The organism is Zoogloea sp. GDB6 (assembly GCF_056724105.1).
In genome coordinates this window covers 4,308,628-4,534,171 of the sequence record NZ_CM161497.1, presented here as the reverse complement: position 1 = coordinate 4,534,171, position 225,544 = coordinate 4,308,628, and the positions used below count along the sequence as shown (strand labels likewise).

Sequence of the window (225,544 nt, the reverse complement as noted above, 5' to 3'; positions counted from 1 at the left end):
GCGACAACCTGGCCAAGGAAGGGCGCGTGCTGGCGAAGGAAGCCCAGGACCGTCTGCAGGAACTGCAGGGCAAGGTGGGCGCGCTGGAGGCGCGCCTGAACGATTCCCAGGGCCAGCAGGCGGCGCTGGAGGCCATGTACCAGGACTTCTCCCGCACCCGCGACGACCGTGTGCTCGGCGAGGTGGACCAGGCCGTGGCCATCGCCGTACAGCAGCTGCAACTGGCCGGCAACGTGCAGGCCGCGCTGTTCGCACTGCAGACCGCCGACGCCCGCCTGGGCAACATCGACCGTCCCCAGTGGCTGCCGCTGCGCAAGGCCCTGGCCGGCGACATCGAGACCCTCAAAGCCCTGCCGCAGGTGGATGCAGGCGGGATGGTCCTCAAGCTGGAAACCCTGATCGGCCGGCTGGACAACCTGCCGCTGGCCTTCGAGGCCAAGCCGAAGGGCGATGCGTCCAAGGCCGGCCACGCCGAAGCCGGCTGGCTGAAGGGGTTGTGGCTGGATTTCTGGGCCGAGTTCAGCCAATTGGTCCGCATCGAGCGCATGGACCGGCCTGACCCGGCCTTGCTGGCACCGAGCAACGCGGTGTTCCTGCGCGAGAATCTCAAGCTGCGCCTGCTCAATGCCCGTCTAGCGCTGTTGTCGCGGGACGGCAATTCCTTCCGCGAAGACGTGCGGCTCGCCGCCCAGTGGCTGGAGCGTTACTTCGATGCGAATGACGCTTCGGTGAAGGCCGCCGGGCAGGACCTGGCCGAACTGCGCAAGGCACCGGTCGGCGTCGACCTACCGACCCTGCAGGCCAGCCAATCCGCGTTGCGCAGCCTGATGGCTGTGCCGGAGAAGCACGTCGAGGTCACCCCGGCCACGGCGAGCGTGCATGCCGCCAAGCCGGCCAAGAAGAACTGAGGTCGGCGATGCGTGGATTGCTGTGGTTGCTCGGCCTGTTTGCCCTTGCCGCCGGTCTTGCCGTGGCCGGCCGTTACAACGAAGGTTATGCCCTGCTGGTGTGGCCGCCGTACCGGGTGCAGATTTCCCTCAACCTGCTGATCCTGCTGCTGCTCGGCGGTTTCGGCATGCTCTACGGCGCGTCCCGCCTGGTTTCGCGGACGATGGCCCTGCCCGGCGCAGTGCAGCGTTTCCGCGCCCGGAAGAGCAAGGAGCGCGCATCCCAGGCGCTCTATGACGCGACCCGCCTGCGCATCGAAGGGCGCTTCGGCCAGTCTCTCAAGCAGGCGATCGCTGCCTATGGAGCTGGCGAGTCGCCAGGGCTGGCGGCGCTGATTGCGGCGCGGGCGGCGCATTCGATGCGCGATGACGAACGTTACCGCCACTGGCTGGCCAAGGCTGCAGAGCACGACGGCGAGGTCCGCGTCGCGCGCCTGATGACCGAGGCCGAGCTGGCGGTGGAAGGCCGTCGTTTCGACGAAGCCGCGGAGCGCATTGCCGATCTGCAGGCCGGTGGCCAGCGCCACATCGCCGCCCTGCGCCTGGCGCTGCGCACTGCCCAGGCGCAGGGCAACTGGGTGGAGGCGGTGCGCCTGGTGCGCCAGCTGGTCAAGGTCAAGGCCCTGCGTCCGGAGCAGGCCGAGCCGGTCAAGCGCCGTGCCCACCAGGAAGGCCTGCGCCAGCGCGTCGGTGATGCCCAGGCCCTGCTGGCCTATTGGCAGGGCGTGCCGCGGGACGAGCAGCGCGATGCCGCGGTGGTGACCGAACTGGCCCGCGCGCTGATCGCGGCGGGTGACAGCGACAGCGCCCAGAAGGTCATCGAGGCCCGGCTGACGGGTGAATGGGATTCGACGCTGGCCGGCGTATACGGCCGCTGCGACGACGGCGACATCCGCGGCCGGCTGGTCAAGGCCGAGGAATGGCTCAAGCAGCATCCGCGGGACCCGCAGCTGCTGTTGACCCTGGGCCGCCTGTGCGTGCAGTCCCAGTTGTGGGGCAAGGCCGAGAGCTACCTGGAGGCTGCACTGGCTGTCGCACCGGGCTGGGAGGCCCATGTCGAGCTGGCCCACCTGGCCGAACGTATCGAGCGCACCGATGATGCCAACCGGCATTACCGGGCGGCGGCGGAACTCTCGCGCCGTTGATGTTTTACCGGGCCGGCATTCGCCGGCCCGTCATGCCTTTTTCAAATTCCCGGATACCGTTAGAATTTTCGGGCTCGTTAGCCCGTAAGGCGACGTGCCGGGCTCGATAGTTTTTCTCAATTCAGATTATTTCTCTAATCAATTTGAGCGATTGGGCTGTCGGGCCTATCATGTGATCTCCAGAATTCATCAACCCGTGAAGGAAACAGCTATGTCCCTGATCAATACCGAAATCAAGCCGTTCAAGGCTACCGCTTTCAGCAATGGCAAGTTCGTTCCGGTTTCCGACGCCGACCTGAAGGGCAAGTGGTCCGTCGTTTTCTTCTACCCCGCTGACTTCACCTTCGTCTGCCCGACCGAGCTGGGCGACCTGGCTGATGTCTACCCCGAATTCCAGAAGCTGGGCGTCGAGGTGTACTCCGTCTCCACCGACACCCACTTCACCCACAAGGCCTGGGCCGACGCGTCCGACACCATCAAGAAGATCAACTACCCGATGATCGGTGACCCGACCGGCACGATCACCCGCAACTTCGACGTGATGATCGAAGAAGAGGGTCTGGCCCTGCGCGGCACCTTCGTGATCAACCCGGAAGGCGTGATCAAGGTCGCCGAGATTCACGACCTGGGCATCGGCCGTGACGCCAAGGAACTGCTGCGCAAGGTGCAGGCTGCCCAGTACGTGGCTTCCCACCCGGGCGAAGTGTGTCCCGCCAAGTGGACTCCGGGCGAAGCGACCCTGTCTCCGTCCCTGGACCTGGTCGGCAAGATCTAAGCAGCCGCCAGCCAGTTCTGGCGAGCTGTTCTGCAACGCCCGGACGTCCTCGCGGACGTCTGGGCGTTGTTGCATTTTGAGCACCAACAAAAAACCGCCGGTTCGAATCCGGCGGTTTTTTGTTGTGTCTTGCAGTCCCTCAGATCCTTCAAGCCCAGTCGCGGGGCACGAGGAAGTCCGTGTAGAGCTTCTCTTCCACGCTGCCTGCCTCCGGGTGCCAGTCGTAGCGCCATTTGACGATCGGCGGCATGGACATCAGGATGGATTCGGTGCGCCCGCCGGACTGCAGGCCGAACAGGGTGCCCCGGTCGAAGACCAGGTTGAACTCCACGTAGCGACCGCGGCGGTAGGCCTGGAAATCCCGTTCCCGCTCGCCGTAGGGCGTGTCGCGGCGGCGTTCGACGACCGGCAGGTAGGCCGGCAGGAAAGCGTCGCCGACGCTGCGGGTCATTGCGAAGGCCGCGTCGAAATCGACCTTGCCGTCGGCACCGTGGTCGTCGAAGAACAGGCCGCCGACGCCGCGCGGTTCGTTGCGGTGCTTCAGGAAGAAGTAGCGGTCGCACCAGTCCTTCAGGCGCTGGTATTCGCTCTCGCCCCACGGCAGCACGGCGGCCTTGCAGGTGGCGTGGAAGTGGCGGACGTCTTCCTCGAAGGGGTAGTAGGGCGTCAGGTCCATGCCGCCGCCGAACCACCACACGTCGTCCTTGCCCGGTGCGCTGGCGATGAAGAAGCGCACGTTCATGTGTACGGTCGGGCAGTACGGGTTGCGCGGATGCAGGACCAGGGACACACCCATCGCCTCGTAGCTGCGGCCGGCCAGTTCCGGGCGCGCGGCGGTGGCGGACGGGGGCAGGCCCTCGCCCATCACATGGGAGAAGTTGCAGCCGCCGCGTTCGAAGAAGTTGCCCTCTTCGATCAGGCGGGTGAGGCCGCCGCCGCCGGCCGGGCGTTCCCAGCTGTCGGTGACGAAGGGCTTGCCGTCGAAGTTTTCGAGGGCGCTGACGATGCGTGCCTGCAGGTCGAGGAGGTAGGCCTTGACGGCGTTGCGGTCGGGCATGGGCGTCTTTCCGATGGAAAAGAAAAAGGCCGGCTCTGAAAGGAGCCGGCCAGGATCAACAGGTGTAGGGCAACGCTGCTGGCGTCAGGCCTTGCGGCCGACCGCGCGGTAGCCGATGTCGCGGCGGCACTGCATGCCGTCGAACTGGATCTGATCCACCTGTTCGTAGGCGAGCCTCTGGGCGCTCTTCACGTTGTCGCCGAGGGCGGTGACGCACAGCACGCGGCCGCCGCTGGTGCGCACTTCGCCATCCACTTCGGTGGTGCCGGCGTGGAAGACGTGCACATCGTCGGACACGGCGCTGTTCAGGCCGCGGATCACGTCGCCCTTGCGCGGGCTGTCCGGGTAGCCGGCAGCGGCCATCACCACGCCCAGTGCGAAGCGGCGGTCCCACTCGGCTTCGATCTTGTCGAGCTTGCCGGCGATGGCGGCCTCGACCAGATCAACCAGGTCGGACTTGAGGCGCATCATGATCGGCTGGGTTTCCGGGTCGCCCATACGGCAGTTGAACTCGACCACGCGGGGCGCGCCCTTGCCGTCGATCATCAGGCCGGCGTACAGGAAGCCGGTGTAGGGCAGGCCGTCGGCAGCCATGCCGGCCAGCGTCGGGTTGATGATCTCGCGCATCACGCGGGCGTGCACCTCGGGGGTGACCACCGGGGCCGGCGAGTAGGCGCCCATGCCGCCGGTGTTGGGGCCGAGGTCGGCATCCTTCAGGCGCTTGTGATCCTGGGAGGTGGCCAGCGGCAGTGCGTGGCGGCCGTCGGCCATCACGATGAAGCTGGCTTCCTCGCCGTCCATGAATTCCTCGATGACCACCCGGGGGCCGCGCTCGTCGTACTGCACGCCGAGCGTGTTGTGGGTGAGCATCGCGTCGATGGCCTGGTGGGCTTCATCGAGGGTCATCGCCACCACCACGCCCTTGCCGGCCGCCAGGCCGTCGGCCTTGATGACGATCGGTGCGCCTTCCGCATCCACGTAGGCATGGGCCTCGGCGGAGTCGGAGAAGGTGCGGTACTTGGCGGTCGGGATGTTGTGGCGGATCAGGAACTGCTTGGCGAAGTCCTTCGAGCTCTCCAACTGGGCGGCTAGCCTGGTGGGGCCGAAGATCGGCAGGCCGGCGGCGCGGAAGGCGTCGACGACGCCAGCGGCCAGCGGCGCCTCGGGGCCGACCACCGTCAGCGCGACCTGCTCTTTGCGGACGAATTCAACCAGTTCGGGGATCGCCGTGACTGCCACGTTTTCCACGCCCGGCTCACGGGCAGTGCCGGGGTTGCCGGGGGCGACGAAAACTTTCTGGATGCGCGGCGAGCGCGACAGCCTCCAGGCCAGCGCGTGTTCGCGACCGCCGGAGCCGATGACGAGGATCTTCATGGACGGGCCCCGGATCAGTGACGGAAGTGGCGGAAGCCGGTGAGGACCATCGCGATGCCTTGCTCGTCGGCCGCGGCGATCACTTCGGCATCGCGAACCGAGCCACCCGGCTGGATGACGGCAGTAGCGCCGGCCTGGGCCAGCACGTCGAGGCCGTCACGGAACGGGAAGAAGGCGTCGGACGCGACCACGCAGCCGGGGATCACCAGGCCGGCGTTCTCGGCCTTGATCTTGGCGATGCGGGCGGAGTCGACGCGGCTCATCTGGCCGGCGCCGACGCCGATGGTCATGCCGTCCTTGCAGTAGACAATGGCGTTGGACTTGACGTACTTGGCGACGCGCCAGGCGAACAGCAGGTCACCGAGTTCCTGTTCGGTCGGCGCCCGCTTGGTGACGACCTTCAGGTCGGCTGCGGTGATCGGCGCGAAGTCGGCGCTCTGCACCAGCAGGCCGCCGCCGACGCGCTTGTAGTCGGGCTGCTTGACCAGGCCCAGCGGCACGATCAGCACGCGCACGTTCTGCTTGGCCTTCAGCAGTTCGAGGGCTTCGTCGGTGTAGGCGGGGGCGATCAGCACTTCCAGGAACTGGGCGCTGACGGCTTCGGCAGCGGCCTTGTCCACCGTGGTATTGAAGGCGATGATGCCGCCGAAGGCGGACGTCGGGTCGGTGGAGAAGGCCTTCTTGTAGGCCTCCAGCGGGCTGGCGGCGACGGCCACACCACAGGGGTTGGCGTGCTTGACGATGACGCAGGCCGTGCTGTCGAAGGCCTTCACGCATTCCCACGCGGCGTCGGAGTCGGCGATGTTGTTGTAGGACAGCTCCTTGCCCTGCACCTGGGTGTAGGCGGCGATGGCGCCGGCAGGGGCTTCGGATTCCTTATAGAAGGCGGCGGTCTGATGGGGGTTCTCGCCGTAGCGGAGGTCCTGCACCTTGTCGAAGGCCAGCTGGAAGCGCTCCGGGTAGGCTTTCTTGGAGCCGTCGTCGGCCAGTGCGGTCAGGTGGTTGGAGATCGCGCTGTCGTAGCGGGCAGTGTGCGTGAAGGCTTTGCGGGCCAGGTCGAAGCGGGTCTTGTAGGACAGGGCGCCGGCGTTGCCCTTCAGCTCGGCGACGATGGCTGCGTAGTCTTCCGGATCGGTCACGATGCCGACGCCGCCGGCTTCATTGCCGTGGTTCTTGGCGGCCGCGCGGACCATGGTCGGGCCGCCGATGTCGATGTTCTCGATGGCGTCTTCCAGCGTGCAGTCGGGCTTGGCGATGGTGGCCTGGAACGGGTAGAGATTGACTACCACCAGGTCGATGCGCGGAATGCTGTGCTCTTCCAGCTTAGCCAGGTGCTCGGGCAGATCGCGGCGGGCCAGGATGCCACCGTGGACCTTGGGGTGCAGCGTCTTCACGCGGCCGTCGAGCATCTCGGGGAAGCCGGTGTAGTCGGACACGTCGGTGACCGGCAGGCCGGCATCGCGGAGGGACTTGGCGGTACCGCCGGTGGACAGCAGGGCGATGCCGAGGGCGGACAGTTCGCGGGCGAATTCGATCACGCCGGTCTTGTCGGAGACGCTGAGCAGGGCTTGGGTGACTTTCATGGTGTTTCTCTGGAAGGCCGCGGGGATGCCGCGGCGGTCAATGGAGGAAAACGGGAAGGGCGCCGCTCAGAGCAGTTCGTGCTCGGAGAGCTTGCGGCGCAGGGTGTTGCGGTTGATGCCGAGCATCTCGGCACACAGGGTCTGGTTGCCGCCGGCCTGCTTGAGGACGAACTCGAGCATCGGACGTTCGACGTTCTTGATCACCATGTCGTACAGGGCGTTCGGCTTCTCGCCGTCGAGGTCGCGGAAATAGGTGTCCAGCGCCCGGCAGACGGACTCGGCAATCTCATTGCTGGTACTGCTCATGCTGCAAGCTCCTGGGGGAATTCTTCGGGTTCGGCGTAGACCAGGCGGCTGTCCCGGTCGGCAAGGCTGCCGAAGAATTCGTCGATGGCCGCCAGCTGTGCCTGGACGGTCGGCAAAGTGTTCATGGTCTTGCGGAACTGCGCGGAGCCGACCAGGCCCTTGGTGTACCAGCTGATGTGCTTGCGGGCGATCTTCACGCCGGTGTCTTCACCATAGAAGGTATAGAGGTCGGCGAGGTGCTCCTTGCACACCTGCAGGATTTCGGAAACCAACGGAGGCGGCAGCTCCTCGCCGGTTTTGAGGAAGTGTTCGATCTCGCGGAAGATCCACGGGCGACCCTGGGCGGCACGGCCGACCATGACGCCGTCGGCGCCGGTGTAGTCGAGCACAAACTTCGCTTTTTGCGGCGTGGTGATGTCGCCGTTGGCGATTACCGGGATGCGCACGCGGGTCTTCACGTCGGCGATGGTGTCGTACTCGGCGTTGCCGGTGTACTGGCAGGCGCGGGTGCGGCCGTGGATGGCGATCAGCTGCACGCCGGACTCTTCGGCGATGCGGGCGATCATCGGGGCGTTCTTGTTGGCCTTGTTCCAGCCGGTGCGGAACTTGAGCGTGACCGGGGTGCTGCCGGTGGCCTGGATGACGGCCTCGAGGATGCGCGCGACCAGCGGCTCGTCCTGCATCAGCGCCGAGCCGGCCATCACGTTGCAGACCTTCTTGGCCGGGCAGCCCATGTTGATGTCGATGATCTGCGCCCCGCGGTCGATGTTGTGGCGGGCCGCTTCGGCCATCATGGCCGGATCGGCGCCGGCGATCTGTACGGAGATCGGCTCCACCTCGCCGTCGTGATTGGCGCGCCGCTGAGTCTTGGCGCTGCCGTAGAGCAGGGAGTTGGAGGTGACCATCTCGGACACGGCGAGGCCCGCCCCCATCTTCTTGCAAAGCTGGCGGAAAGGACGATCCGTCACGCCGGCCATCGGCGCGACGAACAGGTTGTTTCGCAAGGTGAATCCGGCGAATTGCATCGGGGGAGGCACAGCTGGGGAAAAGCAGCGCATTCTACCTCAAGCCCCCCCGCTCTGGCAGGTGCCGACTTCCCGCAATGGAGTGACTTAGTCCCTGCCGGACAAAGGATTTCAGGGTACGTCCGAGTACTGCATGCGACTCTGAATGCGTACCGCATGGGCGGCAAGGCGCGGCCCGTAGGTCTTTTCGTACTTGCGCGGATTGGGCAGCATGACCGCCAGGCGGGCGGCCTGGGCAGGTGCCAGCTGGGCCGCGGAGACCCGGTAGTAGCGCTGGGCAGCCGCCTCGCAGCCGAAGACGCCGTCGCCCCATTCGACAACGTTGAGATAGACCTCGAGGATGCGCCGCTTGTCCCACAGGTTCTCGATCATCACCGTGATGATGGCTTCCTCGGCCTTGCGCAGATAGCTACGGGCGGGAGACAGGAAAAGGTTCTTGGCCAGTTGCTGACTGATCGTCGAGCCCCCGGCGACGGCTTTGCCCTTCTTCTGGTTCTTCTCGATTGCCTTCTGGATGCCGTCCCAGTCGAAGCCCTCGTGGTCCACGAACTTGTCGTCCTCGGCGGCGATCACGGCTCGCTTGAGATGTACCGAGATCTTCTCGTACGGCACCCAGCGGTACTGGAGCTGGGCGTCGGGCTTACGGGCGAGGAGTTCCTCGCGACGCAGGCTCATGAAACTGGTTTCCGACGGCGGCTCCCACTTCCACCACAGTACATGGCCGAGCAGCCACAGTTGATAGGCGATGAGGAGCAGGACCAGCGCCAGCAGGCTGCGGCGGGTCCAGTGCCAGACCGTCTTCACCGCCGGGGCGCCTACAGGACCGCGCGTAGTTCGGCGAGGACCGGAGCGGTTGCGGGGCGGATGCCGCGCCATAGCAGGAAGCTCTCCGCAGCCTGCTCGACCAGCATGCCGAGGCCGTCGGCCAGGCGGGCGGCGCCTTGTTCGCGGGCGGCACGCATGAACGGGGTGTCACCCTTGCCGTACATCATGTCGTAGGCCAGGCTGCCCGGCGCATAGAGGCCGGCCGGCAGATCGGGGGCCGCATCGGACAGGCTGGCGCTGGTGGCGTTGATGACCACGTCGAAATCCTGGCCGGCCAGATCGGCAAAACCGCAGCCCTGCGGGCGCAGCGGTCCGGTGGAGAATTCGTCCGCCAGTTCGGCAGCCTTGACGGCCGTGCGGTTGGCGATGGTGAGGCTGGCCGGTTTGGCGTCGAGCACGGGCAGGATGGTGCCGCGGGCGGCGCCGCCGGCGCCGAGCAGCAACACGCGGCGCCCCTCCACCGGGCAGCCGAGATTGACGGTGATGTCGCGCAGGATGCCGGCGCCATCGGTGTTGTCGCCGAGCACGCCGTCGGGACCGAAGGCCAGCGTGTTCACCGCGCCGGCGGCCAGGGCGCGGGGGGTATGGCGATCGGCGAAGTCGAAGGCTTCGAGCTTGAAGGGTACGGTCACGTTGAGGCCGCGGCCACCGGCGGCACGGAAGGCCTCCACGGTGGCGGCGAAGGCGTCGAGGGGCGCCAGCAGCGCCTCGTAGCTAAGGGGCTGGCCAGTCTGGGCGGCAAACAGGGTATGGATGCGCGGCGACTTGCTGTGGGCGATCGGGTTGCCGATGACGGCGTAGCGGTCCATCGTGGGCTTACTCTTTCTTGGCGGACGTCTGCAGGATGTCCGAATTTGTGAAGGTCCAGGTACGGGTGATCTCGATCAAGTCGGTATCGTGCCGGATGTCCGGTGGAAAGGCTGCGTAAGGGGCGGCCAACTGGACGATGCGCCTGGCCGCATCGTCGAGGACCTTGTGGCCGGAGGAGCGGTGGATATCGATGCTCTGTACCGTACCGTCGGCGCGAATCGTGACCGACAGCAACAGGCTGCCGTAGAGCTTGCCGCGGGCCGCGTCCGGATAGTTGAGGGTGCCAACCCGCTCGATCTTCTGGCGCCAATCCTCCGCATACTGGGCGAAGCGGTATTCTTGGGCGCGCGCGCCGATGAACTTCTTGCGCGGCCTTGCGGAGTAATCCACCAGATCCTTGTCGATCTGGGCCTCGATGCGAGCGACTGCCGCTGAGCTGTCGAGGAGGTCGTAGCCGGACACCTGGCGAGGGGTCTCGGTGGGCGCCACCAGCTGGTTGTCTACAGGAAGTGCGGCCCGGCTGCGGCTGACGGTCAAGGCCTGGGTCTGAGGCGTTTCCGGGGCCTCGGCGCGTCGCTGGGCTTCGACCAGACTATCGCCGGAGCGGGTCTGTTCCAGCGGCGGCAGAGGCGTGCTCGGCCGCCCCTCCGCGCCGTTGGTGCCGCCCGCGTCGAGATTGGTCTGGGCCAGTACGTCGGCCTGCTCGGGGTGTTGGGCGTGGCGCGAATTGACGAGCACCACTTCCAGCCCTTTGTCCCGGTGGTGCAGCTTGTCCGCGTCCGGCATCACGAAGTGGACCGACAGCAGGATGGCGTGCAGGGCCAGGGACAGGCCAACACCCCATTCCAGCGCATAGCGTGCCGTGCCGCGGCTTCCGGCGGACGGCGCGTTGGGAGGGGCACTCGGCTGCGGAGGCTGGTGGCGGCGCAGGGCTGGCATGGCGATCGGTGTCAGGCGGCAGCCGGAGGTGCTTCCGTGGTTGCTGGCGCTGGGGTATCCGCCGCCGGTGCTTCGTCAGGGAGCAGGTCTTCGTCCTCGGGGAGTAGATCGCCACTCGCTTCGGCTACGGTCTCAAGGTAGGTGGCGTGGACTTCCACGTCCACGAGGTCGCTACGCTCAATGGCTAGGCGAACCCGGGTGCCAGGAGGCAGCGTCGGCATCGACGGGACCTTGAAGACAAAGGGGATGTCGTCAAGGCGGACCAGGCTTTCACGCAGCACGCGGGCATTCATCTGCGGGTGGCCGGCCTGACGCAGCCAGCGTACGCACCAGTAGCGCTCCATGCCGCGCTGGAATTCGGCGTACGCGGCGTAGGTGAGCTCGAAGTCGCGCATGGCGGCGATCAGCTCTGAAGACTTGGGCGGGAAGGTTGGTGCCGTGCCGCGCAGCCAGCTGATCAGCTGCCACTGGTTGACCAGGTCCACATAGCGCCGCAGCGGCGAACTGGACCATGCGTAACAGTCGACGCCGAGGCCTTCGTGGGGGGCTGCGGCGGTGGTCATGCGGACCTTGCCGCCAGTCTGGGCCCGGTACAGGGCCGGGATGCCAGCTTCGGAGAGGGCTTTGCCCCAGGTGCTGTTGGCGGCGATCATCAGTTCGGCGACCAGCTTGTCGAGGGGCGAGCCGCGCGGGCGGCGGCCGATCTCGATGCGGCCGGGGCCGTCGTCGGTACTGGCATTCCAGTCGACGCTGAAGTTGTAGTCCACCATGTTCTGGTTGGCGGCCGGCTTGCCGCGGCCTCCTTCGAGGACGGTGGCGAGCTCCCACAGCAGGGTCAGCTCGGCTTTCCACGGGAAGTCGGGGCCGCCGTCGGCGAGGGTGGCCTCATTGAAGACCGGCTCGATGTCATGGTGGCGCAGGTTGGCGACCACCGGCACGCGTTCGAGGCGGGAGCTGTTGCCGGTGACGATCAGGTCGCGGCTGACCTCCAGGTACAGAGACAGCGCCGGACAGTCGCGCCCTTCGCCCAGCGTGAAGCGGGCCACCACGTCGTCCGGCAGCATGGTGATCTTGTTGCCCGGCATGTAGACCGTGGACAGGCGCTCGCGGGCGATTCCGTCGAGGACCGAGTCGCGGCCGAAACCCAGGCCCGGTGCGGCGATGTGGATGCCGATGCGCCAGCCGTCGGCGGTGGGCGTGACCGAGAAGGCATCGTCGATCTCGGTGGTGGCGGCGTCGTCGATGGAGAAGGCACGCACGTCGGCGAGCGGCAGATCGGTGGGCTCGACAGGTGCTTCGACGGCGGGGAAGGCGGTGCCGTCCGGGAAGTATTCGAACAGGAAGCGGTCGAAATGCAGCTCATGGGAAGAAGCCAGCGCACCGCAGTCGAGCAGCAGGCGGGCCGCCGACTTGCCGTTCTCGGCACAGGCGGCTTCCAACGCCTTGGTTTCAAGGCGGTTGCGGTCCGGTTTGTAGAGCAACTGGCGGATCAGGGGGCGGAGCTCGTCCGGCACCTGGCCAGCCAGTAGTTCGTCGCGCATGCGCTCGACGGCCGCGGCCTGCTGGCGTTTTTTCTCGAGGCCTGCGAGGGCGGCCTGCAGGATTTCGGCCGGTGCCTTGCGGAAGCGGCCCTTGCCCTTGCGGTGAAAGTAGATCGGCGCGGCATGCAGGCGTAGCAGCACGGCGATGGATTCCACCGGGCTCGGCACATGGCCGAAGTATTCCTGCGCGAACTCGGCAAAGCCGAATTCCTCGTCACCACAGACCTCCCACAGGAACTCGGTGTCCAGGCCGCTCGCCTCGGCCTCGGCGCGGTCCAGCAGCTCGCCGGCAGAAGGCTGGTTGAAGCGCAGCAGCACGTCCTTGCTCTTCAGCTTGAGGCGCTTGCCGTGGGGCGTTTCCACCTGCAGGGAGGCGTCGTTGTCGGTCAGGATGGTGCCGGTCTTGAAGGCACCATCCTCTTCGAAGAGCAGATTCATGGAATGGCCAAGCGGGAAAACAGCCGATTATAGCCAAGCCGGAGCCCAGCCCGGACGAAAGCAATGCTCCGTTCGGGTCAGGCCGGCGTGGTGACGAAGTTGTGGATCAGGCCGAGCAGCACGTCTTCGTCGTAGGGCTTGCCAAGGTAGTGATTGACGCCGATTTCCTCCGCGTAGCGTTTGTGCTTTTCGGCCGTGCGGGAAGTGATCATGATGATCGGTACGGCCTTCAGGCGGGCGTCGGCGCGGATGTTGCGGGTCAGGTCGAAGCCGTCCATTCGCGGCATCTCGATGTCGGCGATGACCACGTCGGGGGTGACGGTAAGCAGTTGCTCCAGTGCATCGACGCCGTCCTTGGCGGTGACGACACGGTAGCCTTCCCGTTCAAGCAGGCGGCCGGTGATCTTGCGCACCGTCAGCGAATCGTCAACCACCATCACCGTCGGTTGGCTGGGCGTGCTGGCGCCGGCCTGGATCGGTGTTTCGTCGTCGCTCGCGTCCGGGCTGCGGCCAGCCAGGGCGACCGGGTTGAGAATCAGCACGATCTCGCCATCGCCGAGCACCGTGGCGCCGGAGTAGCCGACCATCCGCGCATACTGCGGGCCGGCATTCTTGACGACGATTTCCTGGTTGCCGCGCAGTGCATCAACATGCAGCGCCAGGGTCTCGCTACCGGCGCGCAGCAACAGCACCCAGTTGAAGCGCTCGACCTGGGGCTGGGAAACCTTGTCGCCGAGCAGGCGCGGCAGGTAGCGGTAGCCGTAGTGCTCGCCGAGCCAGTCGGTGCCGTGGTCGCCGCGGATCTTCTCGAGGGCTTCCGCCTTCAGCTCCAGCACCTGAGCGACCATCGATGAGGGGATCGCAAAGGTCCGGTTAGCGGCGCGCACCAGCAGGGCCTGGGTCACTGCGAGGGTCAGCGGCAGGTGGATGCGGAAGATGGTGCCCTCGCCGGGCGTCGTGTCCACGCTGATACGCCCGCCGACCGCTGCGGTTTCGCTCTTCACCACGTCCATGCCGACGCCGCGACCCGCCAGGCTGGACAGGCTGGCGGTGGAGAAGCCCGGCACGAAGATCAGGTTGGTGAGGCGCTTGTCGTCTGTGTCCTCGTCGGCGGAAATCAGTCCGCTGTCGATGGCGTGTCGGCGGATGCGCGTGAAATCGAGGCCCGCGCCATCGTCGCGGAATTCGATCAGCACCTCGTTGCCCTCATGGGCAATCTTGAGGGTGATCTGGCCGATTTCCGGTTTGCCGGCGGCTCGTCGTGCCTCTGGCGTCTCGATGCCATGGGCGACCGCATTGCGCACCAGGTGGGCGAGGGGGCCGCTCATCGCGTCGAGCACGCTGCGGTCGATTTCGATCTGCCCGCCGATGATGTCCAGGTTGGCGCGACGGCCGAGTTCCTTCGCTGTCTGGCGGACCAGGCGGTAGAGCCGCTCGGCCAGGCTGTCGAAGGGCACCATGCGTACGTGCATCAGCGACTGCTGCAGTTCGCGGGCCATGCGGGACTGGGCGTGCAGCGCCGATTCGGCGCCGTCCAGGTTGCGCAGCAGGTTCTGCTGCACGGTGGTCACGTCGCCGACGCTCTCGGCCATCATCCGTGTCAGTTCCTGCAGACGGGTGTAGCGGTCCATCTCCAGGGGATCGAACTCGGTGTGCTGGGTTTCGACCTGGGACAGGCGCGACTGCATCTGGGTGTCGGCCTGGATCTCCACTTCCCGCAGCTGGTTGCGCAGGCGGATGACGTTTTCGGTGAGGTCGAGTAGGGAGCGGCGTAGCGTGCGCAGTTCGCCTTCGATGCGGGTGCGCGCGATGCTGATTTCGCCGGCTTCGTTGACGAACTGGTCGACGCGGCTGGCATCCACACGCAGCTGGGTGCGTGCCGCGGGGCTGGCTGCTTCGCCGGGCTGCAGTGGAGCGGCCTCTTCGGCCGGCGCTTCACCTTCATGCTGTGCCGGGCTCGTGGCTGTCTGGCTGCTCTGCAGCGTGTCGAGGGTCTGGCGGGCCTGGTCGAGGGCAGCCTCGATTTCGTCCACGATGGCCGAGCCCCCCGGATCCTGGGTGCGGGCTCGTTCGAGTCGGGTTTCCAGGTCGTGGAGGTTTTGCCCAAGGTTCATCGCGCCGACCATCCGCGCGCTGCCCTTCAGGGTGTGCAGCAGGCGCGCTACGCCGGAAGGATGGCTTGTTTCGGCAGGTGCTGCACGCCAGGCACGCAACGCGGTGTCGAGGTGGTCGAGCAGCTCGTTGCCTTCGTCGAGGAAGATCGGCAGCAGTTCCGGGTCGAGATCGTCACGGAGCTGCGTGGCGGGTGGGCTGCTTTCCGTCGCGCGCGCCAGGGCTTCCTCGCGGGGGCGCAGGGTGGCGGTGACGAGTTCGGGCGGGGCCGTTTCCGTGGGCAGGGAAATGATGTCGGCGAGGTGGGATGCCTGTATGGCGTCCAGTCGCGTGATCAGTTCCGGTTCAGGGGCGGGCAGTACGCGGGCGCCGAGCTGAACCACCATACTTTCGAGGGCCGCCGCGCTGTCGATCAAGACTTCTGCTTGCGTGGCGGATGGGGCCTTGTCGAGGTCGGCAAGACGCTGCTGAGCGAGTTCGAGGGCTTTGGCGAGCTGTTGCGGCGCACTGAAATGGGCAGTACCGGAAATGCCGGCCAGCGTGTGGGCTGCACGGATGGACACCGTGGCAGGTGTCTGCGTGGGATTGGCCGGCAGGCGCGACAGTTCTTGGCGCAGCGTGGCGACGTGCTGCCGGGCCTCGGCGAGATAGAGATCGAACAGCGGGCGAGACAGGGTGATTCCGCCGAAGCGGACTTCGTCCGGGCCGATGGCCGTTTCGGGGGGGGCGACGATCTCTTCTTCTGGCGGCAGATGCTCGGTAGGGGGTGCTTCCACCTCTTCGAGCTCTTCGACGGCCTCGGCGGTGAGTTCTAGGTCTTCCAAGGGAAGGGGCTCTTCGAGCACCACTTCCGCGGGAAATTCGGCCACGATCTGTTCCGCTTCCGCTTCCGCTTCCGCTTCCGCTTCCGCTTCCGCTTCCGCTTCCGCTTCCGCTTCCGGCACTGAAGCCTGCTCGGCAGGTGATATCTCTCCCAAGTCGAAGATGTCGAAGGACTCGATGTCGTCGCGTGCTTCTAGAGGCTCGGGGATCTCGAAGGTATCGGTTTCGTCCAGCTCGACCGCTTCGGTGGGCTCCTCGGGCGGCAGAAGCTCTTCGATCTCCAGGGCGTCCGTCACGATCGCCGGTTCTTCCTCGATGTCGAGGATGTCCAGTTCTTCTAGGGACTCCGGGATTGCTTGGTCGAGAGGCTCGATGGCATCTGCTGCCGGGGGGGCCGCTTCGTCGTCACTGGGGAGATCGAAGCTGAGATCGAAGTCGACTGGGGTTGGAGCGGGTTCCTCGGTGAGTACTGTGCTCAGGCTGACTTCGGTCTCGTGCTCCCGTTCAGAAGCTGAGAGGTCGGTTGGCTGCGTCCGGGTGCGTGCCTCCTCGAAACTGAGGTCGGGGAAGTTGAGGTCAACGGCTTCGATTGCGCTGGCATGGGCTGCAGCGGCAAGCGTGAGGCTTTCGCCCAGGTCGGTGGCGGCGAAGTCCAGTTCGGGTAGCGTGATCGACGCTTCCAGGTCAACTTCCTGGGGTGCGCTGTCGAGGCTGATTTCGGTCAGTCCAGGTTCCGTCGGTGCTGCCTTGGGCTGCGTTTCGGCGGGTTTCGCCGGTTCGACTGCGGACGGTGGGGCTGTCTCGTTGCGCAGGCGGGCAGCGTCGGCGAGCAGGGCGCTGACGTCCCTATGATGGCCGGCCCCGGCTTCGAGTTGGTCGATCCAGGCAGAGAAGGCCTGCAAGCCATTGGCAATCAACCGCAGCAGTTCGCCGTCGACCGGTAGTTCGAGACGCAGCCAGTGGTTGAGGGTCTGCTCCATGCCCCAGGCGGCTTCGCCGAAGTCCTTGAGCCCGACCATTCGGCCGCTGCCCTTGAGGGTATGGAAGCTGCGCCGGATGGCCGTGAGCACGTCCAAATTGGACGGTTCCTTTGCCAGCTGGGCCAGGTTGGCGGCGATGGCGGCGCGGACATCGATGGCTTCTTCGATGAAGATCGCCAGCAGTTCCGCATCGATCTCCTCTTCGCTGGCATCTATGAGCCGGCTGGCCTCGGGGGACAGCGCTGGTGCTTCGGTGGCGGCGATGGGGGGCGGTTCGTTGAACAGCGTGCCGGCGTCGAGTAGGTTGAGGGCGTCGCGGGCCTGTTTCTCGAGCTCGGGGTCGGCGGTCAGTGAGGCGTCCTGGCGCAGACTCTCCAGGTTGATCTGGAGTTCGGTGCGCAGCCCGGAATCGTCGGGGTTGTTCTTCAGGGCCGCAGCGAGAGCGGCAGTTTCCCTGCGCTGCTGTGCGAGCCCAGCTTCGATGCTGTTAGGGGGGCGCTGGATCTCGGCATCCGGGTACAGGATGCGCTCAAGGTCGGCCGGACCGTGCTGCAGGGCTTCGACATAGATGCCGAGGGCTGACAGCCTGTGGGCGATCTCTTCGAAGTCCGGCTCTTCGGGCGACACCTCTTCACTGGTTGATAAGGCACGGATGCGGGCTGCGGCATCCTGAAGCAGGCGCACCGCAGCATCTTCGTTGAGGACCGACAAGGCCCCCTCAATCTGCTTGAGGGGGGCGCGCACGGCGGCGAGGATGTCCGTACGCGTGGGGGCGCGGAAGAAGCTATCCAGGTTCTGTTCGACGTCACCCAACGAGGTGAGGATCTCATGCGCCAACTGGCGGTTCAGGTGATGAGTCTGGACATCACTGTCGGCGATCACCAGCGGGGATACCTGCTCACCTCGCTGATGGGCTTGCAGGCGGGCCACTACTTGGGCGAGCTGGGCATCGCTGACGTCGTCACCATGCTGGTGATTGTCGAGGCGGGCTTCCAGCAGCAGCATCGTAGTCGCCATGTCCATGGACAGTGCATCGGTGAGCTGCAGAGGGTCCTGGCGCAGCCAGCGTGCTGTGGCACTCAACTCTTCGAGCAGCTCCGAGACGTCGGGCTGATCAATGGCTTGGGCCATTTCCGCCAGGGGGGCGATGGCGTCCTGGAAACGGGGCAGGCCGATGGCATTGCCCTTGGCGAACTGGTTCCAGGCCTCCTTCGCGTCGGTCAATCCGCTACGCAGTCCAGCGAGCAGCGGTGCCTGGGGGGTGTCGCTGATTGGGCGCTTTCCGGCCGGGATCAGGTATTCGAGCTGATACGCGGCACGAATCGAGTCGATGGCCGGCGAGTGCGCGGAGGACATGGCGACCTGGTACAGCACGTCGCGCATCAGGCGCTCGGCGACGACCCCGGAACCTTCGAGGACGCGCCGCATCTGGGCGTCGATGCGGCCGCAGAGTCGCTTGCTGGCCGCGTCCGCCGGGATGCCTTGAAGGCCGAGGGCGTCGAAGAATGCCGAGCAAGCGAGCCAGAAGGCACGCGCGGCCGGAACTGTCTGCAGATCTTCGATGCCGCTGGTGGCCTCGCGCATTTCCTGCGGGCCAGATGGGTCCTGGGGGGTGCGGAACCACTTGAGCAGCCCGCGCTCGAAGCGGCTGCGCAGGGCACGCAAGTGCTTCGGGTCGTTGCTGTCGATGGCCGGCGTCGCAAAATCCGGACGCAGGTTTAGATCGGGGAAGAACAGCTCACTGGGCGTCGGTGCTTCCTGGCCACGAGCCGCAGCCAGTTCGGCGTATAGCTCGAAGAGCCGCAGGGCCTGATCGGGTTGCCCACGGGCCAACTCGTCGAGGTAGTTGCCGATGGCCGCAATGCAGCGGGCGGCCAACTGGGCGATCTCGGGCGTGCAGGCGATCTGTTGCGAAGCCAGTTCTCCGAGCAGGCGGTCAAGCTGGTCGGAGAACTGGGTCAGTCCGTCCAGTCCGACGATGGACAGTGCGCCGTGTGCCTGGTGCAGGTGGGTCTGGGCAAATTTGATCTGGCCGAGGCGGTCGGGGCTCGAGCTGGCTTCGGCCAGCGCGTCCGCCGCCCGTCCTAGGGCCAGATCGATCTCGCCTTTGACCCAGGTCAGCGGACCCAGGTCGAGTTCGTGTGCAGGGCTCATCAATGGTTCTTCGGCGAAATCCGTGCGCTATCGGGGTCTCAGACCTTGAAGCCGGAGACGGAACCCTTGAGTTCGACGGCCAGGTCGGCCAGTTCGCCGATGGAAACGGCGGTCTGCTGGGTACCGGTGGTCGTGCGGTCGGTGATGGCGAGAATGTTCTTCATCTTCTCGGCCACCTGGGTTGCGGCCTTGGCCTGAACTTCGGTACTGACCGAGATGCGTTCGATCAGCTCCGCGGTTTCGGCGGACACGCGCTCAATCTCCGCCAGTTCCTGGCCGGCGGTTTCGGACAGGTGGGCACCGTCCACCACGTCGCGGGTTGCGTTTTCCATGGCCGCCACGGCGTCGCCGGTGTCGGTCTGAATGGTCTTCACGATCGCGCCGATCTGCTTGGTGGCCTCGGCGGAGCGTTCGGCGAGGCGCTGCACTTCTTCGGCAACCACCGAGAAGCCGCGACCGGCTTCGCCGGCCGAGGCCGCCTGGATGGCGGCGTTGAGGGCGAGCACGTTGGTCTGTTCGGTAATGTCGGAAATCAGTTCCACGATTTCGCCGATCTCCTGTGAGGATTCGCCGAGGCGTTTGATGCGCTTGGAGGTTTCCTGGATCTTTTCGCGGATGTCGTTCATGCCCTTGATGGTGTCTTCCACCGCGACGGCACCCTTCTGGGCGGCCTGCAGGGAGCGCCGTGCGACCTGGGCGGACTGCAGTGCATCTTCGGATGCGGCGCTCATGGAACTGGCCATGTTCTGGGCTGTTTCCCCGGCGAGGCGCAGTTCCTGGGCCTGACGTTCGGTGGCGGCCAACAGTTCATCGGATGTCTGCTGGGCGGACTCGGTGGCTGAGGTCACGCGGATCGCGGCGTCGTTGATGCGGCGTACCAGCACCGAGAGCTCTTCGATGGTGTAGTTCACCGAGTCGGCGATGGCGCCGGTGATGTCTTCCGTCACCGTGGCGCGGACGGTAAGGTCGCCGTCGGCCAGATCGCCCATCTCGTTCATCAGTCGCAGAATGGCCTGCTGGGTGTTGTTCCGCTCGGCTTCGGCGGACTCTCGCAGACGCTCGGCGGCAAGACGGCGGCGAGCGATGTCATCGTTATAGGTCTTGGCCATCAGGGCCAGGCTGGCCAGCGTGATCAGTGCACAGAGGATGATCGCCAGGCTGACCCAGGTGAAGAAGCCGGTGTAGCCGCGGGTGTAAGCGTCGGTCAGTGCGGAGGTCTTTTCAAGCAGCGGGCCGGAGTTCTGGAAGATGTGGCTGCCAGCCTGCTTGGCCTGCACCAGAAGCTGGATGTTGCCGAGGATCTCCATCACCGAGGCGAGGTTGTCTTTGCTGACTTTCTCCAGTTCGGTGAGTTTGGTCTTGGCATCGCTGCCATCGGCGGTCATCTTCTGCAGCTGTTCGATGAGGTCGCGGAATGTGTTGGTGTCCTTGCCGAGCAGGAAGGCGACTTCCGGGTCGATGGCGTTGGCGACCAGCAGTGCGTTGGCGTTCTTGGCGATACGCTGGGTCAGCATCACCACCTGGTTGGCGACGGCGATCTCGCGGGCCGATGCACCGCCTTGCAGCTTGAGGGAGGCGACCTGTTCGGAGAGTTCGAGCAGTTGGGGATTCTTTGTGTTGATGGTGCCAACGGCCTTGCCCAGGCTGGTGAGGTTTTTTTCCTGGCCGAGGAGGGCGGTGGCATCTTTATCGGTCTTCTGCCACAGCTCCGTCACGGCAGCGAGCTCGTCGGTGGCTGCGCTGGCACCTCCCGGCACGCTGGCCCCGTTCACGTCGCCGCCGTTGGTTACTGCCTCAAGGAGCGTATTGAATTGCTCGCGGCTGTTCTTCAGTTCGATGAAGGCCTTAGGGTCACCCTGCAGGGTCAGTTGGCTGGCCTTGGCGATTTGCTGGGAGAGCGTGCGCATCTCACCGCCGGCCGTCACGTAGGCCGTGCCGAAGTGGCTGACGCGGATCTGATAAAGGACGAAGGCACCGGTCAGCGCGGCGAAGATCAGGAAGGGAACGCGCAGGATGCGCAATTGCTCGGTGGACGATTTGCCGGCCAGGAAGGGCAGCGAAGCCTTGATGGCCCCGTCTCCCGAATCAAGAATCGTATCCACATTGCCGGAGGCGGGCTTGCTGCTGCCCTTAGACAGCCCTGGTAGCTTGAATGCCATATTATCCTCATCAGCGGATCGAGCCCGCTGTATCTCCCGAATTGAATTTTACGAAAGCGCGGCGTCCAGAAAGCGCGAGTGATTGAGCAGTGCCGGTACCTTGAGCCGGGTCCAGGAACTCCCCCGACTGTCCTGCATGCGCTCTCCGATCCACGGCTGATCTTCGTCAGCAGGGGCCGGCACAGGGATGAAGTCTTCGATGGAGCGCAGGCCCAGCGCACGGGTCACCAGCAATGCGGAGTTGAGGCCGTGGCGCACTCCGACGAGCAGCAAGCGGGCATGGCCGACCGGTGCAATGGGTGGTTCGCCATGGAAAGCGGCGAAATCGACGACGCTGAACAGGTTGCCACGCACGCTGGCCAGACCACGGAACCACGGATGGGTCAGCGGTACGGGGGCCAGGGGCGGGACGGCGAGAATCTCGCCGGCTTCGGTGAGATCCACGAGCCAGTTCCGGCCACCGGCCTGAACGGCGAGCAACGCCGAGGCCCGGTTGTCGCGGGCTTCGGCCAGACGTCGGGCGAGGCCGGCCTGGAATTCATGGAGGCTGATCCGTTTGGCCATGGGATGCTCAGCCGAGGGCGCGGATCTTGTCGAGCAGCGCGGCGTGATCGATGGGCTTGACCATGTAGTCGTGTGCGCCCTGACGGAGACCCCAGATCTTGTCTGTTTCCTGCCCCTTGCTGGTGCACATGATCACAGGGATGTTGCGGGTGCTGTCATCCCGGGAAATCGTGCGGGTCGCCTGATAGCCATTGATACCGGGCATCACGACGTCCATCAGGATCAGGTCGGGCTGCTCGCTCTTGCTCTTCAGCACCGCCTCTTCTCCGTTTTCAGCGGTCACCACCTGGTAGCCATTTTTCACCAGTACTTCCGACAGGGCCAGGCGCTCCGTCGGAGAGTCATCTACAACAAGGATTTTCTTGATCGGCATGGACGCGTTTCTTGCAATCAGTCGTTGGTGGAGGCCTGGCCCGCCTGGGTGTGGTTGGCCACGGAGCGCAGCAGGCTTTCCTTGGTGAAGGGTTTGGTCAGGTATTCGTCGGAGCCGGCGAGACGACCACGGGCACGGTCGAACAGGCCGTCCTTGGACGACAGCATGATCACCGGGGTGGCCTTGAGGCGCGCGTTCTTCTTGATCAGGGCGCAGGTCTGATAGCCGTCGAGGCGCGGCATCATGATGTCCACAAAGATCAGGTCGGGGGCATGGTCTGCGATCTTGGACAGCGCGTCGAAGCCGTCTTCGGCCAGCACGACTTGGCAGCCGGCCTGAGCGAGAAAGATCTCCGCACTGCGGCGGATGGTGTTGCTGTCGTCGATGACCATGACCTTGATGCCACTGAGATTCACCGGGGACCTCCGGAAGCGGTTCGGATGGTGTGCTCTTTATACATGGTACGGGTCTTGGGAATGGTCGGATGGATCAGATGGCAACCATCTCGAAATCTTCCTTGCGGGCACCACATTCGGGGCAGGTCCAGTTCGGAGGGATGTCTTCCCAGCGGGTGCAGGGTGCGATGCCCTCATCCGGTGAACCGGCTGCTTCGTCGTAGATGAAGCCACAGATCAGACACATCCAGGTCTTGTAGGGAGGATTTGCCATTTGGGTGCGGCGTAGTGATTTCGGCTAGAATCGCTTGGATCGTGAATGGTAGCGCAGTCGCAGTTAAATTTGTGCGTCCTTGTTTCTCCGAATGACTATATCCCGTAATGATCCTGGTCCTCCCCTAGTCCTTGTTTTTGCTGCATCCGATCCAACCGGCGGTGCGGGCATTCAGGCGGATATTATGACGTTGTCAGGGATGGGTTGCCACCCCCTGACGGTTATCACCGCGTTGACCGTCCAGGATACGGCTGGCGTGGAGGATGTAATGGCGATCGACGCCGACTTTGTCGCCGAGCAGGCCCGGGCGGTCCTTGAGGACATGCCGGTGAAGGCCTTCAAGCTCGGTGTGCTGGGTAGTGTCGACAACATTGCGGCTATCGCCGAGATCATTTCCGACTATCCGCATGTGCCGGTGGTCGTTGATCCGGTGGTGGCTTCGGGGCGGGGGGACGAACTCGCTTCGGAGGCGATGCTGGAGGCCATGCGAGAGCTCATCTTGCCGCAGGCCACTGTCATCACCCCCAACACGATCGAGGCGCGCCGCCTGGCGGACCTGCATCGGGACGGGCACGACGAAGGTTCCCTTTACGATTGTGCCACCCGGCTGCTGAATTCGGGCTGCGAACACGTGTTGATTACCGGTTCCCACGCCCAGACGCCCCAGGTCATCAATACTCTCTACGGCCGTGGCGGTGTGATCCGCACCGATACCTGGGAGCGCCTGCCGGGCAGCTACCATGGTTCCGGCTGCACGCTGGCGTCCGCGGTGGCGGCAGCGCTGGCCCACGGCATGGAGATGTCGGCGGCGGTCCAGGAGGCCCAGCGTTTCACGTGGAGGACGCTGGAGGCGGCCTTCCGGCCCGGCATGGGGCAGCACATTCCCGATCGATTTTTCTGGTCCAGGCCGAGCCTGGTGGATGAGGGCTGAAGCGATGTTCGGACGTGGTCTTTATCTAGTGACGCCGGACTGGAACGACACCGAGGCGCTGGCTACAGCCCTCGCGGAGGTTTTGCCTGCCCGGCCGGCCCTGGTCCAGTACCGCAACAAGAATGCCGATCCGTCCGTGAGGCGGGAGCAGGCGGTCCGCCTGCTGGCCTTGTGCCGTGAGGCTGGCGTGCCGCTGGTGCTCAACGACGATCTGGCGCTGGCGCTGGAGATCGGTGCCGATGGTGTCCACCTGGGCCGTGACGACGGCGATCCGGCGGTGGCCCGGCGGGCACTCGGCACGCAGCGCATCCTCGGCGTCAGTTGCTATGGAGAGTGGCCGCGGGCGGTGGCGGGGGCGGCGGCCGGTGTCGACTACATCGCCTTTGGCGCCATGTATCCGTCTTCCACTAAACCTGCTGCAGTGCCGGCGCCCCTCGACATCCTGACCCGTGCCAAGTGCGAGCTCGGCCTGCCGGTGGCGGCCATCGGCGGCGTCACTGTCGACAATGCCCCGGCGCTGATCGAGGCCGGCGCCGACCTGCTGGCCGTCATCAGCGACGTATTTGCAGCCCCCGCTCCGGCCGCCCGTGCGGCCGCATACGCCGGGCTGTTCGATTGACCACTAAGGAAACACCAGCATGAGCAGCCGTAACGAAGAACTCTTTGCACGCGCCCAGCGCACCATCCCCGGCGGCGTCAATTCGCCGGTGCGGGCCTTCCGCTCGGTGGGTGGCACCCCGCGCTTTCTCAAGAAGGCGCTCGGCGCCCGCGTGTGGGATGCGGACGGCAAGGAATACCTCGACTACGTCGGTTCCTGGGGGCCGGCGATCCTCGGCCATGCCGACCCGGTGGTGGTCGAGGCGGTGCGGGCTGCGGCCCTCGAAGGCCTGTCCTTCGGTGCGCCGACCGAGCGCGAGATCGACATGGCTGAGCGCCTGTGCGAACTGCTGCCCAGTCTCGAGATGGTGCGCCTGGTGTCCAGCGGCACCGAGGCGACGATGAGCGCGATCCGCCTGGCCCGGGGCTTCACCGGCCGCGACGCGATCATCAAGTTCGAGGGCTGTTACCACGGCCATGCCGACAGCCTGCTGGTGAAGGCCGGCTCTGGCTTGCTGACCTTCGGCAATCCGTCGTCGGCGGGGGTGCCGGAGGATTTCGCGAAGCACACCGTCGTGCTCGACTACAACAATCCGACGGAGCTTGAGGAGACCTTCAAGGCCCGCGGCAGCGAGATCGCCTGTGTGATCATCGAGCCGATCGCCGGCAACATGAACCTCGTCAAGCCGTCGGCCGAATACATGCACCTGCTGCGCCGCCTGTGCACCGAGTACGGCACAGTGCTGATCTTCGATGAAGTGATGACCGGTTTCCGCGTCGGCCCGCGCGGCGTGCAAGGTCTGTTCGGCATCACGCCGGACCTGACGACCCTCGGCAAGGTGATCGGCGGCGGCATGCCGGTGGGCGCCTTTGGCGGCCGGCGCGACATCATGGAAAAGATAGCCCCGCTGGGCGGCGTGTATCAGGCCGGCACCCTGTCCGGTAGCCCAGTGGCGGTGGCGGCCGGTCTCGCCAGTCTGGAGCAGATCGCCAAGCCGGGTTTCTACGAAGTGCTTACGGCCCGTACCGAACGCCTCGTGGTAGGCCTCAATGCGGCAGCGGCCAGGCACGGCGTGACTTTCATCGCCGACTCCGTTGGCGGCATGTTCGGCCTCTATTTCGCCAAGGCCGTGCCGCAGAGCTACGCCGACGTGATGGCTTCCGACCGTGAGCGCTTCAACCGCTTCTTCCACGCGATGCTGGATGCCGGCCATTACTTTGCACCGTCGGCCTTCGAAGCCGGTTTCGTGTCGGCGGTGCACTCGGAGGCCGACATCGACAGTACCGTCGCCGCGGCCGAAGCCTGGTTCGCCGCCAACGCGGGTTGAGCCGGAACGCCGGGGTGAGGCCCCGGTGAGACGGATGTGAAAAGGGGCGAGTGAATCGCCCCTTTTTTGTACCTATCCGCTGGGTGCCTCTACATCAGGAAGATCGTCGCCAGCCCGAGGAAGATGAAGAAGCCGCCGGAGTCGGTAACGGCGGTGATGATCACGCTGGAGCCGACGGCCGGGTCCTGCCCGATGCGGTGGCGGAGCATTGGGGCCATCACGCCGACAAAGGCCGCGACGAGCAGGTTCAGCGTCATCGCGGCGGTCATCACCAGGCCCAGCTTGCCGCTGCCGTAGAGCACCCAGGCCAGGATGCCGAGCAGGCCACCCCATACGATGCCGTTGATCAGCGCGACGCCGAGCTCCTTCTTGAGCAGACGGCTCAGCGCGTCGTCCTGCACCTGGCCCATGGCGATGCCGCGGACGATCATCGTGATGGTCTGGTTGCCCGAGTTGCCGCCGATGCCGGCCACGATCGGCATCAGCGCGGCCAGTGCAACCAGCTTCTCGATGGAGCCTTCGAAGGCGCCGATCACCCGGCTGGCGATGAAGGCGGTGACCAGGTTGGCGGCCAGCCAGGACCAGCGGTTCTTCACCGAGTCCCACACCGGCGCGAAGATGTCTTCGCCTTCCTTCAGGCCGCCCTGGCTGAGCAGTTCGCTCTCGGTTTCCTCGCGGATGAAGTCCACCACCGTGGCCACCGTCACGCGGCCGACCAGCTTGCGGTGGTAATCCACCACTGGCGCCGACACCAGGTCGTAGCGTTCGAAGGCCTGGGCTGCGGTCTCGGCTTCGTCGGAGGGTTCGAGGGTGAGGGTGTCGGTGAGCATGATCTCGCTCACCTCGGCTTCCGGGTCGTTGATCAGCAGCCGGTCGATGGGCAGCACGCCACGCAGGTGTTCGTCCCGGTCCACCACGAAGAGCTGATCGGTGTGGTCGGGCAGCGCGTCGAAGCGGCGCAGGTAGCGCAGCACCACTTCCAGGGTGACGTCCTCGCGGACGGTGACCATCTCGAAGTCCATCAGCGCGCCGACGGAGTCTTCTGGGTAGGACATCGCGGCACGCAGCTGCTCGCGCTCCTCCGGATCGAGACCTTGGTAAACCGCCTCCATGACTTCATGGGGCAGGTCGGGCGCCAGGTCGGCCAGTTCATCGGCGTCGAGCTGTTCGGCGGCGGCGCGCAGGGAGGCCGAGTCCATCGACTCGATGAGGGATTCCCGTACCGCGTCGGATACTTCCAGCAGGATCTCGCCGTCCCGTTCGGCCTTGACCAGGTCCCAGACGAACAGGCGCTCGTCCAGGGGCAGGGCTTCCAGGATGTGGGCGACGTCGGCGGAGTGCAGGCTGTCGAGCTTGTGGGTCAGCTCGTGGACGTGCTGCTTATGGACCAGGCTTTCCACCAGGTCATGCTTGGGCATGTCTTGGCGGTGGACGAGCTCTTCCACCAGCTTGTGGCGGGCGAGCAGGTGCTGCACCTCGCGCAGGTGGCTCTCGAGGTCGTCGTGTTGCTGCAGGTCGTCGGCTTCGGCCATGGTCGCAATCCCGTGCTCCGCTGCGCGCCGGGTGGCACGCAGGGGGCGGATTCTACGGGGTTTGCGGCGCTGCGGCGACCGCCATTTTCACGCTGGCGTGAGGGTTTTCGGTCAGGGCCAGGCGCGGGCGCCGAACATCATCCGCTTGGCGACGAAATGGCGCGCCGGCGGCAGCAGGTCGAGGGCGAACAGGCCCGCGCCGCGGGCGTGCTTGAGTGGCCCGAAGGCCGTGCTGAACAGGCGCACCAGGGTGTCGGTGAAGCGGATCGTGCCGTTCCGATCAAGGCGGCGGGTGTCGGCGTAGGCGGCCAGGGTTTCCGCTGCGCCCGGGTCGCCGCCGGCGCGGATCAAGGTCTGCGCGCAGGCCCATACGTCGCGCAGGGCCAAGTTGTAACCCTGGCCGGCGACCGGGTGGAGGGTCTGGGCGGCGTTGCCGAGCCACACCGTGCGGCGCCCGATGGGCTCTTGCCGGTAGCGCAGCACCAGCGGGTAGCGGGCGCGCGGGCCGACGGCGGCAAAGCGCAGGCGCTGGCCGAAGTGTTCCTGCAGGCGTGCCAGGTAGGCGTCGTCGTCGAGGGCGAGCAGCGCGTCCGCGTCGTCTGGTGCGGCAGTGTGCACGATGGCGCAGCCCTGGCCACAGGGCAGTACGGCCAGAGGGCCTTGCGGTGTGAAGCGTTCCCAGGCGCGGCCGTGGTGTGGCGTGGCCGGGGTGGCGACGCTGATCACCGCGTGCTGGCCGTAGTCCCGCTCGACGAGGGGACTTTCCTCGTCGCTGACGATGCTGCCTTCAGCACAGGCGGCCAGGCGGGCGGACAGGTTGTGGCCGTCGGCGAGGCTGACCAGCACGTCGTCGGCGCCGGGTACCAGGCGGCTGACCGTGGTGTGTTCGCGCACCGGGATGCCGGCAGCCATCAGCGCGTCGTCCAGCGCAGCGGCCAATGCGCCGGCGGCGACCACGTAGCCGAGGGCCGTCTGGCCATATTCCTCTGCCTGCAGCAGCGTGCGGCCGAGGCCGCCCTGGTGGGAGACATGGATGCTCTCGATAGCGGTGGCAGGCAGGCGATCCCACACGCCGAGGCGTTCCAGGGTCAGGCGGGTGCCGTGGGACAGGGCCAGGATGCGCGGGTCGTCGCGGGCAGCGCCGCGGGGGCGGGCGTCCACCAACAGCAGGTCGAGGCCGGCATCCTTGAGGGCGAGGGCCAGCGCCATGCCCACCGGGCCGGCGCCGACGATGACGAGGTCGTGGCGGTTCATGGAGATCGTTCGGGTGGGATGGCCGTCAGGCGCCGGCCATCACGGCTTCGATGTCGGCGACGCTCTTCGGCGTGGCGGCGGTGATGATCTCGCAGCCGGTGTCGGTGACCAGTGCGTCGTCCTCGATGCGGATGCCGATGTTCCAGAAGGCTTCCGGCACGCCGTCGGCGGGGCGGATGTAGCAGCCGGGCTCGACGGTCAGCATGTTGCCGGTGACCAGCGGGCGCCATTCGCCGGCGAGCTTGTATTCGCCGGCGTCGTGCACGTCGAGGCCGAGCCAGTGGCCGGTGCGGTGCATGTAGAACTGGCGGTAGCTGCCGGATTCGAGCACGCCGTCCAGCGTGCCGCTGAGCAGGCCCAGGTCGATGAAGCCCTGGGCGAGCACGCGGGTGGCGGCGTCGTGCGGGTCGTTCCAGCCAGCGCCGGGGCGGATCGCGTCGATGGCGGCGGCCTGGGAGGCCAGCACCAGTTCGTAGGCGGCCTTCTGCGGCCCGCTGAAACGGCCGTTCACCGGGAAGCTGCGGGTGATGTCCGAGGCGTAGCCGTCGAGTTCGCAGCCGGCGTCGATCAGCAGCAGGTCGCCGTCCTTCAGCTGGCAGTCGTTTTCCACGTAGTGCAGTACGCAGGCGTTGGCGCCGCCGGCGACGATGGAGCCGTAGGCGGGAGCCTGGCTGCCATGGCGGCGGAACTCGTGCAGCAGCTCTGCCTCGACCTCGTATTCCCAGGCGCCCGGGCGGGTGGCGCGCATCGCGCGGCGGTGGGCGCCGGCGGAAATCTCGGCGGCGCGGCGCATGGTGGCGATTTCGCTGGCGTCCTTGATCAGGCGCATTTCGTCGATCAGGCCGCGTACGTCGCGGATCTGGGCGGGGGCATGGCAGCCGGTGCGGGCCTGGGCGCGCACGCGGTTGAGGGCGTCGGCGATGCGGCTGTCCCAAGCCGGCTCGTAGCCGACCGAATGGAAGATGGCTGGCTGGTTGGCGAACAGCGAGGCGAGCTGTTCGTCCAGTTCGGCGACGGGATGGGCCTCGTCGAAACCGAAAGCCTCCCGCGCGGCCTCGGGGCCGAAGCGGTAGCCGTCCCAGATTTCCCTTTCCATGTCCTTGGTGCGGCAGAACAGGATGCTGCGCGGCGTGTCGCTGGCCACCAGAACGAGCACCGCCTCGGGTTCGCGGAAGCCGGTGAGGTAGTAGAAGTAGCTGTCGAAGCGGTAGCCGTAGTGGGTGTCCCGGTTGCGCACGCGTTCCGGCGCGGTGGGAATGACGGCGACGCCGCCGCCGGCGGCCTGCATGGTTTGCAGCAGGCGGGCGCGGCGGGCCTGGAAGGGAGAAGTGTCGAAGGGCATGGCGATATCCGGTGGCTGGATTCTGGATTGACCGTGGGGTGGCCGCTTTGTTGCGAGCTTACGGCAATCCCGTCAGGGCGTGCAGGGACGGGCCTCGCGCAGGCGGGCGTCGAGCTCGCGCAGGCGTTCCGGCGTGCCCACGTCCACCCAGTCGCCGATCAGGCGGCTGCCGGCGACGTGCCTGCCGGCCATCGCAGCGAGCAGCAGCGGGGCCAGCTTGGCGGGGCTGCTGCCGTCCACTCCGATGAACAGGGCCGGGTGATAGGCGCCGAAGCCGGAGAAGGTCAGGCGGTTGTCGCCGTCGTCGTGGACCAGGCCGTCCGGACACAGGGCGAAGTCGCCCTGCGGATGATGGGGCGGGTTGGCGACCAACAACAGGTGGGCCTGCGTGCCGCCGGGGCTCAGGGTGTCGGCGGCGCGGCGTAGGCCGGCCAGGTCGGCATCACAGAAGACGTCGCCGTTCACCACCAGGAAGGGCTCGTTGCCGAGCAGCGGTAGCGCGCGGGCGATGCCGCCAGCCGTTTCCAGCGCGCTCTCTTCAGCCGAGTAATGGATATGAACGCCGAAGCGTGATCCGTCGCCGAGGGCTTCCTCGATCATCCGGCCCAGGTGGGCATGGTTGATCACCAGCTCGCGGATGCCCGCCGCCGCCAGGCGCTCGATGTGCCACACGATCAGCGGCTTGCCGCCCACTTCCAGCAGGGGCTTGGGGCAGTGGTCGGTGAGGGGGCGCATGCGTTCGCCGCGGCCGGCGGCGAGGATCATTGCTTTCATCGTCGTGGGCTCAGAACGAGTAGCCGACTTCGGTGACGGTCGGATCGGTCTGTTCCAGGATGCGCAGCAGCGGCTTGAGTTCGCCGTAGCGTTCGCAGGTCTTGCGCAGGTAATGCAGGACCAGCGGCATGTCCTTCAGGTAGCCGTCCTTGCCGTCCCGGTGATAGAGGCGGGCGAAGATGCCCAGCACCTTGATGTGGCGCTGCACGCCCATGTATTCGTAATCGCGGTGGAAGTCGGCGAAGTCCTCGCGCACCGGCAGGCCGAGGCTGCGCGCGGTTTCCCAGTAGCGGGCCAGCAGGTCGAGGGTGAAGTCTTCGTCCCAGTGAACGTAGGCGTCCTTGAATAGGGAGGCGAGGTCGTAGGTCAGCGGACCGTAGACAGCGTCCTGAAAGTCGAGCACGCCGGGATTGGGCGTGGACTGCATCAGGTTGCGGCTGTGGTAGTCGCGGTGCACGTAGACCTTGGGCTCCGCCAGGTTTACGTCAAGGACGCGGTCGAAGACGTCGTAGAGCTGCTGGGCCTGCTTGTCGGTGAGGGTGATGCCCTTGTGGCGCGACACATACCACACCGGGAACAGCTCCATTTCCCGCTGCAGCAGCTCGCGGTCGTACTCGGGCAGCACGCCGGGCTGGCTGGAGAGCTGGATGCTCATCAGCGCGCCGAGGGCTTCCGCGTACAGGTTGTGGGCATTGTCCTTGGTCAGCGCCTGCAGGTAGGTGGTGTTACCCAGGTCGGACAGCAGCAGGAAGCCCTGTTCGAGGTTCTGTTTGATGATCTGCGGCACATGCACGCCGGCGGCACCGAACAGCTCGGCAACCTTGACGTAAGGGCGGCAGTCTTCGTGGCTGGGAGGCGCGTCCATGACGATCAGCGATACGGGATCGTCGGCGAAGGTCAGCCGGAAGTAGCGCCGGAAGCTGGCGTCGGCGCTGGCCGGGGCGAGTTCGAAGGCGCGGCCGGGAAATTCGGCGGCGATCCAGGCCTGGAGTTGTTGGCGTCGTTCCACGGGAGTCGAAGAAGTGTTCGTGTAAAATCCGGCAGTTTATCAAACCAAGCGGTCGGCTCGCCGGCTGGTTCCCGCTCCAGGATGAAACCACGTACGCAGTTGCGCTTCTTGTCCATCGCCCTTTTCGCCCTGTGGGGGCGGGCGGGTGCCGAAGATCTTCCGCCCTTCGTGGTGTCGCCGTCGCTGCTCGGCAAGCCGGTTGCTGTCCGGCCAGCTGCCACGCCGCAGCCGTCGGCGCCGGCCGCCGCCGCACCGTCCCGGCCAGCGACTGCAGCCGCTCCTGCTCCGGCGAAGAAGGCTGCCACGCCGGCCGGCAGTGGGCGTAAGGGGGCGACGCTTCAGCCCGCTACGGCAGGGGCGGCGCTACCGCTCCACACGACGGTGATCGACGGTGACCGGGTGACCGGCCGTCAGGATCTGGATGCGGTGGCCGAAGGCTCGGCCGTGCTGACCCGCGACAACACCCGCGTCGAAGCCGACAAGCTGCAGTACTTCGAGCTGACCGACGAGGTCGAAGCCACCGGCCATGTCCGCATCACCCGCGGCGAGGACGAGATGACCGGACCCCATGCACGCATGAAGGTGCAGGAACAGGTTGGTACCTTTGATTCGCCGACCTACTCGATCAGCCGCCCGCCGCGCGGACCGCGTCCCGGCGAGGCGCCGCTGCTGCCCGGCCAGGCCGTGCCGATGAGCCAGCAGCCCCTCACGGGCCATGGCTCGGCCGACTCCCTGCAACTGGAGGGCGAGAACCAGTTCCGCTTCTTCAATGCCACCTGGACCAGCTGTAAGCCCGACCGGCCCGACTGGTACATCAAGGCCAAGGAACTCGAGCTCGATTACGATCGCAGCGTGGGCGAAGCAACCAACGGGACGCTGATCTTCAAGGGCGTACCGCTGGCCTACATGCCCTGGGCCGACTTCCCGCTCGGCGACAGCCGCAAGTCAGGCCTGCTGTCGCCGACCTTCGGTACGTCGAACAAGGTCGGCTTCGACCTCACCATTCCTTACTACTTCAATCTGGCGCCGAACTACGACGATACGCTGACCACCCGCTATATGGGGCGGCGCGGTCTGCAACTGCGCAATGAGGCGCGCTACATCACTCCGACTTATCGGGGCATGAACTACTTCGAGTGGATGCCCAACGATGAGGTGGAAGGGCGTAGCCGTATGGCCGGCCAGATCCGCCACAATCAGGTTTTCGGCAACGGCTGGGCCGGCAACATCGATTTTTCCGGTGTTTCCGATCCGCGCTACTTCATCGACCTGAGTTCGCGGCTGGCGCTGACATCGCAGGTGAACCTGCTGCGCCAGGGCATGGTGAGCTACTCCGGCGGCGGCTGGTGGAATGCCACCGGCTTGCTGCAGGCCTACCAGACGCTGCAGGATCCCAATGGCGCGCCGGTTGCTGTTCCGTACAAACGCCTGCCGCAATTGACCCTGACGGCCAACCGGCCCGAACTGCCCGGCGGCACGACCTTCCTGCTCAACAGCGAATACGTGGCCTTCAGCCACCCGACCCTCGACGAGGGGCGGCGGATGACGCTCTACCCGCAGCTGGCCCTGCCGATTCAGACCTCGGCTTTCTACGTGACGCCGAAGATCGGCGTACACATGACGCGCTACGACCTCGACCGCCGCACGACCGTTGGTGAGAACACCGTGACCCGGACGCTGCCGATCATGTCGGTGGACAGCGGCGTGACCTTCGAACGCGATACCAATTTTGTCGGCCGTGACTACGTGCAGACCCTTGAGCCGCGAGTGTATTACCTCTACGTGCCATATCGCGACCAGTCGATGATCCCGAATTTCGATTCGGGCTCCTACGACTTCAACTTCGCGCAGCTCTTCGCTGAAAACGTCTACACCGGCGGCGACCGCATTTCCAATGCCAACCAGCTCACCACCGCGGTCCAGTCCCGCCTGATCGACCCCGCCACGGGAGCCGAGACGGTGCGTGCGCTGCTCGGGCAGCGCTATTACATGGACGATCAGCGGGTCGTGCTGCCGGGCGGCACGCCGCGTACCGGCAAGCGTGCCGACCTGCTGGGCGCCTTCGGTATCAACCTGGCATCGAAGACCCAGCTGGAGACAGCGTGGCAGTACAACCCGCGGGATCACTGGACCGAGAGATTCAACTTCGGCCTGCGCTTCCAGCCCAGTTACGCTCACGCCATCGGCGTCAACTGGCGCTATCGCCGCAACTATTCCACCGATGATGCCAACCCGGACGGCTTCCGCGACCTGGACATCACCGGACAATGGCCGTTGTGGGGCAACTGGTACGGCGTCGCCCGCTACAATCGCAATCTACGTGACCACCGCCTGAACCAGGGTATTGCCGGCGTCGAATACAACGCCGGCTGCTGGGTGTTCCGTGGCGTCGTACAGCAGTTGACCACCAGCGTGAACGACGTGACCCGCGCCTTTTTCTTCCAGCTCGATTTCAATGGCGCCGGCAGCCTTGGCTCCAGTCCGATCAACGTGCTCCGCCGTAGCATCCCCGGATATGGGAATATCAACAACGGCTCCAACCCCTTCTACAGTGAAGACGACTTCTGACAGATCGTCCCGCCCCCATGAAACTGATCGTCTCCCTGCTTGCCGCCTATCTGGTCACCCAGTCCGCCTTCGCCGCCAACGGGCCGGTCGAAGTGGACCGCATCGTGGCTGTTGTGAATAGCGAAGTCATCACCCAGTCCGACCTGCGCCAGCGGGTCGAGCAGGTCACCCGCCAGTTGTCCCGCCAGGGCACCCCGCTGCCGCCCAATGACGTGCTCGAAAAGCAGGTTCTGGAGCGCCAGATCATGGAGCGGCTGCAGATCCAGCTGGCCAACGAAACCTCCCTGCGGGTCGACGATGTGACCCTCGATCGGGCCATCGGCCGCATCGCCGACAACAACAAGCTGTCGATGACTGACTTCCGCAAGGCCCTCGAGAAGGACGGCCTTTCCTGGGACCGTTTCCGTGAGGAGATCCGCAACGAGATCCTGATCAGCCGCGTGCGTGAGCGCGAGGTGGAAAGCCGCATCGTGATCTCCGATGCCGAGGTGAACAACTTCCTGGCCCACCCGGAGAACGTACTCGGCCAGCAGGAATTCAATCTGTCCCACATCCTGATCCGTACGCCGGAAGGCGCCACGCCGGAGCAGCTGGCCCGTGTCCGCGCCCGCGCCGAAGACGTGGCGGCCCGCGTCGCCCGTGGTGAGCCCTTCGACAAGCTGGCCGCCAGCTTCTCCGATGCGCCGGATGCCCTGTCCGGCGGCAATCTGGGTTGGCGCAGTGCGGAGCGTCTGCCCAGTCTCTTCGCCGAGGCCGTGGCCAGTCTGAAGCCCGGCGACACGACCCCGATCCTGCGCAGCTCGGCCGGTTTCCACATCGTGCGCTTGCTCGATCGGCGTGGCGGCAACGAATCCGCGGCGCCGACCAAGGTGCAGCAGACCCACGCCCGCCACATCCTCATCAAGACCAGCGAAGTGGTGTCCGACGCGGAAGCCCGTCGCCGTCTGGCCGAACTGCGCGAGCGGGTGGTGCAGGGCGGTGCCAGCTTCGCCGAGCTGGCCAAGGTTCATTCCGCCGACCTGTCGGCGTCCAAGGGCGGTGACCTGGGCTGGATCTATCCGGGCGACACTGTGCCGGAGTTCGAGCAGGCCATGGACGCCCTCAAGCCGGGCGAGCTCAGTCAGCCCATCCAGTCGCCCTTCGGCTGGCACCTGATCCAGGTGGAGGAGCGCCGCATGCAGGACGTCTCCGAAGACCGCAAGCGTGCCGCCGCCCGCAACGCCCTGCGCGAACGCAAGATGGACGAGGCCTACCAGGACTGGCTGCGCCAGCTGCGCGACCGCGCTTACGTGGAATACCGCACGGAAGACAAATAAACCGGGAGCGCGCTTGTCGGATGACGGTCCGACGCGCGTATAGTTTTCTCTCCAGCCCCCTTGTGGGGCTTTTCCCATTTTTCTCTCCTCAGATGTCCTCTCAGCTTCCCGTCCTTGCCATCACCAGCGGCGAGCCCGCCGGGATCGGCCCCGATCTGTGCGCTGCGCTGCCGCGTCGCGAATGGCCCGCCCGCCTCGTCGTGCTGGGCGACCGTGACATGATCGCGGCACGCATCCATGCGGTCGAACCCTCCCTTGACATCATCGACTACCGCCCGGACGGCGCCTCCCGCGAGGGTGCGCTGGAAGTCCTGAATGTGCCGCTGGCTATGCCAGCGGCTCCTGGCCGACTCGATGCGATCAATGCTCGCTACGTGCTGGCGGTGCTCGACCGAGCCATCGACGGCTGCAAGTCCGGCGAGTTCGCCGGCATGGTTACCGCGCCGGTGCACAAGGGCATCATCTGCGAAGCCGGCGTGCCTTTCTCGGGGCACACGGAATATCTCGCCGAAGCCACCGCCACGCCGCTGGTGGTGATGATGCTGGTCGGCGGCGGCCTGCGGGTGGCGTTGGCAACGACACACCTGCCGCTGAAGGACGTGCCGGCGGCGATCACCCGTCCGCTGCTCACCGACACCCTGCGCATCCTGCACAAGGATCTGCGCGAGCGCTTCGGCCTGGCGTCGCCGCGCATCCTGGTGGCCGGCCTCAATCCCCATGCGGGGGAGGGCGGCCATATGGGCACCGAGGAGATCGAGGTCATCACGCCGGTGCTGGACGCCCTGCGTGCCGAAGGCATGCAGCTCGTCGGCCCGCTGCCGGCTGACACCCTGTTCGTACCGCATACGCTGGAGCAGGGCGACGCGGTGCTCGCCATGTATCACGACCAGGGCCTGCCGGTGCTCAAGCACGCCAGCTTCGGCGGTGGCGTCAACGTGACCCTCGGCCTGCCGATCATCCGCACCTCCGTCGATCATGGCACCGCGCTGGACTTGGCCGGCACCGGCCGCGCCGAGCCGGGCAGCCTGTTCGCCGCCGTCGAACTGGCCATCCAGATGGCCAAGGGACGGAGCCAGGCATGAACATCCGTCGACGTTTGTTGCTTGGCGCCGCCTCCGCGCTGGGCCTGGCTGCCTGCGGCGGCCTGCCGCAGAAGTCCGCCGAGGTGCCCGCCCGTCCGCTGGCGGCCCGCAAGCCGAAAATCGCGCTGGCCCTGGGGGGCGGCGCGGCGCGCGGCTTCGCGCACATCGGGGTGATCAAGGCCCTGGAAACCAATGGTATCGTGCCGGACTTCGTGGTCGGCACCAGCGCCGGCTCGGTGGTCGGCGCACTCTACGCGGCCGGCCACGGCCCGTTCGAACTGCAGCGCCTGGCGATCCAGCTCGACGAGTCGGCGATCACCGACTGGAGCCTGTTCGACCGCGGGGTGATCAAGGGCGAGGCCCTCGAGCGCTTCATCAACACCAACGTCGGCAACAAGCCCATCGAAGGGCTCAAGCGGCGCTTCGCGGCGGTGGCCACCGACCTGCAGAGCGGCGAGCCGATCATTTTCCAGCGCGGCAACACCGGTACCGCGGTGCGCGCGTCGGCGTCCATCCCTGGCGTCTTCCCGCCGGTGCTGGTGAGTGGCCGTGAGTACGTGGATGGCGGCCTGGTGGCGCCGATCCCGGTGCGCGAGGCGCGCAGCCTCGGCGCAGACCTTATCATCGCGGTGGACATCTCGGGCCGCCAGAGCGGCAAGAAGAACCAGGGCACCGCGGACGTCCTGCTCGACACCATCTCCATCATGGGCGGCGCCCTCGGCAAGGTCGAACTGGCCGGCGCCGACGTGATCATCCGCCCGGAACTGCGCGGCGTGCCGGCCACCAACTTCCAGCAGCGCCACGAGGCGATTCTCGCCGGCGAGCAGGCCGGCTTCTCGGCGGTGGCCCGCATCAAGGACGCGCTGGCCGCGTGGGAAAGGAAAAACGGATGAGCGAACAACATCAGGCGCGAAAGCGCTTCGGCCAGAACTTCCTGTCCGACCCCAACATCATCCGCAAGATCATCGAGGCGATCCGCCCGGTGGAAGGCGATCGCATGGTCGAGATCGGCCCCGGCCTCGGCGCGATGACCGAGCCGCTGATGGACCGCCTCGGCCACCTGCACGTGGTGGAAATCGACCGCGACCTGATCGCCCGCCTGAAGACGACCCACCCGCCTGAGCGCCTGACGATCCACGAGGGCGATGCTCTCAAGTTCGATTTCGGCAGCCTGGTGGCCGATGGGGCCCCGCTGCGGGTGGTTGGCAACCTGCCCTACAACATCTCCACGCCGATCCTGTTCCACCTGGCCGAGTTTGCCGACAAGGTGAAGGACATGACCTTCATGCTGCAGAAGGAAGTGGTGATGCGCATGGTCGGCGAGCCGGGTACCGAGGAATACGGGCGACTGTCGGTGATGTTGCAGTACCGCTTCAACATGGGCCGCGTGTTCGACGTACCGCCCGGCGCCTTCCGCCCGGCACCGAAGGTGATGTCGAGCATCGTGCGCATGGTGCCGCGGCCGGCGGCGGAATGCACGGCTGCCGACTACGCGCTGCTCGGCAAGATCGTCACCGCCGCCTTCGGCCAGCGTCGCAAGACCCTGCGCAACACGCTGCGCGATTACCTTGCCGAGGACGACTACGCGGCGCTCGGCATCGATCCCGGCCTGCGTGGCGAGAAGCTCGGCGTCGATGAGTTCGTGCGCATCGCCAACCACGTGGCGGCGCGTGGCGGGGCTGCCGCTTGAGCGCGGAAGGATAGGTATGAAAAAACCCGGCGGAGAGCCGGGTTTTTTCATAGTGCGTCGTGCGGATCAGTCCTTCTTCATCGGACAGGTGTTGATGCCGATCAGCGTGTAGGCGGGGCAGAAACCGATCAGCCCGGTGGCGATAGGCATCAGGCCGATCCACGCCCATACCGGGCCGCCGAGCGCCGCCCATGCCACCAGCGCGGCGCCGCCGCCGACGCGCACGATCCTGTCGAGATTGCCTTCGTTTCGTTTCATGATGGCCTCCTTGGCCGCTCCATTCAGGTGTTCGTATTTCACCAGCATTTCGCGACAGGCGTCTGTAACCTTGGTTACACAGCCTGCCGGCCGTCAGTTCGAGGCGACGCGGCGTAGGCCGGCGGGGTTCAGGATGTCCACCTGTTCGCGGGACAGGGCGACGAGCCCTTGTTCGGCAAAACCCTTCAGCAGGCGGCTGACGATCTCCCGCACGCTGCCCAGTTCGTCGGCGAGCTGTTGGTGGGTGACATGCAGGCGTTGCCCCTTGCCGAGCAGCAGTGCGGCGAGGCGCTGGTCGAGCTTGCGGAAGGCGACTTCCTCAATCAGCTGCATCAGGTCGGCAATGCGCTCGGAGAACAGTTGGAAGATGAAGTCGCGGAATGCCGCTTCGCCGAGCAGGGCCTGGAAATCGGCATTCGGCAGGAGCAGCAGGCGCGTCTCCGTCTCGGCGATGCCGCGGGCGTTGTAGGGGGCGTGGCCGAGCAGGCAGGCCGACGAGATGATGCAGGTCTCGCCTGGTGTGACCCGGTACAGCGGCAGTTCCCGCCCGTTGGGGGCGGCCTTGACGACCCGCAGGCTGCCCGACAACACGAAGGGGAAGCCTTGGCAGGCCTGCAACTCGTCGAAGACGACGGCCCCGGCCGGCACGCTGACGACCTGGGCGTGCTGTTGCAGGCGCAAGCTGGCGGCGGCCGGCAGTGCCGTCAGCACTGGGTAAAGGGTGTTCAACGGGGCGTTCAGCGCGCCGTCGGCGTTGTCCGTCATGCCAGTTCGACGACCACCGGCGCGTGGTCGGACGGGCGCTCCAGCTTGCGCGGGGTTTTATCGACAGCGCAGGCGGTGCATCTTTCGACCAGCGGCTGGGACACCAGCAGGTGGTCGATGCGCAGACCGACGTTGCGGCGGAAGGCCATCATCCGGTAGTCCCACCAGGAAAAGCTCTTCTCCGGCTGCTCGAAGAGGCGGAAGGCGTCGGTGAGGCCGATGTCCAGCAGGGCCTTGAAGGCGTTCCGTTCCGGCACCGACACGTGGATCTCGTCCTTCCAGTCCGGGTGGGCGTCGCGGTCTTCCGGGGCGATGTTGTAGTCGCCGCCGAGGACTAGTTGCGGGGTGGCCTGCAGCTCGGTCTTCAGCCAGGCGGTCAGTGCTTCCAGCCAGGCCAGCTTGTAGACGAACTTGTCGGAGCCGACTGCCTGGCCGTTGGGAAAGTAGCCACACACGATGCGGACCCCGTCCAGGGTGCCGGCGATGATGCGTTTCTGTTCGTCGGCGAAACCTGGGATGTCCAGCGTGACGTTCTCCAGCGGCTTGCGCGTCAGGATGGCCACGCCGTTGTAGGTCTTCTGGCCGTTGAAGACGGCCTGGTAGCCGGCCGCTTCTATCTCGGCCAGCGGGAAGGCCTTGTTCTCGCACTTGAGCTCCTGCAGACACAGGGCATCGGGCTGATTGGCGGCCAGCCAGTCGACGACGTGGGGCAGGCGGACCTTGAGGGAGTTAACGTTCCAGGTGGCGATCTTCATGGGGGCTTGAAATCCAGTATTGGCGCGGTTTTCGTGCGTAGGATGCGCTTTTGGCTGCACACCTGGCGACTTACCGCTGATGGGTTTGCCGTGATTGTGCCAGTGACAGGGGTCTTAGCGCTTGCCGATCCATGCCGCGAGGGCGGAGATCACGTGTCTGGACTGTGCAGGCCGAGCCAGGCCACGATGCCGGCTGCGCTGAGGACGACGCCGACCATGACGACGCCGGACCAGCCGGCGATGCCGTAGGCCTGGGCCGAGGCGAGCGAGCCGAGCGCGCCGCCGATGAAGTAGCTGGTCATGTAGGCGGCGGTGAGGCGATTGCGCGCATCCGGACGGATCCGGTAGATCGCGCCCTGATTGCTCACATGGACGCCCTGGACTGCCCAGTCGAGCAGCAGGACGCCGATCAGCAGGCTCGTCAGGCCGTGCTCGGCGGCCAGGCCTAGCGGCACCCAGGACAGCAGCAGTATGCCGAGCGCCAGCAGGGTTGCGATTTCCCCGCGCCCCGAGTCGGCTAGGCGACCGGCGAGCGGGGCAGCGAGGGCGCCGGCTGCTCCGGCAAGGCCGAAGAGACCGATGGTGGCCGGGGCATAGCCGAAGGGCGGTGCGCTCAGGAAGAAGGCCATCGAGGTCCACAGCACGCTGAAGTTGGCAAAGGACAGGGCGCCTAGCACGGCCCGGCGGCGCAACACCGCTTCCTCGCGGAAGAGCTGGAGCACCGACAGCAGCAGGCGCGGATAGGGGAGATCCACGCTGTCGCCGCCACCGGGCAGGCGCCGGGCCAGCACGATTGCGATCGTGAGCATGGCCAGGGCGCCGGCGAAATAGACAGTGCGCCAGTCGCCGAGGCCTGTCAGCAGCCCGGCGATCGTGCGGGCGAGCAGGATGCCCAGCAGCAGGCCGCTCATCACCGTGCCGACGATCTTGCCGCGCTGGGCGGGCTCCGCCAGCGCGGCGGCGAGGGGAACCAGAATCTGCGCGACGACAGAACACAGGCCGGCAATGGCGGTGCCGACGAGCAGCATGGTGAGTCCGGGGGCCAGGCCGCTGATCAGCAGGCCGCCGGCCGCCAGCAGGCTCATGGCGACGACCAGGCGGCGGCGGTCCACGAGGTCGCCCAGCGGCACGATCAACAGCAGGCCCAGGGCATAGCCGAGCTGGGCGGTCGTGACGATGGTGCCAGCCGTGCCGCTGTCCAGGTGCAGGTCGTCGGCGATGGCGGGCAGCAGGGGCTGCGCGTAGTAGTTGCAGGCCACGGCCAGCCCGGTGGCGGCGGCCATGAGGCGCACCAGGCCGGGCGTCAGGGTTTGGGTGTGTGGGGGCATTGGGGGGCTCTCCGGCAGGGTGTCCGGGGTGTCTGCCCCGGATCGATTGGAATCAATGTTCGGAGGGCAGTATCGGCAAGGCGGATTGATCATTCCAATGTATTGTTGGCATTGGTTTGATCGTAAAAGGAGATTATCGGAATGAACCTGCGGCAGATCGATTTCGTGCTGGCCCTGGCCGAGGAGGGCAATTTCACGCGGGCCGCGGCGCGTTGCCATACCGTCCAGTCGGCCTTCAGCCACCAGGTGGCCCGTCTTGAGGAGGAGTTCGGCTCCCGGCTGTTCGAACGCTCGTCACGGCGGGTTGCCCTGACGGCGGCCGGCCGGACTTTCGTCGCCCATGCCCGCCAGGTGCAGGAGGCGACACGCCGCCTGCGGGACGAGATGGCTGCCGCGACGGGCGAGATCCGCGGCACGCTGACCGTCGGGACAATCTCGACCCTCACCGTGGCCAACCTGCCGGCCTTGCTGGCCGAATTCCATCGCCGCCATCCCCGTGTCGATATCCGTCTCCACATCGGCATGAGCGATGTGCTGCTCGATGAACTGCGCGGTCAGCAGACCGATGCGGCCTTCATCGGGGTGTGGCCCGGTGAGCCGGTGGCGGGGGTGTCGGCGCGCCTCCTCAGCGAGGAGTGCCTGGTCGCGATCCTGCATCCGGACCATCCGCTGGCCGGGCGAAGTAGCCTGAGCCTGGGCGAACTGGCTGGGCAGACGCTGGTGGACTACCAGGCCGGCACCGGGCCGCGGCAGCAGACCGATGCGGCGTTCCGGGCGGCCGGCATCGAGCGGCGCGTGGCTTTCGAGGTCAATCATGCGGAGCTGCTCGAGCAGATCGTGCGGCAGGGCCTGGCCATCGGCCTGGTGCCCGAACAGTCGGCGCTGGGGTACGCGGGGCTGCTCAGGGCCCGCATCGAGGAGGCGCCGCAGCGCAAGGTTTACTTCGCCTGGAGCCGCAACCCCACGCCGGCTGCGGCGGCATTCCAGGCATTGGTACTGGAGGGCGACGCAGCGCAGGGAAACTGAAGCGTGCTGCGGTCGGGCCTGATTGCTGTCGATCAGGCTCCGCTGCGGGCCGTGTACCAGGCCCGCAGGGACTCCTCGGTGGCGCCGTAGGCGAACGCGTCGGAGGCGTCGATACCGGCGTCCTGCAGGCGCTTCTTCGGGCCGTCGCCGACCTTGGCGACGAGCAGGCCGGCGCAGTCTGAGAGGGCGCGGATGATCACCTCGCGCTTGTCCTCGTCGCCGAAGCCGCCCTGGCAATAGTGTTCGACAATGCGCTTTTCGACGAAGCGGATGCCATCTTTGTCGACTTCGTACACATGAAAGTCGTCGGCGTGGCCGAAGTGCAGGTCCACTTGGCCATGGCCCTTGGTGGCGACGGCGATCTTGAGAGTAGCGGATTGGGCGGGAGTGTCGGTCATGGATGCCTCGCTGGATGTCGGTGAGGGCCCCACGGCGGCGGGGCCGTTACCGGGAAATCAAGCGAGGTCCATGCCAGTCAGGGTTTGCCGGACGGATAGCCGGCCCGATCGAGGGCCGCTTTCCAGGCGGCCTCGGCAAAGCCGGCTTCAAGTTCGCGGCCGACCGCCATGCTCGGCACGAAAGGCTCTTTCCCGAAACGACTCTTGAAGGCCTCAAGCTCGGTTTCTGTCTGTAGCAGGGTTTCCGAAAAGGGCACGCCGCGTTTGTTGAGGAGTGCCCGTGCGTTGTCGCAGGCCTTGTCGCAGTCCTTGCCCACATAGAGGGTCACCGGAAAATCGGCGGCGGCCTTGCGCGTGGCGTAGGGGAGCTGGGGACCGGTTGCAGCACGGTTGGCCTGCAGCTTGCGCTCGTCGAACTGCTTGACCGACTGGGGCGGCGGCTGGTCGCTGTACTGCACGCGCCCCTTGTCGTCCACCCAACGGTAGGCGTTCTGGGCCGCAGCCGGCAGTACGGCGGCCAGCAGCAACAGGCCGAACAGCCGCCGCGCCGTCATGCCGGCACCATGCCGCTGTGGCGCAGCAGGGCGTCTACCTGCGGTTCGCGGCCGCGGAAGGCCTTGAAGGAGTCGAGCGCCGGGCGGCTGCCGCCGACGGCGAGGATCTCGTTCCAGAAGCGTTCGCCGGTCTGGGCGTCGAGCACGCTGCCCTTCGGGCGACCTTCTTCCTCGAAGGCGGCGAAGGCATCCGCCGACAGCACTTCGGCCCACTTGTAGCTGTAGTAACCCGCCGCGTAGCCGCCGGCAAAGATGTGGCTGAAGCTGTTGGGGAAGCGGTGCCAGGCTGGCGGCACCAGCACGGCGACTTCCTTGCGGACCTCGGCGAGCAGGTCCAGTATGTCCCGCTGGGCCGGGTCGAAGTTCATGTGGATCTGCAGGTCGAACAGGGAGAACTCCAGCTGGCGCACGGTCTGCATGCCGCTCTGGAAGTTCTTGGCGGCGAGCATCTTGTCGAACAGCTCCTTCGGCAGCGGGGCGCCGGTTTCGCTGTGGGCGGTCATCTCGCGGACCACGTCCCATTCCCAGCAGAAGTTTTCCATGAACTGGCTGGGCAGCTCGACGGCATCCCACTCGACACCGTGGATACCGGACACAGCCAGGTCGTCCACCTTGGTCAGCAGGTGGTGCAGGCCGTGGCCGCTCTCGTGGAACAGGGTGATCACGTCGTCGTGGCTGAAGGTGGCCGGCTTGCCGCCGACAGGGCCGGGGAAGTTGCACACCAGGTAGGCTACCGGCGTCTCGATGCCGCTGGCGAGACGCCGGCGGGTGATCGCCGAGTCCATCCAGGCGCCGCCCTTCTTGGTGTCGCGGGCGTAGAGGTCGAGATAGAACTGGCCGACCAGCTGGCCGTCGCGCTCGATGCGGAAGAAGCGCACGTCCGGGTGCCACACCGGGCCGGTGTCCGGCTTGATATCGACGCGGTAGAGCTTCTGGACTACGCCGAACAGGCCGTCGAGCACCTTGGGTTCGGGCAGATATTCCTTCACCTCCTGCTCGGAGAACGCGTACTGGGCGACACGCAGCTTCTCGGAGGCATAGCCCACGTCCCACGGTTCGAGCGGGTCGAGGCCCAGCTGGTCCTTGGCGAAGGCCTTCAGTTCGGCCAGGTCGCGTTCGGCGAAGGGTTTGGCCTTGGCGGCCAGTTCGCGCAGGAAGCCGAGGACCTGCTCCGGCGTGTCGGCCATCTTGGGCACCAGCGATACTTCGGCGTAGTTCCTGTAGCCCAGCAGCGCGGCCTCTTCGGCGCGCAGGGTGAGGATCTGCTTGATCAGCGGGCCGTTGTTCCACTCGGCCTTGCTGTAGCCGTTGTCGATCTCGGCGGCACGGGTGGCGTAGGCACGGTAGAGGGTTTCGCGCAGGGCCCGGTTGTCGGCATACTGCATGACCGGCAGATAGGACGGCATCTTGAGGCCGAACTTCCAGCCCGTTGCGCCGGTCTTCTCAGCAGCTTCCCGGGCAGCGGCGATGACGTCGTCGGGCAGGCCGGCCAGGTCGGCCTCGTCGGTGACGATGTGGGCGAAGGCGTTGGTGGCGTCAAGCAGGTTTTCGGAGAACTTGGCGCCGAGGCCGGCGAGTTCTTCCTGGATGGCCTGGAAGCGGGGTTTCTGCTCGTCCGGCAGTTCGGCGCCGGACAGGCGGAAGCCGCGCAGCTCGTTGTCGATGATGCGCTGGCGGGCCGGATTCAGCGTCGCGAACTCGGGGCCGTTCTTGATGGCCTTATACTTCTGGAAGAGCTTGAGGTTTTGCCCCAGTTCGGCATAAAAGCGGGTGACCTCCGGCAGCATCACGTTGTAGGCTTCGCGCCATTCGGGTGTGTCCATGACGCTGTGCATGTGCGCGGCAATGCCCCAGGCACGGCCGAGGCGTTCGCCTTCGTTCTCGATGGGTTCGACGAAGTTGGCCCAAGTGGGCGCGGCGGGGTCGTCCTGAAGGCGTTCGACGGTGGCGCGCAGGGCGTCCAGCAGACTCCGGACGGCAGGCTCCACGTGGGCCGGCTCGATCGCATCGAAGCGGGGCAGACCGGAGAGTTCGAGCAGGGGCGAGGTGGTTGGCATGTTGGTCATGTTCTTCGGGTGATCGGTTGAGTGGTTTTATTGTGCCGAATTCTGCGCGGAGTGTCGCCCTTGGCGACGGGCGTGGAGCGGCCGGTTTGAAGGGGAACGAGCTGTGAGCGACAAGGCATTGAATCTGGCGGAGCAGGCTTTCCTGCATACCGTCACCAAGGAGCTGGAGGAGGGGGAGCTGCGCTTCCCGACCTCCATGGAGGTCACGATGCGGGTGCTCGAGGCCCTCGACGTGCCCGACATGGAGGTGTCGAAGATCTCCGCGATGGTGTCGGCCGAGCCTTTGCTGGCGGCGCGTACCGTGGCCCTGGCCAATTCCGTTTGGTACAACCCGGGCGGGCGCCTGGTGACCGATGTCCCGAAGGCGCTGGTGCGTATCGGCTTCGGCAAGCTGCGGGCGCTGGCGATGGCGGTGGCGGCCGAGCAATTGCTGCACCGGGAACTGCTTGGGCCGTACCAGCCGCTGATCCGCAAGCTGTGGGCGCACAGTGTGGACGTGGCGGCGACGGCCTGCGTGCTGGCGCGGCGGTGCACCCGGCTCGATCCGGATGCGGCCTTCTTTGCCGGCATGGTGCATGACATCGGCCAGTTCTTCCTGCTGGCGCGGGTGTGGGAATACCCGGAGATGCTCAGCGACGAAAGCCCGCTGTCGGATCTGGTGCGGATCTGGCACGCGCCGGTCGGGCGGGCCGTACTGGCGGCGATGAACATGCCGCGGGAACTGGTGGATGCTGTCGACAATCCCGAGCTTTATGGCGGCTCCTGGCCTCCGGGTACGATTCCGGACCTGATCTTCATTGCCAATCTGGTCGCCGAGACGCGCAATCCCTTCACGCCGGATACGGAAACCGAAAATCTGCGCCATGGTCTGGCCAAGGCCGCCACGCTGGGCCTGGACGAGGCCAAGCTGGCAGAGGTGCTGGAGGAGTCGGCGGAAGAGCGCAAGGCGCTGATCGACATCTTCCACGTCGGCTGACGGGGCCGTAAACGACCCAACCCGCCGTAGCGGGTTGGATGCGGGCAAATGGCTTTGGCCCGTGTGCTCGTTTCAGCCGTGGCCACGGGGCAAAGTCATCGCCCATGGGCGCTGGCCGGCTTACAGCGTGTTGCCGGTCAGCTTCTCGTAGGCTTCCACGTACTTGGCTGCGGTGCGGGCAACGACTTCGTCCGGCAGCTTGGGCCCCGGGGCGACCTTGCCCCAGTCGAGGGTTTCCAGGTAGTCGCGCACGTACTGCTTGTCGTAGCTCGGCGGGCTGATGCCTTCGGCGTAGCTGTCGGCGGGCCAGAAGCGCGAGGAGTCGGGCGTCAGGGCTTCGTCGATGAGGTGCAGCGTGCCGGCGGCGTCGATACCGAACTCGAACTTGGTGTCGGCGATGATGATGCCGCGGGTGGCGGCATAGTCGGCGGCCTCGGTGTACAGGCGGATCGCCGCGTCGCGGGCTTCGGCCACCAGCTGGGCGCCGGTCTTGCCGGTGCCCTTGAGGGCGTCGGCGAGCAGCGCGTCGGTGCGGGCCTGGGCCTGTTCGAAGCTGATGTTCTCGTCGTGGTCACCCACGTCGGCCTTGCTGGCCGGAGTGAAGATCGGGAACGGCAGCTTTTCGGCCTGCTTGAGGCCGGCGGGCAGTTCGATGCCGCAGATGGCGCCGGTGTCCTGGTAGTCCTTCCAGCCGGAACCGATCACATAGCCGCGCACCACCGCCTCGATGGGCAGCGGGGTGAGGCGCTTGACGACCAGCGCGCGGCCGCGCACCTGCTCGGCTTCGTCGGCGGCGACGATGCTGGCCGGGTCGATGCCGGTGAGCTGGTTGGGGACGATGTGGCCGAGCCGGGCGAACCAGAAGTTGGCCATGGCGGTGAGCACTTCGCCCTTGCGGGGAATGGGATCCGGCAGGATCACGTCGAAGGCCGACAGACGGTCGGAGGTGACGATGAGCAGCTTGTCGGCGTCGATGGCGTAGATGTCGCGCACCTTGCCGCGGCCCAGCAGGGGCAGGCTGCGGATGGAGGATTCGAAGAGCGGAGTGGTCACGGTCTGTCAGGTCCGTTGGACAAAAAGCGATTATACCGGCGCAGCCGAAGGTGAGTAACGCTCACGTTCCGTGGTGCGGATCAGCCAGTGCGTCTGTGGGGGCGAATGAACTCGCCCCCACAGACGCAGGGCCCACAGACCCTCCCATGGCGCCCTTAAGAGTGACCCTCGGCAGCGGCCAGGTGCTTGCGCATGCGGTGGGTGCCGATTGCGACCAGTGCAGCGATGACCGGAATCGCCACTGCGGTGATGCCTTCCGGCGTCAGCGGCTCGATGTAGTGCTTCACGCCCTTGGCCAGGTATTGCACCAGCTGCGAGGCGTAGTAGGTGATGGCCACCACCGACAGGCCTTCGACGGTTTCCTGCAGATGCAGCTGGAGCTTGGCGCGGCGGTTCATCTGGGCCAGCAGTTCCTGGTTCTGGCGTTCCAGCTCGACCTCGACGCGGGTGCGCAGCAGCTGGCTGTTGCGGGCCACACGGCTGGACAGATCCTCCTGGCGGCGGGCCATCGTCACGCAGGTGTTCATTGCCGGCAGCAGGCGACGCTCCATGAATTCGTGGAAAGTCGGCAGGCCGCTGATGCGCTGTTCGCGCAGTTCGGCGATGCGTTGCATGACCAGGCTGTGGTAGGCCCGTGCGGCACCGAAGCGGAAGGTGGTGCGGGCCACCGAATGCTCGATTTCCGCGGCCATGGTGGTCAGGTCGGCCAGTACGCTGCGCTCGTCCTCCGGGTTGCGCGCCGAGCCGGTACGGTCCATCAGGTCGGCGAGGCGCTGCTCGGCGCCGCCGATCATGCGGCCGACGTCCTTGGCTACCGGGAAGGCCAGCAGGGCCATCAAGCGGTACGTCTCGATCTCGACCAGGCGCTGCACGGTGCGGCCGGCCTGGCGGCGGGTCAGGGACACGTCGATGATCAGGAAGCGCGAGAAGCCTTCCTCGAACAAGAAGTCGGTGAATACCCAGGCGGCGCCGTCGGCCACCTTGGCGCCGACCATCTGGTTGCCGGTCGGCGACAGCTTGGCCATCACGCTCTCGGGGGTGATCTCGGTGACGCTGCGCAGTTCCACGTGGGTGGCGACGATCAGCTTGCCGGGAAGGCTGCGCAGCCAGGCTTCCGGCACCACGGCCAGCGCCGAGGTGGGGTGCTCCAGCCCTTCGCCATGGGCGACCGAACGGAAGAAGGTGTAGCTGGAGAACTCGTTGTGCAGTTCCCACTTGAGCTGAAAACTGCCGAAATCGATCAGGCTATGGCGGCCGTCGCTGTCGATCGGGCGTTCGAGGAGCTTGCCGAGGGCGAGCAGATGCTGCAACGCATCGTCAGGGCTGACGTCCCCGTGGTGCATCGCCACGTAGCTGATCAGCTGCGGGCTTTCCAGCGGCACCGGCGGTCGGGCGTGGAATTCGTCGTTGAGGGCCTGGCGCTGGTCGTGCTCGATGAAATAGTCGGGCAGGGTCATGGTGGCGGCTCTGCGGCGCTGTCGGCCGGGCTGGGTCGGGCCGTCATCTTGCCGTTACGGCAGGGGCGCTGGCAAGGGCGGCTGCATATGCGGCGTGGCGCGGATCACGCCGGATGTTGCGGCGCAGCAACGATCAGCGGAAAAGGCTGGCGACGAACGCTACGACGAGAAGCAGCAGGCCACCGCCGAGAATCTGCACACGGCGGCGCAGGGCTTCGGCGGCGCGCACGAGTTCGGCGTTCTGGGCGGCGAGGGCAGCGAGCAGTTCGGCGCTGTCGTGCTGGCGGGCTTCGACCTCGGCGAGGCGCGAGTCGATGGCGCTGAAACGGGCATCGGGATCGGCAGCTGCGGCATCCGGCGCAACGGGTGTCGTCGTGCTTTCTTCGTGGCGCTTGCCGACCTTTTGCCACAGCTTGCGGGCGCCCTTGGCGACGGTTGGGGCATGGGCGATCACGTCGGACCAGGGAATTGCGCTGAACAGGGCGGACCAGGGGGCGGCCATCGGGGGCTCCTTCGGAACGAGGCGAATGGGTTGGCTTAAGGGGAGCGTACGGGGGGCACGGCTGGCTGTTGGGCAGGCGGGAGGGCGAACAAGTTCGCCGCGACAGTACGCGTGCGGGTTGCACCATGGGAAACGGGGCCGTGAGGCCCCGTTCGATGACTGCCGGCGAGACCGGGGAGAGGGCTCCCCGTGCCTTCCTTAGCGGACGATCTGGTTGAGGTCGCCACTCTTGTAGCGGGCGGCGATCTTGTCCAGGGACACCGGCTTGATCTTGCTGGCGTTGCCGGCGGTGCCGAAGGCTTCGAAGCGGGCCTTGCAGACCAGCTTGGCGGCTTCGCGGGCCGGCTTGAGGAACTCGCGCGGGTCGAACTTGGAGGGATTCTCGACGAAGAACTTGCGCACCGCGCCGGTCATGGCGAGGCGGATGTCGGTGTCGATGTTGATCTTGCGCACGCCGTACTTGATGCCGCGGACGATTTCCTCGACCGGCACGCCGTAGGTTTCCTTCATGTCGCCGCCGTACTGGCGGATGATCTCCAGCAGTTCCTGCGGTACCGACGAGGAGCCGTGCATCACCAGGTGGGTGTTGGGGATGCGGGCGTTGATTTCCTTGATGCGCTCGATGGCGAGGATGTCGCCGGTGGGCTTGCGGGTGAACTTGTAGGCGCCATGGCTGGTGCCGATGGCGATGGCCAGCGCGTCCACGTTGGTCTGGCGGACGAAGTCTGCGGCCTGGTCGGGGTCGGTCAGCATCTGGGCGTGATCCAGCGTGCCTTCGGCGCCGATGCCGTCTTCCTCGCCGGCCTGGCCGGTTTCGAGGGAGCCCAGGCAGCCCAGTTCGCCTTCGACGCTGACGCCGATGGCGTGTGACATCTCGACCACGCGGCGGGTCACGTCCACGTTGTATTCGTAGGAGGACGGGGTCTTGCCGTCTTCGAGCAGGGAGCCGTCCATCATCACCGACGAGAAGCCGGAGCGGATGGCGCCCTGGCAGACGGCGGCGGACTGGCCATGGTCCTGGTGCATGACCACCGGGATGTGCGGATAGGCTTCGACGGCGGCGTCGATGAGGTGGCGCAGGAAGGCTTCGCCGGCGTATTTGCGGGCCCCGGCGGAGGCCTGCATGATCACCGGGCTGTCGGTTTCCGCAGCGGCTTCCATGATGGCCTGGACTTGTTCGAGGTTGTTGACGTTGAACGCGGGCAGGCCATAGCTGTTTTCGGCAGCGTGGTCGAGAAGCTGGCGCATGGAAACGAGAGGCATGGTTTTTCTCCGATGGCCGGAAGATTGGCCGGGTAAAGACTATAAAGGCAGGATTCTAGCGTGGCGGCATGCCGCCTGCGCGTCTGGCGGGCCCGGAGTTTACACCGGGATCCATGCTCATGTGCTAAGTGCTTGCTGTGGGCCGGGCCTGGGGGTGTCGCCGACGCGCACGATCTTCATCGTGTTGGTGCCGCCGGCGGCGCCGATGGGCTCGCCGATGGTCAGCACGATGAGGTCGCCGTACTGTACGACGCCCTGTTCGAGCAGGATCTGCTCGGCCTCCCACAGCAGCACGTCCCGGTCGGCGTGGATCTGCGACATCAGCAGCGGATAGACCTCCCGGTAGAGGGTCATCTGGTTGCGCGCCGAGATTTCCGGCGTCAGCGCGTAGATCGGCACGCCGCTGTTCAGGCGGCTCATCCACAGGGCGGTGGAGCCGGTCTGGGTGAGGGAGGCGATAGCCTTGACCTTGAGGTGGTAGGCGGTCCACATGGCGGCCATGGCGATGGACTGGTCGATGCGCGTGAACACCCGGTCGAGGAAGTCCCGGTCCATCGTCACCTCGGTGGATTTTTCGGCCTCCAGGCAGATGCGCGACATGGATTCGACGACTTCCACCGGGAACTTGCCGGAGGCTGTCTCGGCGGACAGCATCACTGCGTCGGTGCCGTCGAGCACCGCGTTGGCCACGTCGGACACTTCCGCACGGGTCGGCACCGGGCTGTGGATCATCGATTCCATCATCTGCGTGGCGGTGATGGCGAGTTTGTTCTTCTCGCGGGCCAGCCGGATCATGCGTTTCTGCAGTGCCGGCACGGCGGCGTCGCCGACCTCCACGGCCAGGTCGCCGCGGGCCACCATGATGCCGTCCGAGGCGTCGAGGATCTCCTCGAGGTTGGCGACGGCCTCGGTGCGCTCGATCTTGGCGATCAACACCGCGCTGCTGCCGGCGGCGCGCAGCAGCTGGCGGGCCATGTACATGTCGGCGGCGCCCTTGGGGAAGGAGATCGCGACGAAGTCCACGCCGATCAGTGCGGCGGTCTTGATGTCTTCCATGTCCTTGGCAGTCAGCGCCGGGGCGGTGAGGCCGCCACCCTGGCGGTTGATGCCCTTGTTGTTGGACAGCTCGCCACCCACCTTGACCTTGGTATGGATCTCGTGGCCGAGCACGCGCTCCACGCTGAGCTTGAGACGGCCGTCGTCCAGCAGCAGCACGTCGCCGGGCTTCACGTCGCGGGGCAGGTCCTTATAGTCGAGGCCGACCCGGTGGGCGTTGCCGAGCGCGCATTGGGCGTCGAGGATGAAGGCGGCGTCCTTCTGCAGCGTGATCTTGCCCTCTTCAAACTTGCCGACGCGGATCTTCGGGCCTTGCATGTCGGCCAGGATGCCGACCGGCCGGCCGACCAGCTGGGACACCTCACGGACCTGGCGGGCGCGGGCGATGTGATCGTCCGCCGTGCCGTGGGAGAAGTTCAGGCGCACCACGTCCACGCCCGATTGCACGAGGCGTTCGAGCACGGAGGCGTCGGAGGAGGCGGGGCCGAGGGTGGCAACGATCTTGGTGTGGCGGGACATGGGGTCTCCAGGTGTGGGCGCAACGGACGGCGAGGATTCTAGAAGCAGGTCCGGCAGCAAGTAAATCGTACTGCGCTCAGGGCGTGTCGGCCGATACCGTGGTCCCGTCGCGGCCGCCCAGCTTGCTGCGGTACATGGCGGCGTCGGCGTTGCGGGTCAGGGTTTCCAGGTCCTGGCCGTGGTCGGGGTACAGCGCGATGCCTATGCTCACCGACACGGAGCAGGACCGGCCGTCCAGCTCGAAGGGGGCACTGATCGACCGGCGGATCTTGTCGGCAACTGCAAAGGCTTCGTCCATGCCGTGAATGTCATGCAGCAGGGCCAGAAACTCGTCCCCGCCCTGACGGGCGAGCAGGTCGCTGGCCCGCAGGCAGTGGCGCATGCGGCGTGCCGTTTCCTGCAGCAGCGCGTCGCCGGCAGCGTGGCCGAGGCTGTCATTGACCTCCTTGAAGTGGTCCAGGTCGAGGAACAGCAGCGCGAAGCGCGTCCGGTGGCGGTGGGCGATCAGCAGGCTGTTGTTCATCTGTTCCATGAACATGGTCCGGTTGGCCAGACCGGTCAACGGATCGTGGGTCGCCAGGTAGCGGATACGTTCTTCCGAGGCCTTGCGTTCGGAAATGTCGGTGATGGTCAGGATGCCGCCCTGCAGCGCACCGGTTTCGTCCACGTGCGGTGCAAGGGTGACGATGACGGTGATCAGCCGTCCGTCGGCGTTGCGCAGTTGTTCTTCATGCACGGTGGCCTCGCCGTGCCGCAGGCGTTCGGTCAGGGTCTGGCTGCGGCTTGCGTCCTTGGTGGGCCACAGGCTGTCGACGCGGCGGCCCAGCAGTTCATTTTCCGGAAAACCGAGAAGTTTGATGAGGCGGGGGTTCAGGTAGGTAAAACACAAGCTGGCATCGAGGGCGGCGATACCGTCCTCGGACAGATTGACCAGGGTGCTGTAGCGCGCTTCGCTACGGCGCAGAGATGCGCTGATGCGGGCCAGTTCCCCGGCCCGCTGGCGGGTGGCACAGAAGGACGCCGTCAACAGCACGAAAAGGGCGCCGATCAGCACGATCGTCGCCTGCTCGAGCCGTAGCGCCGGGGGCGCGAGATCCTCTCCTGAGGCGCTGTCGAAGAGCAGTGTCCACACGCGGCTGTCCAGTTCCAGCACGCTGCGGCTGCTGACCGGACCGTTTTCGGGACGTGAGGGATGGTTGTCGAACAGCAGATTGGCGGGAGTGATGTCGTGGCCGTCGTAGATGCGCAGGCGCACACGCGAGGTGGCGTCCCCGACGGCGCTGCTGATCAGGTCGTTCATACGGAAGGGGCTGTAGATCCAGCCCATGAAGGCGGCCTCCCTTTGTGCGGGGGTGGCCAGCGCCGCATCCGGCCTGAACACCGGCAGATACAGCAGGACGCCGGCCTGGGTGTCGGTGGCAGTCTCCTGCACCAGCCTCACTTTGCCGGAGAGTGCCGGTATGCCCAGCTGGCGCGAGCGGGCCATCGCCTCGCGGCGCACCGGTTCGGAATACATGTCGAAGCCGAGGGCCCGCTGATTGCGCCAGTCGAAGGGCTCCAGATAAATGATTGCGGTGTATTCGTTACGCCTGCCCGGCGGGTTCAGGTGGTAGTCGGTAAAGCCCTGGGCACGCATCGCCCGCTCGTGGCGTGCCATATCGGCTGCCCGCAGCGGCACTGCCAGGCCGACCCCCTGGATGCCTGGATAGTCTTCCGACAGGCGCAAGGCGTCCACGTACTGCCCCCATTCCTGGCGGGTGACTTCCCGGGAGGCGGCGAAAAGGGCCCGTGCGCCCCTCAGGACCTGCCGGTAGGCCTTGAAGCGCTCGTCGATCTTCAGCGTGATCTCGCCGGTTTCGGCATTGAAAGCCCGCTGCAGGGCTTCCCGGTGGCCGGTTTCGATGCGCTGCCATGCGATGCCGCCAGCAACCGTGCTTAGAATGAGCGCGGTCAGCGTGGGGATGACTATCGTGGGCTGCAGATAGCGCAGCATCCTGTCCTCTTCAAAGACGTGCAGGTATTTGCCATCATGCCGGAAATCCCTGACCCCAACGGCATTTGCCGGGCGGGATCAGGTACTTTCTTCAGAGCTTGCACACGTGTGTTTTTTTTGGGTGAGATAATCGAAACAACTCGTCGAGCATTCACCACTCTGCGGTTGCGGCAGGTGTTGCAAGAGATTGAGTTTGTCATAATCCCGGCTGAATAGTTTATCCAAGGACATCCATGATTCTCGTAACCGGCGGTGCCGGCTTTATCGGCGCCAACTTCGTACTGGACTGGCTTGCAACGCGTGACGAGCCGGTCGTCAATCTGGACGCCCTGACCTATGCGGGCAACCGGGAGAACCTGGCCTCCCTGGACGGCGATGCGCGGCACGTGTTCGTGCACGGCGACATCTGCGACCGCGCGCTGATCGACCGCCTGCTCGCCGAACACCAGCCCCGCGCGATCGTCCATTTCGCCGCCGAAAGCCACGTGGACCGCAGCATCCACGGCCCCGGCGACTTCATGCGCACCAACGTCGAAGGCACCTTCACGCTGCTCGAAGCCGCCCGCGCCCACTGGCAGGGCCTCGACGGCGAAGCCAAGGCCGCCTTCCGCTTTCACCACGTCAGCACCGACGAAGTCTACGGCTCCCTCGGCCCGAACGACCCGGCCTTCACCGAAACCAAGACCTACGAGCCCAACAGCCCGTACTCTGCCAGCAAGGCCGCCTCCGACCACCTCGTGCGCGCCTGGCACCACACCTACGGCCTGCCGGTCACCACCAGCAACTGCTCCAACAACTACGGCCCGTACCACTTCCCCGAGAAGCTCATCCCGCTGATCATCGCCAATGCGCTGGCCGGCAAGCCGCTGCCCGTCTACGGCGACGGCCAGCAGATCCGCGACTGGCTCTACGTCACCGACCACTGCAGCGCCATCCGCGCCATCCTCGACGCCGGCACCCCCGGCGAGGTCTACAACGTCGGCGGCTGGAACGAGAAACCCAACATCGACATCGTCAAGACCCTCTGCGCGCTGCTCGACGAACTCCAGCCCGACCCCGCCGGCAGCTACAGCCGCCTGATTACCTACGTCGCCGACCGCCCCGGCCACGACCGCCGCTACGCCATCGACGCCCGCAAGATCGAACGCGAACTCGGCTGGCGCCCGGCCGAGACCTTCGACACCGGCATCCGCAAGACCGTCGCCTGGTATCTCGAACACCAGGACTGGGTCGCCCACGTGCAAAGCGGCGCCTACCGCGAGTGGGTCGAGAAGAACTACGCCGCCCGCTGAAAGGACGCCCGCGATGAAGATCCTCCTCTTCGGCAAGAACGGCCAGGTCGGCTGGGAACTGCAGCGCAGCCTCGCCCCCCTGGGTGAGGTCATCGCCCTCGACCACGACGGCGCGCCGGGCCTGTCCGGCAACTTCGCCGACCCCGACAGCCTCGCCGCCACCGTCGACGCCGTCGCCCCCGACCTCATCGTCAACGCCGCCGCCCACACCGCCGTCGACAAGGCCGAAAGCGAACCCGACTTCGCCCGCGCTCTCAACGCCCTCGCGCCGGGCGTCCTCGCCCGCGAAGCGGCCCGGCGTGGCGCGCTGCTCGTCCATTACTCCACCGACTACGTCTTCGACGGCAGCGGCGACGCCCCGCGCACGGAAGACGCGCCCACCGGCCCCTTGTCCGTCTACGGCCGCACCAAGCTCGAAGGCGAAGACCTCATCCGTGCGAGCGGCTGTCGCCACCTCATCTTCCGCACCAGCTGGGTGTACGCCGCCCGCGGCGGCAACTTCGCCAAGACCATGCTCAGGCTGGCCGCCGAGCGCGAGCAGCTCACCGTCATCGACGACCAGCACGGCGCGCCCACCGGCGCCGAGCTCCTCGCCGACGTCACCGCCCACGCCGCCCGCGCCACCCTCGCCAATGCGGAACTGGGTGGCCTGTACCACCTCGTCGCCGGCGGCGAGACCACCTGGCACGCCTACGCCTGCCACGTCATCGAGTTCGCCCGCGCCCGCGGCATCCCGCTCAAGGTCGCGCTGGATGCCATCCGCCCGGTGCCCACCAGCGCCTTCCCGACGCCCGCGGCCCGCCCGGCCAACTCCCGCCTCGACACCCGCAAGCTGCAGGCCGCCTTCGGCCTCACCGTGCCCGCGTGGCAGCAGGGCGTCGAACGCATGCTCACCGAAATCCTGAATTGACCTTACCGGACGCACCCATGACCACCTCGCAACGCAAAGGCCTCATCCTCGCCGGCGGCTCCGGCACCCGGCTCCACCCCGCCACCCTGGCGGTGTCCAAGCAGCTCATCCCGGTCTACGACAAACCGATGATCTACTACCCCCTCAGCACCCTCATGCTGGCGGGCATCCGCGACATCCTGATCATCTCCACCCCCCAGGACACCCCGCGCTTCACCCAGCTGCTCGGTGACGGCAGCCAGTGGGGCCTCAACTTGCAGTACGCCGTCCAGCCCAGTCCCGACGGCCTCGCCCAGGCCTTCCTGATCGGCGAAGACTTCGTCGGCAACGCCCCCAGCGCCCTCGTGCTCGGCGACAACCTCTTCTACGGCCACGACTTCGCGAGCGACCTGCGCCAAGCCACCCAGAACACCGACGGCGCCACCGTCTTCGCCTACCCGGTCACCGACCCCGAACGCTACGGCGTCGTCGAATTCGACGCCGACGGCCACGCCATCAGCCTCGAAGAGAAGCCCAAGCTCCCCAAGAGCCGCTACGCCGTCACCGGCCTCTACTTCTACGATAACCGGGTGGTCGAGGTCGCCAAGTCCATCCAGCCCAGCCCGCGGGGCGAACTGGAGATCACCGACGTCAATCGCCAGTACCTGGAGTGGGGCGCCCTCGACGTCCAGGTCATGGGCCGCGGCCACGCCTGGCTCGACACCGGCACCCACGAAAGCCTGCTCGACGCCAGCCTGTTCATCCAGACCATCGAGAAGCGCCAGGGCCTCAAGATCGCCTGCCCCGAAGAGATCGCCTGGCGGGCCGGCTGGATCGACGCTGCCCACCTGCAGAAGCTCGCCGCGCCCCTCGCCAAGAACGGCTACGGCCAGTACCTGCTGCGCCTCCTCGAAGAGAAGGTGTTCTGATGAACGTCACCGAAACCCGCATCCCGGGCCTCTTGATCATCGAGCCGAAAGTCTTCGGGGATGCCCGCGGCTTCTTCATGGAGAGCTTCAACGCCCAGGCCTTCCGCGAGGCCACCGGTCTCGAGGTGGACTTCGTGCAGGACAACCATTCCCGCTCCGGCAAAGGCGTGCTGCGCGGCCTGCACTACCAGATCCAGCAGCCGCAAGGAAAGCTCGTACGGGTCGTCAAGGGCCGCGTCTTCGACGTGGCGGTGGACCTGCGCCGGTCTTCGCCGACCTTCGGGCAGTGGGACGGGGTCGAACTCAGTGAGGACAACCACCGGCAACTGTGGGTCCCGCCGGGCTTTGCGCACGGCTTCGTGGTGCTCAGTGAGACGGCGGACTTCCTGTACAAGACGACGGACTACTACGCGCCGCAGTTCGAGCGCAGTCTGGCCTGGAACGACCCGACGGTGGGTGTGGCGTGGCCGCTGCATGAGCTGGATGGTGCGCCGTTGCTGTCGGCCAAGGATCAGGCCGGTAAGGTGCTGGCCGAGTGCGAGACTTTCGACTGAGCCTGAACGGTCGCGCCGGCGAATTGGGTGATACCCGTCCTCGCCCGACAACTATTTCTTTGTTTGCACCGTGGGGCGCGCGCGATAATGTGCCCCTGTCATCTTTTGTCCGTGGAGCCTCCGTATGTCCCGTTCGCTGATCTACCTCGTCGCCGGCGCGCGCCCCAATTTCATGAAGATCGCGCCGATCGTGCGGGCCCTGCAGGCTCGGGCGGACCGCTTCGAGTTCAAGATCGTCCACACCGGCCAGCACTACGACCGGGAGATGAGCGACGTGTTCTTCGACGAGCTGGGGATTCCCAAGCCCGACTATCACCTGGAGGCCGGCGGCGGCAGTCACGCCACGCAGACCGCCAAGATCATGGTGGCCTTCGAGGAGATCTGCCAGAAGGCGCGCCCCGACTGCGTGCTGGTGGTGGGGGATGTCAATTCCACGCTGGCCTGTTCCATCGACGCCAAGAAGCTCGACATTCCGGTGGCCCACGTGGAGGCCGGCCTGCGCAGTGGTGACATGCGCATGCCGGAAGAGATCAACCGTCTCGTCACCGACAGCATTTCCGACTGGTTCTTCTGCACCGAGCCGGCCGGTGTCGACAACCTGCTGAAGGAAGGCAAGGACCCGGCGGCAGTTTTCCACGTGGGGCACGTGATGGTGGACAACCTGCTGTACCAGCGCGACCAACTCGACGCATCCGACAAGAGCAGCCTCGAAACCCAGGCGCTGAAGGCCCAGTACCCCCGCTATGGCGTGGTGACCTTGCACCGCCCGTCCAACGTGGATGACGAGGCCAACCTGCGCGGTATCGCCGGTGCGCTGACCAAGATCGCCGCCGACCTGCCGCTGATCTTCCCGGTGCATCCGCGCACCCGCGGTAATCTGGAAAAGTTCGGTCTCGACCTGGGGCCCAACGTCGTGCTCACCAAGCCCCAGTCCTACATGGAGTTTCTCAACCTGTGGAAGGATGCGGCGTTGATCATGACCGACAGCGGCGGTCTGCAGGAGGAAACCACCGCGCTGGGTGTGCCCTGCCTGACGTTACGTGAGAACACCGAGCGTCCGGTGACCATCGACGAAGGCAGCAACGTTCTGGTCGGTACCGATCCGGCGCGCATCCTTGAAGAAGCTGCCAAGGTGCTGGCGGGCCAGGGCAAGCACGGGCGGCGCCCGCTGCTGTGGGACGGCAAGGCCGCCGAGCGCACCGTCGCTGAACTCGACCGCCTGCTGGCGTCCTGATCCCCAAGGCGGCAGCTCCGGGCGCGGGGCTGCTGCTTTTTCCTGCGGCTCGTCCTCAGTTCGCGTTCGATGGGCCGTGCAGGTGGATCTCCACGTCGGCGATCCGCCCTTCCTCTTCCGGTGCGCCCAGCGTCAGCGCTAGTTCCAGTTCTCCACGCAGCCGGCAGCGGGCCACGCCCAACAGCCAGGTCGGCGCGGCCGCATCGAAGTGGCGGGTGATGTCCTTCAGTTCGAGGCGCAGGCGGGTCATCCGCAGTCCGAAACCCGGTGCAGCATCCGTCAGGTCGATGACGTTGATGGATTCGAAGGCGGACAGCACGGTTTGCAGGCTGCGAGCCAGCAGGGTGTCGATGCTGTCCCGGTCCTTTGCCCACACCCGCAGTTCCAGGTCGATGCGCCCTTCACTGCGTTCCCGGTAGCCGGCGCTCCGTGCGCCACGCGTGCGGGCCACGACCAGGCCCGGCGCGGCACGGAAGAAGCGTAGCGTGCGGCCGTCCAGCAAGTAGGCGTCGCCGGCGGACAGGATCCGCCCTGGCGGGCTCTGCACGTCAGCCAGCTCGCCGATGGCTTCCGTCGGCAGCGGAAAATCCAGCGGGTGTGCCGCATCGCTCGCCAGGGTGCCCTGCCAGCCCAGACTGGCTGGGTCCCGTATCGGTGCCGTGTCGCTGTCCGGAGCGGTACGTGGCCGGCGTAGCCGGGTGGCGTGAAGGGCAACGCGGCTGTCCCCTTGGGCAGGGGCGGTCGCCGGGCCACCCTGCAGATCCTGGGTGGCGCCGAGGGCTTCCCGCAGGGCAGGCAGCAGGAGGTTTTCCAGGGCTCCCAGCATTGAATCGTCCTCAAACGGTGGCCGGGATAGCGTCCAGTATCCCGACACGCAGTTGCAGCCAGGGCGCTTCGCCCGGTCCGTCGAGGGGCAGCCAGGGGCCATCGACACTTTGGTAACGGCTGTCCGCCACCCGTGGCGGCCGGTCCGGGTCCGCGTACCACAACACTGCGCCTTCATTCATCCGGCACACCAGCCACCACGATTGGCCGGTAAGGGGCTGTGGCTCGGGCAGGCGTGCGGTCAGCCAGATGGGGGCTGAGGCAGCGGGTTCATCGACGATCACTTCGAAGTCCATTGTCAGCAGGGCAGGTTCCTGGGGCACGGTACCGTTTGCCAAGTGAATGAGCAGTCGTCCATGGTTGGTCCGGTCAAGAGGGCGCAGACGCAGGGCGACGCTCGACAATACGCCACTATCCACGGGCGGTAGCACGATGGCGGCGGCATGGCGGCCATCACACAGGCGGGCCAGGTTCGTGCTGCCCTGGCCATCGGGCAACCAGGCCTGCTCTCCGGGGCGCGGTGTATCGGGAGGCGCTCTCGGTTCGTCGGGTGTTGTCGGTGGTGGTAAGGCTTCCGGATGGGCTTCGAAGCCGGATACGACAAAGGCCTGCTGGCCGGCACAACGGATCTGCAGCGGCACGCTGGCAGCGTGGGGGTGGTCGTTGCGGTAGCGGTTCAGGGCCCGGACCAATCCGCCCACTTCGATGGGGGTGAGCGGCAGGGGACCGTCGGCGGTGAAGAAAGGGGCCTCGTCGTCGATGGCCACCGTCAGGCCGCAGGGCTGCTGGCTGAGGTGAATGCTGAACTGTTTGATCGACAGGGCGCCGGGGATGAGGACGCCGGTGGCCGTGTCGCCGATCTTGCCTTCGATGAGCATTTCGGCGTTCAGGCGGCTGGCGCTTTGAGGGGGAAAACTCTGGCGGCTGCCGGTGGGCAGGGTGTCGAGGGGCATCACAGGTAGCCAGTTACCGTGATTGAACAGTCGCGCCCGCAGCCCGCACCTGAGCGGCGGGCCGTCGGCAACAACAGTGAGGCCGACGACCGCGCGCTCCTCACCCCACTCCGCGGTGGCCCAGCGCAAGGAGACGGCGCTGTTGCCGTCCAGCGTCCTGTCGCCAGCGTCGCTCTGCAGTGCCGGCTGGATGGTCTGGACGCTGCCGTCGGCGGCGGCCAGCAGCAGGCGCGCAGAGGCCAAGCGGCGGCCGGCAGGAAGGCCGACGTTGAGCCTGAGTCCGTTGCCGGCCGTGAACTGCCGCGTCGTGGCCGGCCGGCCATCGAGATCGAGGAGCGTTACCGGTTCGTCCATCGGTGGTCTGCGTTCAGTTGGCGACCAGGCGCGGGCCGCTGCCATCGCTGCCTGCGTCGGCGGCACCTTCGGTGGCGAGGACTTCTTCCAGCACCTGAATGGCGCCGCTGATGCGCAGCAGCGTACTGCGCAGTTCGTCCTGTTTTTTTTGCAGGTCGGCGAGTACCTTGGTGCCGGCGTCGTATTCGCCGCGGAGTTCGTGCAGGCGGGCTTCGAGTTGGTTCTTCATGATGGTCGATGGGAACGGGTCAATGGGTCAGCGGAGGAATACGAAGATGTCGATGAGGCCCTGTCCGCCGTCGAAGGCGTCGAGGGCCTTGCCGATGGTCGTGCCGACGATGGCTGTGTCGGCGCGCATGGCGTGGCCGGGCAGGCTGGCGCTAGTCAGCAGGTCGCCGCGGCGGATCGGGCCGTTCTCACCGCTGACCTTGCAGGGCACCCGGCCCGACAGGGCGACCGGGTATTCGCCGGGGCGCGGAATGCGGCGGGCCGGGTCGGCGCCCAGCAGCAGGCCGGGTTGGGACGACACCACGCCGAGGACCAGTGGGTCCTCGCTGCGGCGGCAGCGCAGCATGCCGCTGCCGTCCGGGTCGAGGCTGACCACGTCGCCGGCCTCCAGTTCTTCGACGGTATCGAAGTTCTCGGCGAGGTCGCGGTTGCCTGTCTGCACGTTGTTGCGCGCCCAGATGGTGGCCTCGGCCTCGATGTCGTAGGTGTGGATGCCGCCCTGCCAGCCTGGTGTCTTGGGCACCGGCGAGAAGCCGTGGGTGCCGAGGTTGCCGGCGATGAACACGTTGTCCCAGATCTTCACGACCCGTCCGAGTGGCCCGCCGGTGGACCGGCCAAGGATCATCAGCGCGTTGTAGTCGCCGCCGTCGTTCTCGAGGGCGGCGTAGCCGGCGTGGTTGCCGAAGCCGGTGTGGCGGTGGCCGGTTTCGGTGAAGTAGAGGTCGGAGCCGCCGGCGTGGATGGCTCCGCGCACGTCCAGGCGAGCGGCCGGTGCGCCGGTGCCGATCCCCACACTGGCCTCGGTGATGGTGCACACCTTGCTGCCAAAGGTGGCGATGTTGCGCAGGTTGCCGCCATCGGCCTCGACGCGCAGGAAGCGGAATTCCTGTCCGTCTGCATCCGGGTTCATGTGCAGGTTGACGCCAGCCTTGCTGCTGTCGATGCGTTTCCAGGCACCGTCGTAGTAGGCGTTGGAGCCCAGGTTGGTCCACGCCTCGTTGCGTCCGCCGGCGTCGATGGCGGTGAGGTTGCCCAGTTGCAGGCGGCTGCTCGGCGCCCGCTCGCTGCCCAGCGTCAGGCGCTCGCTGATCGACAGGCTACCCTTGATGGCGCCGCCGCTGCGGCCGAGTGTGTTGCCGAGGCTGGTGAGGATGTCGTTGATCTGGCTGGTCAGGTCGTGGGTGCTCAGCTTGAGGCTGCCGCGCACTTCCAGATTCTGGACCGTGACGCTGGCGGCTGGATCGATGCGGCTACCGTCGATGGCTTTCTCGCGGATCCCTTCCCGCGGGATGGGGGTGCCATTGCCGGTGCCGTGATCGTGGCTGGCCAGGGCCTCGCGGGTCAGCACCTGGGCTTCGTTCCAGTCGTCGGCGCGGATGATGTCGCCGGCGCTGCGCTTCACATAGGGATCGGGGCGTTCGGCCATGGAGCGCTCCGTCAGTTGCGCAGCGGAAGGGCGCTGCGCAGGTCGTCGATCATCGCCTGTTGCTCCTTCACGGCCTGAACCAGCAGTGCCACCACCGCTGAGGTATCGATGCCCTTCCAGCCGTCGGGGCCTTCACTGACGGCCTGTGGCAGGACCGCCTCGACATCCTGGGCGAGTAGCCCGAGGGCTTCCCGCGAGGTATCGCTCCTCCAGTTGAAGCTGACGCCGCGCAGTTGGCTCAGCCGGGGCAGGGCCTGATCGATCTCCTGGATATTGCATTTCAGGCGCAGGTCCGATTGTTGGTACTGGCCTTGCATGGTCCACATTTTCGACGCGGCAAAGCCGCCCCAATAGGCATTGTTGGCCACGTTCTTGAGTCGTAGCCATTCATCGTTGGCCTCATGGTCGCCGATGCCCGACAGCCGCCACTTGTCGCCCAGGCGCAGTATGTCGGTCTTGAACACGCCGTTGATGGTGTCGAAGTGCATGCGGATGCCGCGGCTGCTGTCGCGGATGTACAGGTTGTCGTCCACGTTGATGTAGACCTGCCCCTGCCAGCGGTAGAAGGTGCCGTCGGCAGTCATGTGCTGGCCGATCTCGGTGCTGACGTCGATGCCGTGGGAGTAGATGCTGCCGTTGACGTCCAGCCGGTCCCACACGGAGACGCGGCGCCCGAGGCCGGCACTGCTGTTGCCGATGATCATCAGGGTCTTGTAGATCTGCGTGTCGTTGCTGATCTCGGCGGTGTTTCCGCCACTCGCCCGGCTGGTCCATGCGGATGAGAAGCGCAGTGGATTGTTGGCCGGAAAGAGTTCGACGATCGGCGTGTCGGTGCCGTCTTCCGCTTTGGCCGAATGCACCTTGAGGCGCAAGGCGCCGGCGGTGACGAAGGAGAGGGGGTGCAGGCTCTTGGTACCGACGATCATGCCCGGTTCGGAGCCGAAGAAGCCGGCTACATGGCTCATCAGCCGGCCGTCGATGTCGCCGGCGCGCACCGACAGTTTGGCATGCTCGGCGCCGACGACATCGGCAACCCGGTTCCAGCCTTCGGCGTTTTCGGGGCTGTCCGTGCCGATGCCGAGGTCGCCGGTGGCGGTCAGGCGGGCCCCCGAAAAGCTGGCCAGGGCGGCGCGGATATCGGCGAGCTGGCTGGTGCCGGTTACCTTGAGCGGGCCGCCGATGGTGAGCTCCTTGAGGCTCAGCTTGATGTCCGGGTCGATCTTGCTGGCGTCGATGGCCTTGTCCTGGATGCCGTCGCGGGGGACCTGACGGGCAGCGTCGCCGGTGTGGTCGTGGGCGCGCAGCTCGCTGCGGGCTCGCACCTGCATCTCGTTCCAGTCGGCGGCGAGCATGATGTCGCCGGGATCCTTGCGGAGATAGGGATCGGGTGTATCGGCCATCAGAAGATCACCTCCCAGGTCAGCGTCATTTCGAGGTTGCCCGCCCGGTTGATGAGCGGGAAGGTCACGCGGTTGTAGAGCACCGCTTCTGCACCCGGCAGGCTGATCAGGATGCCGGCCTCCTGCAGGGCCTGCGGGTCGGCGCTGCCGGAGGCCGGCAGCGTGGCGGTGACGCGGGCGGTGATGCGTTGTTGTCCGTCGTGGTCGGCCAGCGCGATGCTCGGGATGCTGGCGGGGGCCGAATCGAGCGGATCGCCGAGGGCCGTGTCGTCGAGGCTCACCGTGCCACCCTGGCCGCCGACGGCGATGCGCAGCTCGGGCCCCTGGGCGGCGCCGGCAAACAGGCGGGCGAGCAGATTGCGGCCGGCATTGGTGATCAGATTGTCCACCCTGTGTTTCTCCACCACGCGGCCGCCGGCATCGCGCAGTTCGATCGAGAGGCGGCCGGCGAGGCCGTGGCATTCCTTCATGGGCATCTTCTTCAACTCCTCGGGGCGATTCACCCCGCATGGCTCCAGTCCAGGCGGGTGGTGTCGAATACCACCTGCATCGAAAAGCGTCCTTCGCCGGGCTCGTGCCTCTCCTGGGAGGTCAGGCCGAGACCGGTCTGCAGTGTTCCGTCCGTCGGGGCGGCGTCTTCCGTCCAGCGCTGGGCGAGGGTGATCGCGGATAGCCCGTCGGCGGGCATGACATCCTCGCGGCGGGGCGGCTCGGGGAAGTCCACCATCGCCCGCACGCCGGCAGCGGTGGCCCGGGTGACGTCGCTGCGCAGCAGTTTGAGGGCGCCGCGGGCGGCGGCGGCGGAGACCCAGCCGCTCTTGGGAACCCGCAGCCTATAGCTGGCCGGCGGGCGCGCCATCCAGTCGAGGCGCAGGGACAGGCGCGGTGCGTTGATAGTGGTCTCCTCGCTGGCCGTGCCGGTGTCGGTCTTGCTGAAGGACTCGAACAGGATGGAGGCGTAGCGGGAGTCGCTGCGGCTGATGGAGCCGTCGAGCAGCGCGAAGCTGGTGCCGCCTGCGTCGTCGTGTCCGGCGAAGCGGGATGTATGGACGGTGGTCGTGGCGTCGGCGAATTCGGCGTCGGGTTGGGCGAAAGTCAGCAGCATCCATTGATTGCTGCCGCATTGCAGGCGTGGCGTGAGGACCCGCTGGTCGAGCACGCCGCAGCGCATCGCGCCGAGGCTCGACTGGGGATCGTCGAAGCGGTTGCCCCACAGGTAGAAGATCGAGTGGCTGACGTCCCGTTCCGTGCCGTCGGGCCCGATCAGCAGTGCCTGCCCTGCTGGGCGGGCGCTGAGCCAGGCGTGGTGACCGGGGGCGTCGAAGCCGTCGAAGGGGGCGGCTTCGGCGGGTGTGACGGCGGGGTAGAGCACCAGGGTTTCGCCGGGTTTGACGGTACCGGCGTAGAGGGTGATTTCGCCGGTGTCGATGCTGCGGATGGCCGGATAGGCGGCGGGCTGTTCGCTGATCTTGAGGCTCAGCACCGGGCGGTCGGGGTGCAGGCTCGGGTTGCTGATGACAAACGGACGGCGCAGGCGCGGCGCGCTTTCGGCATGGTTGGCCGGCAGGCTTGGGTTCTCGGTGAGCCAGGCTTCGACGACGGCTTTGTTGCGGTTGGGGCAGGCTATGTCGCCCTTGCCGCCGCAGGCGCTGCAGCGCTTGCGGGTGCCCGGCAGCATGCCGAAGGCGAGGGTGCTGTCCTGCCGGCGTAGGAGGCGCGGGCAGGGTTCGGCGCCGAGGTCGGCAATGGCCAGGGACAGCAGCGCCCGCGGGGTGGCCAGCCCACCGGTGCGCACGCGGGCGGTGACCAGCAGACGCTGGCGGTAGGTTTCGCCGGGTTCCGGATCGAGTACCGCCAGGAAGGAGGTCATGGTGTCGGTTTCGGCCGCGCTGCTGGCGGTGACGCTCAGGCTGAGCTCGTCGTTGCCGAGCGAGAAGGCGAGGCCGGGGAACAGGGCGCCGAGGGCTTCCGCCGGATCGATGGGCGGGCGGCCGTTGCGTGGGCGGCGCCAGCCTTCGCCGATCAGTTCGGTCAGCGCTTCGTCCCGCGGTGCGCTGTGGTCGAAGCGGATCTCCAGCCGCTCGGGGGACGGCCTGTCGTAGCCGGCGTGGTTGAGGCGCGGGGGCAGGCGGGCAACCTGCAGCAGCTGGCCGAGCTGTTCCACCGCGCTGGTGTCGTCTGCATCCTGCCGCTGGGCACTGGCCAGGCCGACCCAGCGGTCGTACTGCACGCGGGTCAGCGCATCGTCGAGGCGGGCCAGGCTGGCGGCCAGACCGCCGATGACGGCGGCTACAGCGCTCCGCTCGGGCTGCGCCGTATAGATGCGCGGCAGCAGCTGCAGCAGGCGTTCCCGACGTCGCCGCGGGTCAGACATCGCCGTGCTCCGCGTGCAGGGTGACGGTCCGCGGTATGGGCTGCTCACGTACACTCACGTGGGCTAGCCCGCTGGCGTCGTCGAGTTCTTCGGCGAGCCCGTCCCGCTCGTGGATGACGGTGACGCGCAGACGCGCCAGGGCGCTGTCGCCGGTGACCGCGGCGATGGCGTCACGCAGCGTGGCATAGGCGATCTCGGCGGGCGCGTCCTCACCGGCCTGGCGGGCGGCCTTGTCGAAGGCGTCCTTGAGGGCATTGGTCACGCGTGCCTGAAGTCCGTTGGTCGGCGTGCCGACGGCGAGGGTCAGGTTCGCATCCACCCACACATTGAGCAGGGGCGGTTCGATGCTCAGGCGCAGCGGCAGGGCTTCGGGATAGAGGCCGATGCGTTCGCCCGGGCTGGCCAGTACGTCGCCGTTGCCGAGTAGAGAGCGGTAGGCCACCGACTGGAGACCGTTGCCATCCTGCCACACGAAGGGTTCCAGCAACGGGCGCTGACCGGTCCGGCTGCAGCCGACCACCGCGTCGTGACCGAGCAGCAGGGAGCGGACCTTGGCCTCGCGTACTGCCTCGCCGACCTTCAGCTTGCCGAAGTAGTCGATGAGGGTGGCGCCAAGGCGTTTCTCGATGTCCTTCTGTTCCCGTTCGGAAAGCTCGGCATTGAGCGTCAGCGTCGCCGTGACCTGTACGAAAACCGGGATCGCTGGCCCGCAGCGCAGCACGATGCCGGCCGGGCGCACGTCCTCCAGGCGGTTGCGCACTTCTTCGAGCAGGTCGGCGGGAATGTCCTTGTCGCCGAGGATCACTTCCACCTCGCCGAGGCGGCCACCGGGGTTCTCCATGACCTGCACTTCCTGGATGCCCAGGCTGCGGGCGGCCTGTTCCAGTGCCGATACCGTGCCGGTGTTGGAGGACTGCACCAGCCGGCGGGCGCGGGCGCGCAGCTCGTCGTCGGTTTCTTCGCGCTGGCGGAGGACCAGGTCGCCGGGATTGCCGACCGTGTCGATGCCGGCGATCGGCCGTGGCAGCGTGGCGAGGGCGTTGGCCTTGACGGTGTTGCCGCCAGGCTCCAGCGCGCGGACGCCGACCATCAGCTGGCGTTCGCCCTTGCCGAGCACCGCGTTGGCCGTGGTCGCAAAGAGGGGCACGTCGCGACCGGCGACCAGGGTCCCCAGGGGAATATGGATATCTTCCGGGGCCGGCTGGCCGCGGCCGAGCAGGGCTGTGCCTTCCAGGTGGCCGCCACGCTGGCGCTCGATGCCGAGCAGGGCGACGACGTTGTCGAGGGCTGGGCCGCTGGCGCTGTCGAGGTAGGCGTTGCGGTAGACCGTATCGAGTTGCTCGTAGCAGACCGCCAGCTCGCGGGCGAAGGCTTCGGCGAGGGTGCGCATCACGCTGCCCTCGTTGGCATCGGTCAGCGCCACGCGGCCGCCCATGCCCGAGCCGATGTCGGCCAGCAGGGCGTCCACTACCTCGGCGAAGTCCTTCTTGATGAAGACCCGGTCAAGCGGCATCGATGCGTACCTCCACGCCGGCCTCCTGGCCGCCGACGGCGCGGACCCGGGCAACCACGTCGACCCCGTCGCGGCGGGCGTCGTGGGGGGTGACGGTGACCTGCAGCACTTCCTCGACGCGCGGGTCGCGCAGCAGCTCCTGGCGCACGTAGCGGCGCAGCAGTTCGAGGTTGGGGCGGTCGAGGGGCTCGCCGATCAGGTCGCGGATGCGGCTGCCGTAGCGGGGGTGGGCGAGGCCGGCCAGTTCGCCGCGGTCCACCAGCAGGCGCAGGGTCAGGGCCTGGACCAGGTTTTCGAGGCCGTCGATGGTTTCCAGGTCCTGCAGGCCGAGGGCCAGGTCGACGCAGGCTTCCCCGCGGGGGAAGACCAGGCGCAGGTCGGTGCCGAATGGATCGGGGGCGGTCGCCATGGTCGTGGCCTCCTTCACATCAGTCGTCCGGGGCCGGCGCTGGCGCCGGGCGGGCAGGGGATTCCGGGCGACACCAGGACCTGGGACGCGAACAGGGTGAGGGCCAGGTCCACGCTTTGGGCGAGGGCCTGGGCCAGCTTTGGCGCATCTTCGCCGCGCAGGCCGTTCTGGCTGAGCAGGCCGTTGGCGAAGCCTTCCAGCGGGGACTGCAGCGGTACCGGCTGGAGCATGCCCGGTGCGGCGCTGACAAAACCGGCCACGGCGATGCCGGGCATCACCATACTCTGGGCGCAGAACAGGTTGATCGCCTGGGCGATGGTGCCGGCGATGGTCTTCGCCAGTCCGTCCGCATCCTCGCCGCGCAGGCCCTGCCCCTGGCACTGGGCGCTGGCCAGGACTTCCAGCTGCGACGCGCCGGGGCCACCGGCCGGCGGCGGCATCAGTTTGCCGGGGCCGGCGGTGGCTCCGCTGCCGGTGATCGGGTCGGCGGCTACGGGGATGCCGGGCATCACCATGGCTTGGGACAGGAACATCGTCAGCGCCTGGCCGGCAGTGTTGGCGATGGCGGTGGCGAGGCCGGGAATGTCCTCCCCCTGCAGGCCGGCGGCCTTGAGGAAGCCGCTGGCCGGGGATTCGATCTGGCTGGATGTCGGGGTGGGCATGTCTGGCTCTCCTCGCTTCAGCCCTTGGCCTTGACGGTGCCGGACGGCACCAGGGCCTTGCCGGTGTAGTAGCACTTGTGGGACTGCTCGGTGATCACGCCGGCGCCGTCCTTGCCCAGGTCCACGTTCCCCGATGCGTCGACGGTGAAGTCGGTGCACTTGATGGTGAGCTTGCCCTTCACTTCGATGACCAGGTCGGCTTCGCCCTTCACTTCGATGTTGCCGTCCTTCTTCACCGTCACAACCGTTTTGCCGGCGGTGACGATGCAGGATTCGTCGGCGTCGATCGCGAAGCTGCTGACGCCGTCGGCGGTGGCGAAGGCGTGCCATTCCTTTTCCTTGTGCACCGGCGGATTGATCTTCTCGGAGTACAGGCGGCCGACGACGACGGCCCGGTTCGGGTCGCCGCCAACGTAGCTGAGCAGCACCAGGTCGCCGACCTGCGGCGGGCTCACCATGCCCACATGGGGCGTGGCGATGGGGACCTTGCGCAGCTCGAGGCCGCCTTCGCGCAACTGGACCGTGCATTCGTGGTTGTTGCCGTCGTCGTCCCCCGTGTGGGGGAAGACGCTGGTCACCACCGCCAGCTCGCCGAGGCGCAGGCTGCGCAGCTCGTCGCGGACCACCGCGCGGATGATGTCGATCGGATCGCTCATGGCCGGGTGTGCAGCGTTTGCCGGATCAGGCCGGGGCCTTTAGCGGATCGAAGCCCTTCGGCAGCGCATCGGCCTTGAAGCGCTTGGCCCGCTTCAGGTTCTTCGCGTCGTAGTCCAGGTGCAGCAATCGGTTGAGGGTCGCGTTGTCGAGCTTGCCGCTGACCGGCAGTTCGTTGAGCTGCTGGAAGGTGCGCAGGCGGCCGGTGAACTCGGGACTGAAGAGCTTGCGGTCGGCCACGTTGGGGGTGACGTAGCCGAGAGCCTCGAGGATCGCGTTGGCGTCCTGCACGTCGCTGCCGGCCTTGTCGGTGGAGAAGTCGAGTTCCCACACGGTTTCCACATCGGGGGCTTCGCCGAACTTGCCGATCGACTTGAGCGGCAGCTTGTCGGCGCCGGCTTCCCACAGGCGGCGGGCGCCGAGGCGGTTGATGTCGAGGGACGACACGCTGGCGCCCTTGCCGAAATTCTGCAGCTTGAAGTTCTGGTCGAAGCCGAACTGCAGCAGGCGCAGCGTGCCGGTGTGGGCGAGGACCACGTGGCTCTCGGTGGTGCTGCCGAGCTTGGCTTCGTCGAGGGGAGACTGTTCAATGCCGAGCAGCTTGTAGAGGGACGCGCCGATGACCTTCAGGTCGTCGGGTTCGGGCACCTTGTCGGCGATCTGGACGATCTTGTCGATGATGTTGGCCACGTCGGGAATCGGCGAATCGGGGCTCGGATCCTGGCCCACCGCCAGTTCGAGGGAGTTGATGAACTCCTTGCTGGTGGCGGTCTTGATGAATTCGGCAGAGACCTCGACGAGGGCCTTGGCGGCGTCGCCCTGGATCAGCAGGTCGTTGGCGTCGAGGGTGAAGCGCTGCAGGTAGGCCACCGCCAGCGTGAGCACGTCGAGAGCCTTCATGACGCCCTTGGCGATGGCATCGTCGCGGAACTCGCGCACGCGTACGACGCGTACCCAGCGCGGGGCCTGGTCCTGGCGCTTGCTGTTCTCGAGGGCGACGCGCACCCCGTCGAGCAGGATGGCGACGGCACGGAAGGGATTGTCGGCGCGGCCGTCGGCAGCAGGTGCGGGAACGGGCGTGTTGTCGGGCATGGTGCTTATCCTCCAGAAAGAGCGGCGCCGGGCGTGGCGCTGGCGGGGGTGGTCGGGGGAGCAGGCGTCTTGAGGGCCTTGAGGGCTTCGGAAAGATGGTCGAGGGCGCTGATGAGGCCGCGCCATTCGGCGGGGGCGAGCAGGGAGACGGCGCCTTCGGCGACCTCCATGCCCATGTCGAGCACGCCGGACACCTGGCGGATCGGCCCTGACACCTGCCGAGCGGCGCCGGCGGCATCACCCAGGCCGATGCCGAGGCGGGCCAGCCAGTCGCCGGAGGCGTCGGTGGCCGCGCCGATACCGCTGACGAAGCCCGGGATGCACCCGAGCAGCGCGACCAGCGCGTCGGCATCGAGGGCGGTGCGGCGCAGCGGGACGGCGCCGGTGCGGATTTCGCCGAGCACCCGGCCGAGCGCGTCGACGCCCTGGGCCAGTTGCGGCTGGGCACCAAGATCACGGGCGATGTTGGGAATCTCCCTGGCCGTCTTGGTTTCCAGCAGCGCGGCCAGCGCCTGGACCAGGGCGGCGAGGTCGCGCACGATGTCGGCAGCGCTGCTCATTTCAGCCCTCCCTTGACGATGTGGTCGAGTTCCGGTGGCAGCTTGAGGTCCTTGATATCACCGGCCAGACGGCCCGCCGCGTCGAGCACTTTCTTGAGCTGGTTGAGGAATTCGAGACCGCCGGAGAAGGCCTTCATCAGCGAACTGAACTTGGATGGATCGAGCTGCTTCAGGAAGGCCGCGCCTTCCTGGGCATACTTGGACAGCATCGGGCCGAGGGCACCGGCCTTGCCCAGCGCGTCGAAGAAGCCGCTGGCCTTGCTCGGATCGGCGGCGGCGAGGGTGTCGAGCACGCCGTTGAGTTGGCCCGTGTCCAGGCTGTCGAGCTTGTTGGCGACGGCATCGCCGAGGGCGTCCATGTCGAGGCTGTCGAGTAGGGCCGGCTGGGCGGCCAAGGCTGATGAGAGGGAAGCCGGGTCCTGCAGCACACCGGCGGCGGCCAGGCTGTTGTCGCTCCACGCGCCGGCATCGGCGGCGACGCCGTTGTTGACGTCGGCCAGGGCGGCGTCGCTGGCCTGGGGCGCTTCGATGTGCTCGCGCAGGCGCAGGCTGAAGCGGAAGCGGTCCCGGTAGCCGGCCACCTGGCGGACCCTGAAGTCTTCGATGATGACTTCGGTGAGGTCGGTGCCAACCACCAGGTCGGCCGCGAAGGACTGGGGCTCGGCCTTGGCATGGGCCTGGCGCAGGGTTTCGAGGGACGACAGGGCTTCTTCGCCGAGCAGCAGGCCGTCGATGAGGATGGTGACCGGCTCGCGCCCCAGATCCTGGAACACGCTGCCCTGCTGTTCGGGCACCCGCTGTTCGACGAGGGTGCGCGCTTCCTCGGTGTGCAGGTCCTGCACGCCGGTGAGTTCGATCTTGCCGATGCGCACGCTCATTTTCAGAAGCCCAGCCGGGTGAGCGTGCCGCGCTGGCGATCCAGCAGGTGGCGGACGTGGCGTACGCGCAGCATGCCGCCCTGGCCGAGCAGGTTGGCGGCGGCATGGTCCGCGGGGAGGCCATCGATGGATACGAGGTCGCCGGGCTGAACCTTGGGGGTGGCGAAGACTTCCAGGCTGCCGCCGAGCAAGCGGGCGGCCAGGCTGGTGGCCCAGGCCTTGGCGACCGCTTCGACGGCTTCGCCGGAGCGCAGCGCGCCTTCGCGGAGCCGGAACGGGCGGGCGCCGAGCTTGCCGGCCTGGACTTGCCCGTCACTGTCGACGGCGGCCTTGGCGCTGACGCCGGCCAGGTCGGTGCTGAGCCAGTGGGCCTTGTCGGCCCCCTTGGCGCTAGCGGCGCCCTCGCCCCACACCTCGATGCTGTCGAAGGCTGGGCTGCATTTGTGGATGGCCAGCTGGATCACCGTTTCGCCGAACTTGAACCGGTGATCGGCGGCGCCGTTCTTCGGGGCTGTGCAGTGGATCTTGCCGTCGCCGTCGGCATACAGGTCGGCACCGCACAGCACGGCCAGGCGGCGCAGATGGCCGAGGGCCGTGGGACCGCGGTGCAGCGCCCAGCCCGACAGGTCCGGGCCCTTGCTGATGGTGCCTGCTGATGCGCCGATCTTGCCGATCAGGTCCTTGATGATGAAATCGGCGGACACGCTGTCGTAGGTGCCCTCCACTTCGTGGCGGCCAAGATCGGCAATCGCGCCGTGGGCGATGAGGGTCTGGCCGGTGGCCCGGGCCACGCTGTCCGCGAGCATGCCGGTGAAGACGGTCTGCACGCCATCGCCGACATCCAGCTTGACGGTGACAGTGTCTCCGGCACTCGGTGGCGCCACGTTGCTGTCCGCCAGCTCGATGGAGCACGCGGCGCCGGGGCCATCCATGTTCAGGTCGACGCACAGCTGCAGCAACTGGCGCTGGGATTCGCTGGCCTTGCTGCTGGCCAGCACGCTGCCGATCTGCACCTGGTAGGCGTTCTGGCGGACCGGTTTCATACGTCCAGCCCCTGGCGGCGGGCCGCATCGCGCAGCAGGGCGACGAGGGCTGTCTCGAGTTCCTGCGCATCGCGGGGGGCGGAGCCGTCACCAGCCAGCGCGACGCTGACGTGAAAGTGGTTGTTGACGCGGGGGCCGGCTGTCATCGAGGGCGCCTGCTTGTCGTCGCTGTCACGCAGGCTGCTGTCGGTGAGTTGCCAGGCCTTGTCGAGAACGGGGGCCATCGCGTCGGCGACGCGTCCGATGGGGGTGCCGCGGGAAAACGATGCCCCGGGCTGTGGAGCCTGCTTTGCGGTGTGCGATGTGCCCGCCGCTTCCGGCGTGTCGTCACCCGGCGCTGTGGGCATCGCGGGCAGATCGGCGAACGGCTTTTTCAGGCGCCAGTGCCTGGGGCGTAGGTCGGAAGGCTCGGATGCTGCCGGTGCGGGTTCTCCGGAAGAGGCTTGGGGGGCTCCGCCAGCGTCCAGTCGCGATGGAAAGTCAGGGGCTGGTTTGGTGGCGGGGCTTGAGCTGACAGGTGTCAGACTGGGTTCCGGGGCTGCCGGTAAGGGCGCATCCGCTGCGAAGTCGGACGCAGGTGGAACGGAACGCAGCAGCGCGGGAGCCCTGATCGATTGTCCTGCGCCATCACCGGTGGAGGATGGCGTGACGACGGACCTCCGTTCTTCCGGTGACGGTAGGCGTGTTCCTTCTCCTTCGCGTTGGACCATCGGGTGTTCCACCACGCCTGCTACCCGAAGAACCGGAGGACGGTGGAAGGCAGAAGCGGGGGCAGGCACAACCGTCGGGTCGGCCGGTGTCGTGTGTTGAGGAGGCCTGTGCTGCGTAACTGATTGGCCGGAGGGCTGCGGGAGATGCGCTGCGGGTGGAGATGCACCGTCACGAGCTGGTTGGAAGTGTGTGTTGTTCGCCGGTTCGTCTGTCCTTGTGGGCGGAAGCGGAGATGCATCCAACACTGCAGGGATGGAGATGGGCCGGTCGATGTTCGGCGAGATCTCCTGCCTTGAGGAGCGAATGCCGTGGGCGGTGTTCTGCGGGGTCGCCCCGCTCGCGGGAGCCGCAGCGGGTGTTCCGGAGGACAGGGGATCGGAGTAATCCCCTTCATCGTCCGTCGCCGCGTCCACATCCAGCGCGAGATTCCGTCGAGCCTCCTCCAGGCTGCGGGCCAGCGGCTGGAGAATGCGGGCGACGAGGAGTTCGGTGCCGGTCGTCACCGGGACATCCTTTCCACGGCCTCGTCGTCACCGTCGTCGTCGATGCGGATCACCGTGGCGTCCGGATGGTCCGCCAGGCTGCGGCGCCGGGGCGTCTGCGCAGCGGGCTGCAGCAGGTCGAGCATGCGCAGCAGGCGGTCTACCTCGGCGGCGGGAGTCGCCCACACCTTGGCGGGAGTCCAGCCCAGCACCTGGCACAGCCGCAGGGTGCGGGCAGCGCACTGGCGGGCGGCTTCGCCACCTTGCAGCAGGGGGTCGGTTTCTTCGTCGATGACGTTGAGGGCCACGGTGGCGTGGAGCAGCAGGGCGGTGGCGCGGGCGTCGAGATCGTCCAGGCCAGAGGGGGCGTCGAGGGTGGCCACCGACGCGTCGACCATGCCTTCCAGGTAGCGCACCGGGTCGAACCAGCTATCGTCGTCGTGCTCCCCGGACAGGCTGGCGTCGAGGGCAGCGAGGCGCTGGTGCTCGGTCCAGGGGCGCAGGCGCACGCGGGCCGGGTTGTCGTAGCTGCCGAGATCTAGCCATTCCCCTTCGGCCGGTGGCTGGGCGAGGGGGGCGTCGCCACCAGCGGCCCACCACAGGGCGATGGGGGCGAGTTCGCGACGGGCCGCTTCATCCGCGTCCACGCCGGTGAGCACCGCATCGCAGAGGGCCCGGCTGTCGAGGCGCAGGCCCGACGCTGAGGGCGCGGTGCACAAGCGCAGGGTGTCCATGTGACGGCGATAGGTCCAGGGAGGAAGGGTGACGGCCAGCGTGTCGGTGGCGATGCCGAGCGGCCGGTGGAAGCCCGCGAAGTCGAGCCTGTAGGCCGTGCCGGCGAGGTTCAGCTCCAGCGGACCCAAGGGCTCATTCCTCGCGGATCCGCGTGGCGCTGAAGGTATAGGCGGTGACGACGGTGCCGCCGGCGCCGAGGCTGAAGGCCTTGTCCTCGATGTAGCAGTCATCGAAGGAAACCGTGCGCTTCGGCGAATCGGCGGCGTCGTCCTTCTTGAGGTTGGCGACGAGTTGGAAGCGGGCCTGCTTGTCCAGGTGTCCGTCGAGCTTGAAGCTGGCCGAGCGGACGGTGATCTCGCCCTGCACGGTGCGCAGGCCGAAACTCACCGCAACGCGTTCGTCGCTGCCCACGGCACGGATGTCCTCACGTTCGGTGACGACGCGGTAGGCCAGGGACTGCAGGCCTTCGATGGCTTCGCCATCGACCAGTACGCTGGAGCGATTGGCGGAAAAAACGGTCGGCATGGCGGGCTTCTCCGGAGAGGCTGGTGGCTACGGGGAAAACGGCGGCTCGGGCTGCGTTTGGCTCAGACCTGAACCAGAACAGTGGCGTAGATGTAGTCGATGGCCCGGACGGGGCGGACGGCCAGATCCACGCGGACGATGCCTTGGGCGAAGTCCTGCTGGCTCGAATAGACGTTGAGCTTGAAGGCCGGGTCGGTGCCGTCGGTGGAGGGCACGATGGCGCCCTCCTTTTGCATCTGGACGAGGAATTCGACCAGCTTCTGCTTCAGGGCGCCGCGGCCTTCCTCGTTGTTGAGGCGGCCGATGAAGAGCTCGCCGATGGTCTTGACGCCGCGCACCGCGTGGTCGGCAACCCGGCGCACGCTGATCTGGTCGCCGTCGGTGGTGAGACCGCGGATCACGATGATGCCGCGGCCGCGCTGGGCGACGATGGGCACCACATTCTTGCGCAGGAGCTCCTGCTGGGCTTCCACGCCCAGCGCGGGGACGGGCTCGCCGAGGCCGGACAGGCGCTTGAAGGTGGGGGACTGGAAGTAGTCGAGGCTGCCGGTGGTGCCGGCCACCGCTCCGACAACGCCGGCCGGGGCGACCAGCACGAAACGGTCGGAGACCAGTGTGCCAGTGAGCTTGTCGGCGGCGGCGGCAATCTCTGCGGGGCTGGCGCCAGGGACTTCGCCGAAGCCGATGCGGCCCTGGCTGCGGGCGCTCATGCGGTCGCAGTGGCTGATCACGTCGGCATAGATGCGGCCGACCCGGGTGGCATCCTTGGTGTCCTGTACCGAGACCAGCACCATGTCCACGTCGGCCTCGTTCTCGAGCTGGGCGAGGGCCTGGCGGTAAGCGTCGGGGTCTGCATCGCCGGCACCGGCCAGCGCGTAGGCGGCGGCGTTGCTGTCCTTGATGTCGGGGCTGTCTTTGGGAGCCTTGAGCTTGTCGCGCTCCTCGCTGATGCGCAGCAGCTGGGACTGGGCGGCGAGCACGTCGCGGGCGTTGCGGATCTGGTCGGCCGGGTCGGCGGACAGGTTGCGGTGCACTTCCTTGTAATCGCTGCCGGCGTAGCGGGCGGTGAGGTCGAACACCGTGCGGGTCTCGTCCTCTCCGCTGTCGAGCTTCTTGCCGGTGGGCACCTGGCGGGACTGGATGCTGACCGAAATGGCATTACCCCACGGCCCCGGGGCGCGGGCGACGAGGGTGAAGGCCGCGGCGTTGCCGACGGCGGCTGGGAGCTTGACGCTCGCCGTGCTGTTGCAGGCAACCGGACAGATGACCAGTTCGAAGACGCCGTTGCCGAGGGCCTGGGCCGCTTCGGGCAGGCTGAAGGCGCTGGCCGCGCCGAAGCCGTCGATGAAACTGCGCCAGCTGGCTGCCCGACCGACGCCGGCGGCTGGGTTCTCGACGATGCCGACCAGCCCGAGGACGCCCGACGGGGCGAGCTGAGGGGCGAGGACTTCCTTGACGACCTTGACTTCGACGCCGGGGATGATCAGTGCCATGGGATGTCTCCTCCCGATCCTGTCTGTTGGAAAGCGGCGCCGATTGTACAGATATTTATGCTTTTGTCATTAATTTTCGGGGCGCCGCGATTCGCGATCTGATTACTCAGATTAGATGCAGTCTTGCCTATGTCAAGGGCGGAGCGATGGCGTGGGTGGACAGGCGGAAAGCGGGCGCCCGGTGACGGGGGGCGGGATCCGGCCGATCAGCGAGCATGCCAGGCGGACCCATTCGGAGGGCGTGCCGCTGGAGAGGGTGATGCCACCCTGCCAGTCTGCCGAGGCGAGGCCCAGGCCGTTTGGCTGCCAGGCCAAGGCCAGGATGGGGCTGCCGTGGTGGAGGAGGGGGGCGTGCAGGGCCTGGCCGGTGGCCGTGTCCCACAGGCGTAGCCGGCCCTGCCGATCGAAGCCGGCCAGGGTCTGGCCGTCCGGAGAAAGGGCCAGGCCAAGCAGCGTGCCCCCTGCGCTGCCGAGCGGTGTGGAGGGGCTTGCGTCGGCATTCCAGCGCAGCAGCCCCTGTTGCTGGCTGGCGATGAGGAGTTGTCCACCGCCGGGTAGCCAGGCCGTGCCGTACAGGGCGCCGCTGCCGGCCGCGGCCTGGCTGGCGAGTTGTCGTCCGTCGCGACTGTCCCATACGCTGGCCCGGCCGTCGTAGCCGACGCTGACGAGACGCCGTGAGTCTGAAGAGAAGCTCAGGCTGGCGATTGGGCCGCCGTGTTCCAGCTGCTCTTGCAGTGGCGTGGCGGCGGGCATCTTCCACAGGTGGATGCGCCCATCCCGCCCGCCGGCTGCGAGGAGCTGCCCATCGGGGCTGAAGATCGCCCGCTGCAGCGCTGCTCCGTCCGTCAGCAGGGGGCGCGGCGGCCTGTCTCCATCCGCATCCCATAACAGCAGGCGCCCGTCCTGGCCGGCGCTGGCGAGGTGCCGGTCGTCGGGGCTGAAGGCCAGGCTGCTGACCAGCGCGGTGTGGCCGTCACGGGGGGCGCCGACCGGAGCGCCGCTGTTCCCGTCGCGCCATTGCAGGCGGGCCCGGGCATCGGCGCTGACCAGGCGCCGCCCGTCGGGGCTGAAGGCCAGCGCCCACACGGTATCCTTCGTGGAGGTCAGCGGTTTGCTCAGCGGGCCGTGGCCGCTCGTGTCGTGGCGGATCAACAGGTCGTCGCTGCCGCCGGTGAGAAAACTGCCGTCGGGCATGAACTGCACGGCCAGCGCATCGCCTGTGTGGCCGGGGCGCTCCAGGGCGGCGCGGCCGGGCTGGGTGAGGTCATGGACACGCACCTGGCGCTGCTCGCCCACCGCCACGATGTGCCGTCCGTCGGGGCTGAAGGACAGTTTGCGCACCCCGGCTTCGTAGCCGCCGAGCGGGTCGCCGAGCTGGATCAGGCGGGGCGCCTGCCACAGCAGCACGTGCCGGTCCGCGCTGGCGGTGGCGAGGGTCTTGCCGTCCGGTGAAAAGGCCACGTCATGCAGCACGGCGGGGTGGCTGGCGCGGGCGAGTGGGGTGCTGCTGCCGTCGAGGCGCCACAGGAACAGGTTGCCGTCGTAGCCCACCGAGGCCAGGGATTCTCCATCGGGGCTGAAGGCCAGGCCGGTGATGGTGTCCGCGTGGGCCAGCAGCGGGCTGCCCAGCGGCGCGCCGGTGAGACCGTCGCGCAGCACGATGCGCCGGTCGGCGCCTGCGCTGGCGAGGCGGTGACCGTCCGGGCTGAAGACAAGGGCATGCACCGGGCCTTCGTGGTCGTCGAGGATCACGCGGGCGCGACGCTCGGAAACCTGCCATAGCACGACGCGGTGATCGGCGCCTGCGCTGGCGAGGCGGTGACCGTCCGGGCTGAAGACAAGGGCATGCACCGGGCCTTCGTGGTCGTCGAGGATCACGCGGGCGCGACGCTCGGAAACCTGCCATAGCACGACGCGGTGATCGGCGTCGGCGCTGGCGAGGGTCTGGCCGTCGGGGCTGAAGTCGAGGGCCAGCACGGCATTGGCGTGGGCCTGCAGAGTGGCGACGACGTTGCCGCCACGCCACAGCCGGATGCTGCCGTCCTTGCCACCACTGGCGACGAGCTGTCCGTCGGGGCTGACGGCGAGTGCCTGTACGCCTTTCTGGCCGGCCTGCCACCAGTCGAGAGGCGATTGGGCGAGGGCGGCGAGCAGGCTGTCGCGGGCTTCGAAGGTCGGTTCGCGCTGGTAGCTGGCGGCGGCCAGCTGCAGCGCGCCGGCCAGGTTGCCGGCGGCCAGCTCGCTGGAGGATTCGGCCGCCAGTTGGCGGGACAGCGCGATCTCGCCGGCTTTCTCGGCGCGCTGCCACAGGAAGCCGGTGATGCCGGCGACCAGCGTGGCGGCGACGATGGCGACGACGGTGACGCGCCACACCCGCTGGTTGCGGCGCTGGTCGGCCTCCACACGCCTTTCGGCGGCCTCCCGCGCCTGTTCGGCGGCGGTGGCTTCGTCGCGGGCCCGGCGGCTGGCGTCGAGAAAGGCCAGCGCGGGTTCGAGGGCGCGGCCGTACTGCCGGGCCCAGGCCGGGGTCGGTTGCGCGCGGGCCTGCCAGTCGAGGGCGAACTGTAGTTCCGGGTCGCGCCACAGGCTGGCTTCGCCGGCGGCATGGAGGTCGGCGGCGTCGGCCAGGCGGCGCAGCATGCGCGCCGATTCGGCCTCCCGCGCACCCCAGTCGCGCAGGCGATCCCAGATGCGCATCAGGCTTTCATGGGCCAGGTCCACGATGCTGCCGGCCTGCAGCAGGACATCGGCGGGGGGCATCAGGAAGGCCACGCCGGGTGCCCGGAACGGTGCCAGCGTGGCGTCCAGTTCGGCGGCGTCGGCTCCGGCGATGGCGGCCAGATCGCCGAAGCGGGTCGGCCGGCGGATGCCGCGGCTGTCGGTGCTGGTGTCGGTCAGTGCGCGGAAGGCGCGGGCGCAGGTGGCCTGTTGCGCCGCCGGCAGGCCGGCGTAAATCTCCTCGGCATGCAGGTTGAGGGCCTGAGCGAGGGTGCCGATGGCGTCGTAGTGGCGGCCGTCGATGGGGCTCGCGTCGCCGCTGGCCAGCCAGCGGGCCCAGGTGCGCGCGAGGGCATGCTGGAGCAGGGAGAGCTGGTCCGGGTCGTCGCCCACGTCGTTGACCAGGCGGGTCAGCAGCGTCGGCGCGATGTCGGCGCCGAAGACCCGCGCCGGCCCGACGATGGCGGAGCGGCGTTCGGCGCGGCTCATCCGCGGCACCAGGTACTGGCCGCCGTTGATGGCCTCCGGCAGGCCGGTGAAGTGCGCGCAGTCGCCGAGGAAGTCGGAGCGCATCGTCATGACCACGTGGATCGGCACGTCCGCCAGGCGGGCTTCGAGCAGCAGATTGACGAAGGCGGTGGCCTGGTCATCCTGCTGCTCGCCCAGGTTGCGGTAGCGGAACAGCTCCTCGAACTGGTCCACCACCACCAGCAGTTGCGTGCCCGCGGGCAATGCGGCTTGCCGGTAGGCGTCGATGAGGCCGCGGCGGCTCATCGCGAGCGTGGCTTCGATGAGCTCAGCGGCGCTGAACGGCCCCGGTGGTGCCGCCTGATGCAGTGCGCCGGGCTGGGCGAGGGCTTCGGCCAGCGCACGCAGGGGCTGGCCGCCGGGCCGGCAGCTGGCCATCCGCCACGCGCTGCCGGCACTCGCCAGCAGGCCCCGGTGCAGGGCCGGGCGCAGGCCGCAATTGACGAGGGAGGATTTGCCGCAGCCGGAACTGCCGATGACGGCCAGAAAGCGCTGGCGGGCGAGGGTGTCCACCATCGCGTCCACCTGGGCTTCGCGGCCGAAGAACAGGTATTCCTCGTCCTCCCGGAAGGGACGGATGCCCGGGTAGGGGCAGGTCGGTACGCCAGCCTGGCTCACGACGTCACCTCCAGGTCGAGAGCGGTCACGAGGGGCGTCAGCGCCTGCGGGGCGATGCCGTTCAGGCCGTCGAGGGTGTCCGCATCGGCGAGGGCCTGCAGCACTTCCTTGTCGTCGCTGAGCGGCGGTGCGAGCAGCGTGAAGCGGGCGCGCAACGGGCGCTGGCGGTCCTGCCCCTGCAGTTTGCGCAGCTCGTTTTCCTGGTGGTACTTCCAGGTCTCGTCGCCGGCCCCGTAGTAGAGGATCAGCGCGTCGCAGTCGAGGGCGCGCTGGCGGTTGGCTTCGCGAACCTCCGCGGCGTCGCCGGCGAACAGCGGTAGTGTGACGTCGAGGCCCAGCCCGCGCAGCTGCTTGATGAGCGGGACGCTGTCCTTGCGGTCGCGGGCGTCGCACAGCAGGTGGACCCGCAGTGCACTGGTGGTAGCGTCTTCGGCCGATGTTTCGGGGGGAGCCTCGGGCTGCTTCAGCGCGGCGTGGATGGCGGCCTTGAGGGTTTCCAGGTCGCCGTTCACCAGATCGGCGCCCAGTTGCAGTACGGCATCCTGCTGCAGTGCATCGATGAAGGCTTGCTGGGTCGGCTGGGTGGCCGCGGTGCCGGCCGGGAGCCAGATCACCCGGCGCAGGCCGGCCTGGCGGCTGCGCTCGGCGGCCAGACGGTTCTGCTGCACGACGACGGACTCGCCGCTGTCGCCGTCCGGTACGCGCCCGTAGCCTTCGCCGATGAGGTGGATCGATAGCGCACTGCGCTCCAGCAGTTCCGCGACCGCGGCCCGGTGTTCGTCCTCGTCGTCCGGCAGGCGCCGGTTGGGCAGCACGGTGTAGCCGCAACAGGTCAGTTCCGCCTCGATGCACTCGCGGGCGTCGCGGCGGTCGCGGCTGCATTCGGCGAGGAAGATGGCGGGCTTGGTGGCGTTGTCGGTGCCGACGGCGTCGTTGGCGGCGGGCTGCTGCTGGAGTTGTTCGAGCTGGGCGGCCAGATCCCAGGCGAGCTTGTTGGCCTTGCGCAGGAAGGCCTGGCGGGGCTGGTCGCCGTAGGCGGGGTCCAGCTCGCGGGGTGTGCGGTCTTCGTCGAACTCGAAGAACTCGTAGCCGAGCAGCTGGCCGATGGCCTCGGGCAGCGTTCCGCTGCCGTCGATCGGCAGCTTGAGTACCTTGATGACGCGGGCCTTGTTGCCGACCACCAGGCGGTGTTCGCTTTCGGCCTGCTGGCAGAACTTGGTGATCTCGCGGGTGCACCACTCTGACTTCAGGTAGCGGGGTGTCAGTACCGACACGAACAGGGCGGTGCGCGACAGCTGGTCGAGGATCTCGTCGGAGAACACGTCGTTGCCGCGCAGCTTGTCATCGCGCCAGATGTCGACCGGTGCCCCCAGGCGCTGGCTGAGGAGGGTCTGCAGGGTGCTGTGGAACAGGCTCACCCAGCCCAGCTGGTCGGCCGTCAGCGGCTGGTTGTCCAGGTGGGCGTAGCTGATGAAGACCTGCCGCTCGAAGCTCATCGGGCGATCGCCGGCGGGAGGGGGATGGACTGGCCAGGGGGTACGAAGCGTTGCAGCCAGCCCGCGTAGGTGACCGGACACCACAGCTGCAGGCCGAGGCTTTCCAGGTGGGCGAACTCGTCGGCGCTGGGCATCGAGCGGTAGCGCCGTTGCCGGCGGTCCTGCGGCTGGCCGGCGGGGCGGCGCCCGGCGGCGCATTCGTCGATGACCGCGCGCAGCGTCGGGATGGCCAGTGGGTAGAGCTCGCGCACCTGGCTGAGCAGGCAGCGCCGAGTTTCGATGGGATGGCGGTGGACGCCCAGCAGAGGGCCGTCATCGATGCCCGGGGTGATCCAGTGGACGCTGCAGGCGAAGGCGTCGGCGCCGTCCAGCACAGCGCGCAGCGGGGCGTGCAGGCCGGCATAGATCGGCAGTTCGCCGGGGTGGACGTTGAGCATGCCGAAGCGCGGGATGGCGATGGTGTCGGCGTCGAAGAGCAGGCTGAAGCGGGCGGAGATGACCAGGTCCGGTTCCAGCGCCGCCATCCGCTCGCGGGCGGCATGGCCGTTCACGTCGCCGACCACCTGGATGGGCAGTTTGTAGCGCTCGGCCAGGCCGGCGAAGGTGGCTTCGGCCGCGTCCGAGCCCGACGGCAGCGCGTCGACCAGCGGGAAGACCAGTTCCTCCGGCAGCGTTCGCTCAAGGAAGCGTAGCGCGACCAGGCCCGGCACTGCGTTTTCCGAATCGCGGGTCTTGTCCGACAGCCAGACTTCCTGCACCTGGTGGCCGGCCAGGGCCGGCAGCAGGCGATTGAGAAAATGCAGGCCGTGAAGATCCCGCTTCGAGCAGACCAGGATGCGCATGTCAGTGTTCTCCGCTGTCGATGCCGACGATCTCGGCGACGTCGAGCAGCTTGAGGGGTGGGTAGCGGCCGAGCTGGAGGGCGACCGGCAGGTTGATCAAGTAGGAGAAGTTGCGCGGCAGCGTCACCGGGATGTCCGCCGGCGCAGTCTTGTCGCGAAGGATGCGTAGCGCCTGGACCGCGGTGAAGCGTCCAACGTCCTCGTACTTGTTGACCACGCCGAACAGTGCGCGGGATTGCTGTACCGGCGCTTCGGCGGCGGCGAAGACGGGCAGGCCGCGGGCCAGTGCGCCATCGGTGAGGGCGTCCCGGCGACTGTTGAGGAAACTGTCGGGGCCCTGGTAGAGAAGGTCCACCTTCTCGCGCGCGAGCTCGTCCACCAGCCCCGGCAGCGCGTTGCCGTCCGGCGTGCCGGACGGGGACACCGGCAGCCGCCGCTCGACCAGCGTGAAGCCGTGGCTGGCGGCGAGGCTGCGGAGCTCGTCGCGGGTGCTGACCGAGTTGGATTCGGTCTCGTTGAGGATGTAGCCGATCCGCTTGAAATCCAGGTAGCTGCGGGCGGCCTTGATCTGGGTCTCCACCGGCAGCAGGTAGAGCGTGCCGCTGACGTTGCGGCGCGGGCGGGTCAGCGCGGGCACGATGCCGGCCGCGACCGGATCGGAGACGATCATGAAGAGCACCGGCCGGTCGGTGATGTGGCGCCGGGGATCGATGTGCCGCCAGTCGCCGACCGCCTCCTGCGTGACGGTCGTGCCCCAGGTTACGACCAGGTCCGGCTTGTCGCGGTGGATCTCGTCCACGAAGGCGGCGACGCGGCGCTTGTCCTGGGCGGCATCGCGCAGCGTGAACTCGGCGGCGATGCCGTGCTGGCGGAAATAGGCCTGGAAGCCGCGGCAGGCTTCCTCGCAGCCGCGGAACAGCAGCATCGTGATGCGGTAGGGGGCGGCCTCCGTCGCCGGCTTCGCGCTGGCCGGCAGCGGGGCGAGCAGGCCGACGGCCGATGCGGCGATGGCGAACAGCAGGCGAAGCGGGACGTTCACGCGGCGTTCCTTTCCTGGGGCCGGAGGAGCACAAATCCGAGGGTGGCGCCGATGACCAGCGCGCCTATCGTTGCCATCACGCCGCCATAGGCCGCCAGCGTCAGCAGGCTGCCGGCCAGCAGCGGACCGATCACCGCGCCGAGGCGTTCGACAGTGCGCAGCAAGACCACCGCTGCGGGACCGCTGCGTCCGAGCATGGCCTGCAACGCGGCAGCGGACAGGCCGGTGCCGATGCCGAGGGCGGCGATGCCGGCGAACAATGCCGGGGCGCCGCCGAGCAGGCCGGCCAGGCCACCGAGTCCGATCACCAGCCCGCCGACGGCGACCAGGCCTCTTTCCCAACCGTAGTGGTCAGCCAGCCAGGATGCCAACGGGTTGCTGGCGGCAACCAGAAGAAAATACATCATCATGGCCCTGCCGGTCGACCCGCTGCCGAAGCCTTCCTGTTGCAGCGCCAGCGGGACCAGATAGAACAGGAAGCCGGCGAGGGCCAGTTTGGCCGGCAGCGCGGCGGTCAGCAGCGGGGCCAGAATCCGGCGCTGGAGCAGCAGTTGGAGTAGCGGTGGGGATGTATTGGGCGTGGCTGGGGCTGGCGGGCTGCGGTCCAGGCGCTGCACGAGCAGGGCCAGCAGGCTCATGCCGACGGCGCCGGCAAAGACCGCGGCGGCGCCGAACTGTTCGGCCAGCAGGCCGCCGATCGGGGCGCCGCAGATTGCCGCCGTCTGCACTGCGCCGACGAACAGCGCGAGCGCGCGGGCCCGCTCGCCGTCCGCCGCGGCGCGCAGGAAATGCTGCTGCATCGCCATCGTCCCGATGGCGTAGCCCGCTGCGCACAGGCAGCGGGCCGCGACGAAGGCCGTATAGCCGCCACCGGCCAGCGCCCAGCCGAAGCCGGCGGCGGACAGCGCGGCGCCGGCGGCGAAGGTGTGGGCAGTGCCGAAGCGCTCGCCCCAACGGCCGGCGAAGGGGGTCAGGAGGGCGAAGCTCGCCATGTAGGCGGAGATCGGCAGGCCGATTGCCGTGGCCCCGTGTTCGCCGGCCGCCTGGGCCAGGCCGGCGATGTGCAGCGGCAGGAAGGCGCGGGTCAGCTCTTCGGACAGGATCAGCAGGAACACCGCCAGCCGCGCCAGGCCGAGACGTCCGCGGCCGACGGAGGCCGGGTCGATGTGGTCGCCGGCGAGGATTGCGCCGAGGGTTTCGTTGAACAGCACGACGGCGACGAGGAACACGATGGCCAGGTCGACGGCCTGGCTGAGCATCTCCCGATGGACCACGTGGCCGTCGGTGCGGGCTGTCAGCCGGGCCAGCGGCTGGCCGTCCGGGCCGCTGACGGCGGCCTCGACGCTGTGGCCGGGCTCGCCGGGATGTTCGCGCAGGTAGCTGTGGGCAGGGCCTTGCAGGTGCAGGGACAGGATCTCGGGGTGGCGGGTGAGGGCGTCGTCGAAGTAGGTCTCGACGCCGTTCAGGTGTTCGAAGGGGATGCCGAGGGCGAGCGCGGTGGAGATCCGCCCGGCCAGTGTGCCCGCCAGAATGTGCGCCTTGGCATCCAGGGCGGGATGCAGGCGTTCGGAAAAGCTCGGCAGTGTCTGAACGCTGAGGGCCAGGCTGCTGGCGACGGCGAGCAGCAGAGCGGCGGCGAGGATGCGCAGGCGCAGTCTTGCCTTTGTGCTGCCCCAGCGCGCCGCTGCTGCCAGCAGCAGAGGCAGCGCGACGGCGACTCCCGCCAACGTGGTGAGCAGGCGGGGCCAGGCGGCATGGCGGGCGGCCTGCAGGGTGTCCGATAGGGCGCCGGCATCGACGTCGAAGAGCACGCCGCCGACGACTTCTCCGTCGTTGTCGGCCAGGCGCAGCCCGACCCGTAGCTGTCCTTGCTCCGGCAGTTGCGACCACGCTCCCTTGCTCTTGAGGATGGCATCGAGTTCGCCCCGTTCCGGGGAGCGTGACGGCGCTCCGCTGCTGAATAGGGAAACTCCGTCCGCCGCGACGACATGGATGGCCCGGATGTCCGGGTCTTCCGTCTGCAGGCGGGGCAGCAGGCGGCGGATGCCGGCCGACTCGGCGAGGAGCAGGCCGTTGGTGGAACTGCGCTGGAAGGTGGCCTGGACCTGGTCCGCGGCGATGGCGATGCGGGAGACGGTGATGCCGACCAGCAGGTCGTGCTCTTTATGGAGCAGCAGCAGCGCCTGCAAGCTGAGCGCGAGGGCCTGGGCGGTGAACAGCAGCAGGCCGATGCGCAGCCAGCTGGCCAGCGGAAAAGGGGAGGCTGGCGTGTCGGCAAGGTGCGCCGCCCGGTTGATCGGGCGGGCGTCGGGGGCTGGCTGCATCCACGTCTCTCCGCGGCAGGGAGGGGCGTGGTTTGTTGTCCGTCAGGTCCGCCCCGTCATTCCGGAAGAATAGGCGAGAACGCGGGGCGGTGCACGTCGCATATGACGTGCGGCAGTTCGGGTCAGTCGGCCTGCTCGGTGGCGCCACCGACCGGCGTGAACAGGGCGTCCACGAATTCCTTGGCGCGGAAGGTCTGCAGGTCGTCGATCTGCTCGCCGACGCCGATAAAGCGCAGCGGTTTCGGGCTCTGGCGGGCGATGGCGGCGACCACACCGCCCTTGGCGGTGCCGTCGAGCTTGGTGAGGACCAGGCCGGTGACGCCGATGGCGGCGTCGAAGGCCTTGACCTGCTGCAGAGCGTTCTGCCCGATGTTGGCATCCAGCACCAGCAGCACTTCATGGGGGCCGGAGGGTTCGGCCTTCTGGACGACCCGGCGGACCTTGGCGATTTCTTCCATCAGGTGCAGCTGGGTGGGCAGGCGGCCGGCGGTGTCGGCCAGCACGATGTCGATGTTGCGGGCGCGGGCGGCGTTGATGGCATCGAAGACCACGGCGGCTGGGTCGCCGGATTCCTGGGCGATGACGGCCACCCCGTTGCGTTCGCCCCAGGTCATCAGCTGTTCGCGGGCGGCGGCGCGGAAGGTGTCGCCGGCGGCGAGCAGCACGCTCTTGCCCTGATTCTGGAAATGCTTGGCCAGCTTGCCGATGGAGGTGGTTTTACCGGAGCCGTTCACGCCCGCGATCATGATGATGTAGGGCTTGTGGCCGCTGATCTCGAGGGGCTGTTCGAGGGGCGCGAGGATGGACAGCAGGCCTTCGGCGAGGGCGCCCTGCAGCTGGTCGGCGGTTTCCAGCTTGTCGCGCTTCCAGCGCAGGCGCAGCTCCTTCAGCAGGTGCTGGGTGGCCTCGACGCCGCAGTCGGCCATCAGTAGCGTGGTTTCGAGTTCTTCGAGGAGGTCCTCGTCGATCTTGCGGCGGGAGAACAGGCTGGTCAGGTTGCCGAGGCCGCCGCCGATCTGTTCGCGGGTGCGGGACAGGCCGGCGCGCAGGCGGTCCATCCAGGAGCGCTTCTTTTCGGGCTCGGGCGCCGGGGCTGCGGCAACGGGTGCCGGGGGCGGCACCGGCGCTTGCGGTGCGGGCGTGGCGGGGATGTCCGCCTGCGGCGCAGCGGCTGGCGCTTCGGGGGCCGGGGCCGGGCTGTCGCCGGGCTTGAGGGCTTTCTTGAGGAAACCAAACATGGGGTGCTGAGTCTGAATGTGGGTCGATCGGACCGGCGCATGGGGTGAAAAGGCCCGTCATGTCCGGTTGGCCGGGTCGTCGGAATGCCGCTATGATGCCGCGCCACACGCCGGCCCGCGGCCATCGTTCTTCAATTTTACCAGATGCTTCAACAGCCTATGATGAAACGCAGTTTGCGGATCGCCTCGTCCGCTGTCGTCCTTTCCGTGGCGCTGGCCGCCCCGGCCTGGGCCAATCCCTACGAGAGCGTGCTTCCGAATGGAATGAAGTTGATCGTCAAGGAAGACAAGCGGGCGCCGTCGGTGGTGCATATGGTGTGGTACCGGGTGGGCGCGATGGACGAGGTGGATGGCACCTCCGGGGTGGCCCATCTGCTCGAACACATGATGTTCAAGGGCACCAAAAAGGTCGGGCCCGGTGAGTTCAACAAGCTCGTCGCCGCAGTTGGCGGACGGGACAACGCATTCACCAGCCAGGATTACACGGCCTATTTCCAGCAGGTGCCGAAGGAGGGGCTGGGCCGCATGATGGCGCTGGAGGCCGACCGTATGGCCAATCTGCAGGTGACCGAGGCCGGTTTCAGCAAGGAGATCGAGGTCGTCAAGGAAGAGCGCCGCCTGCGCACCGACGACAAGCCGCGCGCGTTGGTCATCGAGCAGCTGATGGCCACCGCCTTCCAGGCCCATCCCTACCGCCGGCCGATCATCGGCTGGATGAGCGATCTGGACCACATGACCGCCCGCGATGCCCGCGAGTGGTATCAGCGTTGGTACGTGCCCAACAACGCGACCCTGGTGGTGGTGGGCGACGTGGATCACAAGGCGGTCTTCAAGGCGGCTGAGCGCACCTACGGCCAGGTGAAGAGCCGTCCGCTGCCGGTGCGCAAGCCGCTTGTCGAGCCGGAGCAGACCGGGCCGCGGCGGACCGTGGTGAAGGCGCCGGCCGAACTGCCCTATGTGGCGCTGGCTTGGCGAGCGCCGACGCTGCGTGACGTGAAGGGTGACGACGACTACTACGCGCTGCAGGTGCTGGCTGCCGTGCTGGACGGCTACGAAGGCGCCCGCCTGGCGAAGGACATCGTGCGCGGCAGCCGCGTGGCGGTGACCGCCGGTGCCGGTTACGACGGTTCGGCCCGCGGCGAATCCCTGTTCATCCTCGATGGGGCGCCGGCCGCCGGCAAGACGGTCGCCGACGTGGAGGCCGCGCTGCGCGCCGAGATCGCGCGCATCCAGAACGAAGGCGTGTCGGACGAGGAATTGCGCCGCGTGAAGGTCCAGGCGGTGGCCGGCCAGGTCTTCAAGCGCGATTCGCTGATGGGCCAGGCGATGGAGATCGGCATGGACGAGATGGTCGGCCTGTCGTGGAAGGACGACGACCTGATGCTGCAGCGCATCCGCGGTGTGACTGCGGAGCAGGTGCAGGCGGTGGCCAGGAAGTACTTCCGTGATGACACCCTGACCGTCGCCCAACTCGATCCGCTGCCGGTCGATCCCCAGGCCCGTGCCAAGGCCACTGCGCCGCATCAACACTGAGCGCCCCCCGTTTTCGAGGTGATTTTCTGATGATTTCCCGTTATCAACGTCTCGGGGCGGCGCTGGCGCTGGCCCTGACGACCCTGTCGGCCCATGCCGGGCTGAACATCCAGACCTGGACCGCTGCCGGCGGCGCCAAGGTGTTCTTCGTCGAAAGCCATGCCTTGCCCATCGTCGATTTGCAGGTGGATTTCCGTGCCGGCGGTGCCGAGGTACCGGCCGGCAAGGCCGGCGTCGCGGGGCTGACCCGCTCTCTGCTCGACGCCGGTGCCGGCGGCCTGGACGAAGAGGCTATCGCCAACCGTGTCGCCGACCTGGGGGTGCAGATCGGCGGCGACGCCGACATGGATCGCGCGTCCCTGTCCCTGCGCACCCTCAGCAACCCGGAGGAGCGCAACGGTGCGGTCGATCTGCTGGCCACGCTGATCCAGCAGCCCACTTTTCCAGCGGCCGTCGTCGAGCGGGAAAAGGCCCGCAGCATCGCCGGCCTGAAGGAGGCCGACACCCAGCCCGACGCGATCCTGTCCCGCCGGTTCGCCGCCGCGGTGTTCCCCGACCATCCCTACGGCCGTCTACCGAGTGTAGAGACGGTGTCGTCGATCACACGCGAAGACCTGGTGGATTTCTACAAGCGCAATTACACCGCCGCGCGGGCCGTGGTGAGCATCGTCGGCGACGTGTCGCGGGTCGAGGCGGAGGCTATCGCCACCCGCCTCACGAGCGGCCTGCCGGCTGGCGAGGCACCGACCGTGACGATCAACACCACGCAGCCTCAGGCCCAGACCATCCGCGTGCCGAATCCCTCGGCCCAGGCCCATATCTCCATCGGCCTGCCCGGCATCCGGCGCGGCGACCCGGACTTCTTCCCGCTGGTGGTCGGCAACTACATTCTCGGTGGCGGCGGCTTCGTCTCGCGGCTGACCAATGAAGTGCGCGAGAAGCGCGGCTATGCCTATAGTGTTTACAGTTACTTCATGCCCCAGCGCGATGTGGGCCCCTTCGAGATCGGCCTGCAGACCAAGGGCAGCCAGACCGACGATGCCTTGAAGGTGGTGTCGGCGACCCTTGAGGAGTTCCTCGCCAAGGGGCCGACGGAGGCGGAGCTGAAGGCGGCCAAGGACAACCTGATCAATGGTTTCGCGCTGCGCCTCGACTCGAACCGCAAGATGCTGGAGCAGGTGGCTGTAATTGGTGGTTTCGGCCTGCCGCTGGATTACCTGGATACCTACCGGGAGCGGATCAAGGCGGTGACCGTTGCGCAGATCCGTGAGGCCTTCAAGCGCCATGTGTCGCCGGCCCACCTGGTGACGGTAGTGGTCGGGGGCGATGGCGACAAGACCGCGACGGTGAAAGCGGGGGCCAAGCCTTGAGCCGTGTCCGCATCATTGGGGGGGAATGGCGCTCGCGCCTGATCGACGTCAGCACCGTCAAGGGCCTGCGCCCCACGCCGGACCGGGTGCGTGAAACCCTGTTCAACTGGCTGGGGCAGGAACTCGACGGTCGGCGCTGCCTCGATCTGTTTGCCGGCAGTGGAGCCCTGGGCTTCGAGGCAGCATCCCGCGGGGCGGAAAGCGTGACAATGGTCGAGCAGGACCCGGTGGCTTTCGCAGCCCTGCGCGACAACGCAAGAACCTTAAAGGCAACGTGTGTACAGCTTGTGCGGGGCGATGCGCTAAAATTCGCGCGCTCCGCGCCCCAGCCCTTCGATGTGGTGTTTCTCGATCCTCCGTACCGGATGGGCTGGATTGAGCGGATCGTTCCACTGCTACCCGGCCTGCTGAGCAAGGACGGGCTGGCCTATGTGGAAGCGGAGCACGGGATCGAGAACATCGACGGATTGACGCGAATCAAGCACGGAACGGCCGGGCAGGTGTATTACCACCTCTTTGCCGCCTGCGCCTGACGGCTGCGTGGTTTCAGGAAAGGGCTGCAGGATGAGGGACGGCATCGCGGTATATCCGGGGACTTTCGACCCCTTCACGCGGGGACACGAGGATCTGGTGCGGCGTGCGTCGCGCCTGTTCGAGCGGGTCATCGTCGGCGTAGCCACCAGTGGTGGCAAGGGGCCGATCTTTACCGTCGAGGAGCGGGTCGAGATCGCCAGGGAAGTGCTGGCGGCTTACCCGAACGTGGAGGTGAAGGGTTTCTCGTGTCTGTTGATGGATTTCCTCCATCAGAACGGTGCGCGCGTCATTCTCCGCGGCCTGCGTGCGGTGTCGGATTTCGAGTACGAGTTTCAGATGGCCGGCATGAACCGCAAGCTCTACCCGGACGTGGAAACGGTTTTTTTGACCCCCTCCGACGAGTTCATGTTCGTGTCGGCCACGATGGTGCGCGAGATTGCGCGACTCGGTGGCGATGTGAGCAAGTTTGTGCAGCCTGGCGTGCTCGAACGGCTGCGTTTGAAGATCAACAGTTAGTAACGAAGGAAGTAAAGCAAAATGGCTTTGATGATTACCGACGAGTGCATCAACTGCGACGTCTGCGAGCCGGAATGCCCGAATGGTGCCATTTCCCAAGGTGAAGAGATCTATGTGATCGACCCGAACAAGTGTACCGAGTGTGTCGGCCACTTCGACGAGCCCCAGTGCCAGCAGGTCTGTCCGGTGGACTGCATCCCCTTCAATCCGGAGCATCCGGAGAGCAAGGAAGACCTGATGGAGAAGTTTCACAAGCTGACCGCTGAAAAGTAAGACGCGGCTTCAGCCCTGATGCAAAAAGGCCGGACGCTCCGATGGGAGCGCCCGGCCTTTTCGTTTTTTTGGTGCCGGACCGTGGTCCGGCACTGCTATCAGGCTGCCAGGACTGCCGCTGCGGTGCCACTGTCGGCCGGCATGTCGAGGGCGTGTTCGATACGCACGGACAGCGCGTCGAGTTGGCGAAGCTGCTGGACCAGCAGGTCTTCGGCCTGCTGAAGCTCGCCGACCCGGTCTTCCAGCGTGTCGGTAGCCTGGTGGATGCGCTTGACGCTTTCCAGGCGGCGCTTGAGCTGCAGCTGGTATTCGCGGACCTGGGTTTCCAGCGGCGCCATGACGGCCCGCAGCCACTGCTCCGCATCCCGGTTGGCTATTTCGAAGGTGCGCCGCGCCTGCACTGCGACGGTTTCGAAGAACTTCTGCGTGAGGGTGTGCTTTTCGGTGGTGACGATGGTCAGCACCGTGTTGAACTGGCTGTTGAAGGCTTCTTCCAGGCGCTCGATCTCCTTCTCGTAGCGCAGCGTCGAGAAGGCGGACGGGGCGGCCAGCTTGAGGCCGTGCTCGACAGTGAAGCGCTTGTACATCGCGTCGAGCATCTTGGAGATCTCGCCGACTTCGTCGGTGGATTTCCGGAGGTTGCCGCGCAGGTGTTCGAAGAAGCCCTTCATCGCTTCGCGCAGGCCACGGGAGAAGGCAGCGTCGAGCATCGCCTCACGGGTGCGCCGGGTTTCGTCGCGCAGCGCGTCGAGGCCCAGGTGGCCGAAGAGGTTGTTCGACAGGTTGGAGAACACGCTGCGCACCGCGTAGTACTTCTGCAGGCCCTGTTCGAACTCGTCTTTCTCGGAGCGCACCTTGCGCATCATGTATTCGATGACGTTCTGGTTCTTGCCGCGCAGGTCGGTGAGTTCCTGCAACTGCTCGCGCAGGCCGGTGAGGCGGGCATTGAGGAGTTCGCGGCTGCGATTGACGATGTCGTTCACATCGCCATAGGTGTTGTCGCGCACGATGTCGCGCTTGGTCGGCAGCAGCTCGGTGGACAGCGCTTCCTCGAGTTCGACGATGCGGCTGCGGGCGAGCAGGTCTTCATCGTTGTTGACCTTGGCGACGAGGCCCTTTTGCGCGGAAACCGGGTAGACCTGGCTGGGATCGATGTCCAGCGTATCGGCGACGCTGGCCACCTGCCCGCTGATCTCCCGTTCGATGTCGGCCTCGCTGCGCAGGCCGTCCCACAGACCGTCGATCTTGTTGAGGGCCACCAGACGGCCACGCTGGCGGCGGCCGGCGTTGACGTGCTCGCGCCACACGGCCAGGTCGCTCTGGGTCACGCCAGTGTCGGCGGCCAGGATGAACAGCACCGCGTGGGCGTTGGGCAGCAGGTTGAGGGTCAGCTCCGGTTCGGCACCGATCGCGTTGAGGCCCGGCGTGTCGAGGATGACCAGTCCCTGTTCGAGCAGCGGATGCGGGAACTGGATGATGGCGTGGCGCCAGCGCGGGATTTCGATCTCGCCAGCGGCGTCGGGGCGCAGGCCGGTATCGCCGTTCTCATCGACCGGGAAACCCAGCTGGTCGGCCTCGGCGCGGCTGACCAGACGGGTTTCACCGACCTGGGCCAGGGCCTGCTGGAGGCTTTCGGCGGAACTGGTGTCGAGTGGGCGGATCTGCCACTCCTCTGGATAGCGCTTGAGCTCGGTGATGCTGGCGTTGGTCTTGCGGCTTTCGATGGGCAGCAGCCGGATTTCCGGCTTGTCACCCGCCTTCCATTGCAGTTCGGTCGGGCACATGGTGGTGCGTCCGGCACTGGACGGCAGGATGCGATTGCCATAGCCGGCGAAGAACACCGCGTTGATCAGTTCGGATTTGCCGCGGGAGAACTCGGCCACGAAGGCGACGATCAGCTTGTCTTCGCGCAGGCGGTCGAGCAGGTATTGCAGGCGCAGATCGGACTGGGCATCCCCGATTTCATTGAGGTGCAACCATTTGCGCAACTCCTCGATCCCGGTCGCGACGTCGCCGCGCCATTGGGTGTAGGCGGAGAAGTGTTCAGCAAGCATATGGGCGTCTTTCACGGGCTTCATTCCTGGCTGGGCGCCGCTTCGTCGGCACAAACGTCGAATATCCCAAGCATAAACGTGAACGCTGCCGGCAGGAACAGCTTTCAATGCTGACAGCGTGGGCAATAAAAGGTGGCGCGCTGTCCCATGATGCGCTTGCGGATCGGTGTGCCGCATTTGCGGCAGGCTTCACCGTCGCGTCCATAGACGAAATACTGCTGCTGGAAGTAGCCCGGCGTGCCGTTGCTGCCGACGAAGTCCCGCAGCGTGCTCCCGCCGGCGGCCAGTGCATCCTGCAGGGTCTCGCGGATGCAGGTGGCGAGGCGGGCGCAGCGGCGGGGGCCGAGTTCACCCACTGGCTTGGTCGGGTCGATGCCGGCGCGGAACAGGCTTTCGGAGGCGTAGATGTTGCCGATGCCGACCACGTGGGCGGCATCCATCAGGAACAGCTTGACCGGTGTCCTGCGGCCGCGGCTTGCCGCATGCAACCAGGTGCCGTCGAAGATCTCGCCGAGGGGCTCGATACCCAGGCCGGCGAGCAACGGATGCTCGGCGTCGCCGGCCTGCCACAGGACCAGGCCGAAGCGGCGCGGGTCACGCAGGCGCAGCGCCCGTACCCCGAAGACGATGTCCAGGTGGTCGTGCTTTTCGGGTGGATGGTCTGCTGCCACGATGCGCAGGCTTCCCGACATGCCCAGGTGCACGAGCAGGCTGCCGGTCGCGAAGCGGAACAGCAGGTATTTGGCGCGGCGCTCCACTGCCAGCAGTGTCTGGCCGGCGAGGATGTCCCCGAGGTCGGCGGGGATCGGGTGGCGCAAGCGGCCGTTGCGGATGAGGACCGCGCTGACGTTGGATCCGGCAAGTTCGGGGGCGATGCCCCGGCGGGTGGTCTCGACTTCGGGTAACTCTGGCATGGGCGTGGGAATTGGGGTTGCTTGGGGTTTGCCTGGGGTTTGCTTGCTTGGGGGCGGGGAAAGCGCCTAACATCCGGCGAGCCCCGAACCCTATTGTAATAGCGCGATCCAACCGGTGTCCGGGGGCCGTCGGTGCCCTCACCGTCCGCCCGGCGTGGCGGCTGCGGCCTTCTACAACACCTTGTCAGAGCCCTTCGATGACGTCTTTCATTCGCCTCGTGCGCCCGGCCCGCCTGCTGGCCGTTCTGTTGATAGCGGGGGGGCTGGCGACGGTGGCGCAGGCCCAGGAGTCCGCCGTGGAAGACGTGGTGGATGCTGTCGCGACGTATCCCGCGCAGCAACTGACGCCACAGATCCTCTACCAGCTGATGCTGGCGGAAATCGCCGGTGCGCGCGGGCAGTTGGTCGTGTCGGCGCGCTCCTACCTGGATCTGGCCAAGCGCACGCGGGATCCCCGGATCGCCCGGCGCGCCGCGGAGATTGCCGTGATTTCGCGCCAGGCCGATCTGGCCAGCGAGGCCTCGCGCCTGTGGCTGGAACTCGATCCCGGCTCGCTGCAGGCTCAGCAGCTGGCCAGCGGCGCGCTTGCCAACGAAGAGCGGATCGAGGAATTGAGCGCGCAACTGGCCAAGGCGCTGGCCCAGCAAGGGCCGAACGTCGGTGTGGCGCTGATGGGGCTCAACCGCGGGCTGGCGCGGATTCCCGACAAGGCACTGATCCGCCGCCTCGTGAATGAGCTGACTGAACCCTACCTAGACCGGCCCGAGGCGCATTTCGCGCGCGCCAACGCGGCCTTCGTCGCCGGTGATGTGGCGGGGGCCTCGGAGGCCCTGGATGGCGCGCTGGCGATCCGGCCTGACTGGGAGCAGGCGGTCATCCTGAAGGCCCAGTTCCAGCAGGAAGCCTCGCCGGGCGTCGGTGTGCAGACCCTGCGCAGCTACCTTGGCTCCAATCCCGAATCCCGCGAGGCCCGCATCGTGCTCGCCCGCATGCTGGTCGCCAGCCGGGAGTTCGCTGCTGCGCGAGAACAGTTCGAGACCCTGCTCAAGCTGGCTCCCGACGACCGGGATGTGGTCCATGCGGTGGGCCTGCTGGCCATGCAGCAGGGCGATCGCCAGGCTGCCGAGGTCCATTTCCGTCATCTGCTGAATCTGGGTTTCGGCGATCCGGATATCATTCGCATGTATCTTGGACAGATTGCCGAGGAAGCCAAGCGCTACGACGATGCCCTCAACTGGTATCGGGCGGTGGCGCCGGGCCCGCAGTTCATCGGCGCCCAGGTGCGCCTCGCGCAGGTGTTGGCCAGCCGCGGCAAGCTGGCCGAGGGCCGCCAGCATCTGCAGGCCGCGGCCAGTGCGGCGCCCCAGGACAAGCTCCAGTACGTGCTGGCAGAGGCGCAGTTGCTGCGGGACGCCAACCGGATGGAGGATGCCTTCGAGGTGCTCGACGAAGCCTTGCGCCGTGATCCCGAGAATACCGACCTGCTGTACGAGTCCGCGCTGGCCGCCGAGCGGCTCGGCCGCGTGGAGGCGATGGAGGGGCGCCTGCGCAAGGTCATTGCCCTCAAGCCCGACCAGGCCCATGCCTACAATGCGCTCGGCTATTCCCTCGTCGACCACAATATGCGCCTCGACGAAGCGGAGATGCTGATCCGCAAGGCGCTCAGCCTCCTGCCCGGCGATCCCTTCATCATCGACAGCCTGGGCTGGGCCCTGTATCGCAAGGGCAAGCTCACGGAGGCCCTGGAACAATTGAAGACGGCTTTCGAGCTGCGCGCCGATCCGGAGATCGCGGCTCATCTGGGCGAAGTCCTGTGGATGCTCGGACGGCGGGATGAGGCGGCCAAGACATGGCGTGATGCAGCCAAGGCCAACCCGGACAACACTGTGCTGGTCGACGTGATCAAGAAATTCAAGCCGTGAGACGAGTCCTTGCAGTAAGCCTGCTGCCGATGGTCCTTGGCGCCTGCGCAATGCAGCCAGTGGCGCCGCCGGCAGCCGTGAAAGCTCCGGAAGTGCAGTCTTTGGCTGCGCTGTCCCGTTTCGAGATCGACGGCCGCCTGCAGGTGCGGGACGGTGACAAGACCGCCGCGGTGGGCGTCGAATGGATGCACGCCGAAGGGGGGGACGAATGGTTGTTCTCCGGACCGCTGGGGCAGGGGCTGGCGCGCATCCAGTCCGATCCGGATGGTGCCCGCATGACCCTCGCCGATGGTCGGCGTGTCGAGGCCGCTTCGGCGGCAGAGTTGGCTGAGCGCCTGTTCGAAGTGCAGGCGCCCTTTGCCCAGTTGCCGCGTTGGGTGACTGCCCGCGTGCCGGGGGGCGCGGAAGTCCGTGAGCTCGATGCCGCGGGGCGCCCGCTGCGCGTCATCGACCAGGGGTGGACCGTCGAGTACCTCGAATACACCGGCGATGACCGGGCGGCACTGCCCCGCAAGATCGACATCCACCGTGGCGACACCCGGCTGCGCCTGATCATCGATACCTGGAATCCCTGACGTGACACTTGCCCAATTCGATCCGGCTGCCACCATCCGCGTGGCTGCACCGGCCAAGATCAACCTTTTTCTGCACATCGTCGGGCGCCGCCCGGATGGCTACCATCTGCTGCAGACCGCCTTCCGCATGCTCGACTGGGGCGACGAGATCACCCTGCGCCGCCGCGACGACGGGGCCATCCTGCGTACCACCGATATTCCGGGTGTGCCGGCGGAGTCCGACCTCGTCGTGAAGGCCGCGCGGGCCCTGCAGGCGGCCACGGGCAGCACCTTCGGCGCAGAGATAGGCGTCCGCAAGCAGATCCCGATGGGCGGTGGGCTGGGCGGCGGGAGTTCCGACGCGGCCTCCGTACTGCTCGCCCTGAACCGGATCTGGGGGTGTGGGCTGTCCCGTCAGCGTCTGCAGGAAATCGGCCTTACGCTGGGGGCCGATGTGCCGTTCTTCATCTTCGGGGAGACTGCTTTTGCAGAGGGCGTGGGGGAGGATCTGACCCCCCTGAGCGTGCCGCCGGCCTGGTACGTAATGGTGGCTCCGAGCGTTTTCGTGCCAACTTCAGAAATATTTTCTGATCCCCTGTTGACACGCGATAGTGAAATCCTAATAATGCAGGCCTTCGCAACGCACACAACGCGAAACGACATGCAGGCAACAGCATGCAGGAAGTTTCCGAAAGTGGCTGAAGCGCTAGACTGGTTGTCGCAGTATGGGGCAGCAAGAATGAGCGGTTCAGGAGCTTGTATCTTCGCTCCCTTCGATACGAAGGAAGCTGCGGAGCAGGTTTTAGCCAAAGCGCCGCAGGGTTTGAAGGTCTGGGTAGCCGAAGGGCTCGACAGGCACCCTCTGCAGAGCTGGGTTGTGTAAGTAGCGAAAACGATTTCTTGGGGAGTCGCCAAGTTGGTCAAGGCACCGGATTTTGATTCCGGCATTCGAAGGTTCGAATCCTTCTTCCCCAGCCAAATTATGCGGGCAGGCCAAAAACCTGCCCGTTTTGTTTTAAGCTGTTCTTCATCGCAGTAACGAGAGGTGATCATGGCTTCGGGCAGCCTGATGGTTTTCACCGGCAACGCCAACCCCAAACTGGCCGCAGATGTGGTGCGCCGCTTGGGCAAGTCTCTGGGTTCCGCCACTGTAGGGCGTTTCTCCGACGGCGAAGTCAATGTCGAACTGCTGGAGAACGTGCGCGGCAAGGACATCTTCGTCCTTCAGCCGACCTGCGTTCCCACCAACGATAACATCATGGAGCTGCTGATCATGGTGGACGCGCTGAAGCGCGCCTCCGCCGGTCGGATCACTGCAGCCATTCCTTACTTTGGTTACGCTCGTCAGGATCGCCGTCCGCGCTCCGCACGTGTGCCCATCACCGCCAAGGTGGTGGCCAACATGCTGCAGGCCGCCGGTGTCCAGCGCGTCCTGACCGTCGATCTGCATGCTGACCAGATCCAGGGTTTCTTCGACATTCCGGTGGATAACATCTACGCAACTCCGGTGTTGCTGGATTACCTGGAAAAGCAGAAGTACGACGATCTGATGGTCGTGTCCCCGGACGTCGGTGGCGTGGTTCGCGCCCGTGCCTTCGCCAAGCGCCTCGAGTGCGATCTGGCGATCATCGACAAGCGTCGCCCCAAGGCCAACGTGTCTGAAGTGATGAACATCATCGGTGAGGTTGAAGGCCGCACCTGTGTGATCATGGACGATATCGTCGATACCGCTGGCACGCTCTGCAAGGCTGCTCAGGCGCTGAAGGAAAATGGCGCCAAGCGCGTGCTGGCCTACTGTACCCACGCGGTGCTGTCCGGCCCGGCGATCAGCCGCATCAACGAGTCCGATCTCGACGAACTGATCGTCACCGACACGATCCCGCTGTCTGACGAGGCCAAGGCCTGTAACAAGATCGGTTCGGTGTCCATCGCCGACCTGCTGGCTGACACCATCCTGCGGATCAGCAACGAAGAGTCGGTCAGCTCGCTCTTCACCGAGTAAATCGTCAAGTTTTGAGCCGGCGGATGAAAATCCGCCGGCTTTTTTCAGCCTGTCTGGTCGCGGACAGGCTTTTTACTGGAGTAGTACTGATGACCATTCAATTCAATGCCAAGTCGCGCGTTCAGCAGGGTTCGAGTGCGAGCCGCCGCCTGCGTCGTGCCGGCAGCGTGCCCGCCATCGTTTTCGGTGGTGCCGCCGCTCCCCAGCAGGTCGAAGTCGATCACAACGAGATCTACCACGCCCTGCGTAACGAAGCCTTCCACTCCTCCGTGCTGAGCATGGTCCTGGATGGCGCCGTCCAGTCCGTGATCCTGAAGGACACCCAGTGGCACCCGTACAAGCAGCAAGTGCTGCACCTGGACTTCCAGCGTGTTGATGCTGCTCACAAGATCCACGTCAAGGTGCCCCTGCACTTCGTGAACGCCGAGATCGCTCCGGGCGTCAAGCTCGACGGTGGCATCGTGTCCCACGTCATGACCGAAGTTGAACTCGAGTGCCTGCCGGGCGACCTGCCTGAGTTCATCCAGGTAGACCTGAAGGATCTGGCTTCCGGCCACTCCATCCACGTGTCCAATCTGGTTCTGCCGGCCGGCGTCAAGGCGCTGACCCACGGTGAAGACCCCGTCGTGGCGACCATCCTGGCCGTCCGCGGTGGCGCCGACGAAGCTGCCGAAACTCCGGCTGCCTGATTCTCCCCGGGATTGCGAGGTCGATAAGGCATGAGCCAGCTTGCACCCAAGCTCATCGTCGGCCTCGGCAACCCCGGTGCGGAATACGCTGAAACCCGGCATAACGCCGGGTTTTGGTTTTGTGAGCGTCTGGCCCGTGATCTGGGCGCCAGCTTCAATAAGGAAGCCCGCTTCCACGGCCTCGCCGCCAATGCCCGCAATGAGGGCGTATGGCTGCTGATGCCGCAGACCTTCATGAACCGCTCCGGCCAATCGGTGGCCGCGCTGGCGCGTTTCTATCGCATCGCACCCGCCGAGATCCTCGTGGTGCATGACGAACTCGATATTCCTCCTGGCCAGTTACGCGTCAAGTTCGGTGGCGGCCTGGGTGGCCACAATGGCCTCAAGGACATCACCGCTCACCTGGGTACCCAGGACTTCTGGCGCCTGCGCATTGGCATCGGCCATCCAGGTGACCGTAACGAAGTCGTCAATTTTGTCCTCAAGCCGCCCCGGCGTGAGGAAGCAAGCCTCATCGACGAATCCATCGATCGCGCCTTGGCCGCCTGGCCGCTGATCGCGCGGGCCGACTGGAACGGCGCGACCCAGCGTCTCAATACCCGCCCGGCCGAGCCGAAAACTCCCCGCTGATTTCGCCGTGAGGCTTAAAGCCCGCGGAGCCTTTGCCGTATACCTCCCTTAGACAACAACTGACCGGAAATCGAAAACCGGCACCAATCTGGGGTGGTAAGCATGCGCAAGCTATCGGATACGCCTATCTGGCTACGTCTGACGGGGGCGATCTGGCTGATGCTGGTGATCGCTTGGGGGGGCATGATCGCGTGGGAGACCCGCGTCAATCGGGACATTGCGATTGCTCAGGCGGAAGACTTCGCGCACAGCATCCATGAAATGACCATGGCCGGCCTGACCGGCATGATGATCACCGGTACTGTGGGGCAGCGGGAGGTTTTCCTCGACCAGATCAAGCAGCTGTCGGTGATCCGCGATCTCGAAGTGATCCGCGCCGACGCGGTCAGCAAGCAGTTCGGCCCCGGTAACCGCAAGATGCCGACCCTCGACGAGGATGAAAAGCAGGCCTTGAGCAGCGGGAAGGCCATGGTTCGGGTCGAGCACGGCAACGGCACCGGCGAGTACCTGCGGGTCGTAAAGCCGGCGCTGGCGTCCACCAATTACCTTGGAAAGAACTGTACGGCCTGCCATCAGGTGACGCCCGGCACGCCGCTGGGTCTGGTGAGCATGAAGATTTCCCTCGACCGGGTGAACGAGGCGGTGGATACCTTCCTGTGGAAGAGCATCGTCAGTGCGCTGGTGGTGTCGATACCGCTGATCGTCTTCGTGGTGTTCTTCATCCGGCGCTTTGTCGTGACGCCGCTCACCGCGATGAACAACAGCCTGGCCGAGATCGCCAAGGGCGAGGGTGACCTGACCCGTCGCCTGACGGTGGCGGGGCAGGACGAGATCGGCAAGACCGCATCCACCTTCAACGAAATGCTCGGCACGATTGCCCAGTTGGTGCGGCATGTGTCCGAATCGGCTGCGCAGGTGACCAGTTCGGCGCACCAGCTGTCGTCCAGTGCCGGCCGGGTGGCCGACGGTTCCCGCCGCCAGAGCGATCAGTCGGTGAGTGCGGCCGCATCGGTGGAGCACATGGCGGCCAACATCGCCAACGTGGCGGCCAGCGCCGAGCGGGTGCACCAGCGTTCCCAAGAGAGCCTGAAGCAGGCCGGAGAAGGCAGCCGGACCCTCGATTCCCTGGTGGCGGAAGTCAGCTACGCCGAGAGCGCGGTGCGTGAAATGGCGTCGTCGGTGGAGCAGTTCGTCGAGTCCACTACGGCGATTACGACGATGACCCAGGAGGTGCGTGATATTGCGGAGCAGACCAACCTGCTGGCCCTCAACGCGGCTATCGAGGCGGCCCGCGCCGGCGAGCAGGGGCGCGGTTTCGCCGTGGTGGCGGACGAGGTGCGCAAGCTGGCCGAGAAGTCCGCCCGCTCCGCTGGCGAGATCGACGCGGTCACGTCGCGTCTCAGCAAGCAGTCGGTGGCAGTGCGTGAGTCTATCCAGCAAGGCCTGGAGCATCTGGCGTCCAGTCGTGAGGCGGTGTCCACAGTGTCCAGTGCGATCACTGCCGGCAACGAGTCGGTGGTGGCGGTCGGGCACGGTCTCGACGAGATCGCCGAGGCCACCGAGCAGCAGCGTTCTGCTAGCGCCGCTGTGGCCGAGAGCATCGAGTCGATCGCTGCGATGGCGCGGGACAACAATGAAGCTGTCGAGTCTACGGCCCGCGCCGCCCAGGACATGGAGAACCTCGCCAGCCAGCTGCAGCAGACGGTGTCGCGTTTCCGGGTCTAAGCCGGAGGCGTGCGGTGCTGGAAACGGACGGCTGCGGTCGTCCGTTTTGCTTTTGGGGCTGCTGCGTTCAGCCATGCCGGTACCTGCTCGCCAGATTGCCCGAGTACAGCCGGCTGTTCCTTGTGCCCGCAGACGGTGGGCCCGGCCGGCAGTCCGTGATATTCGGGAAGCCATTCGCTCGTCATGATTCCGCCCCCCAGCCTGCCTACCCGCGACGACAAGGTCTTCTTGGCCGGCCATCGGGTTGCCCTGGGTTGCCGATGATCTGGCGGTAGTTTGCGTGGATCTGATGGAGCGGGGTTACACCGGGAAGATGCTCAATGTGGGAAGTGTTGTTCAGGTGAGGCTGGCTGAACTTGCCGCCGATCCGACGGGGCCCCTCAGCGGATGCCGGCGCGCTGGATCAGGGCTTGGATCTCGCCGACGATGCCACGCCGGAAGGCCAGCACGCAGGCGACGAAGATCGCCCCCATGATCACCGTCACCCATGAGCCGACCTTGTCGGCCAGCTCGTTCTGCAGGCTGACGATGGTCGCCGAGCCGACTGCCGGGCCGAGGATGGTGCCGAGGCCGCCGAGCAGGGTCATCAGCACCACCTCGCCGGAGGTGTGCCAATGCACGTCCGACAGGGAGGCGAGCTGGAAGACCAGCGTCTTGGTCGCGCCGGCGAGGCCTGCCAGGGAGGCCGAGATCACGAAGGCCAGCAGCTTGAATTTGGCCACGTCGTAGCCGAGGGACACCGCCCGCGGCTCGTTCTCGCGGATGGCCTTGAGGATCTGCCCGAAGGGCGAGTGGATCGTCCGGTAGATGATGAAGAAGCCGAGGCTGAACACCGCGTACACCAAGTAGTACATGGCGATGTTGTCCGACAGGTCGATGACGCCGAACAGGTGGCCGCGGGGCACGCCCTGCAGGCCGTCCTCGCCGCCGGTGGCCGGCACCTGCAGGACCAGGAAGTACACCATCTGGGCGAGGGCCAGCGTGATCATCGCGAAGTAGATGCCGGTGCGGCGGATCGCCAGGATGCCGAACAGCCAGCCGAGCAGACCGGCGCTGACCGTGCCAGCCAGGATGCCCACCTCGGGCGACACTCCAGAGTCGCGTACCAGCATGCCGCAGACATAGCCTGCCGTGCCGAGAAAGGCCGCATGGCCGAAGGACAGCAGGCCGGCGAAACCCAGCAGCAGGTTGAAGGCGCTGGCGAACAACGCGAAGCAGAACAGCTTCATCAGGAAGGTCGGGTACACCGCGAAGGGTGCGAGCAGGCCGACGACGAACAGGCCGGTGTACAACACCTCGGTCTTGATCAGGGCGCTGGGCTGGGCGGGAGAGTTCACGCTGACTCCTGGTTTTCCGTGGTTCAGGCCTTGCCGAACAGGCCCGCAGGCCGCACCAGCAGGACGACGACCATGATGACGAAGACGACGACGGCAGAGGCTTCCGGGTAAAAGACCTTGGTCAGCCCCTCGATGAGGCCCAGCCCGATACCGGTGACGATGGAGCCGAGGATGGAGCCCATGCCACCGATCACCACCACGGCGAAGACCACGATGATCAGGTTGGAGCCCATCAGCGGATTGACCTGGAACACCGGCGCGGCGAGCACGCCGGCGAAGGCAGCCAGCGCCACGCCGTAGCCGTAGGTGAAGGTGATCAGCAGCGGCACGTTGATGCCCAGCGCCTGGACGATCTGCGGGTTCTCGGTGCCGGCACGCAGGTAGGCGCCGAGGCGGGTCTTCTCGATCATGAACCAGGTGCCGAAGCACACCGTCAGCGACGCGACGACGACCCACGCGCGGTACAGGGGCAGGAACATGAAGCCCAGGTGGATGCCGCCGGAGAGGGCTTCCGGCACCTCGTAGGATTCGCCGGAGATGCCGAACTGGTCGCGGAAAATGCCCTCGATGATCAGCGCCAGCCCGAAGGTGAGCAGCAGGCCGTAGAGGTGGTCGAGCTTGTAGAGCTTGCGCAGCATGGTCCGCTCGAGGAGCACGCCCAGCAGGCCGACCAGCAGCGGCGCGGCGATCAGCGCCACCCAGTAGTTGACCTCGAACTTGGTCAGGGCCAGCCAGGCGATGAAGGCGCCCATCATGTACTGCGCGCCGTGGGCGAAGTTGATGATGTTGAGCAGGCCGAAGATGATCGCCAGCCCGAGGCTGAGGATCGCGTAGAAGGATCCGTTGATCAGCCCGACCAGCAACTGGCTGCCGAGCAGGGCGGTCGGGACGCCGAAGATTTCCATGGGGCACTCCAGTCCTGGTATCGCGCCGGGCTACCAGACAAAGTTCGGGGATGCAGCGCCCTGTGTGAGGCGAATTCATGCGCTCCACACAGGGGAGGCTTCGCGGCGCTTACTTCTTGACCAGCGCGCAGCGCGACAGGGACAGCGGCTGGAAGGCCTCTGCGGCCGGAATCACCTGGCGCACGTTGTAGTAGTCCCACGGGTACTTCGATTCGGACGGCTTCTTCACCTGCATCAGGTACATGTCGTGGACCATGCGGCCGTCGTCGCGGATCTTGCCGTTCTTGGCGAAGAAGTCGTTGATCGGCGTCTTCTTCATCTGCTCCATGACCTTCTTGGTGTCGTCGCTGCCGGCCGCCTTGACTGCCTTCAGGTAGTGGTAGATCGCCGAGTACTGGCCGGCCTGGACCATCGTCGGCATCTTCTTCTGCAAGCCGAAGAAGCGCTTCGACCAGGCACGGGTCTCATCGTTGAGGTCCCAGTAGAAGCCTTCGGTCAGATACATGCCCTGGGTGGACTTGAGGCCGAGGGCGTGCACATCGGTGATGAACATCAACAGGCCCGCCAGGGTCTGGGTCGGCGTGATGCCGAATTCGGCGGCCTGCTTGATGGTGTTGGTGGTGTCGGCGCCGGCGTTGGCGAGGCCGATGACCTGGGCGCCGGAGGCTTGGGCCTTGAGCAGGAAGGACGAGAAGTCCGAGCCCGGGAAAGGGTGGCGTACCGAGCCGAGCACCTTGCCGCCGTTGGCCGTGACCACCGCCGAGGCGTCCTTCTCCAGGGCCTGGCCGAAGGCGTAGTCGGCGGTGATGAAGAACCAGCTCTTGCCGCCCTGCTTGGTGACCGCCTTGGCGGTGCCGTTGGCCAGCGCGTAGGTGTCGTAGGCGTAGTGCACCGACACGTCGTTGCACTGCTCGTTGGTGATCGCGGTGGAGCCGGGGCCGTTCATGATCGCGATGCGGTCCTTCTCCTTGGCGACCTTCATCACCGCCAGCGCGGTGGAGGTGGTGACCAGTTCGGTGGCGGTATCCACGCCTTCGCGCTCGAACCATTCGCGGGCCTTGTTGGAGGCGATGTCGGCCTTGTTCTGGTGGTCGGCGGTGACCACCTCGATCTTGAAGTTCGGCTTCTCCTTGGCGATGAAGTCCTCGATGGCCATCTTGGTGGCCAGTACTGCGCCGGAGCCGGCCAGGTCGGAATAGGTGCCGGACAGGTCGGTGAGTACGCCGATCTTCACCACGCCGCCGGAGATCTGCGCGTGGGCGCCGGCGGACAGGGTGGCGAGGGCGGCGCCACAAGCCAGGCTCATCGTCTTCTTCATGCTCATGTCTCTCACTCCTTCTGCTTGTTGTATGGGGATGTTCAGACGCCCAGCGTGTGGTGCAGCCAGTCCATGCGGCCGGGCAGTTCTTCCTTGCTGATCGTGGCCAGGATCTCGCCGTGCTCCAGCACGTAGTGGCGGTCGGCCAGTGGCGCGGCGAAGCGGAAGTTCTGCTCCACCAGGATGATCGTGAAGCCGCGTGCCTTGAGTTCGTTGATGACCTCGCCGAGCTTCTTGACGATGACCGGCGCCAGGCCTTCGGTGATCTCGTCGAGCAGCAGCAGCTTGGCGCCGGTGCGTAGTACACGGGCCATCGCGAGCATCTGCTGCTCGCCGCCGGACAGCTTGGTGCCGGGGCTGTTGCGGCGCTCCAGCAGGTTGGGGAACATCGTGTAGAGCTCGTCCACCGACATGCCGCCGCTGGCCACCTGGGGCGGCAGCAGCAGGTTCTCCTCGGTGGACAGGGAGGCGAAGATCGCGCGTTCTTCAGGTACGTAGCCGATGCCGTAGCGGGCCATGCGGTGGGTCGGCTCGGCAATGATTTCCTTGCCATTCAGCATGATCGAACCGCTGCGCCGACCCACCAGCCCGAGGATGGATTTGAGGGTGGTCGAGCGGCCGGAGCCGTTGCGGCCCAGCAGCGTGACGCACTCCCCACGGCCAACGTACAGGTCGATACCGTGCAGGATGTGGGATTCGCCGTAGAACGCGTGCAGGTCGCGGATGCGCAGCATTTCGGGCTTGGGGTCGAAGGCGCTGGTCATGGGCGGGCTCCCGGTCAGTGGTGGGCGTCGTGCATGTCGGCCGAGCCCACGTAGGCTTCGAGCACCTGCGGGTTCCTGGAGACCTCCGCATAGGGGCCTTCGGCGAGGATGCTGCCCCGCTGCAGCACGGTGATGCGGTCGCACAGGTCGGCCACCACCGACAGGTTGTGTTCGACCATCAGGATCGTGCGATCGACGGACACCTTGCGGATCAGCGCGACGACGCGGGCGATGTCCTCGTGGCCCATGCCCTGGGTCGGTTCGTCGAGGAGCATCATCGTCGGCTCCAGCGCCAGCGTCGTGGCGATCTCCAGCGCGCGCTTGCGGCCGTAGGGCATCTCTGCGGTGACGGTGTCGGCGAAGCCGGCCAGATCCACCGATTCCAGCAGTTCCATCGCACGGCTGTTGAGCACATCGAGGCTCTTCTTCGAGCGCCAGAAGTGAAATTCGGTGCCGAGCTTCCGTTGCAGGCCGATGCGCACATTCTCCATCACTGTCAGGTGCGGAAAGGTCGCCGAGATCTGGAACGAGCGCACCAGCCCGCGCCGGGCGGTGGCGGCCGGGGCCTCACGGGTGATGTCCTGCCCGTCGAAGCTGATCGTGCCGCGGGTCGGCGGCAGGAACTTGGTGAGCAGGTTGAAGACGGTGGTCTTGCCGGCGCCGTTGGGGCCGATCAGCGCGTGGATGTGGCCGCGCTGGATTTTCAGATCCACATTGGAAACCGCCGTGAAGCCCTTGAACTCTTTCGTCAGGCCGGCGGTTTCGAGGATGTACTCGCTCATGGAGCCTCCCGCAGCGTGGCGGATCAGCGTTCTGTCGGGAGGGTTTGGCGGACGCGGACGGGAATGGGAATTGGGCGCCGCTGCGTCTCGATGAAGCGGCGGGCGAGCCGCACGGCGAGGACGAGCGTGATGATCGTCGCCAGGATGGGCAAGGGGCTCATGGCGGTGTCTCCGTATCGTTATGGCTGCTAGCCTAGAGCCGGACCTTGTCCACAGCGTTGCTCAAATGTAACGAATGTTGCGATATGCCAGTCGGGCGGCCTCGGCGCGCAGCGCCTTTGCCGGCGCGACAGGGGCTCGGTGGCCGGGGCGCGGAGAAGGTGAGGAAATACCCGAACGGCGTGGGCCGATAATGGGGCTTCCCACATCCGCTGCAGCACGGGCCGCCGCAAGCGCTAGAATGCAAGATTGCAACAAACCATTCGTTCGAAGACGGAGTCCCCCGAGATGCCCCAGTATCGTTCCCGCACCTCCACCGCCGGTCGCAACATGGCCGGCGCCCGCGCCCTGTGGCGCGCCACAGGCATGAAGGATGGCGATTTCGAAAAGCCGATCATCGCCGTGGTCAACAGCTTCACCCAGTTCGTGCCGGGCCATGTGCACCTCAAGGACCTGGGCCAGCTGGTTGCGCGGGAGATCGAGGCTGCCGGCGGTGTCGCCAAGGAATTCAACACCATCGCCATCGATGACGGCATTGCCATGGGCCACGGCGGCATGCTTTACAGCCTGCCATCCCGCGATCTGATCGCCGACAGCGTGGAGTACATGGTCAACGCCCACACCGCCGACGCGATGGTGTGCATCTCCAACTGTGACAAGATCACCCCGGGCATGCTGATGGCCGCGCTGCGCCTCAACATTCCGGCGATCTTCGTGTCTGGCGGCCCGATGGAGGCCGGCAAGGTCAAGTGGGAAGCCAAGGTGATCTCCCTCGACCTGGTCGATGCGATGGTCAAGGCTGCCGACAGCAGCTGTTCCGACGAGGAAGTGGACGCCGTCGAGCGGTCCGCCTGTCCGACCTGCGGTTCCTGCTCCGGCATGTTTACCGCCAACTCCATGAACTGCCTGACCGAGGCTCTGGGCCTGTCCCTGCCCGGCAATGGCACCGTGGTCGCCACCCATGCCGACCGCGAGCAGCTGTTCCTGCGCGCCGGCCGCACCATCGTCGGCATGGCCCGCCGCTACTACGAGCAGGACGACGAATCCGTGCTGCCGCGCTCCATCGCCAGCTTCAAGGCCTTCGAGAACGCCATCAGCCTCGACGTGGCGATGGGCGGTTCCACCAACACCGTGCTGCATCTGCTGGCCGCCGCCAAGGAAGCCGGTGTGGACTTCACGATGCAGGACATCGACCGCATCTCCCGCCACGTGCCCTGCCTGTGCAAGGTGGCACCGGCGGTGGCTGACGTGCACATCGAGGACGTGCACCGCGCCGGTGGCATCATGGGCATCCTCGGCGAGCTGAACCGCGCCGGCCTGCTGCACACCGACCTGCCCACAGTCCACGCCAAGACCCTCGGCGAGGCGCTGGCGACCTGGGACGTGATGAAGGCCCACGACGGCGGCGTGTTCAACTTCTACAAGGCCGCACCGGGCGGCGTGCCGACCCAGGTTGCCTTCAGCCAGGACCGTCGCTGGAACGAGCTGGATCTGGATCGCAGCCACGGCGTGATCCGTGACAAGGCGCACGCCTTCAGCCAGGACGGTGGCCTCGCCGTGCTGTACGGCAACATCGCCGAAAAGGGCTGCATCGTGAAGACCGCCGGCGTCGATGAGTCGATCTGGCAGTTCACCGGCCGTGCCCGCGTGTTCGAGAGCCAGGAAGACGCGGTGGCCGGCATCCTCGGCGACCAGATCGTCGCTGGCGACGTGGTGGTGATCCGCTACGAAGGCCCGAAGGGTGGCCCCGGTATGCAGGAGATGCTCTACCCGACCAGTTACCTGAAGTCGAAGGGCCTCGGCAAGAGCTGTGCGCTGCTCACCGACGGGCGTTTCTCGGGTGGCACCTCCGGCCTGTCCATCGGCCATGCCTCGCCGGAAGCGGCCTGCGGCGGCGCGATCGGCCTGGTGGAGGAGGGCGACACCATCGAGATCGACATCCCCAACCGCCGCATCAACCTGGCGGTGTCCGACGAAGTGCTGGCAGCCCGCCGCGCTGCCCAGGATGCCCGCGGCTGGAAGCCGGCGAACCGCGTCCGCCACGTGAGTGCTGCACTGCAGGCCTACGCAGCGCTCACCACCAGCGCCGATACCGGTGCGGTGCGTGATGTGACGCAGATCCAGCGCTGAGTTTCACTGCGGCGTGATCGAACAAAGCCCGGCTCCGGCCGGGCTTTGTGTTTATTTATCAGCGCGCCAGCTCTTCCAGCGACGCGTGCAGCTTCGGCACGAACAGCGCGTCCTGCTCGCTGATCTGGGCGAGGGCGTAGCGGATCAGCTGGGCGCCGGCGGGGACGGCCTCCGGCATATTGTCCAGCTCGGCGGCGAAGCGGCCGATGCTGCTGGCCACCAGCCGCGTGATGCGCGGGTTCTCGCCAAAGACGCGGGCGGTGCCGACGGCATTGCTGATCAATGCGGCGGTGGCCTCGAAGTGGTCGGGTTTCGGCTTGGCCATGGCATGTCCTCCCGGGAGGGTTTCAGTCCGCGTGCACGTCGTCGGCAGCCCGGTTGGCGCCGTAGTTGCGCAGCCGGTTCTCGGCTGCGACGCCGAGGATCTTCAGTAGCCAGGGGGGTGGCGAGTTCTCCATGGCGTGCTGGAACTTGGCGATCACCTCGTCCGCAGTGCCGCCTTCCGCCAGCTTGATCGGGTAAATGTCGGCGCGGATGATCTTGGCCGCCGCCGGGCCGCCGACCGACACCACGTACACCACGTGGCAGTCGCCGATGAGCTGGGCGCGGAACAGGTTCTTGTCTGGCGCGAAATCGGCCTCGGCCGTGTGGCGCACATCGATCAGGCGGCTCTCGGTGGGCGACACCTGGTAGACCAGGAAGCGCAGACAGGAGCCGAAGTGCCCGTTGAGCGCCAAGCCGAAGTCGGAGGCGATGGCGACGCGCACCGAGCCCGGCATGTCGCCTTCGTTGTAGGGTTCGAGCGGCGGCAGGCCCTCGTCGTCATCGGCGTCGCCCCACAGAATGCGCACCGCCAGCTTCATGGCTTCCAGGCCGATGCCGATGTCTTCGCCGTCCTCTTCGCCGTCGAGGCTGCCGAAGCCGGTCTTCAGGTGGGTGACGGTGATGTTGCGCAGGGTCTCGGTGTCGATGCTGTCGCCGAGGCATTCCTGCAGCACTTCGATCAGGCGGGTCAGGCCGATATTGGGCATGGCCCGCGCGGCAAGGGCCACCCGGAGGGCTGCCTCGCGGGTGATCTTTTCGGGTTTTTCCATGGGGGGACTCCGCTCACTTGTGATGTTTCCCCAAGTAACAGCAGATACAGTGCCAGCTCCCGGGGGGGCGTCCGGTGTGCCGTTCAAGTGCTTGTCGGCAAAGCGGAAGTTGCTGGATGCCAGAGCCCGTTCGGGGGCTGGCGAAGTGTCGTTTCAGCGACAAAGCCCGCGTCCTGCGTGGCGGGATTGCGGCGGCGGGATGTCGCCTTCCCGACAAGCCGGGGGCGTCAAGGGGGGCGGAATGCCGTGCCGAGGGGGGCTATCCGGGCCTGAGAGGGCGTGGTTCGAAGTTTGCTAAGCCTTGTTCGACACCGCCGGATTGCGGCGGTCTTCGACAATGCGACAGCGGGAGACCCACATGGATGCAAGAGTTAGCGTGAAGGACAGGAACGGCCGGGCGGTCACCGTGGGCGAGCATGTGCGGATCCTGTCCGTTTCGCCGGATCCGGACATGGACGAGGACGAACTGGACATGATCATGTTCATGGTCGGGGCGATCTCCGAGGTGGAGAAGATCGACGAGGAGGGCCGTGCCTGGGTGACCATGTGGTGGAATTGCGTGGAGACGACGGCGGTGAGCAGCGTCGGCCTGTTTTCGCACGAAATGGAATGGGTGCCGCCGGAACTGGGCTGAATTACCTGTGTGACGTGGTGTATCGGACCGTCAAGAATAAATGGGAATATGTCGATAAAGTGATATTCCTCGTTTTTCTGGCGGTTCTGCTGAATCGCCTCACGGATCATGTTCGCCCGACTGCCCATCAAAACCCGTCTTTTTCTGCTTCTTCTCCTGAACGGACTCCTGTTTATTGCCACCGTTGGCGCGCTGCTTCTGCAGATGGACTGGAATCAGGAGCGAATCACCCGTTTTCTCGACTCCGATCTCGCCCTCGAACGTAACCTCGGAGACGCCTATTCTCAGGGGCTCCAGATCGGTCAGGCGCTACGCAACATCCTTCTCGATCCAGCCAATGAAAAGGGCTATGCGAATTACAACAAGGCCCGGGCGCAATTCGACGAAGCGATGCAAGCTATTGCCAGGGCGGATGGAATGGCGAGTAGCCGGGAGATCGTGGCTGCGGCCGAGGCCTGGCATCCACTGCGGGATGAGGTGCTGGGGCGTGTCAAGCGCGGAGAGCTGGAGGCTGCCAAGGCTTATCTGGTTGGCGATGAAACGCCGCGTTGGCGGGTCTTGCGGGAAGGCTTGCTGAAGGCTCGCGAGGACGCTCGAACGCGCGCCCAGGAAACCCGTCAGATTCTCGATGACGGGTATAAGAGTGCGCGGGCGAAGGCTTTTGCACTGGGAACGGTTTTGCTGCTGTTCAGTTTGGCGGCCACTGCCTGGATCAGTCGAGGGCTTTTGCGGCAACTCGGTGGCGAGCCGGCTGTCGCTGTGACGGTGGTGCGGCGCATTGCCCATGGAGACCTGTCCGAAAGAGTACCGCTCTCGCCGGGGGAGGATGGCTCCAGCCTGCTTGCTGCCATGCAGAACATGCAGGTTAACCTGTCGGCGGAAATTGGAAAGGTGCGGGATACCGCCGGACGCTTGAGCAACACCGTGGATGTGGTGCGGGGAAATTCGGATGCCGTGACCCGCGTGTCCCGCGCCCAGAATGACGCGTCGGTGGCCATGGCCAACGCCATCGGTACCCTGGCGCACAGTATCGGTGATGTGGACCAGGGCGCAGCCGAGGCCGGTCGCCTGGCCAGCGCAAGTACCGAGGGTGCTCAGCGTACGATTGCCCGTATCGCGGATGTTGAAGCGGTGATCGGAGAAATGGCCGGCAGGATGCAGGCCTCTTCGAAGATCATCGAGCAGCTGGGAGGGCAGTCCGATGAAATCTCGCAGATTGTCACGGCCATCAAGGAGATTGCGGATCAGACCAACCTGCTGGCCCTGAATGCCGCGATTGAGGCTGCCCGGGCGGGCGAGCAAGGGCGGGGGTTTGCGGTCGTTGCCGACGAGGTGCGCAAGCTGTCGGAGCGGACCGGGGCTGCCACGCAGGAAATCGCATCCATGATTTCCCGTCTTCAGGAGAGCAGCCGTGGTGCTGTCGAGAGCGTCTCGGAGACGGTGGCGATGGCGGGCAGTAGCGTCGATAAGGTGAGCACTGCGAAGGACGCGATTGCCGAGCTCGGGAGGATCGTGGGACAAGTGCACGATCTGGTGGCATCGATCAGCACCGCGATGCATGAGCAGCATCGTGCCTGCGACGCGCTGTCGGAGCAGATCAATGGCATCAGTCGTATGGGCGACGAGAACCACCAGGCCAGTGTCGAGACGCTGCGTGAAGTCGAGGCGCTGGCCCGTGTCGCGGTTGATCTCGAAGAGAGCGTGCGTCGTTTCCGTCTCGGCTAGAGCTTTTTTTCCATGAACAAGGCCTGGCCCATGGCCGGGTCGAGCTGGTAGCCCGCGAAGCCGCTGTTCAGGTAGGCCTGGCGGGCGCCGGCATTGCCTTCGAGCACCTCGAGGGTCAGCTTGCAGCAGTCCCGCTGCCGTGCCACCTGCTCGGCGTGGGCCAGCAAGGCCGTGGCGATGCCGCGGCGGCGGAAGTCCTCATGCACGATGATGTCGTGCACATTCAACAGCGGTTTGCCGGCGAAGGTGGAGAAGCCCTCCACGCAGTTGATCAGCCCGGCGGCCTGCCGCTCCCCCTTCTTGTTCCAGTAGGCGATGAAGCTCAGCACGGTTGGGCGGCGGCGCAGCTCGTCCGGCAGGCGTGCGCGCAATTCGTCGCCCATGGCCTGGCCGCTGCCGGTGGGGCCGCGCATGTAGTGGTCGAGCAAGTCGAGGAAATCGTCGCGCTGGGCTTCGTCGTCGAAGTCGACGGCCTGGATGGAAAGGTCGCTCATCATGGGTATCGGAAAACTCGGGTTTATGTCGTTGGGTTTGTGTCGGACTGGATGTCTGGTTTCCGTTTGACCGGTCAGTCGATTACCAGTCTCCCGGCGCGGTCGGTGCGGCAGCCCGTCGTAAAACAATAAGGCCTTGTCGGATAAGGGTTTTTACGGCCTGCCAAAATTGGGCACGCTTTTTGTTAAATCCCCTCTCGCCATGTGCGACCGTGCCGGCCCGCTTGCGTCGCGATAGATCAGAACATATCCGGGCCCGATGTTCCACCAGGGGGTTGGTATCCATGACTGAAACGTTCTACGAAGTGCTGCGGCGGCAAGGCATCACGCGCCGCAGCTTCATGAAATTCTGCAGCCTGACGGCCACCTCGCTGGGCCTCGGCAGCGCCTTTGTGCCGAAGATTGCCCACGCGCTGGAAAACAAGCCGCGCACGCCGGTGATCTGGCTGCACGGTCTGGAGTGCACCTGCTGCTCGGAGTCCTTCATCCGCTCGGCCCATCCGCTGACCAAGGACGTGGTGCTGTCGATGCTGTCCCTCGATTACGACGACACGCTGATGGCGGCCGCCGGCCACCAGGCCGAGGCGATCATCGAAGAGGTCAAGAAGAAGTACAAGGGCAACTACATCGTCGCCGTCGAAGGCAATCCGCCGCTCAACGAGGACGGCATGTTCTGCATCCACGGAGGTCGTCCCTTCGTGGAAGTGCTGAAGGAAACCTGTGCCGATGCCAAGGCCATCATCAGTTGGGGCGCCTGTGCCTCCTACGGCTGTGTGCAGGCCGCCAAGCCGAACCCGACCCGCGCAACGCCGGTGCATAAGGTGATCACCGACAAGCCCATCGTGCGCGTGCCCGGCTGCCCGCCGATCGCCGAAGTGATGACCGGCGTGGTCACCTACATGCTGACCTTCGACAAGATTCCCGAGCTGGACCGCCAGGGCCGCCCGAAGATGTTCTACGGCCAGCGCATCCACGACAAGTGCTACCGCCGCCCGCACTTCGACGCCGGCCAGTTCGTCGAGAACTGGGACGACGACGCGGCGCGCAAGGGCTATTGCCTCTACAAGATGGGCTGCAAGGGCCCGACCACCTACAACGCCTGCTCGTCGATGCGCTGGAACGGCGGCGTCAGCTGGCCGGTGCAGTCCGGTCACGGCTGCATCGGCTGCTCGGAAGACGGCTTCTGGGACAAGGGCAGCTTCTACGATCGCGTCACCGACATCAAGCAGTTCGCCATCGAAGGCAATGCCGACAAGGTCGGCGGCACGGCGGCCGGCGTGGTCGGCGCGGCGGTTGCCGCCCATGCCGCGGTGACGGCGCTGGCGCGGGCCCGCAGCGACAAGCAGGGCGACAATCAGAATTCGGGAGATAAATAATGACTGTGCTTGAAACCCAGGGCTTCAAGCTCGATAACTCCGGCAAGCGCGTGGTGGTCGATCCGGTGTGCCGGATCGAGGGCCACATGCGCGTCGAGGTGAACATCGACGACAAGAACGTGATCCGCAACGCGGTGTCCACCGGCACCATGTGGCGCGGGTTGGAGGTCATCCTGAAGGGCCGCGACCCGCGCGATGCGTGGGCCTTCACCGAGCGCATCTGCGGCGTGTGTACCGGTACCCACGCGCTGACCTCGGTACGCGCGGTGGAAGATGCCTTGGCGATCCAGATCCCGGAGAACGCCAACATCATCCGCAACCTGATGCAGCTCAACCTGTACATCCACGACCACCTGGTGCATTTCTACCACCTGCACGCGCTGGACTGGGTGGATGTGGTGTCGGCGCTGAAGGCCGATCCGAAGAAGACCTCCGAGCTTGCCCAGAGCATTTCCAGCTGGCCGTTGTCTTCGCCGGGGTATTTCCGCGACGTGCAGAACCGCCTGAAAAAGTTCGTCGAATCCGGCCAGCTCGGTCCCTTCATGAACGGCTACTGGGGCAATCCGGCCTACAAGCTGCCGCCGGAAGCCAACCTGATGGCGGTCACCCACTATCTGGAAGCGCTGGATTTCCAGAAGGACATCGTCAAGGTTCATACCATCTTCGGCGGTAAGAATCCGCACCCGAACTGGCTGGTTGGCGGTGTGCCCTGCGCGATCAATCTCGAAGGCACCGGTGCGGTCGGAGCGATCAACATGGAGCGCCTGAACCTGGTCAGCTCCATCATCGACCGCTGCATCGACTTCATCGACAACGTCTACATCCCCGACCTGAAGGCCATCGCCAGCTTCTACAAGGACTGGACCTACGGCGGCGGCATTTCGTCCCAGGCGCTGCTGTCCTACGGCGACATCCCCGACAAGGCCAACGATTACTCCGCCTCCAGCCTGCTGCTGCCGCGCGGCGCGATCATCGGCGGCGACCTGACCAAGATCCACGAGGTGGACCTGAAGGATCCGGAGCAGATCCAGGAATTCGTCGCCCACAGCTGGTACAAGTACGCCGACGAGTCCAAGGGCCTGCATCCCTTCGACGGCATCACCGAGCCGCACTTCGAGCTCGGCAAGAACACCAAGGGCACCAAGACCCGGATCGAGAGCCTCGACGAAGCCGGCAAGTACTCGTGGATCAAGGCGCCGCGCTGGCGCGGCAACGCGATGGAGGTCGGCCCGCTGGCCCGCTACGTGATCGGCTACGTACAGAAGAACCCGGAGTTCAAGGAGCCTGTCGACAAGCTGCTGTCCGATCTGGGCCTGCCGCTGCAGGCGATCTTCTCGACCCTCGGCCGCACCGCGGCGCGGGGCCTGGAGGCATCGTGGGCGGCCCACAAGTCGCGCTACTTCTTCGACAAGCTGATCGCCAACCTGAAGGCCGGCGACCTCAACACGGCCAACATCGACAAGTGGGAGCCCAGCAAGTGGCCGGCCGAGACCAAGGGCGCCGGCTTCACCGAGGCGCCGCGTGGCGCGCTGGGGCACTGGATCAAGATCAAGGACGGCCGCATCGACAACTACCAGGCCGTGGTGCCGACCACCTGGAACGGCGGTCCGCGCGACGACAAGGGTCAGATCGGCGCCTTCGAGGCTTCGCTGATGAACACCCCGGTGGCCAAGCCCGACGAGCCGCTGGAGATCCTGCGCACGCTGCATTCCTTCGATCCCTGCCTGGCCTGCTCCACCCACGTGATGGCGCCGGACGGACAGGAAATGGCGTCAGTCAAGGTCCGTTAAGGAGCTGATCATGCTGTCACAACAGGACATGCTGGAGGCCGAAAGGCACGGCCGGCAGGTACGCTCGATCTACGTGTATGAGGCCCCGGTGCGTCTGTGGCACTGGATCAACGCGCTGGCGATGGTGGTGCTGGCGGTCAGCGGTTATTTCATCGGCAAGCCGCTGCCGACGATGCCGGGCGAGGCGTCCGACAACTTCCTGCTCGGTTACATCCGCTTTGCCCATTTCGCCGCGGCCTACATCTTCGCGGTAGGGCTGGCCGGGCGGGTGTATTGGGCCTTCGTCGGTAACCACCATTCGCGCCAGATCTTCAAGCTGCCGATCTTCAACGGCCACTGGTGGAGCGAGGTGTTCTTTGAGCTGCGCTGGTATCTGTTCCTTGAGAAGCAGCCGAAGAAATACGTCGGCCACAACCCGATGGCCCAGCTGATGATGTTCTTCTTCTTCACCGTGCTGGCCTTCGGCATGCTGTGCACCGGCTTTGCGCTATACGGCGAAGGGTTGGGTCTGGGTTCCTGGGCCGACCGCCTGTTCGGCTGGGTGATCCCGCTGCTCGGCGGCTCGATGCAGACCCACAGCCTGCACCGGCTGGGCATGTGGATCATGATGAGCTTCGCTGTCGTGCACATCTACGCGGCGATCCGCGAGGACATCATGAGCCGCCAGAGCCTGATCTCGACGATGATCTCGGGCTGGCGGATGTTCAAGGATTGAGTGTTGCGCACCCTCGCGCAATGACCCGCAAGGTCTCCCTCCCCGGGCCGGACCGTCCCTGGCAACAGGGCGTTCCGGCCTTTCTGCGTCTACGCCCGGGGCGGCGTCCGCTGCATCCGGGCTTGTTTCTGGAGAGTCGTTTCCTGGTGCCGTTGGGCATCACCCAGGATGCGCTGGCGAAGGCGCTGGGAATCTCCCGGCGCCGGGTCAATGAGCTGGTGCGCGGCAAGCGTGCCGTGACGCCGGATACGGCGGTGCGGCTGGCGCTGCTGTTCCAACTGGAGCCGGCTTTCTGGCTGGGGCTGCAGCTGCAGTGGGATCTGTATCGGGAATGCCGGGCTGTGACTGGCAGCCAGGGCAGCGTTACGGGAGCTGCGACATCAGGTGGATGAAGCCGGCCGTGCTGAATGTCAAGAGCATGATTATGGTGATTCCGGCTGCAGCCAGCGGCGCATAACTCACATTGGAGAAATGACGCCCACACTCGCGACAGCGGAAATACTCGCTGAATGTGATGCCCGCGATCCGGCGTGGATTGATTCGCGACATGCGGACGTTTGTGCTGTTGCAATGGACGCAGGTCGGGGTTGTCGGTGTCCAGAAGGTGGTCCGGCGAGCCGGGTGGTGGCGATCTTCCTCGAGCTTGGCGGTGAGGCGGGCAGCGGCCTTCTTCTTTTTATGCGACCGATGGCCAGGGCTTTCCGGGTCCGTGTCCGGCGTTGTGCTATCGGGGGCATTCTGCCGGCGTTCAGCGGCATTCGATCTACGGATCCAGCGCAGATAGAGGGCCAGTCCGAAGGACACTATCGTTAGAGCAATGATGAGCCCAAGCTCCAGGTGTGGGCGGAGCGTCCCGTAGAGCTGCTTCAGATCAGACAATGTCCAGGATGGGGAAAGGGCGTCCTGATGCTGAGCGTCAGCCTTCGCCGGGGCGTCCTGCTTTCTGAGCTCCTTCAGCTTTTCGTGGCCGTGCCAGGCTGCGTCGGTAGGTGACATGCCGGCGCGGGTCAGGGTGACCGCATCCTCGAAGCCAAAGCCTGCATCCAGCCAGGCCAGGCGATCACGCGGGGTGAAGCCTTCGCGCTTCCACTGGACGGGGTCGGACTGATCGAGTTCCGCCATCAGCGTGTGGTTGTTCTTGGTCGTCTCGCGCCATTCAGCTGCTTCGTCAGGGTCGAAGCCTTTGTCGGACCAGGTGCGCGCCACCACGGGAGCAAAGTCGGCGTTTTTCCATTCGAGCGCCTCGTGGGGCTTGAACGAATAACTCTCCCATTCCCGGGCTTCCGCCGGTTTCATTCCGGTGTCTTCCCAGCGGGTGATCTTGCGAGGCGTGGACGGAATAGCGCTCTCGGCCTCGGAGGTGGTCGCGGGTTTGGGGGGCGTCGCTGACTTGAGCGGGGCGTCCTCGGCAGATCGGACCAATGGCGCCGCGGTCAGGAGAGCGAGGGCAGTGAGGGCGGGCAGGATCTTTCTCATAGGCTCAAGACAATAAACCACTCCGTTCGGGTGTGCAGGGCAAATTCCGTTGCAATGCGAAAAATTCCCGCTCGTGTTGTTTCGGGTTATGTCGATGAAATATAAATGTAAATGGACGTGAAATTGAACAGCCCGCCCGTGGATTCGATATATGCCTTTGTGCTTGTCTGGCAGTGCTTTTTGGTGGAAAGAGAGATTTCTGTTCTGTGCCTTTGTGGAAGATTATTTTTCGTTTTTGTTTTGCGATGCCCGATTGCCCGGTCGAGCCGAGGGTTGCGAGCCTTTGGAGCCGGTCATTTATCCGCTCGCCGTCCTGCGGGCAAAGGCGGCACGGATCTTGATTGTGTAACCTATCCCGTTACAAAGGCGTGTTCATGACTTCCGTGCCGCGAATTCTCGTTTTGGGTATCGGCAATCTCCTGTGGGCCGACGAAGGTTTTGGTGTGCGCTGCGTGGAGGCGTTGGCCGAACGCTATGCGCTGCCGGACAACGTCACCGCGATGGATGGCGGTACTCAGGGCTTGTACCTGTTGCCTTATGTGGAGGAGGCGCAGCGCCTGCTGGTCTTCGATGCCGTGGATTACGGCGATCCATCGGGCACCCTGCGCGTCGTGACCGGCAGCGAGGTGCCGCGCTTCATGGGTGCGAAGAAGATGAGCCTGCACCAGACTGGTTTCCAGGAGGTGCTGGCGTCCGCCGAACTGCTCGGTCGCCTGCCCGAAGAATTGGTGCTGATCGGTTGCCAGCCGGTGGAGCTGGAAGACTTTGGCGGAAGCCTGCGCGATGCGGTGAAGGCGCAGATCGAGCCGGCGCTGGCGGTGGCCGGCGAATGGCTGGCCCGCTGGGGCGCGCCGCTGGCCCCGCGCGAAGGCGCCGGGCCGCGCCTCAACGAAGGCAGCCTGGAAATGGCCAATTACGAGTCCGGCCGCCCCAGCGAGCAGGAGGCTTGCCGCTTCGGCGATGCGCGCTTCCTGCAGGAGGGCTGAGCCGTGTGCCTCGGCGTACCGTATCGCGTCATCGAATCCGCCGGCTGGATGGCCCGCTGCGACGGGTCGGGCGGCGAGCAGCAGATCGACCTGTCCTTGGTCGGCGAACAGCCGCCCGGTACCTGGCTGTTGACCTTTCTCGGCGCCGCGCGGGAGGTGATCGACGCCGACCGGGCCGCGGCCATCAACAACGCGCTGGCTGCCCTCGATGCGGCAATGGCCGGCGACCATGCGCGCATCGACGCGCTGTTTGCCGACCTGGTCGACCGCGAGCCGAGCCTGCCCGATCACTTGAAGGATCTTTCATGAGCGTTCAATTCGCGCCGCCCCAGTCGTCCCTCGACAAGCTGGAGGGGGCCCTCAAGCGCCTGGCCGAGCGCCACGGTTTCGAGCGCGTCGCCGACGCGGCCGCCTTCGACGCCGGCGCAGGGCTGGCCGTGCTGCTGCTGACCGACGACCCCCAGCGCAGCCCCGAATCCCTTGATGTCATCGTCGTGCTGCCCGAGGCGCTGCAGGCTCTCGGGCTGCCGGCGCGGCGCTTCGCCGCCGATGCGCAGACCAGCCCGCTGCTGGCTAAGCGCTTCGGTGCCAGCCGTTTCCCGACCGTCGTCGTGCTGCGCGACGGCGCCTACCTGGGGGCCTTCAGCGGCATCCTCGATTGGGGGCCTTTCGTCGGCGAGTTGCAGGCCCTGGCCGCCGCCGCCCCCAGCCGTCCCCCGATTTCCGTTGCCGTCCAGGACGCCAGGAGCTGTTCATGAAACCTTTCCCGATTCCCGTCGTGCCCGTCGGCCCCGGTTCGCAGACCGACGAGGCACCCGACTACCTGGCCATGCCGAGCGGCATGAACACCTTCCAGGCGCCGCGCCTGCCGGAGGCCGCCAGCGCCGCCGACATCGCGCGGGCGGCGGAGGTGCTCGAAGGCCTGTTGGCGACGATGCGCGTCCAGTCTATCGACGCCGCCCAGCCGGCGACGGCGCTGCTCGACGACGAGTCGGCCGGCGTCCGCGAGGTGCTGACCCAGTCCCTCGGTTTTGGCGAGGTGTCCGCCTTCACGCTGGCGCCGAGCCGGGTGCGCGTGCAGGAAACCGCCTTTGCCGCGCTGTGGCGCGTGCTGGAGGAAGGCGAGGGCGGTCGGATCGTTGCCGACCGCCTCGTCGCCGCTCCGGTGCCGGTGGAACTGTACGCGGCGATGCGCGCCACCACGCTGCCCGAGCTGAGCCTGCCGCCGCTGCTGCCCAACATGATGAACGGCGAGGCGTTGCTCGCCGAAGTCCAGCAACAGGCCGCCCGCCACCAGTTCGGCAAACCGGCCCACGTGATCAACCTGACCCTGCTGCCGGTCACCGAGACGGATCTGGACTACCTGTATGGCGCTCTCGGCCACCGTGAGGTGTCGATCCTGTCGCGGGGCTACGGCAACTGCCGGGTCACCAGCACGCGGCTCGCCAACGTGTGGTGGGTGCAGTATTTCAACAGCATGGACAGCCTGATCCTCAACACCATCGAGGTGGTGGACATGCCCGAAGTGGTGCTGGCCGCTGCCGAGGATTATGCGGATTCCATCGAGCGCCTCGGCGAATACATCCAGATGCTGAAAGAGGGCTGAGCATGTTCGAAGGCTCCTTTCTCGGCGACGGCGCCAAGCTGGCCGACACCGACAAGCTGGAATGCGGCATCTGCTGGTCGGTGTACGATCCGGCCGAAGGCGACGAGCACTGGGGTATTCCGCCCGGCACACCGTTCTCGCGGTTGCCGGAGCACTGGCGCTGCCCCACCTGTGACGCCCCGCAGCACAAGTTCATGGTGCTGAAGGATGGCTGATCCGCTGGCCGCCGCCGAACTGGTCGAGCGCGTCGAGGCCTGTTACCGCGGCGTCGCCGCCGGGGCGATGGCCGACGTGCCGCTGTGCAATCCCTTGCTGTCCGTGCGGCTGCTGGGGCTGGCGGAGTGGGAAGGTGTCCGCGTGGGCGCGCTGGTGATGCCGTGGGCGATCAACCTGCTGCTGCTGCCCGGCAGTGCCCCGTGGCAGGCGGCGCCTGCGCTGTCCAAGCAGCACAGGCGCTTCCCGAGCGGGGATTATGAGTTCATCCACGCCGAAGACGTCGGCTTCGGACCCTTCCAGATGTGTTCGCTGTTCTCGCCGGCGCTGGAGTTCGATTCGATGGAGGCCGCCTGCGCGACGGCCCAGGCGGCCTTGCTGGCGCTGCTGCGCCCGCCGCTGGAGGCCCCTGTGGAGACGCAGATGTCCGAGCCGGTGTCGCGCCGGCGCTGGCTGTTCGGGCGCGGCAGCGCGTCGGTAGCGTGAGAAGGGAGCGTCGCCGATGATGAATGGACCCCTTGCCGGCGGGCTGCGCATCAGTGCGCGCTGGGCGGATGGCTGTCTGCACGACTGGCGGGTCAATCTGCTGCGGCCGCCGGTCGCCAAGGCCCTGGTCGGGCTGACGCCGGAAGAGGCGCTGAGCCGCGTGCCGCTGTACTACAGCCTGTGCGCCCAGGCCCAGCGGGAAGCGGGGCGCCTGGCCCTGCTGGCTGCCGGGTGGGCCACCGAGGAGCCGGCGGAAAGCTGGCTGCTGTGGGCCGAGTGCCTGCACGAACACCTGTGGCGCCTGCTGCTCGACTGGCCGCGGCGCTTCGGCGTGGCGCCGCAGACTGCCGCCTTTGCGGCCTGGCGCAACGTGCGCGGCCAGGGGCGTTCGGCGCTGGTGGCGGCCACTGCGCGGGTGCTGGACGAGACGCTGGGCGGTGGCGGCGGGGTGCTCGACCAGGGCTTCGATCAGCTGGATGCAGACGGCGCGCTGGCTCTTCGTACGGGGCTTCAGGCCCGTCTGGCGGCAGTGCATGCGGCGCAGGAGTCCCTGACGGCGGACGACGTCTATCCCTACGGCAGCACCGGCCGGCCGGCGGCCGGGCACGGCGAAGCGTGGATCCATACGGCCCGCGGTGCGCTGCGCCACGAACTGCGGCTGGACGGCGGGCGCATCGTCGGCTGGCACGTGGAGGCGCCGACGGATCGCAATTTCGCCAGCGAAACGGGTATTGTGAAGCTGCTGCCCGCCAGCCTGCCGACGCAGGCCGCGGCGCAGGAGGCGGTGGAGCGGGCGGTGCTGCTGCTCGACCCCTGCGTAGCGTATGAAGTGGAGATCGCGGATGCATGAAATGTCGCTGGCGGAAGGGATCCGCCAGATCGTCGAGGATGCCGGGTGCAGCCAGGGCTTCCACAAGGTCAAGACGGTGGTGCTGGAGATCGGCCAACTGTCGTCGGTGGAGCCGGACAGCCTGCGCTTCTGCTTCGACGTGGTGATGCAGGACAGCATTGCCGCCGGTGCCGCGCTGCAGATCGACAGCGTGCCGGGCAGCGGCTGGTGCATGCAGTGCGCCGAGACGGTGCCCGTCGCGGCACTGTACGATCCGTGCCCGAAATGCGGCAGCTACCAGGTGCAGGCCACTGGCGGCACCGAGATGCGGGTCAAGGAACTGGAAATCGAATGAAGGTGGTCTGAGACATGTGCAATGTGTGCGGTTGCGGAACCGGAGAAAACCGCCTGGAGGGCGAAGCCCTCGATCACGAGCATGAACACGAGCACGTGCACGCCGACGGCACCGTGCACCGTCATACTCATCACCACGCGGACGAGCATGCGCACGGCCACTCGCCTTACCAGTGGGTGCCCGCCGCTGCCCACGGTCACTCCCATCGCCATGCCGACGGCTCCGTGCATAGCCACGATCACGTCCATGAGGGCGAGCACATCCACGACCACGGCGACGGCAGCGTGCATTACGGCCAGGGTCCGGCCGGCGCCCACGCGCCGGGCATGAGCCAGGCGCAGATGGTCAGGATCGAGCAGAACATCCTCGCCAAGAACGACGGTTACGCCGAGCGCAACCGCAGCTGGCTGGCCGACCGGGGCATCCTGGCGCTGAACCTGGTGTCCAGTCCGGGCTCGGGCAAGACCACGCTGCTCGTGCGCACGATTGAAGAATTGAAGAGCAAGGTGCCGGTCGCCGTCGTCGAGGGCGACCAGCAGACCAGCTTCGACGCCGAGCGCATCCGCGCCACCGGCGCACCGGCGCTGCAGATCAACACCGGCAAGGGCTGCCATCTGGACGCTCACATGGTCGGCCGTGCGCTGGAAAAGCTGAGCCCGCAGGAAGACAGCGTGCTGCTCGTCGAGAACGTCGGCAATCTGGTCTGCCCGGCGGCCTTCGACCTGGGCGAGGCCGCCAAGGTGGTGGTGCTGTCGGTGACCGAAGGGGAGGACAAGCCCCTCAAGTATCCGGACATGTTCGCCGCCGCACGCCTGATGCTGGTGAACAAGATCGACCTGCTGCCCTACCTGAGCTTCGACGTGCAGAAGGCTATCGACTTCGCGCGGCGGGTCAATCCCACGCTCGAGGTGATTCAGGTGTCCGCTACCACCGGTGCCGGCTTTGCCGACTGGCTGGGCTGGATCGATGCCCGCCTCGGCGAGGCCCGTGCCGGCCGCCAGCGCACCGTCGATCAGCTGCGTGCGCGCATTGCCGAGCTGGAAGCCCGGCTCGCCGCCAAGGGGTGACGCGCCGATGCTGATGATCGTCGACCCGACCTGTGTCGCCCGCCGCTTGCGCGTGCGCGGCGTCGTGCAGGGTGTGGGGTTCCGGCCCTTCGTCTACCGCTTCGCCCGGAAGCTCGGCCTGACCGGCTGGGTGCGCAACGACGGCGCCGGCGTGGAGATCGAGATCCAGGGTGGTGAAGCCATCCTCGATGCCTTCACCCAGTGCCTGGCCAGCGAAGCGCCGCCGCTGGCGCGAGTGGACTCCATCGAACCGGAAGTCATCGCGCCGGACCTCGCACGTACCGAGTTCCTGATCCTGCCCAGCGCCGATGGTGTGGTGGCCACCGCCATCGGTCCGGACACGGCGATCTGCCCGTCCTGCCTCGGCGAACTGTGTGACCCTGACGACCGCCGCTGGCGCTATGCCTTCATCAATTGCACCAACTGCGGCCCGCGCTACACGATCACCCGCCGTCTGCCCTACGACCGCGCCAACACCAGTATGGCGGCCTTCCCGCAGTGCCCGCATTGCGAGGCCGAGTACGCCTTTCCGGGCGACCGGCGTTTCCATGCGGAGCCCAACGCCTGCCCGATCTGCGGCCCCCATCTGACCCTGTACGAACCCCACGGCGTGCGCGCACTGGCCCGCGACCCGGTGAGCGAGACGCTGCGCCGCCTGCAACTCGGCGAGATCGTCGCGCTGAAGGGCCTGGGCGGTTTCCATCTGGCCTGCGATGCCGCCGACGGCGACGCGGTAACCCGCTTGCGGGTGCGCAAGCGCCGCCCGCACAAGCCGCTGGCGCTGATGTTCGCCAACCTGGTCAGCGTGAAGCGCTGGGCGCGGGTGTCGGAGGCGGAAGCCGCGGCGCTGGAGAGCCCCGAGCGGCCGATCGTGCTGCTGGAAAAACTGCCGGGCTTCGACCGGATGTTCCCGGGCATTGCGCCGGGCCTCGACGAAGTCGGCGTGATGCTGCCCTACACGCCGCTGCACTACCTGCTCTTCCACGAGGCCGCCGGCCGGCCCGCCGGCACCGCGTGGCTGGTCGACGCGCAGCCGCTGGGTCTCGTGATGACCAGCGCCAACCCCCACGGGGAGCCGCTGGTGAAGGACAACGACGAAGCCTTCGAGCGCCTGGCCGACATCGCCGACGTGCTGCTGATGCACGACCGGGACATCGTCGTGCGCTGCGACGACTCGGTGCTGCGCCTGCGGCCGGATCTGCCCGCCGGACCCCATGAGGCTGCCGGCGCCGGCATCCAGTTCATGCGCCGCGCGCGAGGCTTCACGCCGCTGTCCCTGCCGCTGCCCGACGACGGCCCGGCGGTGCTGGCCTTCGGTGCCCACCTCAAGGCGACCCTGTGCCTGGCCCGCGGGCGCGAGGCCTTCCTGTCCCAGCACATCGGCGGCCTCGACAGTCCGGCCGCCTGCGCGGCGCTGGACGAGGTGGCCGACCACCTGCAGTCCATCCTGTCGGTACGGCCGGCGGCGGTGGCCCACGACGCCCATCCCGATTACTACTCGACGCAGGCCGCGCTGGCGCTGGCCGAACGCCTGGACATCCCGGCGATCGCCGTCCAGCATCATCACGCCCACCTGGCCGCGGTGTGCGCCGAGCATCGTCTTGAAGGGCCGGTGCTCGGTCTGGCCGCCGACGGCGTCGGCCTCGGCACTGACGGCATGCCGTGGGGCGGCGAGCTGCTTTACGTGGATGGCGCCGAGTTCCGTCGCCTCGGCCACCTCAGCCCGCTGCCGCTGCCCGGCGGCGACCGTGCGGCGCGGGAGCCGTGGCGCATGGCCTGCGGCGTGCTGCACGCGCTGGGACGCAGCGATGAGGCGGCCCGGCGTTTCCCGGATCAGGCCGTGGAGCAGGTGCTGGCGATGCTGCACAAGGGCACCCGCTGCCCGCCGACCACCAGCCTCGGCCGCTGGTTCGATGCGGCGGTCGGACTGCTCGGCATCTGCGACACGATGACTTTCGAAGGCCAGGCGGCGATGCTGCTGGAGACGTTGGCACGGGCCTTCGGCGACTGCCTGGCGCTGCCCGGTAGCTACTACATCGACGAGCGCCCGGAGGCGGGCCTGTCGGTGCTCAATCTCTATCCGCTGCTCAATCACCTGGCCGACGAGGACGATGCGGCGCGCGGTGCGGCCCGCTTCCACGCCGGGCTGGCCGACGGTCTGGCCCAGTGGCTCGGCAATGCGGCCCTCGCCACCGGCATCCGCCAGGTCGCGCTGTCCGGCGGCTGCCTGCACAACCGCCTGCTCGCCAGCGGTCTGCGCGCGCGCCTGCAGGCCCGCGGGCTGAAGGTCTTTGAAGCCCAGCACGCGCCTCCCGGCGACGGCGGTGTGGCCCTCGGCCAGGCCTGGGTGGCCCGCGCGCAGCTGGCGCGGGGCGTGTGGTGAAGGCAGGGCAGCCCGGCAACAGGAAGGACTGATTTCATGTGTCTCGCAATCCCGACCCGCGTGGTCGAACTCCTGCCCGACGGCCAGGCCCTGGTGGACCTGGGCGGCGTGCGCAAGACGATTTCCCTTGAACTGGTGGATGACGTGCTGCCCGGCGACTACGTGATCGTCCACGTAGGTTACGCGCTGACCCGCCTCGACCCGGAGGAGGCCGAGCGCACGCTGGCGCTGATGAAGGAAGCCGGCATCGACGTGGCCGGCGAGGCGGCATCCGCATGAAGTACGTGGACGAATTCCGCGACGGGGAGGTCGCCCGCGGCCTCGCCGAGGCCATCGCCCGCGAGGCGCGGCCGGACCGGCGCTATGCCTTCATGGAGTTCTGCGGCGGCCATACCCACGCGATCTCCCGCTACGGTGTGGCGGATCTGCTGCCGCCCCAGGTGCGCATGATCCACGGCCCCGGTTGCCCGGTGTGCGTACTGCCCATCGGCCGCATCGACCAGGCCATCGGCCTGGCGCTGGAGCGCGGCGTCATCGTATGCACCTACGGCGACACCCTGCGCGTGCCGGCCTCCGGCGGCTTGTCGATGCTGCGGGCGCGCGCCAGGGGCGCCGACATCCGCATGATCTATTCGGCGGCGGACGCGCTGGCGCTGGCGCAGAAGGAGCCCCAGCGGCAGGTGGTGTTCTTCGCGATCGGCTTCGAGACCACCACGCCGCCGACCGCGCTGGTGATCCGCCAGGCGGCCCAGCTGGGCCTGAAGAATTTCAGCGTGCTGTGCTGCCACGTGCTGACGCCGTCGGCGATCACTGCGATCCTCGAATCGCCGGAGGTGCGCGAGCTGGGCACGGTGCCGCTGGATGGCTTCATCGGGCCGGCCCACGTCAGCACGGTGATCGGCAGCCGCCCGTACGCGCACTTCGCCGAGGAGTACCGCAAGCCGGTGGTGATCGCCGGCTTCGAGCCCCTCGACGTGATGCAGGCGATCCGCATGCTGGTGCGCCAGGTGAACGAGGGCCGGGCCGAGGTGGAGAACGAGTTCTCCCGCGCGGTCAGCGAGGACGGCAACCTGAAGGCCCAGGCCCTGGTGTCGGAAATCTTCGAACTGCGCCGCGACTTCGAATGGCGCGGGCTGGGAACGGTGCCCTATTCGGCGCTGCGCATCCGCGAGCGCTTCGCCGATTTCGACGCGGAGGCGCGTTTTGGCTTGCGTTACCAAGGCGTGCCGGACCACAAGTCCTGCGAATGCGGGGCCATCCTGCGCGGCGTCAAAACGCCCTTGGACTGCAAGCTGTTCGGTACGGTGTGTACGCCGGAGACGCCGATGGGCTCCTGCATGGTGTCGTCCGAAGGGGCTTGCGCGGCCCATTACACCTACGGCCGCTTCCGCGATATTCCGGTTGTTGCTGCATGATGGAGCGCTTTCGCCAAGTCCTTGTCCCGAAAGGGAACAATTGCTTGAGGCGACCGCTATTGGTCAGTGATTTATTACCTAAAACAGGGTTAAATCTCGTCTCGCTGCGGCCGATAAGCCGCCATACGGCCTGTTCGAAGCCGTGCAAGGAGACAAGAAGATGAACCTGTTCAAAAGTCTGCGGGGAGCGCCGGCCCCGGGTGTGGTGACCCTGCAATGCCGTGCGTCCGAGGTCGCTCAACGCCTCGCGTCCGCAGTCATCGCACCGACCTTCGTCGGCGGCTACGTGTCGCCCCACGTGGATATCGACCAGGTTGCCCGCGCCGTGACCGCCCGTTTCCCGGGCGTGCCGGTGATGTTGTGTTCCACTGCCGGCGAGCTGTGTGGCGAGACCGATAATCTGTACTGCCACACCGGCGAGCACTGGGACCGGGTGGTGCTGCAGTGCTTCGACGCCTCGCTGATCGCCCGCGCCCAGGTGGTGGCCGTGCCGCTGGCCTGCGAGGACCTGCGCCGTGGCAAGTCCGAGGTGCCGGTGAAGGAGCGCCTCGCGCGTATCGCCCGCAACATCGAAGCGGTGCGCCTGGACATGGACATCGACTACCGGGACACGCTGGCCTATGTGCTGTTCGACGGCCTGTCGGCGTCCGAGTCCTTCTTCATGGAGGCGCTCTACGATTCCGGGCGTTTCCCGTGCCTGTTCGTCGGTGGCTCGGCCGGCGGCAAGTTCGACTTCAAGAACACCTGGATCCACGACGGCAATCGCCGCCTGGAGAACCACGCGCTGATCGCCTTCCTGAAGGTGGCCAAGGGCACCCGCTTCGGGGTGCTGAAGAGCCAGAACTTCGTGCCGGATGGTCCGCGCTTCCCGGTAATCGGCGCTTCGCTGGAGCAGCGCTACGTCAGCCAGGTGATCGCCGCCGACGGCCGCATCGTGCCTTTCATCGACGCGCTGTGCAGCCACTTCCGCTGCGACCCGGCCCAACTGGAAGGCAAGCTGGCCGATTATTCCTTCGCGATCCAGGTCGGAAAGGAGATCTTCGTCCGCTCGGTGGTAAACGTGGACGTGCGTGCCGGCCGCGTTAATTTCTACTGCGACATCTCGCCGGGTGAGGAGCTCATGCTGGTCCGCCGGACCGGCCTGGTACAGAGCACGGAGCAGGATTTCCGCAACTTCATGGCCGGCAAGCCCGGCGCGCCGGTGGCCGGCATCCTCAACGACTGCATCCTGCGCCGCCTCTACAACGACAAGGAGCTGTCCCGCGTCGGCAGCGCGCTGCCGTGCAAGCAGATGGCGGGCTTCTCGACCTTCGGCGAGATCCTCGGCCTCAACCTGAACCAGACCCTCACCGCGGTGTTCTTCTTCCGCGTGCCGGAAGGCACACCCTTCCGCGACGACTACGTGGACAACTTCGTCGCCCACTACGGGGAGTTCAAGGCCTTCTTCCTGCGTCGCCAGAGCGCCAAGCTGACCGGCCTGTCGCGGGTCATCGTCAAGCAGATCGCCGACTACCAGGCCGAAGCCTTCGACAGCCAGCTCGACCCGTCGAACTTCGACGACAACATCGCGCTGGTGGTGCACGGCCTCAACAGCCTTGGGCAGACGTTGCAGTCGTCCCATTCCCTCCGCGACCAGATGGCCCACCAGCTGGAGAGCTGTGCCGGCGACCTGTATTCCTCGGTGGGGGCGTTGTCCGAGCATATCGACGAGCAGGAGAGGGTGGTGAACGCCGCGGGCGGCACGGTCAGCGAGCTGACCCACCAGGCTGCCGACAGCGCCGACAGCGCGCGCAAGCTGGCCCAGGCCAGTGGCCGTATCCAGGGCGTCGTGGAAGTGATCCAGCAGATCGCTGACCAGACCAACCTGCTGGCGTTGAACGCGGCGATCGAAGCCGCGCGGGCCGGCGAGGCCGGCCGCGGTTTCGCAGTGGTGGCTGACGAAGTGCGCAAGCTCGCCGAGAAGTCCCGCGCCAGCGCCGGCGAGATCGGCACCGACATCTCCACGCTGGCCAGTGAGATCGGCCGCGTCGCGCAGGAGATCGAGCGCCAGGCCGGCGACGTGTCCAACCTGTCCGGCATGCTCACCGACATCCAGGCCTTCAGCGGCAAGACCTCCGAGACGGCCGGCCACACCAAGGCGGTGGCCGACACCCTCAAACACCTGACCGAGAGCCAACTGACCCGGGCCTGACCCGGCGGGCACGCCTGCGCGTGCCGTGCCGCTCGGCCCCCGAACGACACGACACGCCCATGCTGCCCTGTGAGCTCCCCACGCGCGGGGGCCGGTCATGTTGACCGGCGCCCTGCTCGGCATCGTCGAGGATGCCGCCCACGCGATCCTGACCCTCACCGACGGGGTGGATGACGCGACCCTGTTCTCCCTGCGCCTGACCCGCGACGAGGCGATCCGCCACCTGATCGTCATCGCCGACTCCCTCGGCAACCTGCCTGCCGATGCGGCGGCCGCGCTGTCGTCCCTCGATCGGGACGGCTGGGCGCTGACCGCTCGCAGCCTCCGCAGCATCCAGCGCGCCACGGTGGACGAGGCGCTGGCCTTCGGCGTGCGTTCGCTGGTGCCGGCGCTGATCCTCAACCTGCGCCGCTATCGCCGCAGCCATCCGGACCTGTTCGTGTTCAAACCCTGATATGAAAAAAGCCTACGTCCGTCCCCTCGACCTGCGCCACGGCAGCGTGGACCTCTCCCATGGCGGCGGTGGCCGCGCGATGGTCCAGCTGATCAGCGACATCTTCGCCCGCGCCTTCGACAACGAATGGCTGCGCCGCGGCGACGACGGCGCGGTGCTGCCGGCGCCGGCGCCCGGCGAGCGCCTGGTGGTGGCCACCGACGCCCACGTGGTGTCGCCGCTGTTCTTCCCCGGCGGCGACATTGGCTGTCTGTGCGTGCACGGCACCATCAACGACGTGGCGGTGATGGGCGCGCGCCCGCTGTACCTGGCCGCCAGCTTCGTGCTCGAAGAGGGTTTCCCGCTGGCCGAGCTGCAGCGCGTGGTGCTGAGCATGGCCGCGGCGGCCAGGGAGGCCGGCGTGCCGGTGGTTACCGGCGACACCAAGGTGGTCGAGAAAGGGAAGGGCGACGGCATCTTCATCACCACCACCGGTATCGGCGCGCTGCCGGCCGGCCGCGAGCTGTCCGGCGCCAACGCGCGGCCCGGCGACGCGGTGATCGTCTCCGGCACCCTCGGCGACCACGGCATGGCGATCATGGCCCAGCGCGAGAACCTGGCCTTCGACTCGGCGATCCGCTCCGACACCGCCGCGCTGCACGGCCTTGCCGCCGTGGCGATGGACGCTGCGCCGGACCTGCGCCTCTTGCGCGACCCGACCCGCGGCGGCCTGGCCGCTACCCTCAACGAGATCGCCCAGCAGTCGGGGGTCGGCATCGTCCTCGACGAAGCGGCCATCCCGGTGGATCCGCAGGTGGCTGCCGCCTGTGAGTTCCTGGGCCTCGACCCGCTCAACATCGCCAACGAAGGCAAGCTGATTGCCGTCTGCCCGGCGGCGCAGGTCGACGGGCTGCTCGCTGCGCTGCGTGCCCATCCCCTCGGCGCGCGGGCAGCGAAGGTCGGCGAAGTGATCGCCGACGACCACCGCTTCGTGCAGATGAAAACCGCCTTCGGAGGCCGCCGCATGGTGGACTGGCTGGCCGGCGAACAGCTGCCGCGGATTTGTTAACCCACCAGGAGAGACCGACCATGTACATCGCCATGAACCGTTTCCGCATCGCCCCGGGCCGCGAGGCCGAGTTCATCGACATCTGGAAGCAGCGCGAATCGCACCTGGACGAGGTGCCGGGCTTCAAGGAGTTCCACTTGCTGCAGGGGCCGACGACGCCGGAGTTCACGCTGTTCGCGTCCCACTCGGTGTGGGAGTCGGCGGCCGCCTTCGAGGCCTGGACCCGCTCCGAAGCTTTCCGCAAGGCCCACGCCGGCGCCGGCAGCAGCCGCGACATCTACCTGGGGCCGCCGCAGTTCGAGGGCTTCGAGGCCGTGTTGTAAATCGTGCGCATCCTGCTGCTGACCCATAGTTTCAACAGCCTGACCCAGCGCCTCTTCGAGGCGCTGGCGGTGCGCGGCCACGACCTGTCGGTGGAGTTCGACATCGCCGACTCGGTCACCGAGGAGGCGGTCGCGCTGTTCCAGCCGGACGTGCTGCTGGCGCCCTTCCTCAAGCGCGCCATTTCCGAATCCCTGTGGTCGCGTCAGCTGTGCCTGATCGTCCATCCCGGCATTGTCGGCGACCGTGGCCCGTCGGCGCTGGACTGGGCGATCCAGTCCGGCGCGGTGGAGTGGGGCGTCACCGTGCTGCAGGCCGAGGCGGAGATGGACGCCGGCCCGGTGTGGGGCAGTGCGACCTTTCCGATGCGGCCGGCCAAGAAGTCCAGCCTGTACCGCAACGAAGTGACCGAAGCGGCACTGGCCGCCGTGCTGGAGGCCCTCGACCGCGTGGACGACTGGCGTGCCGGCCGCTGGCAGCCGCGCCGCGTGCAGCCCGGCGACGGCGATGTGCGGGGCGGCCTGCAGCCGCTGATGCGCCAGGCCGACCGCGCCATCGACTGGCAGCGCGACAGCAGCGCGCAGATCCTCGCCCGCCTGCGCGCGGCGGACGGTTTTCCCGGCGTGGCGGACAGCCTGTTCGGCGTGCCTTGCCACCTGTTCGACGCCCATCCGGCGCCGGCCGAACTCGGTGCCACACCCGGTGCGCTGCTGGCCCGGCGGGACGGCGCGGTGCTGCGCGCCACCGTGGACGGGGCGGTGTGGATCGGCCACGTGAAGCGCGGCGATCGGCCGGATGCGATCAAGCTGCCGGCCACCGTCGCCTTCGCTGCCGAGGCCGCCGGCCTGCCCGAGCGACCCGCCGAACTGTGGCGCGATGCCACCGACGACGGTGCCGAACTGCGCTACCGCGAAGAGGCGGGTGGGACTGTCGGCGTCCTGTCTTTCGATTTTTATAACGGAGCGATGGCCACCGACCAGTGCCGCCGCTTGATCGCCGCCATCGACTTCGCCCGCAGCCGGCCGACCCGCGTGCTGGTGCTGGAGGGCGGGGCGGACTTTTGGTCCAACGGCATCCACCTCAACCGCATCGAGGCCGTGCAGCTGGATGGCGGCTCGGCGGCGGATGCGTCGTGGGACAACATCAACGCGATGGACGACGTGTGCCTCGCCATCCTGCTGCTCACCGACCGCCTGACGGTGGCGGCCCTGCGCGGCAACGCCGGCGCCGGCGGCTGCTTCCTGGCGTTGGCCGCCGACCACGTCTGGGCGCGGGACGGGGTGATCCTCAACCCGCACTACAAGAACATGGGCAACCTGTACGGCTCGGAATACTGGACCTACTTGCTGCCGCGGCGGGTGGGGGCGGACGGTGCCCGCGCCATCATGGCTGCGCGTCTGCCCCTCGGTGCGCCACGGGCGGTGGAGGGCGGGCTCATCGACGCCTGCTTCGGTGCCGACCGGCCGGCCTTCGAGGCCGAGGTGCTGGCCCGTGCCGCCGCGCTGGCCGACGCGCCGGACTACGCGGAGCGCCTCGCCGCCAAGCAAGCCCGCCGCGCTGCCGACGAGGCCGCCAAGCCGCTGGCCGCCTACCGCGACGAGGAACTCGCCCACATGCGCCGCAATTTCTACGGCTTCGACCCCAGCTACCACGGCGCACGCTACCATTTCGTGATGAAGAGCCCCCAGTCCTGGACCCCCCGCCACCTCGCCCGCCACCGGGAGGTCGGCCGATGAATACCCCCTTCAAACCCGCCGCCCGCCTGCCGGCGGTGCTGGTGGTGGATGACGAAGTCCGCTCCCAGGAAGCCCTGCGCCGCACCCTCGACGAGGAGTTCGAGGTGTTCACCGCCTCGTCGGCGGAAGAGGCCGGCACCATCCTCGAGCGGGAAGTGATCCATGTGCTGCTGTGCGACCAGCGCATGCCCGGTGAGTCCGGCGTGGCCTTCCTCAAGCGCGTGCGTGAGCAGTGGCCGGACGTGGTGCGCATCATCATCTCCGGCTATACGGACTCGGAAGACATCATCGCCGGCATCAACGACGCGGGCATATACCAGTACCTGCTCAAGCCCTGGCAGCCGGACCACCTGCTGATGGCGATCCGCAACGCTGCCGAGCTGCACCGCCTGCAGGCCGAGAACCAGCGCCTCAGCCTGGAGCTGCGCACCGCCGGGCCGGTGCTCAAGAAGCGCGTCGAGATGAAGTACGAGCGGGTCAAGCGCGAGTTCGGCCTCGACGGGCTGACCCGTGCGCCGGGCAGCCCGCTCAACCCGGTCTGCGAGCTGATCGCCCAGGTCGCGCCCTTCGATCTTTCGGTGCTGATCTCCGGTGAGTCCGGTACCGGCAAGGAGATGATCGCGCGGGCGCTTCACTACCAGAGCAGCCGTGCCGACAAAGCCTTCGTCATCGAGAACTGCGGGGCGCTGCCCGATCAGCTGCTGGAGGCCGAATTGTTCGGCTACAAGCGCGGCGCGTTCACCGGCGCCTATGAGGACCGCATCGGCCTGTTCCAGCAGGCGGACGGCGGCACCCTGTTCCTCGACGAGATCGGCGAGACCTCGCCGGCCTTCCAGGTTAAGCTGCTGCGCGTGCTGCAGGAGGGCGAGTTCCGCCCGCTCGGTAGCACCCGGCCGGTGACGGTGGACGTGCGGGTGATCGCCGCCACCAACCGGGACCTGGAAACCGAGGTGCGGGAAGGGCGTTTCCGCGAGGATCTGTATTACCGGCTGGCCATCGTGCCGCTGCACGTGCCGCCGCTGCGCGAGCGGCCGATGGACATCCCGCTGCTCGCCGAGCGTCTGCTGGAGGCCAGCCGCAACGCCCTTGGCAAGGACAGCGAGGGCTTCACCCAAGAGGCCCTGAACTGCATGGCCGCCTACCGCTGGCCGGGCAATGTGCGGGAACTGCAGAACGCCATCCTGCGCATGCTGGCCCTGTCTTCCGAGCCGCGCCTGGGCGCCCACCTGCTGGCGCCGCGGGTGCTGCAGGCCGGTGCCGACGGCCGCGACGAGAGCCCCTACGACGGCGATCTTGAGGCGGTCGGCTTCAGCGGCACGCTGCAGGAGCGCGTCGATGCCCTCGAGGCCCGCGTGCTGAAGGAGACCCTGATCCGTCTGCGCTGGAACAAGACCCGCGCCGCCAACGAGCTGGGCCTGTCCCGTGTCGGCCTGCGCGCCAAGCTGGCCCGCTTCGGGCTGGACGGTGGCGACAAGGCGGGGGATGGGGAATGAAATGCGGGCGCACGGTGGTTGACCTTGTCTTGCCCCCACGCGTTTTATGGCATCTGTCGTGTGGGAGACTTCGATGAAGCTGCTGTGGCTGCAGTCCGGTGGTTGCGGCGGCTGCACGATGTCGTTGCTGTGCTCCGGTGCGCGGGATCTGCCTGGCCTGCTGGCGTCGGCGGGCATCGAGCTGGCCTGGCATCCGTCCCTGTCGGAGGCGACCGGTGACGAGGTGCGTGCGCTGCTCGCCGATTTCGAGTCCGGCCGCGAGCCCCTCGACCTGTTGTGCGTCGAAGGCTCCCTGCTCACCGGCCCCAACGGCAGCGGCCGCTTCCACATGCTGGCCGGCACCGGCCGGCCGATGATCGCCTGGGTGCGCGCGCTGGCCGCCCGCGCCCGCTACACGCTGGGCATCGGTACCTGCGCGGCCTATGGCGGGATCACCGCCGCCGGCAACAACCCGGCGGGGGCGATCGGCCTGCAGTACGACGGCCAGCATCCGGGCGGGCTGCTGGGCGTCGATTACCGCTCGGCCGCCGGCCTGCCGGTGATCAACGTAGCGGGCTGTCCGACCCACCCGGACTGGGTGGTGGATACGCTGCTGGCGTTGGCCCTCGGCCAATTCGCCGCAAACGACATGGACGCCCTCGGGCGGCCGCGTTTCTACGCGGACCAGCTGGTGCACCACGGCTGCACGCGCAACGAGTTCTACGAGTTCAAGGCCAGCGCCGAGAAACCCGGCGACCTGGGTTGCATGATGGAGCACATGGGCTGCAAGGGCACCCAGGCCCACGCCGATTGCAACATCCGCCCGTGGAACGGTGTCGGCTCATGCACCAACGGCGGCTACCCGTGCATCAGCTGCACCGAGCCCGGCTTCGAAGCGCCGGGCCACGCCTTTGCGCGCACGCCGAAGGTGGCGGGCATCCCGATCGGCCTGCCGTCGGACATGCCCAAAGCCTGGTTCGTCGCGCTGGCGGCCCTGTCCAAGTCGGCCACGCCGGCGCGGGTACGCCATAACGCGGTGGCCGAGACGCCGGTGGTGGCGCCGGCCATCCGCAAGATCGGCTTGAAGTAGGACGTGCCGGCGTCAGCCAGGCGAGCGCCCGTCGCGGTGTTGTGACGTGGCGGGCAGGTTGTCGCCGGACTGGCGGCGCCGGGTGTCCAGTTTGTACAGCAGCAGGTTGGCGGCGCCGATTGCCGCAGGCACCAGCCCCCAGATCGCGCGTTCGGGGTGGCGGCTGCTGACCAGCAGCGCGATGGCGATCGCGATGCCGACGGCGAGCAGCAGCACTCCGCGCCGCAGGTAGTCATCGGAAGTCCGGCTGCGGCGGCGTCCGCCGCCTCCGTCCAGCAGTTCCGGCGGCAGCGGTGGGGGTTCCATGCCCTGCGCGATGGCTGCCATGCGTTCGGCGTGAATCAGTTCGGCGATGCGGATGCGCCGGCGGTAGCGGAGGGCCGTGCCCAGGATGGCGATGCCGATGCCGAGCACGATGGCGGTAAGGGGCAGCGCGGCGCGCAGGATGGCGACCAGTTCGCTGGAGTCGTCGATGGACATGTGTGCATTCCTGTGTGGGTTGATGCCCTTGATACCTGGCCGGGCAGTGGCCGGTTTCGCCGCCGCCGCAGATTTTTTTGTACCCGGTTGAAACCGGCTTGCATGTCGGGAAGTATCAAGCGGCATGGACCTCAACCCACCTCCTTCCCTGAGCCCGCCGGATTCCGACGCCGCCCGCCGCGATGCGGACATCGTCGCGCGGCTGGAGCAGGGCGACGGTGCTGCGGCTTTCGAACGGCTGGTGGCCCGCTACGAAGGGAAGGTCCATCGCCTGTGCATGGCTTTGCTGCGGGACGAGGCGCAGGCGCGGGATGCCGCCCAGGACGTGTTCCTGCGCGTGTGGCGGGCGCTGGGGACTTACGATCGCCGCAGCGCCGCGCCGTCCACCTGGTTGTACGCCATCGCCCGCAACCGCTGCCTGTCCCTGCTGGCACGGCGCGATCCGGACCATGCCTCCCTCAGCGTGCCGGAGGTGTGGGCCGAGGCGGAGGCCCTGGCCGCGCCGCCGGACATCGTTGGTGAAGGGCCGGCGGCCTTGCTCGCACGCCTGGTGGATGCGCTGCCGGTGGCCTACCGCAGCTGCCTGACGCTGTTCTACTACGAGGACCGCTCGGTGGCCGAGGTGGCGCAGATGCTGGGCTTGCCCGACGGCACCGTGAAGACCCATCTGCACCGGGCGCGCAAGCTGCTGCTCGCCGAGTTCCAGCGCCGTGGGCTGGATGAACCGGGGCTGTGGCTGTAGGAAGGAAGACGCATGGACAAGACGAATTCCGATAGCGCCGACGCCCGCGCGCTGCAGGCTCTGGACAGCGCGCTGGGCAGGGTGCTGACGCCGCCGCCGCTGCCCGACGGCTTCCGCCAGCAACTGATGGCCGCCATGCTGCAGGATGCGGCGGCCGACCTGGCCGCCCGGCAGGCCGACCTGGCCGCCCGGCAGGCCGACCTGGCCGCCCGGCAGGCCGCGCTGGAGGCCGAGCACGCCCGCCTGCTGGCTGGTCTGAAGGCGGACCACGTAAGGCTGCGCCGCGATACGCTGGCGATCGTGGTCGGCTCGGCGTTTGCGGCTGGCGCTGCGTCCATGCTGCTGGCGCCGTGGCTGGTGGAGGCATGGACGCTGGACACCGTCTGGGTCGGCCCGGTGCTGGCCAGTGTTCTCGGACTGGGGCTGGCCGGCTGGGCCGGTCTGCGCCGCTTCGGCGTGCGGATCGGGAGCTAGTCGGGGCGGCGTTGTATCCTTCGGTCGAGACCACATCCCGTTCCGGCCGCCATGTTCCGTTGTTGCCCGCCTTTGCCGCTCCATTCCGAAACTGTTACGGGCGTTGCCGGAGTGCGCCGGTGAGCCGGGTGACGGTGGGGCCCTTCAACCGCGTCGAGGGCGACCTGGAGGTCAGCCTGGAGATGGAGAACGGGCGGGTCGCCGCGGCCTACGTCAATTCGCCGCTGTTCCGCGGCTTCGAGCAGATCCTGGTCGGCCGCGAGGCGCTGGACGCGCTGGTGATCGTGCCGCGCATCTGCGGCATCTGTTCGGTGTCGCAGTCGGCCGCTGCCGCAGCCGCGCTGGCTGACCTGGCCGGGGTGCAGCCGACGCCCAATGGCCGCCGGATGAGCAACCTGATCCTCGCCGCCGAGAACCTGGCCGATCATTTCACCCATTTCTACCTGTTCTTCATGCCGGATTTCGCCCGCGAGGCCTACCGGGCGCGAGCCTGGTTCCCGGCCGCCGAGGCGCGCTTCAAGGCGGTCAGCGGCACGGCGACGCGTGATGCATTGCCGGCACGGGCGGGCTTCCTGCAGATCATGGGCTTGCTCGCCGGCAAGTGGCCCCACTCGCTGACGCTGCAGCCGGGCGGCGTGGCACGGGCGCCCCAGGCTGCCGAGCGCCTGCGGGTTTTCGCGGCGCTGCGGGAGTTTCGCGGCTGGCTGGAGCGGCAGCTGTTCGGCGACAAGCTGGAGGCCATCGCGGCTCTCGATTCCCAGGTCGCGCTGCATCGCTGGATGGACAGCCGGCCGGCGGAGGCCAGCGATTTCCGGTTGTTCCTGGAGATCGCGGAGGATCTGCAGCTGGCGCGCTACGGTCGGGGTACGGACCGTTTCCTGAGCCATGGCGCCTATCCGAAAGAGGCAGGCGGCTGGCTGTTTCCGCGCGGCGTGCTGGATCTGCCAGCGGGGGCGCTGCAGCCCTTCCTGCCCGGCGATGTGCTGGAGGACGTCAGCCATGCCTGGCTGGAGGATGAGCCGCCGCGCCACCCGTCAGAAGGCGAAACGCGGCCGGTGGAGGACAAGCCGGGTGCCTACACGTGGTGCAAGGCACCGCGCTGGCAGCAGCAGGTGGTGGAGTGCGGTGCGCTGGCCCGCCAGGTCGTGGCCGGCCATCCGCTGATCCGCGAACTGGTGGCCCAGGGCGGCGGCAATGTGTTCAGCCGGGTGGTGGCGCGTCTGCTGGAGTTGGCCATCGTGGTGCCGGCGATGGAGAACTGGCTGCGCGAGGTGGACGACGGCCCGTTCTGCGCTCAGGTGGCGCTGCCCGGCGACGGGCGGGGGGTGGGCCTGGTGGAGGCGGCCCGTGGGGCGCTCGGGCACTGGGTTACGCTGCGCGGCGGGCACATCAGCCGTTACCAGATCATCGCGCCGACGACCTGGAACTTCTCGCCGCGGGATGCCGCCGATATTCCCGGGGCGCTGGAGCAGGCCCTGGTCGGCCTGCCGGAGGACCAGCCCTTGCTGGTGCAGCACGTGGTGCGCAGTTTCGACCCCTGCATGGTCTGCACGGTCCACTGAGCAAGGGCGGAGGAGTGGCTTAGCGGTTCCCCGGGCGTTCTTCCCGCGGTCCTTCCTGATGCTGCGGGCCACGGTCGTGGCCGGTGCCGCGCTCTTGGCGCGGCGGTTGTGCTTCGCGCTGTGGCTCGGGGCGGGCAGGGGGCGGTGTGAAGGCCCGTGGCGGCTCCTGGCGCGGTGCCGCGTGTTGTTCCTGGCGGGGTGGGGTGTTCGGCATGCCGCCGCCGTTCCATCCGGGATTCGGGGCCGGCATGGCGTTGCGTGGTGGCTGCTGTTGGGGCATGGCCTCCTGGCGCGGCGGCCGGTTACGTTCCCTCTCGCCTTCCCGCTCACGCTCGGCGTCGCGGCGTCCTTGTTCGCGCTCCCGATCGCGGTCGAAGCGGGGGGCTGGGTAAGGCTGGCTCCAGCCTCCCGGCGGAGGCATCGCCCGCGGTGGATGCATGATGGGCGCAGCTGGGGGAGGCCGGTCACGCCAGCGGTCGCGCTCGCCGTACCAGGGTTGGCGGCGGTAATGGGCGCCCCAGTAGTCGCTGATGTAGAAGCTGATCAGCGGGATGCCGAGCGTCGGTCCGTACTGCAGGATCGGTACGCTGCTGCCTCCCCACGGGTAGTACAGGCTGCCGGCGAAGACCCAGCCGCGGGCCCCGAAGGATAGCTGCACGTCGCACCACTGGTAGTCCGACAGGCAGCCGAACAGGCGGGCCTCCATGCCCGGCGCCAGCGTCATCAGGATGGGGTAGTCGGGGGCCGGGCCTGCAAACAGCTGGACAGGTTCCGCGATCAACACGGTTTGGGCCTGGGCGGCTGCCGGTAAAAGAACGGCCGCGAAGGCAATGGGGCGGAGCAGACGGGCGACGGGCATGATGGGCTCCCGGAATGGGCCGGGTGAGGGCAAGGGCAGAGATTCCTGCTTTGTATCTTAGAGCCCCTTCGTAAGCGCTTCGACAGGACTCTGTAAGCGCAGATTACCACCGCAGGCGGAGGACCATGAAAGCCTGTCGGCCCCTCATGCGGCGGTAAAGTTGCCGGGCAAGACGCCGTAGAGCAGGGCATCTTCACGTCTGTATCGAGGTTCGCCATGAAAATCGCCGCATCCAGCATGGAAATGCAAGCCAGCCATCGCAGCCAGGCCACGCTGGCGGTGGACGAGCGCCTGTCGGCGTGGGGTGGGCGTCGGCCGGATGGCGCCGCCGGTCAGAGCCGCATCGCGCGCAGCGTGGTGGTGTCCCAGGCGGCCCGCCAGGCCCTCCGCCAGGAACAGGCCCAGGCTTCGGCCACGGTTGCCAGGTCGGGTGACGACGACGGGACGAAGAACGATCCCAAGCTGGCGTTGCTCAAGACCATCATCGAGCAACTGACCGGCCAACGAATCCGCCTGATGTCGGTCGATGGGCTGAGCACTGCGCAGCAAACGGCGACGGCAGTCTCATCGGCTGCGGCGCAGGCTTCGGCACCCGAATTCGGCATCGCCTACGACCGCACGGAAACCCGTACCGAGTCGGAGGAAACCCATTTCGAGGCGAGTGGCACGATCCAGACCGCCGATGGCAAGCGCATCGATTTCAACGTTGCACTGTCGATGGCGCGCAGCGAGACGACGACCAGCAGCGTGAGCCTGCGGGCCGGCAATGCGGTGAGCAAGGATCCGCTGGTGATCAACTTCGCCGGGGAGGCCGCGAGCCTGGAGAACCAGCGCTTCAGCTTCGACCTGATGGGCGACGGTCAGCAGGTGGACATGCCGCTGCTCGGGCAGGGCAGCGGCTTCCTGGTACTCGACGCGGTGGGCAGCGGCAAGGTGACGTCCGGCCGTCAGCTTTTCGGGCCGGCCAGCGGCGACGGTTTTGCCGATCTGGCCAAGTACGACGGCGATGCCAGCGGCTGGATCGACGAGGCCGACGCGGTGTTCGACCGCCTCGGCGTGTGGACGCCCGACGCCAGCGGTGGCGGCAGCGTGCGCTCCCTGCGCGATGCCGGTGTCGGGGCGCTGTACCTGGGCCGCACGGCGACCCCGTTCACGCTGAAGGATGGTGCCGCGTTGGGCGCCGTGCGCAGCACCGGTGTCTACGTGGCCGAGGACGGCCGCGTCGGGACGATGCAGCAGGTGGATGTGAACGTCTGAGCGCTGCGCGCTCAGACGGTTTCCGGGGCGCCGATCTTGGCCCTGAAGGCCGGGGGGATGAGGGCGGCGCGCCTGGCGGCGTAGTCGAAGAACAGGATGCCCATCTTGCCGCGGGCCACTTCGCGGCCGCTGGCCTTGTCGGCAACCGTCCACATCAGGTCCAAGCCGTACTTGTTGAAGTCGGCGGGGGTCATCGAGAACGCCAGGGTCTCGCCGTGGAAGGCTTCGGACTTGTATTGCAGCGCGGCATCGGCGACCACGATGCCGACCCCTTCCACGTCCAGCTCGTCGTAGCCGAAGGAGCGGAAGAAACGCACCCGTGCCTCCGACAGAAGTCCGATGAGGGCGGCGTTGTCCAGGTGCTGGGCCTTGTTGATGTGGGTGATGTAGATCGGGACGTCGGTCGAGAAGAGAAACTGTTCGGGCAGTTCGATCTGGATGCGGGCCATGGGATGTCCTTGGGGGCGATAGGTCTGTCGTTCGATTATCGCAGTGCAGCGAAGCCCATGGGGCGCCGATTGCGGCGTGCCGGGGCGAGAGGCAGAATGCTTCGCCTGACCTTGCCTGGAGCGCCCCGTGGAACGTTTCACCATCTCCCTCGACGAAGACCTGGCCCGTGAGTTCGATGCGCTGATCGCCGCCCGTGGCTATTCGAACCGTTCCGAGGCGGTGCGCGACATCCTGCGCGCCCAGCTGGAAAGCAACCGGCTGGCGCGGGAAGAGGCGGGGCACTGCATCGCCAACCTGTCCTACGTCTATAACCACCATGAGCGCGAGCTGGCGGAGCGCGTCACCCACGACCAGCACGAGCACCACGACCTGTGCGTGGCGACGCTGCATGCCCACCTGGATCACGACAACTGCATGGAAAGCGTGATCCTGCGCGGGCCGACGGCAGAGGTGCGGGCCTTTGCCGATGCGCTGATCGCCAAGCCGGGCATCCGCCACGGCGCACTGAACCTGGTGACGGCGGAGTTTGGTGCGCAGAGCCACACTCACGATCACAGCCATCCCCGTGCCGATGGGCATGCCCATCCCCATGGCCACTACCGGCCGCGGAGCTGAGCGTGGCGGACGGTGAGCGTCGCCTGCCCGATTCTTCCGCCTTGCTGGCCGCGGCGCCGGAAGGCGTGGGGGAGGGCGCCTGGATCGACGTGATCCAGAAGATGGACGAGGTCTATTCCGACCTGCTGCAGTACGAGGTCGCCCTCGAGGAGAAGAACGCCAAGCTGGAGGAGAGCCAGGGCTTCATCCTGTCGGTGCTGACCTCGATCTCCGACATCCTGGTGGTGTGCGACCGGCGCGGGCGCATCGAGGAGGTGAACCGCTCCCTGGAGGCCTTCACAGGCAGGGCTTCGGAAGCCCTGCGCGGCATGCCGTTCTTCGAGCTGCTGGCTGATCCGGCTGCGGTCGAGGTGGCGCGCAGCTGGTTCGCGCTGCGCGGCGATGCGCCCATCCATGATTGCGAGCTGGCCCTGCGGGCTGCCGACGGCAGCGCGGTGCCGGTGTCCGTCAACTGCACGCCGCGCTATTCCTCGGTGGGCAAGTCGCTGGGAATGGTGATCACCGGGCGCCCGGTGGGGGAGCTGCGCAAGGCCTATTCGGCGCTGCGCCAGGCCCACGACGACCTCAAGCGGACCCAGCAGCAGCTGCTGCACTCGGAAAAGATGGCCTCCCTCGGCCGCCTGGTGGCGGGTGTCGCCCACGAACTCAACAACCCGATCAGCTTCATTCTCGGCAACACCCATGCGCTCAAGCGTTATGCGGGGCGCCTGGAGGAATACCTGGCGGCGGTGCATGCCTGCGAGCAGCCGGAGGTCCTGGGCGAGCTGCGCCAGCGGCTGCGCATCGACCGCATCCTCGGCGACCTGGATCCGCTGATCGAAGGCACCATCGAGGGGGCTGAGCGGACCCGCGACATCGTCGATGGCCTGAAGCGCTTTTCCGCGCTGGACCGGGAGGAAAGCAGCCGCTTCGACCTGGTGACAGTGATCGGCCGCTCGGTGAGCTGGGTGTGCAAGGCTGCGCCGGAGCGCTTTGCGGTGGATGTCCGCCTGCCAGCCGAATTACCGGTGATTGGTTCGTCGGGGCAGATGCAGCAGGTGGTGATGAACCTGGTGCAGAACGCCGGTGATGCCACCGCCGGCCAGGATGCGGCGCGGCTGCAGATCGACGGGGGGATCGAGGACGGGGCGGTGGTGGTGCGCTTCCACGACAACGGGCCCGGCATCGACGCCCGCCATCTGCCGCATATCTTCGATCCTTTTTTCACCACCAAGCCGGTTGGCAGCGGGACCGGCCTGGGCCTGTCGATCAGCTACGGCATCGTCGAGCGCCATGGTGGTGTGTTGAGCGCTGGCAATCATCCCGATGGCGGTGCGGAGTTCGTGCTGCGCCTGCCGTGGGCGGGGAGTGGGGCGGAGAAGGGGACGTCCTGAGCCGGCTGGAAAGTCGGCTTGCGGTGTGGGCGTGCCGTTGGTTGGCGGCTTGCCGTTACCGGGATGGCGGGGCTCGTGGGGACGCGGCCAAGGACTGTGGCACGGATGTTGTATGAACTAATATAGTTTCTTCATACGGATCGTCCGCAATCGCCCCATGCCCGCCTTGCCTTCCGATCATCTTGCCCTCGTCCTGCTGGTCTTCGCCCTCGGCCTCAAGCATGGTTTCGATGCCGACCACCTCGCCACCATCGACGGGCTGACGCGCTTCAATTCCCGCGCCAACCCGGGGTGGGCACGTTATTGCGGGACCCTGTTCTCCCTCGGCCATGGCGTCGTGGTGGTGGCTATTGCGCTGACGGTGAGCCTGTTGTCCGGGGCGTGGTCGGCACCGGACTGGCTGGAACTGTCGGGGGCGTGGATCTCCATCGCCTTTCTAATCCTGCTCGGCGTGCTCAATTTGCGTGCGGTTTTTGCCGCCGAAGCACACGAAATGGTGCATCCGGTCGGCCTGAAGGGGCGCTGGCTGGGGCGTCTCGGGCAGATTGCCCATCCGGGCGGGGTGGCGCTGGTAGGGGCGCTGTTCGCATTGTCCTTCGATACGGTGAGCCAGGCGGCGTTGTTCGCGATGGCCGGCGTGCAGGCAGGCGGCTGGCTGCCGGCGGCTGGTTTGGGCCTGGTCTTCATGCTCGGGATGCTGATTGCCGACGGCGTCAATGGCTGGTGGATCGCCCGCCTGATCGCCCGTGCCGATGGCACGGCGCGGGTGGCGTCGCGGGTGATGGCGCTGGCGGTGGCGGGCATGAGCCTGCTGGTGGCGGCCTATGGGCTGGTACGGATGGTGTCGCCTGAACTGGAAGCCTGGGGCGAGGGCAAGGAGTTGGCGCTGGGCGGCCTGGTGGTCGGAGTGGTCTTCGTCAGCTTCGTGCTGGGCTTGCGGCTGGCCCGCGGGCAGGTCGTGGGGTCCCGGCCGGTGGCTTGAAAGGCGTCGTGGCCCCGGGAGTTGTCCACCGATGGGGGACAATTCGGTAGCATCCGTCCCTTCGCCCTTGATCGATCTTAAGGCCGCCAGGCGGCCGGAGCGGCAGATTACGCACTGCCGCCGGATGCCGATCATGCAGGGCCGGCTGCACCGATTGACTACGACGAGTACCTCTTGAAGACCGAATTATCCTCCGCCTTCGTCATCCTTGCCCAGTCTGCCGGGGCGGGCCTTCCGCGCGTTCTCGGGCGCCGTACGCCGTGCTGACGGATCGTGGTGTGGTGGCTGCGCTGGCGGCGTCGCTGGCGCTGCACGCTGCGGCACTGGGACTGGGCGGGCTGGCGCCGGCTAGCGTCACGACGCCTCCGCGGGTGCTTGAGGCGCGTCTGGTGCAGGAGGAGGTGCTTCCGGAAAATCCGAAGGTCACGCCCCGTCAGGAGTCATTGCCGCGGCAGTTGAGGCCTGAGGTCGCCAAGTCCGAGCCGCCCAGGCCGGAAGTCCGTCATCTGCTGCCCGCACCTGTGCCGGTGGTGCCCGCGCCGGCCAGGCTGGTGAGTGAGGCGCCCGCCGAGCGGTCTGCTGTGCCGGTGATCAGTGGGGCATCTACCACCGCGTCGTCGGTAGCGGCCGTTCAGGGCGGCGTGCCGACGGTCAGTACGGCGGTAAGTTCAGCGGCAGCGGGGAACGCGGGGGCTGCGTCGGCGCCGGCGTATTCACCGCCGGGCTTCGGTGCCGGCTACCTGCACAATCCAAAGCCCGCGTATCCGATGATGGCTCGACGCCGTGGTCTGGAAGGCATTGTGCGCCTGGATGTGCGGGTGTCTGTGGACGGCATTCCGACGGCGGTCAAGGTGCGCGAGAGTTCCGGGCATGAGAGCCTCGACGAGGCGGCGACGACGGCGGTGTGGCACTGGAAGTTCGTGCCGGCCAAGCGTGGCGGTGAGCCGATCGAGGATACCGTGGTGGTGCCGGTGCGCTTCCGCCTCGGTGATGACGCAGGTTGAGTGGAGATTGATATGGCTCTGCATTTGTGGCTGGGTTTCTTTCTGACGACGCTGGTGGTGGCGCTGTCCCCGGGGCCGGGGGCCGTGCTGAGCATGAGCGTCGGGATCCGTCTTGGCTATCGCCACGCGCTGAAGGCGATCCTAGGCTTGCAGACAGCCCTGCTGCTGCAGCTGGCGTTGGTGGGGCTCGGTCTGGGGGCGGTGCTGGCGGCGTCCGAGCTGGCCTTCCTCGTCATCAAGCTGGCTGGCGCGGCTTACCTGGTGTGGCTGGGCGTCCAGCGCTGGCGCGAGCCCCTGGCTATCGGCGAGGCGGGGGCAGATGTGAACCGGGGGTTCTACCGCCAGGGCATCCTGGTGAATCTCGGCAATCCGAAGGCGATCGTCTTCATTGCCGCGCTGGTGCCGCAGTTCATCGATCCGCAGGCGCAGCAGCTGCCCCAGTTCGCGGTGATCGCGCTGACCATGTGCAGCCTGGATACCGCGGTGATGTCGTGTTACGCGTTGCTGGCAAGCCGTTTCCGTGGCGTGCTGGCCAGCCCGCGGCGGGGGCTGTTCGCCAACCGGGTCTTCGGCAGCATCTTTGTCGCTGCCGGCGCCCTGCTGGCGGGCACTTCCCGCCAGTAAGCCGCGCTTCAGTTGCGGGCGGCGAATTCGGCGAACAGGCGATTGAGGCCGATTTCATCGACGCCAAATTCTTCCTTCACCGGTTCCGCCCAGTCAGTCCAGTCTGGTGACGGCCCGTCGCGCAGGCGGCGGCCGACCGCCAGCATCAGCGCGATCCGCCGTGGGTTGTCGGCCAGCCGTGCGGTCAGGTGTGGATCGTGGTGGCAGCGGATCGCCTCGCAGACCACGTCGGGCAGCTTCCAGTTACGCGCGACGAGGAATCCTGCTGCGGCGTGGTCGCAGCCCGTCAAGGCATCCACTGCGCGGGTGGCGGCTTCCAGCACTGGTCCGCTGTGGCGCAGCAGATGGGCGTGTTCGGGCGTGCGGCGCAGCAGCACGGCGACGCCGGAGTCCTGCATCAGGGCGGTAAGGTAGGTGGTGTCTGCCCAGGCCCGGTGTTCCGTGCCACGGCAAAAGAGATAGCTGAAATCCGCAGCGCAGGCGCTCGCCTGCCACAGGGCTTCAATGGCCGTCGCATCCAGACCGGCGCAGTGGCCGCGCATCGTGGTGCTGGCGGCGGTTGCGAGGGTGCGTGTCCGGCCCAGCATGGTGATCGCCTCTAGGGCCGAGCGGGGGGCGTTGCGTGGCCGGAATACGGGAGAGTTGGCCACGCGCATCAGGGCGCCGGTCAGCGCGGGATCCTGGACAACCGCGGCCGCGAGTTCACGGGGCCCCGCGTCTTCGTCTGCTGCTGCAGCCTGCAGGCGCAGAAAACCCGTGCCGGGGTTCGGCAGAACGACGCCGCTGGCGAGAACGGCAGTAACGAGTGCATCCTGATCATTCATGGCGGGTGCGCTTTCTTCCTGTTGGACGTCCCATTTCACTACAACAGGGGGCTTTCCACAAAAAACGCAAATAGTGTTTGACAGCCTTTTTATGGCTGCCTATAATGCGCGTCTCGTTTGGAGGGGTTCCCGAGCGGTCAAAGGGATCAGACTGTAAATCTGACGGCACTGCCTTCGAAGGTTCGAATCCTTCCCCCTCCACCAACGGTTTTGCTGTTAGCTCCGCCCGCGGGTTGCGGTGTTGTGAGTGGTGAATGTGAGTCGTACGTTGTAAAGCGGGTGTAGCTCAATGGTAGAGCAGAAGCCTTCCAAGCTTATGACGAGGGTTCGATTCCCTTCACCCGCTCCAGGTTGAGTGTGAGAGGCCCATGTAGCTCAGTGGCAGAGCACTCCCTTGGTAAGGGAGAGGTCGGCAGTTCAATCCTGCCCATGGGCACCACGGTTTGGTGCGGCAGCTCAGGGTGAGTACCCGGTTTTCTGATTTTTTTGCGGAGTTGATGACATGGCAAAGGAAAAGTTCGAGCGGAAAAAGCCGCACGTGAACGTTGGCACGATTGGTCACGTTGACCATGGCAAGACCACGCTGACGGCTGCGATCACGACCGTTCTGTCGCGCAAGTTCGGCGGTGAGGCGAAGGCCTACGACCAGATCGATGCTGCGCCGGAAGAAAAGGCTCGTGGTATCACGATCAATACTGCGCACGTCGAATACGAAACCGAAACCCGTCACTACGCTCACGTTGACTGTCCGGGTCACGCTGACTACGTGAAGAACATGATTACCGGTGCTGCCCAGATGGATGGCGCGATCCTGGTGTGTTCCGCGGCTGACGGCCCGATGCCGCAGACCCGTGAGCACATCCTGCTGGCCCGTCAGGTTGGTGTGCCGTTCATCATCGTCTATCTGAACAAGTGCGACATGGTTGACGACGAAGAGCTGCTCGAGCTGGTCGAAATGGAAGTGCGCGAGCTCCTCTCCAAGTACGACTTCCCGGGCGACGATGTGCCTATCGTCAAGGGTTCCGCCCTGAAGGCGCTGGAAGGCGATCAGTCCGACATCGGCGAGCCCTCCATCTTCCGTCTGGCTGATGCTCTGGATTCCTACATCCCGACCCCGGAACGTGCCATCGATCTGCCCTTCCTGCTGCCGATCGAAGACGTGTTCTCCATCTCTGGTCGTGGTACGGTGGTGACCGGTCGTGTCGAGCGCGGCATCGTCAAGGTTGGTGAAGAAATCGAGATCGTCGGTATCAAGCCGACCGTCAAGACCACCTGCACCGGCGTGGAAATGTTCCGCAAGCTGCTGGATCAAGGTCAGGCTGGCGACAACGTTGGCGTGCTGCTGCGCGGCACCAAGCGTGAAGACGTCGAACGTGGTCAAGTGCTGTGCAAGCCGGGCTCCATCAAGCCGCATACCCACTTCACCGGTGAAGTGTATGTGCTGTCGAAGGAAGAGGGCGGCCGTCACACTCCGTTCTTCAATAACTACCGTCCGCAGTTCTACTTCCGTACTACGGACGTGACCGGTTCGATCTCTCTGCCGGAAGGCACCGAGATGGTCATGCCGGGCGACAACATCTCCATGACCGTCAAGCTGATCGCTCCGATCGCCATGGAAGAAGGTCTGCGTTTCGCCATCCGTGAAGGCGGTCGTACCGTCGGCGCCGGTGTGGTTGCCAAGGTTATCGAGTAATACTCGATAGTCGTACTCGAAGGGCCCTGCTCCCCGCGGGGTTCTTCGTAGTCTCTGCTGCAGGGGTATAGCTCAACTGGCAGAGCGTCGGTCTCCAAAACCGAAGGTTGGGGGTTCGATTCCCTCTGCCCCTGCCATAGTTAATTCGGACGCAAGTTTCAATGGCCGACAAAATCAAGTTCGCGCTGGCACTGGTTCTACTGGTAGCCGGCGTTGTGGGCTTCTATCTGCTCTCCGAGCAGGCAATGGTTCTGCGCGTCCTTTCGGTGCTCGCGGGTGTTGCGCTTTGCGCTGCTGTGGCTTGGAAGACCGAGCCTGGGCAGCGTTTTGCCGTTTTTGCCAACGAAACGGTGGCGGAAACCAAGAAGGTCGCCTGGCCTTCCCGCAAAGAGACGTTCCAGACTACCGGGATCGTTTTTGCTTTCGTGGTGATCATGGCGGTTTTTTTGTGGGTGACCGACAAGACCCTCGAGTGGACCCTTTATGACCTGATCCTGGGTTGGAAAAAATCATGAGCAAGCGTTGGTACGTGGTACACGCCTATTCCGGCTTTGAGAAGTCGGTGCAGCGGGCGCTCGTCGAGCGTATTGCTCGCGCAGGTATGCAGGATTTCTTTGGTCAGATTCTCGTTCCCGTCGAAGAAGTCGTGGAAATGCGGAATGGCCAGAAGAGTATCTCCGAACGCAAGTTCTTCCCCGGCTACGTGCTGGTGGAAATGGAGATGAACGACGACAGCTGGCATTTGATCAAGTCGACGCCGAAAGTCACCGGCTTCGTCGGTGGTACGGCCAACAAGCCGACTCCGATTTCCGAAAAGGAAGTCGAGAAGATCATGCAGCAGATGCGGGATGGCGTCGACAAGCCGCGTCCCAAGGTGTTGTTCGAAGTGGGTGAGATGGTCCGCGTGAAGGAAGGCCCGTTCACCGATTTCAACGGCTCCGTCGAAGAAGTCAATTACGAAAAGAGCAAGATCCGCGTGTCGGTGACCATTTTTGGTCGCGCGACGCCGGTCGAACTGGACTTCAGTCAGGTCGAAAAGACCTGACTCCGCTAGGGCGCCAAGGCGCCCTGTTTTGAGCCCGAAAGGGCAGAGGAGCGCGGGTTTCCCGCGCGCTAGTACTCAATAAGGAGTTGCCGAATGGCAAAGAAAATTATTGGCTACATCAAACTGCAGGTTCCTGCAGGCAAAGCCAACCCCAGCCCCCCGATCGGTCCCGCTCTCGGTCAGCGCGGCCTCAACATCATGGAGTTCTGCAAGGCGTTCAACGCCCAGACCCAAGGTATTGAGCCCGGTCTGCCGATCCCCGTCGTGATCACCGCCTTCGCGGACAAGAGCTTCACCTTCGTGATGAAGTCTCCCCCGGCCACGATCCTGATCAAGAAGGCCGCCGGTATTCAGAAGGGTTCTCCGAAGCCCCATACCGACAAGGTCGGCAAGATCACCAAGGCCCAGTGTGAAGAAATCGCCAAGGTCAAGGTCAAGGATCTCACCGCTGCCGACGTCGAAGCCGCTATCCGTACCATCGCTGGCTCCGCTCGCAGCATGGGCATCACCGTGGAGGGCCTCTAACATGGCAAAGCTGTCCAAGCGCGTTCTGGCCCTGCGTGCCAAGGTCGATCGCAACAAGACCTACCCGCTGACCGAAGCACTGACTCTGGTCAAGGAAAACGCCACTGCCAAGTTCGACGAATCCGTCGATATCGCGGTGAACCTCGGTGTTGATGCCAAGAAGTCCGACCAGCTGGTTCGTGGCTCCGTGGTGCTGCCCGCCGGTACCGGCAAGACCGTCCGTGTTGCCGTGTTTGCCCAAGGTGACAAGGCTGAAGCCGCTCGTGCGGCGGGTGCCGATGTGGTTGGTTTCGACGACCTCGCCGAACAGGTGAAGGGCGGTACGATCGACTTCGATCTGTGCATCGCCACGCCGGACGCCATGCGTGTCGTCGGCGCCCTCGGTCAGATCCTCGGCCCCCGCGGCCTGATGCCGAACCCGAAGGTTGGCACCGTGACCATGGACGTGACCACCGCCGTCAAGAACGCCAAGGCCGGTCAGGTTCAGTACCGTACCGACAAGGCCGGTCTGATCCACGCCACCGTGGGCCGTGCTTCCTTCTCCGTGGAAGCGCTGCAGCAGAACGTGAACGCCCTGATCGACGCGCTGGTCAAGGCCAAGCCCGCCGCTTCCAAGGGTGTGTATCTCCGCAAGGTTGCCGTGTCGTCCACCATGGGCGCCGGTGTCCGTGTGGAACCTGCTACTGCCGCCGCGCAGCAGCAATAAGAACTTTGGGACGGCCGGTCGCCGCAAGGTAGCCGGCCGGATCGTCAAAGACCGCAGGTGCAGTCCGGCTCAGGCCGGATGGCTTAATCATCGAAAACCTGCGTAGACGGTGCCCCAGACAGGATTTTCCGCTTTTCGTGCCAACGAAAGGTAAAGCTCCTGATCCAGGTCGCCGTAGGTGCGATGAGGTTTTCATCGCGTGTTGACTTGATAGGAGGAAAGACCTTGAGTCTGAATCTCGACGACAAGAAGGCCGTAGTGGCCGAGGTGTCGGCACAAGTAGCGAACGCCCAGACCATCGTCGTGGCTGAGTACGCAGGTATCGAGGTGGGCAATCTCACCGTCCTGCGCGCCAAGGCCCGTGACGCTGGCGTTTACCTGCGCGTGCTGAAGAACACCCTGGCCCGTCGTGCCGTGGCTGATACGTCCTTCGCAGCGCTGGCCGATCAAATGACCGGCCCGCTGATCTACAGCATCTCCGCTGACCCCGTGGCTGCCGCCAAGGTTCTCGCCGATTTCGCGAAGACCAACGACAAGCTGGTGCTGAAGGCTGGCTCCTATGCCGGCAACGTGCTCGACAAGGCCGGCGTGCAAGCCCTGGCCGCGATCCCGAGCCGCGAAGAACTGCTCGCCAAGCTGCTGGGCGTCATGCAGGCCCCGGTGTCCGGCTTTGCCGGTCTGCTGGCCGCACTCGCCAAGAAGCGTGAAGAAGAAGCCGCGGCCTGATCGGTCGATCCCCGGCAAAACGTACGAAATTAGATCTGGAGTATTTTGAGATGGCAATCACCAAAGAAGACATCCTCGAAGCCGTTGGCGCGCTGACCGTTATGGAACTGAACGACCTGGTCAAGGCGTTCGAAGAGAAGTTCGGCGTCTCCGCCGCAGCCATGGCCGTTGCCGCTCCTGGCGCTGCCGGTGCTGCTGCCGCTGTTGAAGAGCAGACCGAGTTCACCGTCGTGCTGAATGCCGCCGGCGACAAGAAGGTTGAAGTGATTAAGGTTGTCCGTGCCGTTACCGGCCTGGGCCTGAAGGAAGCCAAGGACCTCGTCGATGGCGCTCCGAAGCCCGTGAAGGAAGGCATTGCCAAGGCTGACGCCGAAGCGCTGAAGAAGCAGCTGGAAGACGCTGGCGCGAAGGTCGAAATCAAGTAATTTTGATTTCCCGCAAGGGGCTGATGCCATTTTGGCATCGGCCCTTTTGCGCTTTCTATTTTCTGATTTACCCGTCCAAGCCAGACGACAAAAAAGAGCGTTCGATGCAGATTAAAGCGCGACATGCGTTGAATCAAGTGTCCGAAATGCTGTCTTTTGTCTTCTGACGTCCGACTTCTCAGACCCGGAGCATCTATGGCGTACTCCTACACCGAGAAAAAGCGTATTCGTAAAAGCTTCGCCAAGCGCGCAGCTGTAAAGAATGTGCCTTATCTGCTGGCCACTCAGCTTGAATCCTATGCGTCCTTCCTGCAAGCAGAAACTCTGCCGGCAGCACGGGCAAATCAGGGTCTTCAAGCTGCCTTCAACTCCATTTTTCCGATTACCAGCCACAGCGGCAACGCTCGGCTGGAATTCGTGCAATTCAATCTCGGTGAGCCTGCCTTCGATGTGAAGGAATGTCAGCAACGCGGCCTTACGTATGCATCGCCGCTGCGGGCACGGGTCCGTCTGGTCATTCTGGACAAGGAAGCGGCCAAGGAGACCATCAAGGAAGTCAAGGAGCAGGAAGTGTACATGGGCGAGATTCCGCTCATGACCAACAACGGCTCCTTCGTCGTGAACGGTACCGAGCGGGTCATCGTGTCCCAGCTGCACCGTTCGCCGGGCGTCTTCTTCGAGCACGACCGCGGCAAGACCCACTCGTCGGGCAAGCTGCTGTTCTCCGCCCGGATCATTCCCTATCGTGGTTCCTGGCTCGACTTCGAGTTCGATCCGAAGGACTACCTGTACTTCCGCGTGGACCGTCGCCGCAAGATGCCGGTGACCATCCTGCTGAAGGCGATCGGCATGACGCCGGAAGAGATTCTGGCCACCTTCCACGATTTCGAGAAGTTCTCGCTGCTGGATGACGGCGCCCAGTTCGGCCTGGTTCCGGATCGCCTGCGCGGCGAGATGGCCAAGTTCGACGTTGTGGACGCGTCCGGTAAGGTCATCGTGACCAAGGACAAGCGGATCACCGCCAAGCACATCCGTGAACTGGCCAGCGCCGGCATCGACATGGTGACGGTGCAGGACGACTTCCTGCTTGGCCGTGTACTGGCGACCAATATCGTCAGCCCGGATGGCGAACTGGTTGCGCGTGCCAACGAAGAGATCACCGAAGACGTCCTCGACAAGCTGCGGGACGCCGGTGTCACCGATTTCAACACGCTGTACCTGAACGACCTGGACCGCGGTTCGCACATTTCCCAGACCCTGCGCACGGACGAAACCGCCGACCAGTGGGCTGCCCGCGTGGCGATCTACCGCATGATGCGCCCGGGCGAGCCGCCCACGGAAGATGCCGTCGAGGCGCTGTTCCAGGGCCTGTTCTACCTGCCCGAGCGCTACGACCTGTCGGTCGTCGGCCGCATGAAGTTCAACCGCCGCGCCTATCCGGAAAAGCTGGACGACAAGGCGCCGGAATGGCAGAAGCGCCTGTACGAAACCGTCGGCCCGAAGGACGGCGAAGGTCCCGGCACCCTGTCCAACGAGGACATCCTGGCGGTCGTCGGCGTGCTGGTCGAGCTGCGTAATGGCCGCGGCGAAATCGACGATATCGATCACCTCGGCAATCGTCGCGTGCGCTCTGTCGGCGAACTGGCCGAAAACCAGTTCCGTGCCGGTCTGGTGCGTGTCGAGCGTGCGGTGAAGGAGCGTCTGGGCCAGGCCGAGAGCGACAACCTGATGCCCCACGACCTGATCAACGCCAAGCCGATCAGTGCCGCCATCAAGGAGTTCTTCGGTTCCAGCCAGCTGTCCCAGTTCATGGACCAGACCAACCCGCTGGCCGAGATCACCCACAAGCGCCGCGTGTCGGCCCTTGGCCCGGGCGGTCTGACCCGTGAGCGTGCTGGCTTCGAAGTGCGAGACGTGCACCCGACCCACTACGGCCGCGTGTGTCCTATCGAAACGCCGGAAGGTCCGAACATCGGTCTGATCAACTCGCTGGCACTGTTCGCCCGCACCAACCAGTACGGCTTCCTCGAGACCCCGTACCGCAAGGTGGTGGACAACAAGATCACCGACCAGATCGACTATCTGTCCGCGATTGAGGAAGGTCAGTACGTGATCGCCCAGGCGAACGCGGAAATCGACGCTGAAGGCAAGCTGATCGACGAACTGGTGTCCTGCCGTATCCGCGGCGAATCGATGCTGGTGACGGCCGATCAGATCCAGTACATGGACGTGGCGCCGGGGCAGATCGTGTCCGTGGCGGCCTCGCTGATTCCGTTCCTGGAACACGACGATGCGAACCGCGCACTGATGGGCGCCAACATGCAGCGTCAGGCCGTGCCCTGCCTGCGTCCGGAGAAGCCCTTCGTCGGTACCGGTATCGAGCGCACCGTGGCGGTGGACTCGGGTACCGCCGAGCAAGCTCTTCGCGGTGGTGTCGTCGACTACGTGGACGCCAACCGCGTCGTGATCCGTGTGAACGATGATGAAACCGTTGCCGGTGAAGTCGGCGTCGACATCTACAACCTGATCAAGTACACCCGTTCCAACCAGAACACCAACATCAACCAGCGTCCGGTGGTGAAGGTGGGCGATAAGGTTGCGCGCGGCGACGTGATCGCCGATGGTGCTTCCACTGACATGGGCGAACTGGCTCTCGGCCAGAACATGTTGATCGCCTACATGACCTGGAACGGCTACAACTTCGAAGATTCGATCCTGATCTCCGAACGCGTGGTTGCCGACGACCGTTTCACCTCGATCCACATCGAGGAACTGACCGTCGTTGCCCGTGATACCAAGCTCGGTCCTGAGGAAATCACCCGCGACATCGCGTCGCTCGGCGAAGCCCAACTGTCTCGTCTTGACGAGTCCGGCATCGTTTACATCGGCGCCGAAGTTGAAGCCGGCGACGTGCTGGTGGGCAAGGTCACGCCCAAGGGCGAAACCCAGCTGACGCCGGAAGAGAAGCTGCTGCGCGCGATCTTCGGCGAGAAGGCTTCCGACGTTAAGGACACCTCGCTGCGCGTGCCGTCTGGCATGAACGGCGTGGTCATCGACGTGCAGGTGTTCACCCGCGAGGGCATCGAGCGCGACAAGCGTGCCCAGTCGATCATCGACGACATGCTGCGTGGTTTCAAGACCGATCTGGCCGACCAGATGCGTATCGTGGAGCGTGACGCTTTCGAGCGTATCGAGCGGATGATCATCGGCCAGCCCGCCAACGGCGGTCCGAAGCGTCTCGCCAAGGGTGCCGTGATCACCAAGGAATACCTGGACGGCGTCGAGCACTACACCTGGTTCGACATCCGCATGGCCGACGAAGCCATCGCGGCCCAGATGGAAGCCGTGCGCGAAGCCCTCGAGAAGACCCGCAAGGACTTCGATCTGGCCTTCGAAGCCAAGAAGAAGAAGCTCACCCAGGGCGACGAACTGCCGCCGGGCGTGCAGAAGATGGTCAAGGTCTACCTCGCCGTGAAGCGCCGTCTGCAGCCTGGCGACAAGATGGCCGGCCGTCACGGTAACAAGGGTGTGGTCTCCAAGATCGTCCCGGTCGAAGACATGCCGTACATGGAAGACGGCACGCCGATGGATATCGTGCTGAACCCGCTGGGCGTGCCGTCGCGGATGAACATCGGTCAGGTGCTGGAAACCCATCTGGGCTGGGCTGCCAAGGGTCTCGGCAACAAGATCGACAGCATGCTGCGCGCCAAGGCCAGTGCCGCCGAAGTTCGCGGTTTCCTGGAAGAGATCTATAACGATAGTGGCAAGCCGGAAGAGATCAGCGACTTCACCGAAGTCGAAGTGTTCGAACTGGCGCACAACCTGCGCAAGGGCGTGCCGTTCGCGACGCCGGTCTTCGACGGTGCCGAAGAGGAAGAGATCCAGGGCATGCTCGAACTGGCAGGCCTGCCGTCCAGCGGTCAGGTGAACCTGTTCGACGGTCGCACCGGCGAGCCCTTCGAGCGTCAGGTGACCGTCGGCTACAAGCACATGCTGAAGCTGCATCACTTGGTCGATGACAAGATGCACGCCCGTTCCACCGGCCCGTACTCCCTGGTGACCCAGCAGCCGCTGGGTGGTAAGGCGCAGTTCGGCGGCCAGCGTTTCGGTGAAATGGAAGTGTGGGCGTTGGAAGCCTACGGTGCTGCCTACACGCTGCAGGAAATGCTGACCGTCAAGTCGGATGACGTGACCGGCCGGACCAAGGTGTACGAAAACATCGTCAAGGGCGAGCACAAGATCGATGCCGGCATGCCGGAATCCTTCAACGTGCTGGTCAAGGAAATTCGCTCTCTGGCCATCGATATCGATCTGGACCGCTACTAAGCGGCCCGTGTCGACGATGCGTGCTCACCCTGGATGGAGTGATTGATGAAAAGTTTGCTCGCTGATCTGTTCAAGCAAAGCCTGCCGAACGAGGAAGAGTTCGATGCCATTACCATCAGCCTGGCGTCTCCCGAGACGATCCGGTCCTGGTCGTATGGCGAAGTAAAGAAGCCCGAGACCATCAACTACCGGACTTTCAAGCCGGAACGTGATGGCCTCTTCTGTGCCAAGATCTTTGGCCCGGTAAAGGACTACGAGTGCCTGTGCGGCAAGTACAAGCGCCTCAAGCACCGCGGTGTGATCTGCGAGAAGTGCGGCGTCGAAGTGACGCTGTCGAAGGTCCGCCGTGAGCGCATGGCGCACATCGAGCTGGCCTCGGTGGTTGCTCACATCTGGTTCCTGAAGAGCCTGCCGAGCCGTCTCGGCATGGTGCTCGACATGACCCTGCGCGACATCGAGCGCGTGCTGTACTTCGAAGCCTACGTGGTCACCGATCCCGGCATGACTCCGTTGAACCGTGCCCAGATCCTGTCGGAAGACGACTATCTGGCCAAGGTCGAGGAATACGGTGACGACTTCATCGCGCTGATGGGCGCCGAAGGTATTCGCGAGATGTTGCGCAGCCTCGATCTCCCGCACGAGATCGAGAAGCTCCGCTCCGAGCTGGAAACCACCGGTTCCGAAGCGAAGATCAAGAAGATCTCCAAGCGCCTGAAGGTGCTGGAGGCCTTCCAGCAGTCCGGTATCAAGCCGGACTGGATGATCCTCGAAGTGCTGCCCGTGCTGCCGCCGGACCTGCGTCCGCTGGTGCCGCTGGATGGCGGCCGCTTCGCGACTTCCGACCTGAACGACCTCTACCGTCGCGTTATTAACCGGAACAACCGTCTGAAGCGTTTGCTCGAGCTGAAGGCGCCGGAAATCATCGTCCGCAACGAAAAGCGGATGCTGCAGGAGTCCGTCGACTCCCTGCTCGACAACGGTCGTCGCGGCAAGGCCATGACCGGCGCCAACAAGCGTCCGCTCAAGTCCCTGGCCGACATGATCAAGGGTAAGGGTGGTCGCTTCCGTCAGAACCTGCTGGGTAAGCGGGTCGACTACTCCGGCCGTTCGGTGATCACCGTGGGCCCACAGCTCAAGCTGCACCAGTGCGGCCTGCCCAAGCTGATGGCTCTCGAGCTGTTCAAGCCCTTCATCTTCAACAAGCTGGAGCTGATGGGGCTTGCGACCACCATCAAGCAGGCCAAGAAGATGGTGGAAGGCCAGGAGCCGGTGGTGTGGGACATCCTCGAAGAGGTGATCCGCGAGCATCCTGTAATGCTGAACCGTGCGCCGACGCTGCACCGTCTGGGTATCCAGGCGTTCGAGCCGACCCTGATCGAAGGCAAGGCACTGCAATTGCACCCGCTGGTCTGTGTGGCCTTCAACGCCGACTTCGACGGTGACCAGATGGCCGTTCACGTGCCGCTGTCGCTGGAAGCGCAGATGGAAGCCCGCACGCTGATGCTGGCCTCCAACAACGTGCTGTCCCCTGCCAACGGTGAGCCGATCATCGTGCCGTCCCAGGATATCGTGCTGGGTCTGTACTACGCGACGCGTGTTGGCGTGAATGCCAAGGGCGAAGGCCTGGCCTTTGCCGACGTGGGCGAAGTCAAGCGCGCCTACGAGTCGGGGCAGGTGTCCCTGCACGCCAAGGTCATTGTCCGTCTGAAAGAATGGGACCTGGGGCCGGAAGGCGAGACGATCGAGAAGATCACCCGCCACGAGACCACCGTCGGCCGTGCGATTCTGTCGGAAATCCTGCCAGCTGGCCTTCCCTTCAGCGTGCTGCAGAAGCCGATGAAGAAGAAGGAGATCTCCAAGCTGATCAACGCTTCCTTCCGTCGCTGCGGCCTGAAGGCCACCGTGATCTTCGCCGACAAGCTGATGCAGGCCGGTTTCGGTCTGGCGACGCGCGCCGGTATCTCGATCGCCGTGAAGGACATGCTGGTGCCCGAACTGAAGCACCCGCTGATCCAGGCTGCCGAACAGGAAGTCAAGGAAATTGCTCAGCAGTACACCTCCGGTCTGGTGACCGACGGTGAGCGCTACAACAAGGTGGTGGATATCTGGGGTCGTGCCGGTGACCAAGTCGCAAAGGCGATGATGGACCAGCTCGGCCAGGAAAATGTAGTCGATCGTCACGGTAATACCGTGAAGCAGGAGTCCTTCAACTCCATCTACATGATGGCCGACTCCGGGGCGCGGGGCTCTGCGGCGCAGATCCGTCAGCTGGCCGGTATGCGGGGCCTGATGGCGAAGCCGGATGGCTCCATTATCGAAACGCCTATCACGACCAACTTCCGCGAAGGTCTGAACGTTCTGCAGTACTTCATTTCCACCCACGGTGCCCGTAAGGGTCTGGCGGATACGGCGCTGAAGACCGCGAACTCCGGTTACCTCACCCGTCGTCTGGTGGACGTGACGCAGGATCTGGTGGTCATCGAGGACGACTGCGGTACCAAGAGCGGCTTCCTGATGAAGGCGCTGATCGAAGGTGGTGAGGTCGTCGAGCCGCTGCGCGACCGTATCCTCGGCCGTGTCACGACCGACGATCTGGTCAACCCGGACAGCCAGGAAACCATCATCGAAGCCGGCACCATGCTGGACGAAGATGCCGTCGAGCTCATCGAGAGCGTTGGTCTCGACGAAGTCCGCGTGCGCACCCCGCTGTCCTGCGAAACCCGCTACGGTCTTTGCGCGAAGTGCTATGGCCGCGATCTGGGCCGTGGTTCCCTGGTGAATGCCGGTGAGGCGGTCGGCGTGATCGCCGCGCAGTCGATCGGTGAGCCGGGTACCCAGCTGACGATGCGTACATTCCACGTGGGTGGTGCTGCATCCCGGGCTGCGGCGGCAAGCTCCGTCGAAGCCAAGTCCGCTGGTGTGATCCGCTTTACGCAGAACATGCGTTACGTGGCCAACGCCAAGGGCGAGAAGATCGTCATCTCCCGTTCGGCCGAAGTCGTCGTCACTGACGAAATGGGCCGCGAGCGCGAACGCCACAAGATCCCGTACGGCGCCACGCTGTCGGTCGACGAGGGGGTGGTGATCAAGGCTGGCACGCAACTCGCAACGTGGGATCCGCATACCCGTCCGATCATCACCGAGTACGCCGGTTTCGTTAAGTTCGAGAACGTGGAAGAGGGCGTCACCGTCGCCAAGCAGATCGACGAAGTGACCGGCTTGTCCACGTTGGTGGTCATCGATGCCAAGCGTCGCGGTGCCAGCTCGGCCAAGGGCGTGCGTCCGCAGGTCAAGCTGCTCACCGAAACCGGTGAGGAAGTGCGGATCGCTGGGACGGAACATGCTGTGTCGATCACCTTCCAGGTCGGTTCGCTGATCACTGTGAAGGATGGTCAAGAAGTTTCCGTGGGTGATGTGCTGGCACGTATCCCGCAGGAATCCGCGAAGACCCGCGACATTACCGGTGGTCTCCCGCGTGTGGCAGAACTCTTCGAGGCGCGTGCCCCGAAGGATGCCGGTGTTCTGGCCGAGGTGACGGGTACCGTTTCCTTTGGCAAGGATACCAAGGGCAAGCAGCGTCTCGTGATCACCGAGCCGGATGGCGCGGTTCACGAGTTCCTGATCCCGAAGGACAAGCACGTCATGGTTCACGACGGTCAAGTGGTGAACAAGGGCGAGCTGATTGTCGATGGTCCGGCGGACCCGCACGATATCCTGCGTCTGCAGGGCGTCGAGGCATTGGCCCGCTACATCATCGACGAAGTGCAGGACGTGTATCGACTGCAGGGCGTGAAGATCAACGACAAGCACATCGAGGTGATCGTTCGCCAGATGCTGCGTCGTGTGGTGATCACGGACCCGGGCGATACCGGTTTCATCCGCGAGGAGCAGGTCGAGCGTGCGGAAGTCCTGGACGAGAACGATAAGATCGTCGTCGAAGGCAAGTTGCCAGCCAACTACAGCTACCTGTTGTTGGGTATCACGAAGGCGTCCCTGTCTACGGACTCGTTCATCTCCGCCGCATCCTTCCAGGAAACGACCCGCGTGCTGACCGAGGCAGCAATTCTCGGCAAGCGTGACGAGCTTCGTGGCCTCAAGGAAAACGTCATTGTCGGTCGTCTCATCCCGGCGGGTACCGGTTTGGCCTATCACCGGAATCGTAAAGCCCAGACGCTGGGTGAAGATCTTGGTGAAGGGCATGCTTGGGAGCCTCGGGTCGAGGCCTCGGAAGCCGAAAATGCCCCGCATGCTGGTTGACGAAAACTTGACGAAGGCGATATACTCCGGCCTCTTTTTGCGGACTGGCCAATCGTAGTCAGTCGCAGCCGGAATAACCATCCGAGGCGGTCCCTGGCGGGCTGCCTCGGTGTTTTGGGAAATTCTTAGCTATGCCAACAATTAATCAACTCGTTCGTAAGGGCCGGCAAGCGCCCGTTTCCAAGAGCAAGGTTCCTGCGCTCGAGGCTTGCCCGCAAAAGCGTGGTGTTTGTACCCGCGTTTACACCACCACTCCGAAGAAGCCGAACTCAGCCCTGCGTAAGGTGGCCAAGGTTCGTCTGACCAATGGCTTCGAAGTGATTTCCTATATCGGTGGTGAAGGCCACAACCTGCAGGAACACTCGGTTGTGCTGATCCGCGGCGGCCGGGTTAAGGACTTGCCTGGTGTGCGTTACCACATCGTTCGTGGCTCCCTTGATCTGCAAGGCGTCAAGGATCGTAAGCAGTCCCGTTCGAAGTACGGTGCCAAGCGCCCGAAGAAGTCTTAATTGTCGGCATTCAGAGAATAGCGAGAGTCAATCATGCCCCGTCGTCGTGACGTACCCAAGCGTGAAGTTCTGCCCGATCCGAAGTTCGGTAGCCAGGACGTTTCCAAGTTTATCAACGCCATCATGCAAAGCGGCAAGAAGTCTGTTGCTGAGCGCATCGTCTATGGCGCTTTTGATGCCATCGTTGCCAAGGCTGCTGGCAAGGACCCCCTCGAGGTGTTCTCCGCTGCGTTGAGCAATGTTCGTCCGGTCGTGGAAGTCAAGAGCCGCCGTGTTGGCGGTGCCAACTACCAGGTGCCCGTCGAAGTGCGTCCGGCTCGTCGTATGGCTCTGTCCATGCGCTGGCTGCGCGAAGCTGCCCGTAAGCGCTCCGAGAAGTCCATGGCTCAGCGTCTGGCCGGCGAGCTGCTCGAGGCTGCCGAAGGTCGCGGCGCCGCGATGAAGAAGCGTGAAGAAGTGCACCGCATGGCAGAAGCCAACAAGGCCTTCTCGCACTACCGCTTCTGATCTTCGACGAAGTCCAAGTCGGGCCCTGAAAGGGGCTCGACTTATTTGTAAGTATCTGTACGGGCTCCGTTGTGCGGGGTTCGCAAATTCAGGAAGGCAAGGTTAGCACTGTGGCACGGAAGACCCCGATCGAGCGCTACCGTAATATCGGTATCTCGGCTCACATCGACGCCGGCAAAACGACCACGACGGAACGCATCCTTTACTACACGGGTGTGAACCACAAGATCGGTGAAGTTCATGATGGCGCCGCCACCATGGACTGGATGGAGCAAGAGCAGGAGCGGGGTATTACCATTACCTCCGCCGCGACCACTTGCTTCTGGAAGGGCATGGAAATGAACCTCCCGGAGCATCGCTTCAACATCATCGATACTCCGGGACACGTGGACTTCACTATTGAGGTCGAGCGTTCGATGCGCGTGCTTGACGGTGCCTGCATGGTGTACTGCGCCGTGGGGGGTGTTCAGCCTCAGTCTGAAACCGTGTGGCGTCAGGCTACCAAGTACAAGGTCCCCCGCCTTGCCTTCGTGAACAAGATGGACCGCTCCGGCGCCAACTTCTTCAAGGTCGTCGACCAGATGAAGACTCGCCTGAAGGCCAATCCGGTTCCGGTTGTGATTCCTATCGGCGCTGAAGATACCTTCACCGGCGTGGTCGACCTCATCAAGATGAAGGCCATTCTTTGGGATGAGGCTTCCCAGGGCATGAAGTTCGAGTATGTCGACATCCCCGCCGAGCTGGAGGCTGATGCTCAGTCTTGGCGCGAGCAGATGGTCGAGGCGGCTGCTGAGGCTTCCGAGGAGCTCATGAACGAGTACCTCGAGAACGGTGACCTGTCCGAAGAAAAGATCAAGCTTGGTCTTCGTACCCGCACCATCGCCTGTGAAATCCAGCCGATGCTGTGCGGTACCGCGTTCAAGAACAAGGGTGTGCAGCGCATGCTGGACGCCGTCATCGAATTCCTGCCGTCCCCGGTCGATATTCCGCCGGTCCAGGGTGAAGATGATGACGGTAAGCCTGTCGAGCGGAAGGCTTCCGATAGCGAGAAGTTTGCTGCGCTGGCTTTCAAGCTGATGACCGATCCGTTTGTTGGTCAGCTGACTTTTGTGCGCGTGTACTCCGGTGTGCTGAACTCTGGCGCCACCGTCCTGAACTCCGTTAAGGACAAGAAGGAGCGCATCGGCCGTATTCTGCAGATGCATGCCAATGAGCGTGAAGAAATCAAGGAAGTTCTGGCTGGCGACATCGCTGCTTGCGTGGGTCTGAAGGAAGTCACCACGGGTGAAACCCTGTGTGATCCGGATGCGCCGATCATTCTTGAGCGCATGGAATTCCCGGATCCGGTTATTCACGTCGCTGTCGAGCCGAAGACCAAGGGCGACCAGGAAAAGATGGGTATCGCTCTGGGTCGTCTGGCTGCGGAAGATCCGTCTTTCCGCGTGCGCACCGACGAAGAGTCCGGTCAGACCATCATCTCCGGTATGGGCGAACTGCACCTCGAGATCATCGTTGATCGCATGAAGCGTGAATTCAACGTTGAAGCCAACGTTGGTGCCCCTCAGGTTGCTTATCGCGAAGCCATCCGCAAGGCGGTGGAGCAGGAGGGCAAGTTCGTCAAGCAGTCCGGCGGTCGTGGTCAGTTCGGTCACGTGTGGATCAAGCTTGAGCCGAACGAAACCGGCAAGGGCTACGAATTCGTCGATGCGATCAAGGGTGGTGTCGTTCCCCGTGAATACATCCCCGCCGTCGACAAGGGCCTGCAGGAAACGCTGCCGAATGGCGTGCTGGCCGGTTTCCCGGTGGTCGATGTCAAGGTCACGCTGTTCGATGGTTCCTACCACGACGTTGACTCCAACGAAAACGCCTTCAAGATGGCTGCGTCCATGGCATTCAAGGATGCAATGCGCAAGGCCAACCCGGTTCTGCTTGAGCCGATGATGGCGGTCGTTGTTGAGACGCCGGAAGACTACATGGGTAACGTGATGGGCGATCTGTCCTCCCGTCGCGGCATCGTTCAGGGTATGGATGACATTCCTGGCGGCATGAAGGAAGTCAAGGCTGAGGTGCCGCTGGCCGAGATGTTCGGTTACGCTACGCAGCTCCGCTCCCTGACCCAGGGTCGTGCGACCTACTCCATGGAGTTCAAGCACTACTCTGAAGCGCCGAAGAGTGTCGCGGAAGCCGTTATCAGCAATCGCAAGTAATTAATCGAAACTAGAGGATCAAGCAATGGCAAAGGAAAAGTTCGAGCGGAAAAAGCCGCACGTGAACGTTGGCACGATTGGTCACGTTGACCATGGCAAGACCACGCTGACGGCTGCGATCACGACCGTTCTGTCGCGCAAGTTCGGCGGTGAGGCGAAGGCCTACGACCAGATCGATGCTGCGCCGGAAGAAAAGGCTCGTGGTATCACGATCAATACTGCGCACGTCGAATACGAAACCGAAACCCGTCACTACGCTCACGTTGACTGTCCGGGTCACGCTGACTACGTGAAGAACATGATTACCGGTGCTGCCCAGATGGATGGCGCGATCCTGGTGTGTTCCGCGGCTGACGGCCCGATGCCGCAGACCCGTGAGCACATCCTGCTGGCCCGTCAGGTTGGTGTGCCGTTCATCATCGTCTATCTGAACAAGTGCGACATGGTTGACGACGAAGAGCTGCTCGAGCTGGTCGAAATGGAAGTGCGCGAGCTCCTCTCCAAGTACGACTTCCCGGGCGACGATGTGCCTATCGTCAAGGGTTCCGCCCTGAAGGCGCTGGAAGGCGATCAGTCCGACATCGGCGAGCCCTCCATCTTCCGTCTGGCTGATGCTCTGGATTCCTACATCCCGACCCCGGAACGTGCCATCGATCTGCCCTTCCTGCTGCCGATCGAAGACGTGTTCTCCATCTCTGGTCGTGGTACGGTGGTGACCGGTCGTGTCGAGCGCGGCATCGTCAAGGTTGGTGAAGAAATCGAGATCGTCGGTATCAAGCCGACCGTCAAGACCACCTGCACGGGCGTGGAAATGTTCCGCAAGCTGCTGGATCAAGGTCAGGCTGGCGACAACGTTGGTGTGCTGCTGCGCGGCACCAAGCGTGAAGACGTCGAACGTGGCCAAGTGCTGTGCAAGCCGGGCTCCATCAAGCCGCATACCCACTTCACCGGTGAAGTGTATGTGCTGTCGAAGGAAGAGGGTGGTCGTCACACTCCGTTCTTCAACAACTACCGTCCGCAGTTCTACTTCCGTACTACGGACGTGACCGGTTCGATCTCCCTGCCGGAAGGCACCGAGATGGTTATGCCGGGCGACAACATCTCCATGACCGTCAAGCTGATCGCTCCGATCGCCATGGAAGAAGGTCTGCGTTTCGCCATCCGTGAAGGCGGTCGTACCGTCGGCGCCGGTGTGGTTGCCAAGGTTATCGAGTAATACCTTTCCGGGTGCGGCGCATGGTGTGCCGCACCGTCTGCTCTTTGGGAAATAACATGCAAAACCAAAAGATCCGTATCCGCCTCAAGGCTTTCGACTACAAGCTCATTGATCAGTCCGCTCTTGAGATCGTGGATACCGCGAAGCGCACCGGCGCAGTCGTCCGTGGCCCTGTGCCTCTGCCGACCCGCATCGAGCGCTTCGACCTGCTGCGCTCCCCGCACGTCAACAAGACTTCCCGTGACCAGTTCGAGATTCGTACTCATCTGCGTCTGATGGATATCGTTGATCCCACCGACAAGACCGTCGACGCGCTGATGAAGCTCGATCTGCCGGCCGGTGTTGACGTCGAAATCAAGCTGCAGTAATCGAATCTATTGCGCTCATGGCGCAAGGGCCGGTATAATCCGGCCCTTGCGCTTTTTGGCGCAGTTTGTGATGACAATCGGTCCTGGTCAATCGCAACCAGGGTAAGGAGAATAAAATGAGTCTAGGCCTTGTCGGGCGCAAGGTGGGCATGACTCGCATTTTTGCCGAGGATGGTCAATCCATTCCGGTGACTGTGCTGGATGTGTCCAATAACCGTGTGACCCAGATCAAAACGGCTGAAACGGACGGCTATTCCGCCGTTCAGGTGACCTTTGGCGTTCGGCGTGCTAGCCGCGTCAATAAGGCGGCTGCCGGGCATCTTGCCAAGGCAGGTGTCGAAGCTGGTCATGTTTTTAAGGAATTCCGTGTCGATACCGATCGCTTGGCTTCTCTGAAGGCTGGCGATGTAGTTGGTGTCGATATTTTTGCGGTCGGTCAGAAGGTCGATGTGAGCGGCGTTTCGATTGGTAAGGGCTATGCCGGTACCATCAAGCGTCACAATTTCGCCTCCGGTCGTGCGACCCACGGTAACTCTCGTAGCCACAACGTTCCGGGCTCCATCGGTATGGCGCAGGATCCGGGCCGTGTGTTCCCCGGTAAGCGTATGACCGGTCACCTCGGTGCCGCGAATACCACGGTGCAGAACCTCGAAGTGGTTCGCGTCGATGTTGAGCGCGGTCTGCTGTTGGTTAAGGGCGGCGTGCCCGGTCATGACGGTGCCGACGTGGTTGTTCGTCCGGCTGTCAAGGCTGGCAACTGAGGGGAAGCGCGATGGAACTGAAGCTGTTGAATGAACAGGGCCAGCCGTCTGCAACCCTGCAGGCGTCCGACGCACTGTTCGGCCGTGAATACAACGAAGCCCTGATTCATCAGGTCGTCGTTGCCTATATGGCCAATGCCCGTTCTGGCAATCGTGCCCAGAAGGGTCGTGACGAAGTTGCTCATACCACCCACAAGCCGTGGCGTCAGAAGGGTACCGGTCGTGCCCGTTCCGGTATGAGCTCCAGCCCGATTTGGCGTGGGGGCGGTCGTGCCTTCCCGAACAAGCCGGACGAGAACTTCTCCCATAAGGTTAACCGCAAGATGTACCGTGCCGGTGTGGCTGCCATTCTGTCGCAGCTCGCTCGTGATGGTCGTCTGTCGGTTGTTGAAGGCTTTGCCGTCGAGGCTCCGAAAACCAAGCTTCTGGCTCAGAAGCTGAAGAATCTCGGCCTGGAATCTGTGCTCGTGATCACGGATTCCTTCGACGAGAATCTTTACCTGTCGTCCCGGAATCTGCCGAACGTGCTCGTGCTGGAAGTTAGCGAGACCGATCCGGTGTCCCTGGTGCGCTTCCCGAACGTGCTGGTCACGAAGGGTGCCGTCGCCAAGATGGAGGAAATTTGGCAATGAGCGCATTCAAGGAAGAGCGTCTGCTGCAGGTGTTGCTCGCCCCGCAGATCTCTGAGAAGGCGACCCTGATCGCCGACAAGAACGAGCAGGTCGTTTTTCGCGTTGCCAGTGACGCCACCAAGCCTGAAGTCAAGGCTGCAGTCGAGCTTCTGTTCAAGGTGGAAGTGAAGGCTGTCCAGGTTGCGAACGTCAAGGGCAAGCAAAAGCGTTTCGGCAAGGTTTTTGGTCGTCGTAAAGACTGGAAGAAGGCTTACGTCAGCCTCAAGCCGGGCCAAGAAATCAACTTCGCGGCCGGGGAGTAAGCAAGATGGCACTCGTTAAAGTCAAACCGACTTCCGCTGGCCGCCGTGCCGTGGTCAAGGTGGTTAACGCTGGCCTTCATAAGGGCGCGCCTGTCGCGTCTCTGGTGGAGAAGCAGTCGAAGACCGCTGGTCGTAACAACAACGGCCACATCACCACGCGTCACAAGGGTGGTGGTCACAAGCAGCACTACCGCGTCGTCGACTTCCGTCGCAACAAGGATGGCATCGTCGCCAAGGTCGAGCGTCTCGAGTATGACCCGAACCGCTCCGCCAACATCGCTCTGCTGTGCTACGCCGATGGTGAGCGTCGTTACATCATCGCGCCGAAGGGGCTGGTTGTCGGTCAAACCGTGGTGAGCGGTTCCGAGGCTCCGATCAAGGCTGGTAACGCGCTGCCGATCCGGAATATCCCGGTTGGTACGACGCTGCACTGCGTTGAAATGATCCCGGGTAAGGGCGCTCAGCTCGCGCGCGCTGCTGGTACTTCCGTCCAGTTGCTGGCTCGTGAGGGTATCTACGCTCAGGTTCGTCTGCGTTCCGGTGAAATCCGCCGCGTGCACATCGAGTGCCGCGCGACCATCGGTGAAGTGGGTAACGAAGAGCACAGCCTGCGCAAGATCGGCAAGGCCGGTGCGAATCGTTGGCGTGGTATCCGCCCGACCGTTCGCGGTACGGCTATGAACCCGGTTGATCACCCGCATGGTGGTGGTGAAGGCCGTACCGGCGAGGGCCGCGTGCCTGTCAGTCCGTGGGGTCAGCCGACCAAGGGTTATCGTACCCGTAGCGTCAAGCGTACCGACTCCATGATTGTTCAGCGTCGGCACAAGCGATAAGAGGTAAGACATGGCACGTTCTATTAAGAAGGGCCCGTTCATCGACGCTCACCTCCTGAAGAAGGTGGATGCGGCTCGGGCCTCGAATGACAAGCGCCCGATCAAGACCTGGTCGCGTCGCTCCACTGTGCTTCCGGATTTTGTAGGTCTGACCATTGCCGTGCATAACGGTCGTCAGCATATTCCGGTGTACGTTTCCGAAAACATGGTTGGTCACAAGCTCGGCGAATTTGCGCTGACCCGTACGTTCAAGGGTCACGCGGCGAGCAAGAAGGCCAAGCGCTAAGGGGTAATGACAATGGAAACCAAAGCCATTCTCCGCGGCGTTCGACTGTCGGAACAAAAGGGCCGCTTGGTGGCGGACCTGGTGCGCGGCAAGACTGTTGAGCAAGCGCTGAATATCCTGACCTTCTCGCCCAAAAAAGGCGCGAAGATCATCAAGAAGGTTGTCGAGTCTGCCATCGCCAACGCCGAGCATAACGACGGCGCCGATATCGACTCGCTGCGTGTCAAGACGATCTACGTCGAGCAGGGCATGACGTTGAAGCGTTTTACTGCACGTGCGAAGGGTCGTGGCAACCGGATCAGCAAGCCGACCTGCCATATTTACGTGACGGTCGGAGAGTAAGGAGAACCCATGGGACAGAAAATCCATCCGACTGGCTTTCGCCTGGCGGTAACGCGTAACTGGGGCTCTCGTTGGTTTGCTGCTGGTAGCGACTTCTCCACGATGCTCAACGAGGACCTGAAGGTTCGCGCGCATCTGAAGAAGAAGCTTGCCCACGCTTCCGTGAGCCGTGTTGTTATCGAGCGTCCTGCCAAGAACGCCCGTATCACCGTTTTCAGCGCCCGCCCGGGCGTTGTAATCGGCAAGAAGGGTGAGGACATCGAGAAGCTGAAGGCTGATCTGCAGGGCATCATCGGTGTGCCGGTGCACGTCAACATCGAGGAAGTGCGCAAGCCCGAGACTGATGCTCAGCTGATCGCTGATTCCATCGCTCAGCAGTTGGTCAAGCGGATCATGTTCCGTCGCGCGATGAAGCGTGCGATGCAGAACGCCATGCGTCTGGGTGCCCAGGGCATCAAGATCATGAGCTCTGGCCGCCTGAACGGCGCGGAAATCGCCCGTACCGAGTGGTATCGTGAAGGTCGTGTGCCCCTGCACACCCTGCGTGCCGACATCGATTACGGTGTTTCCGAGGCTCACACGACCTATGGTGTCATTGGCATCAAGGTTTGGGTTTACAAGGGCGAGGCGCTCGCCCGCAACGAGCAGCCTGCTGCGACGGAGAACGAGGGCGAAGCCCGTCGTGGCCGTCGTCGCAATGAGGGTGCCGACAGCAAGCCGGGTGCCAAGCGGCCCGCGCGCCGCACTGGCGGCGATCAGGCTGATGGCGCAAAACGGACCAAGAAAGAAGCGGGAGTGAATGATGCTGCAGCCGTCGAGAAGGAAGTATCGTAAGGAGCAAAAGGGCCGCAATAAGGGTCTCGCCACCCGCGGTGCCAAGGTTAGCTTTGGCGAGTACGGTCTGAAGGCGGTTGGGCGTGGTCGTCTCACTGCTCGTCAGATTGAGTCTGCCCGTCGTGCGATGACCCGTCACATCAAGCGTGGTGGTCGCATTTGGATTCGTGTGTTCCCGGACAAGCCGATTTCTCAGAAACCGGCAGAAGTGCGGATGGGTAACGGTAAGGGTAGCCCGGAGTATTGGGTTGCTGAGATTCAGCCCGGCAAGGTTCTCTACGAGATGGATGGTGTTGATGAGGCCCTGGCTCGTGAGGCGTTCCGTCTTGCTGCCGCCAAGCTTCCGATCGAAACCGTCTTTGTTGTCCGGATGGTGGGGTAAATCATGAAAGCTTCGGAATTGCAGGCGAAAGACGCCGGCCAGCTCAACGCTGAACTGCTCGAGTTGCTGAAGGCTCAATTCAGCCTTCGCATGCAGCTTGCTACGCAGCAGCTGGGCAACACTTCGCAGCTGGGCAAGGTTCGCAAGGATATTGCTCGGGTCAAGACCATTCTTCGTCAGAAGGCGGGTGCGAAATGACTGAACAAGTGAAAAACAAGCGCGTCGAAGTCGGCCGCGTTGTCAGCGACAAGATGATGAACACTGTGACCGTTCTGGTCGAGCGTCGTGTGAAGCATCCGCTGTACGGCAAGGTGATCAAGCGCACTGCCAAGTACCATGCCCACGTCGAGGCTGGTGTTGCGAAAGAAGGCGATCTCGTCGAAATCGAGGAAACCCGCCCGATCTCCAAGACCAAGACCTGGCGAGTGACGAAGGTTCTCGAGCAGGTTGTGGCGGTTTAAGTAGTTGATGTTGTAGAAATGGCTTGCCAAGTGATTGGCAAGCCATTATTATTGCTGTCTTTGCTCTTGCACGGTTCCGTGTAAGTCCAATCAACCCGAACGGGATCCAAAACTGGTCGCGTCTTGCGAGCCAAGTTGGAGAGTGTAAATGATCCAAATGCAAACGATGCTTGACGTCGCCGATAATACCGGCGCGCGTCACGTGATGTGCATCAAGGTGCTGGGCGGCTCCAAGCGTCGCTACGCCGGTGTTGGTGACATCATCAAGGTGAGTATTAAAGATGCGGCCCCTCGTGGTCGTGTCAAGAAGGGCGATGTTTACAGCGCCGTGGTGGTTCGTACCGCCAAGGGTGTGCGTCGCCCGGATGGCTCGCTCATCAAGTTTGATCGCAATGCTGCGGTCCTGCTTAACAACAAGGGCGAGCCGATTGGTACGCGTATCTTCGGGCCGGTTACGCGCGAGCTGCGTACCGAAAAGTTCATGAAGATCGTCTCCCTGGCGCCTGAAGTTCTCTAAGGGGTTATTGTGAATAAGATTCGCAAAGGCGACGAAGTCGCCGTCCTTACGGGCAAGGACAAGGGTAAGCGCGGTACCGTTCTGCGTGTTCTGGAAGGTGCTGTTGTCGTTGAAGGCATCAACCGCGTCAAGAAGCACGTGCGCCCGAACCCGATGAAGGGTCAAGTTGGCGGTATCGTCGAAAAAGAAATGCCGATCGACACCTCCAATGTGGCGCTGTTCAATGCGGCCACCCAGAAGGCTGATCGCGTTGGCTTCAAGGTGCTTGAGGATGGTCGCAAAGTGCGCGTCTTCAAGTCCAATGGCGAAGTAGTGGATGCGTAAGGGGTAGTCATGGCGCGCCTGCAAGAATTCTATAAAGAGACCGTTGCGCCTGAACTTCTCACGAAGTTCGGCTACAAGTCGGTCATGGAAGTACCCCGTATCACCAAGATCACCCTGAATATGGGTGTTGGTGAGGCGGTGGGTGATAAGAAGGTTCTCGACTACGCCGTTGGCGATCTGCAGAAGATCGCTGGCCAGAAGCCGGTGACGACCAAAGCGAAGAAGTCCATCGCGGGCTTCAAGATTCGCGATGGTTACCCGATCGGTTGCATGGTCACCCTGCGTGGCCCCCGTATGTTCGAGTTCCTCGATCGTCTGGTTACGATTGCCATGCCGCGTATTCGCGACTTCCGTGGTATCGCTGGCAAGGGTTTTGACGGTCGTGGCAATTACAACCTGGGCGTCAAAGAGCAGATCATTTTCCCGGAAATTGAGTACGACAAGATCGATGCTCTGCGCGGGATGAATATCAGCATCACGACGACGGCCAAGACGGACGACGAAGCGCGCGCTCTGCTCGCCGCGTTCAAGTTCCCTTTCAAGAACTGAGGGTGATATGGCGAAACTGTCTCTGATCCAGCGCGAAGAGAAGCGCGCAAAGACGGTTGCGAAGTATGCAGCCAAGCGCGCTGCTCTGTTTGAGCAGATCAATAACGCCAAGCTGTCCGACGAAGAGCGCATGGTCGCCCGTCTGCAGCTGCAGCAGTTGCCGCGCAACTCCAGTCCGAGCCGTCAGCGTAATCGCTGTGAGCAAACTGGTCGCCCGCGTGGTGTTTTCCGTAAATTCGGTCTGTGCCGTAACAAGCTGCGTGAAGTTGCCTTCCGCGGTGAAGTTCCTGGTATGACCAAGGCAAGCTGGTAAGGGGTCGATAGATATGAGCATGTCTGATCCGATCGCCGATATGCTGACGCGTATTCGTAACGCTCAGCAGGCGCAAAAGAGCTCTGTCGCGATGCCTTCCTCCAAGCTGAAGGTTGCAATCGCGAAGGTTCTGCAGAGCGAAGGTTACATCGATGATTTCGCTGTGACTGAAGCTTCCGGCAAGGCCGAACTGGCCCTGTCCCTGAAGTACTATGCCGGTCGTCCGGTTATCGAGCGCATCGAGCGCGTGAGCCGTCCCGGTCTCCGCGTTTACAAGGGCAGTGATGATTTGCCCCGCGTGATGAATGGCCTTGGTGTGGCAATCGTGTCCACTCCCAAGGGTGTGATGACTGATCGTGCTGCGCGCGCTGGCCGTCTCGGCGGCGAAGTGCTGTGCCTCGTGGCTTAAGGGGAGAGTGCAATGTCCCGTGTAGCCAAGAATCCTGTTGCCGTTCCGGCTGGTGTGGATGTCACTGTCGGTGGCGGCCAGATCGTTGTGAAGGGCCCTCTGGGTACGTTGACCCAGGCTCTGCATCCTTCGGTTAAGGTCGAGCGTCAGGGTGATGCCCTGCAGTGCTCCGCTATCGAAGGCGCTGTTAATGCCAAGGCGATGTCCGGCACTGTTCGTGCGCTGGTCAACAACATGGTGACCGGTGTTTCCAAGGGCTTTGAGCGCAAGCTCAACCTGGTGGGCGTGGGCTATCGTGCTCAGGCTCAGGGCGACAAGCTGAATCTGAGTCTCGGCTTTTCGCACCCCGTGGTGCACCAGATGCCTGCCGGTATCAAGGTTGAGACCCCGTCTCAGACCGAGATCCTCATCAAGGGTGTCGACAAGCAGGTCGTCGGCAAGGTCGCCGCTGAAGTGCGTGCGTATCGTGCTCCTGAGCCTTATAAGGGCAAGGGTGTTCGTTACTCCGACGAAGTGGTCACCTTGAAAGAAACCAAGAAGAAGTAAGGGCGGATCATGATCACCAAGAAGGAAACGCGTTTGCGCCGTGCACGGAAAACCCGTGCCAAGATCGCGGAAATGAAGGCAGTCCGTCTGTCCGTGTTCCGCTCCAATTCTCACATCTACGCGCAAATTATCGCGGGTTGTGGTTCCAAGGTTCTGGCGGCTGCTTCGACCGTAGAGGCCGATGTGCGTGCCCAGGTTTCTAACGGTGGCAACAAGGCCGCTGCTGTGGTGGTCGGCAAGCTGATCGCCGAGCGTGCCAAGGCTGCTGGTGTTGAGGCTGTTGCGTTTGATCGCGCTGGCTTTCAATACCATGGCCGCGTGAAGGCGCTTGCCGATGCCGCCCGCGAAGGCGGATTGAAGTTCTAAGCGAGGTTTAGCATGGCTAAGCAGCAAGGTAATAAAAAAGTGCAGGCCTCCGAGGAGCGCGACGACGGCCTGCGCGAAAAGATGGTATCCATCAACCGAGTGACCAAGGTTGTAAAGGGCGGCCGGATTCTCGGTTTCGCTGCACTGACCGTGGTCGGTGATGGTGATGGCGGCATTGGCATGGGCAAGGGCAAGTCCCGCGAGGTCCCGGTTGCCGTGCAGAAAGCAATGGAAGAGGCTCGTCGCAAGATGGCCAAGGTCTCCCTGAAGAACGGCACGCTGCATCACTCCGTGATCGGCAAGCATGGTGCTTCGTCTGTGTTGATGCAGCCGGCCCCGCAGGGTACCGGTATCATCGCTGGCGGCGCTATGCGCGCTGTGTTCGAAGTGATGGGTGTGACGGACATCATCGCCAAGTCCATCGGGTCCACCAACCCGTACAACGTGGTGCGTGCGACGCTGAATGGCCTCCTGGCCACCAACGCTCCTTCCGTCATCGCTGCCAAGCGTGGCAAGACGGTCGAAGAGATTCAGGGGTAAGTCATGTCCGACAAGAAACTGAAGGTGACGCTGGTTAAGAGCGTTATCGGCACGAAACAGTCCCATCGTGCAACCGTGCGCGGTCTTGGGCTCCGTCGTCTCCACCATACGGTGGAACTGCAGGATACTCCTGCAATTCGGGGCATGATTACCAAGGTCGCTTACCTCGTTAAGTTGGAGGCTTAAATGCGCCTGAATGCGATTAAACCTGCGGCTGGTGCTAAGCACGCTGCAAAGCGCGTTGGTCGTGGTATCGGTAGTGGCCTGGGTAAGACTGCTGGTCGCGGTCACAAGGGTCAAAAGTCCCGTACCGGTGGTTTTCACAAGGTGGGCTTCGAAGGCGGTCAAATGCCTATGCAGCGTCGGCTGCCGAAGCGTGGCTTTGTGTCGTTGACTCGTGCTCGTATCGGTGAAGTTCGCCTTTCCGAGCTTGAGGCTCTGCCGGTTGAGGATGTTGATCTGCTGGTGCTTCAGCAAGCGGGTATTGTTGCTGCTGATGCGCTCGCTGCCAAGGTTGTGCTGTCCGGCGCCATCACTCGCAAGGTGAACCTGCGTGGCGTGGCTGCGACCAAGGGTGCCAAGGCAGCTATCGAAGCTGCTGGTGGTTCCGTCGAGTCTGCCGAGTAAGAAGGTTCAGCGTGGCGAACCAACAGTCCGCACTGGCGGCGCCTGGTAAGTTCGGGGACCTCAAGCGACGTTTGATGTTCTTGTTGGGCGCGCTGATCGTTTATCGCATCGGCGCGCACATCCCGGTTCCCGGGATTGATCCAGTTGCCTTGGGTGATCTGTTCAAGAGTCAGAAGGGGGGCATCCTCGGAGTTTTCAATTTGTTCTCCGGGGGGGCGCTTTCTCGTTTCACTATCTTCGCGCTTGGGATCATGCCGTACATTTCGGCGTCGATCATCATGCAGTTGCTGACAGTTGCGTCTCCGCAGCTGGAGGCTTTGAAGAAGGAAGGTGAGGCAGGACGACGGAAGATCACTCAGTTCACTCGCTACGGTACGCTGGCGTTGGCTCTATTTCAGGGCCTGGGTATAGCGGTGGCTTTGGAGTCGCAGCAAGGCTTGGTCATTGAGCCTGGATTTACGTTCCGTTTCGTGACTGTGTCCACGCTAGTTACCGGGACAATGTTCCTGATGTGGCTTGGAGAGCAGATCACCGAACGTGGCCTGGGTAACGGCATTTCGATCATCATTTTTGCCGGCATTGCAGCAGGTCTTCCCAATTCCCTGGGCGGATTGTTTGAGTTGGTGCGGACTGGAGCAATGCATCCTTTCACCGCATTGGTGATCTGCGTACTGGTCGTGGTGGTGACGGGGGTCGTGGTCTTTGTTGAACGCGGTCAGCGGAAGATTCTGGTCAATTATGCTAAACGGCAGGTGGGGAACAAGATCTATGGTGGTCAGAGTTCTCATCTGCCTCTGAAGCTCAATATGGCTGGTGTCATTCCTCCGATTTTTGCGTCCAGCATCATTTTGTTCCCGGCGACCCTTGCTCAGTGGTTTGGTTCGTCCGAAAAGATGGCGTGGTTGAAGGATCTCGGCTCGACACTGGCTCCTGGGCAGCCCATCTATGTGATCTTGTATGCGACGGCTATCGTGTTCTTCTGCTTCTTCTACACGGCGTTGGTCTTTAGTTCCAAGGAGACCGCAGATAACTTGAAGAAGAGTGGGGCATTCGTTCCGGGGATTCGTCCGGGCGAGCAGACTGCACGTTACATCGACAAGATCCTGATGCGACTGACCTTGGCGGGCGCTGTTTACATCACGCTTGTTTGTTTGTTGCCCGAGTTTCTGATCCTGAAGTGGAATGTTCCTTTCTATTTCGGTGGGACTTCCTTGTTGATCATCGTGGTGGTGACGATGGACTTCATGTCCCAGGTTCAGGCGTACGTGATGTCCCACCAGTATGAGAGCCTTTTGAAGAAGGCTAACTTCAAGGGTTCGCGGGTTCCGCTCAAATAGTCTTATGTCGAAGGAAGATTACATCGAAATGCAAGGTGAGGTTCTCGAGAATCTCCCTAACGCAACCTTCAGAGTCAAGCTTGAAAACGGCCATGTCGTTCTGGGCCATATCTCCGGGAAGATGCGTATGCATTACATTCGTATTCTTCCCGGTGACAAGGTTACCGTGCAGTTGACCCCGTACGATTTGAGTAGAGCCCGGATCGTTTTCCGCGCGAAATAACAGAAAGAGTAGTTAGGAGCTAGAAATGAGAGTTCAAGCATCTGTCAAGCGGCTTTGCAGAAATTGCAAGATCGTCCGCCGCAAAGGTGTGGTTCGCGTGATCTGTACGGATCCGCGTCACAAGCAGCGCCAAGGTTGATGCGGTCACCCGCATTCTTTATAATTTAATGTTTAGTATTTTGGGGTGAACGCATGGCCCGCATCGCAGGGGTAAACATTCCCAACCACAAGCACGCTGAGATCGCACTGACCGCGATTTACGGTATCGGCCGCACCCGCGCGCAGCAGATTTGTGACGCTGCTGATGTCGGGCGGGCAGTCAAGATTAAAGAGCTTACCGAGTCCGACATGGAACGGCTGCGCGACGAGGTCGCGAAGTTCACCGTTGAAGGTGATCTGCGCCGTGAAGTTACGATGAGTATTAAGCGCCTCATGGATTTGGGGTGCTATCGCGGGGTGCGCCATCGTCGTGGTTTGCCCCTTCGTGGCCAGCGCACTCGCACGAACGCTCGTACCCGCAAGGGACCGCGTAAGGCGATCGCCGGCAAGAAGTAATAGGGATTAGACATGGCTAAGACTGCTGCGAAGGTTCGCAAGAAGATCAAAAAGAACGTGGCTGAGGGTATCGCCCACGTTCACGCGTCTTTCAATAACACGATTATCACCATCACCGATCGGCAAGGTAATGCTCTCTCTTGGGCGACCTCCGGCGGTGCCGGCTTCAAGGGCTCTCGTAAGAGCACCCCGTTTGCCGCTCAGGTTGCTGCCGAAGCTGCTGGCAAGGTCGCCATTGAGTGCGGCATCAAGAACCTGGAAGTACGTGTGAAGGGCCCCGGCCCTGGCCGTGAGTCCAGCGTGCGTGCGCTCAACGCGCTGGGTATCAAGATCACCACGATTACTGATATCACGCCGATCCCGCACAACGGCTGCCGTCCGCCGAAGAAGCGTCGTATCTGACAAGGAGTTGAACAGTGGCTCGTAATCTTGACCCCAAGTGCCGTCAGTGCCGTCGTGAGGGTGAGAAGCTCTTCCTGAAGGGCGAAAAATGTTTTACCGACAAGTGCGCTATTGAGCGTCGTTCCTACGCACCTGGCCAGCACGGTCAAAAATCTGGTCAGCGTTTGTCCGGGTTTGGTGTGCAACTGCGTGAAAAGCAAAAGATCCGTCGTGTGTACGGCGTGCTTGAGCGTCAGTTCCGTAAGACCTATGCCGAGGCTGATCGTCGCAAGGGGCAGACTGGTGAAAACCTGCTGCAGCTCTTGGAAGGTCGTCTGGACGCAGTGGCTTACCGCATGGGTTTTGGCGCTTCTCGCGCAGAAGCTCGTCAGGTTGTCCGCCACAACGGTGTGTTGGTGAATGGCAAGCGGGTTAACATCCCGTCCTATACCGTTCGCCCGGGCGATGAAATCCAGTTGACCGACAGCACGCGCAATCAGCTGCGTGTCAAGGCGGCGCTGGAAGCGGCAGAGTCGCGAGGCTTTCCGGAATGGCTGGCTGTGGACATCAAGGCCGGCAAGGGTACCTTTAAGGCTTACCCGCAACGTTCCGAGCTGTCGGCGACCTTGAATGAAGGTCTGGTTGTCGAACTGTATTCGCGTTAATGGTGGTCGCGCCTAAGGCGCGACTCTATAGAAGGATTGTCGATGCAAAGTAATGCTCTGCTGAAACCGCGCATCATTGAGGTGCAGAACGTTTCGCCGGTGCACGCTCGTGTGACGATGGAGCCGTTTGAACGCGGCTTTGGTCATACGTTGGGTAATGCCCTGCGGCGTATCCTGCTGTCCTCTTTGCCGGGCTACGCACCGACCGAAGTGTCGATCGAGGGCGTACTGCACGAGTACTCTACGCTCGATGGTGTGCGGGAAGATGTGGTCGATCTTCTTCTCAACCTGAAGGGTGTTGTCCTCAAGTTGCACGGCCGTGCTGAAGCGACGTTGTCTTTGGCTAAGTCTGGTGAAGGCGTGGTGACGGCGGCTGATATTGAAGTCTCCCACGACGTTGAGGTGATCAATCCGGATCACGTGCTGGCTCACCTTGCTCCTGGCGGTAAGCTGGATCTGCAGATCAAGGTTGAACAAGGGCGCGGTTACGTGCCTGGTAACCAGCGTCCGGCTGCCAACGAATCGAAGACGATTGGGCGCATCGTTCTTGATGCGTCTTTCAGTCCGGTTCGTCGTGTTAGTTATGCGGTCGAGAGTGCGCGGGTTGAGCAGCGTACCGATCTGGACCGTCTGGTTCTCGATATTGAAACCAACGGTGCGGTGGACCCCGAGGAGGCAGTGCGTTTTGCTGCTCGTGTTCTGATGGATCAGTTGTCTGTGTTTGCTGATCTGGAAGGGACTCCGACGGCGGTGGAGGCTCCGAAGGCTCCGGCCATCGATCCTATCCTTTTGCGTCCGGTAGATGATCTCGAATTGACGGTTCGCTCTGCGAATTGTCTGAAGGCTGAGAACATTTATTACATCGGTGATCTGATTCAGCGCACCGAAACCGAATTGCTCAAGACCCCGAATCTGGGGCGCAAGTCGTTGAATGAGATCAAGGAAGTCCTTGCCTCGCGCGGTTTGACGCTGGGCATGAAACTAGAAAACTGGCCGCCGGCCGGGCTGGAAAAGCTCGGTTGAGCGTAACGAAGAAGAGGTAATTTCAAATGCGTCACCGTAACGGTCTTCGCAAGCTCAACCGCACCAGCAGCCACCGTCAGGCTATGCTGCGCAACATGGCAAACTCCCTGCTGCGTCACGAAGTCATCAAGACGACCGTGCCGAAGGCAAAGGAACTGCGGAAGGTTGTTGAGCCGCTGATCACGCTCGGCAAGAAGTCGAGCTTGGCTAATCGTCGTCTGGCGTTTGACCGCCTGCGCGATCGTGAAATCGTCGTCAAGATTTTTGACGAACTGGGTCCGCGGTTTGCCGCCCGCAATGGTGGTTATCTGCGCATCCTGAAGTGCGGTTTCCGCGATGGCGATAATGCTCCCATGGCGTTCGTTGAGCTGCTGGATCGTCCGGAGGGCGAAGTTGAAGCTCTGGAAGCTGAGCAGGCTGCTGCGTAAGCTAGGAGTCAGAAGGTAGGTTGTAAAGAGGGTCAGCATTTGCTGGCCCTTTTTGCTTTTTGCGCCGTGTGAATCAGTGCAGGGAGTGAGAGTGTGGGACGGTGTGTATATGTCGTATTCGCAGCATCCCTCTTTCTGCATCTCATCCTATTTTGGCCAACTGCATTCAGGCCTACTGAGCCTACCGTTACGCCCTTGGTCGTGCGCTTTGTACAAACGCCCGTGGTCGGTTCGGAGACTGCCGTAGCGCAAAGATCTGAGGGAGAGGCGTTGCCTCGACGGACTGTAGTGCCGAATGGTGCAGGGATGGAAGCGCCGCGAGGAATGTCATCCCGGGATGTGGCGGGGCTGAATCAGGTGGCGTCTAGAAAAAGGCACCCTAATGATGGCGTCAAGGCTGATGGGCCGGATGTCTCTCCAGCCGATAGTGCGGTCTTGAGTCAGTCGGTTGGTTCGATAGCTGAAGATGGGGCGGCGTATGAACTTCGTATCGGGCGTTATCGTTTTGCTTTGGCTAGTGCCGCTATTCGTCTGCAGCAAGCGTCGTCAACCCAGCCTGTGGGAGGGCATAAGGGGCGATCCGTCGTGATCGTGCATGTCATGCCGGGGGTTGCGTTTCCGGATGTCCGTATCGCGGAGTCCAGTGGAGCTCATGCTCTGGATGAGCGCGCGTTGCTCTTGGTGCGGCATGCTCTGTCGGAAGTGCCGGTGCCGGTTCAAGATCGGCAGTTTTCAATCGTGCTGCCCGTCTTGTTTGAAGAGATGTAGTTGTTTTTACACGCAGAGTGAACCCCTATCGAAACGTTCCTGGGATAGGGATGGCCAGCGTAGTTGTGTGCAGATCAAAGCGGCCGCGGCGGCGGTCTTCAAAATAGCACTTCAGCGTGTAGTCGATGGAGCGGAAAGCGATTTCATCCCAGGGGATTTCAGCTTCCGTGATCAGGGATGCTTCAAGGGACTCTTCACCTGGTGAGAAGTCAGGGTTAATCAATTGCGCGCGATAGATGATGTGGATCTGGCTGATGTGAGGCAGGTCTACAAAAGTGAACATTTCTGCCAGCGCGATCTTCGCGCCTGCTTCTTCAAGGGTTTCGCGCAATGCGGCTTCGCCTGTGGTTTCGTTGTTTTCCATGAAGCCAGCGGGTAAAGTCCAGCAACCGTAGCGTGGTTCGATTGCTCGTCGGCACATGAGGATCTTGTCTTCCCATTCGGCGATGGCGCCAACGACGACTTTCGGGTTCTGGTAATGGATCGTTCCGCACTGGTCGCATACGTGGCGGGGAAGGTTGTCACCAGGTGGGATCTTGAGGCTGACGGGGGCGCCACAATGGGAACAGAAATTCATGGTCGGCAGATGGGCTTGGACATTCCGGTCATTCTAATTCAATGCTCGTCGGGTTTACGTGCGGCTTGTACCCAAGAGGTGGCGGCTGGATCATGGCTCAATTGAGCGCGCGGGATCTTCCGAGACTGACCGACTAGACTGGAAACGCTGACGAGAGTCAGGCGAGGATATGGCAGCGTCGATTGACATCAAGAAGTTCGAGCAGCTCAAAGTGTCCGGGGAGTTGCCCTCTCCCAAGGGGGTGGCTTTGGCCATCATCAAGTTGATCCAGCGGGAGAGTAGCTCGATCGACGATCTCACTCGGGTTGTGAAGACGGATCCGGCATTTGTGGGGCGTTTGATCAAGGCTGCAAATTCCAGAGCTGCTCACGGTCGTCGTGCTGTGGCGTCCGTGCACGAGGCTCTGATGGTGCTGGGGTTGCCTGCGGTTCGTACGCTTGCGCTTGGCTTTTCCCTGCTGTCGAATTATCGGGGAGGGGCATGTAAGGGTTTTGATTACGAGCGCTACTGGAGCGGGTGTCTGGTGTATGGCATTGCGATGCAGGCCATAACGCAGAGAACGCGGATTGCCGCTGCTGAAGAAACGTTTTGTCTGGGGTTGCTGGCTAGGGTGGGGGAGTTGGCGCTCGCTACGCTTTATCCGGAAGACTACGGGAGAGTCTTGGGACGCATGGTGGAGTTTCGCGATCTGAGTCTGCTCCAACTCGAGCAGAAGGCGTTTGCGATGGATCATCGGCAATTGACGTCTGCAATGCTCTCGGACTGGGGGATGCCACGTATCTTTTATGAGACTGCCTATTTTGCGGAGCTTCCGGAGGAGTCCGATTATCCGGATGGATCTCGTGAGAGGGTGGTTGTGCAGTCGCTCCACTTGGCTGGTTACATAGCCGAGGTGTGTATTGCCGCGGCGCCGGAGCGACCAAATCTGATGAGGCGACTTTTCGAGATAGGGGGGCATCTTGCCTTCGATCGTGCTACGGTAACCGAGCTTTGTGATCACGTGGTCAGCGAGTGGCATGCTTGGGGGCAGCTACTGGCTTTGCAGGCTGAAGATGTTCCCTCCTTTGACGAATTGGCCGTTCGTGGTGAGGAGCTCGCTGCGCAGAGAGTGGATTTGTCGGACGAGGTACAGATGTCCGATAGGCATGGTGCAGAGGCTGCCGGACCAGTTCTCAGCACGGATACCCCTGGTTTCGGAAGCGCCGCGATGCGGGTGCTTCTCGTCGACGATGATGCTTCTATGCGGGGCATCGTGCGTAAGGTTCTAGAGACGGTCGGGCACCGGGTGATGGAGGCTGGGGATGGCCGGATAGGCATGGAGATGGCGCTCGAATTCCAGCCTCAGTTGATGATCGTGGATTGGGTCATGCCCGAGATGAGTGGGCTTGAGCTGACGCGTGCGTTACGTCAGACGAAAATCGGACGCGCCATTTATATCCTCATCATGACTAGTCTCGATGACGATGATCGGTTGATCGAGGCGTTTGAGAATGGTGTTGACGATTTCATGAACAAGCCGATCAACCCACGCGTTCTTGCGGCACGGTTGCGCGCCGGGCAGCGGGTCATTCGCCTACAGCAGGAGGTGGATCGTGATCGTGAGGAGATTCGTCGTTTCGCCGCGGAATTGGCCGTCTCCAACCGACGGCTCCAGGAGGTGGCGCTGACCGATGCTCTGACTGGTTTTCCGAATCGGCGCTATGCGATGGATCGCATTCAGCAGGAATGGCAGGTGTCGTCTCGTACGCGTCGTGCCTTGTCAGTGATGGTCGTCGACGTGGACCATTTCAAGCATTACAACGATTCTCATGGCCATGATGTTGGAGATGCGGTTCTGAAGCGCGTCGCTACGGTAGTCAAGGGGGCGTTGCGTGCTCAGGACGTTGTGGCCAGGACGGGGGGGGATGAATTTCTGGTCATCTGCCCGGATACGAATCTGGATGCGGCGTTTGCTTGCGCGGAGCGTGTGCGCTTTGCTGTCGAGAATGCACGAATGCCGATCAACGGCGTATCTCTCAGAATTTCTCTCAGTATTGGAGTGGCAAGCCGCGATGGGCAAATGTCGGAGCCGGATGCCCTGATCAAGCGTGCTGACCAAGCCCTCTACTTGGCGAAGGAGCAGGGGCGCAACAGGATTATGAGCGCACAGGTTTCGCGCGCAGGGCCTGTGATCCCACCGAACTGAAGACTATGGAGTCATCTCGTCCTGATCTTGTAACTGACAATAGTGGTTGCGTATCAATGAGTCTGAATGGGTATGCGGGGCGCCGCGCAGAGGCAGTTGACGGCGATATCGCAATTCTGGTGGTTGACGATAGCGAGGATGATGTCTTTCTGTTGGGGCGGGAACTCGCGAAATGGGGGATGAAAGTCCGCTGCGAGCGTGTTGACTGCGCACGTGCCATGCAGGACGCGCTGCGTTCGTCGGGATGGGATATCGTCATTTCAGATCACCGCATGCCGGGGTTTGATTCCACGGCGGCCCTGCAGGTTCTGAAGGACAGCGGCTGCGACCTGCCCTTTGTAATATATTCTGGCGTCATTAGTGATCAACAGGCATTTTCGTCCATGTTGGATGGGGTCAGCGATTATGTGCCGAAGGGGAGCTATGCGCGGCTTGTGCCGGTCATAACGCGGGAGTTGCGGGGGGCTGCAGCCCGAAGGTTGGCCCGGGATGCAGGTAGCCAGATTCAGGCCTTGGCCTATTTCGATTCTCTGTCCCGCCTGCCGAACCGGCAACTCATGTGCGCGCGCCTGGCTGAGTGGGCACGCGAGGCGGATGCCATGCGGATGAGGTTGAGAGCGGCAGTCTTCCACGTTGATCTGGATCGCTTTCAGCGCATCAATTCGAGTTTCGGCTACGAGGCCGGTAACGTCCTGTTGCGTCAGGTGGCCAAGCGTTTGCTGGAAAGTTCAGAATCCCATGGACTGGTGGCGCGCCTGGGAGGGGACGCTTTCGGTATTCTGGTGCCCGGCGTCTGTGAGCGTGGAGCGGCAGATGTGTTCGCGAGATGGTTGTTGCGTGCTTTCGAGCTCCCGTTTGCGCTGGACAGGATCGAGTTATTCCTGTCGGTCAGTGTCGGTGTAGCTTGGGTGTGTGAGGAGGAGGAGGATGTTTTTTCCTTGCTGACGAATGCTGAAGCAGCCATGAGCGTTGTCAAGCAGAGAGGGGGAAATGGCTTCCACTTTTTTGAGTCGGACATGCTGATCGGTTCGGCTGAGCGAATTGCCTTGGAGAGTGATCTCCGTTTCGCCATTGAGCGAAATGAATTGTGGGTTGCATATCAGCCTTGCGTGGAAGGCAGTGATGGCCGTGTGGTCAGTGCAGAGGCCTTGCTGCGGTGGCGTCATCCCCGCTTGGGGCCGATTGGGCCGGATCGTTTCATCCCAATTGCGGACGAAAACGGGATGATCGTCGAACTTGGTGAGTGGGTCTTGCAGGAGGCCTGCAGAGAGTGCCGCCAATGGCGCGATATGGGACGACGCGACATGTTCGTGTCGGTTAATGTGTCTGCCGTTCAGTTTGCTCAGCCCCGTCTCATCGAATCGGTACGGCTGGCGCTGGAGGATGCAGGGCTGCCGCCGGCCGGTCTGCAACTCGAGATCACCGAATCATCCTTGATGCAGGATGCCGAAACGGCAGTGGCGATGCTGAGGGCATTCAAGAACATGGGTGTTAGGGTGGCTATCGACGATTTCGGTACCGGTTATTCGTCGCTGGCCTACCTCAAGCGGTTCCCGGTTGATGTGATCAAGGTCGATCAGTCCTTTGTGAGGGATTTGTGCGACGATGAAGAAAACGCCGCGATTGTCCGCGCGATCATCGTGTTGGCACGTAGCATGCGACTGCATGTGATCGCGGAGGGGGTAGAGTCATCGAGTCAAGTGGATGCCCTGCTCACCGATGGATGTGATTGCTTCCAAGGTTATTTGTTCGGAAGGCCTGTAGCCGCAAGGGATTTTCGGGCCGCGCTGACTGGGGTTGTGAATGGTGGGCTTGATGGCGCATCATTGGATGCACATTACGGCTCGAGTTGATATTGGCGATGTAAGGAATTTTCTTACTATATTGTATATTTTTTTTCTTACTTCATAATCCGTAGCCGTCGGATGGTGAGTATTGCCGGGTAACGGCAGAATTTGCCGCATACGATGGACGAATGCCGAGGAGGAAACCATGCGCATCAATGGTATGCAAGATGAAATCAGGGAGTTGAATCTGGCTTACCTCATGCTGGCTCAGCAGATGCTGCGAGAGGATCGTGCTGCCGCCATCTATCGCCTGGGGGTCGGGGAGGATGTCGCTGGGATCCTTGAGGGCTTGAGTGCCGCGCAGGTCCTCCGAATGGCCAGTTCAAACATGCTGCTGTGCCAGTTCCGCTTTAACGACACGATGCTCGTCGATCTGCTGTCGGCGCATGGGCGGGAGCGTGGTACTGCACATCTGCATGCAGCCATTCTTGCCGCAGGCCGGCCTGTTGAGGATCTGGCCTGAGCTGCATAATGGCTCAAAGGCCCTGCCATGCGTAACAAGAGTGTCTTGCTTGAGGCGCAGGACATCCAGAAGGCCGTGGAGTTGATCCGCCTTGGGGCGCGAATGCAGATGCTTGAGGCGGAAACCTCGCTGAGTCGCGAGCGATTGCTCAAGCTTTACAAAGAGGTTAAGGGGGTTTCTCCACCCAAGGGAATGTTGCCCTTCTCCACGGACTGGTTTATGTCGTGGCAGCCCAACATCCATGCCTCCCTCTTCATGGCACTGTACCGTTTTGTGCGCAAGCATGCCAAGCTGGAAGGGTTGGATGCGATTGTGAAGGCTTATCGCCTGTACAACGAACACATCGAATCCTTTGAGATGGAGCAGGTACTTAGTCTGACGCGTGCATGGACACTGATCCGGTTCTTTGATGCGAACATGCTGCAATCAGCCCGTTGTACATGCTGTGGTGGGGAATTTGTGGCGCATGCCTTTGATCCCACCCACGAGTATGTGTGCGGGTTGTGCCATGTGCCTTCCCGGGCAGGAAAGACCCGACGAGTTGTGCCGGGTGCGGAGGCTGCTTCACCCTGAAAGAGTTGGATCGTTTGATCGAAAATGCCGCCATTCTTGTGGCGGCATTTTTTTGTGTTTTTGTGTCGCAGGGGACGATAGGCTTGCTCGGAGCGCTCAAGTTTCTGGGGCAAGGGCCGATATCGCCGGAGAAGAATAACAATCCGGATGCACTGCCGTAGGGACGCATCCGCTGATAGAGGTTTCAGCGATGTTTTTGATCATCGGCTACGTGATTATCCTGGCGGCTTCGCTAGGCACTTACGCGGTGCACGGCAGTTTGGCTGCACTGTGGGTACCTACCGAATACATCGCTATTGTCGGCCTGACAATTGGTGGTTTCGTGGCAGGCAACGGTCCCAAGGCCATCAAAGGGACGATTGCCGCGCTGCCGACCATCTTCAAGGGGTCGCCATACAACAAAGCATTTTATGTCGATGTGCTGTGTATGCTGTACGAAATCCTTGCCAAGGTGCGTAAGGAAGGGTTGATGTCGATCGAGGGTGATGTCGAGAATCCTGACGGCAGTCCCATCCTATCCAAGTATCCAGCTTTTACGGCAGACCATCACGCAGTCGATTTTCTTTGCGATTATCTGCGGATGATGGTCGGCGGTAACTTGAACGCATTTGAAATCGAGAACCTGATGGATGTGGAGATGGAAACCCATCATCAGGAAGCCCACGGTCCGGCTCATGTGGTGTCCAAGGTTGCTGACGGGGTACCGGCCTTTGGTATCGTCGTGGCGGTGATGGGCGTGGTGAACGTGATGGGGTCGGTCGGCCAGCCTCCGGCAGTGCTTGGCAAGATGATTGGCGGTGCGCTGGTCGGGACCTTCCTGGGCATTCTGGTTTCCTACGGTTTCGTTGCGCCAGTTGCCGGCCAGCTTGAGCAGAAGGTGGATGAAGGGGGCAAGATCTACCAGTGCATCAAGGCCGTGTTGCTGGCCAGCATGAACGGTTATGCGCCTCAGGTGGCCGTGGAGTTCGGCCGGAAAGTGTTGTTCTCCTCGGATCGACCCAGCTTTGCCGAGTTGGAAGAAGCCATCAAGAGCCGCAAGTGAGATCGGCCATCATGAATCCCCATGAAGCGGGAGGGGACGCCGGATGAGCGACGATACCCAGCAACCAATTGTCGTCAAGAAGATCAAGAAGGGCGGTGGTGGAGCCCACGGCGGCGCCTGGAAGATTGCTTATGCCGACTTCGTGACGGCCATGATGGCGTTTTTTCTGTTGATGTGGCTTCTGGGCTCGACTGCACAGGGGGATTTGAAAGGGATTGCTGATTTCTTCAGTTCTCCGCTCAAGGTGGCCATGAATGGCGGTTCCGGGGCGGGTGATGCGCTCAGCCCGATTGCTGGGGGGGGGCAGGATTTGACGCGCTCGGTCGGGCAGGTCAAGCGAGGTGATGTCGATGGCAAGCGATCCATCAATATCGAGGCCGCAAAGGGCGCGACCAAGCCAGAGGGGGATGACGGCAAGAATATCCAGAGCAAGAGCGAAGAACGCAAGGAGCGGGCCCGGCTGGAGGACTTGAAAGGTCAGATTGAGGCCATCATTGAAGCCAGTCCTAGTCTAAGAGCTTTCAAGAACCAGCTCTTGCTGGATATTACGTCGGAAGGCCTGCGTATCCAGATTGTGGATGAGCAGAATCGACCCATGTTCGATTCGGCGAGTGCCACGCTAAAGCCTTACACTCAAGAGTTGTTGCGTGCCATCGGCGCGACGCTCAATGGCGTGGAGAACAGTGTCAGTCTTTCCGGGCATACGGATTCGACGCGTTATGCGGGGGGGAGCGGGGATTCTCGAACTGGGAGCTTTCCGCAAACCGGGCCAATGCATCCAGGCGGGAACTGGTGCTAGGGGGGCTCGCCGAAGGGAAGATGGTACGGGTTGTCGGGCTTGCCGATACCGTGCCGCTCGATGCGGCAAATCCGAATGCAGCAATCAATCGAAGGATCAGCATCATCGTTCTTAATCGGAGCGCCGAGGCAGCACTGAAGGCGAATACTAATCGGACGCTGGAGGTCGGTAGCGGAGACGACGTGGACGCGAAGGATATTCGCCGCAGCATGATAAAAGGGGCGCGCCCGGCACAGTGAAGCTCTGCGCAGAGAGGCGATGTGGTGAATGGCGATAAGTGGAGGCTGGTGATCCGATTGGCCGGGTGCTGGAAAATGTCACGATCAAGTGCGGTATTGGCGGGTGTGGTGTGGTCTGTATTGGTCACCGGCGCAGCCGTTCTCCTGTTCGAAGCGAGTGCTTGGCAGATACTGGCCTATGCATTGCTCGCCATTGGTTGGTGCTGTGTGCTGATGATGTCGGGGCCGGACTCGTTACGGCCTGCGCCACGTGAGCTGGTACCGTCCAATGTGGCGGGTCTGGCGGCGGTGGAAAATACCCTGCGTGACAGCATTCAGGGTTTCCGGCGTCAGCATGAAGCCGTGCTGCGTGAGATCCGAAGCGTTGAGGAAAGACTGTCTGGCGCCATCGTGACGTTGACGCAAAGCTTTCAGGGCATTTTGTCCTCCACCAACGAACAACAGACCATCGCTCTCGGGCTTGCTCAGGAGGGTGACTCCATGGACGGCGGCGCAGGCCGTGTCGACGACTTTGTCGCCCATACCTCCGGCGTTATGCAACGGGTGGTGGATAGCGTGATCATGAACAGCAAGCTGGGCATGGAACTCGTGGAGCTCACTGATCGCATTTCCAAGCGTGCAAGTGATGTCGAGACGATTCTCGGCGAGATCGGCGCGATTGCCAAACAGACCAATCTGCTGGCGCTCAACGCTGCAATCGAGGCCGCACGTGCCGGGGAGGCTGGCCGCGGATTTGCCGTGGTGGCCGACGAAGTGAGGGATTTGTCGACGCGTACGACCCAGTTCAGCCAGCAGATTGCTGTGGTGATGAAGTCAATGCGGGAAGGGGTCAAGGGCACGGAGGACGCGATCGCCAAGCTTGCGTCCACGGACATGAACTTCGCATTGGAGTCGAAGCAACAGGTTGAGCGGGTGTTGATGTCGATGAAGGAGATCAACAAGGCGCGCACCGAGGCCATCCACGAGTTGGGGGAGCATACCCATGCAATGGATGCGGAAGTGAGCCGAGCGGTGATCGCGCTGCAGTTTCAGGATCTCGTGTCGCAACTGATTGGCCGTATGCAGAGGCGGATCGAAGGGCTCTGTCTTGTCGAGCAGGCACTGGACGCCCTGATTGGAGAAATTCGGTCAGCTGGTGCGGGTGATGTTCGTTCCTTGCAGAATGCGGCCGATTCGGTCCAGAAGCGGCTTGCGGAGCTTGTCGTTGTCGAAGAGTGCGCCGCCGGGCGCGCTCAGGAAGTCTCGCATGGCGAGATCGATTTGTTTTAGTTTTCAAGAACCCTAGGAAAGAGACGATGGCCAAGATCGTACTGACTGTTGATGATTCTGCTTCCATTCGGCAGATGGTTTCATTCACCCTGAAAAGCGCTGGCTACGAGGTTGTCGAGGCTGTAGATGGCATGGATGGTCTCGACAAAGCCAAGGCCAAGGCCTGCAGCTTGGTCTTGACTGACCAGAATATGCCGCGCATGGATGGTCTGTCGCTGATCAAATCGCTGCGGGCCATGCCTCAGTATCGTTCGGTGCCCATCCTGATGTTGACCACCGAATCCTCTGACACCATGAAATCTCAAGGACGCGCGGCGGGGGCTACCGGTTGGTTGGTGAAGCCTTTTGATCCGCAGAAGCTCATCGAAGTGGTCAAGAAGGTAATCGGCTAATTACGCAGGTGCAGGGCGGGCATCACGGGAGGCAGTTATGGCCATAGATATGAGCCAGTTCTATCAGGTCTTCTTCGAGGAAGCCGCCGAACATCTGGCGAGCATGGAAGCACTGTTGCTCGCCATCGATCCAGGGGCACCCGATCCGGAAGATGTGAATGCCCTTTTCCGGGCTGCGCATTCCATCAAGGGATCAAGTGGGACGTTCGGCTTCCAGGACATGATGGAGGTCACCCACATCCTCGAGACCATGCTCGATCGCGTGCGCAAGGGCGAAGCGCCCTTGACGGATGAGATGGTCGATGCCTCGTTGGTTGCCGGTGATGTGCTGAAGAACCTGCTGGCGGCCCACCGTGGGGAGGACGAGGCAGATCGGGCGGCAGCTGAAGCCATTTGCCATCGACTCGAAGGTCTGTGTCGGGCGCTCGACGGGCCACGGAAGACGGAGCCTCATGCGTCGGTTGTTGTGCCGTTGCCCAATCCGCAGCCTGAGGCGCCGCTGTCGCCCGCAGGGTTTGATCTGCTGTTTGCATTGACTGGTGATGTGGGGGGCGAGCGGGATGTGTTAGCGGATCTGCTTGCCGAACTCGGACGGATCGGAACGGTGGATGTGCTGGAGGCGCCGACGTCGGGCGATCGCCATTGCCACCTGCGCATCGTGACCGATGCGAATGCTGATGTCCTGATGGGGGTCCTCGACTTCGTGGCCGACGCTGCATCCTTGCGCATCGAGCCTCTCGTTACCGCCGAGGGAGGGGAAGAGGAGGCCTACGGCTTCTTCGACGACTTGCCAGGGGGGAGGGCCGGGGCCGGTGAGTGGCGCAGCAGCGACGATGCATACGGTTTCTTCGAGCCGCTTTCGTCCTCCGTGGCCGACAAGGTGACGACCGAGGAGGCCTACGGATTCTTTGACGAGCAGGAAGTGGCCGATCTGCTGGCGAGGCAGCAGGTGGCAGAGCCCTACGGGTTCTTCACCGAGTTACCGGCGCCGGAGGTCGAGGCACCGGCCCAGTTGACGCAGGAAACGGCTTACGGGCTGTTCGAGCCCCTGCCGGCGGTCGTTGAGGTTGCGTTGCCCGCTCCGGTCGAAGTGCGGGTGACCGAGGAGGCGCCGACGGCAGCCGCGGCTGCACCTGCAGCCCGCAAGTCCTCGGCGCGTACGGCGGGGGTGGGCGATAGCGGTTCTATTCGGGTCAGTGTTGAAAAAGTGGACCAGATGATCAATCTGGTCGGTGAGCTCGTGATTACTCAGGCCATGCTCACCCAGGCTGCCGTCAATGTGGATCCGGTCATCTGTGAGCGTCTGATCAACGGTCTGGCGCAATTGGAGCGCAATACCCGCGACCTGCAGGAGTCCGTGATGTCGATCCGGATGATGCCGATCTCGGTAGTGTTCAGCCGTTTTCCACGGGTCGTGCGCGATCTGTCCCATAAGCTGGGCAAGCAGGTGGAGCTGAAGACCATCGGAGAGAGTACCGAGATGGACAAGAGCCTGGTCGAGCGAATCACCGATCCGCTGACTCACCTCGTTCGCAACAGTCTCGACCATGGTCTCGAAACGCCCGAGAAGCGGCGTGCGGCAGGTAAATCGGAGACGGGGACAATCACCCTCAGTGCGTATCATCAAAGCGGCAATATCGTCATCGAAGTCGGCGACGATGGTGCGGGCCTCAATCGTGCCCGGATCCTGGCCAAGGCCAGGGAGAGGGGGATGTCCGTCAGCGATTCCATGAGCGATCAGGACGTCTGGCAACTTATCATGGAGCCGGGGTTCTCCACTGCCGATCAGGTGACTGAAGTGTCGGGGCGTGGCGTCGGCATGGATGTCGTGAAGAAGAACATCTCGGCGATGGGGGGGCGCATCGAGCTCGATTCGATGGCCGGTATCGGAACCCGCATCACCGTGCGTCTGCCGCTGACGCTGGCCATCCTCGATGGCATGAGTGTCGGTGTCGGGCCGGAAACCTACATCATCCCGCTCAGTTATGTGATGGAGTCCATGCAGCCCGAGCGGGGCATGATGAAGAGCGTGTCCGGCGTCGAGCGCCTGATCCAGGTGCGCGGTGAATACCTGCCGGTGGTTTGTTTGCACGAGGTGTTTCGCATCCCCGGTGCGATCACCGACTGGTCGAAAGGAATCATGGTCGTGCTCGAGGCCGACGGTCAGAGCGCCGCCCTGTTCATTGACCAGCTTATTGGTCAGCATCAGGTTGTGATCAAGAGTCTGGAGGCTAATTACCGTCGGGTCCAGGGCATTGCGGGCGCTACGATCATGGGGGACGGGCGCGTTGCGTTGATCCTCGACGTGCCGATGCTGGTCGGCATGGCGCGGAGGGTCATGCCGGCAGCAGCCTGAGTGGACCGGTCCGTTTCGGGTTGGGAGCGGGGGCCCGCGAGCGTAACTTTTGGTGCCACCGACACCTTCGCCGGCTTCAGAAAAGGTGTCTCGTGCCGTAAAGGCAAGTGTTCCCTTGGAGGAGTATTGCCATGCTGCAGGCCGCCCAGACCACTGCCAAGCAAGAGCCTGAGGACCCCGGCGTCGTACAGGAGTTGCTGACCTTTACCCTCGGTGCCGAGGAGTATGCCATCGATATCCTGAAGGTTCAGGAGATCCGTGGCTATGACGCAGTAACGACGATTGCGAATGCCCCCAGCTTCATCAAGGGGGTCATCAACTTGCGTGGGACGATCGTGCCCATCGTCGATCTGCGTATCAAGTTTTCCGTCGGTGTCGCGGAATACACGCCTTTCACCGTCGTCATTATCCTCAATATCGCTGGCCGGGTGGTGGGGATGGTGGTCGATGCAGTCTCCGACGTCATTGCACTCAAGCCCGAGCAGATCCGTCCAGCGCCTGATTTCGCATCGTCGGTGGATACGGCATACATCATGGGTCTTGGTGCGCTCGGTGAGCGCATGTTGATCGTGGTTGACATCGAACGGTTGATGCTTTCCAGTGAAATGGCTCTGGTGGACGACGCTGCAGCTTGACTTGAGATCAGGCCTGACCGTCGCGTGTCCCCCTCCTAAGAAGGTCTTCATCATGAGTAGTCTCATTTCTCCTGCTGTTGGCGTGATGAATCGCCTGTCCGTGCCGGGCAAGATGCTTTTGCTCGGTCTGATCGCGATGGTGTCAGTGGTTGTATTGGCGTACATGTTGCTGGCGCGGGTCGCAGGAGATATTGCCTTTTCCGAAAGGGAGACCCAGGCGGTACCGCTGGTGATGCCTGCGCGCCACCTGATGCAGGCACTTCAGGCTCATCGGGGAGTGGCTCAAGGTCTGATCGGTGGAAATACGGCATTGGTCGGAAAGCTGGCCGAGCTGAAGGCGGACGCTGACAAGGCCATTGCTGAGGGCGATGCGGCGACAGCCCGCCATGGTGAAAGCCTCGGCGTTGCTGCGGAGTGGGCAGCGCTGCGCCAAGGGTGGAGCGAGGTGCAGGCCAAGGCGGTCAATGTGTCGGGGGTTGAGAGCTTCAAGCTGCATACCGAGTACATTGCCCGGATCAGGAGTTTCATCAATCTGGTGGCGGACAAGAGCAACGCTACGCTTGATCCGGAACTCGAGACCTACTATTTGATGGACATGTTTACCGTTAGCCTGCCGGCGTTGGCAGAGGATGCCGGACGCGCGCGCGCGTTGGGTACGGCACTTGCCATCCGTCAGCACAGTACAGAGGTCGAGCGGATCGACATGAACGTGTTCATGCGGCGCCTGGGGGATCGGCGTGAGGTTGTCGAAGCGGCCATTTCCAAGGTCGGCAACAGCGATCCGGCGTTGCGTGCTCGCCTGGATGTTCCGAGCAAGGACTTCGATGTGGCACTCAAGGCCTTTGGGGGCCTGGTCAGCGAACAGGTGCTGCAAGGGACGGATGTTACGGTTAGCCCCATGCAGGTTTTCGATATTGGCTCCAAGGCTGTCGATGCAAGCTATGTGATTTTCGACGTGGCAGCCAATGAGTTCGATCGCTATCTCAAGGTTCGTCTTGAGCACCTGTTCATGGCGAGGTGGACTGCGATCGGGGTGATCTGTTTCAGTCTGCTGGTGGTGGGTTATCTGTTCCTCGGATTCCGTCGCACCATGCTGGATGGCATCGGCGAGATCCAGGCCGGGGTAAAGCGTATGGCCGACGGTCAATTCGACGAGCCGGTACAGGTTTCCTCCCATGATGCTTTTGGTGAGATTGCCAGTGCGCTCAATGGCATGCAGGCAAGCCTCAAGGCACGCATTCAGGCCGAGCACGAGGTGGCTGCGGTCAATCTGCGGGTGCGTAATGCACTCGACAAGGCAACGACCAGCATCATGCTTGCCGACAATGATGGGCAGATTGTCTATTGCAACGACGCTGTGCTGGCCATGTTGCAGGATGCAGAGGCCGATATCCGCCGCGATCTGCCGAACTTCCGTGTCGTAGGGCTGATTGGCCGCAATTTCGACGAGTTTCACCAGACCCCGAATCATCAACGCAATCTGCTTGGTCGGTTACAGGGGGAACACAAAGCAACTGTACGCATCGGCGGTCGTACTTTTGCATTGGTAGCGAATCCGGTCGTCAATAAACAGGGTGTGCGGCTTGGCTCCGTGGTGGAGTGGCAGGATCGGACCAACGAGGTGCGTGTTGAGCAAGAGCTGGCGGGGTTGCTCCAGGCTGCAGTAGCCGGTGACTTTGCCCGCCGCCTGCCCCTCGAAGGCAAAGTCGGCTTCTTTGCGACGGTTGCCGAAGGCATGAACAACCTGATGGGTATCGTCTCCACCAGCCTTGAGGATCTTGCGCGCGTTCTGAACGCGATTGCGCGGGGTGACCTGACGGAGAAGATCACGGCGGAATACAGCGGGACGTTCGGTCAGTTGAAGGACGACACGAACACGACGGTGGAGCGTCTGCGGGAAGTGGTGGGGCAGATCAAGGAGGCGGCGGAGTCGATCAACGTGGCGGCGCAGGAGATTTCGGCGGGGAACTCGGATCTGTCGGCGCGCACGGAAGAGCAGGCGAGCAGCCTGGAGGAGACGGCGAGTTCGATGGAGCAGCTGAACGCGACGGTGCGTCAGAACGCGGACAACGCGCGTCAGGCGCGGGAACTGGCCAGTTCGAGCAACGAGGTGGCGGTGCAGGGCGGGGAGATGGTGTCGCGAGTGGTGGACACGATGGGCTCGATCCAGGAGAGCTCGAAGAAGATTGCCGACATCATCGGGGTGATCGACTCGATCGCGTTCCAGACGAACATTCTGGCACTCAATGCGGCAGTGGAAGCGGCGCGTGCGGGCGAGCAGGGGCGGGGCTTCGCGGTGGTGGCGAGCGAAGTGCGTAGCCTGGCGCAGCGCAGTGCGCAGGCGGCGCGGGAGATCAAGGCGCTGATCGCGGACAGTGTGGACAAGGTGGAAGACGGAGCGCGGCTGGTCAATGACGCAGGCCACACGATGGAAGACGTGGTGTCGAACTTCCAGAAGCTGTCGGCGCTGGTGACGGACATTGCGGAGGCGAGCCAGGAGCAGAGCGGCGGGATCGAACAGGTGACGCAGGCGGTGGGGCAGATGGACGAGGTGACACAGCAGAACGCGGCGTTGGTGGAAGAGGCGGCGGCGGCAGCCGAGAGCCTGGAAGACCAGGCTCGCAGCCTCGTCCGCGCGGTGAGCACCTTCCGTCTGGTCGCACAGGCCGGGGAGCCTGCTCCTGCGAATCTGGATTTCGATGGCGTGATCCAGGCGCATATGGGCTGGAAGCACAAGTTGCGTAACTACCTGTCCGGCGAAGGGGAGGCACTGGACCCAGCGGTTGTTTCCCGTGATGACAAATGTCTGCTTGGGTGCTGGATACATGGGGAGGGCAAGCGTTATGCCGGCAATTCCCATTACGCAGCTTTGCGTGGAAAGCACGCGGATTTTCATGCCTGCGCTGGTGCTGTCATCCGTGCCAAGCAGGGTGGGGATGACGAGGGAGCGCGGCGTTTGTTGCTCAATGAGTTCTCGGTGCTTTCGGATGAAACGATTCAAGAAATACGCCATATGAAGCAGAGCTGTGCGGGTCTTCCGGTGCCTGCCTCGATACCGGCCGCTCAGAAGGCCACCGTGACGCCTTTGCCGGCCCGCGTCAGGGGCGAAAAAGGGGGTGGGGGAAGCAAGGTCGCGGCGCCCTTGCCCAAACTGAAAGCAGGGGCTGTGAATCTGGCGGAAGCCGAGTGGGAAGAGTTTTGAACATCTGATTGGCCATTGGCTGTCGTGTGCTGTTGGCGAGGGAAGGATTCGAGATGAAAATAAATATGCCGGTGACCCAGCACGAGGTTGAATTGAAGGAGACGACGCTGATCGTGTCCAAGACCGATCTCAAAGGGCAGATCACCTATATCAATTCGGATTTCATCGCGATCAGCGGATTTGCCGAGGAAGAACTGCTCGGTCAGCCCCACAACATCGTGCGCCATCCTGATATGCCGGTGGAGGCCTTTGCCGACATGTGGCAGGCCCTGAAGGCTGGACGTCCATGGGTCGGGATGGTCAAGAACCGTTGCAAAAACGGGGATTTCTATTGGGTGGAAGCCCATGCTTCGCCTATTTTCGACAACGGCCGTGTTCTTGGTTACATGTCGGTGCGACGCAAGGCCAGCGTAGACAAGATTCGCGCTGCGGAGGCGACCTATGCCCAGTTCCGCGAGGGCAAGGCCGGCAGCAAGCAGATCATGGACGGCAAGGTCGTGTCGGGTGGCGTTGGGCTCAGGCTCGGACGCTGGTTGGGCCGTAAATCGCTGGCCGCGCGTTCTGCACTGGCTGCGACGCTGGCGCTGGTGGTGATTCTTGGCTCCGGTTCGCTTTATATGCGCGGACGCGCCAGCGAGGCGCTCGAAGCGCAAGGGCTGGCCGTGGTTTCCGACAAGGTGGCGGCAGTGCGGGCACTGGTCGAATCCAAGGCGCAGAGTCTGCGAGTTGAAACCGACAGGCTCGGCAACCTCTTCGCGTCCAGTCTGGGGGACGGCTTCACCGTCAATGCTGCGGGCGAGGGAATGCCGGTGCTGCTCAACGGTAGTACGGTGATGAACCTGCGTACTCAGGAGGTGGATCGCTTCACTGCCGCCAGTGGCGCAGTGGCCACTCTTTTTGCCCGGAAAGGGGACGAGTTCTACCGAGTCGCCACCTCGGTGAAAAAGGAAAACGGCGAGCGCGCCGTTGGAACTACGCTGGCTCATGACAGCCCTGCCTATGCCCGTTTGCTGGCCGGTGAGCACTACGTGGGTAAGGCAGTGTTGTTCGGTGTCGATGCTTACACTGGCTATGCTCCGATCAAGGACGCCAGTGGAAAGGTGATTGGTGCCACCTTTGTCGGACGCAGGTTTGCCGAGGAGATGGCGGCCTTACGCCAGCAGATCAAGACTGTCCGCTTCGGTGAGTCGGGCTATGCCTATGTGCTGGACACCACGGCGGGCAAGGCCCAGGGAACCTTGGTCGTTCATCCGGCCAAGGAAGGGCAGAGTGTTCTCGAATCGAAGGATGCGAGTGGGCACCCGTTCATCCGCGAGATGCTTGAGCGAAAGCAGGGGGTGATCCGCTATCCGTGGCTGAATGCAGAACTTAACGAGACCTCGGTCCGAGACAAAGTTGTGGCTTTCGACAGCTTTCCTGAATGGAACTGGCTGATCGCCGGCGGTACCTACATGGATGAGTTTGAGAGCGTTTCCCGCAACATCGGCGTTATGCTGCTGGGCATCAGCCTGTTGGCAACGGTATTGCTGGCAGGGCTCATCTTTGGGCTGCTGCGTGGCCTGATCGCGGGTCCGTTGGCGGCAATGGTACGGACTGCCCAGAGTGTGGCCAACGGCCGTTACGACAATGAGATTGATGTCAGCCGCAATGATGAGGTGGGGCGCGTCATGCAAGCGCTTGAGGCGATGCAGGTCAAACTGGGTAGCGATATTGCCGAGCAACAGCGGATTAGTGATGAGAACGCACGCATCCGCCAGGCATTGGACAGCGTCGAGACAAACGTGCGGATCGCCGAGCCCGATGGCCGGGTTATCTATGCCAATCCAGCTCTGGTGAAGACCATCCGTGGAATCGAAGGGGAAATCTGCAAGAGCGTGCCGGGTTTCCGCGCCGACAGCTTCGTGGGTAGCGATATCACCCGCCTGTATGCTGATCCGTCCTCAGCACGCCAGCGCTTGGCCGCGCTACAGCAGACCACGCGCAGCATGATGGAGATTGGCGGGCGTAGTTTCGAGGTGGTAACCAGCCCGATCTTCAATGTGGGCGGAGAGCGCCTCGGGTCGGTTGGCGAATGGCGTGACTGTACCGATGAGCTGGCTGCTGAACGTGAAATCCAGGCCATCGTGTCGGCTGCGGCGGATGGTGACTTCTCGGCCCGTTTGCAGCGCGAGGGCAAGACCGGCTTCTTTGTCGATCTGACGGATGGGATCAATCGCCTCATGGAGGGTGTTGCTGGGAGTTTGAACGATCTTGCGCGCGTTCTGAACGCGATTGCGCGGGGTGACCTGACGGAGAAGATCACGGCGGAATACAGCGGGACGTTCGGTCAGTTGAAGGACGACACGAACACGACGGTGGAGCGTCTGCGGGAAGTGGTGGGGCAGATCAAGGAGGCGGCGGAGTCGATCAACGTGGCGGCGCAGGAGATTTCGGCGGGGAACTCGGATCTGTCGGCGCGCACGGAAGAGCAGGCGAGCAGCCTGGAGGAGACGGCGAGTTCGATGGAGCAGCTGAACGCGACGGTGCGTCAGAACGCGGACAACGCGCGTCAGGCGCGGGAACTGGCCAGTTCGAGCAACGAGGTGGCGGTGCAGGGCGGGGAGATGGTGTCGCGAGTGGTGGACACGATGGGCTCGATCCAGGAGAGCTCGAAGAAGATTGCCGACATCATCGGGGTGATCGACTCGATCGCGTTCCAGACGAACATTCTGGCACTCAATGCGGCAGTGGAAGCGGCGCGTGCGGGCGAGCAGGGGCGGGGCTTCGCGGTGGTGGCGAGCGAAGTGCGTAGCCTGGCGCAGCGCAGTGCGCAGGCGGCGCGGGAGATCAAGGCGCTGATCGCGGACAGTGTGGACAAGGTGGAAGACGGAGCGCGGCTGGTCAATGACGCAGGCCACACGATGGAAGACGTGGTGTCGAACTTCCAGAAGCTGTCGGCGCTGGTGACGGACATTGCGGAGGCGAGCCAGGAGCAGAGCGGCGGGATCGAACAGGTGACGCAGGCGGTGGGGCAGATGGACGAGGTGACACAGCAGAACGCGGCGTTGGTGGAAGAGGCGGCGGCGGCAGCCGAGAGCCTGGAAGACCAGGCTCGCAGCCTCGTCCGCGCGGTGGCCATGTTCCGTCTGCAATCTGGTGCGCAGGTCACCCAGGCGGTTCCGCTGGTGGTGGAGCCTGGTCCGGCCAGTAATGTATCAAGGCTGCCCGAGCGCCCTGCACGGCCTGCTGTGGTGCGTGCTGCGCCGCCCTTGCCCAAGATCCGTCGTACGGGTGGAACTGTCGGCAGTGATGTCGATGATGAGTGGGAAGAATTCTAGAGAGCTGCCGTATGTCGGAAAAACCGTTTTCCTCCCGTAACTCTTTGCCGCCATCGGGCGGGACGGTATCACGTCCCGCTGCAGTACGGCCCGCCCCTGCAGGTGCCGCGAGCATGCCCGCCGCGGCTAATCCGGAGCGCGAGTTCCAGTTCTCGGCGGCCGATTTTGAACGTGTCCGTGATCTGATCTATCGCCATGCAGGCATTTCTCTGTCGCCGATCAAGCAGGACATGGTGTACAGCCGTCTGGCCCGTCGTCTGAGGGCGAGGGGCGACCGCACATTCAGCGAGTATCTCGATCGGGCTCAGCGCGAGCCTCAGGAATGGGAAACCTTCGTCAATAGCCTGACCACCAATCTGACTTCTTTTTTCCGGGAGGCCCATCACTTCGAGATCCTGGCCGAACGGCTCAAGAAGCACAAGGTACATGCGCCATTCCGTATCTGGTGCAGTGCCGCGTTGACGGGTGAAGAGCCTTACAGTTTGGCCATTACTGCTTGCGAGGCTTTCAACAGCCTGAGCCCGCCGGTGCATATCGTTGCCACTGACATTGATACCAATGTCCTGGCGACTGCGGCCAAGGGCGTCTATGGGCTTGATCGCGTCGAGCGTTTGTCTCGGGAACGCATGCAGCGCTTCTTCCTTAAAGGGACGGGAACGCAGGACGGCAATGCCCGCGTGCGGCCGGAATTGCAACGCCTGATCGAGTTTCGGCGCATCAACCTACTGGACAAGAGCTGGTCGGTACAGGGCCCTTTCGATGCGTTGTTTTGCCGCAACGTGATGATCTATTTCGACAAGCCGACCCAGCATGGCATCCTCCAGCGATTCGTGCCGCTGTTGAAGCCGGAAGGCCTGCTGTTTGCCGGACATTCGGAGAGCTTCCTGCATTCGGCGGATCTGTTCCGCTCTCTTGGCCGGACTGTTTATGAAAGGGCCGACGCTCGTGCACGCTGATCCGGGGTATGTGGAACACTTAGCGCACAATCGTTATTTTGACCGGACCTTCGACTGCGATGCGGTGAAGGTTTTACCGGGCGAGTACTTCGTGACTACGTCCGATATTGTGCTGGTTACCGTGCTCGGCTCCTGTGTCACCGCTTGTGTGAGGGATAGGGATAAAGGTTTGGGGGGCATGAACCATTTCATGCTGCCCGAGAACGGCGGTGATGGCGGCGTGCTGTCCTCATCGGCGCGCTATGGTGCCTACGCAATGGAAGTGCTGCTCAACCACTTGCTCAAGCTGGGGGCTCGGCGCAGTAGCTTGGAAGCCAAGGTATTCGGTGGTGGCAAGGTGCTGGCGAGTCTGACGCAGGCTCAGGTAGGGGAAAAGAATGCGGAGTTCGTGCTGAACTACCTCAAGACTGAACGCATACCGATCGTGGCGCAGGATCTACTCGACATTTATCCGCGTAAGGTCTATTTCTTCCCTGCCAGTGGGCGCGTCATGATGAAGAAACTGGTGCGAGTGAAGAATGACACGCTCATTGAGCGTGAGCGCGAATATGAAGCCCGCTTGCGGCGTGACAATGTACAAGGTGACGTTGAACTCTTTGGCTGACGGGACGTTGGGGTTCCGTCCTGATCTGGAAGTGAAGCATGACAATCAAGGTTCTCGTCGTCGACGACTCGGCGTTGATGCGCAGTCTGTTGTCGGAGGTGATCAATTCTGCCCCCGACCTGGAGGTCGTGGGCATGGCCCCCGATCCCATCGCCGCCCGCGAGATGATCAAGACCCTCAATCCAGACGTCCTGACACTCGATATCGAAATGCCCCGCATGGATGGTCTCGACTTCCTGGCGCGCCTGATGCGATTGCGTCCGATGCCGGTGGTGATGATTTCGAGCCTGACAAAGCATGGGTCCGAAGCGACCCTGCAGGCGCTGGAGCTCGGTGCCGTCGATTTTCTGCCTAAGCCGAAGTTTGATATGCCGAGCGGTATCGAGGCTTATCGCATAGAGATTTGTGACAAGATCCGGGCTGCTCATGGTGCCAGACTGCAGTCTAGGGTATCGGCTACACCGGCATCGATGGGAGTCACTTCCTTGCTGAAAGAGAGTTCCGCGCCTGTTTCGAGCAGCGCAGGCGGGCTGCCCGAAAGGGTTCTCCAGGAACGTCTGGTCCTCATCGGCGCGTTGACGGGCGGCACCGAAGCGATCAAGGAGGTGCTATGTTCCTTACCGGCTCAAATGCCGGGTATCCTGCTCGTGCAGCATATGCCCGAGATGTTTACCGCATCTTTTGCCAAACGTCTTGACGGCTTGTGCCGGCTGAGAGTCAAGGAGGCGGAGCACGGCGAGCGGGTGATGCCGGGAACCGCTTATCTGGCTCCCGGGCATTCCCACTTGTTGGTGCGTCGCTCTGCGGGGGGGTACGTGTGCGAACTGGCTCAATCGGAACCGGTGAACCGGCATCGGCCAGCCGTGGACGTCCTGTTCCATTCGGCGGCCAGTCAAGTCGGGGCCCATGGCATCGGTGTGATTCTGACCGGGATGGGCAAGGACGGGGCGCAGGGCATGTTGGCCATGCATAAGGCCGGTGCGTGGACGATCGGACAAGACCAGGATTCCTGCGTCGTTTACGGTATGCCGCGAGAGGCAGCCAGCGTTGGCGCGCTCGATGAAGTCGTTCCCCTGAAGGACGTTGGTCAGCGTGTGCTGGCTCGCCTGAGGGGCGGCGAGCGGCGGGGAAAAGTTTAAAAGTGCGCTGGCGACCGCTGCAGGCATGTCGCCACGGTGAGCAATAGCAGAGGCATTACATGGATACTACAGTCAGCACCCAGCAGAACCAGGCCCGGATCCAGCTTTCGGGGCGATTCGATTTCAATTCCCATCGGGAGTTTCGCGATGCCGTCGATCGGGCATTGAGCAGCCCGGATACCTCGGAAGTGGCTGTGGATTTGGCCAACGTCGCCTATCTCGACAGTTCTGCACTCGGAATGCTGTTGATGCTGCGGGATAAGGCAAAGGGGGCCGGCAAGACGGTCCGGTTGGCCAACGCAAAGGGGAGCGTTCATCAGGTTCTCGAAATCGCCAATTTCGGTAAGCTGTTTCCCATCGATTGAGGGGGCGTGTTCCGCGCTCGGTACCCTGGCGGTGGAATGCTGTCGTCGGTGTTCGCGCCTGGGTGTGACTGATTTGCGATTCGACGCTCGGGTGATTTTAAAGTTCTGTTTCGGCCCGCCGATAAATGGGCGACGTTCATGTGACCTGTCGATGACAGGGAGCGGGGCGGAGGCTCCGGCGCGCGGGGGGCGTGCCGGTTCCCGGGGGAGGCGCTTGCGCCTGCCCATACCCATTTCAATACACGGGGTTGGCCGGACATCATGCAAATTCAGCTTTTTTCAATCATCGCCGGTCTGATCGTTGCGGGAGGCAGCGTCGGCATCGGATTGGCTTTTGGAACTCCTCTGGGCGCGAGTCTTGTCGCTGCGGGCCTAGTCTTTGGCTTTGTGGTTGGTGTTGTTGTACTGACTGTTATCCGTTCGATGTTCGTGCAGCCCTTGGCAGAGTTGCACGACACCATCAAGGCGATGCACAAAGATGGGGATCTTTCCCGTCGTGCGCCTGTTTCGAGTGGTAAGGTCGGTGAGGTTGAGGCCGTTTTCAATGAGTTGATCGGTAGCTTTCAGGGAATCGTCGGCAAGGTGATTTTCGATGCTCAAAGGGTATCGGAGGCTGCGGATCTACTGTCCGGTCATGCGGGTAACGTGGCTGAGGGCTCTGGTAGCCAAAAAAGCGCCGCGGAAAGCATGGTGGTGGCTATCGAGCAGATGACGGCAGGCGTCAATGCCGTTGCTGACCATGCCAGCCAGACGGCTACCAACGCCCAGGTGGCACGTGAGTTGTCTATCAAGGGGGCGGAGATCGTGACCAGTGCGTCGCGGGAGATCGAGCAAATTGCCCGTTCGGTCGAGGATTCCGCCCAGGTCATTTCTGCGCTCGGGGAACGTTCCGAGGCTATCAGCGGCATCGTCAAGGTCATCCGCGAAATTGCCGATCAGACCAATCTGCTGGCCCTCAATGCTGCCATCGAGGCAGCTCGTGCGGGTGAGCAGGGACGTGGTTTTGCCGTGGTGGCGGACGAAGTCCGCAAGCTGGCGGAGCGGACCTCGTCGGCGACGACCGAGATCAGTACGATGATCTCCGCGATACAGTCCGAAACGAAGACGGCCATCGCCTCCATCGACGCAGGCAGCGCCCAGGCCCACGCAGGGGCGGCACTGGCCCAGAAGGCGGCAGACTCCCTCCAGCAGATCAATGAGGGGGCCCAGCAGACGATGGAGAAGGTCGACGCCATCGCCGAAGCGATCAACGCGCATAGCCGCGAGGCCGATCAGATCGTCGGCCATGTGCGGGAGATCATGGAAATGGTCGGCCGCAATTCCGTGGGTGCTCAGGAAACCCTCGACGAGGCTTCCAGCCTGAGTGGGCTGGCGGTCAACCTCAAGGAGATCAGCCGCGTATTCAAGCTCGGCCCTCAGGGTGAGCAGGCGATGGGCGTTCACAAGAAAATGCCCAGCGTGGCACGGGAGGCGGCCCGGCAGATCGGTCAACTCCTTGAACAGGCCATCGCCGCTGGCCAGGTCAGTGAGGCCGACGTTTTCGACGACAGCTACAAACCGATTCCCAATACCCGTCCGCAGAAGTACAGTACGCGCTTTGATGCATTGACCGACCGGCTCTTCCCTGCCGTGCAGGAGCGTCTGCTGGATGGCAACGCTGAAATGGTCTACGCCATCGGTACCGACCGTAACGGCTACGTGCCAACCCACAACAAGCGCTTCAGTCAGGCGCTGACGGGGGATTACGAGAAAGATTTCGTTGGTAATCGGGGCAAGCGGATCTTCGATGATCCGGTTGGAAAACAGTGCGGAAAGCATGAAATGCCGTTCCTGATTCAGACGTATCGACGTGATACCGGAGAGATCATGCATGACATTTCTGCACCGGTTTACGTTAATGGACGTCACTGGGGAGGCTTCCGGATCGGCTATCGGGCCTGATCCGCAGCGTTCCCGAGAAAGTCCGGCCCGCCTGTGCGGGCCGTTTTGTCATTATGCAGAGGCGTGAAATGGTGTTTGACGGTCCTCAAGATTGTTTGCACCCCGCCGATATTGCTTCCAAGTCGAGGCCTGCCCCATCTGGATGGCAGGTGGTCTGCGACGGAGAGTGAGCATGTCCGAACTTCTCAAGAACATTGATGCGCGTACCCGGCTGGCGGGTACAAACAAGCTCGAGATCCTGCTGTTTACCCTCGGGGTCGATCCCCGTACCGGCCGGCGTGAGACCTTCGGCATCAATGTCTTCAAGGTCCGCGAGGTCATGCGGACGCCGCCGATAACTGCAGCGCCGGAGATGCCGTCGTCGGTGGAGGGGATGGTGAGCCTGCGCGGCGTGCTGGTGCCGGTGGTCAACCTGGCCAAGTATGCCGGCATGGGTAGCGATGGCCCGCGTGACATCATGATTGTCACCGAGTACAACGGACACACTCAGGGTTTCCTGGTCGAGGCGGTGGATACCATCCTGCGCCTCGACTGGTCGCAGATGAGGGTGCCGCCGGAGATGTTGACGGCCAACCTGGGCGGTTTGGTCACCGCGGTGACGGAACTGCCAGGCCCCAAGCTGGTGATGCTGCTGGACGTGGAAAAAGTCCTCTCTGAAACCACCCGCTACGACGACGAGTTCCTCTTCAAGGGGATCGAGCCGATCATGGCCGACGAGCCGCAAACGGTCTATTTTGCCGACGACTCTTCCGTGGCCCGCAAGCAGATAGAGCGCACGCTCGACGCCTTGGGGATTCGCTACGTGGGGGCCGTCAATGGCCGCCAGGCATGGGAAGAACTCGAAAAGCTGGCCAGCTTCGCGGCTTCCAGCGGGCGCAAGGTCAAGGATCTGCTGGCCCTGATCCTCACCGATGTAGAAATGCCCGAGATGGACGGCTACATCCTGACTAAGCGGATCAAGACCGACCCGCGTTTCGAGGGGATCCCGGTGATCATGCATTCGTCGCTGTCGGGCATGTCCAACCAGCAACTCGGCCGTTCGGTGGGCGTCGACGAATACGTGGCCAAGTTCGAGCCGCAGCGGCTGGCCGAAGTGCTGCGCCGCCTGATCACCCAGCGCGCCGCAGCCAAGGCGGACTGAAGGAATTAGAGGAGCATGATGAGCATGGATCATGTCGATCGTGGGCTGCTTGAGGCCGTTGATGCCCGCACGAAGCTGGCGGGCTCCAACCGCATGGAAATCCTGCTGTTCTCCCTGGGCACCCAGGAGATCTTCGGGATCAACGTCTTCAAGGTCCGGGAAGTGTCCCGCACCCCCTTCATCACCAAGGCGCCCAACATGCCGGTCGGTGTGGAAGGGCTGATTTCCCTGCGCGGCAACGTCATCCCGGTGCTGGCCCTGGCCAAGATCATGGGAATCTCAGCTCCCGGCGACCCGCTGGGCGGCTCGATGATGGTTACCGAGTACAGCAAGCGCACGCTGGGTTTTCTGGTGCACGAGGTGGATCGCATCATCCGCGTCGAATGGGACAAGGTGCGCGCGCCCGACAACGTCACGTCGTCCGGCCATCACTTCATCACCGCCATCACCGAACTGCAGGACGGCAAGCTGGTGTCCATCCTCGACGTGGAAACCATCCTCGCCAGCACCTTCGGCGAGGCCATCGTCGGCCAGATCCACCCCCTTGAAGGCGGGCAGGATGCCACGGTGTTCTTCGTCGATGATTCGGCGGTTGCCCGCAAGAAGATCGTGGAAACCCTGGACAAGCTCGGCGTGCGTCACAAGCACGCGCTCAATGGCCTGGAGGCCTGGACGCGCCTCGAGGGGATGGCGACCCATGCCCAGCAGCGCGGTGCCAGCCTGTCCGATGAGCTCAACCTCATTTTGGTCGACGCGGAAATGCCCGAGATGGACGGCTACGTGCTGACCCGCAACATCAAGTCGGACGCCCGCTTCGAGGGCATTCCGGTTGTCATGCACTCGTCCCTGTCGTCGGAGGCCAACCGCGCGATGGGTAAAAGTGTCGGTGTCGATTCCTACGTGGCCAAATTCGACGCCGAAGTCCTGGCTGACACCCTGCGCCCCTTGCTGATGCGGGCCTACCGGGATTGAACGGAGATCAATAACATGTCGGACCCCAAGATGAAATTTCTCGTTGTCGACGACTTTTCGACCATGCGTCGGATTGTCCGCAACCTCCTGAAGGAACTCGGCTTCACCAACGTGGACGAGGCGGAGGACGGGCAAATTGCGTTGCAGAAGCTCAACTCCCTGCCGTTCGACTTCGTTGTGACGGACTGGAACATGCCAAACATGGATGGCCTGACTCTGCTGCAGAACATCCGTGCGACCCCGGCCCTGAAGCACCTGCCGGTGCTGATGATTACCGCCGAGGCAAAAAAGGAAAACATCATCGCGGCGGCCCAGGCCGGTGCCAGCGGCTACATCGTCAAGCCTTTCACGGCGGCAACCCTTTCCGAAAAGCTCGAGAAGATTTTCGAAAAAATGGGCAAGAAAGCTGCCTGAAGGTAGCTGATCAGACGGAAATCCATCATGGCAAAACGGCTCAAATTCGATGAATCCGGCGATAACGACGACCTGCAAGCCCTTTTCGACAGCATTACCGAAGGCGCCGCGCCAGCGCCGGCTGCTCCTCCGCCTCGACTCGAAGTGGTGTCTCCGGCCAGCAGTACCGGGGGGGATGATGACGAACTGCAGGCTTTGTTCGACTCCGTGGCAAGCGAGTACACCATGGGCGACGCAGCCGTTGAACCGGAGGCGCGTCCGCACAGCTGTGACGGGGTTTTCAACCGGATTGGCGTGATGACCCGACAACTGCATGACACCCTGCGTGAACTCGGTTACGACCGCAGCCTGCAGGAAGCGGCTCACGCGATTCCCGATGCCCGCCAGCGCCTTACTTATATTGCCGAGATGACGGAACAGGCAGCCAGCAAAGTGCTGAATGCCACGGACATCGCCAAGCCGATCCAGGATAGGGTCGAGGCGGGGGCCACCATGCTGCGGGCTCGCTGGGACCGTCTTTATTCCAATCAGCTGAGTCCGGACGAGTTCCGCCAACTGGCTGGTGAGACCCGTGATTTTCTCGGAACTGTCGTGAACAGCAGCCGGGATACCAATGCCCAGCTGATGGAAATCATGATGGCCCAGGATTTCCAGGATCTGACTGGACAGGTCATCAAGAAAGTTGTCGATCTGGCCCAGAACCTCGAGAAGCAGCTCCTGCAGGTGCTGATCGAGACGATTCCGGCAGAGCGCAAGGTGGAAGACAGTCTCCTGAATGGACCAGTGATCAACGCCGTGGGCCGTGATGACGTGGTATCGAATCAGGAGCAGGTTGATGACCTGTTGGAGAGCCTGGGTTTCTGACCGGGAGCTAGCGGGCAAGTCCGCAAGGAGCAGAGCAAATGAGCGATTTTGGCGGGATGGAAGACCTGCTTCAGGATTTTCTGGTTGAGGCCGGAGATCTCCTGTCAGGCGTGGACAACAAGCTGGTGGACCTGGAGCGAGCGCCCAACGACAAGGGCTTGCTCAACGATATTTTCCGCGGATTCCATACCATCAAGGGTGGTGCGGGCTTCTTGAACGCCACCGAGCTGGTCACCCTGTGTCATCTCACCGAAAACCTGTTCGACAAGTTGCGCAATGGGGAATTGACGGTGACGCCGGAAGTGATGGACGTGATCCTGTCGTCCACGGGGGCGGTCCGCGACATGTTTGGCTATCTGGAGCAAGGCGTGCAGCCTGCTGCGGCGGCAGGCCACCTGATCGATAGCCTGCGCCTGGCAATTGCCGGCGATCTGTCCCATGAGCCGGTGGCTCCTCCTGCCCCGGTCGTGAAGCAGGCCGTGCCTCCTCCGAAGGCAGCCGTTGCGGCTGCGGTGCCTGCTGCGGCGATACCGTCCGGCGATGGGCTCGACTGGAATGCTCTGTTCGAAACCGTAACGGGGACCAAACCCGCAGCGGCGTCCGTGGCGGCTCCGCTTCCCGTGACAATTGAGGCGCCGGCGGCACCGGTCGTCATGCACCAATCCGACGACGCTCTGGCCCATAAGTCGCCCGATCAGGTCATCAAGGCCGCGGTGGGGCGGCGTGCGACCGATAAGCCGGGCGCCTCGGGGCCCATTGGCCGGCGTGATAGCGAAAAGACTCGCGACAACTCGATTCGCGTCGATACCTCGCGTCTCGACCAGGTGTTGAACCTGTCCGGTGAAATCGGCCTGACCAAGAACCGCCTGAATGCGCTCCGCAGCGACATCCTGAACGGCCGCAACGATACCGAAACCCTGCATGCGCTCGATCTGGCTGTCAGCCAGCTCGACCTGCTGGTGTCCGACCTGCAGAACGCGGTGATGAAGACCCGCATGCAGCCGATCGGCCGCCTGTTCCAGAAGTACCCGCGGATCGCCCGTGACCTGGCCCGCAATCTGGGTAAGGATGTGGAGTTGGTGCTGGCCGGTGAGGAGACCGAGATCGACAAGACGATGATCGAGGACTTGTCCGATCCGATCATCCACCTGATCCGCAATGCGGTGGATCACGGTGTCGAGGATACCCAGGAGCGCCTCGCCAACGGTAAGCCCGAGAAATCCATCGTGCGCCTTGAGGCCCGCCAGGAAGGCGATCATATCGTGATCCTGGTGGCAGATGACGGCCGTGGCATGAACGCTGAGCGTCTTCGTGCAAAGGCGGTCGAGAAGGGCCTCATCACCGATGAGGAAGCGAACACGATGGATGAGCGCCAGAGCTTCAACCTGGTGTTCCTGCCCGGCTTCTCGATGGCCAGCCAGATTTCCGACGTATCCGGTCGTGGCGTCGGGATGGACGTGGTACGGACCAACATCCAGAAGCTCAACGGCTCCATCGATATCCGTTCCAGCCTTGGCAAGGGCACGACCTTTGTCATCAGCCTGCCGCTGACGCTGGCGATCCTGCCGGTGCTGCTGGTGCGACTCGGCGAGCAGCCCTTCGCAGTGCCGCTGTCGATGGTCCGCGAGATCCTGCCGATCGAGCCAGCGGAGGTTCAGGAGGTCGGCGGGCGGGCGACGATGGTGGTGCGTGGCGAAGTGTTGCCGATCATGCCGCTGACCACACTGCTGGGCTGGGAGCCTGTGCAGACGCCCGAATACGGTGTGCTGATGCAGAGCGCCGAGCAGAGCTTCATCCTGGCGATTGACAGTTTTGCTGGTCGCGAGGATGCGGTGATCAAGTCCCTCGACGATTTCCGTCCCAAGGGCGTGGCTGGCGTCACGACGCTGTCCAATGGCCAGATCGTGTTGATCCTCGACATGAAGGAATTGTTGGGCGCGCTCGGCGATACCCGTGGCGTATCCCGCCGCGAATTGCTGGCCAGGCTGGAGGCGCCTGCGCTGGCAGCTTGAATGGTGCGAGCGGCCGGCGTGGAGAGCTCCGCCCAGCGGCCTTGTGACATACGGCGCTCGTAAGTTGGGCGGCGGTCGGTTAGGATAGGTCCCGACTGCCGCCGCCCTTCGCCTTTCAGGTGTCGCGCGCCATGTCCGGCAGGGGGAGGGCGTGTGGGTGGCTTCGATTTCGACTACTGGAAACACCTCGCGGAGCATGATCCCGTTGCCTTTTTCCAGGCCAGGGAACTCGCGCTGCGCCAGTGCATCGCAATGCATCCCGGCCAGGAGGGTCCTCTCTCCGCGCTGCAGTCCAGGATAGATACGGCTCGCGTGGTGGCAGGCAGCCCAGTACAGGCCTGCCGCGACATCCTCGACATGATGGAAGAGCGCCTCATCCTGCTCAGCCTCAAGCTGGTCGAACTCCAGCGGGAAACCGACAGCCTGCGAGGTTTGCTGCGAGGGACTTCCCCGCCCTGATACGCAGGTAAGCGTTGCTGTGCAGATCTCCGCTGTTCATTCGCTGTGTTGTGCAGTCCAGTCTGCGCGTATCCTGATCTCCCCTGAACGACTTCCGGATCGTCCGTGGCTGAAGACAGCGACGCCGAAAAAACAGAATCAGCCTCAAGCCGACGGCTAGAGCAGGCTCGCGAAGAAGGGCAGGTGCCCCATTCACGCGAGCTGGCTACCTTCATCCTGCTCATCGTCGGGGTGGTGGGGCTGTACGTGCTTGGGCGCTGGGGCGGGCATCGCATGATGGGTCTGGTGAGGTCGGCTTTGTCTTTCGAGCGCAAGTCAGCCTTCGAGCCTGGGGGCATGGGGCAGATCTTGTCGGCTTTGTCGATTGACGGGCTGCTCACCATTGCGCCGCTGTTGGTGGCCTTGGTCGTGGCGACGCTGATCACCCCCTTTGTGATGGGCGGCTGGGTATTCTCCACCAAGGTCTTTACGCCGGATCTGAGCCGTCTGAATCCGCTGCCCGGGCTGGGTCGGATGTTCTCGACCCACGGCCTGGCCGAGCTGGTGAAGGCCAGTCTCAAGGCGGTGCTGGTGGCCAGCGTCGGTGTGTGGGTCGTGTGGCGTGAGCGGGACCACCTGTTCGGCTTGATGATGCAGCCGCTCGAATCCAGTATGGACGATTTCGCCAATCTGGTCCTGTACTCGACCTTGCTGATCGTCGCCAGCCTGGCGCTGATCGCCGCGCTCGACGTTCCTTACCAGCTGTGGGAATACCACCGCAAGCTGCGCATGACGAAGGAAGAGCTGCGTCAGGAAATGAAAGAGCAGGAAGGCGATCCGCAGATCAAGGCGCGCATCCGCGCCGCCCAGCGGGAGATGTCCCGCCGCCGCATGATGTCCAATGTGCCAACGGCCAACGTGGTGGTGACCAACCCGACCCACTATGCTGTGGCCCTGCGTTATGACCCCGAGGCGGCGGGGGCGCCAATCGTGGTGGCCAAGGGCATGAACCTGATCGCCCAGAACATCCGCGAGCTGGCACGGGAGAGCGGGGTGCCGGTGCTGGAGGCGCCCCCGTTGGCGCGCGCACTGTACGCTCATTGTGAGCTCGATCATCAGATCCCGGGGACGCTCTATACGGTGGTCGCGGAGGTTATGGCCTACGTATATCAGCTCAACCACTGGATTGCCGAAGGCGGCCTTCCACCGGAGGCGCCGACCCGTCTGGAGGTGCCCGCGGGCATGGATCCGGCGGAGGGGCGGCCGGACGAGCCGTGAGCCGGGATGGCGGCTTGCTTCGAATTGAACGGTAAATCCCTGTTTCTTCCCGCCTTTCATTGGGCTGGAGGAGGAGGACCATGGCGACCATGAATGGTAGTCTGAACCTGCGAACGCTTTTCGCGCCCAGCAACATCCGCGCCCTGGCTGGTCCGCTGCTCATCATCCTGATTCTGGCGATGATGGTGCTGCCCTTGCCGGCTTTCGTGCTGGATCTGATGTTCACCTTCAACATCGCCGTATCGGTGATCGTCATGCTGGTGGCGATGTATGCCCTCAGGCCACTGGAGTTCTCGGTCTTTCCGACCGTGCTTCTGGTGACGACCCTGCTGCGCCTGTCCCTCAACGTGGCCTCCACGCGTGTGGTGTTGCTGGAGGGGCACAAGGGGGCCGATGCCGCCGGCAAGGTGATCGAGGCCTTCGGACACTTCCTGGTCGGTGGCAATACAGCCGTCGGCCTGGTGGTGTTCATCATCCTCACCGTGATCAACTTCGTGGTGATCACCAAGGGTGCCGGGCGGATCGCAGAAGTGGGCGCGCGCTTCACGCTGGATGCGATGCCAGGCAAGCAGATGGCCATCGATGCCGACCTCAACGCAGGTCTCATCGACGAGAAGGAGGCCAAGCGCCGGCGTGCCGAAACGGCCCAGGAAGCCGACTTCTACGGGGCGATGGACGGTGCGTCGAAATTCGTGCGCGGCGACGCCGTAGCCGGCATCCTGATCATGGCCATCAACGTGATCGGTGGTCTGATCGTCGGTGTGCTCCAGCACAACATGGAGTTGGCCCAGGCGGCCAACAACTACACGCTGTTGACCATCGGTGACGGCCTCGTGGCCCAGTTGCCGGCGCTGATCATCTCGGTTGCCGCGGGCTTGGTGGTGTCCCGGGTCGGTGACGAAGGGGATATGGGCTCCCAGCTGATCGGGCAGGTTTTCACCAATCCGCAAGTGCTGATCCTGGCAGCAGCGATCCTCGGCATTCTGGGCATGATTCCGGGCATGCCCAATCTGGTCTTCCTGCTGCTTGCCGGTGGGTTGGGTTATCTGGCCTGGCGAGGCGGCAAGCGGCAGGCTGAGGTCGTCGAGGAGCCTCCGCCGGCAGAAGCTCCCGTTGCACCCATCGAGAGCCAGGAGGCCAGTTGGGCGGATGTGACGCCGGTCGACGTGCTGGGCCTCGAGGTCGGCTACCGGTTGATCCCGATGGTGGATAAGGGGCAGGACGGTGAGCTGCTGAAACGCATTCGGGGGCTCCGCAAGAAGTTTGCCCGTGACATCGGCTTCCTGGCCGCGCCGGTGCACATCCGTGACAACCTGGAACTCAAGCCCAATGAATACCGGATCGTGCTGAAGGGGGTCGAGGTAGGCACTGGTGCGGCTTTCCCCGGCCAGTTCATGGCGATCAACCCGGGGCGGGTGGCGGGACCCCTCAACGGCAGGGAAACCACCGATCCGGCCTTCGGCCTGCCTGCCGTATGGATCGATGCGAGCCAGCGGGAGCAGGCACATGCCCTCGGCTATACGGTCGTCGATGCCAGTACCGTGGTGGCGACCCACCTGAACCATGTGATCCTGAGCCACGCTTCCGAGCTGCTCGGCCGCCTCGAAACCCAGGCGCTGCTCGATCACATCGCCAAGGAAACGCCGAAGCTGGTGGAGGATCTGGTGCCCAAGCTGCTGCCGCTCGCGACGGTCCAGCGGGTGCTACAGAACCTCCTCGACGAAGGCGTCAATATCCGCGACATGCGCAGCATCATCGAGGTGCTGGCGGAGTGTGCGCCACGCGTCCAGGACCCGCTGGAGCTTACTACGCGAATCCGCCAGTCCCTGGGGCGTGCGATCGTGCAGGGGCTTTTCCCCGGCAATGGAGAGGTCCAGGTCATGGCTCTCGATCCAGGCCTCGAGCGCGTGTTGATGCAGGCCATGGCCGGCGGAGGGCCGGAAGGCGGCGCGATCGAACCTGGCCTGGCGGATACCTTGTTGCGCGAAACGGCCGCGGCGGCCCAGCGCATGGAGGACATTGGTCTGCCGCCGGTCCTGCTGGTGCCGGCGCCTCTGCGCTGGTTGTTGTCGCGCTTCCTGAGGCGGGCGGTGCCGAGCCTCAAGGTGGTGGCCAATTCCGAGGTGCCCGAGACCCGCCTGATCCGCGTGTCGGCGATGATTGCTGTCACTTAGTGAGAGTGTGCTGACTACGGCGTAGGAATAGCACCCTAAAACCTGTCTTTTCCGCGTCATCGAAATGCGGCGAACCGGAGATAATCAAGACTACCGAAGTGCCCGCTGGCGTTTGCATGCGCCCAGACCGTGAGGGCCTTCGTTCCCGGAGACAGGAGCATGAACGTCAAGCGCTACTTTGCCAAAACCGCTCGCGAAGCCCTTCGTATGCTGAAGGATGATCTTGGGCCGGATGCGGTGGTGCTTTCCAATCGCGCAGCCAATGGTGGCGTGGAGATTCTTGCGTTGCCGGCAGGCGATGTGGCCAGCATGCAATCGGCCCAGCGCGCCCGCAGCCAAGCATCGGCCGCGCCTGCCCCTGCTGCGACACCTGCGGCGGCTCGGAAGGCCCCGGAGGATTTTTTTGATGACGATTTCCGGGTCAGCCTGTCGAGGGCCGCCGGCAATCGTCAGCAAGCCCCGTCAGCGGCCCCTGTGCAGGCAGCGCCGCGCCCGGCGCCGCAGCGTCCGGCCCCGGCAGTGCAGAGCCCAGCTCCAGCGGTACAGAACTTCACGCCGCCGCGGGTCGAGCTGAGCCGGGATGTGTTCAATGCTGCGTCGGCCCAGGTCCGCCGTCCGCTGGCGGATCACGCGGTGGCGCCGCAGATGTCGGCACCGCGTTCGCCCTTGCGCAGCGAGCCGACGCCGCCACGGGAGGCTGTGCCGGCCCGCGACAACGCAGCGCGTCAGCGTCCGGCGGGTATCGAAGAGGAGGCGCGTATCCGCGCCCTGGAGAACGCCAATTCCCAGATGGCCAATGAACTGGCCGCGATCCGTGGCATGCTGGAGCGTCAGCTTGCCGGTTTTGCCTGGGGCGAAATGGCCCGTACGGCACCGGGGCGCACCCGGTTGATCGGTGACTTGCTGGAGGCGGGCTTCTCCGCCGTACTGGCCCGCGAGCTGGCCGAAGAGGTGCCGGAAGACGAAGCGCCGGAGGAAGCCCATCGCCTGCTGCAGGCGGCGCTCGATCAGCGTTTCCGTTCGATGGCCAGCGATGTGGACATCATCGACCGGGGCGGTGTGTATGCGCTGGTCGGCCCTACCGGTGTCGGCAAGACCACCACCACGGCCAAGCTCGCCGCACGCTGCGTCGTACGCCACGGTGCCGACAAGCTGGCCCTGATCACCACTGACGGTTACCGGATCGGCGCCCACGAACAACTGCGTATCTACGGCCGGATTCTCGGTGTGCCGGTCTTTGTCGTGCGCGACGCGACCGATCTGCGCGAAACCCTGGCCGGTCTGCGTGACAAGCACATGGTGCTGATCGATACGATGGGCATGAGCCAGCGCGACAAGATGGTGGCCGAGCAGGCGGCGATGCTGACGGGGGCCGGCAAGGTATCGCGCCTGCTGCTGCTCAATGCCACCAGCCGTGGAGATACTCTCGACGATGTGGTCAATGCTTATGCTGGCGACGATCTGGCCGGGGTGATTCTCACCAAGATGGACGAGGCCATGTCGCTGGCTCCGGTCCTCGACGTGGCGGTCCGCCGCCAGGTGGAAGTCTTCTACGTGGCCAACGGCCAGCGGGTGCCGGAGGATCTGCATCTGCCCAATCGGGACAAGCTCCTTGGTCAGGCGCTGCGCGAGTTGCCCGCCGCCTCGCCGTTCCGTCTTGACCCCCTGGAGGCCGGCCTGCTGCTGGCCACCGGAGGCAAGGGGAGTGCCAGTCTGAGGGGAGGCCTCTAAGATGCTGCACGCTTCCGATCAGGCCGCCGGCCTGCGTCGCCTGTTCCGTCGTACGCCCTCTGCCGTGGTGGCGTTGTTCACGTCGGGCCGCGCACCCCGCGATCTGGCCGTACAGACCTTGCTGGCGCTGACCGACGGCGCGCGGCGTGTGGTAGCGATCGATGAACATGCGCCTGAGCGCGGCTCTCTGCTGGCTGCTTTCGGCTTTCCGGAAGGGGGCGATCTGCTCGGAGCGCTGCAGGGGCAGTTCGATGTCACCGAGACGATGCGTGAAGTGGCTGACGGTCTATGGGTCGTGCCGGCTGCGGCGACGGTGCAGGCCGTTCCTCTCCTTGGTGCCGGCCACCATGCACGGCTGGAGGCCGGTATCGCCGAATTGCAGCGTCGTGCCGATCTGCTGGCCATCCATACGGTCGGCGATGCCCGTCGTCTGACCCCTTTTGCCCGCGCTGCGGGGCGACGTCTGCTGGTGGTGGAGGCCAGCGGCGTGGGCGCGCGCGGCGCTTGTCAATGGATCAAGGGGCTGGCCGCCGCCGGGGCAGGCTCCCTGGAGATTGCCGTTAGCGGCGCGCGTGACCGGGCCGATGCGACCGCCCTGTTCGCCAGCTTGCAGGATTTCAGTTCGCGCCATGTCGGTTTGCCGCTCGCATGGAGGGGCGAGGTGGAACGCGATCCGCTGGCTGAGGCAATGACGACGCCCCTGGGTGCCCGTCATCCTGCGGAAGGGGCCAGCGCCTTCATCCGGCGCCTGCGGGCCTGGTCGGCCCAGGCCGGAATGGCGGGCTGATTCGACCGATTTGTGGATTGTGTCGCACGGGGCGAAGAGAAGCGTAGCGTTGCCGGTGGCTGTCTCGTAACATGCGGACGGCCCCGGCAACTCAGACCAGAAAGCTGATGAAAGATGTACACCGCCTCCGGCACCCTCGATAAAGAACAGCTCGTCGTCCAGTATGCGCCGCTGGTCAAACGCATTGCCTATCACCTGATGGCCAAGTTGCCGGCCAGCGTTCAGGTCGAGGACATTATTCAGAACGGCATGCTGGGCCTGCTCGACGCGATCAACCGCTACGAAGAAGGCCTGGGGGCGCAGTTCGAGACCTACGCGGTGCAGCGTGTCCGTGGTGCCATGCTCGATGGCCTGCGCGAGAACGACTGGCTACCGCGCAGCCTGCGGCGGGATATGCGGCGTATCGAGGCGGCCGTGCACCAGCTGGAACAGCAGAACGGCCGCCCGCCCACGGAAAAGGAACTGGCCGACTCCCTCGGGCTCCCTCTCTCCGACTACCAGCACATGCTGCAGGAGGCGCGCGGCTACCAGCTGGTGTATTTCGAGGATTTCACGAGCGACGGGGAGGACGACTATCTGGAACGCCACATAACGCTGGAAGGCAATGATCCCCTGACTTTGCTGCTTGAGGGGAGCATGCGCGACGTGTTGGTGAGGGCTATCGACGACCTGCCGGAGCGGGAGCAGACCGTGATGGGGCTTTATTACGAACAAGACATGAACCTGCGCGAGATCGGCGAGGTCCTCGGCGTATCGGAGTCGCGTGTATGTCAACTGCATAGCCAGGCCATCGCTCGGTTGCGAGCCCGTATCTCAGGCGTGGCGCAGGGCATGGTGAAGGCCAAGGCTGACGGTCGTGCCCGCGGCCGGCGTCCCGCGGCATCCTGAACCACAGCCAGAGGGCACGCATGGACAGCATCAGCCTTATCGGGATCACCCTTGCCCTGGCGGCGATTCTCATCGGCCAGGTACTCGAAGGCGGGCATGTCGGCTCCTTGATCCAGCCCACCGCCTTCATGATCGTCATCGGGGGTACCCTGGGGGCGGTTATGCTGCAAAGCTCATTGCAGGTTTTCCGGACAGGGGTCCGGATGATCCGCTGGGTCTTCGTGCCGCCGGCATTGAACCACGCCGAACTGATCGCCCAGATTGTCGAGTGGAGCCATGTCGCTCGCAAGGAAGGGTTGCTGTCGCTGGAGGCGCAGATTCCGGCACTTGAGGACCCCTTCATCCAGAAGGGCCTCCAGCTGTTGGTGGATGGCGTCGAGCCGGAGCGCCTGAGGGATGTGCTGGAGGTGGATATCGACACTTGGGAGGCCCAGATGAAGCAGGGGGCCAAGGTTTGGGAGGCAGCCGGCGGCTATGCGCCGACCATTGGCATCTTGGGCGCGGTGATGGGCTTGATCCATGTGATGGAGAACCTGTCCGATCCGTCGCGCCTCGGTTCGGGGATCGCCGTCGCCTTCGTGGCAACGATCTATGGCGTGGGCTCGGCCAACCTGATCTTCCTGCCGGTCTCCAAGAAGCTCATGGCTGTCATCGGAACACTGGTTTCCATGCGCGAGATGCTGCTCGACGGACTGGTCGGAATCGCCAACGGCGACAACCCGCGCATCATCGAACGTCGTCTCAGCGGCTACGTGGGTTGAGAGCATGGCGCGGCGTGGAAAGAAGGAAGACGAGCACGAGAATCACGAGCGCTGGTTGGTCTCCTACGCCGACTTCATCACCCTGCTGTTCGCCTTCTTCGTGGTGATGTATTCCCTCTCGTCCCTCAACGAGGGCAAGTACCGGATCATGTCTGATTCGGTGGTGAACGCCTTCCGCAATATCGCCAACAGCGAGAATCCGCGGATCGTTTCGAATCCTATCTCGCCGATCCGTCCGAGCACTGCAACGCCGCCGAATGCTGCCGGCGAGACGGATGAGGCGCGCCGCTCGAAGGCCGAGCGGGTGCGTAACATGGCCGAAGAGATCCGCAAGGTGCTGGCTCCGTTGGTGGCCGATGGGCAGGTGCGGGTCACCGAAGGGGCATTTGGGATCACCGTCGAGATCAATGCCAGCGTCCTGTTTGCGCCGGGATACGCCCAGCTTGGCCCCGACGCCGTGCGTGCGCTGCGTGCGGTTGCGCAGGTGCTCGCCGGGGCAGAGTTCCCCATCACGGTCGAAGGGCATACCGACGTGACGCCGATCGCAACCCCAATGTTCCCGTCGAACTGGGAGCTGTCGGCCGTGCGGGCGTCAAGCGTGGTGCGCTTGTTTGTCGAGAATGGCGTGCAACCAGCTCGCCTGACTGCAGCCGGCTACGGCGATCAGCGGCCGGTTGCCGACAATGCGACTCCGGACGGGCGTGCCCGTAATCGTCGAGTCACCATCCTGATCGAGTCGCGGGTGGCCGAGCCGGAGCCTGGAAAGCCCGTCAAGGCATCGGGCGTGGCCGACTCCATCCTGCCCTCGACTGCGCTCCCGCCCCAGTCTCCGGCTGCAGTTCCTGGTGCTGCTGTCAGTGAGCCGTCGGCGGTGACTCCAACTCCGGGCGCACGTTGATAAGCGGCTGAAGCGGTCAAGCCGCAGGCGTCGAGGGCGATCTGCTCAGGCCGAGCCGAGGTGGCGACTGCCTCCAGTTGGCCGCGACTGGCCGTCCTGGCCGTAGATCTGCGGATGTTCGGCGGCGGCCAGCAGCGTGCTCAGGGCTTGCTGATTGTTCTGCAGGCGCTCAAGGATCAATTGTCCATTGACCCGATTGCGCTCCTTGGCCTCGCTCGCCATGGCGATCACCTTGTCCCAGTTGGCGAGCGCTTCAGGCAGGCCGCCGAGGGCAAGCCGGATATTCTCGTTGGTAACCCGAGCACCAGCCCGCGTGAACATCACTGTCCGGTCATCCGACAGGCGTTGCAGGGCACGGTATTGGCTCGTCTTTTCCTCGGCCAGCAGGGTCAGTGCATCGATCTGGCCAGCGACAAGCAATTCTTCCTCCCGCTGCAGCAGCGCTAAGAACTGCTGCAAGCCGGCGCGCTCTTCACCGATCAGAATGGCGAGGCGATGGATGAAGTTCTGATCGACGGTTGCCATCTTTTATCAGGCTTTGCCGGTCTGCGTGGAGAGCATCTGGCGGACGCTTTCGATCAGGCCGTCGGCGACCTTGCCGGTGTCCACCTTGAAACGCCCTTCACTCATGGCCTGTTTGATTTCATCGACCTTTGCACTATCCACGACGGGAGTCCCGGAGATGGTTTCTTCCATCTGCTGCATGCGCGATGAGAGGGAGGAGATCTCCACCTTGTCGGTATCGCCATTCGATGCCTGGGATTTGGTCGCGTCTTTGGAGGCGCGGGTCCGCCCGTCGTTGGACGGCAGGCCACCGGCCGATTTGACGGAATTGTCTATCTTCACGGTCTTGCCCTTTCTTCCAGAAGTCGTTCGAGTCAACGACTCATGGGGCCAAAACTTTAACCCGTTCGGGTGCGGTGGGGAACGCCTCAAGGCGTAATGATTTCGATAAATCCGCCGTTGCGCGCCACGCCGCGTACCACTTGCCCGGTGCTCAGGCGGACCTGTGCCCCCTGACCGTCGCTGGCGGTGCTGAGGGCTGTCCCATCGTTGGCGACTTCGAACCCGGCCCCTCGGGAAATGACCTTCACCGGCTGGCCTTGAACGACGGCGGGCGGCAGGCGCAGGTGGCTGGCGGCGAGCGGTTTGCCGGCCGCCAGGGAGATCCGGGCGGCGTAGCCGATAGCCTGGGAAGGATCGGTCAGGACATCTGAGGCCTGGGCGCTCAGCTCGCCGGTTTCACGACGTAGATCATTGGTGCCGATGATCTGCCCGGCGAGCAGGGGCGCCGCCGTAACCAGATAAACGCCCTTGACCCGAACCTCGGCAGGTACGTAGGCAGACCAGGTGCTTGGCGCAAGGCAGCGCACGCCCACGGTCAGGCGGCCCCATTGCCGGCTGCCGGGCGGCAGGAAAGCTTCTAGTTGGAGGCAGGCCGGCAGAGCGTTGTCGGAGGCAAAATCGCCAACTTGGACGCTGACTTCGCCGGGCAGGCTATGGCTTTGTATGTTGAGGAAACGGGCAACCTCGGCACGTACGGGGGCGGGATCCTGGCGCGCAAAAGCGGGTTGAAACGGGTGTGCCAGGCCCAGCAGAGCCAGTACGGACAGCAGGTGACAAAAGACGGACTTCATGGAGCGAAGAGTAGGGATGTGTGTTCCTATTCGACCACGTCCGGCGCCGAAGTGCGAAAAAAACAGATGTCCCCGTGCCGACTACGGCTTGAGGTGGACGGCGCTTGCCGGTTCGGGCGGCAAAGTTTGCCGTGGCGGCCGGGAGGGGCTGCGCATAGGCATTAAATTGATGCCGGATTTACCGCCTGTTTGGGCCATCAATGTCGCCGCTTGCCGCGTAGAGTGCTTGGCACGGAAGGTGCATTGAATTGCACGAAGACCGCGCTGCCTTGCATGAACGAAAAATGTAACGGCACCGCAGGGAACAAACTTTAAAGGTGAATCGAATGGCCGATCGACTGGACAACGAACTGCGCTTCCATCAGACGGCGCTGAACGTGCGGGCGTATCGCCAGCAAGTGATCGCCTCCAACATCGCCAATGCCGACACGCCCAACTACAAGGCCCGTGACGTCAACTTCCGCGAAGCCCTGAATGGCGCGTTGGGGGGGAAGACGAGTGGGCTGCCCCTCGCCACGACGTCTGTTGCTCACCTGCCGGGCAGCAGTGCCGGCAACGTGCTGGATGCCAGCCTCAAGTACCGGACGGAAGAGCAGGGCGCCATCGACGGCAATACGGTGAGCATGGATGCGGAGCGCAGTGCGTTTGCCGAAAACTCGGTGCAGTACCAGGCCAGCATCACCTTCATCAACGGCCTGCTGCGCTCAATGCAGCAAGCCATCCAGGGTCAGTAAGGAGCGCATCGTGAGCATGCTCAATGTCTTCCACGTGGCCGGCAGCGCACTGACCGCCCAGTCTCTGCGCCTCAACACGACTGCCAGCAACCTGGCCAACGCCGACAGCATCACCTCGAGCAATGGCCAGCCCTACAAGGCCAAGCAGGTGGTCTTTGCGGCGACGCCGATGGCCGGGCCAGGTGCCCAGGGCGTGCAGGTCACGCAGATTGTCGAAAGCGCGGCGCCGATGCGCATGGTGTACGACCCCAAGAGCCCGGCCGCCAATGGGGAAGGCTACGTGGCGCTGCCGAATGTGAATGTGGTCGAGGAAATGACCAACATGATTTCGGCTTCCCGGGCCTACCAGACCAATGCTGAAGTCATGGGGACGGCCAAGTCCCTGATGGAAAAAACCCTGGCCATCGGCCAGTAAGCGTAACGGAGCACGATGATGAGTACCGTCAATTCCAGCACTTCGACCACTGCCGCGGATGCGCTGGCGGCGCTGCAGAAATCTTCGACGACATCCACCAGCAAGACTGACGATGCACAGACCCGCTTCCTGAAGCTGCTCACCGAGCAGCTCAAGAATCAGGATCCGCTGAACCCCACCGACAACGCGCAGATGACGTCGCAGCTGGCCCAGATCAGCACCGTAAGTGGCATCGACAAGCTCAATGCGACGCTGACTTCCCTGCTCGATCAGTCCCAGTCCGGCGACGCGCTGCAAGCCGCGGCGCTGGTGGGCAAGGGCGTGATGGTCTCGGGCAATTCCTTGGCCCTGTCGAGCAGCAAGGCTTACGGCGGTTTCGAGGTCACCAGCCCCGCCGACAAGGTGACGGTCACGATCAAGGATTCCAGCGGCAACGAGGTGCGCAAGATGGAACTGGGCGCCGTCGATGAGGCCGGGGTCTACAATTTTGCTTGGGATGGCACAACCAACAACGGCAGCGTCGCGGCCGACGGCAAGTACACGATCAGTGTCAGCGCGACCCGTGGCGATACCGACGTCAAGCCGACAGCGCTGACGCTGACTACGGTGAATAGCGTGCTGCGCTCCAGCACGGGCAGCGTGTCGCTGGATGTGGGGTCGGGTAATACCGTCGGCCTGTCCGATATCAAGCAGATTCTGTAAGCGGAGACGAAAATGGGATTCCAACAAGGTTTGAGCGGCCTGTCGATTGCGTCCAAGGCCCTTGAAGCGATCAGCAATAACGTGTCCAACTCCGGGACCGTCGGCTACAAGGAAGCCGTTGCCCAGTTCTCCGACGTGTTCGCGGCCTCACTGGCAAGCGGTGCGACCCAAGTGGGTATCGGTGCGCAGGTTTCCAAGGTTGCCCAGCAGTTCGGCCAGGGCAATATCACGACCAGTACCAATGGCCTGGACCTGGCGATCAATGGTCAGGGTTTCTTCCGCATGGATAACGCAGGGGCCATTACCTATAGCCGGAACGGTCAGTTTCAGACCGACAAGAACGGCTACATCGTGAATTCCCAGGGGTTGCGCCTGACCGGTAAGGTTGCCGACGCGAACGGCGTGCTGACGGGGGCGACCGGCGATCTCAAGCTCAATCTCAGCGATGCCAAGCCCCAGGCGACCGGCAATGCCGGCTACAACGTCAATCTGGACTCCCGTTCGGCCACGCCTACGTCGCTCACTGCATCATCGGGTACCAGCGCGGCGATCACTTCGCTGACGGGGCCCTCTCCGTCCTTCACGATCGCTTCGACCGACCAGTTGACCTTCCAGCTCGACGGTGAAACCGGCTCTACAGTGGTAAACCTGCCGGCTGGAACCTATAGCGACGTGGGCTCGCTGGCTGCGGCCATCCAGACGGCCATCGACCAGAGTGCGCTCAAGGGGCGCATCAAGGTCTCGGGGGATAGCACTCCGGCCATCACCTTCACGTCGGCTCGTACCGGCCGCCTGTCCGGCATCACCGTCACTGCTGACCCGGCGACGGCCTCCGCAGCATTGACTTCCTTGCTGCCGACGACGACTACACAGGGCAGCAATGCCAACTTCAGCATCAATGATCCGTCCAGCTACACGAGCTCCACGTCCCAGACGGTCTACGATTCTCTCGGTAATCCGCACACCCAGTCCCTGTATTTCGTGAAGACCGCCCAGGCCAACACCTGGGACGTATACAGCAGTCTGGATGGGCTGCCGCCGCAGATCAACGCGGATGCGCAGAAGCTGGCCCAGTCCCAGACCCCCCCGCAGACCACCACCGAAAACCGCTGGATGTCGATCAGTTTTGACAGCAACGGTGTCTTCCAGAGCAGCAGCCTCTACCAGATCGATCCGGCCAATCCGACCCAAATGGCCTATGTGCAGAGCCCGAGCTCCAAGGTTAAGGTCAATTACGACATCACGACGGGTGCAACTACTCAGTTGAGCTTCGATGTCAATCTGGCCGGCACGACCCAGTTCGGTAACAGCTACGGGATCAACCAGCTGACCCAGGACGGCTTCACCACCGGCAAGCTGTCGGGCCTGAGCGTTAGTGCCGACGGTACGGTGCTGGGTAACTTCAGTAATGGTCAGTCGCGGGTCATGGGGCAGGTGTATCTGGTCAGCTTCCAGAACCCGAACGGCCTCAAGTCCATCGGCGGCAACCAGTGGGTGTCCACCAACGACTCCGGGCCGGAGCAGCCCAATGCCCCGGGCACCGGCGTGCTGGGGGTGATCCAGTCTGGCGCCCTGGAAGACTCCAACGTCGATCTGACTGCCGAACTGGTCAATATGATCACCCAGCAGCGTGCTTACCAGGCCAATGCCCAGTCCATCAAGACCGAGGATCAGGTGCTGCAGACGCTGGTCAACCTGCGTTGATGAACCCTTTGGGATAAGTCATGGACCGTCTGATCTATACCGCGATGACTGGCGCCTCCTCCACGATGGGGCAGGAGGCATCCGTTGCCCACAATATGGCCAACGCCACCAGTACCGGCTTCAAGGCGGAACTGCATCGCCTGCGCGCGGTGCCGGTCCAGAACGCCTTGTTGCCGACCCGGGCCTTCGTCGTCGATGCCAGCGTGTCGGACGATTTTTCTTCCGGTACGCTACAGAGTACCGGGCGTGGGCTGGACATGGCGATCCAGGGCAAGGGCTGGTTCGCCGTGCAGTTGCCGGACGGTACTGAAGCTTATACGCGCAACGGCAGCTTTGAGGTCAGTCCCAACGGCGTCCTGCAGACCCGCAGCGGTTTGCCGGTGCTCGGCAACGGTGGTCCGATCACTGTTCCGCCGGATGTGGAAATGCAATTGGGGGGCGACGGCACGCTGTCCACGGTTCAGCGCTCCGGCTCCCGCAACAACACGAGCGCAGTGGACCAGCTCAAGCTCGTCAATCCGCCCGAGCAGGATCTGCAGCGTGGTGCCGATGGGCTGTTCCGCCTGGCAAATGGTGCCCAGGCGCCGGCAGATCCTGCCGTCAAGGTTGCCGCCGGCTATCTGGAGGGCAGCAACGTCAATGTCGTCGAGCAGATGGTGTCGATGATTTCCCTGTCCCGGCAGTACGAAATGCAGACTAAGATGCTGACGACCGCCAAGGAGATGGACCAGTCCGCCACGCAGCTCGTTTCCAAGAGCTGAATGGTGCTGACGAAACCGGAATAGAAGGGGCTTTTCCGGTCTGCTCCGAGGCTGGAACACCTCTTGCTCTGTCTAGTATCTAATCCGCTGCATCGGT

Annotated in this window: 221 protein-coding genes, 5 tRNA genes and 2 pseudogenes (1 of these 228 cut by a window edge); 150 read left to right on the top strand and 78 right to left on the bottom strand. The window is 64.5% G+C overall.

The window, feature by feature from the left end:
- The 3 genes from AC1PQG_RS20695 to ahpC all read left to right on the top strand — a co-directional run.
- Positions 1–908 carry the 3' portion of a uroporphyrinogen-III C-methyltransferase gene (locus tag AC1PQG_RS20695; RefSeq protein ID WP_481119642.1) on the top strand. 190 nt of this gene lie to the left of the window's left edge, so the window shows 908 of its 1,098 coding nt (coding positions 191–1,098); the start codon falls outside the window, past its left edge; it ends in the stop codon at positions 906–908.
- Between the two features lie 8 nt (positions 909–916).
- Entirely contained in the window at positions 917–2,092 is a 1,176-nt protein-coding gene (locus AC1PQG_RS20690; RefSeq protein ID WP_481119641.1) for a heme biosynthesis HemY N-terminal domain-containing protein, read from the top strand.
- Positions 2,093–2,303: 211 nt separating this feature from the next.
- Positions 2,304–2,867 (top strand): alkyl hydroperoxide reductase subunit C, encoded by a 564-nt coding sequence (ahpC, locus tag AC1PQG_RS20685; protein ID WP_481115778.1) that lies wholly within the window; start codon positions 2,304–2,306, stop codon positions 2,865–2,867.
- Between the two features lie 148 nt (positions 2,868–3,015).
- On the opposite strand, the gene hemF is transcribed toward ahpC, so the two are convergent.
- The 15 genes from hemF to AC1PQG_RS20610 form a co-directional block, all read right to left on the bottom strand.
- The gene (hemF, locus tag AC1PQG_RS20680; protein WP_481119640.1) at positions 3,016–3,924 is read right to left on the bottom strand and encodes an oxygen-dependent coproporphyrinogen oxidase; all 909 of its coding nucleotides are present in this window, start codon (positions 3,922–3,924) and stop codon (positions 3,016–3,018) included.
- A gap of 84 nt (positions 3,925–4,008) precedes the next feature.
- Positions 4,009–5,298 carry a phosphoribosylamine--glycine ligase gene (gene purD, locus AC1PQG_RS20675; RefSeq protein ID WP_481119639.1) on the bottom strand — a complete coding sequence of 430 codons (1,290 nt, stop codon included), beginning with the start codon at positions 5,296–5,298 and terminating at the stop codon, positions 4,009–4,011.
- Positions 5,299–5,312: 14 nt separating this feature from the next.
- A complete protein-coding gene (gene purH / locus AC1PQG_RS20670; protein ID WP_481119638.1) occupies positions 5,313–6,881 on the bottom strand; it encodes a bifunctional phosphoribosylaminoimidazolecarboxamide formyltransferase/IMP cyclohydrolase in 1,569 nt (522 codons plus the stop codon).
- Between the two features lie 66 nt (positions 6,882–6,947).
- Entirely contained in the window at positions 6,948–7,187 is a 240-nt protein-coding gene (locus AC1PQG_RS20665; RefSeq protein WP_079436885.1) for a helix-turn-helix domain-containing protein, read from the bottom strand.
- Complete coding sequence (dusB, locus tag AC1PQG_RS20660) at positions 7,184–8,212, bottom strand: tRNA dihydrouridine synthase DusB (RefSeq protein WP_481119637.1); 1,029 nt, start codon at positions 8,210–8,212, stop codon at positions 7,184–7,186. Before dusB ends, AC1PQG_RS20665 begins: the two co-directional genes overlap by 4 nt.
- A gap of 111 nt (positions 8,213–8,323) precedes the next feature.
- Entirely contained in the window at positions 8,324–9,016 is a 693-nt protein-coding gene (mtgA, locus tag AC1PQG_RS20655; RefSeq protein WP_481119636.1) for a monofunctional biosynthetic peptidoglycan transglycosylase, read from the bottom strand.
- A gap of 11 nt (positions 9,017–9,027) precedes the next feature.
- Positions 9,028–9,846, bottom strand: coding sequence for a shikimate dehydrogenase (aroE, locus tag AC1PQG_RS20650; protein WP_481119635.1), 819 nt, complete (start codon positions 9,844–9,846; stop codon positions 9,028–9,030).
- 7 nt (positions 9,847–9,853) lie between these two features.
- Positions 9,854–10,786 (bottom strand): energy transducer TonB, encoded by a 933-nt coding sequence (locus AC1PQG_RS20645; protein ID WP_481119634.1) that lies wholly within the window; start codon positions 10,784–10,786, stop codon positions 9,854–9,856.
- Positions 10,787–10,797: 11 nt separating this feature from the next.
- Positions 10,798–12,765: a ribonuclease catalytic domain-containing protein gene (locus tag AC1PQG_RS20640; RefSeq protein ID WP_481119633.1), complete on the bottom strand. Its 1,968-nt coding sequence runs from the start codon at positions 12,763–12,765 to the stop codon at positions 10,798–10,800.
- Positions 12,766–12,842: 77 nt separating this feature from the next.
- Positions 12,843–18,833: a FimL-related protein gene (locus tag AC1PQG_RS20635; RefSeq protein ID WP_481119632.1), complete on the bottom strand. Its 5,991-nt coding sequence runs from the start codon at positions 18,831–18,833 to the stop codon at positions 12,843–12,845.
- Between the two features lie 38 nt (positions 18,834–18,871).
- Positions 18,872–20,992 carry a methyl-accepting chemotaxis protein gene (locus AC1PQG_RS20630; RefSeq protein ID WP_481119631.1) on the bottom strand — a complete coding sequence of 707 codons (2,121 nt, stop codon included), beginning with the start codon at positions 20,990–20,992 and terminating at the stop codon, positions 18,872–18,874.
- Positions 20,993–21,040: 48 nt separating this feature from the next.
- Positions 21,041–21,556: a chemotaxis protein CheW gene (locus tag AC1PQG_RS20625; protein ID WP_481119630.1), complete on the bottom strand. Its 516-nt coding sequence runs from the start codon at positions 21,554–21,556 to the stop codon at positions 21,041–21,043.
- 7 nt (positions 21,557–21,563) lie between these two features.
- Positions 21,564–21,929: a response regulator transcription factor gene (locus tag AC1PQG_RS20620; protein ID WP_481119629.1), complete on the bottom strand. Its 366-nt coding sequence runs from the start codon at positions 21,927–21,929 to the stop codon at positions 21,564–21,566.
- A 17-nt stretch (positions 21,930–21,946) separates the two neighbouring features.
- Positions 21,947–22,345, bottom strand: coding sequence for a twitching motility response regulator PilG (gene pilG / locus AC1PQG_RS20615; RefSeq protein WP_481119628.1), 399 nt, complete (start codon positions 22,343–22,345; stop codon positions 21,947–21,949).
- 73 nt (positions 22,346–22,418) lie between these two features.
- Positions 22,419–22,571 (bottom strand): rubredoxin, encoded by a 153-nt coding sequence (locus AC1PQG_RS20610; RefSeq protein WP_481123037.1) that lies wholly within the window; start codon positions 22,569–22,571, stop codon positions 22,419–22,421.
- Positions 22,572–22,689: 118 nt separating this feature from the next.
- Here AC1PQG_RS20610 and thiD point away from each other — a divergent pair, with 118 nt between their 5' ends.
- Genes thiD through hemL form a run of 3 tightly spaced genes read left to right on the top strand, consistent with a single transcriptional unit; the run spans position 22,690 to position 25,454 of the window.
- A complete protein-coding gene (thiD, locus tag AC1PQG_RS20605; RefSeq protein ID WP_481119627.1) occupies positions 22,690–23,529 on the top strand; it encodes a bifunctional hydroxymethylpyrimidine kinase/phosphomethylpyrimidine kinase in 840 nt (279 codons plus the stop codon).
- 4 nt (positions 23,530–23,533) lie between these two features.
- Positions 23,534–24,148, top strand: coding sequence for a thiamine phosphate synthase (gene thiE, locus AC1PQG_RS20600; RefSeq protein ID WP_481119626.1), 615 nt, complete (start codon positions 23,534–23,536; stop codon positions 24,146–24,148).
- A 19-nt stretch (positions 24,149–24,167) separates the two neighbouring features.
- Positions 24,168–25,454, top strand: a complete 1,287-nt coding sequence (hemL, locus tag AC1PQG_RS20595; protein WP_481119625.1) for a glutamate-1-semialdehyde 2,1-aminomutase — start codon at positions 24,168–24,170, stop codon at positions 25,452–25,454.
- Between the two features lie 89 nt (positions 25,455–25,543).
- Here hemL and mgtE read toward each other — a convergent pair whose 3' ends face one another.
- From mgtE to AC1PQG_RS20570, 5 genes are all read right to left on the bottom strand, one after another.
- On the bottom strand, positions 25,544–26,986 hold the full coding sequence (gene mgtE / locus AC1PQG_RS20590; protein WP_481119624.1) for a magnesium transporter: 1,443 nt from the start codon (positions 26,984–26,986) through the stop codon (positions 25,544–25,546).
- A 111-nt stretch (positions 26,987–27,097) separates the two neighbouring features.
- Positions 27,098–28,240, bottom strand: a complete 1,143-nt coding sequence (locus tag AC1PQG_RS20585) for an FAD-dependent monooxygenase (RefSeq protein WP_481119623.1) — start codon at positions 28,238–28,240, stop codon at positions 27,098–27,100.
- Positions 28,241–28,265: 25 nt separating this feature from the next.
- A complete protein-coding gene (gene pepP, locus AC1PQG_RS20580) occupies positions 28,266–29,582 on the bottom strand; it encodes a Xaa-Pro aminopeptidase (RefSeq protein WP_481119622.1) in 1,317 nt (438 codons plus the stop codon).
- A gap of 72 nt (positions 29,583–29,654) precedes the next feature.
- A complete protein-coding gene (murU, locus tag AC1PQG_RS20575; protein WP_481123036.1) occupies positions 29,655–30,347 on the bottom strand; it encodes an N-acetylmuramate alpha-1-phosphate uridylyltransferase MurU in 693 nt (230 codons plus the stop codon).
- Between the two features lie 19 nt (positions 30,348–30,366).
- Positions 30,367–31,365 (bottom strand): aminoglycoside phosphotransferase family protein, encoded by a 999-nt coding sequence (locus AC1PQG_RS20570; RefSeq protein ID WP_481119621.1) that lies wholly within the window; start codon positions 31,363–31,365, stop codon positions 30,367–30,369.
- A 108-nt stretch (positions 31,366–31,473) separates the two neighbouring features.
- Between AC1PQG_RS20570 and AC1PQG_RS20565 the strand changes: the two genes are divergently transcribed.
- The 5 genes from AC1PQG_RS20565 (at position 31,474) to rsmA (ending at position 38,021) form a co-directional block, all read left to right on the top strand.
- Positions 31,474–33,933, top strand: a complete 2,460-nt coding sequence (locus AC1PQG_RS20565) for an LPS-assembly protein LptD (RefSeq protein WP_481119620.1) — start codon at positions 31,474–31,476, stop codon at positions 33,931–33,933.
- A gap of 17 nt (positions 33,934–33,950) precedes the next feature.
- Positions 33,951–35,249 (top strand): peptidylprolyl isomerase, encoded by a 1,299-nt coding sequence (locus AC1PQG_RS20560; RefSeq protein WP_481119619.1) that lies wholly within the window; start codon positions 33,951–33,953, stop codon positions 35,247–35,249.
- A 92-nt stretch (positions 35,250–35,341) separates the two neighbouring features.
- Positions 35,342–36,331 carry a 4-hydroxythreonine-4-phosphate dehydrogenase PdxA gene (gene pdxA / locus AC1PQG_RS20555; RefSeq protein WP_481115755.1) on the top strand — a complete coding sequence of 330 codons (990 nt, stop codon included), beginning with the start codon at positions 35,342–35,344 and terminating at the stop codon, positions 36,329–36,331.
- A complete protein-coding gene (locus tag AC1PQG_RS20550; RefSeq protein ID WP_481119618.1) occupies positions 36,328–37,224 on the top strand; it encodes a patatin-like phospholipase family protein in 897 nt (298 codons plus the stop codon). Before pdxA ends, AC1PQG_RS20550 begins: the two co-directional genes overlap by 4 nt.
- Positions 37,221–38,021 (top strand): 16S rRNA (adenine(1518)-N(6)/adenine(1519)-N(6))-dimethyltransferase RsmA, encoded by an 801-nt coding sequence (gene rsmA / locus AC1PQG_RS20545; protein ID WP_481119617.1) that lies wholly within the window; start codon positions 37,221–37,223, stop codon positions 38,019–38,021. Before AC1PQG_RS20550 ends, rsmA begins: the two co-directional genes overlap by 4 nt.
- A gap of 66 nt (positions 38,022–38,087) precedes the next feature.
- On the opposite strand, the gene AC1PQG_RS20540 is transcribed toward rsmA, so the two are convergent.
- The 4 genes from AC1PQG_RS20540 to AC1PQG_RS20525 all read right to left on the bottom strand — a co-directional run bounded on the left by AC1PQG_RS20540 (position 38,088) and on the right by AC1PQG_RS20525 (position 41,127).
- Positions 38,088–38,279, bottom strand: coding sequence for a YgaP family membrane protein (locus tag AC1PQG_RS20540; protein ID WP_481115752.1), 192 nt, complete (start codon positions 38,277–38,279; stop codon positions 38,088–38,090).
- Between the two features lie 93 nt (positions 38,280–38,372).
- Complete coding sequence (locus tag AC1PQG_RS20535) at positions 38,373–39,044, bottom strand: Crp/Fnr family transcriptional regulator (protein ID WP_481119616.1); 672 nt, start codon at positions 39,042–39,044, stop codon at positions 38,373–38,375.
- Positions 39,041–39,799 (bottom strand): exodeoxyribonuclease III, encoded by a 759-nt coding sequence (gene xth, locus AC1PQG_RS20530; protein ID WP_481119615.1) that lies wholly within the window; start codon positions 39,797–39,799, stop codon positions 39,041–39,043. Before xth ends, AC1PQG_RS20535 begins: the two co-directional genes overlap by 4 nt.
- 149 nt (positions 39,800–39,948) lie before the next feature.
- Positions 39,949–41,127, bottom strand: coding sequence for an MFS transporter (locus tag AC1PQG_RS20525; protein WP_481119614.1), 1,179 nt, complete (start codon positions 41,125–41,127; stop codon positions 39,949–39,951).
- 141 nt (positions 41,128–41,268) lie between these two features.
- Between AC1PQG_RS20525 and AC1PQG_RS20520 the strand changes: the two genes are divergently transcribed.
- A complete protein-coding gene (locus AC1PQG_RS20520) occupies positions 41,269–42,153 on the top strand; it encodes a LysR family transcriptional regulator (protein ID WP_481119613.1) in 885 nt (294 codons plus the stop codon).
- A gap of 32 nt (positions 42,154–42,185) precedes the next feature.
- Here AC1PQG_RS20520 and AC1PQG_RS20515 read toward each other — a convergent pair whose 3' ends face one another.
- From AC1PQG_RS20515 to AC1PQG_RS20505, 3 genes are all read right to left on the bottom strand, one after another.
- Positions 42,186–42,551: a NifB/NifX family molybdenum-iron cluster-binding protein gene (locus AC1PQG_RS20515; RefSeq protein WP_481119612.1), complete on the bottom strand. Its 366-nt coding sequence runs from the start codon at positions 42,549–42,551 to the stop codon at positions 42,186–42,188.
- A 77-nt stretch (positions 42,552–42,628) separates the two neighbouring features.
- Positions 42,629–43,105: a DUF4124 domain-containing protein gene (locus AC1PQG_RS20510; protein WP_481119611.1), complete on the bottom strand. Its 477-nt coding sequence runs from the start codon at positions 43,103–43,105 to the stop codon at positions 42,629–42,631.
- Positions 43,102–45,171: a M3 family metallopeptidase gene (locus tag AC1PQG_RS20505; protein WP_481119610.1), complete on the bottom strand. Its 2,070-nt coding sequence runs from the start codon at positions 45,169–45,171 to the stop codon at positions 43,102–43,104. Before AC1PQG_RS20505 ends, AC1PQG_RS20510 begins: the two co-directional genes overlap by 4 nt.
- 103 nt (positions 45,172–45,274) lie before the next feature.
- Between AC1PQG_RS20505 and AC1PQG_RS20500 the strand changes: the two genes are divergently transcribed.
- Complete coding sequence (locus AC1PQG_RS20500) at positions 45,275–46,147, top strand: HDOD domain-containing protein (RefSeq protein ID WP_481119609.1); 873 nt, start codon at positions 45,275–45,277, stop codon at positions 46,145–46,147.
- A gap of 120 nt (positions 46,148–46,267) precedes the next feature.
- On the opposite strand, the gene AC1PQG_RS20495 is transcribed toward AC1PQG_RS20500, so the two are convergent.
- The 6 genes from AC1PQG_RS20495 to AC1PQG_RS20470 all read right to left on the bottom strand — a co-directional run bounded on the left by AC1PQG_RS20495 (position 46,268) and on the right by AC1PQG_RS20470 (position 53,990).
- The gene (locus tag AC1PQG_RS20495) at positions 46,268–47,200 is read right to left on the bottom strand and encodes a phosphoribosylaminoimidazolesuccinocarboxamide synthase (RefSeq protein WP_481119608.1); all 933 of its coding nucleotides are present in this window, start codon (positions 47,198–47,200) and stop codon (positions 46,268–46,270) included.
- Between the two features lie 155 nt (positions 47,201–47,355).
- On the bottom strand, positions 47,356–48,657 hold the full coding sequence (locus AC1PQG_RS20490; RefSeq protein WP_481119607.1) for a DUF3422 family protein: 1,302 nt from the start codon (positions 48,655–48,657) through the stop codon (positions 47,356–47,358).
- Positions 48,658–48,790: 133 nt separating this feature from the next.
- Positions 48,791–49,159 (bottom strand): hypothetical protein, encoded by a 369-nt coding sequence (locus AC1PQG_RS20485; RefSeq protein WP_481119606.1) that lies wholly within the window; start codon positions 49,157–49,159, stop codon positions 48,791–48,793.
- Between the two features lie 198 nt (positions 49,160–49,357).
- Entirely contained in the window at positions 49,358–50,422 is a 1,065-nt protein-coding gene (gene fba, locus AC1PQG_RS20480) for a class II fructose-bisphosphate aldolase (RefSeq protein WP_481119605.1), read from the bottom strand.
- A gap of 117 nt (positions 50,423–50,539) precedes the next feature.
- Complete coding sequence (gene pyk / locus AC1PQG_RS20475) at positions 50,540–51,997, bottom strand: pyruvate kinase (protein ID WP_481119604.1); 1,458 nt, start codon at positions 51,995–51,997, stop codon at positions 50,540–50,542.
- A 76-nt stretch (positions 51,998–52,073) separates the two neighbouring features.
- Entirely contained in the window at positions 52,074–53,990 is a 1,917-nt protein-coding gene (locus tag AC1PQG_RS20470; RefSeq protein ID WP_481119603.1) for a CHASE domain-containing protein, read from the bottom strand.
- A gap of 233 nt (positions 53,991–54,223) precedes the next feature.
- Here AC1PQG_RS20470 and rfbB point away from each other — a divergent pair, with 233 nt between their 5' ends.
- The 5 genes from rfbB to wecB all read left to right on the top strand — a co-directional run bounded on the left by rfbB (position 54,224) and on the right by wecB (position 58,888).
- Entirely contained in the window at positions 54,224–55,282 is a 1,059-nt protein-coding gene (gene rfbB / locus AC1PQG_RS20465) for a dTDP-glucose 4,6-dehydratase (RefSeq protein WP_481119602.1), read from the top strand.
- Between the two features lie 13 nt (positions 55,283–55,295).
- Positions 55,296–56,192: a dTDP-4-dehydrorhamnose reductase gene (gene rfbD / locus AC1PQG_RS20460; RefSeq protein WP_481119601.1), complete on the top strand. Its 897-nt coding sequence runs from the start codon at positions 55,296–55,298 to the stop codon at positions 56,190–56,192.
- 17 nt (positions 56,193–56,209) lie between these two features.
- Entirely contained in the window at positions 56,210–57,100 is an 891-nt protein-coding gene (rfbA, locus tag AC1PQG_RS20455; protein WP_481119600.1) for a glucose-1-phosphate thymidylyltransferase RfbA, read from the top strand.
- A complete protein-coding gene (gene rfbC / locus AC1PQG_RS20450; protein WP_481119599.1) occupies positions 57,100–57,654 on the top strand; it encodes a dTDP-4-dehydrorhamnose 3,5-epimerase in 555 nt (184 codons plus the stop codon). Before rfbA ends, rfbC begins: the two co-directional genes overlap by 1 nt.
- Before the next feature lie 124 nt (positions 57,655–57,778).
- A complete protein-coding gene (wecB, locus tag AC1PQG_RS20445; RefSeq protein ID WP_481119598.1) occupies positions 57,779–58,888 on the top strand; it encodes a non-hydrolyzing UDP-N-acetylglucosamine 2-epimerase in 1,110 nt (369 codons plus the stop codon).
- Positions 58,889–58,943: 55 nt separating this feature from the next.
- On the opposite strand, the gene AC1PQG_RS20440 is transcribed toward wecB, so the two are convergent.
- The 25 genes from AC1PQG_RS20440 to ftsY form a co-directional block, all read right to left on the bottom strand.
- Positions 58,944–59,714, bottom strand: a complete 771-nt coding sequence (locus AC1PQG_RS20440) for a hypothetical protein (protein WP_481119597.1) — start codon at positions 59,712–59,714, stop codon at positions 58,944–58,946.
- A 10-nt stretch (positions 59,715–59,724) separates the two neighbouring features.
- Entirely contained in the window at positions 59,725–61,020 is a 1,296-nt protein-coding gene (locus tag AC1PQG_RS20435; protein WP_481119596.1) for a hypothetical protein, read from the bottom strand.
- A gap of 13 nt (positions 61,021–61,033) precedes the next feature.
- The gene (locus AC1PQG_RS20430; RefSeq protein WP_481119595.1) at positions 61,034–61,249 is read right to left on the bottom strand and encodes a hypothetical protein; all 216 of its coding nucleotides are present in this window, start codon (positions 61,247–61,249) and stop codon (positions 61,034–61,036) included.
- Positions 61,250–61,276: 27 nt separating this feature from the next.
- Positions 61,277–62,674 (bottom strand): hypothetical protein, encoded by a 1,398-nt coding sequence (locus AC1PQG_RS20425; protein WP_481119594.1) that lies wholly within the window; start codon positions 62,672–62,674, stop codon positions 61,277–61,279.
- A gap of 11 nt (positions 62,675–62,685) precedes the next feature.
- The gene (locus AC1PQG_RS20420; RefSeq protein ID WP_481119593.1) at positions 62,686–64,074 is read right to left on the bottom strand and encodes a tail fiber domain-containing protein; all 1,389 of its coding nucleotides are present in this window, start codon (positions 64,072–64,074) and stop codon (positions 62,686–62,688) included.
- Positions 64,074–64,550, bottom strand: coding sequence for a hypothetical protein (locus tag AC1PQG_RS20415; RefSeq protein ID WP_481119592.1), 477 nt, complete (start codon positions 64,548–64,550; stop codon positions 64,074–64,076). The genes AC1PQG_RS20420 and AC1PQG_RS20415 overlap by 1 nt, the downstream gene beginning before the upstream one ends.
- 23 nt (positions 64,551–64,573) lie before the next feature.
- On the bottom strand, positions 64,574–66,448 hold the full coding sequence (locus AC1PQG_RS20410) for a hypothetical protein (RefSeq protein ID WP_481119591.1): 1,875 nt from the start codon (positions 66,446–66,448) through the stop codon (positions 64,574–64,576).
- Positions 66,441–67,961 (bottom strand): baseplate J/gp47 family protein, encoded by a 1,521-nt coding sequence (locus tag AC1PQG_RS20405; protein WP_481119590.1) that lies wholly within the window; start codon positions 67,959–67,961, stop codon positions 66,441–66,443. The genes AC1PQG_RS20410 and AC1PQG_RS20405 overlap by 8 nt, the downstream gene beginning before the upstream one ends.
- Positions 67,951–68,370: a contractile injection system sheath initiator gene (locus AC1PQG_RS20400; RefSeq protein WP_481119589.1), complete on the bottom strand. Its 420-nt coding sequence runs from the start codon at positions 68,368–68,370 to the stop codon at positions 67,951–67,953. Before AC1PQG_RS20400 ends, AC1PQG_RS20405 begins: the two co-directional genes overlap by 11 nt.
- Before the next feature lie 14 nt (positions 68,371–68,384).
- Complete coding sequence (locus tag AC1PQG_RS20395; protein ID WP_481119588.1) at positions 68,385–69,032, bottom strand: hypothetical protein; 648 nt, start codon at positions 69,030–69,032, stop codon at positions 68,385–68,387.
- 17 nt (positions 69,033–69,049) lie between these two features.
- Positions 69,050–69,688 (bottom strand): phage baseplate assembly protein V, encoded by a 639-nt coding sequence (locus tag AC1PQG_RS20390; protein ID WP_481119587.1) that lies wholly within the window; start codon positions 69,686–69,688, stop codon positions 69,050–69,052.
- 25 nt (positions 69,689–69,713) lie between these two features.
- On the bottom strand, positions 69,714–70,778 hold the full coding sequence (locus AC1PQG_RS20385; RefSeq protein WP_481119586.1) for a peptidoglycan-binding domain-containing protein: 1,065 nt from the start codon (positions 70,776–70,778) through the stop codon (positions 69,714–69,716).
- A 5-nt stretch (positions 70,779–70,783) separates the two neighbouring features.
- Positions 70,784–71,338, bottom strand: coding sequence for a hypothetical protein (locus tag AC1PQG_RS20380; protein ID WP_481119585.1), 555 nt, complete (start codon positions 71,336–71,338; stop codon positions 70,784–70,786).
- Positions 71,335–72,216 (bottom strand): hypothetical protein, encoded by an 882-nt coding sequence (locus AC1PQG_RS20375; protein ID WP_481119584.1) that lies wholly within the window; start codon positions 72,214–72,216, stop codon positions 71,335–71,337. The genes AC1PQG_RS20380 and AC1PQG_RS20375 overlap by 4 nt, the downstream gene beginning before the upstream one ends.
- Before the next feature lie 2 nt (positions 72,217–72,218).
- Positions 72,219–73,259 carry a hypothetical protein gene (locus AC1PQG_RS20370; protein WP_481119583.1) on the bottom strand — a complete coding sequence of 347 codons (1,041 nt, stop codon included), beginning with the start codon at positions 73,257–73,259 and terminating at the stop codon, positions 72,219–72,221.
- Positions 73,256–73,606, bottom strand: coding sequence for a hypothetical protein (locus AC1PQG_RS20365; protein ID WP_481119582.1), 351 nt, complete (start codon positions 73,604–73,606; stop codon positions 73,256–73,258). The genes AC1PQG_RS20370 and AC1PQG_RS20365 overlap by 4 nt, the downstream gene beginning before the upstream one ends.
- Positions 73,607–74,469: 863 nt before the next feature.
- Entirely contained in the window at positions 74,470–75,315 is an 846-nt protein-coding gene (locus AC1PQG_RS20360; protein ID WP_481119581.1) for a hypothetical protein, read from the bottom strand.
- A 4-nt stretch (positions 75,316–75,319) separates the two neighbouring features.
- Positions 75,320–75,712 carry a hypothetical protein gene (locus AC1PQG_RS20355; RefSeq protein ID WP_481117436.1) on the bottom strand — a complete coding sequence of 131 codons (393 nt, stop codon included), beginning with the start codon at positions 75,710–75,712 and terminating at the stop codon, positions 75,320–75,322.
- A gap of 62 nt (positions 75,713–75,774) precedes the next feature.
- A complete protein-coding gene (locus AC1PQG_RS20350) occupies positions 75,775–77,205 on the bottom strand; it encodes a phage tail sheath subtilisin-like domain-containing protein (protein WP_481119580.1) in 1,431 nt (476 codons plus the stop codon).
- A 132-nt stretch (positions 77,206–77,337) separates the two neighbouring features.
- Positions 77,338–81,069, bottom strand: a complete 3,732-nt coding sequence (locus AC1PQG_RS20345; protein WP_481119579.1) for an nSTAND1 domain-containing NTPase — start codon at positions 81,067–81,069, stop codon at positions 77,338–77,340.
- Positions 81,066–82,565 (bottom strand): TIR domain-containing protein, encoded by a 1,500-nt coding sequence (locus AC1PQG_RS20340; protein WP_481119578.1) that lies wholly within the window; start codon positions 82,563–82,565, stop codon positions 81,066–81,068. Before AC1PQG_RS20340 ends, AC1PQG_RS20345 begins: the two co-directional genes overlap by 4 nt.
- Positions 82,562–83,407: a formyltransferase family protein gene (locus tag AC1PQG_RS20335; RefSeq protein WP_481119577.1), complete on the bottom strand. Its 846-nt coding sequence runs from the start codon at positions 83,405–83,407 to the stop codon at positions 82,562–82,564. The genes AC1PQG_RS20340 and AC1PQG_RS20335 overlap by 4 nt, the downstream gene beginning before the upstream one ends.
- Position 83,408: 1 nt before the next feature.
- Positions 83,409–84,446 carry an ABC transporter substrate-binding protein gene (locus tag AC1PQG_RS20330; RefSeq protein WP_481119576.1) on the bottom strand — a complete coding sequence of 346 codons (1,038 nt, stop codon included), beginning with the start codon at positions 84,444–84,446 and terminating at the stop codon, positions 83,409–83,411.
- Complete coding sequence (locus AC1PQG_RS20325; RefSeq protein WP_481119575.1) at positions 84,443–86,770, bottom strand: MFS transporter; 2,328 nt, start codon at positions 86,768–86,770, stop codon at positions 84,443–84,445. Before AC1PQG_RS20325 ends, AC1PQG_RS20330 begins: the two co-directional genes overlap by 4 nt.
- A 122-nt stretch (positions 86,771–86,892) precedes the next feature.
- A complete protein-coding gene (gene ftsY, locus AC1PQG_RS20320; RefSeq protein WP_481119574.1) occupies positions 86,893–88,008 on the bottom strand; it encodes a signal recognition particle-docking protein FtsY in 1,116 nt (371 codons plus the stop codon).
- 162 nt (positions 88,009–88,170) lie between these two features.
- Here ftsY and AC1PQG_RS20315 point away from each other — a divergent pair, with 162 nt between their 5' ends.
- The 5 genes from AC1PQG_RS20315 to AC1PQG_RS20295 are packed head-to-tail and all read left to right on the top strand — an operon-like array spanning position 88,171 to position 92,234.
- On the top strand, positions 88,171–89,541 hold the full coding sequence (locus AC1PQG_RS20315) for a M16 family metallopeptidase (RefSeq protein WP_481119573.1): 1,371 nt from the start codon (positions 88,171–88,173) through the stop codon (positions 89,539–89,541).
- A gap of 29 nt (positions 89,542–89,570) precedes the next feature.
- On the top strand, positions 89,571–90,911 hold the full coding sequence (locus tag AC1PQG_RS20310; RefSeq protein WP_481119572.1) for a M16 family metallopeptidase: 1,341 nt from the start codon (positions 89,571–89,573) through the stop codon (positions 90,909–90,911).
- Positions 90,908–91,444, top strand: a complete 537-nt coding sequence (rsmD, locus tag AC1PQG_RS20305; protein ID WP_481119571.1) for a 16S rRNA (guanine(966)-N(2))-methyltransferase RsmD — start codon at positions 90,908–90,910, stop codon at positions 91,442–91,444. Before AC1PQG_RS20310 ends, rsmD begins: the two co-directional genes overlap by 4 nt.
- A gap of 31 nt (positions 91,445–91,475) precedes the next feature.
- Entirely contained in the window at positions 91,476–91,961 is a 486-nt protein-coding gene (gene coaD / locus AC1PQG_RS20300; protein ID WP_481119570.1) for a pantetheine-phosphate adenylyltransferase, read from the top strand.
- Positions 91,962–91,982: 21 nt separating this feature from the next.
- Positions 91,983–92,234 carry a YfhL family 4Fe-4S dicluster ferredoxin gene (locus AC1PQG_RS20295; RefSeq protein ID WP_481117448.1) on the top strand — a complete coding sequence of 84 codons (252 nt, stop codon included), beginning with the start codon at positions 91,983–91,985 and terminating at the stop codon, positions 92,232–92,234.
- Between the two features lie 98 nt (positions 92,235–92,332).
- Here the strand turns inward: AC1PQG_RS20295 and AC1PQG_RS20290 are convergent, their stop codons facing one another.
- Positions 92,333–94,288 (bottom strand): dynamin family protein, encoded by a 1,956-nt coding sequence (locus AC1PQG_RS20290; protein ID WP_481123035.1) that lies wholly within the window; start codon positions 94,286–94,288, stop codon positions 92,333–92,335.
- Positions 94,289–94,392: 104 nt separating this feature from the next.
- A complete protein-coding gene (gene mutM, locus AC1PQG_RS20285; protein ID WP_481119569.1) occupies positions 94,393–95,202 on the bottom strand; it encodes a bifunctional DNA-formamidopyrimidine glycosylase/DNA-(apurinic or apyrimidinic site) lyase in 810 nt (269 codons plus the stop codon).
- 197 nt (positions 95,203–95,399) lie between these two features.
- Here mutM and AC1PQG_RS20280 point away from each other — a divergent pair, with 197 nt between their 5' ends.
- The 8 genes from AC1PQG_RS20280 to AC1PQG_RS20245 all read left to right on the top strand — a co-directional run bounded on the left by AC1PQG_RS20280 (position 95,400) and on the right by AC1PQG_RS20245 (position 102,724).
- Positions 95,400–97,124, top strand: coding sequence for a tetratricopeptide repeat protein (locus AC1PQG_RS20280; protein ID WP_481119568.1), 1,725 nt, complete (start codon positions 95,400–95,402; stop codon positions 97,122–97,124).
- Complete coding sequence (lolB, locus tag AC1PQG_RS20275) at positions 97,121–97,699, top strand: lipoprotein insertase outer membrane protein LolB (RefSeq protein WP_481119567.1); 579 nt, start codon at positions 97,121–97,123, stop codon at positions 97,697–97,699. The genes AC1PQG_RS20280 and lolB overlap by 4 nt, the downstream gene beginning before the upstream one ends.
- A 1-nt stretch (position 97,700) precedes the next feature.
- Positions 97,701–98,561 carry a 4-(cytidine 5'-diphospho)-2-C-methyl-D-erythritol kinase gene (ispE, locus tag AC1PQG_RS20270; RefSeq protein WP_481119566.1) on the top strand — a complete coding sequence of 287 codons (861 nt, stop codon included), beginning with the start codon at positions 97,701–97,703 and terminating at the stop codon, positions 98,559–98,561.
- An 18-nt stretch (positions 98,562–98,579) separates the two neighbouring features.
- Positions 98,580–98,656: transfer RNA gene (locus tag AC1PQG_RS20265), tRNA-Gln, on the top strand.
- Positions 98,657–98,729: 73 nt separating this feature from the next.
- Complete coding sequence (locus tag AC1PQG_RS20260) at positions 98,730–99,680, top strand: ribose-phosphate pyrophosphokinase (RefSeq protein WP_481119565.1); 951 nt, start codon at positions 98,730–98,732, stop codon at positions 99,678–99,680.
- Positions 99,681–99,769: 89 nt separating this feature from the next.
- A complete protein-coding gene (locus tag AC1PQG_RS20255) occupies positions 99,770–100,369 on the top strand; it encodes a 50S ribosomal protein L25/general stress protein Ctc (RefSeq protein ID WP_481119564.1) in 600 nt (199 codons plus the stop codon).
- Between the two features lie 30 nt (positions 100,370–100,399).
- The gene (gene pth, locus AC1PQG_RS20250; protein ID WP_481119563.1) at positions 100,400–100,999 is read left to right on the top strand and encodes an aminoacyl-tRNA hydrolase; all 600 of its coding nucleotides are present in this window, start codon (positions 100,400–100,402) and stop codon (positions 100,997–100,999) included.
- A gap of 102 nt (positions 101,000–101,101) precedes the next feature.
- Positions 101,102–102,724 carry a methyl-accepting chemotaxis protein gene (locus tag AC1PQG_RS20245; protein ID WP_481119562.1) on the top strand — a complete coding sequence of 541 codons (1,623 nt, stop codon included), beginning with the start codon at positions 101,102–101,104 and terminating at the stop codon, positions 102,722–102,724.
- Between the two features lie 380 nt (positions 102,725–103,104).
- Here the strand turns inward: AC1PQG_RS20245 and AC1PQG_RS20240 are convergent, their stop codons facing one another.
- The 6 genes from AC1PQG_RS20240 to AC1PQG_RS20215 form a co-directional block, all read right to left on the bottom strand.
- Complete coding sequence (locus AC1PQG_RS20240) at positions 103,105–104,061, bottom strand: branched-chain amino acid ABC transporter permease (RefSeq protein WP_481119561.1); 957 nt, start codon at positions 104,059–104,061, stop codon at positions 103,105–103,107.
- 23 nt (positions 104,062–104,084) lie between these two features.
- Complete coding sequence (locus AC1PQG_RS20235; protein WP_481119560.1) at positions 104,085–104,966, bottom strand: branched-chain amino acid ABC transporter permease; 882 nt, start codon at positions 104,964–104,966, stop codon at positions 104,085–104,087.
- A 109-nt stretch (positions 104,967–105,075) separates the two neighbouring features.
- Complete coding sequence (locus AC1PQG_RS20230) at positions 105,076–106,290, bottom strand: ABC transporter substrate-binding protein (RefSeq protein ID WP_481119559.1); 1,215 nt, start codon at positions 106,288–106,290, stop codon at positions 105,076–105,078.
- A gap of 35 nt (positions 106,291–106,325) precedes the next feature.
- Positions 106,326–107,048, bottom strand: a complete 723-nt coding sequence (locus AC1PQG_RS20225) for an ABC transporter ATP-binding protein (protein WP_481119558.1) — start codon at positions 107,046–107,048, stop codon at positions 106,326–106,328.
- A gap of 14 nt (positions 107,049–107,062) precedes the next feature.
- Positions 107,063–107,830, bottom strand: a complete 768-nt coding sequence (locus tag AC1PQG_RS20220; protein WP_481119557.1) for an ABC transporter ATP-binding protein — start codon at positions 107,828–107,830, stop codon at positions 107,063–107,065.
- 23 nt (positions 107,831–107,853) lie between these two features.
- Positions 107,854–107,991 (bottom strand): hypothetical protein, encoded by a 138-nt coding sequence (locus AC1PQG_RS20215; RefSeq protein WP_481119556.1) that lies wholly within the window; start codon positions 107,989–107,991, stop codon positions 107,854–107,856.
- Positions 107,992–108,277: 286 nt separating this feature from the next.
- Here AC1PQG_RS20215 and ilvD point away from each other — a divergent pair, with 286 nt between their 5' ends.
- Complete coding sequence (ilvD, locus tag AC1PQG_RS20210; RefSeq protein WP_481119555.1) at positions 108,278–110,119, top strand: dihydroxy-acid dehydratase; 1,842 nt, start codon at positions 108,278–108,280, stop codon at positions 110,117–110,119.
- Between the two features lie 58 nt (positions 110,120–110,177).
- Here the strand turns inward: ilvD and AC1PQG_RS20205 are convergent, their stop codons facing one another.
- Complete coding sequence (locus AC1PQG_RS20205) at positions 110,178–110,444, bottom strand: hypothetical protein (protein WP_481119554.1); 267 nt, start codon at positions 110,442–110,444, stop codon at positions 110,178–110,180.
- A gap of 22 nt (positions 110,445–110,466) precedes the next feature.
- The gene (locus tag AC1PQG_RS20200; RefSeq protein WP_481117465.1) at positions 110,467–111,213 is read right to left on the bottom strand and encodes a dinitrogenase iron-molybdenum cofactor biosynthesis protein; all 747 of its coding nucleotides are present in this window, start codon (positions 111,211–111,213) and stop codon (positions 110,467–110,469) included.
- A gap of 358 nt (positions 111,214–111,571) precedes the next feature.
- Between AC1PQG_RS20200 and AC1PQG_RS20195 the strand changes: the two genes are divergently transcribed.
- The gene (locus AC1PQG_RS20195) at positions 111,572–111,847 is read left to right on the top strand and encodes a hypothetical protein (RefSeq protein ID WP_481119553.1); all 276 of its coding nucleotides are present in this window, start codon (positions 111,572–111,574) and stop codon (positions 111,845–111,847) included.
- A gap of 108 nt (positions 111,848–111,955) precedes the next feature.
- Positions 111,956–113,572 (top strand): methyl-accepting chemotaxis protein, encoded by a 1,617-nt coding sequence (locus AC1PQG_RS20190; protein ID WP_481119552.1) that lies wholly within the window; start codon positions 111,956–111,958, stop codon positions 113,570–113,572.
- Here the strand turns inward: AC1PQG_RS20190 and AC1PQG_RS20185 are convergent.
- Entirely contained in the window at positions 113,569–114,066 is a 498-nt protein-coding gene (locus AC1PQG_RS20185; RefSeq protein WP_481119551.1) for a GNAT family N-acetyltransferase, read from the bottom strand. The two genes, AC1PQG_RS20190 and AC1PQG_RS20185, sit on opposite strands and share 4 nt — an antisense overlap.
- A gap of 284 nt (positions 114,067–114,350) precedes the next feature.
- Between AC1PQG_RS20185 and AC1PQG_RS20180 the strand changes: the two genes are divergently transcribed.
- The 4 genes from AC1PQG_RS20180 to AC1PQG_RS20165 are packed head-to-tail and all read left to right on the top strand — an operon-like array spanning position 114,351 to position 118,339.
- Complete coding sequence (locus AC1PQG_RS20180) at positions 114,351–115,442, top strand: hydrogenase small subunit (RefSeq protein ID WP_481119550.1); 1,092 nt, start codon at positions 114,351–114,353, stop codon at positions 115,440–115,442.
- Positions 115,442–117,232, top strand: a complete 1,791-nt coding sequence (locus tag AC1PQG_RS20175) for a nickel-dependent hydrogenase large subunit (protein WP_481119549.1) — start codon at positions 115,442–115,444, stop codon at positions 117,230–117,232. Before AC1PQG_RS20180 ends, AC1PQG_RS20175 begins: the two co-directional genes overlap by 1 nt.
- Before the next feature lie 10 nt (positions 117,233–117,242).
- Positions 117,243–117,947 carry a Ni/Fe-hydrogenase, b-type cytochrome subunit gene (gene cybH, locus AC1PQG_RS20170; protein ID WP_481119548.1) on the top strand — a complete coding sequence of 235 codons (705 nt, stop codon included), beginning with the start codon at positions 117,243–117,245 and terminating at the stop codon, positions 117,945–117,947.
- Positions 117,948–117,967: 20 nt separating this feature from the next.
- Positions 117,968–118,339, top strand: coding sequence for a HigA family addiction module antitoxin (locus AC1PQG_RS20165; protein WP_481119547.1), 372 nt, complete (start codon positions 117,968–117,970; stop codon positions 118,337–118,339).
- Here the strand turns inward: AC1PQG_RS20165 and AC1PQG_RS20160 are convergent.
- Positions 118,311–119,423, bottom strand: coding sequence for a hypothetical protein (locus AC1PQG_RS20160; RefSeq protein WP_481119546.1), 1,113 nt, complete (start codon positions 119,421–119,423; stop codon positions 118,311–118,313). The two genes, AC1PQG_RS20165 and AC1PQG_RS20160, sit on opposite strands and share 29 nt — an antisense overlap.
- 374 nt (positions 119,424–119,797) lie before the next feature.
- Here AC1PQG_RS20160 and AC1PQG_RS20155 point away from each other — a divergent pair, with 374 nt between their 5' ends.
- From AC1PQG_RS20155 to AC1PQG_RS20060, 20 genes and pseudogenes are all read left to right on the top strand, one after another.
- Positions 119,798–120,409: a HyaD/HybD family hydrogenase maturation endopeptidase gene (locus tag AC1PQG_RS20155; RefSeq protein WP_481119545.1), complete on the top strand. Its 612-nt coding sequence runs from the start codon at positions 119,798–119,800 to the stop codon at positions 120,407–120,409.
- A gap of 3 nt (positions 120,410–120,412) precedes the next feature.
- A complete protein-coding gene (locus tag AC1PQG_RS20150; protein ID WP_481119544.1) occupies positions 120,413–120,718 on the top strand; it encodes a HypC/HybG/HupF family hydrogenase formation chaperone in 306 nt (101 codons plus the stop codon).
- Complete coding sequence (locus AC1PQG_RS20145; protein ID WP_481119543.1) at positions 120,715–121,167, top strand: thioredoxin domain-containing protein; 453 nt, start codon at positions 120,715–120,717, stop codon at positions 121,165–121,167. Before AC1PQG_RS20150 ends, AC1PQG_RS20145 begins: the two co-directional genes overlap by 4 nt.
- Complete coding sequence (locus tag AC1PQG_RS20140; protein ID WP_481119542.1) at positions 121,164–122,015, top strand: hydrogenase expression/formation protein; 852 nt, start codon at positions 121,164–121,166, stop codon at positions 122,013–122,015. Before AC1PQG_RS20145 ends, AC1PQG_RS20140 begins: the two co-directional genes overlap by 4 nt.
- A 2-nt stretch (positions 122,016–122,017) precedes the next feature.
- A complete protein-coding gene (locus tag AC1PQG_RS20135) occupies positions 122,018–122,230 on the top strand; it encodes a rubredoxin (RefSeq protein WP_481119541.1) in 213 nt (70 codons plus the stop codon).
- Entirely contained in the window at positions 122,223–122,714 is a 492-nt protein-coding gene (gene hybE, locus AC1PQG_RS20130) for a [NiFe]-hydrogenase assembly chaperone HybE (RefSeq protein WP_481119540.1), read from the top strand. Before AC1PQG_RS20135 ends, hybE begins: the two co-directional genes overlap by 8 nt.
- Before the next feature lie 16 nt (positions 122,715–122,730).
- Positions 122,731–123,564: a hypothetical protein gene (locus AC1PQG_RS20125; RefSeq protein WP_481119539.1), complete on the top strand. Its 834-nt coding sequence runs from the start codon at positions 122,731–122,733 to the stop codon at positions 123,562–123,564.
- Positions 123,557–123,898 (top strand): hydrogenase maturation nickel metallochaperone HypA, encoded by a 342-nt coding sequence (gene hypA / locus AC1PQG_RS20120; RefSeq protein ID WP_481119538.1) that lies wholly within the window; start codon positions 123,557–123,559, stop codon positions 123,896–123,898. The genes AC1PQG_RS20125 and hypA overlap by 8 nt, the downstream gene beginning before the upstream one ends.
- 14 nt (positions 123,899–123,912) lie before the next feature.
- The gene (hypB, locus tag AC1PQG_RS20115) at positions 123,913–124,965 is read left to right on the top strand and encodes a hydrogenase nickel incorporation protein HypB (RefSeq protein ID WP_481119537.1); all 1,053 of its coding nucleotides are present in this window, start codon (positions 123,913–123,915) and stop codon (positions 124,963–124,965) included.
- On the top strand, positions 124,886–127,348 hold the full coding sequence (hypF, locus tag AC1PQG_RS20110) for a carbamoyltransferase HypF (RefSeq protein ID WP_481119536.1): 2,463 nt from the start codon (positions 124,886–124,888) through the stop codon (positions 127,346–127,348). Before hypB ends, hypF begins: the two co-directional genes overlap by 80 nt.
- A gap of 36 nt (positions 127,349–127,384) precedes the next feature.
- Entirely contained in the window at positions 127,385–127,627 is a 243-nt protein-coding gene (locus AC1PQG_RS20105; protein ID WP_481119535.1) for a HypC/HybG/HupF family hydrogenase formation chaperone, read from the top strand.
- Positions 127,624–128,763: a hydrogenase formation protein HypD gene (hypD, locus tag AC1PQG_RS20100; RefSeq protein WP_481119534.1), complete on the top strand. Its 1,140-nt coding sequence runs from the start codon at positions 127,624–127,626 to the stop codon at positions 128,761–128,763. Before AC1PQG_RS20105 ends, hypD begins: the two co-directional genes overlap by 4 nt.
- Positions 128,764–128,923: 160 nt before the next feature.
- Positions 128,924–130,072, top strand: a pseudogene (locus tag AC1PQG_RS20095) (FIST signal transduction protein); the annotation flags it as partial.
- The gene (locus AC1PQG_RS20090) at positions 130,055–130,954 is read left to right on the top strand and encodes a methyl-accepting chemotaxis protein (protein ID WP_481123034.1); all 900 of its coding nucleotides are present in this window, start codon (positions 130,055–130,057) and stop codon (positions 130,952–130,954) included. The pseudogene AC1PQG_RS20095 and the gene AC1PQG_RS20090, both read left to right, overlap by 18 nt.
- Before the next feature lie 97 nt (positions 130,955–131,051).
- A complete protein-coding gene (locus AC1PQG_RS20085; protein ID WP_481119533.1) occupies positions 131,052–131,408 on the top strand; it encodes a hypothetical protein in 357 nt (118 codons plus the stop codon).
- A gap of 1 nt (position 131,409) precedes the next feature.
- Positions 131,410–132,456 (top strand): hydrogenase expression/formation protein HypE, encoded by a 1,047-nt coding sequence (hypE, locus tag AC1PQG_RS20080; protein WP_481119532.1) that lies wholly within the window; start codon positions 131,410–131,412, stop codon positions 132,454–132,456.
- A 20-nt stretch (positions 132,457–132,476) separates the two neighbouring features.
- Positions 132,477–132,779 (top strand): heme-degrading protein HmuQ, encoded by a 303-nt coding sequence (gene hmuQ / locus AC1PQG_RS20075; RefSeq protein ID WP_481119531.1) that lies wholly within the window; start codon positions 132,477–132,479, stop codon positions 132,777–132,779.
- Positions 132,780–132,782: 3 nt separating this feature from the next.
- Positions 132,783–134,513 (top strand): hydrogenase maturation protein, encoded by a 1,731-nt coding sequence (locus tag AC1PQG_RS20070; protein WP_481119530.1) that lies wholly within the window; start codon positions 132,783–132,785, stop codon positions 134,511–134,513.
- Positions 134,510–136,006 carry a sigma-54-dependent transcriptional regulator gene (locus tag AC1PQG_RS20065; protein WP_481119529.1) on the top strand — a complete coding sequence of 499 codons (1,497 nt, stop codon included), beginning with the start codon at positions 134,510–134,512 and terminating at the stop codon, positions 136,004–136,006. The genes AC1PQG_RS20070 and AC1PQG_RS20065 overlap by 4 nt, the downstream gene beginning before the upstream one ends.
- A gap of 73 nt (positions 136,007–136,079) precedes the next feature.
- Entirely contained in the window at positions 136,080–137,075 is a 996-nt protein-coding gene (locus tag AC1PQG_RS20060) for an NADH-quinone oxidoreductase subunit B family protein (protein WP_481119528.1), read from the top strand.
- A gap of 12 nt (positions 137,076–137,087) precedes the next feature.
- Here AC1PQG_RS20060 and AC1PQG_RS20055 read toward each other — a convergent pair whose 3' ends face one another.
- A complete protein-coding gene (locus AC1PQG_RS20055; protein WP_481119527.1) occupies positions 137,088–137,555 on the bottom strand; it encodes a DUF6249 domain-containing protein in 468 nt (155 codons plus the stop codon).
- A gap of 124 nt (positions 137,556–137,679) precedes the next feature.
- On the opposite strand from AC1PQG_RS20055, the gene AC1PQG_RS20050 reads away from it, so the two are divergent.
- From AC1PQG_RS20050 to AC1PQG_RS20040, 3 genes are all read left to right on the top strand, one after another.
- Positions 137,680–138,297: an RNA polymerase sigma factor gene (locus AC1PQG_RS20050; protein WP_481119526.1), complete on the top strand. Its 618-nt coding sequence runs from the start codon at positions 137,680–137,682 to the stop codon at positions 138,295–138,297.
- Between the two features lie 12 nt (positions 138,298–138,309).
- A complete protein-coding gene (locus AC1PQG_RS20045; protein WP_481119525.1) occupies positions 138,310–138,771 on the top strand; it encodes a hypothetical protein in 462 nt (153 codons plus the stop codon).
- 119 nt (positions 138,772–138,890) lie between these two features.
- The gene (locus AC1PQG_RS20040) at positions 138,891–140,333 is read left to right on the top strand and encodes a nickel-dependent hydrogenase large subunit (protein WP_481119524.1); all 1,443 of its coding nucleotides are present in this window, start codon (positions 138,891–138,893) and stop codon (positions 140,331–140,333) included.
- Positions 140,334–140,352: 19 nt separating this feature from the next.
- Here AC1PQG_RS20040 and AC1PQG_RS20035 read toward each other — a convergent pair whose 3' ends face one another.
- Positions 140,353–141,192 (bottom strand): SH3 domain-containing protein, encoded by an 840-nt coding sequence (locus AC1PQG_RS20035; RefSeq protein WP_481119523.1) that lies wholly within the window; start codon positions 141,190–141,192, stop codon positions 140,353–140,355.
- A gap of 216 nt (positions 141,193–141,408) precedes the next feature.
- Between AC1PQG_RS20035 and AC1PQG_RS20030 the strand changes: the two genes are divergently transcribed.
- Positions 141,409–142,449: a hypothetical protein gene (locus AC1PQG_RS20030; protein ID WP_481119522.1), complete on the top strand. Its 1,041-nt coding sequence runs from the start codon at positions 141,409–141,411 to the stop codon at positions 142,447–142,449.
- Between the two features lie 11 nt (positions 142,450–142,460).
- Here the strand turns inward: AC1PQG_RS20030 and AC1PQG_RS20025 are convergent, their stop codons facing one another.
- On the bottom strand, positions 142,461–142,898 hold the full coding sequence (locus tag AC1PQG_RS20025) for an acyl-CoA thioesterase (RefSeq protein WP_481119521.1): 438 nt from the start codon (positions 142,896–142,898) through the stop codon (positions 142,461–142,463).
- A 127-nt stretch (positions 142,899–143,025) separates the two neighbouring features.
- Between AC1PQG_RS20025 and nikR the strand changes: the two genes are divergently transcribed.
- The 5 genes from nikR to rhtB all read left to right on the top strand — a co-directional run bounded on the left by nikR (position 143,026) and on the right by rhtB (position 147,497).
- On the top strand, positions 143,026–143,514 hold the full coding sequence (gene nikR / locus AC1PQG_RS20020; protein ID WP_481119520.1) for a nickel-responsive transcriptional regulator NikR: 489 nt from the start codon (positions 143,026–143,028) through the stop codon (positions 143,512–143,514).
- Positions 143,515–143,516: 2 nt separating this feature from the next.
- Positions 143,517–144,887 carry a sensor histidine kinase gene (locus AC1PQG_RS20015; protein WP_481119519.1) on the top strand — a complete coding sequence of 457 codons (1,371 nt, stop codon included), beginning with the start codon at positions 143,517–143,519 and terminating at the stop codon, positions 144,885–144,887.
- Between the two features lie 157 nt (positions 144,888–145,044).
- Positions 145,045–145,869 carry a HoxN/HupN/NixA family nickel/cobalt transporter gene (locus tag AC1PQG_RS20010; RefSeq protein WP_481119518.1) on the top strand — a complete coding sequence of 275 codons (825 nt, stop codon included), beginning with the start codon at positions 145,045–145,047 and terminating at the stop codon, positions 145,867–145,869.
- Between the two features lie 260 nt (positions 145,870–146,129).
- Positions 146,130–146,873 (top strand): energy transducer TonB, encoded by a 744-nt coding sequence (locus AC1PQG_RS20005; RefSeq protein WP_481119517.1) that lies wholly within the window; start codon positions 146,130–146,132, stop codon positions 146,871–146,873.
- A 12-nt stretch (positions 146,874–146,885) separates the two neighbouring features.
- On the top strand, positions 146,886–147,497 hold the full coding sequence (rhtB, locus tag AC1PQG_RS20000) for a homoserine/homoserine lactone efflux protein (protein WP_481119516.1): 612 nt from the start codon (positions 146,886–146,888) through the stop codon (positions 147,495–147,497).
- A gap of 8 nt (positions 147,498–147,505) precedes the next feature.
- Here the strand turns inward: rhtB and AC1PQG_RS19995 are convergent, their stop codons facing one another.
- Positions 147,506–148,321: an HDOD domain-containing protein gene (locus AC1PQG_RS19995; protein WP_481119515.1), complete on the bottom strand. Its 816-nt coding sequence runs from the start codon at positions 148,319–148,321 to the stop codon at positions 147,506–147,508.
- A gap of 119 nt (positions 148,322–148,440) precedes the next feature.
- Here AC1PQG_RS19995 and AC1PQG_RS19990 point away from each other — a divergent pair.
- The 47 genes from AC1PQG_RS19990 (at position 148,441) to AC1PQG_RS19760 (ending at position 181,235) form a co-directional block, all read left to right on the top strand.
- A tRNA-Tyr gene (locus AC1PQG_RS19990) sits at positions 148,441–148,525 on the top strand.
- Between the two features lie 71 nt (positions 148,526–148,596).
- Positions 148,597–148,670 (top strand) — tRNA-Gly (locus tag AC1PQG_RS19985).
- 15 nt (positions 148,671–148,685) lie between these two features.
- Positions 148,686–148,760, top strand: a tRNA-Thr gene (locus AC1PQG_RS19980).
- Between the two features lie 63 nt (positions 148,761–148,823).
- Positions 148,824–150,014 (top strand): elongation factor Tu, encoded by a 1,191-nt coding sequence (gene tuf / locus AC1PQG_RS19975; protein ID WP_481117506.1) that lies wholly within the window; start codon positions 148,824–148,826, stop codon positions 150,012–150,014.
- Positions 150,015–150,075: 61 nt separating this feature from the next.
- Positions 150,076–150,151 (top strand) — tRNA-Trp (locus AC1PQG_RS19970).
- Positions 150,152–150,175: 24 nt separating this feature from the next.
- Complete coding sequence (gene secE, locus AC1PQG_RS19965; RefSeq protein ID WP_079432637.1) at positions 150,176–150,529, top strand: preprotein translocase subunit SecE; 354 nt, start codon at positions 150,176–150,178, stop codon at positions 150,527–150,529.
- A complete protein-coding gene (nusG, locus tag AC1PQG_RS19960) occupies positions 150,526–151,059 on the top strand; it encodes a transcription termination/antitermination protein NusG (protein ID WP_481117508.1) in 534 nt (177 codons plus the stop codon). The genes secE and nusG overlap by 4 nt, the downstream gene beginning before the upstream one ends.
- A 93-nt stretch (positions 151,060–151,152) precedes the next feature.
- Entirely contained in the window at positions 151,153–151,584 is a 432-nt protein-coding gene (gene rplK, locus AC1PQG_RS19955; protein WP_481117509.1) for a 50S ribosomal protein L11, read from the top strand.
- Position 151,585: 1 nt separating this feature from the next.
- Complete coding sequence (gene rplA, locus AC1PQG_RS19950) at positions 151,586–152,290, top strand: 50S ribosomal protein L1 (protein WP_481117510.1); 705 nt, start codon at positions 151,586–151,588, stop codon at positions 152,288–152,290.
- 225 nt (positions 152,291–152,515) lie between these two features.
- Positions 152,516–153,016 carry a 50S ribosomal protein L10 gene (gene rplJ / locus AC1PQG_RS19945; RefSeq protein WP_481117511.1) on the top strand — a complete coding sequence of 167 codons (501 nt, stop codon included), beginning with the start codon at positions 152,516–152,518 and terminating at the stop codon, positions 153,014–153,016.
- Between the two features lie 50 nt (positions 153,017–153,066).
- Positions 153,067–153,441, top strand: a complete 375-nt coding sequence (gene rplL / locus AC1PQG_RS19940; RefSeq protein ID WP_481119514.1) for a 50S ribosomal protein L7/L12 — start codon at positions 153,067–153,069, stop codon at positions 153,439–153,441.
- Between the two features lie 195 nt (positions 153,442–153,636).
- Positions 153,637–157,767, top strand: coding sequence for a DNA-directed RNA polymerase subunit beta (gene rpoB / locus AC1PQG_RS19935; RefSeq protein WP_481119513.1), 4,131 nt, complete (start codon positions 153,637–153,639; stop codon positions 157,765–157,767).
- Between the two features lie 45 nt (positions 157,768–157,812).
- A complete protein-coding gene (gene rpoC, locus AC1PQG_RS19930) occupies positions 157,813–162,024 on the top strand; it encodes a DNA-directed RNA polymerase subunit beta' (RefSeq protein ID WP_481119512.1) in 4,212 nt (1,403 codons plus the stop codon).
- A 131-nt stretch (positions 162,025–162,155) separates the two neighbouring features.
- Entirely contained in the window at positions 162,156–162,533 is a 378-nt protein-coding gene (gene rpsL, locus AC1PQG_RS19925) for a 30S ribosomal protein S12 (RefSeq protein ID WP_079432645.1), read from the top strand.
- A 33-nt stretch (positions 162,534–162,566) separates the two neighbouring features.
- Entirely contained in the window at positions 162,567–163,040 is a 474-nt protein-coding gene (gene rpsG / locus AC1PQG_RS19920; protein ID WP_079432646.1) for a 30S ribosomal protein S7, read from the top strand.
- A 110-nt stretch (positions 163,041–163,150) separates the two neighbouring features.
- On the top strand, positions 163,151–165,247 hold the full coding sequence (fusA, locus tag AC1PQG_RS19915) for an elongation factor G (protein ID WP_481119511.1): 2,097 nt from the start codon (positions 163,151–163,153) through the stop codon (positions 165,245–165,247).
- Positions 165,248–165,272: 25 nt separating this feature from the next.
- The gene (gene tuf / locus AC1PQG_RS19910) at positions 165,273–166,463 is read left to right on the top strand and encodes an elongation factor Tu (protein WP_481117506.1); all 1,191 of its coding nucleotides are present in this window, start codon (positions 165,273–165,275) and stop codon (positions 166,461–166,463) included.
- A gap of 56 nt (positions 166,464–166,519) precedes the next feature.
- Complete coding sequence (gene rpsJ, locus AC1PQG_RS19905; protein WP_079432648.1) at positions 166,520–166,831, top strand: 30S ribosomal protein S10; 312 nt, start codon at positions 166,520–166,522, stop codon at positions 166,829–166,831.
- Positions 166,832–166,947: 116 nt separating this feature from the next.
- Positions 166,948–167,592 (top strand): 50S ribosomal protein L3, encoded by a 645-nt coding sequence (gene rplC, locus AC1PQG_RS19900; RefSeq protein ID WP_481117516.1) that lies wholly within the window; start codon positions 166,948–166,950, stop codon positions 167,590–167,592.
- 11 nt (positions 167,593–167,603) lie between these two features.
- Positions 167,604–168,224: a 50S ribosomal protein L4 gene (gene rplD, locus AC1PQG_RS19895; protein ID WP_481119510.1), complete on the top strand. Its 621-nt coding sequence runs from the start codon at positions 167,604–167,606 to the stop codon at positions 168,222–168,224.
- Positions 168,221–168,526: a 50S ribosomal protein L23 gene (gene rplW / locus AC1PQG_RS19890; RefSeq protein WP_079432650.1), complete on the top strand. Its 306-nt coding sequence runs from the start codon at positions 168,221–168,223 to the stop codon at positions 168,524–168,526. The genes rplD and rplW overlap by 4 nt, the downstream gene beginning before the upstream one ends.
- Before the next feature lie 5 nt (positions 168,527–168,531).
- Positions 168,532–169,359 (top strand): 50S ribosomal protein L2, encoded by an 828-nt coding sequence (gene rplB, locus AC1PQG_RS19885; RefSeq protein ID WP_481119509.1) that lies wholly within the window; start codon positions 168,532–168,534, stop codon positions 169,357–169,359.
- Between the two features lie 10 nt (positions 169,360–169,369).
- Positions 169,370–169,645, top strand: a complete 276-nt coding sequence (gene rpsS / locus AC1PQG_RS19880) for a 30S ribosomal protein S19 (protein WP_011767136.1) — start codon at positions 169,370–169,372, stop codon at positions 169,643–169,645.
- Between the two features lie 12 nt (positions 169,646–169,657).
- Positions 169,658–169,987: a 50S ribosomal protein L22 gene (gene rplV, locus AC1PQG_RS19875; RefSeq protein WP_079432652.1), complete on the top strand. Its 330-nt coding sequence runs from the start codon at positions 169,658–169,660 to the stop codon at positions 169,985–169,987.
- A gap of 9 nt (positions 169,988–169,996) precedes the next feature.
- Positions 169,997–170,821 carry a 30S ribosomal protein S3 gene (gene rpsC, locus AC1PQG_RS19870; protein WP_481119508.1) on the top strand — a complete coding sequence of 275 codons (825 nt, stop codon included), beginning with the start codon at positions 169,997–169,999 and terminating at the stop codon, positions 170,819–170,821.
- Positions 170,790–171,203 (top strand): 50S ribosomal protein L16, encoded by a 414-nt coding sequence (rplP, locus tag AC1PQG_RS19865; protein ID WP_079432654.1) that lies wholly within the window; start codon positions 170,790–170,792, stop codon positions 171,201–171,203. The genes rpsC and rplP overlap by 32 nt, the downstream gene beginning before the upstream one ends.
- Positions 171,204–171,206: 3 nt before the next feature.
- Complete coding sequence (rpmC, locus tag AC1PQG_RS19860) at positions 171,207–171,401, top strand: 50S ribosomal protein L29 (protein ID WP_079432655.1); 195 nt, start codon at positions 171,207–171,209, stop codon at positions 171,399–171,401.
- On the top strand, positions 171,398–171,664 hold the full coding sequence (gene rpsQ / locus AC1PQG_RS19855; protein ID WP_481119507.1) for a 30S ribosomal protein S17: 267 nt from the start codon (positions 171,398–171,400) through the stop codon (positions 171,662–171,664). Before rpmC ends, rpsQ begins: the two co-directional genes overlap by 4 nt.
- Before the next feature lie 148 nt (positions 171,665–171,812).
- Positions 171,813–172,181 carry a 50S ribosomal protein L14 gene (gene rplN, locus AC1PQG_RS19850; protein WP_079432657.1) on the top strand — a complete coding sequence of 123 codons (369 nt, stop codon included), beginning with the start codon at positions 171,813–171,815 and terminating at the stop codon, positions 172,179–172,181.
- A 9-nt stretch (positions 172,182–172,190) separates the two neighbouring features.
- Positions 172,191–172,505 (top strand): 50S ribosomal protein L24, encoded by a 315-nt coding sequence (gene rplX, locus AC1PQG_RS19845; protein WP_481117520.1) that lies wholly within the window; start codon positions 172,191–172,193, stop codon positions 172,503–172,505.
- Between the two features lie 9 nt (positions 172,506–172,514).
- Positions 172,515–173,054, top strand: a complete 540-nt coding sequence (gene rplE / locus AC1PQG_RS19840) for a 50S ribosomal protein L5 (RefSeq protein ID WP_481117521.1) — start codon at positions 172,515–172,517, stop codon at positions 173,052–173,054.
- Positions 173,055–173,061: 7 nt separating this feature from the next.
- Entirely contained in the window at positions 173,062–173,367 is a 306-nt protein-coding gene (gene rpsN / locus AC1PQG_RS19835; RefSeq protein WP_481117522.1) for a 30S ribosomal protein S14, read from the top strand.
- 13 nt (positions 173,368–173,380) lie between these two features.
- Complete coding sequence (rpsH, locus tag AC1PQG_RS19830) at positions 173,381–173,776, top strand: 30S ribosomal protein S8 (RefSeq protein ID WP_079432661.1); 396 nt, start codon at positions 173,381–173,383, stop codon at positions 173,774–173,776.
- 12 nt (positions 173,777–173,788) lie between these two features.
- Positions 173,789–174,322, top strand: a complete 534-nt coding sequence (gene rplF / locus AC1PQG_RS19825) for a 50S ribosomal protein L6 (protein WP_481119506.1) — start codon at positions 173,789–173,791, stop codon at positions 174,320–174,322.
- A gap of 12 nt (positions 174,323–174,334) precedes the next feature.
- Positions 174,335–174,688 (top strand): 50S ribosomal protein L18, encoded by a 354-nt coding sequence (gene rplR / locus AC1PQG_RS19820; protein ID WP_374486275.1) that lies wholly within the window; start codon positions 174,335–174,337, stop codon positions 174,686–174,688.
- Between the two features lie 12 nt (positions 174,689–174,700).
- Positions 174,701–175,228 carry a 30S ribosomal protein S5 gene (gene rpsE / locus AC1PQG_RS19815; RefSeq protein ID WP_481117525.1) on the top strand — a complete coding sequence of 176 codons (528 nt, stop codon included), beginning with the start codon at positions 174,701–174,703 and terminating at the stop codon, positions 175,226–175,228.
- 3 nt (positions 175,229–175,231) lie between these two features.
- Positions 175,232–175,414 carry a 50S ribosomal protein L30 gene (rpmD, locus tag AC1PQG_RS19810; protein ID WP_481117526.1) on the top strand — a complete coding sequence of 61 codons (183 nt, stop codon included), beginning with the start codon at positions 175,232–175,234 and terminating at the stop codon, positions 175,412–175,414.
- On the top strand, positions 175,415–175,855 hold the full coding sequence (gene rplO / locus AC1PQG_RS19805; protein WP_481117527.1) for a 50S ribosomal protein L15: 441 nt from the start codon (positions 175,415–175,417) through the stop codon (positions 175,853–175,855).
- 74 nt (positions 175,856–175,929) lie between these two features.
- Positions 175,930–177,192, top strand: coding sequence for a preprotein translocase subunit SecY (gene secY, locus AC1PQG_RS19800; protein WP_481123033.1), 1,263 nt, complete (start codon positions 175,930–175,932; stop codon positions 177,190–177,192).
- A 4-nt stretch (positions 177,193–177,196) separates the two neighbouring features.
- The gene (gene infA, locus AC1PQG_RS19795) at positions 177,197–177,415 is read left to right on the top strand and encodes a translation initiation factor IF-1 (protein WP_153162180.1); all 219 of its coding nucleotides are present in this window, start codon (positions 177,197–177,199) and stop codon (positions 177,413–177,415) included.
- A 25-nt stretch (positions 177,416–177,440) separates the two neighbouring features.
- Positions 177,441–177,554, top strand: a complete 114-nt coding sequence (gene rpmJ / locus AC1PQG_RS19790; protein ID WP_079432668.1) for a 50S ribosomal protein L36 — start codon at positions 177,441–177,443, stop codon at positions 177,552–177,554.
- A gap of 53 nt (positions 177,555–177,607) precedes the next feature.
- Complete coding sequence (gene rpsM, locus AC1PQG_RS19785) at positions 177,608–177,970, top strand: 30S ribosomal protein S13 (protein WP_481119505.1); 363 nt, start codon at positions 177,608–177,610, stop codon at positions 177,968–177,970.
- Between the two features lie 12 nt (positions 177,971–177,982).
- Positions 177,983–178,372: a 30S ribosomal protein S11 gene (rpsK, locus tag AC1PQG_RS19780; RefSeq protein ID WP_079432670.1), complete on the top strand. Its 390-nt coding sequence runs from the start codon at positions 177,983–177,985 to the stop codon at positions 178,370–178,372.
- Positions 178,373–178,386: 14 nt separating this feature from the next.
- On the top strand, positions 178,387–179,016 hold the full coding sequence (gene rpsD, locus AC1PQG_RS19775; protein ID WP_481119504.1) for a 30S ribosomal protein S4: 630 nt from the start codon (positions 178,387–178,389) through the stop codon (positions 179,014–179,016).
- Positions 179,017–179,058: 42 nt separating this feature from the next.
- Complete coding sequence (locus tag AC1PQG_RS19770) at positions 179,059–180,039, top strand: DNA-directed RNA polymerase subunit alpha (protein ID WP_079432672.1); 981 nt, start codon at positions 179,059–179,061, stop codon at positions 180,037–180,039.
- 26 nt (positions 180,040–180,065) lie between these two features.
- The gene (gene rplQ / locus AC1PQG_RS19765; protein WP_481119503.1) at positions 180,066–180,467 is read left to right on the top strand and encodes a 50S ribosomal protein L17; all 402 of its coding nucleotides are present in this window, start codon (positions 180,066–180,068) and stop codon (positions 180,465–180,467) included.
- A gap of 324 nt (positions 180,468–180,791) precedes the next feature.
- A complete protein-coding gene (locus AC1PQG_RS19760; protein WP_481119502.1) occupies positions 180,792–181,235 on the top strand; it encodes an energy transducer TonB in 444 nt (147 codons plus the stop codon).
- A gap of 25 nt (positions 181,236–181,260) precedes the next feature.
- Here the strand turns inward: AC1PQG_RS19760 and AC1PQG_RS19755 are convergent, their stop codons facing one another.
- Positions 181,261–181,812 (bottom strand): NUDIX hydrolase, encoded by a 552-nt coding sequence (locus AC1PQG_RS19755; protein ID WP_481119501.1) that lies wholly within the window; start codon positions 181,810–181,812, stop codon positions 181,261–181,263.
- Positions 181,813–181,981: 169 nt separating this feature from the next.
- On the opposite strand from AC1PQG_RS19755, the gene AC1PQG_RS19750 reads away from it, so the two are divergent.
- From AC1PQG_RS19750 to motD, 31 genes and pseudogenes are all read left to right on the top strand, one after another.
- Entirely contained in the window at positions 181,982–183,997 is a 2,016-nt protein-coding gene (locus tag AC1PQG_RS19750; RefSeq protein WP_481119500.1) for a GGDEF domain-containing response regulator, read from the top strand.
- 56 nt (positions 183,998–184,053) lie between these two features.
- Positions 184,054–185,850 (top strand): putative bifunctional diguanylate cyclase/phosphodiesterase, encoded by a 1,797-nt coding sequence (locus AC1PQG_RS19745; RefSeq protein ID WP_481119499.1) that lies wholly within the window; start codon positions 184,054–184,056, stop codon positions 185,848–185,850.
- A 139-nt stretch (positions 185,851–185,989) separates the two neighbouring features.
- Positions 185,990–186,307 carry a flagellar transcriptional regulator FlhD gene (gene flhD, locus AC1PQG_RS19740; protein WP_481119498.1) on the top strand — a complete coding sequence of 106 codons (318 nt, stop codon included), beginning with the start codon at positions 185,990–185,992 and terminating at the stop codon, positions 186,305–186,307.
- 27 nt (positions 186,308–186,334) lie between these two features.
- Positions 186,335–186,880, top strand: coding sequence for a flagellar transcriptional regulator FlhC (gene flhC / locus AC1PQG_RS19735; protein WP_481119497.1), 546 nt, complete (start codon positions 186,335–186,337; stop codon positions 186,878–186,880).
- 14 nt (positions 186,881–186,894) lie between these two features.
- The gene (locus tag AC1PQG_RS19730; RefSeq protein WP_481119496.1) at positions 186,895–187,041 is read left to right on the top strand and encodes a hypothetical protein; all 147 of its coding nucleotides are present in this window, start codon (positions 186,895–186,897) and stop codon (positions 187,039–187,041) included.
- 29 nt (positions 187,042–187,070) lie between these two features.
- Positions 187,071–187,922: a flagellar motor stator protein MotA gene (gene motA / locus AC1PQG_RS19725; protein WP_079432679.1), complete on the top strand. Its 852-nt coding sequence runs from the start codon at positions 187,071–187,073 to the stop codon at positions 187,920–187,922.
- 43 nt (positions 187,923–187,965) lie between these two features.
- Positions 187,966–188,960, top strand: a pseudogene (gene motB, locus AC1PQG_RS19720) (flagellar motor protein MotB).
- Positions 188,961–188,984: 24 nt separating this feature from the next.
- On the top strand, positions 188,985–190,229 hold the full coding sequence (locus AC1PQG_RS19715; protein WP_481119495.1) for a methyl-accepting chemotaxis protein: 1,245 nt from the start codon (positions 188,985–188,987) through the stop codon (positions 190,227–190,229).
- A gap of 26 nt (positions 190,230–190,255) precedes the next feature.
- Complete coding sequence (locus tag AC1PQG_RS19710) at positions 190,256–190,621, top strand: response regulator (protein WP_374486250.1); 366 nt, start codon at positions 190,256–190,258, stop codon at positions 190,619–190,621.
- A gap of 49 nt (positions 190,622–190,670) precedes the next feature.
- Complete coding sequence (locus AC1PQG_RS19705; RefSeq protein WP_481119494.1) at positions 190,671–192,977, top strand: chemotaxis protein CheW; 2,307 nt, start codon at positions 190,671–190,673, stop codon at positions 192,975–192,977.
- Between the two features lie 131 nt (positions 192,978–193,108).
- Positions 193,109–193,612, top strand: coding sequence for a chemotaxis protein CheW (locus tag AC1PQG_RS19700; protein WP_481119493.1), 504 nt, complete (start codon positions 193,109–193,111; stop codon positions 193,610–193,612).
- Between the two features lie 52 nt (positions 193,613–193,664).
- The gene (locus AC1PQG_RS19695) at positions 193,665–196,814 is read left to right on the top strand and encodes a methyl-accepting chemotaxis protein (RefSeq protein WP_481119492.1); all 3,150 of its coding nucleotides are present in this window, start codon (positions 193,665–193,667) and stop codon (positions 196,812–196,814) included.
- 53 nt (positions 196,815–196,867) lie between these two features.
- Positions 196,868–200,131 carry a Cache 3/Cache 2 fusion domain-containing protein gene (locus AC1PQG_RS19690; protein WP_481119491.1) on the top strand — a complete coding sequence of 1,088 codons (3,264 nt, stop codon included), beginning with the start codon at positions 196,868–196,870 and terminating at the stop codon, positions 200,129–200,131.
- Between the two features lie 113 nt (positions 200,132–200,244).
- On the top strand, positions 200,245–201,087 hold the full coding sequence (locus AC1PQG_RS19685) for a CheR family methyltransferase (RefSeq protein WP_481119490.1): 843 nt from the start codon (positions 200,245–200,247) through the stop codon (positions 201,085–201,087).
- Positions 201,059–201,691, top strand: coding sequence for a chemoreceptor glutamine deamidase CheD (gene cheD, locus AC1PQG_RS19680; RefSeq protein ID WP_481119489.1), 633 nt, complete (start codon positions 201,059–201,061; stop codon positions 201,689–201,691). Before AC1PQG_RS19685 ends, cheD begins: the two co-directional genes overlap by 29 nt.
- A gap of 38 nt (positions 201,692–201,729) precedes the next feature.
- On the top strand, positions 201,730–202,830 hold the full coding sequence (locus AC1PQG_RS19675) for a protein-glutamate methylesterase/protein-glutamine glutaminase (protein WP_481119488.1): 1,101 nt from the start codon (positions 201,730–201,732) through the stop codon (positions 202,828–202,830).
- Positions 202,831–202,889: 59 nt separating this feature from the next.
- Positions 202,890–203,195: an STAS domain-containing protein gene (locus AC1PQG_RS19670; protein WP_374486242.1), complete on the top strand. Its 306-nt coding sequence runs from the start codon at positions 202,890–202,892 to the stop codon at positions 203,193–203,195.
- 261 nt (positions 203,196–203,456) lie between these two features.
- A complete protein-coding gene (locus tag AC1PQG_RS19665) occupies positions 203,457–205,136 on the top strand; it encodes a methyl-accepting chemotaxis protein (protein WP_481119487.1) in 1,680 nt (559 codons plus the stop codon).
- Positions 205,137–205,308: 172 nt separating this feature from the next.
- A complete protein-coding gene (locus tag AC1PQG_RS19660; RefSeq protein WP_481119486.1) occupies positions 205,309–206,277 on the top strand; it encodes a chemotaxis protein in 969 nt (322 codons plus the stop codon).
- Between the two features lie 24 nt (positions 206,278–206,301).
- A complete protein-coding gene (locus AC1PQG_RS19655; protein WP_374486239.1) occupies positions 206,302–207,249 on the top strand; it encodes a chemotaxis protein in 948 nt (315 codons plus the stop codon).
- A gap of 15 nt (positions 207,250–207,264) precedes the next feature.
- Entirely contained in the window at positions 207,265–207,663 is a 399-nt protein-coding gene (gene cheY, locus AC1PQG_RS19650; RefSeq protein ID WP_079432693.1) for a chemotaxis response regulator CheY, read from the top strand.
- Positions 207,664–207,690: 27 nt separating this feature from the next.
- Positions 207,691–208,527 (top strand): protein phosphatase CheZ, encoded by an 837-nt coding sequence (gene cheZ / locus AC1PQG_RS19645; protein WP_481119485.1) that lies wholly within the window; start codon positions 207,691–207,693, stop codon positions 208,525–208,527.
- A gap of 38 nt (positions 208,528–208,565) precedes the next feature.
- Positions 208,566–210,539, top strand: coding sequence for a chemotaxis protein CheA (locus tag AC1PQG_RS19640; RefSeq protein WP_481119484.1), 1,974 nt, complete (start codon positions 208,566–208,568; stop codon positions 210,537–210,539).
- A 153-nt stretch (positions 210,540–210,692) separates the two neighbouring features.
- A complete protein-coding gene (locus tag AC1PQG_RS19635) occupies positions 210,693–210,998 on the top strand; it encodes a DUF3135 domain-containing protein (protein ID WP_481119483.1) in 306 nt (101 codons plus the stop codon).
- 105 nt (positions 210,999–211,103) lie between these two features.
- Entirely contained in the window at positions 211,104–212,255 is a 1,152-nt protein-coding gene (flhB, locus tag AC1PQG_RS19630) for a flagellar biosynthesis protein FlhB (protein WP_481119482.1), read from the top strand.
- An 89-nt stretch (positions 212,256–212,344) separates the two neighbouring features.
- Positions 212,345–214,429, top strand: a complete 2,085-nt coding sequence (gene flhA / locus AC1PQG_RS19625; protein WP_481123032.1) for a flagellar biosynthesis protein FlhA — start codon at positions 212,345–212,347, stop codon at positions 214,427–214,429.
- Between the two features lie 159 nt (positions 214,430–214,588).
- A complete protein-coding gene (gene flhF, locus AC1PQG_RS19620) occupies positions 214,589–216,160 on the top strand; it encodes a flagellar biosynthesis GTPase FlhF (RefSeq protein ID WP_481119481.1) in 1,572 nt (523 codons plus the stop codon).
- Position 216,161: 1 nt separating this feature from the next.
- A complete protein-coding gene (locus AC1PQG_RS19615) occupies positions 216,162–216,947 on the top strand; it encodes a MinD/ParA family ATP-binding protein (protein WP_481119480.1) in 786 nt (261 codons plus the stop codon).
- Between the two features lie 114 nt (positions 216,948–217,061).
- Positions 217,062–217,835: an RNA polymerase sigma factor FliA gene (locus tag AC1PQG_RS19610; RefSeq protein WP_481119479.1), complete on the top strand. Its 774-nt coding sequence runs from the start codon at positions 217,062–217,064 to the stop codon at positions 217,833–217,835.
- A 20-nt stretch (positions 217,836–217,855) separates the two neighbouring features.
- Positions 217,856–218,596, top strand: a complete 741-nt coding sequence (locus AC1PQG_RS19605; protein WP_481119478.1) for a flagellar motor protein — start codon at positions 217,856–217,858, stop codon at positions 218,594–218,596.
- 4 nt (positions 218,597–218,600) lie between these two features.
- Positions 218,601–219,494 (top strand): flagellar motor protein MotD, encoded by an 894-nt coding sequence (gene motD / locus AC1PQG_RS19600; protein WP_481119477.1) that lies wholly within the window; start codon positions 218,601–218,603, stop codon positions 219,492–219,494.
- A gap of 45 nt (positions 219,495–219,539) precedes the next feature.
- On the opposite strand, the gene AC1PQG_RS19595 is transcribed toward motD, so the two are convergent.
- The 3 genes from AC1PQG_RS19595 to flgA all read right to left on the bottom strand — a co-directional run bounded on the left by AC1PQG_RS19595 (position 219,540) and on the right by flgA (position 221,131).
- On the bottom strand, positions 219,540–220,019 hold the full coding sequence (locus tag AC1PQG_RS19595; RefSeq protein WP_481119476.1) for a flagella synthesis protein FlgN: 480 nt from the start codon (positions 220,017–220,019) through the stop codon (positions 219,540–219,542).
- 6 nt (positions 220,020–220,025) lie between these two features.
- Positions 220,026–220,340: a flagellar biosynthesis anti-sigma factor FlgM gene (flgM, locus tag AC1PQG_RS19590; RefSeq protein WP_481119475.1), complete on the bottom strand. Its 315-nt coding sequence runs from the start codon at positions 220,338–220,340 to the stop codon at positions 220,026–220,028.
- Positions 220,341–220,426: 86 nt separating this feature from the next.
- Positions 220,427–221,131, bottom strand: a complete 705-nt coding sequence (flgA, locus tag AC1PQG_RS19585) for a flagellar basal body P-ring formation chaperone FlgA (RefSeq protein ID WP_481119474.1) — start codon at positions 221,129–221,131, stop codon at positions 220,427–220,429.
- Positions 221,132–221,457: 326 nt separating this feature from the next.
- On the opposite strand from flgA, the gene flgB reads away from it, so the two are divergent.
- The 5 genes from flgB to flgF are packed head-to-tail and all read left to right on the top strand — an operon-like array spanning position 221,458 to position 225,447.
- Positions 221,458–221,865 carry a flagellar basal body rod protein FlgB gene (flgB, locus tag AC1PQG_RS19580; RefSeq protein ID WP_481119473.1) on the top strand — a complete coding sequence of 136 codons (408 nt, stop codon included), beginning with the start codon at positions 221,458–221,460 and terminating at the stop codon, positions 221,863–221,865.
- Positions 221,866–221,875: 10 nt separating this feature from the next.
- The gene (gene flgC / locus AC1PQG_RS19575; protein ID WP_481119472.1) at positions 221,876–222,280 is read left to right on the top strand and encodes a flagellar basal body rod protein FlgC; all 405 of its coding nucleotides are present in this window, start codon (positions 221,876–221,878) and stop codon (positions 222,278–222,280) included.
- Between the two features lie 18 nt (positions 222,281–222,298).
- Entirely contained in the window at positions 222,299–222,982 is a 684-nt protein-coding gene (locus AC1PQG_RS19570; protein ID WP_481119471.1) for a flagellar hook assembly protein FlgD, read from the top strand.
- A 12-nt stretch (positions 222,983–222,994) separates the two neighbouring features.
- Positions 222,995–224,686, top strand: a complete 1,692-nt coding sequence (locus AC1PQG_RS19565; protein ID WP_481119470.1) for a flagellar hook protein FlgE — start codon at positions 222,995–222,997, stop codon at positions 224,684–224,686.
- A 20-nt stretch (positions 224,687–224,706) separates the two neighbouring features.
- A complete protein-coding gene (gene flgF / locus AC1PQG_RS19560) occupies positions 224,707–225,447 on the top strand; it encodes a flagellar basal-body rod protein FlgF (RefSeq protein ID WP_481119469.1) in 741 nt (246 codons plus the stop codon).
- The last annotated feature ends 97 nt before the right edge of the window (positions 225,448–225,544 follow it).

Coding starts and splice junctions, on each gene's coding strand:
- ftsY (WP_481119574.1), bottom strand. CDS start 88,008: ATGTTTGGTTTCCTCAAGAAAGCCCTCAAGCCCGGCGACAGCCCGGCC.
- AC1PQG_RS20185 (WP_481119551.1), bottom strand. CDS start 114,066: ATGAGCGACCTTTCCATCCAGGCCGTCGACTTCGACGACGAAGCCCAG.
- pdxA (WP_481115755.1), top strand. CDS start 35,342: ATGTCCTCTCAGCTTCCCGTCCTTGCCATCACCAGCGGCGAGCCCGCC.
- cybH (WP_481119548.1), top strand. CDS start 117,243: ATGCTGTCACAACAGGACATGCTGGAGGCCGAAAGGCACGGCCGGCAG.
- AC1PQG_RS20370 (WP_481119583.1), bottom strand. CDS start 73,259: ATGAAACCGGTCCGCCAGAACGCCTACCAGGTGCAGATCGGCAGCGTG.
- AC1PQG_RS20230 (WP_481119559.1), bottom strand. CDS start 106,290: ATGAGCATGAAGAAGACGATGAGCCTGGCTTGTGGCGCCGCCCTCGCC.
- ahpC (WP_481115778.1), top strand. CDS start 2,304: ATGTCCCTGATCAATACCGAAATCAAGCCGTTCAAGGCTACCGCTTTC.
- rsmA (WP_481119617.1), top strand. CDS start 37,221: ATGAGCGAACAACATCAGGCGCGAAAGCGCTTCGGCCAGAACTTCCTG.
- AC1PQG_RS20125 (WP_481119539.1), top strand. CDS start 122,731: ATGATGAATGGACCCCTTGCCGGCGGGCTGCGCATCAGTGCGCGCTGG.
- AC1PQG_RS19745 (WP_481119499.1), top strand. CDS start 184,054: ATGAGTCTGAATGGGTATGCGGGGCGCCGCGCAGAGGCAGTTGACGGC.
- rplF (WP_481119506.1), top strand. CDS start 173,789: ATGTCCCGTGTAGCCAAGAATCCTGTTGCCGTTCCGGCTGGTGTGGAT.
- AC1PQG_RS19655 (WP_374486239.1), top strand. CDS start 206,302: ATGGATCATGTCGATCGTGGGCTGCTTGAGGCCGTTGATGCCCGCACG.
- murU (WP_481123036.1), bottom strand. CDS start 30,347: ATGATCCTCGCCGCCGGCCGCGGCGAACGCATGCGCCCCCTCACCGAC.
- rpsK (WP_079432670.1), top strand. CDS start 177,983: ATGGCTAAGACTGCTGCGAAGGTTCGCAAGAAGATCAAAAAGAACGTG.
- purH (WP_481119638.1), bottom strand. CDS start 6,881: ATGAAAGTCACCCAAGCCCTGCTCAGCGTCTCCGACAAGACCGGCGTG.
- rplO (WP_481117527.1), top strand. CDS start 175,415: ATGCGCCTGAATGCGATTAAACCTGCGGCTGGTGCTAAGCACGCTGCA.
- AC1PQG_RS20425 (WP_481119594.1), bottom strand. CDS start 62,674: ATGGCCGAACGCCCCGATCCCTATGTGAAGCGCAGCGCCGGCGACATC.
- AC1PQG_RS20025 (WP_481119521.1), bottom strand. CDS start 142,898: ATGGCCCGCATCCAGATCGAACTGCCCGAACAGTTTCTCTTCTCGACC.
- AC1PQG_RS20505 (WP_481119610.1), bottom strand. CDS start 45,171: ATGACCAACATGCCAACCACCTCGCCCCTGCTCGAACTCTCCGGTCTG.
- AC1PQG_RS20415 (WP_481119592.1), bottom strand. CDS start 64,550: ATGCCCATGAAGGAATGCCACGGCCTCGCCGGCCGCCTCTCGATCGAA.
- motD (WP_481119477.1), top strand. CDS start 218,601: ATGGCGCGGCGTGGAAAGAAGGAAGACGAGCACGAGAATCACGAGCGC.
- AC1PQG_RS20405 (WP_481119590.1), bottom strand. CDS start 67,961: ATGCCGCTTGACCGGGTCTTCATCAAGAAGGACTTCGCCGAGGTAGTG.
- AC1PQG_RS19695 (WP_481119492.1), top strand. CDS start 193,665: ATGAGTAGTCTCATTTCTCCTGCTGTTGGCGTGATGAATCGCCTGTCC.
- AC1PQG_RS20340 (WP_481119578.1), bottom strand. CDS start 82,565: ATGAGCTTCGAGCGGCAGGTCTTCATCAGCTACGCCCACCTGGACAAC.
- AC1PQG_RS20225 (WP_481119558.1), bottom strand. CDS start 107,048: ATGACCAGCGCCTTCGACCCCAAGCCCGAAATGCTGCGCATCCGCGAC.
- AC1PQG_RS20620 (WP_481119629.1), bottom strand. CDS start 21,929: ATGCCGATCAAGAAAATCCTTGTTGTAGATGACTCTCCGACGGAGCGC.
- nusG (WP_481117508.1), top strand. CDS start 150,526: ATGAGCAAGCGTTGGTACGTGGTACACGCCTATTCCGGCTTTGAGAAG.
- AC1PQG_RS20430 (WP_481119595.1), bottom strand. CDS start 61,249: ATGAAGAACCAACTCGAAGCCCGCCTGCACGAACTCCGCGGCGAATAC.
- AC1PQG_RS20050 (WP_481119526.1), top strand. CDS start 137,680: ATGGACCTCAACCCACCTCCTTCCCTGAGCCCGCCGGATTCCGACGCC.
- AC1PQG_RS19660 (WP_481119486.1), top strand. CDS start 205,309: ATGTCCGAACTTCTCAAGAACATTGATGCGCGTACCCGGCTGGCGGGT.
- AC1PQG_RS20635 (WP_481119632.1), bottom strand. CDS start 18,833: ATGAGCCCTGCACACGAACTCGACCTGGGTCCGCTGACCTGGGTCAAA.
- AC1PQG_RS19690 (WP_481119491.1), top strand. CDS start 196,868: ATGAAAATAAATATGCCGGTGACCCAGCACGAGGTTGAATTGAAGGAG.
- rplK (WP_481117509.1), top strand. CDS start 151,153: ATGGCAAAGAAAATTATTGGCTACATCAAACTGCAGGTTCCTGCAGGC.
- AC1PQG_RS20055 (WP_481119527.1), bottom strand. CDS start 137,555: ATGTCCATCGACGACTCCAGCGAACTGGTCGCCATCCTGCGCGCCGCG.
- AC1PQG_RS20065 (WP_481119529.1), top strand. CDS start 134,510: ATGAATACCCCCTTCAAACCCGCCGCCCGCCTGCCGGCGGTGCTGGTG.
- AC1PQG_RS20350 (WP_481119580.1), bottom strand. CDS start 77,205: ATGGCACTGATCATCCCCGGCGTCGAAGTCAAGGTCGTCAAGGAAGTC.
- AC1PQG_RS20385 (WP_481119586.1), bottom strand. CDS start 70,778: ATGCCCGACAACACGCCCGTTCCCGCACCTGCTGCCGACGGCCGCGCC.
- AC1PQG_RS19670 (WP_374486242.1), top strand. CDS start 202,890: ATGGATACTACAGTCAGCACCCAGCAGAACCAGGCCCGGATCCAGCTT.
- rplQ (WP_481119503.1), top strand. CDS start 180,066: ATGCGTCACCGTAACGGTCTTCGCAAGCTCAACCGCACCAGCAGCCAC.
- AC1PQG_RS20510 (WP_481119611.1), bottom strand. CDS start 43,105: ATGACGGCGCGGCGGCTGTTCGGCCTGTTGCTGCTGGCCGCCGTACTG.
- AC1PQG_RS19705 (WP_481119494.1), top strand. CDS start 190,671: ATGAGCCAGTTCTATCAGGTCTTCTTCGAGGAAGCCGCCGAACATCTG.
- mgtE (WP_481119624.1), bottom strand. CDS start 26,986: ATGGCCGAAGCCGACGACCTGCAGCAACACGACGACCTCGAGAGCCAC.
- AC1PQG_RS20140 (WP_481119542.1), top strand. CDS start 121,164: ATGAAACCTTTCCCGATTCCCGTCGTGCCCGTCGGCCCCGGTTCGCAG.
- secE (WP_079432637.1), top strand. CDS start 150,176: ATGGCCGACAAAATCAAGTTCGCGCTGGCACTGGTTCTACTGGTAGCC.
- tuf (WP_481117506.1), top strand. CDS start 165,273: ATGGCAAAGGAAAAGTTCGAGCGGAAAAAGCCGCACGTGAACGTTGGC.
- AC1PQG_RS20355 (WP_481117436.1), bottom strand. CDS start 75,712: ATGCCGACCGTTTTTTCCGCCAATCGCTCCAGCGTACTGGTCGATGGC.
- AC1PQG_RS20550 (WP_481119618.1), top strand. CDS start 36,328: ATGAACATCCGTCGACGTTTGTTGCTTGGCGCCGCCTCCGCGCTGGGC.
- AC1PQG_RS20380 (WP_481119585.1), bottom strand. CDS start 71,338: ATGAGCAGCGCTGCCGACATCGTGCGCGACCTCGCCGCCCTGGTCCAG.
- coaD (WP_481119570.1), top strand. CDS start 91,476: ATGAGGGACGGCATCGCGGTATATCCGGGGACTTTCGACCCCTTCACG.
- AC1PQG_RS20390 (WP_481119587.1), bottom strand. CDS start 69,688: ATGAGCGATCCGATCGACATCATCCGCGCGGTGGTCCGCGACGAGCTG.
- AC1PQG_RS20645 (WP_481119634.1), bottom strand. CDS start 10,786: ATGCCAGCCCTGCGCCGCCACCAGCCTCCGCAGCCGAGTGCCCCTCCC.
- AC1PQG_RS19565 (WP_481119470.1), top strand. CDS start 222,995: ATGGGATTCCAACAAGGTTTGAGCGGCCTGTCGATTGCGTCCAAGGCC.
- rpmD (WP_481117526.1), top strand. CDS start 175,232: ATGTCCGACAAGAAACTGAAGGTGACGCTGGTTAAGAGCGTTATCGGC.
- AC1PQG_RS20440 (WP_481119597.1), bottom strand. CDS start 59,714: ATGCTGGGAGCCCTGGAAAACCTCCTGCTGCCTGCCCTGCGGGAAGCC.
- hybE (WP_481119540.1), top strand. CDS start 122,223: ATGGCTGATCCGCTGGCCGCCGCCGAACTGGTCGAGCGCGTCGAGGCC.
- AC1PQG_RS20255 (WP_481119564.1), top strand. CDS start 99,770: ATGACCATTCAATTCAATGCCAAGTCGCGCGTTCAGCAGGGTTCGAGT.
- rpsL (WP_079432645.1), top strand. CDS start 162,156: ATGCCAACAATTAATCAACTCGTTCGTAAGGGCCGGCAAGCGCCCGTT.
- AC1PQG_RS20485 (WP_481119606.1), bottom strand. CDS start 49,159: ATGGCCGCCCCCTGGTCCGCCCTGTTCAGCGCAATTCCCTGGTCCGAC.
- AC1PQG_RS20610 (WP_481123037.1), bottom strand. CDS start 22,571: ATGTGTCTGATCTGTGGCTTCATCTACGACGAAGCAGCCGGTTCACCG.
- AC1PQG_RS20045 (WP_481119525.1), top strand. CDS start 138,310: ATGGACAAGACGAATTCCGATAGCGCCGACGCCCGCGCGCTGCAGGCT.
- hypB (WP_481119537.1), top strand. CDS start 123,913: ATGTGCAATGTGTGCGGTTGCGGAACCGGAGAAAACCGCCTGGAGGGC.
- pepP (WP_481119622.1), bottom strand. CDS start 29,582: ATGCCCTTCGACACTTCTCCCTTCCAGGCCCGCCGCGCCCGCCTGCTG.
- flhF (WP_481119481.1), top strand. CDS start 214,589: ATGAACGTCAAGCGCTACTTTGCCAAAACCGCTCGCGAAGCCCTTCGT.
- AC1PQG_RS20200 (WP_481117465.1), bottom strand. CDS start 111,213: ATGGAAAAACCCGAAAAGATCACCCGCGAGGCAGCCCTCCGGGTGGCC.
- AC1PQG_RS20535 (WP_481119616.1), bottom strand. CDS start 39,044: ATGACGGACAACGCCGACGGCGCGCTGAACGCCCCGTTGAACACCCTT.
- rpsJ (WP_079432648.1), top strand. CDS start 166,520: ATGCAAAACCAAAAGATCCGTATCCGCCTCAAGGCTTTCGACTACAAG.
- AC1PQG_RS20690 (WP_481119641.1), top strand. CDS start 917: ATGCGTGGATTGCTGTGGTTGCTCGGCCTGTTTGCCCTTGCCGCCGGT.
- AC1PQG_RS20175 (WP_481119549.1), top strand. CDS start 115,442: ATGACTGTGCTTGAAACCCAGGGCTTCAAGCTCGATAACTCCGGCAAG.
- pth (WP_481119563.1), top strand. CDS start 100,400: ATGAGCCAGCTTGCACCCAAGCTCATCGTCGGCCTCGGCAACCCCGGT.
- rplL (WP_481119514.1), top strand. CDS start 153,067: ATGGCAATCACCAAAGAAGACATCCTCGAAGCCGTTGGCGCGCTGACC.
- rplN (WP_079432657.1), top strand. CDS start 171,813: ATGATCCAAATGCAAACGATGCTTGACGTCGCCGATAATACCGGCGCG.
- AC1PQG_RS19755 (WP_481119501.1), bottom strand. CDS start 181,812: ATGAATTTCTGTTCCCATTGTGGCGCCCCCGTCAGCCTCAAGATCCCA.
- rpsM (WP_481119505.1), top strand. CDS start 177,608: ATGGCCCGCATCGCAGGGGTAAACATTCCCAACCACAAGCACGCTGAG.
- AC1PQG_RS20145 (WP_481119543.1), top strand. CDS start 120,715: ATGAGCGTTCAATTCGCGCCGCCCCAGTCGTCCCTCGACAAGCTGGAG.
- AC1PQG_RS20295 (WP_481117448.1), top strand. CDS start 91,983: ATGGCTTTGATGATTACCGACGAGTGCATCAACTGCGACGTCTGCGAG.
- xth (WP_481119615.1), bottom strand. CDS start 39,799: ATGAAGATCGCCACCTGGAACGTTAACTCCCTCAAGGTCCGCCTGCCC.
- rfbA (WP_481119600.1), top strand. CDS start 56,210: ATGACCACCTCGCAACGCAAAGGCCTCATCCTCGCCGGCGGCTCCGGC.
- rpsC (WP_481119508.1), top strand. CDS start 169,997: ATGGGACAGAAAATCCATCCGACTGGCTTTCGCCTGGCGGTAACGCGT.
- AC1PQG_RS20400 (WP_481119589.1), bottom strand. CDS start 68,370: ATGGCGACCGCCCCCGATCCATTCGGCACCGACCTGCGCCTGGTCTTC.
- AC1PQG_RS20280 (WP_481119568.1), top strand. CDS start 95,400: ATGACGTCTTTCATTCGCCTCGTGCGCCCGGCCCGCCTGCTGGCCGTT.
- rpoB (WP_481119513.1), top strand. CDS start 153,637: ATGGCGTACTCCTACACCGAGAAAAAGCGTATTCGTAAAAGCTTCGCC.
- AC1PQG_RS20420 (WP_481119593.1), bottom strand. CDS start 64,074: ATGGCCGATACACCCGATCCCTATCTCCGCAAGGATCCCGGCGACATC.
- AC1PQG_RS20235 (WP_481119560.1), bottom strand. CDS start 104,966: ATGGAAATCTTCGGCGTCCCGACCGCCCTGCTCGGCAGCCAGTTGCTG.
- cheY (WP_079432693.1), top strand. CDS start 207,265: ATGTCGGACCCCAAGATGAAATTTCTCGTTGTCGACGACTTTTCGACC.
- hypD (WP_481119534.1), top strand. CDS start 127,624: ATGAAGTACGTGGACGAATTCCGCGACGGGGAGGTCGCCCGCGGCCTC.
- AC1PQG_RS19570 (WP_481119471.1), top strand. CDS start 222,299: ATGAGTACCGTCAATTCCAGCACTTCGACCACTGCCGCGGATGCGCTG.
- rpsE (WP_481117525.1), top strand. CDS start 174,701: ATGGCTAAGCAGCAAGGTAATAAAAAAGTGCAGGCCTCCGAGGAGCGC.
- flhC (WP_481119497.1), top strand. CDS start 186,335: ATGCGTAACAAGAGTGTCTTGCTTGAGGCGCAGGACATCCAGAAGGCC.
- AC1PQG_RS20490 (WP_481119607.1), bottom strand. CDS start 48,657: ATGACCCTGCCCGACTATTTCATCGAGCACGACCAGCGCCAGGCCCTC.
- AC1PQG_RS20135 (WP_481119541.1), top strand. CDS start 122,018: ATGTTCGAAGGCTCCTTTCTCGGCGACGGCGCCAAGCTGGCCGACACC.
- AC1PQG_RS20195 (WP_481119553.1), top strand. CDS start 111,572: ATGGATGCAAGAGTTAGCGTGAAGGACAGGAACGGCCGGGCGGTCACC.
- AC1PQG_RS20625 (WP_481119630.1), bottom strand. CDS start 21,556: ATGGCCAAACGGATCAGCCTCCATGAATTCCAGGCCGGCCTCGCCCGA.
- aroE (WP_481119635.1), bottom strand. CDS start 9,846: ATGGACCGCTACGCCGTCATCGGCAACCCGATCGCCCACAGCAAGTCG.
- AC1PQG_RS19750 (WP_481119500.1), top strand. CDS start 181,982: ATGGCAGCGTCGATTGACATCAAGAAGTTCGAGCAGCTCAAAGTGTCC.
- AC1PQG_RS20260 (WP_481119565.1), top strand. CDS start 98,730: ATGGCTTCGGGCAGCCTGATGGTTTTCACCGGCAACGCCAACCCCAAA.
- AC1PQG_RS20365 (WP_481119582.1), bottom strand. CDS start 73,606: ATGCCCACAGCGCCGGGTGACGACACGCCGGAAGCGGCGGGCACATCG.
- wecB (WP_481119598.1), top strand. CDS start 57,779: ATGTCCCGTTCGCTGATCTACCTCGTCGCCGGCGCGCGCCCCAATTTC.
- cheZ (WP_481119485.1), top strand. CDS start 207,691: ATGGCAAAACGGCTCAAATTCGATGAATCCGGCGATAACGACGACCTG.
- AC1PQG_RS20310 (WP_481119572.1), top strand. CDS start 89,571: ATGATTTCCCGTTATCAACGTCTCGGGGCGGCGCTGGCGCTGGCCCTG.
- cheD (WP_481119489.1), top strand. CDS start 201,059: ATGAAAGGGCCGACGCTCGTGCACGCTGATCCGGGGTATGTGGAACAC.
- rplE (WP_481117521.1), top strand. CDS start 172,515: ATGGCGCGCCTGCAAGAATTCTATAAAGAGACCGTTGCGCCTGAACTT.
- AC1PQG_RS20395 (WP_481119588.1), bottom strand. CDS start 69,032: ATGCCCACCCCGACATCCAGCCAGATCGAATCCCCGGCCAGCGGCTTC.
- rplV (WP_079432652.1), top strand. CDS start 169,658: ATGGAAACCAAAGCCATTCTCCGCGGCGTTCGACTGTCGGAACAAAAG.
- fba (WP_481119605.1), bottom strand. CDS start 50,422: ATGCCTCTCGTTTCCATGCGCCAGCTTCTCGACCACGCTGCCGAAAAC.
- thiD (WP_481119627.1), top strand. CDS start 22,690: ATGACTATATCCCGTAATGATCCTGGTCCTCCCCTAGTCCTTGTTTTT.
- rplD (WP_481119510.1), top strand. CDS start 167,604: ATGGAACTGAAGCTGTTGAATGAACAGGGCCAGCCGTCTGCAACCCTG.
- hypE (WP_481119532.1), top strand. CDS start 131,410: ATGAAAAAAGCCTACGTCCGTCCCCTCGACCTGCGCCACGGCAGCGTG.
- AC1PQG_RS19640 (WP_481119484.1), top strand. CDS start 208,566: ATGAGCGATTTTGGCGGGATGGAAGACCTGCTTCAGGATTTTCTGGTT.
- AC1PQG_RS20290 (WP_481123035.1), bottom strand. CDS start 94,288: ATGCTTGCTGAACACTTCTCCGCCTACACCCAATGGCGCGGCGACGTC.
- rpsG (WP_079432646.1), top strand. CDS start 162,567: ATGCCCCGTCGTCGTGACGTACCCAAGCGTGAAGTTCTGCCCGATCCG.
- AC1PQG_RS20585 (WP_481119623.1), bottom strand. CDS start 28,240: ATGAACCGCCACGACCTCGTCATCGTCGGCGCCGGCCCGGTGGGCATG.
- AC1PQG_RS20105 (WP_481119535.1), top strand. CDS start 127,385: ATGTGTCTCGCAATCCCGACCCGCGTGGTCGAACTCCTGCCCGACGGC.
- AC1PQG_RS19605 (WP_481119478.1), top strand. CDS start 217,856: ATGGACAGCATCAGCCTTATCGGGATCACCCTTGCCCTGGCGGCGATT.
- rfbB (WP_481119602.1), top strand. CDS start 54,224: ATGATTCTCGTAACCGGCGGTGCCGGCTTTATCGGCGCCAACTTCGTA.
- secY (WP_481123033.1), top strand. CDS start 175,930: ATGTTCTTGTTGGGCGCGCTGATCGTTTATCGCATCGGCGCGCACATC.
- AC1PQG_RS20640 (WP_481119633.1), bottom strand. CDS start 12,765: ATGAATCTGCTCTTCGAAGAGGATGGTGCCTTCAAGACCGGCACCATC.
- rplP (WP_079432654.1), top strand. CDS start 170,790: ATGCTGCAGCCGTCGAGAAGGAAGTATCGTAAGGAGCAAAAGGGCCGC.
- AC1PQG_RS19770 (WP_079432672.1), top strand. CDS start 179,059: ATGCAAAGTAATGCTCTGCTGAAACCGCGCATCATTGAGGTGCAGAAC.
- pyk (WP_481119604.1), bottom strand. CDS start 51,997: ATGTCCCGCCACACCAAGATCGTTGCCACCCTCGGCCCCGCCTCCTCC.
- AC1PQG_RS20470 (WP_481119603.1), bottom strand. CDS start 53,990: ATGCTGCGCTATCTGCAGCCCACGATAGTCATCCCCACGCTGACCGCG.
- AC1PQG_RS19595 (WP_481119476.1), bottom strand. CDS start 220,019: ATGGCAACCGTCGATCAGAACTTCATCCATCGCCTCGCCATTCTGATC.
- rfbD (WP_481119601.1), top strand. CDS start 55,296: ATGAAGATCCTCCTCTTCGGCAAGAACGGCCAGGTCGGCTGGGAACTG.
- AC1PQG_RS20665 (WP_079436885.1), bottom strand. CDS start 7,187: ATGAGCAGTACCAGCAATGAGATTGCCGAGTCCGTCTGCCGGGCGCTG.
- dusB (WP_481119637.1), bottom strand. CDS start 8,212: ATGCAATTCGCCGGATTCACCTTGCGAAACAACCTGTTCGTCGCGCCG.
- rplW (WP_079432650.1), top strand. CDS start 168,221: ATGAGCGCATTCAAGGAAGAGCGTCTGCTGCAGGTGTTGCTCGCCCCG.
- AC1PQG_RS20035 (WP_481119523.1), bottom strand. CDS start 141,192: ATGCCCGTCGCCCGTCTGCTCCGCCCCATTGCCTTCGCGGCCGTTCTT.
- rpmJ (WP_079432668.1), top strand. CDS start 177,441: ATGAGAGTTCAAGCATCTGTCAAGCGGCTTTGCAGAAATTGCAAGATC.
- rpsN (WP_481117522.1), top strand. CDS start 173,062: ATGGCGAAACTGTCTCTGATCCAGCGCGAAGAGAAGCGCGCAAAGACG.
- AC1PQG_RS19760 (WP_481119502.1), top strand. CDS start 180,792: ATGTCATCCCGGGATGTGGCGGGGCTGAATCAGGTGGCGTCTAGAAAA.
- rfbC (WP_481119599.1), top strand. CDS start 57,100: ATGAACGTCACCGAAACCCGCATCCCGGGCCTCTTGATCATCGAGCCG.
- AC1PQG_RS19700 (WP_481119493.1), top strand. CDS start 193,109: ATGCTGCAGGCCGCCCAGACCACTGCCAAGCAAGAGCCTGAGGACCCC.
- AC1PQG_RS20165 (WP_481119547.1), top strand. CDS start 117,968: ATGACCCGCAAGGTCTCCCTCCCCGGGCCGGACCGTCCCTGGCAACAG.
- AC1PQG_RS20090 (WP_481123034.1), top strand. CDS start 130,055: ATGGCGGGCTTCTCGACCTTCGGCGAGATCCTCGGCCTCAACCTGAAC.
- motA (WP_079432679.1), top strand. CDS start 187,071: ATGTTTTTGATCATCGGCTACGTGATTATCCTGGCGGCTTCGCTAGGC.
- AC1PQG_RS20180 (WP_481119550.1), top strand. CDS start 114,351: ATGACTGAAACGTTCTACGAAGTGCTGCGGCGGCAAGGCATCACGCGC.
- flhA (WP_481123032.1), top strand. CDS start 212,345: ATGAATGGTAGTCTGAACCTGCGAACGCTTTTCGCGCCCAGCAACATC.
- rplC (WP_481117516.1), top strand. CDS start 166,948: ATGAGTCTAGGCCTTGTCGGGCGCAAGGTGGGCATGACTCGCATTTTT.
- AC1PQG_RS20335 (WP_481119577.1), bottom strand. CDS start 83,407: ATGCGCATCCTGGTCTGCTCGAAGCGGGATCTTCACGGCCTGCATTTT.
- AC1PQG_RS19665 (WP_481119487.1), top strand. CDS start 203,457: ATGCAAATTCAGCTTTTTTCAATCATCGCCGGTCTGATCGTTGCGGGA.
- rhtB (WP_481119516.1), top strand. CDS start 146,886: ATGGCTCTGCATTTGTGGCTGGGTTTCTTTCTGACGACGCTGGTGGTG.
- AC1PQG_RS20205 (WP_481119554.1), bottom strand. CDS start 110,444: ATGGCCAAGCCGAAACCCGACCACTTCGAGGCCACCGCCGCATTGATC.
- hmuQ (WP_481119531.1), top strand. CDS start 132,477: ATGTACATCGCCATGAACCGTTTCCGCATCGCCCCGGGCCGCGAGGCC.
- hemF (WP_481119640.1), bottom strand. CDS start 3,924: ATGCCCGACCGCAACGCCGTCAAGGCCTACCTCCTCGACCTGCAGGCA.
- flgB (WP_481119473.1), top strand. CDS start 221,458: ATGGCCGATCGACTGGACAACGAACTGCGCTTCCATCAGACGGCGCTG.
- thiE (WP_481119626.1), top strand. CDS start 23,534: ATGTTCGGACGTGGTCTTTATCTAGTGACGCCGGACTGGAACGACACC.
- rplA (WP_481117510.1), top strand. CDS start 151,586: ATGGCAAAGCTGTCCAAGCGCGTTCTGGCCCTGCGTGCCAAGGTCGAT.
- AC1PQG_RS20515 (WP_481119612.1), bottom strand. CDS start 42,551: ATGACCGACACTCCCGCCCAATCCGCTACTCTCAAGATCGCCGTCGCC.
- rpsS (WP_011767136.1), top strand. CDS start 169,370: ATGGCACGTTCTATTAAGAAGGGCCCGTTCATCGACGCTCACCTCCTG.
- flgF (WP_481119469.1), top strand. CDS start 224,707: ATGGACCGTCTGATCTATACCGCGATGACTGGCGCCTCCTCCACGATG.
- infA (WP_153162180.1), top strand. CDS start 177,197: ATGTCGAAGGAAGATTACATCGAAATGCAAGGTGAGGTTCTCGAGAAT.
- AC1PQG_RS20085 (WP_481119533.1), top strand. CDS start 131,052: ATGTTGACCGGCGCCCTGCTCGGCATCGTCGAGGATGCCGCCCACGCG.
- AC1PQG_RS19685 (WP_481119490.1), top strand. CDS start 200,245: ATGCCCGCCGCGGCTAATCCGGAGCGCGAGTTCCAGTTCTCGGCGGCC.
- AC1PQG_RS20010 (WP_481119518.1), top strand. CDS start 145,045: ATGCCCGCCTTGCCTTCCGATCATCTTGCCCTCGTCCTGCTGGTCTTC.
- AC1PQG_RS20325 (WP_481119575.1), bottom strand. CDS start 86,770: ATGCAGCCAGCCCCCGACGCCCGCCCGATCAACCGGGCGGCGCACCTT.
- AC1PQG_RS20060 (WP_481119528.1), top strand. CDS start 136,080: ATGAAGCTGCTGTGGCTGCAGTCCGGTGGTTGCGGCGGCTGCACGATG.
- rplB (WP_481119509.1), top strand. CDS start 168,532: ATGGCACTCGTTAAAGTCAAACCGACTTCCGCTGGCCGCCGTGCCGTG.
- rpsH (WP_079432661.1), top strand. CDS start 173,381: ATGAGCATGTCTGATCCGATCGCCGATATGCTGACGCGTATTCGTAAC.
- AC1PQG_RS20160 (WP_481119546.1), bottom strand. CDS start 119,423: ATGAGAAAGATCCTGCCCGCCCTCACTGCCCTCGCTCTCCTGACCGCG.
- hemL (WP_481119625.1), top strand. CDS start 24,168: ATGAGCAGCCGTAACGAAGAACTCTTTGCACGCGCCCAGCGCACCATC.
- rpmC (WP_079432655.1), top strand. CDS start 171,207: ATGAAAGCTTCGGAATTGCAGGCGAAAGACGCCGGCCAGCTCAACGCT.
- AC1PQG_RS20030 (WP_481119522.1), top strand. CDS start 141,409: ATGAAAATCGCCGCATCCAGCATGGAAATGCAAGCCAGCCATCGCAGC.
- hypA (WP_481119538.1), top strand. CDS start 123,557: ATGCATGAAATGTCGCTGGCGGAAGGGATCCGCCAGATCGTCGAGGAT.
- AC1PQG_RS20245 (WP_481119562.1), top strand. CDS start 101,102: ATGCGCAAGCTATCGGATACGCCTATCTGGCTACGTCTGACGGGGGCG.
- AC1PQG_RS19610 (WP_481119479.1), top strand. CDS start 217,062: ATGTACACCGCCTCCGGCACCCTCGATAAAGAACAGCTCGTCGTCCAG.
- AC1PQG_RS19675 (WP_481119488.1), top strand. CDS start 201,730: ATGACAATCAAGGTTCTCGTCGTCGACGACTCGGCGTTGATGCGCAGT.
- flgA (WP_481119474.1), bottom strand. CDS start 221,131: ATGAAGTCCGTCTTTTGTCACCTGCTGTCCGTACTGGCTCTGCTGGGC.
- AC1PQG_RS20630 (WP_481119631.1), bottom strand. CDS start 20,992: ATGGCATTCAAGCTACCAGGGCTGTCTAAGGGCAGCAGCAAGCCCGCC.
- AC1PQG_RS20520 (WP_481119613.1), top strand. CDS start 41,269: ATGAACCTGCGGCAGATCGATTTCGTGCTGGCCCTGGCCGAGGAGGGC.
- AC1PQG_RS20190 (WP_481119552.1), top strand. CDS start 111,956: ATGTTCGCCCGACTGCCCATCAAAACCCGTCTTTTTCTGCTTCTTCTC.
- AC1PQG_RS19995 (WP_481119515.1), bottom strand. CDS start 148,321: ATGAATGATCAGGATGCACTCGTTACTGCCGTTCTCGCCAGCGGCGTC.
- AC1PQG_RS20220 (WP_481119557.1), bottom strand. CDS start 107,830: ATGAGCGAGTACATCCTCGAAACCGCCGGCCTGACGAAAGAGTTCAAG.
- mutM (WP_481119569.1), bottom strand. CDS start 95,202: ATGCCAGAGTTACCCGAAGTCGAGACCACCCGCCGGGGCATCGCCCCC.
- AC1PQG_RS20435 (WP_481119596.1), bottom strand. CDS start 61,020: ATGGACGAACCGGTAACGCTCCTCGATCTCGATGGCCGGCCGGCCACG.
- flhD (WP_481119498.1), top strand. CDS start 185,990: ATGCGCATCAATGGTATGCAAGATGAAATCAGGGAGTTGAATCTGGCT.
- AC1PQG_RS20410 (WP_481119591.1), bottom strand. CDS start 66,448: ATGTCTGACCCGCGGCGACGTCGGGAACGCCTGCTGCAGCTGCTGCCG.
- AC1PQG_RS20155 (WP_481119545.1), top strand. CDS start 119,798: ATGACTTCCGTGCCGCGAATTCTCGTTTTGGGTATCGGCAATCTCCTG.
- AC1PQG_RS19710 (WP_374486250.1), top strand. CDS start 190,256: ATGGCCAAGATCGTACTGACTGTTGATGATTCTGCTTCCATTCGGCAG.
- AC1PQG_RS20540 (WP_481115752.1), bottom strand. CDS start 38,279: ATGAAACGAAACGAAGGCAATCTCGACAGGATCGTGCGCGTCGGCGGC.
- tuf (WP_481117506.1), top strand. CDS start 148,824: ATGGCAAAGGAAAAGTTCGAGCGGAAAAAGCCGCACGTGAACGTTGGC.
- rpsQ (WP_481119507.1), top strand. CDS start 171,398: ATGACTGAACAAGTGAAAAACAAGCGCGTCGAAGTCGGCCGCGTTGTC.
- AC1PQG_RS20560 (WP_481119619.1), top strand. CDS start 33,951: ATGAAACTGATCGTCTCCCTGCTTGCCGCCTATCTGGTCACCCAGTCC.
- AC1PQG_RS20525 (WP_481119614.1), bottom strand. CDS start 41,127: ATGCCCCCACACACCCAAACCCTGACGCCCGGCCTGGTGCGCCTCATG.
- purD (WP_481119639.1), bottom strand. CDS start 5,298: ATGAAGATCCTCGTCATCGGCTCCGGCGGTCGCGAACACGCGCTGGCC.
- AC1PQG_RS20375 (WP_481119584.1), bottom strand. CDS start 72,216: ATGAGCGTGCGCATCGGCAAGATCGAACTCACCGGCGTGCAGGACCTG.
- AC1PQG_RS20215 (WP_481119556.1), bottom strand. CDS start 107,991: ATGAGCCCCTTGCCCATCCTGGCGACGATCATCACGCTCGTCCTCGCC.
- rpoC (WP_481119512.1), top strand. CDS start 157,813: ATGAAAAGTTTGCTCGCTGATCTGTTCAAGCAAAGCCTGCCGAACGAG.
- AC1PQG_RS20315 (WP_481119573.1), top strand. CDS start 88,171: ATGAAACGCAGTTTGCGGATCGCCTCGTCCGCTGTCGTCCTTTCCGTG.
- ilvD (WP_481119555.1), top strand. CDS start 108,278: ATGCCCCAGTATCGTTCCCGCACCTCCACCGCCGGTCGCAACATGGCC.
- AC1PQG_RS19615 (WP_481119480.1), top strand. CDS start 216,162: ATGCTGCACGCTTCCGATCAGGCCGCCGGCCTGCGTCGCCTGTTCCGT.